A 223,776-nucleotide genomic window follows, 5' to 3' on the forward strand; every position below is an offset into this window, starting at 1 on the left:
AGCGCTACGGGGTGCCCGCACAGGCGATCCTGCGGCGGTGCGGGGAACTCGCACTGGTCGGCGGGCAGGAGGACATGATCATCGACGTCGCGGTGCAACTCGCCGCGGAAGGATAGGCAACCGGATCCGGGGTTCGCGCGTGGTGGAGGCATGGACACTGCGACGACTCAGGACCGGAAGGCCGCCGAGCTGGAGATCGTGACCTTCCGTGCTCTGCGGGAAGGGCCGCCGTACAAGGAGGCGTCGGGTTGGCGGCTGGCCCCCGCGGTGGTGGTCGACGTGCTGCTGCACCTGATGGTCGGGCTGATCGTCGCGACTTTGATGGGCGCTGAATCCTGGTTGTTCTTCACCACTCTGGTGACGACGTACGTCACGGCGTCGTTCGTGCACCGGGTCCTGCTGCGCCGGTGGTGGGGCGTCACCATCGGCGGGGGCATGGCCCAGGTCCGCTGGGTCGACACCGAGACCGGCCGGACGCCGACCCTGGTGCAGCTGGCCGTTCTGTGGTTGTTCGCGTCGCTGTTCTCGCTCCTGACGGCGCTCAGCGGCGGCTAGCGAACCGGTCCAGCGCGCCGAGCGTCCAGGCGCGTTTCACCGGGCTGCCGCGGTGCCCGGAGTGGTCGTCGATCAGCAGTTCCGCGCCCGGCCACGCCCGCGCCAGCTCCCACGCCGTCGTGACCGGGCAGCTCAGGTCGAGGCGGCCGTGGACCAGCACGCCGGGGATGCCCGCCAGCAGTCCGGCGTCGCGGATCACCGCGCCTTCCTCGAGCCAGCCCGCGTTCGCGTAGTAGTGGGCCGTCAGCTGCACGAACGCCATCATCGCGTCGTCCGGCGGTCCACTGTGGACGCGCGGGGTGGCGCCCGGTTCGAGCGACAGCACCGTGTCCTCCCACTCGCGCCAGGCGAGAGCTGCGCTGTCTCGCTGTGCCGGGTCTTCCAGCAGCCGGACGTAGTCGGCCACGACGTCGGGGGAGCCGCCGCTGAACCGTTGCCACGCCTCCGGGAAGAACCGGCCGACCCCGCGGTAGAGCCAGTCGATCTCGGACCGCCGCGTCGTGCTGATCGCGCTGACCACGATCTCCGACACCCGGTGCGGGTACCGCTGCGCGTAGACCAGCGCGAGCGTCGTGCCCCACGAACCGCCCGCCAGCAGCCAGCGTTCGATGCCGAGGTGCTCGCGCAGCCGTTCCAGGTCGGCGACCAGGTGGTCGGTGGTGTTGTGCGCCAGCGACGTCGCCGGGTCGGCGGCGTGGGGGAGGCTGCGGCCGCAGCCGCGCTGGTCGAGCAGCACCGCGCGGTAGCGGGCGGGGTCGAACACCCGCCGCATGCCCGGCGCGCAGCCCTGGCCGGGCCCGCCGTGCAGCATGACCGCCGGCTTGCCGTCCGGGTTGCCGCAGGTCTCCCAGTACACGCGGTGCCCGTCGCCGACGTCGAGCAGCCCGTGGTCGTACGGCTCGATCGGCGGGTACAGCTCGGTCATCGGCGCACCTTCCCGTGTTCCCTTCCGGGGTGATGATCATTCCGGGTCGTCGCCGCCCACACGAGGGGATTTTGATGAGACGCAGGATTCACCCCGCGCACGGTGACTTCGCCGCACACCCCGCAGAACGTCACCTCGCTCGGTTCGGTGCAGCTCGTCATGGCCGCGACCCAGACGGCGTACGTCTACTCCACCTTGCGGGTGAACACCGCGTCGAACACGACCCTGGCCGACAACGAGGTGCGCTGCGCCGGCCCCGGCGGCTGGACGAAGACCGAGGTCCTCAGCCAGAACGTGCTGATCACGACCGCCGACGCCCCGGCCTCGCTACGGCTTTGACGGGTAACGGCTGCGTGCCGAAGTTCGGCTTCTACGTCAAGACCGACTGGCTGTCCGGCTCGACCGGAGCGGTGCAGATCTCCTCGGGCCTGCTGTCGGACACGACCGGCTCGGCGGCCACGCACCCCTCCGCGATGAGCCACGCCTTCGCCGTCACGTACTGACCAACCGGGCACGCCCTGTTGGTCAGGTAGGGCGCCGCTTACTGGTCCGGAAGGGCGCGCCGGGTGCCCGGCACGCCCAACCGGTCAGCGGGTTCGCCTCGTTTACTGATCCGGCTGGGCGCGCAGGCGGTTCGGCGCGCCCTTTCCGGTCAGGCGGGTTCGCCGAACCATCGGCGCAGTGCGGTTTCCAGGCCCGCGGTGGTGCCGTCTTCGGTGGCCCAGGCGATGTGGCCGTCCGGCCGGATCAGCACCCCGGTCAGGGCGGGCTCGGTTTTCGCGGTGAGCACCCCGACCCGATCGGCCCAGCCGCTCGCCGTCCCGCGCAGGTCTGCGGACTCGGCGAGGTCCAGCAGCAGGCCCTTGCCGTCCTGGAGGTGCTCGCCGAGCCGGGTCCCGTCGGCGAACGCGAAGTCGGGGGCGGCGCGGCCGGTGAGGTCGTGCTCGCCCTCGATCGGGTAGCGGTGCAGCACGCCGGAGAGCTTCTTGGCCAGGTAGGTCGCGCCGTCGCCGGTGTTCAGCAGGTCGGTGACGACGTGGCGCAGGGCCTTCGCCCGCTCGTCGGTGCGCATCAGCGCGATCTGCGCCCGCGTCCACTCGAGCACCCACTCGCCGATCGGGTGCCGTTCGGTGGTGTAGCTGTCGAGCAGGCCGTCCGGCGCCCAGCCGCGGATCGTCGCGGCCAGCTTCCAGCCGAGGTTGACCGCGTCGCCAACACCGAGGTTGAGGCCCTGCCCGCCGAACGGCGAGTGCACGTGCGCCGCGTCGCCCGCCAGCAGGACCCGGCCGCGGCGGTAGGTGCTCGCCTGGCGCGCGTTGTCGGTGAAGCGCGTCGCGGTGTGCACCTTCGTGACACGAACGTCCATTCCGGACACTCGCCGCAGGCTGTCTTCCAGCTCCTGCGCGGTGATCGGCGCGTCGCGGTCCTCGGGCGGCCCGTCGAACTCGACGGTCAGGATCCGGCCCGGCACCGGCCCGTGGACGTAGATGCCGTGGTCGGTGTGGTTCCAGCCGGGCCGGAGCGCGTCGGCGCCGGTCAGCTCGACCAGCGCCTGCCGCCCGGTGACGGCGGGATCGGTGCCCGGGAAGTCGAACCCGGCGCGCTTGCGCACCAGGCTGCGGCCGCCGTCGCAGCCGGCCAGCCAGCCCGCGCGTACCTTGTCGTCGCCCAGGTGGACGGTCACGCCGTCGTCGTCCGCCTCGAACCCGGTCACCTCGACCCCGCGGCGCACCTCGACCCCCAGCTCGGCGGCGCGTTCGGCGAGCAGGGCCTCGATCGCCTGCTGCCGGACCATGACCGCCCCGGCCGCCGGGCCGACGTCGCGGAACGCCGGATCGTCGAAGTGGACGCCCGCCGAGCTCACCATGATCCCGGCGAAGTGCCCCACCGGCGGCACCGGCTTCGCGCCGCCGCCCCCACGGCTCTTCATGAACTCCCGCATCCGCGCGAGGTCTTCCTGCACCAGCGCCTGGAGCGCGGGCAGCATGCCGCGGCGGTAGAGCGCCTCGGCCGTCGGCAGGTTGATGGACCCCGCCTTGATCGTCTGGTCCGGTTCGGGCAGCCGTTCGGCGACGAGCACGTCGACGCCCGCCATGCGCAGTTCGCAGGCGAGCATCAGGCCCACCGGTCCGCCCCCGGAGATCACCACATCCCTGTTCATGCCTTCGATGATGCCGACAAACTTTTACCGAGTCAAACTTTGTGCTCGGTCTATACTCTCGGTTCATGGCGGATCACGGACTGCGCGAGCGCAAGAAGCGGGCGACCCGGCAGCTCATCGCGGACGTCGCGAGCGGCCTGTTCATCCAGCGCGGCTTCGAAGAGGTGACGGTCGCCGAGGTCGCCGAGGCGGCCGGCGTGTCCAAGATGACCGTCTTCAACTACTTCCCGCGCAAAGAGGACCTGTTCCTCGACCGCCACGCCGACCGCCTGGCCGACCTGGTCGCGGCGGTGCGGACCCGCCCGCCCGGTGTTTCGGCGGTGAGTGCCCTGAGACGCCACCAGCACGAACTGCTGGCCGCGGGCCACCCCCTGTCGGGAGCGATCGCGGGCGGCCCGGGCTTCTGGTGGGTGCTGACCTCGAGCCCCGCCCTGACGGCGCGCTGGTACGAGCAGGAACGCGAGATCGCGGAGGCGTTCGCCGAGGTCTTCACCGAGGAAACGGGCGACGCGTTCCGCTCCCGTATGGCCGCCGGCCTCCTGACCACGGCGATCACGACGATCTTCAGTCACGCGATGAACCGCATAGTCGCGGGCGACGACACGGAGACGGTTCGCCGGGAGCAGGTCGCGGTCATCGACCAGGCGTTTGACCTGGTGGAACACGGGGTGGGCGACTACCCGGGTTGAGCTTCGCGAACGCCTTGCTCAGCGGAGGGCCTTCTTCGCGCCTTTCGCGACTGCCTCGGCCACCGCGGCCAGGGCCGGCGAATCGAGCTTCCACTGCTGCCAGTGCAGCGGGACGTCGAGCGGGTGATCCGGGGCCAAGTCCACCAGGGTGCGCTCGGCCGCCTGGGCTTCCGGGACCATGCCCCAGCCGAGGCCGGCCGCCACCGCGTCCGCGAAGGACTCCGATGCCGGGATGTGGTGGCGCACCATCGTGAAGCTCCGGCGCCGGGTGAGGGCGCGGAGGAAGCGATCCTGGAGGTCGTCCTTGCGGTCGAACACGATCACCGGGGCCGTGGGGAGCAGCTGGGGGAGCGGGGCGCCCGTCAGGCGGCGCTCGACGAACTCCGGGGACGCCATCGCGCGGTAGCGCATCCGGCCCAGGCGGCGGGACGTGCAGCCCTGCACCGGCTGCGGGGCCGCCGTGACCGCGGCCATCACCAGGCCTTCGCGCAGCAGCGCCGCCGTGTGATCCTGGTCGTCGCGCTGGAGGTCGAAGCAGATTCCCAGGTCGTCGGGCACGGCGGCGAGCGCGGGCAGGAACCACGTCGCGAGGGAGTCGGCGTTCACCGCGATCGACAGCGTTCGCGTGCCCTCCTCGCCGAGGCCCAGCTCGCCGAGCGCGTCCTGCTCCAACTGGGCCAGCGACCGCGCGAACCGCACCACCACCTTGCCCGACTCGGTGAGCCGCACCGGTTTCGTCCGCAGTAGCAGCACGCGGCCGGTGCGCTGCTCCAGGGCCTTCACCCGCTGGCTCACCGCCGACGGCGTCACGTGCAGCACCGACGCCGCGGCGTCGAAACTTTGCTCGTCGACGACGGCGAGCAGGGTCCTGACCTGGTCGAGCGGCAGCTCCGACATCACGAGCGCTAATGTTACGTAAGAATCTTTAGCTGGAGTAATGCAGCCGCCGGCGCCTAACGTCGATGCCGTGCTCGCTCTTCTGCTGGCCGGGTTCGGTACCGGCCTGTCCCTCATCGTCGCGATCGGTTCGCAGAACGCCTTCCTCCTGCAACAGGGCCTGCGCGGCGGCGCCGTGGTGCCCCTAGTCGTCATCTGCGCCGTGTCCGACCTGGTCCTGATCGGCCTCGGGGTCAGCGGCCTCGGCGCCGTCCTCGGCCGGTGGCCGACCGCGATCGGCGTGATCGCCGTGGGCGGCGGCCTGTTCCTGCTCGGCTACGGCGCGCTGGCCGCGCGGCGGGCGTTCCGGCCGTCGGTGATGAACGTCGGCGACGAGCGCACGCCGCTGCGCAAGGCCGTCTTCACCTGCATCGGCTTCACCTGGCTCAACCCGCACGTCTACCTCGACACTGTGCTGCTGCTCGGCTCGATCGCGGTCGCCCACGGCGACGGGCGCTGGCTCTTCGGCCTCGGTGCGGGCATCGCCAGCGCCGTCTGGTTCAGCGCGCTGGGGTTCGGCGCCCGCCGCCTGGCCGGGGTGTTCGCCCGGCCGGCGGCGTGGCGGGTCCTCGACGCCGTTATTGCCGTGACGATGACCGGCCTCGGTGCGACGATGCTGCTCAGCCGCGTCTGATCACCCCGCCCCCGTCACCACAGCTGCCCCCTGTCCTCGGCCGGCGGGCGTTCCAGGTCCAGCAGGAACTCCTTGCGCTTCAGCCCGCCCGCGTACCCGGTGAGCTTGCCGTTCTTCCCGACGACGCGGTGGCACGCCACCAGGATGCTCAGCGGGTTGCGCCCGACCGCCGCGCCCACTTCGTGAGGCAGCCCGCCGACGGCCTTTGCGAGGTCGCCGTACGTGGCTGTCTCGCCGTACGGGATTTGGTCGATCGCGGCCCAGACGTCCCGCTGGAACTGGTCACCTTCGGCACGCGTCGGGACGTCGAATTCCGTGCGCTGCCCGGCGAAGTACTCCTTCAGCTGCCGGACGGCTTCCGGGAACGCCGTGTCGTCACGCTCGCCGAACGTCGTACGGTCCGGTCGCGTCCAGTGGTGCGGGAAGTACAGGCCGGTGACGACGCTGCCGTCGTCGTCGCCGACCAAAGTGAGTTCGCCGATCGGCGAGTCGATGATCGCGTGTTTCATCAGTTCTCCCAACTGCTGCCGTCCGCCCGCGCGCCACGCAGGCCGGGCAACGGACATTCTTCGAGGGTGGCCGTGGCCACCGTCCGATGTGGACTCCACGACGTGGAGGCCGCCAGCCGCCGGGCCATTCCGGCCCAGCCCGCCGGCGTCGCGCTGACGACCCAGACGTCCGGTTCGGGTGCCGCGAACCGCCGGGCTTGACGCAGCCACGACGCCGCCGTCTCCGGCCACGTCACCGTCGCCAGGACGAGCCCGCCCCACGCTTCGGCGATCCGCTCGCCGTTCGCTCGCGACACCGGGTCGGCGGACGTGCCGATCACGACGTGCCGGGCCCGGCCCACCAAGCGCACCATGGCTTCGAGCTCCTCCTCGGTCATGCCGCGTCGTGGAACACGAGCCCGAGCGTGTGGCGGCGCCCCGAGCGGACCGCCGAGACGCCATGGCGCACGGGAGACGCCGACCAGCCGCGGGCCGAGCGGACCGGACGGTCGCGGGTGGTGAACACCAGGCCGTGACCCTGCGGGATGAGCGTCGCCGTGCCGCGGGACTGGGCCCGCGGCCGTTGCTCGACCAGGAGGAACTCGCCGCCGGTGTGGTCGGTGCCCGGATCGTTCAGGTTGATCACCACCTGCAGCGGGAAGACCTTGTCGCCGTAGAGGTCCCGGTGCAGGGCGTTCCAGCCGCCCTCTTGGTAGCGCAGCAGGATCGGTGTCGGCCGGGCCTGGCCGGCGTCGTGGCAGATCGCCAGCCACTCGTCGAGGGTGTCGGGCCACTCGGCGTCGCGGCCGAGCCGGGCGGCCCAGTCACGCGCGATCGGCAGCAGCCGCGGGTAGAGCGCCTGCCGCAGCGCGTGGACCGGTTCCGGGAACGGCTCGGCGAAGTAGTGGTAGTCGCCGTGGTCCCCGAACCGGTGCCGCCGCAGGTTGACCGTCGCCCGGAAGTGCCCCGGCTCGTCCCAGAGCGCGACGAGCTTCGCGCATTCCGCGGGCGTGAGCAGCCGCGGCAGCAACGCGCAGCCGTAGTCGTCGACCTCGGTGGCCACCGCGGCCCAGTCGGCCGAGGCGACGCGCTTCTCGAAAGTGCTCATATCTGGTAGACGCGTGGGCGGGGCAAAACGTGAGATCGGAATTTTCGCCGGGTGTGTCGAGGCTCCGGGCCGATCGGAAGCTGGAACTCACGTGGTGGGACCGGGGTCGCGTGCCTGGGGTGGGTTGGCGTGGGTAGGCGGGGTTGCGTGATGGTGGGCCGGAATTCGCGGGATCAGAGGCAGGGGTCGCGTGATCAGGCTCGGGATCGGCATGGTCGGGGCCGTGGCTCGTGTGGTTGGGGCCGCGGCTCGTGATCAGGACTGGAACGGTCGTGGTCGGGGCAGAACCCGCGTTGTGGGGGCCAGGCTCGTGTGATGGGGGTCGTGGGTGGCGTGGCCAGGCTCGGAATAGGTGTGATCCCGGTCGTGGTCCGTGTGATCCGGGTCGGTCTCCTGTGATGGGAGGCAGAACTTGCGCGATCCGCGGCGGGGCTCGTGTGGTGGGTCGGGACTCGCGTGACTGAGGCCGGATTGGCGTGAGCGGGGCGGGTGTTGCGTGCCGAGGGCCGTGGTTGGGGCCGGAATTCGCGTGACCAGAGGTGGGACCCGGGTGATCGGGCCGCACCCGCGACCCGGGGCGGGACTCGGGTGACCGGGGCCGGACTCGCGATCCGGAGTGGGGCTCGCGACCTGGGGTGGGCTCGTGTGGTTGGGGCCGGGTCTCGCGATCTGGGGTGGGCTCGTGTGGTTGGGGCCGGGACCCGCGATCTGGGGTGGGCTCGGGTGTTGGGGTTGGAACCCGCGATCTGGGGTGGGCTCGTGTGGTTGGGGCCGAGACCCGCGATCTGGGGTGGGCTCGGGTGTTGGGGTTGGAACCCGCGATCTGGGGTGGGCTCGTGTGACCGGGGCCGGGTCTCGCGATCTGGGGTGGGCTCGGGTGGCCGGGACCGGAACCCGCGATCCGGGTCGGGCTTGGATGGTTGGGACCGGAACCTGCGATCCGGGGCTCGGGTGGTTGAGGCCGGGACCCGGGGTGGGACGCTGGTGGCCGGTGCCGGATCCCCGATCCGCGGCGGGACTTGCGTGATCGGGGCCGGGACTCGCGTGATGGGGGGGCGTCACTCGCGAGGACCGGCCCGGAACTCAGGCCGCTTCCATCGTCAGCAGGGTTCGCTTGGCCTCTTCACCGCCGGCGTATTGGCCGAACGAGCCGTCCGAGCGGACCACTCGGTGGCAGGGGACCACCACCGGGAGTGGGTTCAGGGCGCACGCCGTGCCTACTGCTCGAACCGCCTTCGGGCTTCCTGCGGCCGCGGCCACCTGGGCGTAGCTTTCCGTGTGGCCGTAGCCGATGTCCGGGAGGTGCTCCAGTACCGAGAGCCGGAAGCCGCGGGCCAGGCGGAAGTCCAGGGGGACGTCGAACGCGCGGCGGCCGCTCGTGAAGTACTCGTCCAGCTGGCGGGCCACCGGGTCGAGGCGGGCCGGGGCTCGGAGGATGCGGGGGCTGATCGTCGAGGCCAGGTCGGCCAGGACCGCGTCGTGGTCCTGGCGGTCGAAGGCCACCTTGACCAGGCCGCGGTCCGTTGCGGCCAGCAGCAGGGGGCCGACCGGGGAGTCGACGGTGCGGTAGGCGAGGTCCAGCAGCCCCTCGCGTTCCGCGTCGGCGACCAGGCGCTCGTGCAGGTGGTCCGGGTTGAGTTCGTAGGTCACCGGAAGCGACGCGAAGATGTCCGTCATGAGTGCGCTCCTTCCAAGCTCACGGGGTAGGTGGCCCGCAGGGCCTTGACGCCGTCGGCGGCCGCCCGGCGGGCGGCGTCCGTGGTGCCCCCGGTGATCTCCGCGATTTCGCGGTAGGGCAGTCCGGCGAGGTAGTGGTAGGCGACGGCGGCGCGCTGCTTGTCCGGCAGCTTCGCCAGCGCGTTCCACAGGTCGCCGTCCCATTCCTCGGCGCGGCCGGGCCGGTCCGGGACTTCGCCGACCGGGACCGGGCCGCGTGCTTGGGCACGGGTGACGTCGATGGCCTTGCGGTGCGCGATCGTGACGAGCCACGCCTGGACGTTGGCGCCCTCGGGCAGCTCGGGGTACGCCTTAAGCGCCGAGAGGAAGGTCTCCGACCAGGCGTCTTCGGCGTCGGCGGGGCCGAGCACGGCCCGGCAGACCCGGAGGACCATCGGCCCGTGCTCGGCCACGACTTGCTCGAACGGTTTCACGATCACACCTAGTAGACGCCCTGGACGCCGAAACGTGAGATCGAGTTTGTCACGCGTACGGGTAGACCCAGTAGCCGTCCCCGTCGAGCAGGTGGTTCGCGACGAGGAACTGCCGGACGTTCGCCAGCAGCGCCTGGTAGTCGCCGCTCAGCACCGGCTGGACCGCGTAGGACGCGCCGCGGTCGACGCCCGGTGTGGGCAGCGTCGCGCCGTCGTAGGTCGTGTCGAACGGGTAGACCGCGCAGGCGTTGACCAGCCCGTCCGGCCGGGTCGCGTAGCCCGGGCCCCAGCGCTGGGTGCAGGCCAGCTCGGCGGTCGTGCGGTGCGCCGCCTGGGCCGCCGTGTCGTAGTGCAGCCGCGTGACCGGGTACGTCCGGCTCGAGCCGGTGCCCTGGTAGCCGGGGTTGCCCGGGACGAAGTGGCCCTGCCGGAGGCCGGGATAGGTGCTCGAGAAGCTGTTCATCGCGTTCCGGACCAGCGTGGCCGACGCCGTGAAGCCGGACGTCGCCGAGTTGTCCAGGACGTAGAGCGGCTGGAACCCGAACGCGCAGTCGCTGCCCGCCGCGTACGCCGGGTCCAGCAGGCGGGCGACGTCGCAGCGGAGGTACGCACTGTGCGCGCCGGTCACGAGCGTCGTCCGGGCACCGGTCTCCTCGGCGACCAGGTGCCGCTCGCCGACGTACCAGGTGCGCTGTTCCGCCTGCACCGACGGCGCATCGGCGGGGGACGCCGGATCCGTGCCCTCCATGGTGAACACGTGCGTCTCGTCGGACTGCGCCCGCCAGTCCGCGACGCTCTTGAGCACCTGCGCGCTCGCGTCGTCGCAGTGGGCGGTGCCGGTCGTGTAGCGCGGGCCGCAGCTCATCGAGACACCGAACCTCATCGCGTCCGTGACCACGCCGGTCAGCGACCAGCCGACCATCCGGGTGGCGACTTCGAGGCGCCGTTGCGCCGGCAGGAGGTTGCTGGTCGAAATGACCCGCGCCCAGGCCGTGCCGATGACCGCGCAGCCCGCCTCGGGACAGGCGTAACGCTGGTAGGTCATGTCCGTGATGGTGCAGCTGGCGAACCGGTTCTTCGTCCAGTAGCCGTTCTTGATGTCCTTGTGGCACTCGTCGAACGTCACAGGTGCCGGGACGTTCTGGTCGAGGCCAGAGAGCTGCTGGGCCTGTGGCGCGGCGGCCGCGGGGACGGCGCGGAAAACGCCGACCGACCGGTCGGGCGCCGCGTGTGCGATACCCGGAATGATCGAAAACAGCACCGCCACGATTCCGAGCGCGCCACCGAGCCTTCTTCGAAAAGGCATTACTCCCCATTTCTGCCGATCCGGAAATCGATTCACGGACAAGGGCTGTCACGCTAGCGCAGCCCGATCGGCGGGGTCACTCCGACGAAGGAGTGAACGGAAAGTGTTGCCCCATGAGGCAATCACACGTTCGAGGCGGTTCCGCTCACGACGGTGGCACCCAGTTCCGCGGAATTGTGCACCCGCGGTGACAGTCCGGCCGCGGCGAAGATTTCCCCGGCGACCGGAGCCTGCCGTTCACTCGATTCGATCAGCAGCACGCCGCCCGGAGCGAGCCAGTCCGGAGCGCCCGCGGCGACCCGCCGGGCGAGGTCGAGCCCGTCCGCGCCGCCGTCGAGCGCGGACAGCGGTTCGTGCAGCCGCGCCTCCGGCGGCATGGTCGCGACGGCCTCCGACGGCACGTACGGCAGGTTGGCCAGCAGCACGTCGACACGGCCGCGCAGCGAATCCGGCAGGGCGTCGTAGAGGTCACCCAGGTACACCTCGCCGGGCACGTTCACGCGGGCGCACTCGACGGCCGCCGGCTCGACGTCGGCCGCGTGCAGTTCGGCCGGGCGAAGCGCGGCGGCGAACGCGGCCCCGAGCGCGCCGGACCCGCAGCACAGGTCGAGCACGACCGGGCCGGGCGGGGACAGCGAGACGGCGACGTCGACCAGGAACTCCGTGCGGCGCCGCGGCACGAACACCCCGGGCGCCACGGTGATCCGCAGGCCGTGGAACTCCGCCCAGCCGAGCAGGTGCTCCAGGGGGAGGCCCGCGACGCGGCGCTCGACCAGCTCGTCGAGCTCGGCTGCCGTGGTCGCGGCGGCGAGCAGCAGGTCCGCCTCGTCTTCGGCGAACACGCAGCCGGCGGCGCGCAGCTTCAGGACGACGTCGGCGTGGAGGGTGTCGGGCACGGGTCACCGTACCCCGGCACTCAGGCCTGGACCTGCACCGCGTCGCCGACGCCGAGGCCGTCGAAGAACGCCGCCGAGTCGGCGTCGGACAGGTGCACGCAGCCGTGGGACGGCGCGTCCAGGGGCCCGGCGTGGAACGCGATGCCGCCGGCGGCGAAGAACACCGAGTTGGGCATGTTCGTGCCGTAGATGCTGCTGTGGTGGTCGCGGTCCTTCCAGACGACGTGGAACGACCCGGCCGGCGTCGCCTGGTCCGGCGGGCCGAACCCGGCCGGGACCGGGCCGCGCACCACCTGGCCGTCGCGCAGCAGCCAGGCCAGGTGCTGCGACAGGCTCACGCACGCGCCGGTCTTGACGTCGCAAGGCGGTGCCGGCGGCGGCGTGGTGGTCGGCGTGGGCGTCGCCGACGTGGTCGGCGGCAGCGTCGAGGGCTCCGCGATCAGGCTGGGCGTCGTCTCCCTCGGCGCGGCGCAGGCCGCCGTGACCAGCAGGAACCCCAGCAGGGCCACCACCCGCGTGCTGCGCATCCGTCGTCTCCTCGTTGTCGTGCGTCCGCAGACCAGTACGGGTGAAGGGCCCCGAAGGTTGAGCCGGGTGTGCAACCGGCGTGTCCCTGCGTGCAGCGTGGCTACCGCGGCGGGTACCCGGGCGGTCAAGGTCGAACCATGACCAAGCTGAGCGCCGAGCAGATCGCCCGGCACGCCTACGACGCCGGGTTCCGCGGCCAGGGCCTGACCACCGCGGTCGCCGTCGCGCTGGCCGAGTCCGGCGGGCGCACGACCGCGCACAACGCGACCCCGCCGGACAACTCCTACGGCCTCTGGCAGATCAACATGCTGGGTGCGCTCGGCCCGGACCGGCGCAACGAGTACCACCTGAAGTCGAACGACGCCCTGTTCAACCCGGACACCAACGCCCGGGTCGCGAAGGACATCTCGAGCGACGGGCACGACTTCACGCCCTGGTCGACGTACACGAACGGTGCCTACAAGGACCACCTGACCGCGGCGCGCAAGGCCGCCCAGGACGTCACGAAGCACCACGGCAAGCCGTCCCACGCGCAGTCCGGAAGCACGCCGAGTGGCGCGCTTCGCGTCGACGACGCGGTGCTGCACGCCTACGTCAAGCGCACCCACGGTGTCGCCGACGCGCTCGGCGGCGCGGGCGGGCACCTCGGCGACGTCCGGGACATCGCCGGGGACAGCTTCGGCAAGATCGGCAAGGAGTCGGGGTTCGCCGACGCGCTCGCCGGCTTCGGGCTGGCCCTGCAGAAGCAGGTCAAGGGCGTCGGCACGCACGCCACCGGCCTGGCCACCGCCGCGCAGAAGGCCGCCGGGTCCTACCGCGACCACGAGACGGCCACCGCCGCCGCCCTCGACGACCACGCCCGACGGAGCTGACATGGACACCACCGCGCTCGCGCACTCCTTCGCGCAGGACCTCATCGCGCACCGCAACAAGCTCGCCGGCAAGGCCGAAGACGCCGTCCGCGCCGAATACGCCCTCAACCGGGTGGCGGCGTCCTTGGACGACCAGCACGCCGCCTACCACAAGGAAAGCACCACCGTCCTGGGCCACTGGGACGGCCACGGTTCCGACGGCTTCAAGCACACCAGCGCGCAGCTGACCAAGGAGCTGAAGGTCACCGGCACCGCGGGCGCGGCGGCCGAGAAGATCGTCGCGCACGTGGCGTCCACTGTGGACGCCGGGCACACGGCCGTGCAGCGGCTCGTCACGGAGTACACCGCCAAGGCCAAGCAGGTCCTCGACGCCGGCACGTCCGCCGGGACGCAGGCCGCGCTGATGCGGGCCGTCGGGCACGCCGCCGACCTCGCGCCGCACTACACGCGGCAGTCGGCGTCCACGCTGCGGCACGTCGACGCCGAGCTCAAGGCGGCGGCGAAGAAGCTGCAAGCGTTGCGGAAGGACCTGACGCACGACGGCGTGATGGACAAGACCGTCGCCAAAACCGAGGCCGCGCACGTGAAGAAGCCGCACGGCAGCGGCACGGGCAAGGCGTCGGCGAAGGGCAAGGACGTCGTGCACGCGGCGCGCATGCAGATCGGCGTCCGCGAGAACCCGCCGGGCAGCAACAAGAACCCGTACGGGCCGACCGCCGCGTGGTGCTCGTCGTTCGCGACGGCGATGTGGCGCAAGGCCGGCGTGAAGATCCCGGTCCTGCCCTTCAGCGGCGACGTCTACCACTGGGGCCAGGAGAACGGGCACGCGTACGGCAAGAACTCGCTGCACGACGCGCGCCCGGGTGACGTGCTGATCTTCGGCACCGGCCCGCAGAACACGTCGACGAGCACGCACATCGGCATCGTCGAGAAGGTCGACGGTGACAAGGTCACGATGATCGAGGGCAACTCCGGGGACGCCGTCCGCCGGAACACGCACACGCTCTCGTCGTCGACGTTCTACGGAGGGGTCCACCCGTGATCACCGGAAAAGCCGCCGACCGGACGGTCGCCGTGGAGGTCGCGCCCGGCGGCGCGCTGCAGGAGCTGACGCTCGAGGTGTCGGCGCTGCGGCTCGAGCCGGACGAGCTGGCGCGCCGGATCCTGCTGCTCACCGCGGCCGCGTCGGCCCGCGCCACGGCGTCGCTGTGGCACACCCTGGAGGCCGGTGACCTGGACGCGCTCGGGTTCGCCGCGCCGGACCCGGCGGCGGAAGAGACGACCCCCGGAAGCTGGCGGGCCCAGTGAACCCCGAGCGGACGGCCGCGGAGCTGGCCGACGACGCGTTCGCCGCGCCGGACCCGGGATACGGCGGCCGGCTGGCGCTGATCCGCGCGTCGGCGGCCGCGGACGGCGTCGCGCTGGTGGTCGACCTGCACGGCGCGCTGGTGGAGCTGCGGTTCGAGCGGTGGGCGTTGAACCGCTCGCCGGTGGAGCTGGCGAGTCTGGTGAAACGGCTGGCGGCGGAGGCCGCGGCCGACGCGCTGCGGCAGGGACGGGAAGTGCTGGGGGAGCTGCTGCCCGAGCGGGTGTGGGGACCGGAGACACGGCCGGTGCGGGCCGCCGAGCCGGAACCGCACGACCGTCAGGCCTGGGGACCGGAAACCCGGCCCGTCCGGGCCGCGCGGCCGGCGCCCGACGACGACTCGTTCACCCCGGCGACCTGGGCCACCTGAGCCGGGGACGCGCTACCGGGCGTCGTCGGTCAGGCGGGTGACGCGGTCGGCCAGCCAGGCGTCGTCGGCCGGGGTCACCATCACCCACGGTTCGCCGCCGACGTTCTCCGGTGTCACGGCGTAGCGGCCCGCCGCCGTGTCGAACCAGGCGAGCACCGGGGTGCGGCCCGCCGGGCCGGTCGCGGCCAGCTGGCCGGCGGCGTACCGCTCGGCCGTGACCAGGGTCGCCAGCGGGCGGACGGCGCGGCCGGTGATCCCGGCCGCGCCCAGCGCCCGCTCGAACGCGTCGTACCCGGCCTGCGCGTGGGCGTCCATCGCCGCCGCGTACGCCGCTCGCGGCAGCCGCAGCTGGTCACCCGGGCCCGGCGGCTGCGTGCCGAGCATGCGCGTCACCGCGGGCACGAGGTCGGTGGCGCGCAGCGGTTCCAGCACCAGGTCCCGCTCGTCCAGCACGGCCAGCACCCCGGCCGGGCCCTGGACGGCGGCGAGCAGCCGCCACGGCGCCTCGCCGAGCACCAGCGCGTCCACGCTCAGCGCGGGCGCCCCCAGCAGCACGAACAGGTCCGCCAGCGCCGGGTCGACGTCGTCGCCGTCGGTGAGCCCGGCCTCGGTGAGCCCGGCGAACACGCGCACGCCCAGGTCGTCGCGCTCGGCGTGGGTGGCGCCGTGCGCCGGCACGTCGAACGGGTACGGCGGCGGCCCGCCCGGCCCCAGGTCCTCCCAGAGGAGATCGAATTCCAGATGCGACAGGATCACTCCCGACGCCGTCGCGGTACGCCGCGCCATGGTCCCCCTTCCCGTGGGATGCGGCCGCCGTCGGGCACGATGGTGCCGATGGCCGAGCCGCACTCAGTCGACGTACCCGCGACCGGGTACCTCGTCGTCCGTGCTTCCGGTGCCGCGGCCGCCCGCGCGGCCATCCTCGGCGGTCCGGCCGCGCCCGAGAGCGTCCAGCTGCTGCTGCGCTGCCCGGTCCCGCGGGCGGTCGCCGAATCCGGTGCCAAGCTGACGTTCGCCGACGCGACCCTGCACCTGCAGCCGTCCGGTGTGGTGATGCTGACCGTCGCGGCGGCGAAGCTGTCGATCTCGTTCGCCGAGCTGCGGCCGCTGATGTTCCGGCCGGTCGAGGTGGACGCGCCGCTGCGGTCGCTGTTCGCCGGCGCGGTCGCGCACGTCCTGGCCGCGGGGCCGCGGCTGGACCCGCACGGCCTGGCCCACCACCTGCTCGGCCTCGCCGAGCTGGTGCTGCGCAGCGCGTTGCGCGTCGAGCTGGACCGCGTTGACGCGCTGGCGACGCGAAGGCGCGAAGCGCTCGAGTACATGCGGGCGCACCTGGGTGAGCAGTCGCTGAGCGCCGACAAGATCGCCGAAGCGCTGTACATCTCGCGACGGCGGCTGTACCAGCTGTTCGACGACGGCCAAGGCGTCTCGGAACGGCTGAAAGGACTGCGGATCGAGCGGGCCAAGACCCTGCTGACCGATCCGGCGAAAGCGGGCCGGGGCATCGCGGAGATCGCCCGCGACTGCGGGTTCGTCAGCGCGCCGCACTTCTCGCGGACGTTCCGCCGGGCGACCGGCCGGACGCCGCGCGAGTTCCGGGAGCAGGCGTTGCGGGGCTGACGCATCAGTGCCTCGCCGCCGCGCGGGGTTCCGCGGGAGTCAGGTCGACGCCCGCGACGAGCGTCCCGGCCAGCCCCGCGACCTCCAGCCAGCCGCGGCCGCCGGGGGAGTGCAGGGTGAACACCGCCGCACGCGGACGGTCCGGGTCGAGCACGACAGCCTGCAGCTGCGCGCCCGACAAGCCGATCCGCTCGACGATCACCACCGGGTAGCCGCGGCCGGTGCGGGCACTGCTGACCTCGCGGATGCCCGGGGTCTTGTCGGCGACGAAGTGGCCGAGGTCCGCGGCGGCCGTCTCGTCGAGCGGGCCGTCGACCGGGACCACCCCGGCGATGAGCAGGGCCGGGTCGGCGTCGCGGTGCTCGACCAGCGCGAGCAGGCCGGCCCGCTGCTCGTGGGCGATCTCGGCGGACTGCACGGCGGCCGCTTCCAGGCCGAGGTCGCGAGCGGCGTCGGGGCCGCGCAGGCGCACCATGAGCGCGTGCAGCTCGGCGGTCGTGCGCTCGACCGAAGCCAGGCTCACCGGGCTGATCCCCGGTACCGCGGGCAGTTTCACCGGCCACCCAGAGCCGCGGTGAACGCGCCGACGGCGCCGGAGGGCGGGGTGACCGGCGCGACCGGGGTCCGCGCGACGGTCACGCCGAGGTCGCGCCCGGCTTGGGAGAAGGTGCCGAGATGGGTTGCCAGGCTTCGGAAATCCGGTGCGGTGGGCAGCGGGCCGCCGTCGCCGAGGGCCCGTAGCCGCTCGGCGACGCGGGCCGCCTCGGTGCTGTGGAGGCGTTCGAGGTCACGGGCCTGGTCCAGGAGGCGGTCGAGTTCTCGTTGTGCCGTCGTAAGGCTCGCGCGAGCCTCGGTCAGTTCTCCTTGTGTGCCAGGGGAAAACTGGACGGTCGTCTCGGCGCGTTCGACGTCGTCCTGTGCGCCGACGACCGCGCGCCGGGCGGTGACGGCCCGGGTGTCGAGGTCCTCGGCCTGCCGACGGTGATCGGCGAGGACGCCGGCCCAGTCGTCGAGCACGGCGGCGGTTTTGCGGAGCGCTTCGGGCACGGCGGCGAGGCCGGCGCGGGTGCGTCCGGCGCGGTCGGCCAGGGCCTGCGCGGACCGTCCGGCCCACTCGGGGATCTCGCCGGGCGTTGGTGCTTCGCCGAGCTTGGCGGCGGCCGCGACGCAACCACGCGCCGCATCGGCGACGGCCTCCGCGCTGCCGGGGACGGGGTCGAAACCGAGACCCCGGAACTCAGCCATCGGCCGGGCCGGTGCTCGGTGTGTCCGCGATCGTGCCGAGCGCCTCCGCCGCGCTCGTGTCCGAACCGCCGTAGGCCTTCGCCGCCGCGCGGACGCTGTCCGCCGCTGCCGCGTAGTCCGTCCGCACGGCTCGTATCCTTCCGGACCACTCGCCGGTCAGCGACGTGAGTGCTGCCGTCACCGCCGGTGGGCCCAGGTCGCCGCTCGTGGCCGATTCCACGTCGGCCGAGGCCGCCGCGAAGTCGTCGGCCGTCTCCTCCAGACGGCGGGCCAGGGCCTCGAGGGCCGCCAGGTCGGCGTGGAAGCCGGTCATTCGCCGAACACCGGGGGATAGGCCGGGGGCAGGTCGTCCAGGAGGTCGTAGCCGTCGGCGTACTTGTCGCGGTGCTCGGTGTCCTCCTCGCCCCGCGCGCCGCCCTGGTTGCCCGGCGGGTACATGCCGTAGCCGCCCGCCGCGCCGCGGGTTCCGCTCGCGCCCGGGCCGAAGCCGGACGTTCCGGTGCCGAAACGGCCCGCGCCCGTCCCCGCGCCTTCGCCGAGGGCTCCGGTGCCGCCCGGCATGCCCGCGAAGCCGGGGACGGAACCTGCGCCGTACCCGCCCGCGCCGATCACCCCGTCGGCCCCGGGCAAACCGGACAGGCCAGGCAGGCCGGACAGTGCGGCCAGGCCGGGCCCAGAGCCCGTGAGCGTGCCCGGCAGCACGCCCGCGGTGGTCGTCGCATCGTCGGGCGAGTCGGGCGAGGAGCCGGGCCCGGGAGACGGAGACGGCGAGGGAGTGGGCGACGGCGAAGGCGTCGGAGAAGGAGAATGAGACGGCGGCACGCGCGGCACCACCGGGTCCCCGTCGACGGCGCTCACCTGCGGCGCCGCGTCGAACGCGGGCGGGAGGCGGTGGCGCACGTCGTGGCTCGCGCCCTCGTACTGCTCCATCACCCGGACGGCTTCGGCCTTGGCGTCGTCGGCCTGCTTCTTCGTCGGGAGCTTGTCGTCGAGCAGCTGGTCCAGCATGTACGTGCCCTCGGGCCCGTCGAGCCGCTTGACCGCGTAGCCCTCCTTGAACCACCGCTCGGCCCAGTAGTGCACCGGTTCCGGCATCTTCTTCTGGGCCTCGCCGATCGCCGAGGTGTAGGTGTCGAGGCCGTCGCCGATGTGCCGGGCGTTCTCGCCCGCCGTCGACGCCCAGCCCGTCAGCCGCTGCACCGAATCCGCGGCCTGCGCGGCGGACGGCCCGCGCCACGACAGCAGCAGCTTCTGCACCACGGCGTGGACGTCCTCGGTGGCGTTGCCGACGCCCTCGGCGAGCTCGGCCCAGCGGTGCGCCTGTTCCCCGAGCTTCGGCGGCTCGGCCGACTGCACCATGTCCCACAGCTCGCGGTGGTCGTAGCTGTCCCAGTTGATCCGCCCGAACGTGTCCTCGCGGTTGTTGACGGCCTTCTCACGGCGGACGCGCCGCGCTTTGGCCTTTTCGCGCTTGGTCGGCTCGTGGTGCGTGGAGTGGAACTCAGGCATCCTGGGCCCCCGCGAGCGTCTCGGCGGCCTGTTCGTCGTTGCGCTGGTGGGTCGCGGCGACGGTGTCGAGCGCCTGCCGAAGCGAGGCCAGCTCGGTCAGGTAGGACTGCAGCGCCGTCTGGACGCCGCCGGCCTCGGCGCCACCGCGCAGCCCGAACGACGCGCGCATCCAGTGCGAGACGGGACCCTTGCCGTCGGCCAGCGGGGTGCCCAGGTCGCGGGCGCTGTCGAGGTAGCGCGCGACCTCCTGGTACCGGTCGTCGAGGGCCTTCTGTGCGGCCGCGATCTCGGCGTAGTCCAGCGCGATCACGTCACCGCCGTCGGCCACGAGCGCGGCCGAACCGCCATCCGTCGGCCGGTCGACGCCCGAGGCCTTCTCCCGGGGTCCGTGCCCTTCCTGCTGCTCCCGCTGGTGCTCCGCGCGCAGCTGCCGCCGCGCGTCGGCCTCGTCGCGCACTGTCGCCATGGAGGTCCTTCCCTCGCCACCCAGGCGTCCATCTTGACCAATGCCCGGCGCGGAGACCAGCGACACCCCCACCGCTGCACAGGTGGACACGAACACTGCACGAACCGGATAGGGCAGGATGTCCGAATGATCCCGCACCGCGCCCTGACCGCCGCCGTCACTGTGGACACCGGCAGCCTGCCGGGCTGGATCTGGGTGGGGGTCGCCGTCATCGGCCTGCTGGCCGTGATCGTCGTCGGCATCCGGTTCCTGCGGGGCGGCCCGAAGCCGTGACCTACTCCTGCGGCACCGTCACGACCCACCGCCCGGGACGTCGGCGCAGGTAGCCCCACCAGTACAGCGCCGACACCAGCAGCACGCCGGCCGTGATGCCCAGGTCGAGGGCACTCTGCTCGACCAGGATGTAGAGCAGCGCGGCGACGGCGAGCACCGGCACGACCGGCCACGCCGGCATCCGCCAGACGTGCGGCTTCCGGTGCGCGGCCCGGCGGGCGCCGAGCGCGGCGGCCGCGACGCTGAGGTAGAGCGCGACGACGGCGACCCCGGTGACGCCGTTCAGCGTGTCCACCGGCACGAAGCACAGGACGGCCTCGGACAGCCCGGTCACCAGCGTCGCCACCCACGGCGACCCGTAGCGGCGCCCGACCGTGCTCATCGCGCGGTTGACCGGTTCCGGCCACGCCCGGTCGCGGGCCGAGGAGAACAGCACCCGCGAGTTCTGGATGACCATGACGATCACGGCGTTGACGATCGCCGCCGCGATGCAGAGGCTGACCGCGGCGCCGACGGCGGTGCTGCTCCAGCCGACGACCAGCGCGGTCAGGTCGAGCCCGGCGAGCGACGCGGCGTCCGGCACGGCGAGGGTGATCGCGACGACCGGCACCAGGATGACCAGCGCGCTGATGCCGAGCGTCCAGAACACCGTCCGCGCGACCGTCCTGCGCGGCTCGCGCATCTCCTCGGCGAGGTAGACGGCGGTGCTGAAGCCCTGCACGACGAACAGCGCGACGGCGAGCCCGGCGATCACCGCGATCAGCCCGATCGCGCCACCGCTGCCGAGCGTCGGCTTGACCAGCACGGCGGGGCTCTGTGAGGTGTGCGTGAAGGCCAGCAGCGACACGACGAAGATCGCGACCAGTTCGATGACCAGGAAGATCCCGGTGATCCAGGCGTTGGAGCGCAGGTTCAGCAGGCCCATCACGGTCGCGGCGAGCATCACGATCGCACCGGCCACCGACGGGTTGATGTCGACGACCGCGGCGAGGTAGTCCGAGACGCCGATGGCGATGATCGGCGGGACGACGAGGATGACGACGAACGACAGCATGAACGTCATCCAGCCGGCGAACCGGTTCGCGACCGTGGTGACCATCGCGTATTCGCCGCCCGCGCTGGGAACCAGCGTGCCCAGCTCGGAATAGCAGAAGGCGACGCCGACGCAGAGCAGCACGGCGAGGGTGATCGTGAGCGCGGTGCCGGTGCCGAGTTCGCCGAACAGCGGCGGCACGAGGACGAACAGCGAGGACGCCGGCGTCACGCAGCTGAGCGTGAGCAGGGTGCCGCCGCCGACGCCGATGGAGCGGGTCAGCGTGCGGGGTCCGGCGGGTGCGGTGGCCGTGGCGGCCTCGGGCGGGGCTGGGGTGCGGGGCATCGGCGTTCCCTCCGGCCGGGGCAAGGTGCGACGGATGGAACAGCAAGTGTTTCGGTGTTGTCAACGCCACAAAGACGACTAAATCCGTTGCCGCGAGCCGGTGTCACCTTCGCATTCGGTGACCATGCGTGATCGATTCGCCGCGTTTGCCTGCGGTCGCCCGCGTCAGGGATGATCCCGGGCGTGAGCAGCCAGGACATCCCCAGCCGGCCGGCGCCGCCGGTGCTCGACGACATCTCGCGGCAGATCATCGCGCAACTGCAGGAGGACGGCCGGCGCGCGTACGCGACGATCGGCAAGGCCGTCGGCCTGTCCGAGGCCGCGGTGCGCCAGCGGGTGCAGCGGCTGTCGGACTCCGGCGTCATCCAGATCGTCGCCGTCTCGGATCCCTTGCAGGTCGGGCTGTTCCGGCAGGCGATGATCGCGATCACCGTGGACGGTCCACTCGAGCCCGTCGGCGACGCACTGGCCGAAATGGACGAAATCGCCTACGTGATCCTCTGTGCCGGGCGCTACGACGTGCTCTGCGAGGCGGTGTGCGCCGACGACGAGGCGCTGCTCGAGCTGATCTCCACCCGGATCCGCGCGCTGCCGGGCGTCCGGCACGCGGAGGCGATGGTCTACCTCAAGCTGCGTAAGCAGACCTACCAGTGGGGCACTCGCTGACCGTGACGACTAAATCCGAAGCACTGATCGACAAGCGGCCATGAATTAGTTGTTAACGATTGTTTCGGCGACTGGATCGCTTGCGTAACGGCGACGGCGCGTGCGATAACCGAGCCATGACGACCACAGCCGCCGCGGACCTCGCCCGCTCCGCCCGCAGCAACCTCTGGATGCACTTCACCCGCCACTCCGCCTTCGACGAGGCCGACGTCCCGGTGATCGTGCGCGGCGAGGGCCCCTACATCTGGGACGCCCGCGGGAAGCGCTACCTCGACGGGCTGGCCGGCCTGTTCGCGGTCCAGGTCGGCCACGGCCGTGAGGAGCTCGCCGAAGCCGCCGCGCGCCAGACGAAGCAGCTCGCGTACTTCCCGCTGTGGGGCCACGCGCACCCGTCGGCGATCGAGCTGGCCGAGCGGCTGGCCGCCGCGTCACCCGGCGATCTCGACCGCGTGTTCTTCACGGTGAGCGGCGGCGAGTCGGTCGAGACGGCCTGGAAGCTCGCCAAGCAGTACTTCAAGCTCGTCGGGAAACCCACCAAGCACAAGGTGATCAGTCGCGCGCTGGCCTACCACGGGACGTCGCAGGGCGCGCTGTCGATCACCGGCATCCCCGGCGCGAAGGCCGACTTCGAGCCGCTGGTGCCGAGCACGATGCGCGTGCCCAACACGAACTTCTACCGCGCCACCGAGCACGCCGACGACTACGCCGCCTACGGCCGCTGGGCCGCCGACCAGATCGAGCAGGCCATCGAGTTCGAGGGCGCGGACACCGTCGCCGCGGTGTTCCTCGAGCCGGTGCAGAACACCGGCGGCTGCTTCGTCCCGCCGCCCGGCTACTTCGAGCGCGTGCGTGAGATCTGCGACAAGCACGACGTGCTCCTGGTGTCGGACGAGGTGATCTGCGCGTTCGGCCGGGTCGGGTACGATTTCGCCGCCAAGCGCTACGGCTACCAGCCGGACATCATCACCATCGCGAAGGGCCTGACGTCCGGGTACGCGCCGCTGGGCGCGGTGCTCGCGAGCGAGCGGCTGATGGACCCGTTCACCCGCGGCGCCACGACGTTCATGCACGGCTCGACCTACGGCGGGCACCCGGTGTCCTGCGCGGTGGCGCTGGCCAACCTCGACCTGATGGAGCGGGAGGACCTCTACGGCCACGTGCTGGCGAACGAGTCCGCGTTCCGGTCCACTTTGGACAAGCTGACCGATCTGCCGATCGTGGGCGACGTCCGCGGCGCGGGGTTCTTCTACGGCATCGAGCTGGTCAAGGACAAGGCGACCAAGGAGACCTTCAGCGCCACCGAATCCGAGCGCGTGCTGCGCGGTTTTCTGTCCGACGCGCTGTTCGAAGCGGGACTGTACTGCCGCGCGGACGACCGCGCCGAGCCGGTCGTGCAGCTGTCGCCGCCGCTGATCTGCGACCAGCGCCAGTTCGACGAGATGGAGCAGATCCTGCGCGACACCCTGACCCAGGCCTGGAAGCTGCTCTAGGCGCTGCCGGAAAAGTCGCGTTCGTGCGAGGCGGTTAGCCCGGACGGGCAACGAATCTGCGCGTCGCCCGCCCGGCTGGGTACCGTGGATCTTGGGACCGGGGGAGCGGCCGTCACCGGCCCGTCCGTCCGTGCCGTCGGCCGCGCACCCGGGAGGATCCTCGATGACCGCGACCACGGACACCCCGCGCCTGCCGTTCGCGCGGCCGAACGTCCTGGAGATCGCCCCGCTCTACGACGTGCTGCGGCGCCAGGGGCCGGTGGTGCGGGTGACGACGCCGGTGGGTGACCCGGCGTGGCTCGTCACCGGGTTCGACCAGGTGCGGGCCGTGCTCTCGGACCCGCGGTTCGGCCGGTCGCACCCGGCGCCGGAAGAGGCGTCCTCGCTATCGGACGCGGCGATCCTCAGCCGGCCGCAGGGTGACCACGACACCGAGCACGCCGAGCACGCCCGGATGCGGAAGATGCTGGTCCCGTCGTTCTCCGCCAACCGGATGCGGCGGCTGGCCGGCCACGTCCAGGAGCTGGCCGACGGCTGCTTCGACGCGATGGACCGCGCTCGCGCCGAGCACCCCGGAGAACCGGTCGACCTGCACGAAGTCCTCTCGTTCCCGCTGCCCGTGCTGGTGATCTGCGAGCTGCTCGGCGTCCCGTACGAGGACCGCGGCAAGTTCCGGGTGCTCTCGGACCGGATGGGCCGCACGGACATCGGGTCCGGCGCCGACGCCGCGCTCGACGAGTTCGCCGAGTACATGGGCCGGCTCGCCGCGGCGAAACGGCGGAATCCGGCCCAGGACGTCGTGTCGGACATGGTCCGCGCCCAGGCCGAGGACCCGACGTTCAGCGACGACGACCTCGCCCGGCTCGCCGCCGGCCTGCTGTTCGCCGGCCACGAGACGACGTCCAACCGGATCGACCTCGGCGTGTTGTTCCTGCTCACCGACCTCGCGCGGCGTGACGCCCTGGTCGCCGACCCGGACGGCCGCGTCCACGGTGTGGTCGAGGAGATCCTCCGGATGTCGGCGCCGGGTGGCCTCGGCCTCCTGCGGTACGCGCACGACGACGTCGACCTCGGCGGCGTCGCGATCGCCCGCGGCGACGCCATGGTGCTGTCGATCGGGGCCGCCAACCGCGACGAGTCGGTGTTCCCCGACGCCGCGACGTTCGACCCGGACCGCAAGCCGAACGGGCACGTCGCGTTCGCCTACGGCGGCTGGTTCTGCATCGGCGCCAGCCTCGCCCGCACCGAGCTGCGGGTGGTGTTCGGGTCGCTGTTCCGCCGGTTCCCCGGTCTGCGGCTGGCCGTCGGCGTCGACGAACTCGAGGTCCGGGTGAATCGTGTCACCGGGGGAGTGGACCGCGTGCCGGTCCTCTGGTAGACCGAAGCGGCTTCGACGCCGTTACATCACCGGAAAGACAGGGCAGCATGGCGCTGTGGGACACGCTCGCGATGGACGACAAGCTCGTCAAGGTGCTGAAGGAGATTCCGCCGGGACCGGACGCCGGGGACTTCGGGCCCGCCTACGTGACGATCCACCAGCTCGCGGTGGAGCTCGACCAGCGGTTCCCGGAGGTGCGCCGCCAGCTCGACGTGCCGCTGGGCGGCGGGGCGAGCCGGCACAACGGGCTCGTCGAGCTGCTCGGCAAGGAGCTGGTCGACAAGATCAAGCGCTACGGTGACGTGTACCCGATCGAAGCCGCGCAGCTGTCGTCCGTGCGGTTCCGCGAGCTGCGGCTCAAGGGCCCCGGCGGGCGCGACCTGGTCGGCGCGTCGCGCACCGACCTGCCGCTGATCCGCCTGCGGCCCAAAGACAAGCCCGAGGACTGAGGATGCTCCCACCGCCGCCGGTCCGGGTCCTGGTGGCCGAGCGCGACCCCGGCGTGCGGGACCGCCTGAGCGGGATCCTCGGCGAGGCGGACGGCATCGAGGTGGTCGGCTCGGTCGGCGACGCGACGGCGACCCAGGCCACCCTCCGGCGGCGGCTGCCCGACGTGGTGCTGCTGGACCCGCGCCTCGCGCCGCTGGATCCGGTGTCCCGGCGCCCGGCGGTGGTCGTGCTGGCCACGTTCGACTCCGAGGCGGGGATCCTGCGCGCGTTGCGGGACGGCGCGGCGGGGTTCCTGCTGCGGTCGGCCCGCCGCAACGAGCTGATCAAGGTGGTCCGGCTGGCGGCCGACGGTCACGTGGTGCTCTCCCCGGACGCCTCCCGCCGACTGGTTTCCGCGGCGACACGCTTGTCCGGCCCTCGCGACGAGCGCCTGGCCCGGGTGGACCTGCTGTCGGAGCGCGAGCGGGAGGTGCTGGTCGGCATCGGCTCCGCCCTGACGAACGTCGAGATCGGGACGCGCCTCGAGCTGCCGGGGCCGGTGGTGCGGGCCCTCGTCGCGCAGGTCGTGCGGAAGCTCGGCTGCGCGCACCGGACCGAGGCCGGCCTGCTGGCGATCGAACGCGGGCTCTGCCGCTGACCCTGCCGATTCTGCCGACTCTGCCGTGAGGGGCACCTTCATGGCGTTAAAAGCCATGAAGGTGCCCCTCATGGCTTTCGTCAGAACCCGCCGAGGCCGTTCGGGACGCCGACGCCCGTGGGGGCGTCGTAACCCGGGCCGGCCACGCACAGGTAGTCGCCGCCGCACTTCGCGCCGCCGCCCACCGGGTCGTTGTTCCCCGACGTGACGTCGGTGAACTGGGCCGCCCGCGCGTAGAGGTCAGCCGGCTGCGCGACCCCGGCGCGGCCGGACCGGCCGTACAGCCCGGCGACGAACGGCGCCGACGCGCTGGTGCCGTTCACCGGGAGCCAGCCGCCCGCGTCCGTGTTGTAGATCGCCAGGCCGTCGGCGACCGCCGAGACGTCCGCGACCGTCCGCTTGCCGCAGTGGGTGTCCTTCTGCCACTTCGGTTTCGCGATGTAGGCCGAGCAGCCGCTGCCGCCGTAGGCCCACGCCTGTTCTTCCCAGCCACGCGGCGAGTCCGGGTTCCTGGCCAGCGACGTCCCGCCGACCGCGACGGTCGTCGCCAGCGCCGCGGGGTAGCTCGCCGCCGTGAACCCGGAGTCGCCCGAGGACGCCACCACCGTCACGCCCGCGTGCCGGTAGTGGCTCGCGAACGCCAGCTGCGCACCGCCTTCCCGCGAGCCGTAGCTGTTCGACACCACCTTCGCACCCAGCCGGACGGCGGTGTCCTCGGTCTCGGCGAGGTCGGCGAACCCGGGTGTGTCGCCCTCCACGACGACGATCCGGCACGACGGGCACGCCGCCGACACCATGGAGACGTCCAAAGTGGACTCGATGGCCCAGCCGAAGTCGGCCGCCGGCAACGGCGTCGGGGCGCCCTGCTGGTTCACCTTCCGGAAGCAGCCGTTCGCCGTGGTGCACGGCGGCAGGCCGTACTGCGCCCGGTAGGTGGCGAGGTCGGCCTCCAGGTTGGGCGCGTCGTAGGCGATCGAGATGCCGACGACCGTGCCGGGCCCGGCGGTCGTGGGCAGCCGGTAGGCCGAGGCCAGGTCGTCGGCACCCCAGCCGGCCGGGCCGTCGGCCACAGCACGCGTGGCGCCCGGCGTGAACGTGGTGAGGCAGCGCAGGGCGCCCGGCCCCGCGTCGGGACAGGCCGCGCGTGGTGTGGGCGCGGCGGACGCGGCCGGAGCCAGTGCGATCGCCGCCGCGCACACGGCAATCAGCACACCGAGTTTTCTGATGTACATAGTGGACACTCCCCTCAGGACGCGTAGACGTGGTAGGCATCGGTGATCGTCTCCGCGATGGTCGCTCCGGCGGCGTCGGACGCGGTGACCCGCAGCGAGACGTCCGTGCCGCGGAAGGTGTCCGTGGTCGCGGCGAAGTCCGCGTGGTAGACCCCGTTCCCGCGGGCCGTGACGGCCGCGTCCTGCCAGGTCGTGCCGTCGGTCGAGTACTGCACGGTCGCCCCCGTGATCGCGCTCGCGGCGCTCAGCTGCAGGTGCCCGACGGTGAGGTCGAGCCCCTGCGGTCCGGACGCGGTGGAGCCGTCCGGCCGGAGCCCGCCGACCGCGTACCCCAGCGTGAGCAACGGCTCGACCGCGCAGGACCGGTCCGGCCCGTCCGCCCCGCGCGTGCAGTACAGCGCCTGCGGAAGCGTCGCGCCCTCGACGTGCTGCGACCGCCACGTCCACTCGGTGTGGGTGGCCGTGCTCTGGTGGTACATCGGGCCGGTGCGGCCCGCGTCGATCGTCAGCCCCAGCGTCGACGGCCCGGCGCCGACCTCCTGCTCGAGGTCGAGCGCGGTCGCGCCCACCGGGCTGCCCTCGGCGACGGTCGTGCCGTCCTGGGTCAGCGTGTAGTGCCCGGTGATCGTGTCGCGGGACTCGCCGTAGAAGCCGAACCCGGTGTGACCGGGTTCGTTGTCGCTGAACGGCGTGATCGAGAACCGCAGCAGGTCACCGGCCCGCGTCGCGCCCGGCTGGGTGTAGACCGTCGCGTGGTCGAGCGGCTCCAGGGCGACGGCGCCGGCCGGGTGCAGCGGGAAGCGGTTCCAGCCTTCGGTGACGGCCGTGCCGCCCTGGTAGCCGTGGAACGCCTCGTACTGGCCGCCCGCCCAGCCGGGGAACGGCCCGGGCAGGACGTACTTCGAGACCCCGCCGAACCAGACGAGGTCCGGCGCGGCCGAGACGTACTCGGTCTGCCGCCGCGGCAGGTCGAGCGGGTGCGACGGCCGCCCGCTGCTGTCCTCGAAGGCGAACATGCCGCTGCGCTGCCGCAGGCCGGCCGAGGCGTACTCGCTGTAGTAGGTGGCGTCGACCGCGGCGACGTCCTTCGCCGTGATCACGTACCGCTGCTGCGGAATCGTGCCGACGCTCGCCTTCTGCAGCACGTATTCGTACGGCGTGCCGGGGCCGGGCGGGGACACGAGCCTGCTGTACGGGTACGTCTGCAGCGCGCCGGTCGTGACGGGTTTCGCCGTCGGGGAAACGGAAATCGGCACGCCGGGACCGGCGTCGAAGTCGACGAGCAGCGCCGGCCCGGTCTTCGCCGCCCGGCGGAACAGGAACCCGGTGTCGTCGAGCAGCGCGGGCCGCGGGGTCACCCAGGTCAGCTTGCTGGTGGCGCGCTTCGCGTCGACGCGGACGGTGGTGTCGGCCTTGACCGCGAACTCGGGCTGCGCGCTGAAGCGCAGTTCGGTCGGGTTGCCGTCGGCGTCGGCGGTCCAGAAGACGCCGAGCGCGCTGTAGTTCCCGTCCGGCGCGCTGAACTTCGCCGTACCCCCGGTGAAGTAGTTGTAGTTCTCATTGGGATCGAGGACGTTGCCGTCGTCGGTGTTGTAGAGGAACGCGATCCCGGTGTCGGCGGGCTTTCCGCCGATGTCCTTGGCGTCCACGGAAACCGTGCGCATCACCGACCGCGGCTGCGCTTTCGGCCGCTTCGCGCCATTGAGCGCGTAGCTTGCTCCGCCGGCGAAGAGCCCTTGGCCGCCGAAGTGGCCGCGGGCGTTGTCCTCCTTGAACTGTTTGGCCAGCGCCGCACCGAAATCGGGCTTCGGGGTGTCGACCTGACCGCCGGCCAGCAACGCCTTGACGTCGAACAGGCTCAGGTCGAGCCCGCGGCCGAGATAGGGCAGGGCGGTGCCGGGGATCTCGTAGTCATGGCCGCCGAGGCGCAGGTGGACGAGTGCCCGGGCCATGCCCTTGGCCGCGGCGGGCAGGACTTCGAAGGTGTCACGGCCGTCCGGAGCGGTCCGGACGGTGACGCGGTCACCGGTGATGAGCGTGGCGGTGGACGCGCGGGTCGCCGCACCCGCGGGGGGCGGGGCGAGCCCGGTCAGGCCCGCCTGACCGGCGAGCACGACCGCGAGCACCGAAAGAGTTCTTCGCACAGGCTCCTCCATGTGGTGGTTGATCACCACTACGACGAGCCAGACGCGGGGACGGTTGAGCCCGGTTCTCGATCTTCCGGGAGTTACCTCGAACGGGTCAACCACCGAGAGTCAGGTCAAGCCGCGCACGCGGGGGTCGGGAATGGACCGCGGCACGGGCGGGCGAGGCCGAAACCGCTGTATGGGCCCGCTTCGCGCGTTTGCGGATGCGTTCTTGACCTGGTGCGGCCAGTGGCCGGTAGCGGTCGACCCCCGCGGCGCTCAGGAATGGGCCACCGGCACCGGCCGGGCGACGCCGAAACCGCCGTACGGTCCGGCTTTCGCGCGTTTGCGGACCTCGTCGAAGTGGCGGTGCACCGCCTCGGCCGCGGCGTCCGCGTCCCGCAGCAGGAGGGCGTCGACGATCACCTGGTGCCGCTTGGCCGTCGCCGTCGGGGAGCCGGCCGGGCCGCCCAGCTCGCTTTCCGCGATGCGGTAGACGTCCCAGAACAGCCCGGTCAGCTCGCGGGCCAGGTCGAAACCGGCCTCCGCGCAGATCAGGTCGTGGAACTCGCGGTCGGCCTCCGCCGCGTCCGGGCCCTTGCGGCGCATCCGGGCGACGCACGACTGCAGCTGCTCGACCAGCTCCGGCCGGTGGTCGACGGCGACGCGGCGGGTCAGCTCCGTCTCCAGCATTTCGCGGACCTCCAGCAGGTCGCGCAGCCGGCCGACGTCGGTCGCGCCGCGGGCCCGGGTGCGGAACAGCAGCCAGGTCTGCAGCGACTCCGAACCCGCCGAGCCGACGAACGTGCCGTACCCGTGGCGGATCTCGACGATGCCGAGGGCCTGCAGGGCCTTGATCGCCTCGCGGATCGAGTTGCGGCTGACCCCGATGTCGTCCATGAGGCTCAGCTCGGTCGGCATCGGCGCGCCCGGCGGGAGCTCCCGTTCCACGATCAGGTCGATGATGCGCTTGGTGATCTCTTCGCTGCGCTGCGGACGGGCCACTGCTGTCCTCCCCGGATGCGTCGTGAGAGGACATCCTACGTCATACGTCCAGAAGGGTTGACCGGCACGCGAAGCCATCCTAGGCTCACGCCGGTCATAGGACGTCCCATGTCCTACCGTTCGAGGCCCGCAGGAGACAGCGATGTCCCAGAGCCCGTCGCTCAGCCGCCGCCAGTTGCTGCGCTACACCACCTTCGCCGGCGCGGCCCTGGCGTTCCCCACCGTGCTCGCCGCGTGTGGCGGACCCGCGTCCACCAACAAGACCGGCAGCTCGGCGGGCAACTTGACCGCCGTGATCGGCTACGGCAACAACCAGACCTGGGACCCGCTGCAGACCGCGTCCGCCTTCTCGATGGCCGCGATCCTGCACTGCTACGAGTCCCTCGTGGAGGGTGATCCGATCACCCGCGCGCCGTTCCCCGGCCTGGCCAAGGCCCTGCCCGACGCGAGCGGCACGAGCCTGAAGTTCGAGCTCCGCGACGGCGCGAAGTGGCACGACGGCCAGCCGGTCACCGCCGACGACGTCGTCTTCACCTACGCGCGGGCGCTCGACGACAAGGAGAACGTGCTGATCCACAGCTTCTTCTCCACCTGGCTGCAGGAGGTGCGCAAGACCGGTGACCGCGCGGTCGAGTTCGTCCTCAAGTTCCCGTTCCCGTACGCGCTGCAGCGGATCCAGTGCTGCAAGATCGTCCCCAAGCACGTCTACGACGGCAAGTGGGCCGACGCCGCGGCGGGCAAGGTCGTCGGCTCCGGCCCCTACAAGGTCGTCGAGCAGGCGCCGCTGTCGCACACGAGCTTCGAGAAGTTCGCCGATTACAACGGCCCGCGCCCGGCCGCCTACGACAAGATGCTCTGGAAGTCCATCGTGGACTCCGCGCCGCGCGTCGCCGCGATCTCCGGGGCGAAGCCGGACGCGCAGATCGTCGAGAACATCCCGGCCGCCAACGCCGACCAGCTCCGCGCGGCGGGCCGGACGGTCGAGTTCGCCGACGGCGGCAACAACCTGTTCCTGCTCTTCAACACCCAGCACGCGCCGTTCGACAGCAACCTCGTCCGCCAAGCCCTGCACTACGCGATCGACAAGAAGAAGATGATCGAGATCGGGCTGAAGGGCGCCGGCTCGCCGGGGACGTCGTTCATCAACCCGAAGCTGCCGTCGTCGCAGCCCGCGTCGCAGGACTTCGCCTACAACCCGGACAAGGCGAAGCAGCTGCTGCAGCAGGCCGGCGTCAGCGGTCTCAAGGTCACGCTCTCGACGACGAACACCTCGCTGGTCGCCGACTGCGTCAAGGTGATCAAGGAGGGCTGGGACGCGATCGGCGTCCAGACCACCTTGGACTCCCAGGACACCAAGGCGCTGTTCTCCAAGCTGGACGCGGGCACCGACTTCCAGGTCGTCGCGACGACCAACAACCCGATGCAGTTCGGCAACGACCCGGACCTGCTCATCCGCTACTACTACGACGCCAAGTCGATCCTCACCTCCAAGTACGCCCGCTGGACCGGCCCGGACGCCCAGTCCCTGCTGGCCCTGCAGGACCAGGCCGCGGCGGAGGCGGACGAAGGCAAGCGGACGGCGCTCAACAAGCAGCTGCTCGACCGGATCTCCGAGCAGGCCGTCATCTACCCGGTGGTGTTCACCCAGCTCGGTACCGCGTGGGACCCGAAGGCGATCAGCGGCGTGCGCGCCCAGGGTTACCCGGGCATCTACCTGAACCAGGCCAAGCCGGCCTGAGCGAGGAGAACCCCCGTGGTCGTCGTCGTGCGGATGCTGCTGAGCCGCGTCCTCGCCCTGATCCCGCTGCTGCTCGGCGTGATCCTGTTCGTCTTCGTCGTGATGCGGTTCGCGCCGACCGACCCGGCGCTCGCCGCGTTCGACGGCGCGAACGCCACCGCCGAGCAGCTGCAGCAGTTCCGGCTGGAGAACGGGCTGCTCGACCCGCTGCCCCTGCAGTACGTGCACTTCGTCTGGCACCTGGTCCAGGGGGACTTCGGCACCAGCGTGATCACCAAGCAGCCGGTCGGCGAGACCATCGCCACCGCGCTGCCGCTGACCGTGCAGCTGACCCTGCTCGGGCTGGTCCTCGCGCTGGTGGCCTCGCTCGTGCTCGGCGTGACGTCGGCGCTGTTCCGCGACCGCTGGCCGGACAAGCTGATCCGGATCGTCACGCTCGCCGGTGTCGCCGCCCCGGCGTTCTGGGTGGCGCTGCTGCTGGTGCAGTGGCTGGCCGTCGACCGCGGGCTCTTCCCGACTAGCGGGTACGTCAGCCCGGCCGACTCGTTCGGCGGCTGGCTGAACTCGCTGACGCTGCCCGCGATCTCCCTCGCACTGCCGGTCGCGGCGCAGCTGACCCGGGTGATCCGGACGTCGATGGTCGAGGAGCTCGACAAGGACTACGTCCGCACCGCGCGTGGCGGCGGGCTGCCGCCGGTGGTCGTGGTGGGCCGCAACGTGCTGCGCAACGCGCTGGTCACCCCGCTGACCGTGCTCGGCCTGCGGGTCGGCTACCTGCTGGGCGGCGCGGTCGTCATCGAGACGATGTTCGCGCTGCCGGGAATGGGGCAGAACATGATCCAGGCCGTCAAGGACGGCGACACAGCCAAGGTGCAGGGCTTCGTGATCACCATCGCGATCGGGTTCGTGCTGGTCAACCTGATCGTCGACGTCCTGTACCTGATGGCCAACCCGCGCCTGCGGAGCCACTCGTGAAGCGCCTTCGCGGGGCCTGGCCCGCGCTCGCGATCCTCGGTGTCCTGCTGCTCGTCGCGATCGTCGGCACGCTCGTCGCCACGCACAACCCGGACGCGCTGAGCACCGACACCGGCGGCCCGAGCGCCGCGCATTGGTTCGGTACCGACCAATCCGGCCGGGACATCTTCTCCCGGCTGGTCGCCGGCACACGCTGGTCGCTCGCCATCGGCCTGGGGGCGGTGGCGCTCGCACTCGTGTCCGGCGCGGTGATCGGAGCCTTCGCGGCGACCTCGGGCCGCCGGGTGGACGCGGTGGTGATGCGCGTGCTCGACGTCATCATGGCGTTCCCGGGCATCGCGCTGGCCGCCGTGCTGGTCGCGGTCTTCGGGCACGGGATCCTGGTGCTGATCCTGGCCATCGGGTTCCTCAACATGCCGCCGGTGGCCCGGGTGATCCGGGCGAACGTGCTGGCCCAGTACGGCGAGGACTACGTCGCGGCGGAACGCGTCATCGGGGCCCGCCGGTTCTTCGTGCTGACGCGGCACGTCGCGATCAACTGCGCCGCCCCGGTGCTGGTGTACTGCACGGTCACGGTGGCCGACGCGATCGTGTTCGAGGCGTCGCTGTCGTTCATCGGCGCCGGCATCCAGCCGCCGGACCCGTCGTGGGGCTCGGTCCTGGCCGACGGCAAGGACCTGGTGCTGACCGGCGGCTGGTGGGCGACGCTGTTCCCCGGCCTGCTGATCCTGATCACCGTGCTGGCGCTGAACATCCTGTCCGAGCGGGTCTCGGACGCCTGGGCCGCGCCCTCGGCCCGATCGGCCAGGGCCGGCGCGGTGGCGAAGGCCGTCGCGGCTCGCGAAGACGCCGACACGGCACCCGTCCTGCCGATCGCGGGGCTGCGGGAGGCGGGGGAGCGGCTCGCCCGCGGCGCCCGCTCCCTGGACCACCGCGAGACGGTCCTCGAGGTCGACCGGCTGGCGATCGCCTTCCCCGGCCGCCACGAGGGCGTGAACGTCGTCGACGGCGTCTCGTTCAGCGTGCGCGCGGGCGAGGTGCTCGGCCTGATCGGCGAGTCCGGCTGCGGCAAGTCGCTGACGTCACTGTCGATCCTCGGCCTCCAGCCGCCGACGGCCACGGTGAGCGGCCAGATCCGGTTCGCCCAGCGTGACCTGCTCGCGTTGCGCCCCGGCGAGCGACGGCGGCACCTCGGCCACGACATCGCGATGATCTACCAGGACGCGCTCAGCTCGCTCAACCCGGCGATGACGATCCGCGCGCAGCTCAAGCAGTTCACCCGCCGCGGCGGCACCCGCACGCCGGCGGAGCTGCTCGAGCTGGTCAACCTCGATCCCGGCCGGACGCTGCGGGCCTACCCGCACGAGCTGTCGGGCGGGCAGCGCCAGCGGGTCCTGATCGCGATGGCGCTGTCCCGCGACCCGAAGCTGATCGTCGCGGACGAGCCGACCACCGCCCTCGACGTCACCGTGCAGGCGCAGATCATGGCGCTGCTGCTGCGGCTGCAGGAGGAGCTCGGGTTCGCGCTCATCCTCGTCTCCCACGACCTCGCGCTGGTCTCGGAGATCGCCGACCGCGTCGTCGTCATGTACGGCGGCCAGGTCGCCGAGCTGGGCACCACCGCCGAGGTCATCGGCTCGCCGCGGCACCACTACACGCGCGGCCTGCTCAGCGCGGTGCTCTCGCTGGAGGAGAACGAAGCGCGCCTCACCCAGATCAAGGGGGTCGTGCCGGCCCCGGCCGAGTTCCCGGCGGGCTGCCGGTTCGCCGGCCGCTGCCCGGCGGCCCGTGCCAAGTGCCACGACGAGCCGCCGGTCCGCTTCGGCGAGCCGGTCGAGCACCTCGTCGCGTGCCACTTCCCGGCCGTCGACCTGTCCCGCGAGAAGGAGGCGACCGCGTGAACCTGCTCGAACTCGACGGCGTCCACGTCGTCCACAAGATCCGCGGCGCCAACCTCTTCGGCCACGACAGCGTCTACGCCCTCACCGACGCCCACCTGGTCGTCAACCCGGGGGAGACCATCGGTGTCGTCGGCGAGTCCGGCTGCGGCAAGTCGACGCTCGCGAAGGTGATCGTCGGCCTGCAGCCCCCGACCGCGGGCACCGTGCGGTTCCGCGGCGAGCCACTGGGCCGCGGCTTCGGCCGTGAGGTCGGCATGGTCTTCCAGGACCCGGCCACCGCGCTCAACCGCAGGCTGGCCGTCGCCAAGATCATCCGTGACCCCCTCGACGTCCACCGCGTGGGCACGCCGGACGAGCGGGACGACCGGGTCCGCGAGCTGATGACGCTGGTCGGGCTGCCCGACAGTGTCGCCGACGCGGTGCCCGGTCAGCTGTCGGGCGGGCAGCGCCAGCGTGTCGCCATCGCGCGTGCCCTGGCCCTGCGCCCGGCGCTACTGGTGGCCGACGAGCCGACGTCCGCGCTCGACGTCTCGGTCCGGGCGCAGATCCTCAACCTGCTGCTCGACCTGCGTGAACAGCTCGAGCTGGCGATGGTGTTCGTCTCCCACGACATCCAGACGGTCAAGAAGATGAGCGACCGGATCGTCACGATGTACCTGGGCCGGATCGTCGAAGAGGCCCCGGCCCCGGAGCTGCCCGAGGCCGCCCGGCACCCGTACACCCGGGCGCTGTTCTCGGCGACGCCCAGCCTGCTGCACCAGGTCGAGCCGATCGTGCTCACCGGCCCGGTGCCGTCGGCAACCCGCCCGCCGAGCGGCTGCGCGTTCCGCACCCGCTGCCCGAAGGCGACCGGCGAGTGCGCGGCCGACCTGCCGCCGCTCGCCGTCGCCGACGGTGGTCACACCTACCGCTGCATCCATCCCGAGACCCCTGCCGGAGTGAGCGCCTGATGCCGAAGTTCGCCGGAATCGTCCCGCCGCTGTGCACGCCGTTCCACGACGACTTCAGCGTGGACACCGACTCGCTGCGGCGCCACGTCGAGGTCCAGCTCGACGCCGGGGTGCACGGCGTCTTCGTCCTCGGCTCCTCCAGCGAGGTCGCCTTCCTCCCCGACGCGCAGCGGCGCGTGGTCGTCGAGACGACGGTCGACCAGGTCGCCGGGCGTGTCCCGGTGCTGGCCGGCTGTATCGACATGACGACGTTGCGGGTCGCGGAGCACATCAAGACGGCCGAGGCCGCCGGGGCCGACGCCGTGGTCGTCACCGCGCCGTACTACACGCGGACCCACGTCGCCGAGATCGACCGGCACTTCCGGCTGCTGCGCGACCGGACGTCGCTGCCGATCGTCGCCTACGACATCCCGGTCGCGGTCCACACCAAGCTCGACGGCGCGATGGTGCTCGACCTCGCCGCCGACGGGGTCATCGCCGGGCTGAAAGACTCCAGCGGTGACGAGGCGGCGTTCCGCTCGGTGCTGCTCGGCAAGCGCGAACGCGGTCTCGACGGCTTCTCCGTGTTCACCGGATCCGAGCTCGTCGTGGACGCGGCGCTCGCGATGGGCGCGGACGGCGCCGTCCCGGGCCTCGGCAACGTCGACCCGGTCGGGTACGTCCTCATCCACGACCACTTCAAGTCCGGCAACCTCGCCGCGGCGCGCCGCGAGCAGGAGCGCCTGCTGAAGCTGTTCTCGATCACGTCGGTGGCGCCGCCGACCCGGATGGGCCGCGGCTCGGCCGGGCTGGGCGCGTTCAAGGCCGCGATGAAGATGCGCGGCTTCATCGACAACGCCGTCATGGCGCCCCCGCAGCTGCCGCTGGACGACGAGGAACTGCTGCGGATCAAGGAGAAGCTGGCCGAGGCGGGCCTGCTCTGATGATCCACTACGGGGCCGACTACAACCCGGAACACTGGCCCGAGGAGGTCCGCCGCGAAGACCTGAAGCTGATGGCCGAAGCGGGCGTCACCATGGTGACCGCCGGGATCTACTCGTGGGCCGGGGTCGAGCCGAGGCCGGGGGAGTACGACTTCGGCTGGTTCGACGACGTCATGGACGGCCTGGCGGTGGCCGGCGTCCAGGTCTGCCTGGCGACGATGACGGCGTCCCCGCCGCCGTGGCTGACCCGGGCGCACCCCGAGGTGCTGCCGGTGCGCGCCGACGGCGTCCGGCTCGCCCCCGGCGCGCGTCAGCAGTTCTGCCCGTCGAGCCCGGTGTACCGGGAGCACGCCGCCCGGCTGGTCGAGCAGCTGGCGACGCGGTACGAAGGCCATTCCGCGCTGGCGATGTGGCACGTCGGGGAACGAGTTCGGCTGCCACATCCGGGCCTGCTACTGCGACGAATCCGCCGAGGACTTCCGCCGCTGGCTCGAAGCCCGTTACGGCACGCTCGAGGCGCTCAACGCGGCTTGGACCACGACGTTCTGGTCCCAGCGCTACTCCGCGTGGGACGAAATCCTGCCGCCCCGCGTCGCGCCGACGTTCCCGAACCCCGCGCAGCAGCTGGACTTCTGCCGGTTCTCCTCCGACGCCGCGCTCGGCTGCTTCCTGACCGAGCAGCGCGTGCTGCGCCGCGTCACCCCGGACGTCCCGATCACGACGAACTTCGTCGGCCTGGTGCAGAAGGCGCTCGACTGGCACACCTGGACACCGCACGAGGACGTCGTCAGCCTCGACTCCTACCCGGACCCGTACGACCCGCGCGCCCACGTCGAAGCCGCGTTCGCCTACGACCTCGTCCGGTCGGCGAAGGACCAGCCGTGGATGCTGCTGGAACAGGCGCCGAGCGCGGTCAACTGGCGGCCCCGCAACAGCCCGAAACCGCCGGGCGCGATGCGGCTCGGCAGCTGGCAGGCGATCGCCCAGGGCGCCGACGCCGTCCTGTTCTTCCAGTGGCGCCAGACCAGCGGCGGCGCCGAGAAGTTCCACTCGGCGATGGTCCCGCACGGCGGCCGCGACACCCGGACGTTCCGCGAGACGGCCGCGCTCGGCCAGGAGCTGGCGCGCGTGCCGGAGCTGGCCGGGACGCGCATCCGCGCCGACGTCGCGATCCTGCACGACTGGCCGAGCTGGTGGGGCCTGGAGCTCGACTCGCACCCGGCGGCGCTGGAGCAGCTGGAGACGCACCTCGCGCACTACGCGCCGCTCTTCGACGCCAACATCACGTGCGACGTCGTCCACCCTGCGCGGGACCTGTCCGGCTACCAGCTCGTCGTCGTGCCGAACCTGTACCTGCTGGAACAGGCGTCCGCGGACAACCTGCGCGCGTACGTCGCCGGCGGCGGGCACCTGGTCGTCTCGTACTTCACCGGCATCGTCGACGCCAACGACCGCGCGTACCTCGGCGGCCACCCCGCGCCGCTGCGGGACGTCCTCGGCCTGCGCGTCGACGAGTTCTGGCCGCTGGATGCGCCCGTCGACCTGAGTTTTGCCGACGGTACAACGGATTCCGGGACGCTCTGGTGCGAGTGGATCGAGCCGGAAGGGGCCGAGGTCGTCGCTTCCTTCGCTTCCGGCGAGCTGGCCGGGCGCCCCGCGATCACGCGTCACGCGTTCGGGGACGGCGTCGCCTGGTATGTCGGCACTCGGCCCGATCTGGCACCGTTGCTCGACCGCGTCGCCGCCGAAGCCGGGGTGACGCCGGTGCTGGCCACACCGCCCGGGGTCCAGGCGGTCGTCCGGCACGGTGCGGAAAGCGCTTACCTCCTGCTGCTCAACCACGGCACCGCGCCGGTCACCGTCGACCTGCCGCAGCCCGCGCCGGACCTGCTGGGCGACCCGTCACGGCCGCTGCGCCAGGTCCGGCTCGCCTCGCGAGGTGTCGCTGTCCTGAAGGGATGAGAATGAGAACACTGGGGAGATGGGCCGCGCTGGTGGCCCTGGTGGCGAGTGCGCTGCTCGCCGTGGGCCCGGCCCAGGCCGCGCCGCAGTTCGACCAGCAGGTCCTGTTCAAGGCTTCCCAAGACCCCGGCTACAGCTGTTTCCGGATCCCGGCGATCGTCAAGAGCACCCACGGCACGCTGCTGGCCTTCGCCGAGGGCCGCATCGACAACTGCGGGGACACCGGCGACATCGACCTGGTGCTGAAACGCTCCACCGACGGCGGCAAGACGTGGTCGCCGCTGCAGGTCGTCAACCCCGGCGGTGGCGACACCCACGGCAACCCGGTGCCCATTGTGGACAGTCGCACCGGCCGGATCGTCCTGATCACCACGTACAACAAGGGCCGTGACGACGACAAGGCGTGCGACGTCCCGTGCCCGCGCACCCCGCACTCGCAGTACAGCGACGACGACGGCCGCACGTGGTCGGCACCGGTCGACATCAGCGCCCAGGCGAAGCTGCCGGGCTGGGACTCGTGGTACGCCTCGGGGCCGGTGCACGGGATCCAGCTGACTCGCGGGCGTCACGCGGGCCGGCTCGTGTTCGGCGTCAACGCCGAGACCAGCGACGGCACCAATTCGATCGAGAACCACGCCGGGCTCGTCTACAGCGACGACGGCGGCCGCAGCTGGCACGTCGGCGCGGTGAACAGCTACCCGCACCCGGTCGGCGGGACGTACACGCAGAAGCCGTCCGAAGTCACCGTCGTCGAGCTGGCCGACGGCTCGATCTACGCCGGCGGCCGCGAGCAGGGCGGCACCGACATCGGCAACCGCGACTACGCCCTCAGCCGCGACGGCGGTGAGACGTTCTCCAGGTCCTTCACGACCATCCCCGACCTGGTGACGCCGATGGTGCAGGGAGCGATCGTGCGTGTCGGCGACCGTCTCCTGTTCTCGTCGCCGTCGGACACCGACCGCCGCCGCTGGATGATGATCCGCTCGTCGTACGACAACGGCCGGACCTGGGAGAACGCCGAGCAGGGCACCCAGATCACGACGGACTGGTCCGGCTATTCGGACCTGGTGGCGATCAGCGGCTCGGAGATCGGCCTGCTTTACGAAGGGGGTGCGGTCGACGCCCGCGACGAGATCCGCTTCGCCCGCTTCACCGAGGATTACCTGGGTTCGCACAACTCGGCCGGTCCGTCCACACCGGACGTTTCGGGGCACGCCGACGCCCGGGTGCTGGGCGGCGCGTCGGTGGCGGCCGGGCGGTTCGGTGGTGGCCTCACGCTGGACGGCGTCGACGACTACGTCCGCGTGCCGTACGACCCGGCGCAGCCGCCGGGCGACGGCGATCTGACGTGGACCGGCTGGTTCCGCTACGGCGCCACGAAGGGCAACCAGGTCCTGTTCTGGCTCGGCGGGATGGGCACGACGGCGCCCCAGCTCTGGCTGCGCGGTGAACCGGCGAACCACCGGCTGATCGCGATGATGACCACGTCGGCCGGGAGCGCGTCGGTCTCGTCGTCCCAGGCCTACGACGACCAGGCCTGGCACCACGTCGCGCTGGAGCGGACCGGCGGCAAGCTGCTGCTGTGGGTGGACGGCACCCAGGTCGCCTCCGGGGCCGCGGCGGCCGGCTCGGTCAGCCAGACCGTGTCGTTCCAGCTGCAGCTGGGTCAGCGGCTGGACAACGCCTACCGCTGGAACGGCTCGTTCGACGAGGTCCGTTTCTACCGCCGTGCGCTCACGGCGACGGAACTCGACGCGATCCGCCTGCGGAACGCGCCGGTTCCGGCCGGTCAGGTGCTGCGGCTGCCGTTCGACCGGGTCCGCGGCTGAGGGAAAGAAGGACGACGCCGGCGATGCTGAGCGCACCGCCGGCGGCGTCCACCCAGGTCGGCGTCTCGCCGAGCCAGGCGAACGCCACCAGGAGCGCGACCGCGGGGACGAGGTAGAGCGCGCCGGTTGCGACGGCGATGGTGTGCCGCGCGACCGCGTAACCCCACGCGACGAATCCGGCGGCCGAGGGCAGCACGCCGAGGAACACGACGGCGAGGGTCGAGCCCGGCGGCGCCGCCTCGACACCGCGCAGGGCCGCGGGCGCGAGCGGGAGCAGGAACAGCGTCCCGGCCCACATCGCGTAGCAGGCGACTTCGAGCCCGGTGTAGCGCTTGAGCAGCGGCTTGCTGCCGAAGTGGTAGACGCCCTGGACCGCGGCGGCGGCCAGGACGGCCCACGCGGCGCCCGAGTAGCCGAGGCCACCACCGATGGCGATGAGCGCGCTGCCGCCGAGGGCCACCGCGCTGCCCGCCACCTTCGCGGTGGTCAGCCGCTCGCCCAGGAACGCCGTCGCGAGCAGCACACTGAACACCGGCGCCACCGACACGAGCAGGCTCGCCGTGCCCGCCGGCACGTGCACCTCACCCCAGTTGAGCAGCACCTGGTACGCGCTCATCCCGGCCAGCCCGCACACCGCGATCAGCGGCAGGTCGGCCGCGCGCGGCCGCCGCACGCCCAGCAGCGGCGCGGCCAGCAGGAGGAAGGCCGAGGCCACCGCGAGCCGGGCGAACGACAGCCCGGCGACGCCGTACCCGTCGAGCCCCACCTTGATCGCCGGGAACGCCGAGGCCCACAGGACGACGGTGACGGCCAGGGCGAGGGTTGCCTTGAAGGTGCGCTTCACGACGTCTATCGTCGGCCGGACGATGCTGAAGTACCAGTTACGGTTTCTTCGCTGAAGAGAATGCCTGACTTAATGTTGGATCTCCGCCGCCTGCGCATCCTGCACGGCCTCGCCCAGCACGGGACCGTGGCCGCGACCGCGGCCGCGCTGCACCTGACCGGCCCGGCCGTCTCCCAGCACCTGGCCGCGCTCGAACGCGAAGCGGGCACGCCGCTGCTGGAAAAGCAGGGCCGCACCCTGGCCTTCACCCCGGCCGGGCGACTGCTCGTCTCGCACGCCGAGGTGCTCCTCGACGACCTCGCCGCCGCGGAGTCGGCGATGGCGGCCGTGTCCGAGAACGGCGGCACCGGCACGGTCCGGCTGGCCTCGTTCGCCTCGGCGGCCCGGCAGCTGCTGCCGTCGGCGTGGGCCGGGCTCCGGGAAGCGGGCACGGTCTCGCTGCGCCTGGTCCAGGAGGAGCCGGACGACGCGCTGGAGTCGTTGCGCCGCCAGGACGTCGACATCGCGCTGGTGCACAGTTATTCGCTGCTGCCGCGCAGCATCCCGCCGCGCTGCGAGGACCGGCGCCTGCTGGAGGACCCGGTCCTGCTGGCCCTCGACCCGGCTCGCGCGGGCGGCCTGGCGCCCGGCGAACCCGTGCGGCTCGAGCGGTTCGCGGGTGACCCGTGGCTCGTGCCCGCCGCCGACCTCTCGTGCCGCGAGATGATCCACCGGGCGTGCGGCGCGGCGGGTTTCGTCCCGCTGGTGGCGGCCGAGGCGAGCGACTTCGCGGTCCTCGTCGCGCTGGCCGCGTCCGGCGCGGGCGTGGCTCTGGTGCCCGCCATGGCGTTACCTGACGGACCGCCCGGGGTGAGTCTCCATCCGCTCGAGGAACCGTTGACACGCAAGGTGTTCGCGCTGACCCGGACGGGCACCGCGCGGCGCCCGGACATCCGGGCCGTGCTCGACCGGCTGGAGCGTTCGGCCCGCGAATGGACGGAACGTCACTTCTGAGGACGGGCCTTTTCCACGGCTTCCAGGAACTTCGCGACCTTCGCCCGCATCCCGTACGGGTACAGGAACGTGTTCCCGGCCAGCTTGTCGGCGAACAGCGGCACGTTCGCCACGACGTCCGCCGCCGCGTCCGGGACCACGAACACGATCTTGCCCGGCTTCCAGGCCGTCGGCGGCGTGTGCTGGATCTTGCTGATCTTCTCGACCGGGAACCGGTTCTTGGTGTCGCCGGGGACGATGAACCAGCTCTTCGTCGCGATGCTGAGGGTGACGGTGTGGCCGTCGAAGCGGAGCGATCGCCGCCTGGCTCTCAGGTGCACCTTCCGACTATCGCAGAGCGCGAACCCCGCGGGACAGGTGCTTCCGGGTGCTCAGAGGGTCTTGCAGGTCAGCTCCGGGCGCGCGGAGCCGTTGCCCTGGCCCGTCAGCGCGGTCAGGCCGAACGACGTCGAGCCGTTCGCGTCGAGCTTCGCGTTCCAGTCCGCGTTGTCGACCGTGACGGTCGAGCCGTCGACGGTGAAGGTCCCGTTCCACAGGCCGGTGATGTGGTGGCCGCGGGGCAGGGTCCAGTTGACGCGCCAGCCGAGGAGGCCGACCGCCCGGTCGTTGCGCACGGTCACCTCGACCTGGTAGCCGCCGGGCCACGAGTTCGTCACCCGGTAGTCGGCCGCGCACCCGAGGTCCGCGGGGGCCGAGGAGCTGGTGACCGGGGTCGTCGACGGGGGAGCGGTGGTGGACGGCACGGGCGCCGGCGCGGCCACCGGGGTGCTGCCGGGCACCAGGACCGTGCCGATGACGATCCCCAGGGCCAGCAGCAGCGCGCCCGCCGCGCAGGCCAGGACCAGGCCCCGGCGGCGCGGAGGAACCTGCAGCAGGCGCGTCCCGACCTGAGGGGTGACGCGGGGCGGCGGCAGCGGACGGCCGCCGGTGACGGCTTCGAACAGCTCCTGCACCTCGGCCATCGCCGGCCGCTGCGCGGGGTCCCGCTGCAGGAGCCGGCCGAGCACCTCGGCCAGCGGGCCGGTGTGCTTCGGCGGGATGACGTCGTCCTGGGCGATCCGCCGCAGCAGGACGATGGTGTTGTCCTCGGTGCCGAACGGCGGGGTGCCCTCCAGCGCGCGGTAGAGCGTCGCGCCGAGGGAGAAGACGTCCGCGGGGAACCCGGCCTCGGCGCCTCCGGCGACCTCGGGCGCCAGGTAGGCGGGGGTGCCGGCGATGAACCCGCCGCCGGTCACGGCTCCCTCGCCGGTCGCGCGGGAGATGCCGAAGTCCGCGATCTTCGTGACGCCGTCGGGGGCCATCAGGACGTTGCCGGGCGTGACGTCCCGGTGCACGATGCCTTCGGCGTGCGCGGCGGCGAGCGCCGAAGCGACCTGTTCGCCGATGCGCGCGACCTGGTCGGCCGGCAGGGTTTCCCGCTCCAGCAGGACGTCCGCGAGGCTGCGCGACGGCAGGTACTCCATGACCAGGTACGGCGCGCCGTCGTGCTCGACGACGTCGTGCACGGTGATGGCGTGCGGGTGCCGCAGCCGCGCGGTGAGCCGCGCCTCCCGCAGCGCCCGCGGGCCGCCCTGACCGCTGCCGGACGGGTCGTAGCCCAGCTGCTTCACCGCGACGACCCGGTCGAGCCGCTCGTCGCGGGCACGCCAGACGACGCCCATCGCACCCTGGCCGATCCGGTCGACCAGCCGGTAGCGCTCGGCGATCAGCTGTCCTGCCTCGGTCACGACGACCCTCCGGTACCGGTGCTCGCCCAGGCCTTCCCCGGGGGACACGGATCCGGGGACCGATCGGTTCGAGCTTAACGGCCTGCCCGCCGCCTCGCCGACGAGCAGGCCGTCCCCGCGCTCACGCGCCGAAGGGGTGCAGCTGGTCCCAGGACGGGACGCGCGGGGTGATCCGCAGCTTCATCCCGGCCTCGGCGGGCAGCTTGTCCGCCTTGCGGGCGTTGCAGCTGCGCGCCGTCCCGCCGCACGCGGCGACCGTGTTGAGCCAGTCGGTCCGCGCGCCGCCGCGGCTCAGCGGCACCACGTGGTCGATCGTCGTCGCGCGCTGGCCGCAGTAGGCGCAGCGGTGCCCGTCACGCGCCAGCACGCCGCGCCGGGACCAGCGCGGCGGCTGCGTATATCGCCACTTCATGACGACGTACCGCAGCAACCGCACGATCTTCGGGCGCGGGAACAGGCCGTACGCGAGACCGTCTTCGGCCTCGTGGACGACGGCGACGTCCCGGACCAGCATGCGGATGGCGTGCGGGACGGAAACGGTGTGCAGCGGCTCGTAACCGGCGTTGAGGACGAGAACCCCCATGGCGCGACTTCTTTCTTCGGATGGGACGCGAAAAGCCGCCCGGATCGCGGTGATCCGGGCGGCTTTCCGCGAAGCGACACGTTCATGGTCGCCGAGCCGTGCGAAGGGCGTCAATCCTGTTTCAGTGCAGCGGGTGGCTCCGGAAGAACCGCCAGATCACCGGGGTCGCGTCGATGACCGTCGGCGTGGCCGAGTCGAGGTTCGGCTTGGTGCTCGGCCAGACGTGCCCCGCGCCCTCGACGCGGTAGTGCTCGACGGTGCCGCGCCGGTCGCAGCCGAGCCACTTCTGCGCGACGACACCCTTCACCGGCGTCCAGGACACCGGCTTCGAGCGGCAACCGTCCCTTGTGGACCACGCGGCGAGCCAGTCCGGGATCGCCGGCAGCCCCTTCTCCGGAACGCCGGTGTAGGGGATGGTCGTGTCGGCGGTGCCGTGGAAGTCGAGGATCGGCACCGAACGGCTCGGGTGGCAGGCGCCGCCCTGCGGGTAGAAGGCGCCCGACACCGGGGCGAACGCCGCGATCCGGCTCGCCAGGCGGCAGGCCAGCACGCCGACGAACCCGCCGCCGTTGGACTTCCCGGCGGCGAAGACGCGGTTCGCGTCGACGCACAGCGACTTCTGCAGCTTCGTGATGAGGTCGCTGGTGAGCAGGACGTCGTCCGCCGCGGCCGAGTACGGCGCCCCGGTCCAGGCGGTCTCGCCGTCGGTGCCGACGAGGCCCTGCGGGTAGACCGAGATCGCGTCCAGCGCCGAGAAGCCCGACAGCTCCTCCTGGTACTGCGACGTGCGCTTGTGCCCGTGGAACGACAGGAGCACCGGGTAGGACTTGCGCGGGTTGTAGTGCGCCGGCAGGTGCACGGTGTAGGTGCGGTCGAGGCCGCCCGAAGTGATGTGCTGGGTCGTCGTCACCCCGGCCGGGACGGGGGCGGTGCGGCCGCAGCCGGTGGTGCGGACGGGGTGGTCCACGACGCCCTGGGGCGTCGAAGCGACGGCAGGTGCGGCAAAGCCGGTGGTCAGCGCGCAGGCCGCGGCGAACGCGGCCGCCCACCGGGGCCGGGGGAAGCGTCCGGGCACTCGATCCTCCTTGATCGGCAGCAGGGCGTGGCCAGCATCACACCGGCCGTCGCCGCCCGCCTACATTGCGTTCATAAAGTGCGCGGCCGGGTGACGGCCGGGACTGTCGGACCGCCTCGGTACGATCGGGCCGTTCGCCGTGACACCCGGAAGGAAGCCCGTGACCACCCCGATCGAGACGCTCGAGTTCCAGTCCGAGGCGCGTCAGCTGCTCCAGCTGATGATTCATTCGATCTATTCGAACAAGGACACGTTCCTGCGGGAACTGGTGTCGAACGCTTCGGACGCCCTCGACAAGCTGCGGCTGGAGTCGTACCGCGACAAGGACCTCGTGGCGGACACGGCCGATCTGCACATCACGATCGAGTCGGACCCGGCCGAGCGCACGCTGACGGTGCGGGACAACGGCATCGGCATGACCCGCGAGGACGTCGTCGCCCTCATCGGCACGATCGCGAAGTCCGGCACCGCCGACTTCCTGGCCAAGCTCAAGGAGGCGAAGGACGCGGCCGCGTCGCAGGACCTGATCGGCCAGTTCGGCGTCGGCTTCTACGCGAGCTTCATGGTCGCCGACAAGGTCACCCTCGTGACGCGCCACGCGGGCAGCGCCGAGGGCGTCCGCTGGGAGTCGGCGGGCGAAGGCACCTACACGATCGAGCCGGTCGAGGACGCGCCGCAGGGCACCGCGGTCACGCTGCACCTCAAGCCGGAGGACACCGAAGACGCGCTGTACGACTACACGTCCCCGGCGAAGATCCGGGAGATCGTGAAGAAGTACTCCGACTTCATCACCTGGCCGATCCGGATGACGGCGGAAGCCGCGCCGGCCGCCGAGGGCGAAGAGCCCGCCGAGCCGGCGGTGGAGACCGTCAACTCGATGAAGGCGCTGTGGGCGCGGTCGTCGAGCGAGGTCACCGAAGAGGAGTACAGCGAGTTCTACAAGCACGTCAGCCACGACTGGCAGGACCCGCTGGAGACGATCCGGCTGCAGGCCGAGGGCACGTTTGAGTACCAGGCGCTGCTGTTCCTGCCGTCGCACGCGCCGATGGACCTGTTCCTGCGGGAGCGCAAGCGCGGCGTGCAGCTCTACGTGAAGCGCGTCTTCATCATGGACGACTGCGAGTCGCTCGTCCCCGAGTACCTGCGGTTCGTCAAGGGCGTCGTCGACGCGCAGGACCTCTCGCTCAACGTGTCGCGGGAGATCCTGCAGCAGGACCGGCAGATCCAGCTGATCCGCCGTCGCCTGGTCAAGAAGGTCCTCTCGACGGTCAAGTCGATGATGTCTTCCGACGCCGAGAAGTACGCGACGTTCTGGCGCGAGTTCGGCCGCGCGGTCAAGGAGGGCCTGCTCGACGACTTCGAGAACCGCGAGGCGATCCTCGAGATCTCGTCGTTCCCCTCGACGCACGACGCCGAGAAGCCGACCTCGCTGCGCGAGTACGTCGAGCGCATGAAGGAGGGCCAGGAGCACGTCTACTACATGACCGGCGAGTCCCGGTCGGCCGTCGAGAACTCGCCGCACATGGAGGCGTTCGCGGCCAAGGGCTACGAGGTCCTCGTGCTCACCGACCCGATCGACGAGATGTGGGTCGACGCCGTGCAGGGCTTCGACGGCAAGCAGTTCCAGTCCATCGCGAAGGGCCAGGTCGACCTGGACTCGGACGAGGACAAGAAGGCCACCGAGGTCGCCCGCGAGCAGCAGCAGAAGGACTTCGAGGGCCTGCTGTCGTGGATGGGCACGTCGCTGGGCGAGGACGTCAAGGAGGTCCGGCTCTCGTCGCGGCTGACGACGTCCCCGGCCTGCATCGTCGGCGACACCCACGACCTGACCCCGACGCTCGAGAAGATGTACCGCGCGATGGGCCAGGAGCTGCCGCCGATCAAGCGGATCCTGGAGCTCAACCCGGAGCACGCGCTGGTCACGGGCCTGCGCGAGGCGCACACCGCCCGCCCGGAAGACGAGGGCCTGGCCGAGACGGCCGAGCTGCTCTACGGCATGGCCCTGCTGGCCGAAGGCGGCGAGCTGGGCGACCCGGGCCGCTTCATCAAGCTGCTGGCCAACCGGCTGGAGAAGACCCTCTGAGAGCCGCGGGCCCGGGCGAGAACCTCCTCGCCCGGGCCCGCGGCCTCGCTCGCGGCGGCAGTGCCGGGGTGATCGGCCGGCGCCTGGTGTCGCCCTCGGCCAAACCCGGTGCGCCGCTCCGGACTCGTTCGCGGGGCATGGTCCGGGACGTCCGGCTGGTGCGTGGCGTTGCCCTGGTCGGCCTGCGTCGGACGTGCCCGTCGAGAACTCTTCTCGAAGCTCCGTCGAGGAGGACACTCACCCGTGAGCGCACCACGGGTGAGAGGAGTTCTCGTGCCCGCTTCGCAGGTGTTCGCCAACCGCGAGGACGGCGGGCGGCGGCTGGCGCGGGAGCTCGCGCGCCGCACCTGGGCCGATCCGCTGGTGCTCGGCCTCGCCCGCGGTGGGATGCCCGTGGCGGCCGTCGTCGCCCGGGTGCTCGGGGCCGAACTGGACGTCGCGGTCGCGCGGAAGATCGGCGCACCGGGGCACCGGGAGTACGGCGTCGGCGCGGTGACGCCCGACGGCCCGGCCATCTACGCCGAAGCGAGCCTGCACGCGCTGAAACTCACCACCGCCCGGCTGGCGCGGGCGGAAAACCGCGAACGGGCCGAAGCACGCCGCCGCCTCGAGCGATATCGGGCGGGCCGCGGGCCGGTGGTCTGCGCCGGCCGGGACGTCATCCTCGTCGACGACGGGCTCGCCACCGGTGTCACCGCGCGGGCCGCCCTGCACGACCTGCGGGCCGGTGGCCCGTCGACCATCGTCTTCGCGGCGCCGGTATGTGCCCCGGGCGCGGCCGCGCTGCTGTCCGAGGCCGACGACGTCGTCTGCGTCGCCGAGCCGCCGGAGTTTCGCTCGGTCGGCCAGTGGTACGCCGATTTCCGCCAGACCGGCGACGAGGAGGTGCTGGCCCTGCTCGCCCGGTGACCCTCGGCGGTTCCACTGAGGACGCGCCGTGACGTGCTGCTCCACCTGGGGAATTCCCGGTTGAGCCCGCCGGTGGCGGGGTATCTCCGGGCCGGGGATGCGACGGATGGGCAGGTGTCATGGCGGAACGGGACGGACTCGGCGCACCGGCGCTCGGACTGCGGCAGTACCTGCTCGCCGTCGCGAGCAAGCTCGACGCGCCCGCCTGGTTCTGCGAGGTCGAGGTGCCCGCCACCGCCTACCTCGCGCTCGAACAGCGGCTCGAGCGGTTCCCGGACCACGAGACGGCCCTGCTGTGGGACGAGCGCGACGGCTGGGCCGCGGCCGTCGAGTCGGCGTCCGGTGAAGACGTCGTGATCCTCGCCTACCTCGGCGAGGATCTGCTGCCGGACCCGTGCGCCGTCGCGGACTTCGTGCGCGACCTCTACGGCGACAGCTACCCGGGGCGGCCCGACCCGCCGCACTTCCGAAGACCGGGCAGCGCCGACGGCTTCGACGAGCGGCTCGCCGCTTACGCCGGGAAGAGCGTCTGCATGCCGGAGGGGCAAGCCTGAGGTCAAGCGCTTGCCGTTGACTGTCCACATCGGACACAGCGCGGCGGCCGGGCGGAAACCGTCCCCCGTACGGACGCCGGCCGCACTACGCTGGAGGGACCAGTCACGAGTCCCGACCAGCCGGGAGGCCGAGTGAGTACGGAAGCCGCCGACGCGGTGGTGATCGGCGCCGGCCACAACGGCCTGGTCGCGGCGAACCTCCTGGCTGACGCCGGCTGGTCGGTGCTGGTCCTGGAGGCGACGGAGCACCCGGGCGGCGCGGTCCAGACCGCCGAGCTCACCGAACCCGGCTTCCACAACGACCTGTTCAGCTCGTTCTACCCGCTCGGCGCGGTGTCCCCGGTGCTCCGGGGGCTCAAGCTCGAGGAGCACGGCCTGCGCTGGCGGCACGCCCCCGACGTGCTCGCGCACATTTTGCCCGACGACCGGTGCGCGGTGCTGTCGCGGCACCTCGATCGGACCATGGCGTCCGTGGACGAGTTCGCGCCGGGTGACGGCGCCGCGTGGCGGCGGCTGACCGAGCAGTGGCAGGAGCTGCGTGACCCGCTGCTGGCCGCGCTGTTCACGCCGTTCCCGCCCGTGCGCCCGGCGCTGAAGCTGCTGCGGCGCACCGGCACGGGCGACGCGGTGCGCCTGGCGCGGATGCTGACGCTGCCGGCGCGGCGGCTGGCCGACGAGCTGTTCACCGGCGAAGGCGCGAAGCTGTTGTTGGCCGGGAACGCCGCGCACAGCGACCTTTCCGTGGACAACGCGGGCAGCGCGGTGTTCGGCTGGCTGCTGGCGATGGTCGGCCAGGACACCGGGTTCCCGGTGCCCGCGGGCGGTGCGGGGGAGCTGACCGCGGCGCTGGTGCGGCGGCTGGAGTCGCGCGGCGGAAGCGTCCACTGTGGACGTCCGGTCGGCGAGATTCTTGTTGCCGGCGGGCGCGCTTTGGGGGTGCGTGACGCCGCGGGTGACCCGGTCCGGGCGCACCGCGCGGTGCTGGCGGACGTGCCGGCGCCGGTGCTGTACGGCGGGCTGGTCGCGCCGGAGTGGCTGCCGTCCCGGCTGCTGGACGACCTGCGGACGTTCGAGTGGGACAGCGCGACGGTCAAGGTGAACTGGGCCCTGTCCGGCCCGGTGCCGTGGACGGCCGAAAACGCGCGCGGCGCGGGCACGATCCACCTCGGCACGGACCTCGACGGCCTGTCGGCCTTCGGCGGCGAGCTCGCCCGCGGCCGGACGCCGCGCCGCCCGTTCCTGTTGTTCGGCCAGATGACCACCAGCGACCCGGACCGGTCGCCCGCGGGCACGGAGGCGGCCTGGGCGTACACGCACGTGCCGCGCGGCTCGATGGCGGGCCGGGGTGCGCTGGAGCGGCGGGTCAAGCGGATCGAGGAGACGGTCGAGGCGCACGCGCCGGGGTTCGCCGGCCTGGTCAAGAACCGTCACGTCCAGGGCCCGGCCGAGCTGGCGGAGCACAACCCGGCCCTGGTCGGCGGCGCGATCAACGGCGGCACGACGGCGATCCACCAGCAGCTGTTCTTCCGCCCGGTCCCGGGCACGGGACGGGCGGACACCCCGGTCGACCGCCTGTACCTGGCGGGCGCCTCGGCCCACCCGGGCGGCGCGGTCCACGGCGGTCCGGGAGCCAACGCGGCCCGGGCGGCCCTGGCCCGAGCGGGCAACCTGGGCGGCGGCTACGCGGCGGTGATCAGGGCGGCCCACCGAGCGCTCTACAGCTGAGCCACCTAGCTCGGGGTTGCGGTGCGCCGGAGGTCAAGGGCAGTGGCCAGTACGCCGATGGTCAGGTGTTCCGCTGCCGACACCAGGCTGAGTTACGCGGGCGGAGGTGCAGACGGGGCAAAGTCCCGCGCCGGTGAGCGCCGCAGGCCCAGACCGACCGCAAGGACCTCGACGGAACCACGAAGCCCCACTGCCGACTCGCTGCTCCAGAGGCCCGCACGCAGCGGGCGAGGAGCCGAACACGTCGCAGGTGTCGCCGTACTGCGCGACCAGCCGCAGGCTCCAGCCGGAGTCGCGACCCACACTATGAAACCCCGGTCCCAGCAAACGCATCTTTCCTGGCGAAAGATCGGCCTCCGGCCGGAACTCGCGGCGGACAAGGTGTCGGAGGACCAGCAGGGGAGGGGACCTACCTGCGGCGGAAGGGGGTTTGAGAGCCGGGCGGGTTAGTGGTCTTCGGCGGCGCAGCGGCGCCACTGGACCTCGTCGCCGGTGCGGTCCGCGTGCCAGACTTCGGTGGCCGTGTCCGATTCCCACGTGGGGACCAACCGGCCTGTGACGACCCGGCCCCGGGCGACGCGGCCGAACAACTCGACGCCGTCCGCTCGGCGGGCCGCCGGGATCCAGGCGGGGAAGCGGGTTCCGGGCAGCTTTTGTTCGATCCACTCGCGGGCCGAGCCCTCGCTGCCGTGCTCGGACTCGACGATGCTCGACACCGGGCCGTCGGCGCCCACGGTCAAGCCGATCGACGCACGCCAGCGCACGGTGGCGGTACTCCGCCGGTCGGGTCCCGAACCTTCAGACATCCCATCAAGGGTCCCGGACGACCTGGTCCGCGGGCCACTACACGTTCGGATGGATCGGCGTTCACTCACGGTGCCCCCCGGCACTTGCGGGACGTCGGTACCGTCAAGATCTTCCCCGTCCGAGTGATGTTTAACCACGAATCGGGGTGGGGATCCGGTCAAGTGGATGAAGCGTGCCCGCAGTCCACAGTGGACTGATCATGTCGTCCACAGTGGACACTGGCTGGCCTGGCCCGCCGCACCCGGGTCTCGATCCGCCCGCCCCGGTTACCCGCCGCGGCCGAGGCGACTACCGTGACGGGGTGAGGAGGTGGTCGACGTGCCCTTCCAGCGTGATGTGGTGGTGCTCGGCGCCTCCGCGGGCGGCGTCGAGGCGCTCCGCAGCCTGGTCGGGGCCCTGCCGGCGGACTTCCCGGCCGCGGTGCTCGTCGTCATGCACCTCTCGCCCGGCGCGTCGAGCGCGCTGCCGCAGATCCTGAGCCGCGCCGGCACCCTGCCGTCCGTGCCCGCGCAGCACCGCGGGCCGCTGACCAGGGGCGTGATCCACGTGGCCCCGCCCGACCGCCACCTGCTCATCGACGAGGGCACGCTGCTGCTCAGCCACGGCCCGACCGAGAACGGGCACCGTCCCGCCGTCAACGCCACCCTCCGCTCGGCGGCGGTCACCGCGGGCCCCGCCGCGATCGGCGTCGTGCTCTCCGGGGCGCTCGACGACGGCGCGGCCGGGCTCTGCTCGGTGGTGGAGCGGGGTGGCGTGGCGATGGTCCAGGACCCGGAGGAAGCGCTCTACCCGGGGATGCCCGCGAACGCGCTGGCCCTCACCCCGACCGAGCACGTCTACCCCGCCGAAGTGCTCGGCAAGGTCCTCGACAAGCTGGTGCGCGTCCCGATCGACGAGGTCCCGCTCGAACCGTCGTCACCGGGGCTGCTGCTGGAGGACCGGATCGCCCGGGACAGCGTCCGGCTGGACGCGGTCGTGCCCGGTGACGGGACCTCGGCGTCCGGGTACAGCTGCCCGGACTGCCAGGGCACGCTGCTCGAGATCGGCCACCCGCACGGGCAGTACCGCTGCCGCATCGGGCACGCGTGGTCGGCCGAAGCCCTGCTGAGCGCCCACGACGCCGAGTTCGAGCGGGCGCTGTGGACGGCGCTGCGCTCCCTCGACGAGAAGGCGGCGCTGGCCCGGCGCATGCAACGCGACTCCACCCATCGCGGACTGGCCGGGCTCACCGGCCGGTACGACACGACCGCGCGCGAATGCACGACGGCCGCCGAAACCCTGCGGAGGTTCCTCATCGCCCAGCACCCGGAGACCGGGCCGCCCTCATGACCGGCGACGCCGCGGCCGTGAGCCTGGTGCCGGAGCACCGTCCCGGCTCGACCGTGGTGACGGTGACCGGGACGCTCGATCTCACCAGCTACCCGGACCTGCGCGACGGCCTCCTCAAGATCGCCACGGACGCCCCGGACGGCGTGATCGCCGACATCGAGGACCTCCTCATCGACGACGGCACGCTGGCGAGCGTCTTCTCCGTCATCGCCATGCGGATCAGCGACTGGCCCGGCATCCCCTTCTCGCTCGTCTCGACGCGGCCGGAGCACCTGGCGTTGTTCGAAAGCCGGGTGATCGACCGGTTCGTGGCGGTCCACGCCGACATCGGCCAGGCCGAGCTGGCCCGGGACCGTCCGCAGCGGCGCCGCGCGGTGCAGCTGCTCGCGCCCACCGTCGGCGCCTCGTCGCTCGCCCGGGAGTTCGTCAGCCGGGTCTGCGCGGTGTGGGGCGTGCCGGAGTACGAGGAGGACGGCAGGCTCGTCGCCACCGAGCTGGTCGAGAACACGATCCGGCACACGGTCTCCGCGCCGCGGCTGCGGCTGGAGCTGCGGCGCGGGCTGTTCACCGTCGCGGTCGGCGACGACGACCCGCACCCGGCCGTGCTCCACGAGCGGCTCAACCCCGGGGAGGCCGGCATCGGGCTGCGGCTGGTCGCGCAGGTCGCCCGGGTGTGGGGGTGCAGCCGGTCCTGGGCGGGCGGCAAGGTGGTCTGGGCGGTGCTGACCAGGCACGGTCGGCCCGCGAGCCGGCACGGGTAGCGTGTCCCCGGTGACGGATCCCCGGCCGGAAGCCGACGACGAGTTCGAATCGGTGCTCGCCTACCTGAAGGAATCCCGGGGTTTCGACTTCACCGGTTACAAGCGCACCAGCCTGATGCGGCGGGTCCAGCGGCGGATGAACCAGGTGGGGGCCGGCACCTTCGCCGACTACATCGACCAGCTCCAGGTCAACGCGGACGAGTTCGTCGCGCTGTTCAACACGATCCTGATCAACGTGACGGGGTTCTTCCGGGACCCCGACGCCTGGGACTACCTGCGGGACCAGGTGATTCCCGCGCTGCTGGCCGAACGCAGCCCGGAGGAGCCGATCCGGGTGTGGAGCGCGGGCTGCGCGGCCGGCCAGGAGGCCTACAGCCTCGCGATCGCGTTCGCCGAGGCGATCGGCGTCGACGCCTTCCGCCAGCGGGTCAAGATCTACGCGACCGACGTCGACGAAGAGGCGCTCGCCCAGGCGCGGCAGGCGTCCTACACCGCGGCCGAGCTCGAAGGGCTGCCGGAGGGCAAGCTGGAGGAGTACTTCGAGCAGTACGGCAGCCGGTACAGTTTCCGCAAGGACCTGCGCCGCTCGGTGATCTTCGGCCGCAACGACCTCGTGCAGGACGCCCCGATCTCGCGGATCGACCTGCTCGTCTGCCGCAACACGCTGATGTACTTCAACGCCGACACCCAGACGAAGATCCTCGAGCGGTTCCACTTCGCGCTCGCCCCGCGGGGCATGATGTTCCTGGGCAAGGCCGAGATGCTGCTCAGCCACACGCGGATCTTCGAGCCGCTCGACCTCAAGCGGCGGGTGTTCCGCAAGGTGGCGAACTCGCCGGTGGGGTACAGCCACTTCGCCTCCCACGGCTACCCGGGCCGGCGCCCGGCCGACGTCTCGGGGCTGGACCAGCTGCGCGAGCACGCGTTCTCGGCCAGTCCCGTCGCCCAGATCGTGGTGACCGGCGAAGAGGTCACGGCGCTGATCAACCAGCAGGCGGAGATCGCGTTCGGACTGTCCGAACGCGACCTCGGCCGCAAGCTCTGGGACCTCGACGTCTCCTACCGCCCGGTCGCCCTGCGTCCCTACGTCGAGCAGGCCCGGCTGGAGCGCCGGTCGCTGCGCATCAAGGACGTCGAGTGGCGCCGCGCCGGGGACGTGGTGTGGTACGAGGTGCACGTCAACCCGTTGCTGGGCAAGGAGAAGAGCCTGCTCGGTGTGTCGGTGGTGTTCCACGACGTCAGCTGGGCGCGGCTGCTGCTCACCGAGCTCGAGCACTCGAACCGGCAGCTCGAGTCGGCCTACGAGGAGCTGCAGTCGACCAACGAGGAGCTGGAGACCACGAACGAGGAGCTCCAGTCCACGGTGGAGGAGCTGGAGACGACCAACGAGGAGCTCCAGTCCACCAACGAAGAGCTCGAAACCATGAACGAGGAGCTGCACTCGACCAACGACGAGCTGCAGACGATCAACGACGCCCTGCGTGACCGCGGCCTGGAGCTCGACGACCTGAACGACTTCCTGGAGTCGGTGCTGACCTCGATCCAAGCCGGGATCGTCGTGATCGACACGGAGATGCGGATCAAGGCCTGGAACAGCGGTGCCGAGGAACTTTGGGGCGTGCGCCGCGAAGAGGCCGAGGGCAGCCACCTGCTGAACCTGGACATCGGCCTGCCGCTCGCCGAGCTGCGGCCGGTGGTCCGCGACGCGCTGGCCGACGCCGAGTCGGTCGCCGAGCTGACCCTGGACGCGATCAACCGCCGCGGCCGGGCGGTCGTGGTCCGGCTGACGTGCAGCGCGCTGCGGGGCGCGAACGGCCAGAGCCAGGGCGCGCTGCTGATGATGGAGGAGGCCGGCCCGGTCAAAGCCGGCTAGTGCCGGTCAGCCGGTCACGGCCAGCAGGTCGATGACGTCCTCCCCGCGCTGCCGCTTCGCGAAGGAGCGCCGCTGCCGGTCGGCTCCGCCTTCTCCGGCGGCCAGGCGGGCGATCCCCTCAAGCGCGAACTCCCGGTCGCCCGCCGCTTCGAGTGCCGGGCTGGTCAGCTTGATCAGCTCGTCGAGCACCGCTGTCGCCGGCTCCAGGTCGCCGGTGCGCGGGTGCGGGCAGCGTCCGGTGACGCCGTCCCGGGACCCCCGCCAGAGCTGGGCGCGCAGCACCTCGTTGGGCAGGTCCGGCGGGGGAGCGTCGTCGTCCAGCGCGGTGGCCACCAGTCCGCGCGCCAGGACGGCGAGCAGGACCGCGTCCTCCGGGGTGGCGGCGACGTCGGCGATGCGGAACTCCAGGGTCGGCTGGTTCTCCGAGAGCCGGACGTCCCAGTAGACCATCCCGCGGTCGAGGATCGAGCCCGCGCGCAGCCACGCGTCGACGACGCTCTCGTACTCGTCCAGCGAGTCGAACCGCGGCGGCGGGCCGGCCGAGGGCCAGCGGCTCCACTGCTGGTAGCGCCAGCTGTGGTAGCCGGTGTCGTAGCCGTCGGCGATCGGCGAGTTGGCGGTGACGGTGAGCAGGACCGGCAGCCACGGGCGAACCCGGGCCAGCACCTTGATCCCGGTCTCCTTGTCCGGGATCGCGACGTGCACGTGGCAGCCGCAGGTGAGCGACGTCCGCGCGGTGGCGCCGAAGTGCTCGGCCATCTGCTGGTAGCGCGGGGTCGGCGAGATCACCGGCGGGTCCTCTTCGGACAGCGGCGCGCAGCCGCTCGGCAGCAGCCGGAGCCGCCGTTTGGCCGCCGCGGCGGCCAGGTCGGCGCGCATCCCGCGCAGCTGGCGCAGGGCGTCGGAATGGGTCCGGCAGACGTCGCTGGCGGCCTCGGCCTGGGTGCGCGTGAGCTCGTGCTGGAGTTCGCCTTGGTCGCCACCGGCCGCTTCCGCGGCGTCGACGACGTCGTCCCCGGCGTGCGACAGCAGTCCACGCCGGTCGACGACGAAGAACTCCTCCTCGACGCCGAAGGTCAGTACCTGGTCTGTCACCGGGGTTCTCCTGGGGATGGGGAACCGGCTGGATACCCGGACGCGGTATGGGGCAAACCGCGTGTCCGGACGACTACGCTTGTGTGACCGGGCCCACTGCGGGTATTCCCATGGCATGGAGTGGCACGAGGAGCTGCACGAGCGCGCCGACGAGTGTGTCGGGCGCCTGGACGAGCGGTTGTGGGCCGTGGCGACCAGGCTGCACGAGCGGCCGGAACCGTCCTTCGAGGAGCATGCCGCGGCCGAGCTGCTGACCGGCGAGCTGGCCGCGGACGGCTTCGAGGTCGAGACCGGCACCGCCGGGATGCCCACGGCGTTCGTCGCGCGCACCGGTAGCGGACGCCCGTGCGTGGCGCTGCTGCTGGAGTACGACGCGGTGCCCGGCCTCGGCCACGCCTCCGGCCACAACCTGGTCGCGGCGGCCGGGCTCGGCGCCGCACTGGCCGCGAAGGACGTCCTCGGCGACAGCCGGGGCTCACTGCTCGCGGTGGGCGCACCGGCCGAGGAACGCGGCGGCGGCAAGCAGGCACTCGCCGAAGCGGGGATCTTCGACGACGTCGACGCCGTCCTGATGGTCCACCCCGGAGTGCACTCGTGGTCGTGGGCGCCGCTGACCGCGCGGGTCGAGCTGAAGGTCACCTTCCACGGCCGCGCCGCGCACCCGACCGGCGACCCCGAACACGGCGTCGACGCGCTCGCCGCGCTGATCCAGGCGTTCGTCGCGCTGTCGGCCCTGCGCCAGCGGCTGCCCGCGGGCTCGCACGTGCAGGGCATCGTCACCGACGGCGGCGAGGCGACCACCGTGGTCCCCGACCGCGCCGAAGGCCGCTTCGGCCTTCGCGCGCTCACCGCGGACGCCTTGGACCGGCTGGTCGAGGACGTCACGACCTGCGCGCAGGGCGCGGCCCTGGCGACCGGCGCGAAGGTGGACGTCGAACGCCTCGGCCGCGGCTACGCCCACTTCCGCGACAACCCGGTGCTGTCCGAGCGGTTCACCGAGCACCTCGCCGCGTGCGGCATCCACGCCGGACCGCCCGAGCCGGGGGTGTTCCTGGGTTCGTCGGACATCGGCGACGTCAGCCTCCGCGTCCCGGCGATCCACCCGTTCGTGGCGATCGCGGCCGCGGAGTACCCGGACCACACCCGGGAGTTCGCGGAAGCGGCGGCGAGCCCCCGCGGCCGCGCGGCGATGCTGGCGTCGGCCGCGGCACTGGCCCGCACGGCGATCGACCTCCGGACGCACCCGTCGCTCGTCAGCCGGGCCTGGGACTACTTCCGCGCCCAGGAGCGGAACGGGTACTGAAAGCCGTGAAGGCCACCTTGAGGGACTCTGAGTCCCTCAAGGTGGCCTTCACGGAACTACGCCACCGGGGTGTAGTGCGAGGCGTCGCCTTCCAGGGACTCGCTCGGCGTGCCGTCGATGCCCGCCGGGACGTCGCCGGCCACCGTGACGCGGTTCAGGCGACGGGGGAGGCCGTCGTAGTTGTCGATCGCGTAGTGCTGGGTGATCCGGTTGTCGAACAGCACCAGCTGGTTCGGCTCCCACGCCACGCGCACGATGTTCTCCGGCCGCGTGACGTAGGACTGCAGCAGCCGCAGCAGGTCCCGCGACTCGCCGACCGACAGGCCGGCGATTCGCTGCGCGAAGCCGCCGATGAACAGGCCGCGCTCGCCGGTCGCCGGGTGCACCCGCACCACCGGGTGCAGGGTCCGGTACTTGCGTGACACGAACTGCGCGCGCCGGGCCTGCTCCTTCTCGTCGAGGGTCTCCGGCGGCCGGACGTAGTCGTAGTCGTTGGTGTGCTCCGCGCGCAGCGTGTCCGCGAACGCCCGCAGCGGTTCCGGCAGGTCGCGGTAGGCCGCGCCGGCGTTCGCGATCAGCGTCTCCCCGCCGTAGGGCGGCACCACGAGGCTGCGCAGGGTGCTGGCCTTCGGCGGGTTGAGCACGAAGGTGACGTCGGTGTGCCAGTGGTTGGCGCGGCCCTGCTCGCTGTCCACGGGCAGGATCGTCGGGGCGCCGTCGACCGCGGGCACGGTCGGGTGCGCCTTGGTCAGCTCGCCGAAGCGCGCGGCGAACCGCTGCTGGCCCTCGTCGTCGAGCTCGACGTTCCGGAAGACCAGCGCCTTGTGCTCGTGCAGGGCGTCGGTCAGGAAAGCGATTTGGGACGCGTCGAGCTCGCCGGAGATGTCGACGCCGACGATCTCGGCGCCGATCCTCCCGGTGAGCTTGCGGACGTCGGTGCCGATGGTGGTCATGCGGGCTCCTTCACTCGGTTGCGGTTGACGGGACGCGCGAGGCCGTAGTGCTCGCGCAGGGTGGATCCGGTGTATTCGGTGCGGAACAGCCCGCGCCGCTGCAGCTCCGGGACGACGAGGTCGACGAAGTCGTCGAGGCCGCCGGGCAGGGTGGGCGGCATGACGTTGAAGCCGTCCGCGGCGCCGCCGGTGAACCAGGCCTCCAGCTCGTCGGCCACCTGGACCGGCGTGCCGGCGAAGACGCGGTGCCCGCGCCCGCCCGCCAGCCGCTCCAGCAGCTGCCGGATGGTCAGGTCCTCGCGCCGGGCCAGGCCGACGACCAGGTCGAACCGGCTCTGGCCGCCTTCGGTGAAGCTGCCGACCTCCGGCAGCGGGCCGTCGAGCGGGTAGCCGGTGACGTCGTGGTCGAGCATCTTCGACAGCTGCCGCAGCCCGTACTCCGGCGTGATCAGCGCGTTCAGCTCGGCTTCGCGCCGGCGCGCCTCGGCTTCGGTGCGGCCGAGGATCGGCGAGATGCCCGGGAGGATCTTGATCTCGTCCGGCGTCCGGCTGTACTGGGCGAGCCGGCCCTTGACGTCGTCGTAGAACGCCTTGCCCTCGGCGAAGGTCTGCTGCGCGGTGAACACGGCTTCGGCGTGGCGGGCCGCGTACTCCTTGCCGGTCTCGGACGACCCGGCCTGCACGAGCAGCGGGTGGCCCTGCGGCGGGCGCTCGATGTTCAGCGGCCCGCGGACCTGGAAGTGGGCGCCGTCGTGCGCGATCGGCCGGATCCGGTCGGTGTCGGCGTAGACGCCGGTCTCCCGGTCGACCAGCGCGGCGTCGTCGTCCCAGCTGTCCCAGAGCTTCTTGACGACGTCGACGAACTCCTCGGCCCGGTCGTAGCGCGCGTCGTGCGACGGCCGCTTGGCCAGGTTGAAGTTGCGCGCCTCGTCGATGCCCGCCGACGTCACGATGTTCCAGCCCGCGCGGCCGCCGGAGAGGTGGTCGAGCGAGGCGAACTTCCGGGCCAGGTGGTAGGGCTCGTTGTAGGTCGTCGACGCCGTCGCGATGAGTCCGATGTGGACCGTGGACGCGGCGAGCGCCGACAGCAGCGTCAGCGGCTCGAAGTGGCTGTGCGAGTTGTGCTTCACGTTGCCCCACAACGCGACGCCGTCGGCGAGGAACAGCGAGTCGAGCTTGCCGCGCTCGGCCGTCCGGGCGATGTCGGCGTAGTGCTGCAGCGTCCGGGCCCGGCGCGGGTCGGTCGAGGGGTGCCGCCAGGCGGCCTCGTGGTGACCGTTCGGCATCACGAACGCGTTCAGGTGCATCATGGCTTCTCCTTGGGGCGCCAGGTCGAGAACCGCCGTTCGAGGACGACGAAACCGGAGTTCACGAGCACTCCGAGCACCGAGACCGCGATGATCCCGGCGTACATCTGGGGAATCTGGAAGTTGACCTGGCTTGTGTTGATCAGGTAACCGAGCCCGGCCTTCGCGCCGACCATCTCGGCGGCGACCAGCACCAGGATCGAGTAGGACGCGGCCATCCGGATGCCGGTGAACACCGTCGGCACCGCCGAGGGCAGGATCACCTTCCGGAACAGCCGCTGGCTGGACAGCCCGAGCGAGCGCGCGGCCTTGACCAGCAACGGGTCCACGGTGTTGACCCCGGCGATCGTGTTGAGCAGCACCGGCCACACGCAGGCGTAGACCACGAGCGTGACCTTCGACAGCTCGCCGATGCCCAGCAGCAGCGTGAACACCGGGAGCAGGGCGAGCGCGGCGGTGTTGCGGGCCAGCTCCAGCAGCGGCTGCAGGAACCGCGCCACCGGCCGGTACCAGCCGATCAGCAGCCCGAGCGGCACCGCGACGGCGACGGCGATCGCGAACCCGGCGGCCGACCGGCCGATGCTGGCCACCAGGTGGTCGGCGAGCTGACCGTCGAGGGTGAGCTCCCAAAGTGCTTGCAGGTCTTCGGAAAGCGGCGGCAGGAACGTCCGGGTGCTCTCGTCGAGGACGAACCGGGGCAGCAGCTCCCAGAGCGCCACGAACAGCACGACGGCGGCCGAGCCGTGCACCGCGCGGGTCAGCCTCTTCGTGAACCGCCGCGGCCGGGGCGGTGGGTCCGCCGGTCCGGTGTGGACGGCCGGGGCTTCGAGGGTGGTCGTCATCCGACGGCGCTCCGTTCGGTCTCGGCGGCCCGGCGGACCTCGTCGTGCAGCAGCTCCCACAGCCGGTGGCGCTGCCGCCCGAACTCGGCCGACGAGCGCACGTCGCCCGTGCGGTCGCCGAGGTCGACGTCGACGACGGCCTTGAGCCGTCCGGGCCGTGACGTCAGCACCGCCACCCGCTGCCCGAGGTAGACGGCCTCGTCGATGCCGTGGGTGATGAACACGATCGTCTTGCCGGTGCGGCGCCAGATCCGCAGCAGCTCGTCCTGCAGCTGCTCGCGGGTCTGCGCGTCGAGCGCGGCGAACGGCTCGTCCATCAGCAGCACGGCGGGGTCGTAGGCGAGGCTGCGCGCGATCGCGACGCGCTGCTTCATCCCGCCGGACAGCTCGTGCGGGTAGCGGTCCTCGAAGCCGGAAAGCCCGACCAGGCCGAGGTATTCGCGCGCCCGCTCGGCCCGCTGCCGCTTGCCGAGCGGGCCGCCTTCGAGGCCGAACTCGACGTTGGCGCGGGCGGTGCGCCACGGGAACAGCGCGTACTGCTGGAAGACGACCCCGCGGTCGAGACCGGGGCCGCGCACCGGCTCGCCGTCGATGAGGATCTCGCCGGACGTCGGCGTGGTGAGCCCGCCGAGCAGGTCGAGCAGGGTCGACTTGCCCGAGCCGCTCGGCCCGACCAGGGACAGGAACGTGCCGTCGGCGATGGCGAGGGAGACGTCGTCGAGCGCGGTGAGCGCGCCGAAGGTCTTGGTGACGGAACGGATCTCGATCACTTGGTCACCGCCGGGGCGCCGCCGCGGTAGGGGTTGAACTCGTTGGTGTAGAGCTTTCCGGTGTCCAGCGCGTCACCCTTGATGAGGCCCTGCTGCTTCAGCCACGGCGACCAGAGGGTGTAGTCCTGGTCGGAGACCAGGCCGCCGTGGGTGACGCCGACGCTCTTCCAGTACTGCAGGGTGTTCGTGTTCTCGTTGCGGCCGCGGCCCTGGATGATCCTGGTGAACCGGGCGATCACCTGGTCGCGCGGGGTGGTGCGTTCCCACTCGATCGCCCGTGCCACGGCCGAGACGAACAGCTTCGTGGTCTCCGGGTACTTCTTGATGAAGTCGGTGCGCAGCACGTACGGGCCGCCGTTGTAGGGCCCGAACGCCTGGACGTCGCTGAAGAGCGGGCGCACGCCGCCGGCCGCGACGGCGTGGTCCTGCAGGATGCCCTGCAGCGCCGCGACGTCGAGCTGGCCGTTGCGCAGCGCCTGCTCGGCGTTGACCGGCGGGATGACGACGAGCTGCACCTGCTTGATCTCGTCGCCGGACAGGCCCTGGCGCTGCAGCCAGAGGTCGAGGACGGCTTCGAGGTTGGCGCCCGCGGTGTTGACCCCGACCTTCTTGCCGATCAGGTCGCGGGCCGTCCGGATCGGACTGTCGTTCTTCGTGTAGAAGCCGAGGAAGGACTTTTCGTCGGAGCCGTAGTAGTTGACGACCGCCTTGACCGGCGCACCGGCCTCGACGAGCTTGACGACCGCGCCGGTGAACGCGCCACCGAAGTCGGTCTGGTCGGTGGCCGCGGACTGGATGTCCTGCGGGCCGCTGATCGTGTTGCCGACCCACTTCAGCTTGACCGGGCCGAAGTAGCCCAGGTCCTCGGCGAGCTCGGGCAGCGTCACGGAGTTCGCGCTGCCCTGGTAACGCAGTTCGAGCTTTTCGGGTTGCCCGGGAGTGCCGGTGGCCGTCGCCGAAGCGCACCCGGACAGCAGCACCACGGCGGCGACGAGGGCGGGCAGAGTTTTCTTCACTGTGGGGCTCTTTCGGCTCGGGAGTCGGCACGACGCGACCACCGGCCGAAACGGCCGGCAGGGCGCCGGTGGGGATGAACCAATTGTTCGCAGCCGCCGCGAGCACGGTCAACTTTGCGAGTTTCTGAATTAACTCCCGCGCTTCACGAGGCGCGGGACAACCGCGTCAGGAGCGGGCCGAGCGGGTCGTCGTAGAGGACGTCGAGGAGCACCGCGCCGCCGGCCGTCGCCAGCTCCGTGCCCGGGAAGCTCGTTGCCACAACGGTTTCCGTCGGATCGGCGCAGCTGCGGGAGCGCGCGCGGACCTCGTCCCGGATGGCGGGAAGGCACCCGGGCACCTGGGCTACACTCCGGTCGACCAGCACGAGCACGGCCGGGTTCAGCACGTCGAGCAGCAACGCCGCGGCCTGGCCGATCACCCGTGCGCGGTCCTGGAACAACCGCACTGCTGCGGTTTCCCCGTCCGTCGCGAGCGCGAGCAATTCCGGAAAGGACACGCCGGCTTTGCGCGCGAGCGTCGCTTCCGAAACGGTCGCCTCCAGGCAGCCGGTGCGCCCGCAGCGGCAGGGTTCGGTGCTGTCGTCGACCGGCAGGTGCGCGACCGCGCCCGCCGCCGAGCGCGGGCCGTGGTGCACCACCGCGCCGGTGGCGAACGCCGCGTCGACGACGTTGCCGGTGAACAACTGCACGACGCTTTCCCGTGCCCGCGGGTGCCCGAAGAGCTGTTCGGCGTGCACCAGCGAGCGCGCGTGCCCGTCGACCGCCACGGTGAGCCCGGTCGAGGCGGTCAGCAGGTCGCGCACCGGGACGTCACGCCAGCCGAGCAGCGGGTGGTCGACCACGGTGCCGGAATCGCGGTCGACCCAGCCGCCGGTGGCGACACCCAGGCCAAGCGGCTCGCGGTCCGGCGCGTGCCCCAGCAGCAGGTCGTCGAGGATCTCCGCGGCCCGCGCGAGCAGGTCCTCGGCGGCCAGCCCGTCGTGCGGTTCTTCGTGCTGCACCAGGACTTCGCCGCGGACGTCGAGCAGCGCGACGGTCGCGTGGTGCACGGCCAGGTGCAGCGCGCCGACGACGTGGCGCCCGGTGTCGAGGCCGACCGGGACGTGCGGCCGGCCGACGCTCCGGCGGGGCTCGGCTTCGGGGAGGTCCCGCAGCAGCCCCAGCCGCGTCAGGTCCGCGGTGTGCCCGGTGACGGCGGCCGCGGACAGCCCCGTCCGCCGCGCGATGGTGCTGCGCGCGATCGGCCCGTCGTCGAGGACCGCCCGCAGGACCGCGCTCGCGCTGGCACTGCGCCGGGCGCCGCGCGCGTCCGTCCTCTGTGGACCGTCGGCCCCCGCCGTCATGGCTCGATCGTGGCAGACGCCGCGGCGCGAGCCCAGGGTGCCCAGGATGCAGGACTTGACGCATACCCATATGGGCATATGATTGCCGCGTGGCACGAGCAGCGACGACGGCGGACACCTTCAACGCGGTCGCCGAACCCCGGCGGCGGCAGATCCTCGACGAGCTCATGGCCGGCGAACGGTCGGTCGGGGACCTCGTCGGCCTGCTCGGACTGGCCCAGCCGCAGGTGTCCAAGCACCTGCGGGTGCTGCGCGAGGTGGGGGCGGTGGACGTGCGCGAGGACGGCCGCCAGCGCGTCTACCGGCTCAACGGCGCCGCGCTGAAACCCATCCACGACTGGGTCAGGCGCTACGAGCGGACGTGGTCGGAACGCTTCGAGCTGCTGGACGACGTGCTGGACGAACTGAAGCAACAGGAGGACTGACATGGTGGAGACGGCGAGCAGTGCGAAGATCACCCTGCCCACGGACGAACAGATCCTGATCACCCGCGAGTTCAACGCGCCGAAGCACCTGGTCTACCGCGCGTGGACCACGCCCGAGCTGGTGAAGCGCTGGTGGGCCGGGCACCGCGGGACGACCACCGAGGTCGAGATGGACCTGCGCCCCGGCGGCCGCTGGCGGTACGTGATCAAGGCCAACGCGGGCTTCGAAGTCGCGTTCCACGGTGAGTACCGCGAGATCGTGCCGGACGAAAAGCTCGTCTTCACCGAGATGTTCGAAGGCGCGGACCCGGTGCCGGAGGCCGACGTACCGGTCGACACCGTCACCTTCACCGCCCTCGAAGGCGACCGGTCGGTCGTGCACCTGCTGACGCAGACGACTTCGAAGGCCCTGCGCGACATGATCCTCGAGTCCGGCATGGAAGTCGGCATGCAGGAGCAGATGAACCTCATCGAGGAGCTGGCGAACTCGCTGCGCTAGCCCGCAGGAACCGCTCGCCCGTCTTCGCCAGCTCCCGGGCGAGCTCCGGCGCGTCGAGCACCTCGAAGTCCACTTCGAGCAGGCCCAGGTACAGCGCGAGCATCGGCGCGTGGTCGGACCCGACCTCGGCGACGCACCGGTCCGGCCCCTCGGTCGTGACGTCGACGGCCAGCGGCAGCCGGGCCCGCACGTGCTCGGCCGAGGCGTGCAGGCGCACCTTCGCGTGGTAGCGCCAGGTCGCCGCGCCCGCGCTGCGCTGCACGAACCGCACGACGTCACCCTCCGGCGGCTCGCGCGGGGCGAACCGCGGCCCGTTCGGCGTCCGGGGTGTCATCCGGTCGACGCGGAAGGTGCGCCAGTCGTCGCGGCCGGTGTCCCACGCGACGAGGTACCAGCGCCGTCCCCAGCTGACCAGCCGGTGCGGCTCGACGTCGCGGCGGCTTTCGGTCCCCTCGTGGCTGGTGTAGCCGAACCGTAGCCGCTCGCCGGCCCGGATCGCCGAGGCGATCACGCTCAGCACGTCGGCGTCGACGGCCGGGCCGGTGCCGGGCACCGCGACCGTCGCGGCCTGCAGCGCGTGCACCTGGTGCCGCAGCCGCGACGGCAGCACCTGCTCCAGCTTCGCCAGCGCGCGCACCGACGTCTCTTCGATCCCGGCGACCCCGGCGGCGGTCCGCAGCCCGACCGCGACGGCCACCGCCTCGTCGTCGTCCAGCAGCAACGGCGGCAGCTGCGCGCCCGCCCCGAGCCGGTACCCGCCCTGGACGCCGGGGGAGGCCTCGACCGGGTAGCCGAGGTCACGCAGCTTGCCGACGTCGGCGCGGACGGTGCGCGTGGTGACGCCGAGACGGCCGGCCAGGTCGGCGCCGGTCCAGTCGCGCCGCGTCTCGAGCAGCGACAGCAACCGCAGGAGCCGCGCGGAGGTCTGCAACATCCTTCGAGAATGGCAGAGATTGCGGAAGGAACCCTTCCGCAATCGTCTCTAGCGTCCTGCCCATGACGAACGACATCCGCCCCTTCCGCGTCGAGATCCCGCAGGCCGAGCTGGACGAGCTGCACCGGCGCCTGGCCGCCGCCCGCTACCCCGAACCAGTGCCCGGCGACCGGCCGGACTGGTCCCGCGGCATCCCGCCTTCGCGGGTCCGCGAGCTGGCCGAGTACTGGCGGACGGGCTACGACTGGCGCGCGCAGGAGGCCGCGCTCAACGCCTTCCCGCAGTTCACGACCGAGATCGACGGCCAGCGGATCCACTTCCTGCACGTCCGCTCGCTGGAGTCGTCCTTCGGTTCGCCTTTCTAAATCTTAGGTCGTACTTGGGAGCTATTCGATTGGTATCTCCCGATCGCTTATGGAGGGACCGATCGCGTGGTCGTAGTTACTCTCAAGGTCCGCGCCAATTAGTCTCTGGACAAACTCGCCCAGTATCGGAAGTTTCGATTCAATATAGTCGATGACGCTGACTTCGTCTTCGACAGGCTCGCAGCAGTCTGCGAATATGGAAACAGATTCGAGTGATTTTGGGGTAATACCATACTGGATTAACTCATATTGTACGTCTTGCACGTAAGTGGATTTAGCCAGTGGTGTTATCAACTTAATATCGTAGCTCTCAACAAATCGGCGGATGGTGGAGATTGACGTCGGAATCTGTTCTGGAAGATTGGACTGATAGCCGGAAAATCCATTGACAACGTGGCTTGCTGAGAGCTGTTTCGCTATTACGATTGCGGCGGCATGCATTGCTAAACTTTCTCCTAATGGTATGAGATTTGCGCCATATTTCTGAACGTCCTCAACGAGATCCCTGCATGCTACCGATCGCACTAGGCCATATATCGGAACGTTACCGAATGTAATTCGGTCTTTGCCAAAGCAATCTTCAAGCTCGTCTATTCGGTTATTGACCAGCGATCGACCCGTGCCGAATCCGGTGTCAAAATTAATCAAGATTGGGTGCTGGCCGTTGATGATGCAGCGAACTGCTGCGAGAGTAGAATCTCTGCCTCCGGAGAAGAGGACTACGGCGCGGTCGGCGGGTGCATCAATTGTGTTCGACCAAAAGAGAGCATTACTGCCACGATTATCGATCATATGAGATATCAACCTTCTGCTAGGTTATCCTGCAGCGTTGCTACAATCAAGGCGGTGCACTCCGCGACGCTGGCTGACGCATCGACTGTTATGACCGGTGAATCAGAAGGTCGTATTGTTTGGGCTCCGATTTTGCATTCATCAAGTGTGCGGGCTTGGCATGGCAATCTACTCGGATCTGAGAGTCGTTTGGATCGCTCTGCGGAGTCGGTTAGGCAAAGTTCCACGAAGAAGTAAGGAACACCTGCTCGTTTTGCCAATGCTTGGCCATTCTCAAGGGTGCGTAAGCTGAAGACGGGTGAGTCAATAATCACGCCCCTATTATTGGTTAATGACTCGGCCGCAACTATGAACATCAAGTCGTATGCGTTTGGGCCAGCAACCTCCTTGCTGATGCCTTGGCACATCATCGACCATAAGTAGAAATCCTTGTTGATGTTAACGATCCCTTGAAAGTGGCACTCCAAAGTTCGCGCAAGCGTCGTCTTTCCCACGCCTTCAAGGCCTGCTAGTTGAAGTACAAATGGAGTTAGCGTAAAACTGTTCGGTTCATTTTCGTTCACTTTCGCTCCGACCTTATGCAGCAAAATTTCCGCTCCAGGCGCTTCACGGAAATTCCTGAAAATTCAACTTCAATAATCAAGACTATTTGGAGCGGCATGCGCGGTTTAAGATCGAGCGCTCGGTATATTTTTCTTCGACTCATGGTTGCAAGATCTTCGAAGATGTATTCAACGCCGGCACTGGTGCCATATGAAGTGAATCCTGAAGATAATAATGCTCGTCGACGATCGCCGCGTGCGCTTATGGAATCGCTGCAGACGATAAGGACCAGGTCCCGCTTTGCTACCCCATTTATTATCCCCGTATCGTATTTGGGTACATCGAAACTTCTGCCGTCATCGGTGACAATTCGTATAGATAGTGCGCCTTCGTCGTTGTAAAGAAATTCTCTAAAGTGGAAGTTCTCGCGTAATTGACCTAAGAGTCGGGCAGCTTCCTCGTTCTTCGCGGGACCACCAAGTATAATCTCGTCACCATCGATTCGATGGTTAATGTGTCCGCTCAAGTGAATGCGTACATTTTTGCGTAGATAAAACCTTGCCAAGAAGCGTGAGATGTGTGCCGTTCCTGTTACTTGACCTATCCCTGTGAGTGGGCGCACGATCGGTGCACCGTGATCGCTTGGGGTATTTGCCGACAAGGTTAATACAACATCAACTGAGCACGTGCGACCGAATCCGATGGACCGCCTTCCTCTTCGTTTTTTTGAGAAACCAACTGTTATGGCACTGACGACGGGGATTGCTCCAACAGCGCCGAACCATAGTCCTGCGATTGTTGCGGCATCCATTGGGTAAACCCCTCTTTTGACTAGCTGACGGCATTGCGAAAAGTTTGGAATCTTGGCAATGAGTTCACGTATTTCGTATTGTGGAGCGAATGTAGGAAACAAGTTCATTCAGGCCATCGTTTAGGGGTTTACTTGGGCTCCAATTTAGCGCTTTCTTGGCAAGTTTGATGCAAGGTATTCGTGTTGACACTCCAGTGTGTCTAGAATTGAACTGAAAAGTTCCTTTGTAATTGCAAATAAGTGCGATCATTTCGGCAAGTTCATTTACGGTTATGCAGTCTAGTGAAGCAAAATTTATTGCACTGATATTCGAGGAATCCTCTGCAAGACGCAGTAGTCCTTCTGTGCAGTCTGAAACGTGTAGGAATGATCGCACTTCCTTGCCGGTACCCAAGAGGGTTGTTGAGTTTAGGCCCAAATGCTGTGAGTGAAGAATCTTCCGCGCTATGGCTGCTGGAGCTTTTTCTCGCGGCTCTCCTGTGGAGCACATTGTGCCGTATACGTTAAAGAGTCGGGCTGAGCGAAATTTGATACCGGATTCGAATTTTGCATAGTTTCCCATCCTTTCGCAGTAGAGCTTCGCCCACCCGTAGCCACTGTCGGGCTCCGCGGGAAGTGCCGATAATTCTTGCAGTGGAGTCGGGGAGTCGCCTTGGCGAGATTCTGGATAAACGCATGCGGATGACGTGAAGACAATTTTGCCTATGGTTCCGGCCAAGGCCGAGTCGATTATAAGCTGAGTGCTCGCTATGTCCTTCATGCAGTTATAGTTGTTTGTAGAGATGAAAGGCATTCCGCCGGCGTCGGCGGCAAGGTGAAAGACGACATCAAAGTCTTCGACTATCTGGCGGTTGCTCTGACTTGTTAGGTCCTCAATGACGATTGAGCAGTACGGATGCAGTTGACTCCAAAGATTCGTCGGCTTTCGGTCTAGTGCGACAATGTGTGCGGTCCCCCAACGTTGATGTATTTGAGAGATCAGATGTCCGGCGATAAATCCACCGGCCCCCGTTACGAGAACTTTTTCGACGGTGCTCAAGTCTCTTCCAATCGAGGTTATCTTTAAAATCGGTATAGTATTCGACCCAGTTCTTCGTGAAGATTCATGATTTCTTCACGAGTATTATAGTAATGGGGAGAGATTCGAACTAAGTCGCGTTCATTTGAGCATTGATCGAGCGGAGTGGAGCGCCGTCGCGCTGACCCCACGAAGATGTGTCGATCGGCCAATCGGGAGATGATTTCTTGTGAATCTATCTCTTTTGAATGGAATGTTACAATTGCCCCTGACTCTGGTCCGTGTTCATGCAATATAAGTGGCAGACTGCGCAGGCAATCGCGCACGAGCAGGGATATGTCATTTATCTGTCGCCAGATAACGGTGCTGTCGAGTTCCATGGCGCTATCTGCTGCGGCTTTTAGTCCTGCAAGGGCAACTAAATTTTGCTCCCCGAGCTCGTATATGGCGGCATCTGAAACTCTGGTCATGGGGGCAAGTGATTGATCCAGTCGCGCAGTCGGATAATCAATTATTGTAGGCCAATTAGTTAGGCTAGTTTTTTTTGCGTATAGAAAGGCTGTTCCTCGTGGGGCCCGAAGAAACTTCCTGCCTGTGCCCACGAGGTAGTCGCAAAAGATCTCCTTCATGTCAAGGGGTACCTGTCCAACAGTTTGACATGCATCAACCAGCAAAGGAACGTTACGCGTTCGGCAGATCTTGGCGATCTCGTGAATTGGGTTGAGTGACCCGCTGTTGTTTGACATATGCGTCACGCATACAAGTCCAACGTGTGAACCAAGAATTTTTGTTAATTGTTCGCTGGATGATCTTCCGTAGTGATCATCGGGGATTCGTTGCAGTGCGAGAGGTCTGTTCTTTGCGTAACGAAGCAGTGCAATATAGTTTACAAAAAACTCTGAGCTCGAAACTAGAATAGTTTGACCTGCGCGGATAGGGATGGATGTGAGTGCCTGAAACCAGGCGAGGCTGCCGCTCGGCAAGATCGCAATCTCGCGTGGATCAGCGTTGATCAGCCTAGCTACTGACGCTCGTGCTTTGATCTTCGTCTCGGCGGTGACCGCGTGCACTCTTTCGGCAGTGAGGCTTGCAAGCTGTGCGTCAACGGTTTGGTCTGCCATCAGAGCGCAGCCAGCGGCGTCAAGGTGCACTGCGTCTGTGTCGCGAGTTGCGGGAGCCCTGCCTGTGTATTCGTCGATGGCCACAGCTGGATAGCCTACATCTTGGGCGGCCGATGTTGCATGTCGAACGGTGCCCGGTCCCCGAGGTGGAAGAGGTTGAACCTTGGGTCTGACCAGAGAAGGTTACGGGTGCATTTCAGTAGTGGTCATGCACGTCTCTTGATCGACATTGCTTGTCCTTGTCCTGTCGTCCGAGGGGATAGAAGGCAAACGGACCGCGGACTAAGCTGATGCTGGCCTTCCAGAAGGTTGTTGCTGAGGTAACGAGCTTCGAGCTGTTTCGATCTTGGGAAGATGATGTCGTTCAGGGCAGGTAACATTCGGCGAATGGCGTCGTCGTTGGATACAAGACTCTGTCCGCGAAACTGGTCTGCGGATGCCTGGTTGTTCTCGCCGGCGTGGGTGTCTAGGCTCAGGTGGCGGATAGCTCAGGAGCCTGCGATCGGTGTCGGCTCGGTTGGGCTTGAGAAGCTGGGCCGGGGCATTAGCTAGCACATGGCGCAGAAGTGGTGCAGATCGATCTGTTCTGGGGCGACGTTGGCCGCCTGGCAGGTGTCGGCAAGCGTCGGGTGAAGGTGGTCGAGTAGTACGAAGTGTAGGTTCCAGAGTTGGCTGGTTCTGCTCGCCCAGCCCGCGAGACCTTTACCCGGAGCGTGTCATCGGCGCCCACGTGAACAGCGACCGCGGGACCATCGCCCTCGCCGGGGAACAGCTCCCGATGCCGGAGAACCTGAGCGGCGCCGAACAGGCCGAATTGGACGCCGCCCGGGAGGCGTGGAAGGCCGGGCGCGGTTACCTGGACATCCAGTCGCACAAGCCGGAGACGATCGCCGCCGGGCTCACCGACTCGCCGGTCGGCCAGCTGGCCTGGATCGCCGAGAAGTTCGAGGCGTGGACGAACGGCGAAATCGGCCGCGACCGGCTGCTGACGACAGTCAGCCTGTACTGGTTCACCCGCAGCGGCGCGACCGCGGCCCGGTTCCTCTACGAGGCGGCCCACTCCGGCCACGGCTGGCTGGCGCCCTCGGACGTCCCGGCGGGCTGGGCCGTGTTCGACAGCTCGCCGGTGGTCCGGCGGATCATGGACCCCGGCGAGAAGATCGAGCACTGGTCGGAGTTCGCCGAGGGCGGCCACTTCGCGGCGATGGAGGCGGGGGAGCTGCTCGTGGCCGACGTTCGCGCGTTCTTCCGCAAGCTTCGCCCCTGAGCCGCCGTACTCGGCGGCGAGCCTCCATCGCGAGCGACCGGAGTGGTGGACGGGCGCGTTCACGGCCAAAGCACCCGCACGACCGGCGTTGCTGGGACAGAATCGGCGGCGTGCAGTTCGCCATTCTCGGGCCGGTCGAAGCCCACGGTCCGGACGGGACCCCCGTCGCCCTCGGCGGCCCGCAGTTGCGCGGGCTGCTCGCGCTGCTGGCCCTCGACGCCGGGCGCGTCGTCAGCGCCGAACGGCTCATCGACGGCCTGCACGGCGAAGACCCGCCCGAGGGTGCCGCCGAGGCGCTGCAGTCCCAGGTCTCGCGGCTGCGACGGCGGCTGCGGGACGGCGGGGCGCCCGACGGCCTGGTCGAGTTCACCCCCGCCGGCTACCGGCTGGCCGTGGACCCCCAGGACGTCGACGTCCACCGCTTCGAGGCGCTCACGGCGGAGGCGCGGGAAACCGCGGACCCGGCAGCCAAGCTGGAGCTGTTCGGCGAGGCACTCGCGCTGTGGCGGGGGCCGGCGCTCGACGGGCTCGCGGACCCGCCGCGCGCGGCCCGGCTGGCGGAGCTGCGCGTGGCCGCGGCCGAGGACAGGATCGAAGCCGGGCTGGCCCTCGGCCGGCACGAGCGGCTCGTCGCGGAGCTGCGGGAGCTGACCGGCGAGCACCCGCTGCGCGAACGGCTCGTGGCCCAGCTGATCCGCGCGCTGCACGGCAGCGGCCGGTCCGCCGAGGCCCTGGCCGTGTTCGCCGGGATCCGGGAACGCCTCGCCGACGAACTCGGCGCCGACCCGTCGCCGGAGCTCGCGGACGCGCACGTCGCCGTCCTGCGGGCGGCCGCGCCCGCTCCGGCGCGCCGGGTCCCGGTGCCGCTCACCGGGTTCGTCGCCCGCGCCGAGCTCGACCGGCTGACCACGGCGTTGCGCGACGCCCGGCTCGTCACGCTCACCGGCCCGGGCGGGGCGGGCAAGACCCGGCTCGCCGTCGAAACCGCGTCCCGCGAAGCCGGCGAAGTGTGTTTTGCCGAACTGGCGACGACGACCGAGGTGCCGCAGGCCGTCCTGGCCGCCCTGGGCCTGCGCGAACAGGGCGTGCTGTCACCGGGCGCGGCGGCGGACCCGGCGGACCGGCTGGCCGCGGGGCTCGCCGACCGGCCCCTGCTGCTGGTCCTCGACAACTGCGAACACGTTGTCGCCGAGGCCGCGCGGCTGGTCCGGCGGCTGCTCGGCGGGTGCCCCGGCCTGCGGGTGCTGGCCACCAGCCGGGAGGCGCTCGGCCTCACCGGCGAGACGCTGGTGCCGGTCGGGGCGCTGTCCGCCGACGCCGCCGAGCGGCTGTTCACCGACCGCGCCGCGGCCGTCGTCCCGGGCGTGGACCTCGATCCCGCGACCGTGTCCCGGATCTGCGTCGCCCTCGACGGCCTGCCCCTGGCGATCGAGCTGGCCGCCGCCCGGCTGCGGTCGATGGCCGCCGAGGACGTCGCGGCCCGGCTCGACGACCGCTTCCGGCTGCTGTCGCGCGGCGAGCGGACCGCCGAGCCGCGGCACCGGACGCTGCGCGGGGTCGTCGAGTGGAGCTGGGACCTGCTCGACCCGGACGAACAGCTGCTGGCCGGCCGGTTCGCGGTGTTCGCCGGCGGCGCGCGGCTCGACGCCGTCGAGCGGGTCTGCGCCGTCCCGGACACCGACGGCCTGCTCACCGGGCTCGTCGAGAAGTCCCTCGTCGAGTACACGGGCGGCCGGTACCGGATGCTGGAGACGATCCGGGCGTTCTGCGCCGAGCAGGGCACCGGCGACCCGGCGGCGCACGCGAAGTACTTCCTGGACCTCGCCCGCGCGGCCGAGCCGAAACTGCGCGGCGCCGACCAGCTCACTGTGCTGGCGCAGCTGACCGCCGAGCACGCCGACCTGCACGCGGCCCTGCGCTGGAGTGCCGCCGAGGCCCCGGAAACCGCGTTGCGGCTGTTCGCGGCCCTGACGTGGTACTGGTGGCTGCGCGGCCTGCGCAGCGAGGCCCGGCCGTTCGCGGACGCCGTGCTCGCCGCCGTCGGCCCGGAGCCGCCGCCCGGGCTCGAGGAGGAGTACGTCGTCTGCCTGATCCACGCGTCGGCCACCGACGTCGGGATCGAACCGATCCTGCAAGCGCTCGACGGGCCCCTGCGGCACCCGTACCTCTTCCTGCTGTGGGCGTTTTCCCCGCGCACCAAGGCGAAGGAGGGTGAGCGGCTGGCCGCGCTGATCGGCCAGGACACCTGGTCGCGGGCGTTCGCGCGGATCGGCGACGGCCTGGGCGCGCAGTACCGCGGCCGGATCGACGACGCCGAGGCGCACTTTTCGGCGTCGCTGCAAGGCTTTCGCGAGCTCGGCGACCGCTGGGGCGAGGCGACCACGCTGGAGAAGCTCGCGGAGTTCGCGGACTGGCGCGGTGACCACGCGCGGTTCCGCGAGCTGATGGACGAGTCCGTCCGGCTGGCCGGTGAGCTCGGTGCCGCCGAGGACGCGGCCGACCTGCTCTGCCGCCGCGCCGACGGTGTCCTGCGGGCCGGCGACACCGAGGGGGCGCAGGCGGACTACGAAGCCGCGGCGGAGCTGGCGCGGGCGGCGGGCACGACGCTGACCCTCGCCCGGGCGCGCGGCGGGCTCGGCGAGATCGCGCGGCACGCGGGGGACCTGGCCGCGGCCCGGCGCTGGTACACCTCGGCGATCGGCCTGGCCGCCGACCCGGTGACCGGCGGCGAGACGCGGATCGGGCTGTACACCGGCTTCGGCTGGACGGCCGCGGCCGAGGGCGGCCTCGACGAGGCGACCGAGCTGCACCAGGAGGCCCTGGCCACGGCGCTGGAGCACACGAACCTGCCGGGCGCGGCGCGGGCCGTCGAAGGGCTGGCCGGGGTGCTGGCGGCGCGGGCCGAGGACGAGCGGGCCGCGTTTCTGCTCGGCGTCGCCGTCGGGCTGCGCGGCACGGACGTCACCGGGGACACCGACGTGGCCGCGGTGACCGGCGCCGTCCGCGCCCGCATCGGTGGCGACGCCTACGTCAAGGCCTTCGAGCAGGGCCGGGAAATGCCGCCTGACCAGGCTCTTCAGGACTTCGGTCAGTGGCGGTCGGCGCTCGGTTCGTGAGCGGTCAGCGGCCGCGCCCACGCTGCGAAGCATGACGAACAACCGCGAAATCCTGATCTCCGGCGCCAGCGTCGCCGGCCCCGCCCTCGCCTGGTGGCTGCACCACCACGGCTTCCGCCCGACCGTCGTCGAACGCGCCCCGAGCCTGCGTGAAGGCGGGTACAAGGTGGACATCCGCGGCACCGCCGTCGACGTCGTCCGCCGGATGGGCCTGCTGGAGCAGGTGCACGCCGTGGCGACCGACATGCGGGGCGCCGGGTTCGTGAACAAGCGCGGCAAGCAGATCGCGAAGCTGGACGCCGACACGTTCGGCTTCCGCGACGGCGACGACACCGAGATCCTCCGCGGCGACCTGGCGAAGATCCTCTACGACCACACCCGCGACGACGTCGAGTACGTCTTCGGCGACTGGATCACCGGCCTCGACCAGCGCGCCGACGGCGTCCACGTCACCTTCGCCCACGGCGCGCCCCGCCGGTTCGACCTGGTCGTCGGCGCCGACGGCCTGCACTCCGGCGTCCGCGCACTGGCGTTCGGCCCGGAGGAGCGGTTCCTGAAGCGGTTCGACGCCTACATCTCGATCTCGACCGTGCCCAACAGCTTCGATCTCGATCGCTGGGAGCTGCTGCACTCGGCGGCGCCGGGCAAGATGGTCAACGTCTACAGCACCGCCCGCGCCGACGACGCGAAGGCCGCGTTCTGGTTCACCGGCAAGGATCTGCCGTACGACCGCCGCGACGTCGACGGCCAGAAGAACCTCGTCGCCGACCAGTTCGCCGGCCTCGGCTGGCAGATCCCCGAGCTGCTGGACTCGATGCGCGAAGCCGGCGACTTCTACTTCGACCCGGTGTGCCAGATCCTGATGGACCGGGTGACGGCTGGCCGCGTCACGCTGCTTGGCGACGCGGGTTACTGCCCGTCCCCGGCCTCGGGCCAGGGAACGAGCCTGGCCCTGGCGGGCGCGTACGTCCTGGCGGGCGAACTCGCCGCGGCCGCAGGGGATCACGAGGTGGCGTTCGAGCGGTACGAAGCGGAAATGCGGCCGTACATCGACAAGAACCAGGCCCTGGCGAAGTCGGCCCTGCGCGGCATCATCCCGCAGTCCCGCGCGTTCGCGTGGTTCAACACCCGGATGATCAAGCTGATGCCGTACATGCCGGGCCGCAACCGCATCCTGGAGCAGATCGCCGCCCCCATCCGCGACGCGGCGAACGCCTTGGTGCTGAAGGACTACGCGGTCGCCGTGTGACGGCTTTGTCGGATCGTCGCCGATCACCCCACTGTCGCTGGTAGCGGTCGGCCACCAGCGGCGGTGTCGGCGATCTTCCTGCTGGAGCGCCATTCTTGGGCTTCGGGTTCCTGTACGTAATCGACGAGGTTGTCCCTGACCCCCATCTCTTCGAGGATCTCGAGAATGTCGGCCGGCGTCGCGTAGAAGAACTCTCGTCTGAGGTTGACCCGGTTGACCCTCCGGTCGGCGAGCCGTTGGTGGAGTTGTGTCTCGAGGCTGACCGCGTCCGGATCGAAGATCTTGGCGTGGACGTCGAAGCGGAAAGGCACCGATGCATCCCCGAGTTCTCTTACCCGCTCGAGCGGGTCGAGCCGTCGGGTGAGGCCAACCTTCACGACCCCTTCGCCGAAGGATCCGATGTTGGAGATCACGTAGACCCACCCGGTACGGATGTTGGCCTCGCGTTCTTCGACGCCCCGGATGGCTTCGTCCAGTTCGTTCAGCTTGGCCTGGGCCGCAGCGGTCTTGGCCTGATCGCCGGATTCGGACCACTTCTGCATCGCGGTCTGCCAGTGCGCCTGTTCCTTGCTCAGACGGGCCTTCTCACGCTCGAACTCCCGTTGTGCCTGCTGTTCGTCGCGCTGCCGTTCCCGTTCGGCGCGGATGCGTTCTTTCTCTTCCTCCACCTTGGCGAGGTGGTCGGCGGTGAGTTCGAGCTCCTCGATCCGCAATCGGTGGTAGCCGGGGGAGATGTTGATGCTCATGGTCTTGCCGAGCCGCGAGATGACGTCTCGTGTCTTCGTGAGCCGGTCCTTGGCCGAGTCCACCCGATAGGGACGCATCGACCTCACACAGTTGTCTGCTTCGGCGTTGTAGGCGCGCAGCATCAGTTTGGAGAAATCACGGATCATCCGCTGACCTTCGACGGCCGAGCCGTTTACCGTCCAGTCGGTACTGGCGGTGATTGCGTGGTTGTTCTTCGCGGACACCTTGATGGAGTCCCTCAGCCGTTGCAGCGCGGCCTTGTACGCGACCGCGTCCGTGAGACGGTGCCGGAACTCGTAGATTCCTGCTTCCTGTAGCAGGGTGAGTTCTTTCGTCTCGACGATCTCGTTGCGCAGTGCGGTCAAGGTTCCTGTGGCTTCGCCGATCTGACGGCGGACGGCCGCGAGTTCCGTTTCGGCGAGGTCCTGCTTGCTCTGCTGGTCCGCTCGTCGTGCCTCCCCGTCCCGTGCCAGCCGGGCGAGGGTCTCTCGCATCTCCCTGCTCTCGTTCTCGAGGGCCAGCGCGTCCTTGCCACGCAATTCGGCGTAGCGCGCTTCGAGGTCGTGTACCCGCGTCGACAACGCGTCGCGACTTGTGGTGGCCTCACGCAAACGAGCTGCCAGCTGCTCGGACTTGGCTTTCTCCGAGCGGAGTGCCTCGGTGGTCTTTTCCACGTGGGCGAGGGCGGTGGTGAGGTCGGCTTCGGCGGTCCGGAGGCGCTTTCTGGCACCGAACGGTCCACTGCGTCCTGCCGGGGCGGATGCTGCCGGCGGCTGGGGGTCCGGCTCGATGGTCCACAGTTGCCAGAATTGCGGCGGTGCGGGCCAATCGGAAGGTGGCTGCCACCCGGGCGGCGGCGTCCATCCGGCAGGAACGGTCGGCCAATTCGGCGGCGGATTGAACCGGTACCCCATCCCGCTGTCCTCCTGCTCGCGATCAGCCGAACCGCTCCGCGTAGTCACCCTCGGGGTGCGGTTGCGGTTACCTGACGTACTTGTCAGTGGTCGAGTCGCGATTGCCTGGTGTTACGACAGCCTCCCCAATCGTTACTCATGTCGGCAGACGTGTTGTCTACAGCGCCGCGCGGACCTGCTTCCCGACCGCCTCCAGCTCCGCCCGGTCCCGTACCCGCCAGTCCGCCTCGAGGACGAAGCCGTCGTCCGGGTGGCGGGGGATCACGTGCAGGTGGACGTGGGGGATCTCCTGGCCCGCCGCCGCGCCGTCGGCGAGGAACAGGGTGATCCCCTCGGTCCGGATCTCCGTGCGGCGCAACACCGCCGCGAGCTCCTGGGCGATCGTGAACATCCGGGCGCCCGCCTCGGCGGGCAGGTCGGCCAGGCCCTCGGCGTGGGCCCGGGGGAGCACCAGCAGGTGACCGGTGGACACCGGGCGCAGGTCGACGATCGCGACGAACTCGTCGTCCTCGTGCACGAACGTCGCCGGGGCGTCCCCCGTGGCGATCGCGCAGAAGATGCACGTGCCGCCGGGCGTGGTCGTGGGGAGCTGCGGTGGTTTCCTCATGCCGCCGACCGTAGCGGGAAGATCAGCTCGCGGTCAGGTGCGAGGCGGCCCAGTCGGTGAACGACGTCAGCGGGATGCCGAGGTCCCGCGCGAACTTCGGGTCGGCGGGGTGGCCGATCTCGTTCTGCCACTCGTGCCGCAGCGTGAACACCGGCGCGCCGGCCGCCAACGCTTCTTCGGCGGTCAGGTCCGGCGCGGTGAGTTCGGCGCCGAAGGCGCGGGAGAGCACCTCGGCGACGCCCGCCATCGTGCGGCGCTCGCTCGCCAGCTCCAGCTCGACGCCGTCGAAGCGGGCCGGGTCGGCGAAGGCCGCCGCGGCCGCCGCGCCGATGTCGTCGACCGCGATCAGCGCGAGTTCCGTGTCCGGCTTGATGATCGTGACGATCCCGCCATCGACCCCGTGGGGGAGCAGGAACGACGGCGGGAGGAAGTTCTCCATGAAGAACCCCGGCTTCAGCACCGTCCAGTGCGCGAAACCGGCCTCGCGGACGCGGTCCTGGATCGCGGTCTTCGTCTCGAGGTAGTGCTCCATCGACTTCCAGCGGCCCTCGTCCCAGCCCGGCGAGGTGCGGTGCTGCCCGGCGCCCGAGACCGACGTGTGCACGAACTGCGGTACCCCCGCGTCCCGGGCGGCGTCGACCAGGTTGCGGCCCTGGACCCACTCGGAGTCGCCTTCGAGGTCGGTCATGTCAGGCATTTGCACGGAGAACACGCCGCGCACGCCCTTGAGCGCCGGGCCGAGCGAACCGGGGTCGTACAGGTCGCCGGTGACGAGCTCGGCGCCGAGCGCCCGGACGGCTTCGGCGCGTTCGGTACCGGGGTCGCGGACCAGCGCGCGGACTTCGACGCCCGCGGCGAGCAGGGCACGGGCGGTGGCGCCACCCTGCTTGCCGGTGGCTCCGGTGACGAGGACGGGGGACATGGGGACTCCTTCGACAGCTAAGTGGCGGGGCCCGCCACTTCGTGTCCGCTACGATAGCCACTAAGTGGCGGCCCCCGCCACTTCCAGTTTTCCGGGAGGTGCTCGTGCCGCGTTCCGACGCCCAGCGCAACTACGCGCGGATCCTCGCGGTGGCGGCGCAGGAGGTCGCCGACCACGGCGCGGACGCGTCGCTCGAGCAGATCGCCCGCACCGCCGGGGTGGGGTCCGCAACCGTGCGGCGCCACTTCCCGAGCCGGCGCGCGCTGCTGGACGCCGTCTTCCGCGAGCGCGTCGACGCACTCGACGGCCGTGCCCTCGAGCTGGCCGATGCCGACGACCCGCGGGCCGCGTTGCTCGACTGGCTCACGGCGTTGACCGAGTACGCCGCTTCCGCGCGGGGCATGGCCGCGGCGCTGATCCAGGACGAGGAACCGGACCGTGAACACGTCTGCGTCCGGCTCACGGACGCCGGTGCACCGTTGCTGCGCCGGGCGATCGCGGCGGGCGCGGTGGCGGCCGGGGTGACGTCGGCGGACCTGGTCGCGGTGGTGACGGGCATCGTGCTGGCGACCGAGCACGGGCGTGACCCGGCCGGGGAAGCCCTGCGGCTGCTGGGATTGGCGGTGCGGGGGATCAGCCCGTCATGAGAAGTTGTACGCGGCGGTCAGCCAGCCGCGGACCTCGTCGTCCACATCGGACACCTCGCGCAGGCTCACCCGGTGCCCGACCCGCGCTCCCGTGGTGCCCCACGCCGGGCGGATCCGGGCCGTCTCGACCGGGCCCGGCAGGAACAGGTACAACAGGACATCGCGGGAGCGCGGGCGCACCTCGGCGAGCTTGCTGTCGCGCTTGAGGAACACGCCGACCTTGACGGCGTCCTCGTGGAACTCGCCGAGGGTGCGCAGGTGCGCGGCGATCGCGTCGTATATCGCGCGCTGCGCCGGGGAACGCCCGGCGAAGGTGTCGTCGACCGTGCAGCCCGGCACGCAGGTGTGCCCCTGACCGGCGCGCGCGAACTCGCGATCACAGCGCGGGCACGTCCACCGGGTCGGCACGCCGCCTCACCTCGCGCCGGTGAGCTGGCGGGAAAGTGCGCGGCGCGCCCGGTCCGCGGCGCCGTCCTCGCCGATCCGCAGCGCCGTGTTGGTCGCGAGGAGGACGGCGTCGAGTTCGAACGCGGCGAGGTCGGCGTCGCCGTTCCCGGCCGCGCGCAGCTCCGCGGCGAGGAGGGCGCGCCACGTCCGCCGCTGGCTCGTCAGCGTGTCGCGGACCGGGCCGGGCCGGCCGTCGAAGTCGGCGAGGTTCGCCGCCCAGAAGCAGCCGCCGGGGAAGAGCGGCGCCGACGCGTAGTCGAGCCACCGCTCGACCAGCTCTCGCAGTCGAGGCGCGCCGGCGGGTGCGGTGAACGCCGGGCTGACGACGGCTTCGGCGAACGTGACGGCCGCGCACTCGGCCGTCGCGAGCTGCAGCTTCTCCTTGGTGCCGAACAGGGTCTGGATCCCGCTCTTGCTCAGGTCGAGGTCTGTGGCGAGGCGCCCGAGGCTGAGCCCGGTCAGCCCCTCCAGCGACGCCACGTCGACGGCGTGGCGCAGGATCGTCCGCCTCGTGCGGGCGCCACGCAGGAGCCGCAGGTCCGTCGTCTCACTCATCGACGGCCATCCTGCCACGCGTCTTGTCAAATACGTACGTACGGTCGTATGTTTTGTTGATGGACGGAGATCGGATGTTCGAGCTGGCCCAGGAGCTGGCCGTCGCGAAAGGCCGCCGGGACGTGGCCGCGGCTCTCGCGTTGTGTCACCCGGACATGGTGCTGGAGACGCCCGCCTTCGGGACGGCGGCGCAGGGGATCGCGGCGAACGAGAAGGCCCTGACGAGGTTCTTCGCGTCCTTCCCGGACTACGAAGTCACCTTGCGGGGCCACGCGGACGACGGTGAGACGCTCGTCTGCTGGGGGACCGCGCGGATGACCATGACCGGCGACCGCTTCGGCGTCGTGCCGGCCGGCGGCCGCGCCGAGCTGCCGGTGTTCCTCGAGTTCGGCTTCCGCGACGGGCTGATCGCCCGCGAGCGGTTCTTCTTCGACCTCTCGGAACTGTGCGCCCAGTCGGGCGTCTCGACCGACGCCGTCCGGGCGAAGCTGCCCGCCGGAGGTGGCGCGTGAGTGCCGACGCGCGGGTCGAGCCGGTCGCGGAGATCGCGACCGAGCCGCTGTTCGACATGGTCGTGGACCTGGACCCGCCGCTCGACCTCGGTGACGGGCGGATCCTGTTCGGCGCCGCCGGGGGCTCGTTCACCGGCCCGCGGCTGCGTGGCGAGGTGCTCGCCGGGGGCGGCGACTGGACGTGGTTCCGACCCGGCGGCGCGATGACCCTGGACGTCCGCCTCACGCTGCGCACCCACGACGGCGCCCTGCTGCTCATGACCTACGGCGGCCGCCGGGCCGGCGACTACTTCCGGACGACGCCGGTGTTCCAGACGGGCTCGGCGGACTACGCGTGGCTCAACGACGTCGTCTGCGTCGGTTCGGGTTACCTGGTCGACGGCGGCGTCGCCTACGGGGTTTCACTGGTGCGCTGAGCCGCCGGCCAGGTACCGCTGGATCGTCGGGGCGATCTCCTCGACGATCTCCGCCGGGGTCAGGGCGACCACCGGCGGCAACCGCAGGACGTACCGGGTCAGCGCCAGGCCGAACAGCTGGGTCACGACGAGCCCGGCGCGGCGGGGCGCGTCGGCCGGGGCGCCGAACCGCAGGACCGCCGGGGTCACCTGGCCGGCGAACACCTCGCGGATCTTCTCGACGACGGCGTCGTCGGCCACGGCCGAGCGCAGCAGCGTCAGCAGGATCTCGTCGGTCGGCGGCTGCTCCCAGAGCACGAGGAACTGCCGAGTCAGCAGCTCGCCGACCGTGGCCGGGTCGGCTTCGCCCAGGTCGGGCAGGTCGAGCGCGACGTCCACGGCCGCCGCGAACAAGCCGTCCTTGCTGCCGTAGTACCGCATCACCATCGACGGGTCGATGCCCGCGTCCGCCGCGATCGAGCGGATCGTCGCGCGGCGGAAGCCGTCGGCGGCGAACCGGCGGCGGGCCGCGTCGAGGATGGCCGCGCGGGTGGCGTCGGACCGGCGGGGGGAGGGCTCGGCACTCATGCCAACAAGTGTAGGCCAACACTGGTTGACAAGCCAGCACGCTGGTGCTTACGTGGATGCCAACAGTTGTTGGCAAACCCGAGGAGACCGTCATGGACCTGCCCGCCCGCACCGACGTCCTGATCGCCGGAGCCGGCCCCGCCGGGCTCGCCGCCGCGCTCGCGCTGGCCGAGGCCGGGATCGACTTCGTGCTGCTCGACCGCCAGGCCGAGGGCGCGAACACGTCCCGGGCCTGCGTGATCCACGCCCGGACGCTCGAGGTGCTCGCCGAGCTCGGCGTCACCGAACGGCTGAAGGAGCTGGGCGTCGTGGTCCCGACCTTCACCGTCCGCGACGGTGCGACGGTGCTGGCGCGGGTGCCGTTCGGCGGGCTGCCCACCGCGTACCCGTACACGCTGATGGTGCCGCAGGACCGGACCGAAGCGGTGCTGCTGCAGCGGCTGCGCGAGGCCGGCGGCGACGTCCACCGGCCGTACGAGGTCACCGCCGTCGCGGGTGATGACACGGGCGTCACGGTCACGACGACTGGCGGCACGGTGCGCGCGAAGTACGTGATCGGGGCCGACGGCATGCACAGCACCGTGCGCGAGCAGGCCGGGATCGGCTTCACCGGCGCGTCGTACGGCGAGTCGTTCGTGCTCGCCGACGTCCGGATGAGCTGGCCGCTGGACCGCGCGGAGGTCAGCCTGCACCTGTCACCGGAAGGGGTGACGGTGGTCGCGCCGCTGCCCGGCGCGGACGACCACTACCGGCTGGTGGCGACGGTCGCCTCCGCCGCCGAGAAGCCGGGCATCGAGGACATCCAGTCCATTGTGGACAAGCGCGGCCCGGAGGGGGCGCGGTCGCGGGTGACCGAGGTGCTGTGGAGCTCGCGGTTCCGGGTGCACCACCGGGTGGCCGACCACTACCGCGCGGGCCGGGTCCTGCTGGCCGGCGACGCCGCCCACGTGCACAGCCCGGCCGGCGGCCAGGGCATGAACACGGGCATCCAGGACGCGGTGGTGCTGGGCCGCCTGCTGGCCCGGGTGGTCACCGGCGAGCCGAACGCGCTCCTGGACACCTACGAGCAGACGCGCCGCCCGGTGGCGACGGGCGTGGTCGCGTTCACCGACCGCATGACCCGCCTGGCGACGCTCCGCCCCCGCCCCGCGCGCCTGCTGCGCAACACGGTGATGAAGCTGGCCTTCGGCCTGCCTCCGGTGCGCTCGAAGATGGCCTACCAGCTGGCCGAACTGGCGGCCCGCTGACCTTCCCGCGCGCGATGCCCCGCCAGACACACGCGATGCCCCGGGAATCACCGCGATGCCCCGCTAGGCACGCGAGTTCCGGCCTCGGACACGCGAGTTCCGCTGGGAGTTCACGCGAGACCCGCCGGGAATCATGTGAGTTCGGGCATCGGGCACGCGAGGCCCAGATCGGGTTCAGCAAGTCCGGTTCTAGCCACGCGAGTTCCGGGCTCGAGCACGCGAGGTCCGCCGGTAACCACGCGGGATCAGGTGTCGGACAGGCGAGGTCTGGTTCGAGCGCGCGAGCTGCGGCTGCTGGCCCGCGAGATCCGCTGCGATTCACGCGATTTCTGAATTCAGGCACGCGAGTTCCGCCGGATCACGCGGGATCCGGCTTCGGGCGGACGAGGTCCGGTTCGAGCACGTGAGTTGCGGCTGCTGGCCCGTGAGTTCTGCTGCGATTCACGTGAGTTCCGGGTTCGGGCACGCGAGTTCCGCCGGGAGTCACGCGGGCTCCGGCTTCGGGCGGGCGAGGTCCGGTTCGAGCGCGTGAGTTGCGGCTGCGACCCGTGAGATCCGCTGCGATTCACGTGAGTTCCGGGCTCGGGCACGCGAGTTCCGCCGGAAATCACGCGGGAACCGGCTTCGGGCAGGCGAGGGCCGATTCGAGCACGCGAGTGGCGGCTACCGGTCCGTGAGTTCTGCCGCGAATCACGTGAATTCCGGCCTCGGTACGCGAGTTCTGCCGGAAATCACGTGAGACTTCTCCGGGAATCACGCGGGTCCGGCGCTGATCCGCGAGACCCACCGTGAAACCCGCGAGTTCCGGCTTCCGGCACTCGGGTACCAGTGCCAGACCGGCCGGGAGTCACGTGAGTTCCGCCTTCAGGCACGCAATCCGCAGGGAATCACCCAAGAGTGGCCCCGAATCCGACCCGACCTCACCGAGTCGGGGGAACGATCCCGTACTCGTGGATTTTCCGGTAAATCGTCGCCCTCGAAATCCCCAGCAGCTTCGCCGCGCGGACCTTGTTGCCGTCCGCGTCCTCCAGGCACCGGACGATCGCGTCACGCTCTATGGACTCGAAGCGGTTCAGCGGCCTGCGCGTCACCGCGTGGAACTCGGCCGGGAGGTCGCCCGGGCGGATGGTGCCTGCTCGGCGGCGCTGGGCCACCTTGCGCAGCACCTGGTACAGCTGCCCGGTGTTGCCCGGCCACTCCGCCCGCATCAGCAGGTGCAGCGCCGCCGCCGAGCAGGTGAGCCTGCCGCCGTAGCCGAGTTTGCTCAGGACCAGGGGGACCAGCTCGGCCAGGTCGTCGACGTGGTGGCGCAGCGGGGGCACGCGCACCGTCCGGGGGAAGAACTTCAGCAGCTCCGCCAGCGCGGGCTTGGTCTCGGCGCCCGGGGCCAGCGTCGCCACGACCCACGGGGCGTCTTCGCGTTCACGGAGTTCGCGCAGCACCGCGGCCAGCGCCGTCGCGGCGGCGACCGTCAGGCGGTCGGCGTGGCAGATCACCAGGGTGCGGATCGGGGTCTCGGCGTGCTCACGCAGCAGTGCGGCCGTCCAGTCCGGGCCGGTCGTGACCGCCGCGTCGACCGTCAGCAGGCGGGCGGCGGGGTGGTGGCGCTGGTGCAGGCCCTTGGCCAGGGTCAGCTTGCCCGTGCCGGGCTCACCTTCGAGCGCGACCCATTCGCCGCGCTGGAGGCCCGCGTCCAGCTCGTGCCCGCAGCGCAGCCACAGCGGCGCCGAGCCGACGACGCCCGGCAGGTACATCGGCAGCATCGGGGTCGACGCGGCCAGCGTCTCCTCGGCCTCGATCAGCTTCACCGACAGCACGCCGCCCGCGGTGTCCGTCTCGCGCTGGCCCGGTACGCGGCGGCAGTACACCCGTACGCGCAGGCCACTCGAAAGGGCGAGCATCGCCGACGTCCGCTGGCCGTCGGCCAGTGCCTCGGTCGCGTAGCCCAGCAGCAGCGACTGGTCGGCCGGGTCGAGCAGCTGCCGCGCCCGGTCGTTCATCATCACGATGTCGTCGTTGAACGCCAGCACGATGCCGGTCCAGCGGCGGCAGGTCTGCAGGTAGGCCTGGAAGAGGATCATCTCGCGCAGGTCGCTGTGGCGCAGCAGCGCCTGCCGGATCTGCTCGGCGGTCGAGCGGGCCAGCGCGATGAGCAGGCCGCCCGCGTCCTTGTACCAGCAGGTCAGGTCGACCGCGCCGATCTTCTTGCCGGAGATCGGGTGGTGGATCGGGACGCCGGCGCAGGCGAGGTTCTCCAGGTGCTCGGCGTAGTGCTCGTGGCCGAACACCGTGGTCGCGCGGCCGTCCTCCAGCGCGGTGCCGATCCCGTTCGTGCCGACCGACTGCTCGCCGTAGCTGAACCCGGGGACCAGCTCGACGCGCTCGAGGTGCCGCCGCAGGTCGCCGTCGCCCGTCCGCTGCGTCAGCACGACGCCGTTGGCGTCGGTGAGGATGAGGCTGATCGGCTGGCCGTCGAACTGCTCGCTCAGCTTGCCCAGCACCGGCTCCGCGCCGCGCATCAGGGGGATGTCGAGGTTCTGGTCGCCGAGGTACAGCGGGTCGATCCGGTCGGCCTCGACCTGGAACTCCCGCGACCGCCGCCACGAGGCGAGGATGGTCTGCCGGACGGTGCCGGCCGGAACCTGCTCGGCGGTGAGGAACCGCACCCGGGTCCGGGCGAGCTCGTCGTCGGCGAGCAGCATGCCGGGCACCTTGTCGTCCACGCAGACCTCCTGAATCCCGCGGCCCACGTGGGTGCGGGCACACCCGTTGTGCCGCCCGTCCAGCCTAAGCGCGTTAGGCCTTTCACGGTGTCTCAAATTGAGACGCTCCGGGCTGCCGGGCGGCGGTGCGATGGACGGATCGGGACCTCGTGTCCGCCCATCCACCAGGAGGTGTGCCAGTGGCCGCCGATTCCGGGGAGACCTACAACCCGTGGACGATCGTGAACCTGGTTTTCACGCATCTGGCCGAGCAGGGCCTGCATCCGGTGTTCGGCGGTGAAGGACACCCGGGTGAACCGGCGGCGGCGCTGCTGCGCGCGCTCGGCATCACACCGACCGTCGAGGGAGACGCGCGGGTGCGGAACGGCGTTCAAAACGAGCTCGCCGATCTGCGCGCCCGGATGTTCAGCGAGCGTGAAGAGCCCTGAGCAGCGGTTCTGTCTCAGATTGAGACCCGCGTCACCACCGCCCGCCCCTTGAATGGTGAGCGCAGGACGTGCGCCCCGCATCCCCCGGCCGGGAGGGGAGCCGCTCGGCCGCCGTAGGCAGGAGCCACGGATAAGGAGTGATCCATGAGTCGCCAGAGTGTGGCGAAAGCCCACCAGAAGATCCAGGAACTGTCGTGGGAACCGGCGTACCACACCCCGGTTTCGCACTACGGGACCGACTACACCTTCCAGAAGGCCAAGAAGAAGGACCCGCTGAAGCAGGTCCTCCGTTCGTACTTCCCGATGCAGGAAGAAAAGGACCACCGGGTCTACGGCGCCGAGGACGGCGCGATCCGCGGCAACATGTTCCGCCAGGTGCAGGAACGGTGGCTGGAATGGCAGAAGCTGTTCCTGAGCATCATCCCGCTGCCGGAGATCTCCGCGGCGCGGGCGATGCCGCTGCTGTTCCGCACGGTGCCCAACCCGGAACTGCACAACGGCCAGGCGATCCAGATGATCGACGAGGTCCGGCACTCGACGATCCAGCAGAACCTCAAGCGCCTGTACATGCAGAACTACATCGACCCGGCGGGCTTCAACTCGAGCCTGCGCAACTTCCAGAACGACTACTGCGGCACCATCGGCCGTCAGTTCGCGGAAGGCTTCATCACCGGTGACGCGATCACCGCGGCCAGTATTTACCTCACCATCGTGGCGGAGACGGCATTCACCAACACGCTGTTCGTCGCGATGCCGGCCGAAGCCGCTGCGAACGGCGACTACCTGCTGCCGACGGTGTTCCACTCGGTGCAGTCGGACGAGTCCCGGCACATCAGCAACGGCTACGCGACGCTGCTGATGGCGTTGTCGGACGAGAGCAACCACCAGCTGCTCGAGCGCGACCTGCGGTACGCGTGGTGGAACAACCACGCCGTCGTCGACGCCGCGATCGGCACGTTCATCGAATACGGCACGAAGGACCGCCGCAAGGACCGGGAAAGCTACGCGGAGATGTGGCGCCGGTGGATCTACGACGACTACTACCGCAGCTACCTCGTCCCGCTCGAGAAGTACGGCTTGGTCATTCCGCACGACCTCATCGAGGAGGCGTGGAACCGGATCTGGAACAAGGGCTACGTCCACGAGGTCGCGCAGTTCTTCGCCACCGGGTGGCTCGCCAACTACTGGCGCATCGACCCGATGACCGATGAGGACTTCGAGTGGTTCGAGTACAAGTACCCCGGGTGGTACGACAAGTACGGCGCCTGGTGGGAGAACTACAGCCGGCTCGCGACGCCGAACGGGCACCACCCGATCGTCGCCGAGGACGTCGACTACGTGTACCCGCACCGCTGCTGGACGTGCATGGTGCCGTGCCTCATCCGCGAGGACATGGTGGTCGACGAGGTCGACGGCCAGCACCGCACGTACTGCTCGGAGACGTGCCGCTGGACCGACGCCGAGGCGTTCCGGCCCACCTACCAGGGCCGCAACACCCCGAACATGGGCAAGCTGGTCGGCGCCCGCGAGTGGGAGACGCTCTACCACGGCTGGAACTGGGCCGACGTCGTCACCGACATGGGCTTCGTGCGCGACGACGGCAAGACCATGGTCGCGCAGCCGCACCTCGACCTGGACCCGAAGAAGATGTGGACGCTCGACCACCTGCGCCGGATGCCCGAGGTGCAGTCGCCGAACGTGCTGCTGAACCAGATGTCCGCCGAGGAGCGCGCCGCGTTCGTGGCCGACTACAACCGCCAGGGCCCGGCCGGGCGCCCGGCACCGCAGAAGGCCTGACGCGCGACCACAAGGGGCGGCACTTTCACGTGAAAGTGCCGCCCCCAGGTGGGCACTTTCACGGGAAAGTGCCGGAACGGGACGGGGCTGGCATGTCAGAGAAACACCGCGTCCGGTTCGAGCCGGTCGGGATCGAGATCGACGTCGCCGAGGAGCAGACCATCCTGCGCGCCGCCGCCGAGCAGGGCGTGATGCTCATGCACGGCTGCAAGGAAGGGCAGTGCGCGGCCTGCAAGTCGTTCATCCTCGACGGCGACGACGTCGAACACGACAAGTACTCGACCTTCGCGTTGCCGGACTACGAAAAGGAGGAGGGTTTCACCCTGCTGTGCCGGGCCCACGCCTACGAAGACCTCACGATCGAGCTCCTCAACTACGACGAGGAGATGATCCAGTCCGGGCTGCCGATCCAGGAGGCCACGGTCGAGGTCGTGTCCAACGACAACGTCACGCACGACCTGCGTCACCTCGTCGTCAAGCTGACGGACCCGGAGCAGTCGCTGAAGTTCTTCCCGGGCCAGTACATGGACTTCGCGATCCCGGACAGCGAGGAGTCCCGGTCGTTCTCGATGGCCAACACCTCGGCACGCGACGGGCTCCTCGAGTTCGTCATCAAGATCTACCCCGACGGGCTGTTCTCCCGGTTCCTGGACGACGATGTCGCGGTCGGCGACCAGCTCCGGATCACCGGCCCGTTCGGGGTGTTCACCCTCCGGGACAACCCGAGCGCGGACCTGGTCTTCGTCGGCGGCGGGGCCGGGATGGCACCCATCCTCGCGCTGCTGCGGACCATGGCCGAGCGCGGGATCGACCGGAAGGCGGCCTTCTACTACGGCGCCCGCCGCCGGCAGGACCTCTGCTTCGAGGCCGAACTGCGGGAGCTGGAGGAAAAACTGCCGAACTTCCGGTACGTCCCGGCGCTTTCCGAGCCGGGTGACGACGACTGGGACGGCGAGACCGGCCTGATCACCGACGTCCTGCGCCAGGCCGGCCTCGACCTGAAAGGTGCCGACGCCTACGTCTGCGGACCGCCGCCGATGGTCGAAGCGGCGCTGGAGCTGCTGCCCGTGCTCGGCGTCCCCGACAAGCGCGTCTTCTACGACAAGTTCACCACCACGGGCGAATCCGACGCCTGACACCAGAGGACGGATCCCATGACAGCCACTTCCGAACGCAGTGTGCCGAAGCCGGCGTTCACCGACGCCGAAGCAGGCGCCAAGGTCTTCCCGGACTCCAGCGCTCGCCAGTACAACTACTTCACCCCGGCCAAGCGCAAGCAGAGTCACTACGAAGACGTCACCGTCGAAGTCCAGCCGGACCCGCGGCACTACCTGTCGCAGGGGTGGCTCTACGCCTTCGCCGACGGCAAGGGCGGTTACCCGCTCGAGTGGACCGCGATGAAGGCGTGGGGGTCCGACCGCCCGGTGCCCGAGCGCAGCCCCGGTTCCGGCGGCAAGGGCTACGACTGGCCCGCGCACGGCTGGCACGAGTTCCGTGACCCCAACGAAGAGTGGGAGCTCACGCTCTACCGGTACAACGCGAACGTCGTGCGCCAGCTCAACCAGAACATCGACGCGGCCCGCCAGGCCAAGGCGTTCGAGCAGTGGAACCCGAACTGGGTCGACTTCGTCGCCAAGCACGTCGGTGCGTGGATGCACGTGGACCACGGGCTCGGCCTGTACCTGTACGCCAACGCCAACCGGCGGGCGCCGACCAACATGCACAACAACGCGATTTCGGTGAACAGCATGCACCGGATCCGCGCGGCGCAGGACCTGGCGCTGTACACGCTGACGCTCACCGAAGAGGTCCCCGGCTTCGACGGTGGCGCGCACCTGGCGACGTGGAACGAGGACCCGGCCTGGCAGGGCGTGCGGGAGACCGCCGAGCAGCTGACCGGGATCTGGGACTGGTGCGAGGCGATCTTCGCCTCGAACATCGTCTTCGAGCCGCTCGTGGGCGAGCTGTTCCGCAGCAACCTGGTGCAGCAGGCCGCGCCGGCCAACGGCGACTTCGTCACCCCGACGCTGATCGGCGCCGAGGAGTTCGACTTCTCCGAGCGCGACCTCCGCTACACCAAGGCGATGTTCGACCTCCTGATCAACGACAAGGAGTTCGCCGACCAGAACAAGGCGCTGGCGCAGAAGTGGCTCGAGGACTGGGTTCCGCGGTGCATCTCCGCCGCCCGCGCCCTGCAGCCCCTGTGGTCGCAGCCCGACGCGAAGCCGATCCGGTTCGAGGACGGCCTCGACCGCGTGAAGAGCCGGTTCGCCGGAATCCTGTCCGATTTGGGTCTCAAAGCACCGGAGGAGCTGGGCCAGTGACCGTCTTCAAAACCTCGGAAAGCCCGTACAAGGTCAACAACACGGCCTCGAACATGTGCGGCTTCACGCTGATGAACAACCAGGTCGGCGCGATCATCGCGGAAGTCATGTCCACCAAGGACAACGTGACCGTGACGCCGCTGCCGTCGATGATCCGCGTCGACGCGAAGGGCCGGACCGACCTGGTCTACGCCGAGGTCGACGAGGCCGCCGGCGAGGAAGAGGGCTGGTTCAACGCGGCCGAGTTCGAGGAGAGCATGTCCACCCACTACGGGCGGATGATCCACGAAGACGACCGCACGATCATGTTCGCCAACCCCGAGGACGCGGCCGAGTACCTCGACTTCGACCTCAAAGTGATCAACAAGTAACAGCAGCAGTAAAGCAGCAGGCAGAGAAGCACTCGATCCGCTCAGGAGGGTCACCCGTGTACGAAAAAGATGGCGAAAAGTATTTCGTAGTTGACGCCCACACCCATTTCTGGGACGCCAGCCCGGACAACTGGGTCAAGGGGCAGGAGGAATACGCCAAGGGGTGGATCGAGTGCTTCCACGCCTACCAGGGCCTCGGCCCGAAGGAGACGCACTGGCCGATCGACCGGTTCCAGAAGTACTCCGAGGAACTGATGATGCACGACCTGTTCGAGGTCGGGCACGTCGACACGGCCATCTTCCAGCCGACGAACCTGCGGCAGTGGTACACGAACGGGTTCAACACGACCGAGGCCGACGGCGCGATGGCCGAACGGCACCCGGGCCAGTTCCTGGTGAACACGACCTTCGACCCGCGTGAAGGCGACGAGGGCATGAAGGCGTTCGAGGAGCGTGTCAAGCGGTACGGCTGCAAGGGCGTCAAGCTCTACACGGCCGAGTGGCGCGGTGACTCCCGCGGCTGGAGCCTCAAGGACCCGGAAGCGGCCAAGTACCTCGAGAAGTGCGAAGAGCTGGGCGTCAAGAACGTCCACATCCACAAGGGACCGACGATCTGGCCGCTCGACAAGGACGCCTTCGACGTGTCCGATGTGGACCACGTGGCGACCAACTTCCAGGGCCTGAACTTCATCGTCGAGCACGTCGGCCTGCCGCGCATCGAGGACTTCTGCTTCATGGCCACCCAGGAGCGGAACGTCTACGCGGGCCTCGCCGTCGTCATCGGCGGCCTGATGCACGCCCGGCCGAAGTTCTTCGCGAAGGTCATGGGCGAGCTGATGTTCTGGATCGGTGAGGACAAGCTGATCTTCGGCGCCGACTACGCCATCTGGGAACCGAAGTGGCAGGTCGAGGGCTTCGTCGACTGGAACATGCCGGGTGACGAGGAACTCTCGGACTTCGCACCGCTCACGGTCGACCAGAAGCGGAAGATCCTCGGCCTGAACGCCGCCCGCCTCTACGACATCGACGTGCCGGAAGAGCTGCGGATCAAGGACCCGGAGAACGTCGAGCCCGTCGGCGTGCCGAACTCATGACGGCTCTTGACGAACGGGGTGTCCGGGCCGGCCACGCCGAAGTGTGGTCTGCCCTGGGCACCGTCCGGGATCCCGAACTGGACGAGCCGCTCACCGATCTCGGCTTCGTGGCCCGCTGCGAGGTGAGCGCGGCGGGCCACGCCCTCATCCGGCTGCGGCTGCCGACCTACTTCTGCGCGCCCAACTTCGCGTTCCTGATGGTCGCGGACGCCTACGACGCCGTCGCCGGGGTGCCGGGCCTGACCGGGCTCGACATCCGGCTCGACGACCACTTCGCCTCCGACGTCATCAACCGCGGGGTCGCGGCGCGGCAGGGGTTCGTCGCGTCGTTCGAGGGCGAGGCCGTCGACGAGCTCGACACGCTGCGCTACGACTTCGTGCGCAAGGCCGTGCTGGCCGGCACCGACCGGGTCTGCCGGACCCTGTCGGGCACCGGGCTGAACCCGGCGGAGCTGACCCTCGGGCAGGTCCCGCCGAGCCCGGACCTCGACCGGCTGCGGGCCCGCCGCCGCGAGCTGGGCCTGCCGTCCGACGACGGCGACCCGTTGCTGCTCGACCCGGCGACCGGGCAGCCGGTCGCGCCGGCCGAGGCGAAACGGCACCTGGCCTTCGCCCGGCTGACCCGCACGAGCATGGAGGCCAACTCGGGCGTGTGCCGCGGCATGCTGCGCGCCCGCTATTCGCTGACGTCAGATGAGGAGGGCACGGGATGAAGGCCGTGCGGCTGCAGAAGTACCACCAGCAACCGGTGATCGAAGAGGTACCGGAGCCGCGCGCCACCGGGCCCTTCGACGTCGTCGTGAAGATCGGCGGCGCCGGCGTGTGCCGCACCGACCTGCACATCATCGAAGAGCAGTGGCGGGACAAGTCGGGTGTCACGCTGCCCTACACGATCGGGCACGAGAACGCCGGCTGGGTGCACGAGGTCGGCGCCGCGGTGACGAACGTCGCGGTCGGGGACACGGTCATCCTGCACCCGACCCCGACGTGCGGGCTGTGCCACGCCTGCCGCGCCGGTGACGACATGCACTGCCCGAACGGGAGCTTCCCGGGCATCGACAGCGACGGCGGCATGGCCGAGTACCTGCTGACGTCGGCGCGGGCGTGCATCAAGCTCGACCCGTCGACCCAGCCCGAGGACGTCGCCGCCCTGGCCGACGCGGGCATCACCGCCTACCACGCGGTGCGCAAGGCCGTCCCGCTGCTGTACCCGGGCACCACCTGCGTCGTCAACGGCGCCGGCGGCCTCGGGCACATCGGCATCCAGTCGCTGAAGGCGCTGACCGCGACCCGCGTGGTCGTGGTCGACCGCAACGCCGACGCGCTGGAGCTGGCGGCCACCCTGGGCGCCGACGAAACCGTGCTGGCCGACGGCAAGCAGGTCGAGGCCGTGCTCGACCTGACCGGCGGCAACGGCGCCGAGGTCGTGCTCGACTTCGTCGCCGAGCAGGGCGCCCAGCAGGACGCCTTCGCGATGACCCGGCGCGCCGGGTCGCAGTTCCTCATCGGCTACGGCAGCAACATCGACATCCCGACCATCGACATCATCTCCACCGAGCGCAACGTCATCGGCAACCTGGTCGGCACCTACAACGACCTCGTCGAGCTGATGGTGCTGGCGCAGGCCGGGAAGGTCACGCTCCACACGAAGAAGTACCCGCTGGACGCGGCTCTCGACGCACTCGCCGACCTCGATGCCGGACGCGTGCGCGGTCGGGCCATCCTCACACCCTAGGAGCAGGAAACATGGCGAAGGAACTGCGGTTCGGCTCGGACGCCCGCGACCTGCTGCTGGCGGGCGTCGACAAGCTGGCCGAAGCGGTCAAGTCCACCCTCGGCCCCAAGGGCCGCAACGTGATCATCGAGAAGATCACCGGTTCGCCGGTGGTCACCAACGACGGCGTCACCATCGCCCGCGAGATCCACCTGAAGAACCAGTTCGAGAACATGGGCGCGCAGCTGGTCAAGGAAGCGGCGATCAAGACCAACGACGTCGTCGGCGACGGCACCACCACCGCCACCGTGCTCGCCCAGGCGATCGTCCACGAAGGCATGCGGGCGATCTCGGCCGGCGGCAACCCGGTGCTCGTCAAGCGCGGCATCGACCACGCCGTCGGGCTTCTGGTGGCGTACCTGGAGAAGCAGGCGCACCCGGTGGTGTCCGAGGCGGACTACGCGCGGGTCGCGGCGATCTCGGCGAACGACGACGACACGGTCGGCGCGGTCATCGCGAAGGCCCTGCACACCGTCGGCGACGGCGGTGTCGTGACGGTCGAGGAGTCGCCGGCGATCGGGATGAGCGTCGACTTCGTGGAGGGCTTCGAGTTCGACAACGGCTACCTCTCGCCGTACCTGGTCACCGACCCGGGCCGGCTCGAGGCGGTGCTCGACGACCCGTACATCCTGATGTCGGCGGAGAAGATCACCAAGGTGCAGCAGCTGATGCCGTTGCTGGACAAGGTGATGCGGGCCCCGCGGCCGCTGGTGATCATCGCGGAGTCGATCGAGGGCACGGCGCTGTCCATGCTGGTGCACAACCACGTGAACGGCACCTTCCAGTCGGTGGCCGTCCGCGCGCCGGGGTTCGGCGACCGGCGGCTGCACAAGCTGGAGGACCTCGCGGCGATCGTCGGCGGCGCGGTGCTGTCGAAGACGTCCGGCTTCAGCATGGAGACGATGACGCTGGAGCACCTCGGCCGGGCCAAGCAGGTCCGGGTCACCGCGAACAACACCACGATCGTCGGCGGTGGCGGTACCTCCGACGCCGTCGAGTTCCGGGTCGGGCAGCTGCGGGCGGAGCTGGAGCGCGCGCAGTTCGGCGTCGACGAGGACGTGCTGACCGAACGGATCGGCGCGCTGACCGGCAAGGTCGCGGTCGTGCGCGTCGGGGCGGCCACCCCGGCCGAGCTCAAGGAGCTGCAGCACCGGGTCGAGGACGCGCTGTCCGCGACCCGGGCGGCGATGGCCGAGGGCATCGTGGCCGGCGGGGGAGCGGCGCTCCTGCACGCCGAGAAGGCCCTGGAAGGCCTGGGGCTGGAAGGCGACCAGGCGATCGGGGTCGAGATCGTCCGCCGGGCGCTGGCGGAACCGGCGTTCCTCATCGCCCACAACGCCGGGCACCCGGCGCACGAGATCGTCGCGCGCACCCGGGAGCTCGGCTCCGACGAGGGCTTCGACGCCCTGAACGACCAGTTCGGCGACATGATCGCCCTGGGCGTCGTCGACCCGCTGCGGGTGTGCCGCTCAGCGATCCAGAACGGCGCTTCGGTGGCCGGGCTGCTGCTGACGACGAACTCGCTGATCGCCGAGGAAGCGACGCCGTGGGGTGGCAGCGCGGCGCTGATGACCGAGTTCGGCCCGCTGGACGAGGGGCTGCACCAGCCTTCGCCCGACGCCAGCACGCCGCAGTCGCTCGGGATGGGCCCCTCCGTCGGCTGATCTCGGGCCCGCGGAGTGCGGGGTCTCCCCACCGGTGTCCTGAGCACCGGTGGGGGACCTTCGCGGCGTGCAGGGTGCGCCCGGTGCTGTCACCCTGGTGATCATGACGCACCACACGCTCGTCCAGACCCTCGCGACGGTCCAGGACTTCGAGGCCAAGGGTTTCCTCGGCACCGTCGGCAAGATCGCCGCGGCGACGGTCATCTTCTTCATCGTGATCGGCCTGATCGTGGGTCTGCTGCTCGGCTTCTTCGTCGGCCGCTCGGTGGGCCGCAAGCAGGGCCCACGCTGAGCCGGCACCCGTGTCGTCCCGGCAATCACACGTGATGCCTCCCCAATCACGGGTGATGCCCCTTCAATCACGCGTGATGCCGCCTGGATCACGCGTGATGCCCGGTTGAGCACGGGTGCAGCCCGGTGCGGCGGGCGATCGTGGCCAACACAGTGCCCGGAGCGGCCAACACACCAGCGCGAGGTCAGGAGACCAGGCCGTGGCGGGCCAGCTCGTGGCCGGCCAGGGTGGCGATGACCTCCTTGTCCCGCGCCCGCCAGCCCGTCGCGATCTCGCCGGACTTGGCGAGACGGCGCAGGGGCTGCGTGGTCAACGCCCGCAGCGCCAGCAGGTCCAGGCCCTCGTCGCCCAGCGCCCGCAGCTGGGCGGCCGCCGAGGCTCGGCGGGCGAAGTGCCAGCGCATCGGGAGCCACGTCGCGATCAGTGTCAGGATCGGCAGCGCGATGATGATCGCCGCCATCCACCAGGCCAGGTTCTCGACGGCTTCGATCTGCCAGCGGCCCGCGTTGGCGAACTTGTTCCCGACGTCCGAGCCGCCGTGCAGCGCCTTGGCCAGCGCATCGCCGATCAGCGGGATCCCGTCGGCCGAGTTCGCGGCCGAGTCGAACGTCCCGGTCAGCCCGGTCCCGGCGCTCACGAGCCCGTCGCCGGGCGCGCGCAGCTTCATGACCTCGTCGTACACCGTGGTTCCCAGCCACACCGCGAACACGACGAGCAGCAACGCCAGCAGGTCGCTGACGAGCTGGGCGGTGCGGCGGATGGGCCGTTCGGCGTAGAACTGCATCGGGACGCCTTTCGCGGTGGGGGAGCGCGGGCCACGGCAACGTACCCGCGCACCCCCGGGGCGAACCGCGCTAGGTCCGGACGACCTCCGCGAGGCCGGTCAGCGCCGCCGGCAGCGGCTCCCGGTGCAGGACGCCGAGGCGTTGTGTCGCCCGGGTGAGCGCGACGTACAGGTCGGCCGCGTTGTCGGCCAGGATCCTCGCCGGTTCCACGACCAGGACCGCGTCGAACTCCAGGCCCTTCGTCTCCGACGCCGGCACCGTGCCCGGCACTCCCGGCGGCCCGATCACGATGCTGGTGCCCTCACGGCCGGCTTCGTCCCGCACGAACTCCTCGACGGCCGCGGGCAGTTCGTCGTCGGTGACGTGCCTCGACCACGGCGGGACGCCGCACGCGCGGACCGACTCCGGCGGCCGCACGCCGGGCGCGAACTCGGCGAGCACCGCGGCGGCGACCGCCATGATCTCGGCCGGGGTGCGGTAGTTCACCGTGAGCGAACGGTAGACCCAGCGGCCGGGCACGTACGGCGCCAGCACGTCGTCCCACGCCCGCGCCCCGGCCGCCGACCGGCGCTGCGCGAGGTCGCCGACCACCGTGAACGACCGGCCCGGGCAGCGCCGCATCAGCACCCGCCAGTCCATTTCGGACAGTTCCTGGGCCTCGTCGACGACGACGTGGCGGTAGGTCCAGTCCCGGTCGGCGGTGGCGCGTTCGACGAGGCTGCGCGTGTCGGCCACGACGAAGCGGTCGGCCAGGTCCTCGGCGTAGAGCAGGTGTTCGGCGGACAGCATGACGTCCTCGTCCATCTCCTCCCGGTCGAGCTTCATCGTCTGGAAGACGCCTTCGGCGTACTCGGCTTCGGCCTTCCGCTCCCGCGCCACCGCCGCGTCGGCCGCCTTCTCGGCCGTCTTGTCGTGGCCGAGCAGGTCGACCAGCTCGTCGAGCAGCGGGACGTCCGAGACGGTCCACGCGGCGCCGTCGGCGCGCAGCAGCGACTCGTCGGCTCCGGCCGCCTTCAGGCGCTCCGGGGACTGATACAGCTGGGCCAGCAGGGTTTCCGGCGTCAGGACCGGCCAGAGCTGCTCGAGCGCCGCGGTGAACTGCTCGTCGGCCGCCAGCTCGCCGAGCAGGTCCTTCCGCAGCGACTCCCACTCCGCCTTGTCGTCCCGGGACAGCCAGCCGCGCCCGATCCGGCCCATCGCGCGTTCGGTGAGCACGTAGGTGACGATGTCGGTGAACACCGCGCGGGCCTCGTTGTGCGGCTGCCCGCTGTCGCGCGCCTCCTGCCGGGCCCACTCCGCCGTCTCGGCGTCGATCCGGACGGTGACGTCGCGCAGGGCGATCGGCAACGGCTCCTCCGGCAGCCGCTGCCGGTCGGCGACGGCCGCCGCGAGGACGTCGAGGATCTTCAGGGAACCCTTGAGCCGCGCGGCTTCCGGCTCGTCCTCGGCCGTGACGTCCAGGCCGGGCACAAAACCGCCGGTGGTCGTGAAGACGACGTCGGTCTCGCCCAGCGACGGCAGGACGCGGCCGATGTGGCTGAGGAACGCCGGGTTCGGCCCGACCACCAGGGCGCCGTGCCGTTCCATCCGCTCGCGCTGGGTGTAGAGCAGGTAGGCGACGCGGTGCAGCGCCACCACCGTCTTCCCGGTGCCCGGCCCGCCCTCGATCACCAGGACGCCGGGGTGGTCGAGCCGGATGATCTCGTCCTGCTCGGCCTGGATCGTCGCGACGATGTCGCGCATGCCCTCCCCGCGCGGCGCATTGATCGCCGCGAGCAGCGCCGCGTCACCCTGGTCGCCCTCGGCCGGGCGGCCGAGCACCTCGTCGGTGAACCCGAGCACCTGCCGCCCGCGCGTGTGGAATTGGCGCCGCCGTCGCATGTCCTCCGGGTTCGCGCCGGTGGCGGTGTAGAACGCGCGCGCCGCCGGTGCCCGCCAATCCAGCAAGACCGGCTGGTAGTCGTGCTCCTCGTCGAACAGGCCGATCCGGCCGATGTAGGAGCGCTCGCCCGCAATCGTGTCCATCCGGCCGAAGCACAGCCCGTTGTCGACGACGTCGAGCCGTTTCGACTCCCGGCCCAGCGCGCGCACCCCGACGTCGCGTTCCATCGCGCCGAGGCCCTTGCCACCCAGCGCCGCCTGGTATTCGCCCTGCACCCGCGCGCGCTCGGCGTCGAGCCGCGTGTAGAGCCCGGCGACGTACTCGCGCTCGGACCCCAGTTCTTCGTCATACCCCGGTGCTGACACGGTCCCCCTTCTCCTCCCCGAACCACTTCCGCAACACGGCGGGCAGCTGTGCCTCGTCTTCCCCGGCCCAGACCACGTGCCCGTCCGGGCGCAGCAGCACCGCGGGCACGTCCAGTTCCTCGCTGACGTCGACGACGTGGTCGACCCGGTCCGCCCAGCCCGCGACCGAAAGCCGGCCGGTCTGGTCGAGCAGCAGCCCGCGGCCGTCGTGCATCCGGTCGTAGAGCCGCCCGTCCTTGAGCGCCACGTCCCGCAGCCGGCGGCCGAGCAGGCCGGGCCCGTCGCCGAAGTCGTAGCGGATGCCGACCGCGATGATCTGCTCGGTCAGGTACCGGTTCACGTCCTCGAAGTCCATCAGCTTCGTCAGCAGCTGCCGCACGGCCTGCGGACCCGCGTCCAGTGACGTCAGGTGCATCTGCGCGCGGGTGTTGACCAGGACGTCGGTGGCGACCGGGTGCCGCTCGGCCTCGTAGGTGTCGAGCAGGTCCGCCGGCGCCGAGCCGCGGACCTCGGCGGCCAGCTTCCAGCCGAGGTTGAACGCGTCCTGGAGGCCGAGGTTGAGGCCCTGGCCGCCCATCGGCGGGTGGATGTGGGCGGCGTCGCCGGCCAGCAGGACCCGGCCGACCCGGTACCGCTCGGCCTGCCGGGTGGCGTCACCGAAGCGGGAGAGCCAGCGCGGCGAGTGCACCCCGAAGTCGGTGCCGGCCGTGGCCCGCAGCTGCCGCTTGAACTCCTCGAAGCCCGGTGGCGCCGAGCGGTCTTCGGCCACCCGGTCGGCGGGGACGACGAGGCGGTACAGCCCGTCGCCGATGGGCCCGACCCCGAACCGCTTCTGGGTCTTGCGGATCTCGGTCATCACCGCGGTGAGCGTCTCGGGGTCCTCGGTCAGCTCCATCTCGCCCAGCAGCGTGTCGACGCGGGTGGGCTCGCCGGGGAAGGCGACGCCGAGCAGCTTGCGCACCGTGCTGCGGCCGCCGTCGCAGCCGACGACGTAGCGCGCCCGCAGCCGCGTGCCGTCGGCCAGGTCGACGGTCACCCCGTCGTCGTCCTGGGCCAGCCCGGTGACCTCGCAGCCACGCCGGATCTCGACGTCCAGCTCGTCGGCGCGCTCGTTCAGCAGGCGCTCGGTGACGGGCTGCAGGATGCTCAGGACGTACGGGTGCGAGGTGTCCAGGTGCGCGGGCTGCGGCTTGCTGATCCCGGCGAAGAACCCGTTGAGCGGGTACTTCTTGCCGAGCGCGAGGAACCGGTCCAGCAGCCCGCGCTGGTCCAGCACCTCGATGGTGCGCGCGTGGATGCCGAGCGCGCGCACCACCGGCGACGGCTGCGGCTCCCGCTCCAGCACGAGCACGTCCACACCCTGCAGCCGCAGCTCACAGGCCAGCATGACGCCGGTCGGGCCGCCACCGGCCACGATCACGTCGACCACGGATCCCCCTTTGACATCGTCGAAAGAATCGTTCACGCGAGCGCCTTTTCGTGCTCGACGGCGTCGAGGAGCAGCCGCGCGGCGAACTGCGCGCCGTCGGTGCGGATCGTGCCCGCCACCGCGGCCGCGCGAGCGCGGGTCTCCGGCGCCAGGGCCGTCCGGAGCGCGGCCGAGAGCGACTCGACGGTGGGCGCCGGGCCGTCGTGCGCGACGCCGATGCCCAGGTCGGCCACCCGTCCCGCCCAGTACGGCTGGTCCGTCGCCTGCGGCACCACCACCTGGGGCACGCCGGCCCGGGTGGCCGTCGTCGTGGTGCCCGCGCCGCCGTGGTGCACCACCGCGGCGCACCGGCCGAACAGCGCCTGGTGGTTGACCTCGCCGACGACGAAGCAGTCGTCCCGCTCGTCGGCCGCGCCCAGGTCGGCCCAGCCCTGAAGGACGAGGACCCGGCGCCCCTGTGCGCGAACCGCCTCGACGGCCACGCCCGCGACGTCCGCCGCCGCGTGCATCGGCATGCTGCCGAAGCCGACGTAGACCGGCGGGGTGCCCGCGGCCAGGAACGCCTCGAGGTCGCCGGGCAGCGGCCGGTCGTCCGGCACGATCCACGCGCCGGTCTGCGTGACGTTCAGGCCGGTGGGCCGCCACGGGTCCAGGACCGGGTCCGTCGCCAGCCACGGCCGGTCGCCGATGACGAAGTCGCGGACGCCCTCCACCGGGGGCAGGCCGTTCGCCTCCCGGTTGGTGTTGAGGGCGGCCTCGAACAGCTCGTCGACGCTTTCGGCGTCCAGCCCCCACAGCAGCCCGTTGTCGGTCACCCCCGGCGGGTGCGGCCGCCCCGCGTAGGCCAGCGGCGGGTGGTGCGGCGACGGCAGCGTGGACTTCTGGAAGGCCACGAACACCGACGGGATCCCCAGCAGCTCGGCCACCGACAGCGCACCGGCCGCGGTCGGCAGCATGCCGGTCGCCACCACCACGTCACAGCCCTCGGCCGCGGCCGGGAGCACCTCGAACTGCGCCGCGATCAGCTGCGCGGCGCGCTCCGGCAGCGACGACGGCGGCGGGGCCGCCTGGGTCAGCTCCCGGGCCGACGGGCCGACCGGCACGAAATCCACCCCGACGCCGGCCAGCCGCCGCGCGAAGTCCTCGTCCGACGGCGCGCACACCCGGACCTCCGCGCCGAGGGCCCGCACCGCCACCGCGAGCCCTGCCAGTGGTTCGACGTCTCCCCGCGAACCGTAGGTCGACAACAGCACACGCACTCGCAAAACCCCCGTTTGTTCGGAACCCGTAGCCGCAGTTCACGGCTACGGCCGATGATTCTGCGGCACGACCGGGGTCTTGCCACAAGCCCTGGGGTGCGGTATACGTTTAATATGGAAGGGAGTGGTTCTTCCTCCTGCCCTCCTCGCGGAACTCTCCGCACCTCCAGCATGGTTCTTCGTACCGCCGGTCGTCGAGTGGCGCGTTCCTGATCACCTGAACGACGGATCCCCGGTCGGGTCGAGTCGATCTATGACGCCCGTCATAGTGTGCGCCCGGCCGGACTGTGCTCCCATGGAGTTATGACAGCCGTCATAGACATTCGGGAGCTGGGCGACCGCCCAGTGGACCGGGAGTGCGTGGCCGCGCTGGTCGCGGCCTGTTCGCCGGGCAGTCTCCGGCGGCGCTTCATGATGGGCGGCCCGGCCGAACCGGGCGAGATCTTCCGGCGCTACCAGCGGTTCCTGCTCGCCGGCCCACCCGGCGGCGTCGCGCTGCTGGCCACGTCCGGCGGGATTCCGGTGGGGCTGCTCAACTTCGTCGCGGAGGTACCGGGGACGGCCGAGCTCGGCGTCCTGGTCGCCGATTCCTGGCAACGGCGGGGGATCGCGAGCGCGCTCAGCCGGTGGCTGTGGGCGTCCGGGCGGTGGCCGGAGTGGACGGTGCGGGCCACCGTCCAGGCCGGGAACACCGGCGCCGAGGCGCTGCTGCTGCGGCAGGGTTTCCGCCCGGTGCCCGCCTACGAGCGCGGCGAGCGCGACTTCGCGCTGGTCGTGCCCGGCTGGGCTACCATGACGAGTGTCATGAAGGAGGCAGTCGATGACGAGGACGCCGCGCGAGCGGATCGTGCTGAGCGCCGCGCAGCTGGTGCGGATCCAGGGCGTCGGGGCGACCGGCATGCGGGACGTGGTCGCGCACGCCGAGGCGCCGCGGGGGTCCCTGCAGCACTACTTCCCGGGCGGTAAGGACCAGCTGATCGCCGAAGCCGTCGCCTGGGCCGGGGGTTACGCCGCCCGCCGCGTCGCGCGGGTCGCGGCCAAGCTCGAGGATCCGACGCCGGGCCAGCTGTTCGCCGCCATGGCCGCGCAGTGGCGCGACGAGTTCACCACGACCGGCTTCGACGCGGGCTGCCCGCTGGTGGCGACGGTCGCGGACGCGGCGGCCACGAGCGACAGCCTGCGCGACGCCGTCGGCAAGGCTTTCGAGGGCTGGCAACGGCCCCTGGCCGAGACGCTGGAGCAGTTCGGCGTGCCGTCGGCGCGCAGCGCGTCGCTGGCGGTGCTCATGCTGAGCACCCTGGAGGGCGCGATCGTCCTGGCGCGGGCGCACCAGGACGTCGCGCCGCTGGACACCGTGGTCGAGGAGCTGCGGCCCCTGCTCGACGGCGCCGTGGACCGGCGCCGCCGCCGGGCGTCCACTGTGGACTAGAGGTCGCGGAAGAACTCTCGGATGTCCTGCACCAGCAGCTCGGGCGCCTGGAGCGACGCGAAATGGCCGCCGGTGTCGTACTCCTTCCAGCGGGTGATCGTGTTCGACAGCGCCGCGAGGCCGCGGATCGCGTGGTCGCCGCGGAAGTTCGTCACCGACGTCGGGACCCCGGACGGCGGCGGGCGCTCGCCCCAGCCGTCCTGGCCCGCCTCCAGGTAGAGGCGCGCGGCCGAGCCGGCGGTGCCGGTGAGCCAGAAGATCGTCACGTTCGCCAGGATCGCGTCGTGCGAGACCGGCGCCTGCGGGGTGGCCGTGGGATCCCAGTCGACGAACCATTCGAGGTTCCACGCCAGCTGCCCGGCGGGGGAGTCGTTGAGCGCGTAGGCCAGGGTCTGCGGCCGGGTCGCCATCTGCGTGGCGTAGCCGGAATGCGCGTACCACCACACCTGGTTCTCCTGCGCCCGCTTGCGGTCCTCTTCGGACAGTCGCTCGAGGTCGCCGGGCGCGGTCGGGACTCCGGCGTTCGCGACGGCGTTGACGTGCACGCCGAGGACTTCCGAGGGGGCCGTCCGGCCCAGCTCGGGCGAGACGATGCTGCCGAAGTCGCCGCCCTGGGCGCCGTAACGTTCATAACCCAGGCGCCGCATCAGCTCGGCCCACGCCCGCGCGATCCGGCGGGTGTTCCAGCCCGGCTCGTTCGTCGGCCCGGAGAAGGCGAAGCCCGGCACCGACGGTGCGACGACGTGGAACGCGTCCGCCGGGTCGCCCCCGTGGGCCCGCGGGTCGGTGAGCGGGCCGAGGACGTCCAGGAAGTCGGCCACGGTGCTCGGCCAGCCGTGGGTGAGGATCAGCGGGGTTGCGCCGGGCTCGGGGGAGCGGACGTGCAGGAAGTGCACCCGCTGGCCGTCGATCGTGGTCGTGAACTGCGGAAACGCGTTGAGCCGGGCCTCCTGCGCGCGCCAGTCGAAGCCCGACTGCCAGTACTCCACCAGCTCGGCCAGGTACGGCTCGCTCACGCCGTACGCCCAGCCGGCGCCGGGCAGCTCGCCGGGCCAGCGGGTGCGGGCGAGCCGGTGGTGCAGCTCGTCGAGGTCGGCCTGCGGGACGTTGATGCGGAAGGGGTCCATGGCCGTAGCCTCGCGCACGTGTAGGACAGGATCGGTCCTACACGTCTGGCATCCTGGGACGCATGCGGGAAACCCCTGGCCGGCTGCTCCGGCTGCTGTCGCTGCTGCAGATGCACCGGGACTGGTCCGGCACCGAGCTGGCCGGGCGGCTGGGTGTGACGACGCGGACGGTCCGCCGGGACGTCGACCGCCTGCGCGAGCTGGGGTACCCGGTGCACGCGGCGATGGGCCCGGTCGGCGGTTACCGCCTCGGTGCGGGTGCCGAGCTGCCGCCGCTGCTGCTGGACGACGACGAGGCCGTCGCGGTCGCGGTCGGCCTGCACGGCGCCACGTCCGGCGGGGTCGCCGGGCTGGAGGAGGCGTCACTGCGGGCGTTGAACAAGCTCGAGCAGGTGCTGCCGTCGCGGCTGCGGCACCGCGTTTCGGCCTTCGACGCGGCTTCGCTGGCCCTCCCGGTCCGCGGCCCGGTGGTCGAGGCGGCCGTGCTGACGTCCGTTTCGTCGGCGATCCGCGCCGCGGAGACCCTGCGCTTCGACTACGTGAGCCACGACGGCACCGAGTCCCGCCGCGACGTCGAACCGCACCGGCTCGTCTCGTGGGGCCGCCGCTGGTACCTGGTCGGCTGGGACACCGGCCGCGCGGACTGGCGGACGTTCCGCGCCGACCGGCTGAGCCTGCGCAGCCCGAACGGCCCGCGCTTCACCCATCGCGACCCGCCGGACGGCGACCTGACGGCGTACCTGAACCGCACGATGGGCCGCGAGCTGTGGCCCTACCGCGCCCGGCTTCTCGTGTCGGCTCCCGCCGAGGAGATCCGCGGCCGGGTGGACGGCGACGTCACCGCGATCGACGAGCGGAGCTGCCTGCTGGAGCTGGCTTCGGACTCCTTCGACCTGATCGCGTTCGTGGTGTCCACCTTGGACGTCCCGTTCCGGGTGGAGTCACCACCCGAGCTGGTGGAGCGGCTGCGGACGCTGTCGGCGCGGTACGCCGACGCCGTCAAACCAGGCTAGGCACCCGCTCGGCCGCCAGCGGCGGCCCCGGCGGCGTGCCGTCCCCGAACGGGTGGCCGCCCAGTTGTTCGCGGCCGTGCGGGGTCAGGAAGCCCGACACGTCGGGGCCCAGCGGGACGATGCCCGACGGGTTGATGTTGCGGTGCACCACGTAGTAGTGCTCCTTCGTCTGCGCGAAGTCGATCGTGTCGCCGAAACCGGGTGTCTGGAACAGGTCGCGCGTGTACGCCCAGAGCACCGGCAGCTCGTTCAGCTTCTGGCGGTTGCACTTGAAGTGGCCGTGGTAGACCGCGTCGAAGCGGACCAGCGTGGTGAACAGGCGGACGTCGGCCTCGGTGATCGTGTCGCCGACCAGGTAGCGCTGGTCCGCGAGTCGCTCGGACAGCCAGTCCAGGCGGGAGAACAGCTTGCGGTAGGAGTGCTCGTACGCCTCCTGGGACCGCGCGAAACCGCACTGGTACACCGCGTTGTTGACATCGGTGAAGACCTTCTGCGCGACGTCGTCGATTTCGTCGCGCAGCTTCTCCGGGTACAGCTCGGGCGCGCCGTCGCGGTGGAACGCCGTCCACTCGGTGGACATGTCGAGCGTCATCTGCGCGAAGTCGTTGGTGACGACCTGGCCGGTCGGGACGTCGACGAACGCGGGCACCGTGATGCCGCGCGGGTACTCCGGGTCGCGCTTGAAGAACGCCTCCTGCAGGCGTTCGATGCCGAGCACCGGGTCGCGCCCGTCCGGGTCGAGGTCGAAGCTCCAGCTCCGCTCGTCGTGCACCGGCCCGGCCATGCCCATCGACAGGGCGGGTTCCAGGCCGAGCAGCCGCCGCACGATCACCGCGCGGTTCGCCCACGGGCACGCCCGGGCCACGACCAGGCGGTAGCGGCCGGCCTCGACCGGCCAGCCGTCGCGGCCGTCGGCGGTGATCCGGTCGGGGATGTAGTTCAGGTCGCGCTTGAACTCGCCGTCTGTCATCGGTTCCTCAGCAGTCGTCGGTCGGGGGAGTGACGTCCAGCGCCGCGGCCAGCCGGGCCAGTACCGGCCCGGCCGTGCGGATGTCTTCGGCGCTCAGGTGGTCGAACACCGACGCCCGCGCGCGGGCGAGGTGGGTCGGGTAGGCCGCTTCCAGTCTGGCCAGTCCCGCGTCGGTCAGCACGGCGTTGGACGCGCGCCCGTCCTCCGCGCACTTGCGCTTCTCGGCCAGGCCGCGGCGGGTGAGGTCGTCGACGACCCGGCTGATCCGGCTCAGCGAAAGACCGGTGGCCGCGGCCAGCGCGGAGATGCGGAGCAGGCGGTGCGGTGCCTCGGACAGTGCGACCAGCACACCGTAGTCGGTCATCGCGAGGCCGGTCTCGGGCAGGAACTGGTCTTCGAGCGCACGCGGCAGCGCGGTCGTGATGCGCATCAGGGACCGCCAGAACGGGGCCTCGTCGTGGTCGAGCGCGGACTGTTCACCCATACCGGCGAGTCTAGCGAAAGCTTGCTTGCGCAACCAGTAAAAATGAGTACAGTGTCGTTGAGCCCTCAATCACTGGGGGGCGCCACCACCGAGGAGAGAAGACGAGCATGACCAGCGCGACCACCTACCCCCAGCTGACCGGTGAGTACACCCTGGACGCCGCCCACTCGCGGATCGGGTTCAACGCCCGGCACGCCATGGTGACGAAGGTGCGCGGCAGCTTCAACGACTTCACCGGCACCGCGACGATCGACGGTGACGCCCCGGAGAAGTCGTCCGCCCAGGTGAGCATCAACGTGCACAGCATCGACACGCGCAACGCCGACCGCGACGGTCACCTGAAGAGCAACGACTTCCTGGCGATGGACGAGTACCCGACCATCACCTTCACCACCACCGAGATCAAGCAGACCGGTGGGAGCAGCTTCGACGTGACCGGCGACCTGACCGTCAAGGACGTCACCCGTTCGGTCACCATCCCGTTCGAGTTCGAGGGCTCCGCCAAGGACCCGTTCGGCAACGACCGGATCGGCTTCGAGGGCTCCACCACGATCAGCCGCAAGGACTACGGCATCACCTGGAACGCCGCCCTCGAGACCGGTGGCGTGCTGGTGAGCGACAAGGTCACCCTCGAGTTCGAGATCTCGGCGATCAAGAACGCCTGACCCTCGCGCTTCAGCTGTCCGTGAAGGCCACCTTGAGGGACTCAGAGTCCCTCAAGGTGGCCTTCACGGATTTCGGGCCGTGCTGGTGCGCAGGTTCTCGATGCCGACGTCGAGGGCCGCTTCGAGGTGGTCGATGCGGCCCGTCGACAGCATCACCACCACGCCGCCCTGGATGCCGGCCAGCAGGGCGGCCGCGGTGCGTTCCGGGTCGACGTCCGGTGCCACCTCGCCCGCGTCGCGCAGGTGGCCGATGCCGGCCGCGATCTCGTCCTGCCAGCGCCGCAGCATCTCGCTGACCACCGCCTGCGCGCCGGGGGTGGCGCGGCCGAGCTGGGAGATCAGCACGTTGAGCGGGCAGTGCTGGCCGCGGCCGCGGTAGTGCGAGACGACCGTGTCGCGCCAGCGCCGCCACCCGGCCCACGACGTCAGCTTGCCCAGCTGCGGCTGCTGCACGGCCAGCACCTGGTCGGCCTCGAACCGCGCCACCGCCAGCAGCAGCTCGTCCTTGCCGTCGGGGAAGTAGTGGAACAGCTGGCTCTTGCTGGTGCCCGTCCGCGCCCGGACGTCGTCCAGCGTCGTGACGGCGACCCCGCGTTCCCGGATCTCCGCCGCCGCGCCTTCGATGATCCGCTGCCGCGTCGCGGCGCCCTTGGCGGTCAGCTGCTTCGCCTGCGTTGGACTCACGGGTCCACTTTAATCCGCTGTCGCCGTCGCGGCCAGGCGGTCACACTGGCGAAATGTCCACGATCATCCCGTTGCCGGTGCTCATCACCGTCGCGCTGGCCGGCGGCGGGATCATCGCCTGGGTGCTGTCCCGGCGCGACAGCGGCTGGGCCGAGGTCACGACGGCGCCGGAGGGATCGGTGCTGGTCCTGGACCTGCCCGACGTGCACTTCCGCCCGTTGCGGGAGTACGAGATACGAGCCCAGGCGGATCCCGCGCTGCGCCAGGACTGGGTCGACCAGGCGCTCGCGCAGCTGGGCGGCACCCTGCACGCGGCCGAGCTGTGGCAGCTCCTGACGTCGCACCTGCGGCCGGGCGCGCCGGGGTTCTGGCCGGGCATGGACCTGCGCGCGGAGTCCCTGGTCCTGGCCGGGACGGATCTGCGGGGGTGCGAGGTGCGCGACGCGGTCTTCCGGCAGGTGCGCTTCTGGGGCGCCGCGCGGTTCGACGGCCTGGTCTGCACCGGGCTGGTGAGCTTCGAGCGGTGCGCCTTCACCTACCACGTGTCCTTCCGCGGTGCGGAGTTCCGGGCGGGCGCGGACTTCGAGGGCGCCACGTTCATGGCGAACACCTCGTTCGCGGGGGTGACCACCGGGGACGTGGTGTGGTTCGACGAGGTCCGGTTCTCGGGCCGCACCGACTACACCGGGGCGGGGTTCGCGGCCGACGTTTCGTTCCTGGCCACGGGTTTCGCCGGCCCTACGTCGTTCCGTGACGCGCGTTTCGGCGGGGAGGCGCAGTTCCTGCACGCTCGCTTCAGCGGTCACGCCGACTTCACCGGGGCGACGGCGGGTGGGTTCCGGTTCGCCGGAGCGAGCGCGCGCACGGATGTCCGCCTGGCCCGGACCTGGCCCGAAGGCGTGAGTCTGGGGGAGCGGGGGCCTCGGCGACCGGGCTTCTGGGCCGAGGTGCGCGAGGCTTAGGAGGGCTTGCGGCGGCCTGGGTCAGGGCGACGCGCGGGATTCGGGGGCCACGCGGGCCGGTGCCGGACCATCGGCGGGACCTTGGGCGGGGTAGGAGCTGCGCCAGTGGTTAATGCCGTGGTGAGTGTGGTTGTCGCGGGCTGGCCTGCTGTTGCGGTGTGGCCGCCCAGTGTTCGGGTTGCAGTCGCCGAAGGCGGGTCCACCGCAAGCCCGCTCGCCGCAGCCAGGGTGGTCGCCCAACAGGCGAGGGTCAGGACGGGTCCGAGCCGCGCAGCGCGGCCCACCAGAAGCCGAACGCCGCGGCCAGGATCGTCACCGCCAGCCAGCCCGCCACCCCCGTGCCGTCGACCAGGGCCCAGAACACGCCGACCACCGGGGCGACGGCCAGTACCGGCAGGTCCGTCCGCAGCTGGCGGCGCAGGGTGACCGGGCGCCGAGCTGCCTCCGCCCGTTCGGCGTCCGGCTCGGCGGGGTTGTCCAGGCGGCGGCCGCGCGGTTCCACGCGGTGGAGCCTGCCCGCCGGGTAAAAGATCGTGCCGCCGGCGCGCACCAGCACCCGGCGGTCGCCGGTCAGCTCGGCGACAGCAGGGGATGGCAGGCCGATCAGCGCGGGGGAGAAGTACACCGGGAGCCACGCCGTCTGCGGCGTCTCCAGCTCCAGCCAGGAGCGCGTCAGCAGGCCGCGCTGCACCTTCACCCGGCGGATCGGCACGGTCCGGCGGGTGCCGCCGGGACGCACGAAGCGGGTCAGCAGCACCAGGACGTCCACCACGAGCACGCCGACCGCGGCCACCACGGTGGCCGTCGCGTACGTGGTCGTGCGGTCGGTGGTCACCAAGGCGGTCGCGCCGCGGATCGCCGCGCGGCTGGGGTCAGCCGGGTCGTAGAACACCGGGAGGGTGCTCCCGGGCGCGGGCCGGACGTCCATCTCGACGGTGGCCGTCGCGTCCGCCGAGGCGATGTGGATCACCGCCGCGCCACCGTCGAGGCGGACGACGGTCGCGGTCGAGCGGGCCGTCATCCCGCGCAGCTCGCCGGCCGCGGCCGAGTACTCGGCCAGCTGCACCGCGAACACGACCGCGCAGGCCAGCAGGGCCAGCGCGCTCGTCAGGAGGATGTGCCGCACCGGCCGGAGCGTCAGGAGAGTCTTCACCACTTGCCTCGGGTACAGAAGGCGGGCGGTGCACGCACCGCCCGCCTTCGAAAGGAACCGCTACTTCACGAAACCGATCTTCGCGAAGTCGTACGGGGTGTTCGCGAAGCCGGGCGAACCGTAGTTCGCGACCGTCTTGCGGACCGCGAACGCGCCGACCGACTGGAAGATCGGCAGCTGGTGGCCGACCGCCCAGATTTCCTTGTCGACCTCGTTCAGGTCCGCCGCCCGCTTGCTGTCGTCCAGCTCCTGGGCCGCGGTGTCGTAGAGCTGGTTGATCTTGTCGTCCCCGACGTGGCCGTAGTTCTGGCCGATGTTCTTCGGGTCGTTGTAGTAGATGCCCTGGCCGCCGGCGATCGGGAACGCCGTGGAGATCCAGCGGAACAGCGTCACGTCGAAGTTGCCGACGTTGACGTAGTTCTTGAAGAACTCCGTGCTCGGCACGGCCTGAATGTCCAGGTTCACGCCGATGGCCTTGAGCTGCGACTGCATGATCTGCCCGGTCTGCTGGCTGATCGGGGTCCCGGTCGGGATGATCAGCCGGATCTTCAGCGGCTTGCCGTCCTTGGCCCGGAAGTCACCGGCCGCCTTCCAGCCGAGCTGGTCGAGCTGCTTCTTCGCGGCCTCGACGTCGAACTTGTACGGCCCGGAGTTGTCGACGTACTCCTTGGCGCCCTTGAGGAAGATGTGGTTGCCCAAGGGCTGGGTGTCCTTCTGCATCTGCCCGAGGATCGCCTTCGAGATGGCGACCGTGTCGATGCCCCGGAAGATCGCCAGCCGCAGGTCCTTGTCGGCCAGGATCGACGAGCTCGCGCCGTTGAAGGTCAGGTGCGTGTAGTCCGGGTAGGTGGACTGCCGGATCACCGTGTTCGGGTCGCCCTGCGCGCGCTTGAACGCGTTGACGTCGTTGTTGAGGTTGTAGAAGTCGATCTGGCCGTTGGCGAACGCGTCCGCCAGCGCCGGGCGCTCGACCTTCTTGAAGGTCACCGTGTCGAGCTTCGCCGGGGTGCCCCACCAGTTCGGGTCGCGCTCGAGGACCACGGTCTTCGCGGTCTGGTCGATCTTCTGCACCTTGAACAGGCCCGCGGTGATCTTCGGCTCGGTCGCGAACGACTTGTTGAAGGTCTCCGCGTCGGCGTCGAGCTCCTTCGGGTACAGCGGCAGGAACAGCGACTTCCACTCCGCGAACTTCTTCGCGAAGGTGACCTTCACGTCGAGGTCGCTCGTGCCCTTCTCGACCTTCGCGATGTCCTGGTAGCCGGTGGTCTGCGAGACCTCGTAGGCCGGGTCCTTGCCGTTGAGCACCTTGGCCTGCGCGGCGAAGTCCTCCCAGGAGAACGCGCGGCCGTTGCTCCACTTGGCCTTCGGGTTGAGCTGGTACTCGACGACCTGCGGGTCGGTGCTCACCAGCTTGACCGACGTGACGTAGTTGGGGTTCTCACTGACCGTCGCGTCGGCGTTCTGCGTGAAGAGGTACGGGAAGACCGCGCCGAACATGCTCTGGCCGTCGAGCACCGTGCCGTCGACCTGGTTGACGTTCCAGTTGTCCGGCAGCTGGTCGACCGGCCACTTGAAGTCGCCGCCGTCCTTGACCTGGTCGAGCGGCTTCTCGTTGATGTCGGCCGTCTTGACCCCCTGCGCGCCCTGGTCCTGGAGCGCGTTGTTCCCGCCCCCGGAGTTGCCACTGCAGGCGGTGAGGGCGAGCGTCAGCGCCACCACGGGGGCGATGACGGCAGCCATCCTCCGTCGGTTCATCGGATACCTCTCTTTTCCTGTGTGCCAACGGATGCGTGGCTACACGACTTCGCGGGTCTTGGCGTAGTGGCAGGCGACGTCGTGGTCGGCGGCGCGCGGCTCGCGCGGCGGCTCGACCTCGACGCACCGCTTCCTGTCCTCTTCGGGCAGTTGGGCGAACACGAAGCAGCGGGTCCGGAACCGGCAGCCGGACGGCGGGTCCGCCGGGCTGGGCAGGTCGCCGGCGAGGATGATCCGGGTCCGCTCGCGTTCCTTGACCGGGTCCGGGATCGGGATGGCGGACAGCAGGGCCTGGGTGTAGGGGTGCTGCGGCTGCTCGAAGACGGTGCGGACGTCGCCGATCTCGACGATCTTGCCCAGGTACATCACCGCCACCCGGTCGGCGATGTGGCGCACCACCGACAGGTCGTGCGCGACGAACAGGTACGACAGGCCGAGTTTCGCCTTCAGCTCGTCGAGCAGGTTGATCACGCCCGCCTGGATGGACACGTCCAGCGCCGAGACCGGCTCGTCCAGCACGATCAGCTTCGGCTCCAGGGCGAGCGCTCGCGCGATCCCGATGCGCTGGCGCTGCCCGCCGGAGAACTCCGCGGGGTACCGCTCGGCGTGCTCGGCCCGCAGCCCCACCAGGTGCAGCAGCTCCGGGATCCGCTTGTCTATCGCGGCCCGGTCGTAGCCGTGCACCCGCATCGGCTCGGCGATGATGTCGCCGATCGGCAACCGCGGGTCGAGCGCGGCCATCGGGTCCTGGAAGACCACCTGCAGGTCGCGCCGGATCGCCTTGCGCGCCTTGCCGTCGAGCTTCGCGACGTCCTTGCCGAGCACGGCGACCGACCCGCTGGCCGGGCTCACCAGCTCGAGGATCTCCATCAGCGTGGTGGACTTCCCGCAGCCGGACTCGCCGACCAGGCCGAGGGTCTCGCCCTCGACGATGTCGAAGCTGATCCCGTCGACGGCCTGCACGGAGCCGACGCGGCGCTTGAGGATCTGGCCCTTGGTCACCGGGTAGTGCTTGACGAGGTCCCGGACGTCGAGCACGGTGGTCCGCTCGGCCCGCGGCAACGCCGCCAGCGCCGGTTCCCCGACGAGCTCGGCGCCGTAGACCTCGGCCGCGTCGGCGTCCGGCCGGTCGAGGACCTCGGTGTGGATGCAGGCCGCGCGGTGCGAGGTGTCGACGCCGGCGTCCGGGCGCCCGGGCGTGATCGTGAGCAGCTCCGGCTCCGCAGTACGGCAGTCGTCGGTCACCAGCGGGCAGCGCGGCGAGAACGGGCAGCCCGGCGGCAGGCTGACCAGCGACGGCGGCTGGCCCTCGATCGGCACCAGCGGCTGCTTCTCGTGCGCGTCCACGCGGGGGATCGAACCCAGCAGCCCGAGCGTGTAGGGCATCCGCGGGTGGGCGTAGATCGTCTCGACCGGACCCTGTTCGACCGCGCGCCCGGCGTACATCACCATCAGCCGGTCGGCGAACCCGGCGACCACGCCGAGGTCGTGGGTGATGATCACGATGCCGGCGCCGGTGACCTCCTGCGCGGTCTTGAGCACCTCCAGCACCTGCGCCTGCACGGTGACGTCCAGCGCGGTCGTCGGCTCGTCGGCGATGATCAGGTCCGGGTCGTTGGCGATCGCGATGGCGATCACCGCGCGCTGGCGCATGCCGCCGGAGAACTCGTGGGGGAAGGCCTTCGCGCGCTGCGCGGCGTTCGGGATCCCGACCAGGTCCAGCAGCTCGACCGCGCGGGCGCTGGCCTGCGCCTTGGTGACCACGCCTTTTCCGTGCACCAGCAGGGCTTCGGCGATCTGCGCGCCGACGGGGTACACCGGGGTGAGCGCGGACAGCGGGTCCTGGAAGACCATCGAGATCTTCTTGCCGCGCAGCCGGGACAGCTCGGTGTCGGAGCGGCCGATGATCTCGCTGCCCTGCAACCGGATCGACCCGGAGATCCGCGCCTGCGGCGGCAGCAGGCCCATCACCGCCAGCGAGGACACGGACTTGCCCGAGCCGGACTCGCCGACGATGCCCAGGACCTCGCCCGCGGCGACCTGGTAGGACAGTCCGCGCACGGCGTGCACCCGACCCGACTCGGACGGGAACGACACGTCGAGGCCGGACACCTCCAGCACGGTCCCGGTCGGCTTGTCGGTCTCCGCGCCCAGGGCGAGTGCGGTCCTGCTCATGAAACGGCTCCAGCGGAAACGGTCTCGGCGGGGGACTTCGTGGCGGCCTCGATGCGCTTGCGCTCCTTGCGCCGCGACCGGCTCGACGCCGGGTCCAGCGCGTCGCGCAGGCCGTCACCGGCGAAGTTCACCGCGAGCACGGTGACGACGAGGAAGCCCGCCGGGATGTAGAACAGCCACGGGAACGTGCGGACGGCGTCGGACCCGGCCGCGATCAGCGTGCCGAGCGAGACGTCCGGGGCCTGGACCCCGAAGCCGAAGAACGACAGCGACGTTTCGGTGATGATCGCGGCGCCGACGTTGATCGTGGCGTCGATGATGAGCAGCGACGCCATGTTCGGCACGATGTGCTTGGCGATGATCCGCCGCGCCGGCTGGCCCATGAACCGGGCCGCCTTGACGAACTCCCGCTCGCGCAGGGTGAGTGTCATGCCGCGGACGATCCGGGCGGTGATCATCCACTGGAACAGCGCGATCAGCCCGACCAGGATCAGCCAGGTCTTGCTGCGGAAGGCCGGCGACAGGATCGAGATGATCAGGAACGGCGGCAGGATCAGCAGCAGGTCGACGACCCACATGGCGATCCGGTCGGTCCAGCCGCCGAAGTAGCCCGCCGCGGCCCCGACGACCGAGGCGACGCCGGTGGAGAACAGCGCGGCCAGCAGCCCGATGGTCAGCGACTTCTGCAGCCCGCGCATGGTCTGCGCGAACATGTCGCCGCCGATCTGGTTGGTGCCGAACCAGTGCGAGCCGTCCGGCGGCAGCAGGTAGGACGTCGGGTCCAGCTCGTCGTAGGCCCACGGCGAGTACCAGGTGTAGGTGAACGCCAGCAGGTAGAACAGCACGATCAACGCGAGCGCGGCGACGGCCGCGCGGTTGCGCAGGAAGCGGCGCAGCACGAGCTTGCCGCGTCCGGCGCCCGAAGCGGCCGGGTCGGCCACGGCCAGGTCGACGGGGGCACCCGCGGGGGTGGCGGCCGCCTCGGTTTCGTTCACGGAGGCCGACATCAGATCCTCACCCTCGGGTCGAGCACGGCGTACAGCACGTCCGAGAGCCAGCCGGCGAACAGCACGCAGACGGCGATGAACAGCGTCACCGTCGCCACGATGTTGGTGTCCTGCTGCTGGATCCCGGTGACCAGCCAGTCGCCCATGCCGTACCAGCCGAAGATCTTCTCGGTGAAGATGCCGCCGGTGACGAGCAGGCCGAAGCCGAACGCGAACAGCGTCGCCATCGGGATCAGCGCGGTGCGCAGGCCGTGCTTGAACAGCGCGCGGCGCCGGGTCAGGCCCTTGGCCTGCGCCGTCCGCAGGAAGTCCGAGCCGAGCACGTCGAGCATCGCCGAGCGCTGGTACCGGCTGTAGTAGGCGACCTGGGTGAGCACGATCGCCAGCGTCGGCACGATCAGGTGCTGCACGCGGTCGAGCAGTGCCTCCCCGAACCCGCCGCTCAGCCCGCTGGAGTTCTCGCCCTGCACGATGAAGAACTGGTAGCCGTCAAGCAGGTTGTCGTTCACCGACTGGGCGCCGGCCTTGAGGATCGTCGCGATGACGAAGACCGGGGTGGAGAGCACCACGAACGAGAACGTCGTCGCGAGGTAGTCGCTGATCTTGTACTGGCGGATGGCGCTGACCACGCCGACCAGCACGCCGATCACGATGCCGATGGTGATGCCGAGGACGAACAGCCGCAGGCTGACGCCCATCCGGCGCAGCAGCTCGTCGGTGATCGGCTGGTCGGTGATGGTCCGCCCGAAGTTGCCCTGGAAGACGCCGCCGAGCCAGGTGAAGAACCGCTCGGGGATCGGCTGGTTCAGGTAGAGCTCCGCGGCCTTGGCGTCGATCGTCGCCTGCGGGGGCGGCGGGTTGCGCAGCTTCAGGCCGTCGAGCGGGCTGAAAGCCAGCGAGGCCAGGGAGAACGCCGCGAACGTGGCGACCAGGCAGAGCGCGACGTAGTTGACGAGACGGCGGAGGAGGAAGCCGATCACCGCGGCCCCGCCCGGTCCGGGGCGGGGAGCCGCCGGTCTCGCGGGCCGCTCGCCCGCCGCTCGCTCGATGGAGTTCTCGTCGCAACCACTTGCCGCTGCTGCCCTTCAAGAGTCTTTACGCCCGTCGTCGGCGCAGCATAAGGGGAACAGGCGGTTCTTTTCGCGCTCGGCGAACAATCCGATAGTTACGATCCGGCTGTGGATGTGAGCGTCTCGTTACCTTTCGCCGGATACCCGACGTAGGTATGTTGCGCGCGCCGGACGTGGCGGTGTAGGCGCCCGATTCGGGCGAAGGGACGAACTGCCCGAAATGGACAGAGGGGCTACGGCTTCTCGATCGGGAGCCGCGCGGAGTCGCGCAGGAACAGCGGGATGCGCCCGGCCGGGGCCGCCGCGTCGACGCTCGTCCCGCCCGAACACCGGTTCCCGGTGACCGCGTCCGTCCACAGTGCACCTTCGGGCAGGTACACGGCCCGACGGGTCACGCCGGCCTCGAGCACCGGTGCCACGAGCAGGTCCGGGCCGAGCAGGAACTGGTCGTCGGTGTCCCAGGCCCGGGCATCGGCGGGGAAGTCGACGAACAGCGGCCGCATCGGCGGGACGCCCTGCTCGTGTGCCACCCGCATCTGGGCGGCGAGGTACGGCCTCAGTCGCTCCCGCAGCCGCAGCGCGTCCTCGATGGCGGCCAGCGCTTCGGGGCCGTAGGACCACACCTCGTTGGGCCCGCCGGTCATCTCCGGCCCGAACGGCGGCCGCGGGTCGCGGAAGCCGTGCAGCCGCAGCAGCGGGCAGCACACGCCGTACTGGAACCAGCGGACGAGCAGTTCGCGGTACTCGGGCGAGTCCGGGTCGCCGCCGTGGAAACCGCCGATGTCCGTGGTCCACCAGGGGATCCCGGCGATCGCGACGTTCAGCCCGGCGCGCACCTGCGCCCGCAGCGAGGCCCAGGTCGCCGGGACGTCACCGGACCACAGCGCGGCGCCGTAGCGCTGGCTGCCGGCCCACGCCGAGCGGCTGAGCAGCACGACCTCGTCGTCGCCCTCACCGCGGATGCCGTCGTGGAACGCCTGGGCGTGCACCTGCGGGTAGAGGTTGACGACCTCCGCGCCCGGGCCGGCGTGGAAGCCGAGGTTGTGCGGGTGGCCGGGCTGCAGCTCCGGCTCGTCACCGTCCAGCCACCACGCGCGCACGCCCAGGTCGTAGTAGTTCTCCTTGACCTTCCCCCAGAGGAACCGCCGGGCCGCCGGGTTCGTCGGGTCGTAGAAGGCCACCGGCAGCTCGACGTCGAACCCCTTGTCCTTCCACGGCGCGTGCGCCGGCACCCCGTTCTCGGCCGCGACGAGCAGGCCCTGCTCCTGCATCTCCCGGTAGTTCTCCGACAGCGGGCTGACCGACGGCCACACCGACACCATCAGCTTGACGCCCAGGCCGGCCAGCTCCCGCACGAGCCCGGCCGGGTCGGGCCAGCCGTCCGGGTCGAACTTCCAGTCGCCCAGGTGCGTCCAGTGGAAGAAGTCCGCGACGATCACCGACAGCGGCAGGCCGCGCTCGTGGTACTCCCGGGCCACGGCCAGCAGCTCGGCCTGCGAGCGGTAGCGCAGCTTCGACTGCCAGAAGCCGGTCGCCCACTCCGGCAGCATCGGCGCGTACCCGGTCGCGTCGGCGTAGTGGCCGAGCAGCCGGCGCGGGTCGTCGCCGGTGGTGATCCAGTAGTCGAGCTGGCGGGCGTCGTCGGCGACCCAGCGGGTGCCGTTGGCGGCCAGCTCCACCCGCCCGACCGCGGGGCTGTTCCAGAGGAAGCCGTACCCGCGGCTGGACAGCAGGAAGGGCACCGACACCTCGGCGTTGCGCTGCACCAGGTCCAGTACCAGGCCCTTCTGGTCCAGCCGGCCGTGGGTGTGCTGGCCGAGGCCGTAGATCCGCTCGCCGTCGTAGGCGGTGAACCGCTGCTCGAGGCGGCCGTAACCGTTGCGCGACGGCATGAACAGCCGCGACCCGGGCCACCAGAAGTGCGCGCGCTGCTCGGCCAGCAGCTCCTCGCCGGTGTCCGTGCGGACGAACCGCAGCTGCGCGTCGGGCCCGGTGTCGGTGTCCACCAGCTCGACCAGCGCGGTGAGCGCGCCGTTGACCACCCGGCCGGCGCGCTCGCTCGCCTCCGCCGTGGCGGCGGACGGCTTCGCGGGCAGCAGCGCGCCGGGGACGTCGTCGAGGATCCGGTGCCGCCCGGCCCGCACCCGCAGGCTGTCGGTACCCCACGGCTCGACGAGCAGGACTTCGTGCCGTACCCGCACTTCGATCGAGCGCCCGTCTTCGGTCGTCGTGATCACGCGGACTCCTCAGTCTTTGACGGCACCGCTGGTCAGCCCGGCGACGACGTACCGCTGGGCGACGACCAGCAGGACGGCCGCGGGGATCGCGGCGAGGACGGCGGTGGCCATGATCCCGTTCCAGTCGGCGGACTGGTTGCCGACGAACCGGTAGATGCCCACCGTGATGGGCTCGAACGACTGCCCGGTGGTGAGGGTGACGGCGAACAGGAAGTCCGCCCAGGCGAACAGGAACGCGAACAGCCCGGCCGTGACCAGCGCGTTGCGGCTGACCGGGAGGATGATCGAGAAGAACGTCCGCCAGTACCCGGCACCGTCCACACGGGACGCTTCGGTGAGCTCCCGCGGCACCGAGATCATGAACGCCCGCAGCAGGAGCACGGCGAACGGGATGGTCGCGGTCGAGTCGGCCAGCACCAGCCCGAGGTAGCTGTCGATCAGGCCGAGGTTGGAAAACACCGTGTAGAGCGCGTTCGCCATCACGATGCCCGGGATCATCTGCACGACGATCAGCACGAACACCAGCACCGGGCCGCCGCGGACCTTCAGCTGCGCCAGCGCGTACGACGCGGGTGCCGCCACCACCAGCGACACCAGCACCGTGCCCAGCGCCACGACCACACTGGACACCAGGTTCGGCCCCTGTGTCGCGAAGGCCTTGCGGTACCCGTCGAGCGTGCCGCCGAGCGGGAAGAACGCCGGGTCCGGCCGCAGCAGCGCGCCGCTGGGCTGCAGCGAGGCGTTGACCATCCAGTACAGCGGGAACAGCAGCACCGCGACGATCACCACCCCGGCCGCGGTCTTCACGTCGCCGCCTCGGCCAGGGTCGCCTTCGCCGAACGCAGGTACAGCAGGCCGAACGCGGTCGCCACCAGGATCAGCAGGTTCCCGACCGCGGCACCCCGGCCGAACGTGAAGTCCTGGAAGGACAGCCGGTAGGACCACGTGGTGAGCGTCTGCGTCGCGTTGGCCGGGCCGCCGCCGGTGACGACCATGATCACGTCGAACACCTTGATCGTGTAGACCAGCCCGAGCATGAGGACGATCCCGGTGACCGGGCGCAGCAGCGGCCAGGTGACGTGCCGGAACCGCTGCCACGCGCCGGCGCCGTCGAGCGCGGCGGCTTCGTGCAGCGAGGCGGGGATCGCGCGCAGCCCGCCGTGCAGGATCACCAGGTTGAACGGGATGCCGATCCAGATGTTGGTGAGGATCACCGCTGGCAGGGCCCAGCCGGTGCTGCTCAGCCACGGCACCGCGCCGATCCCGATCAGGCGCAGCGCGGCGTTGAGCACGCCGTGGTCCTGGTCGAACATCCACCGCCACACCGCGCCGCTGACCACCAGCGGCAGCAGCCAGGGGAGCAGCAGCAGCGACCGCAGCAGCGCGCTGCCGAGGAAGCGCCCGGTGAAGAACACGGCCAGCGCGAGGCCGACGCCGAACTGGAAGACGAGCGACCCGGCCGTGAACAGCACGGTGTTCAGCACGGCCGTCGTGAACAGCGGGGCCGTCAGCACCGCGGCGTAGTTGGCCAAGCCGACGAAGGGGGCTTCGCCGGTGTAGAACGACTTGACGGTGTAGTCCTGCGTGCTCATCACCAGGTTCGCGACCAGCGGGTACCCGAAGAACACCACGACGTACGCGACAGCGGGCAGGAGGAACGCCCACGCGGTGAACCGGTTGTCCCGCCGTGGTCTTCGCCGCGGCACCGGGGCCGCGAGTGTCACGACCCGGCCGCCTGCTGCGCGGTCTTGAGGGCCTGGTCCGCGGGCTCCTTGCCGGTGAGCGACGCCTGGATCGCGTCGGCCAGCGCCTGGGAGACCTTCGGGTACTTCTCGCCGAGCTCCGCGGTGCGGGAGCGGGCGGAGCCGACCTCGTCGACGAACGCCTGCATCGCCGGCTGCTCGGCGCCGAACTTCGCCGCGACGGCCGTCTTCGACGGGATGTAGGCGTGGGCCTTGCTCCACTGCAGCATGGTCGGCTCGGCGAGGATGCAGGACAGCACCTTCCCGGCGGCCTGCTGGACGGGCCCGCTGGTGACGGGCACGGCCCCGACCTCGCCGCCGAGGGCGACCACGGGCTTGGCACCCGCCTGGGGCACCGGGATCGGCACGACGCCGTAGTGCAGCGCCTTCTGCTCGTCGAGCCGGGCGAGGTTCCACGAGCCGTTGATCATCATCGCCGCGTTGCCCGCGACGAACTGGTCGGCGACGTCGTTCTGGTTCCACGTCACCACGGACTTCGACGCCGACCCGCTCGTCACGAGGCCCGTGACGTAGGTCAGGGCCTGCACGCTCTGCGGGGAGTCCAGCTGGGACAGTTCCGCGCCGTTGCTCCAGAAGAACGGCAGGAACTGCCAGGTGCCCTCCTCCGAGGGGATCGCGGAGAAAGCGAGCCCGTACTTGCCGTCCTTGGTCAGCTTCGCCGCGGCGGCCGTCAGCTCGTCCCAGGTCGACGGCGGTTGCACCCCGGCCGCTGTCAGCAGATCCTTGTTGTAGAGCAGGGCCAGCCCGTTCACCCCGGGCGCGACACCGTAGACCTTGTCCTGGTAGGTACCGGCCTTCACGATGCTCGGGTAGTAGCCGTCGGCGGAGATGCCGTAGTCCGACAGCGGGGTCAGCGCGCCGGTGGCGGCGACCTGCTGCAGCGTCGGGTTGTCGGTGAAGAGCAGGCCCGGCAGCGTCTTCGAGCTCGCGCCCTGCAGGATCTTCGGCAGCATCTGGGCCGTCGGCACCGTCTGCCGCTCGATCCTGATCCCGGTCTGCGCGGCGCACGCGTCGAGGATCTTCTGCCAGGCCGCGGAACCCTGTTCGTCGGCGTAGTAGTCGAGTTCGGTGACGGAGCCGGCGGCGGGGGCGTTCGCCGTCTGCGGGGCGGGGGCGGGGCTGCACGCGGCCAGGAGCGCGGCACTCGCGGCCAGGAAAAGGGCGCGACGGGCTACGGACATGGTGATTCCCCTTCGGCGGCGGAGCAGAACCGGGTCAGGTGCGCGGCGCGGCGGTGCTGTCGCGCCGGGTCAGGCGAGGCCCGAGCAGCCGGACCTCCGGCGTCGTGTGGCCGCCGAGCCGGCGCATGGTCATCTCCACGGCCTGGGCGCCGACCTCCTCGGCCGGGATGGCGACGGTGGTCAGCGCGACCGGGTGCTGCTCGGCCATGGTGTCCGGGCAGACGGCGATGACCGAAACGTCGTCGGGCACGCGCAGCCCGCGGTGGCGCAGGTCCGAGAGCAGCGCGGGGAGCACGGCTTCGTTGTGCACGACCAGGCCGGTCAGGCCCGGGTCGGCGGCGAACAGCTCGTCCAGGCAGGCGCTCACGGCTTCGTAGGAGTGCGCGCACGGCCGGTTCGCCGCCCGGACACCGCGGCCTTGGGCGGCTTCGTCGAAGCCGCGCAGGAACCTTGTCGCGTAACTGGTTCCGCGGCGGTAGACGGCGGGGGAGGGGCCGATCAGCGCGATCGAGCGGTGGCCGAGGTCGGCCAGGTGCGCGACGCACGCCGCGCCGGCGGCGGTGAAGTCCAGGTCGACGCAGCTCAGCCCGGCCGGGTGGTCGGGCACGCCGATGAGCACCACGGGCAGGTCGAGCGCGATGAGCATCGGGACGCGCGGGTCGGCGGCCTCGACGTCCATCACCATCAGGGCGTCGGCGATGGCCGAGGACGCCACCCGCTGCAGCGCGGCGGGACCTTCGTCCTTGGTCAGCAGCAACAGGTCCTGGTCGTGCGCGCGGGCCGCGGTGACCGCCGCGGCGACGAACTCCATCACCACGGCGACGTTGAGGTCGGTGCGCAGCGGGACGACGAGGGCGAGCACGTTCGTCCGGCTGCTCGCCAGTGCACGGGCCCCCGCGTGCGGGTGGTACCCGAGCTTGCGGATACTCTCCTCGACCAGTCGCCGCGTCTTGGGCGAGATCGAGCGCTTGCCGCTGATCACGTACGACACCGTGCTGGGGGCCACCCCCGCGGCATTGGCGACGTCGTTGATCGTGACCACGGGCGGCCTCCTGAGGGCAAGGCGGTAGGGATGTGCGAGTCGAAGCGCATCGACGATGGCAAGAAGATAAGGGACACCAGCCCGGAACACAAGCACTGTTATCAGTCTGCCAATAATTCGATTCGTATTCGACGGGGCCCTTGCGTCGAATTTGTCGAACGTCGCTGATAGCGGATCTTTCTCCAGCTCAAGGCCCAGTTTTGCCCGATGTCAGGAGTTTGTGGGAGCGCGCCCAAGCCGAGTTGACCATGTAGTGACACTGCTGCAATAGTCGTCACTAACCGCACCGGCGGCACGAATGTTCCCCGGCGCCTCGTCGAAACGATTCGACGATTCCGGAAGACCGTCCGATATCAGGAAATCGAGATTTTCGGCGCCCGCCGGCTCAGCGGGGTTTCCGGCCGACGCCCGCGTACGGGAGGGTGTTGATCGCCGGGTCGTCGGACATGTCGCCGGCGCCCTGCGGGTTCCACATCGCGCACCCGACCAGGCCCGGCTCGACCAGGTCGAGGCCGTCGAAGAAGCGCAGCACCTGCTCGTGCGTGCGGGGGAACGGCTGGTTCTGCTGGTTCTGGCGGTTCGTGTAGACCTCGATCGCCTCGTCGAGGCCGGCCGACTCGGTGTCCGCCGCGACGTGCGTCAGCGCCAGGAAACTGCCCGGGGCGAGCCGTTCGCGGTAGCGGGCGAGGATGCCGGCCGGGTCCCACGCATCGGGCACGAAGTGCAGCAGCAGCAACATGAACACGCCCGTCGGCTGGTCGGGGTCGAGCAGCTTGCCCGCGCCCGCGAAGATCTCGTCGACGTCGCGCAGGTCGGCCTGCAGCACCGCGCAGCGGTCGTTGTCCTGCAGGAGCAGTTCGCTGTGCGCCACCGCGACCGATTCGCGGTCGACGTAGACCACGCGGCACGACGGGTCGGCCTGCTGGACGATCTCGTGCAGGTTCCCCACGGTCGGGATGCCCGCGCCGACGTCGAGGAACTGCCGGATCCCGGCGTCGACCATGTACCGCGCGGCGCGGCGCAGGAACGCGCGGTTGAGCCGGGCCGCGTCGCGGATGCCCGGCATGATCCGGAGGATCTGCTCCCCGAGTTCCCGGTCCGCGGCGAAGTTGTGGTCACCGTCGAGCCAGAAGTCGTAGACTCGCGCCGGGTTCGGCACCGTGGTGTCGACCTCCGGCGGTACCCAGCCCAGTTCCCCGGTCATGTGACCTCCCACCCTCGTGAACCCCTGCGGCGTGGCGGAGTCTAGCGCCGCTCATCCGTTCGTGTGGCGGGACTGCCGCCGTTCTCCCGGCCGGTCCTAGGGTGTGGCCGGTGACGAACGAGCCGCGCGCCGTCCCCGGTCGCTGGCCGGTGCTCGGGCACACGGTCTCCCTGCTCCGCGACCCCCTGAAGCTCTTCGGTTCCTTGCCCGCGTACGGAGATGTCGTCACCCTTCGCCTCGGCCCGCTGCCGGTGCACGTCGTCACGACCCCGGAGCTGTCCTGGCAGGTGCTGGCCACCGACGCCGACAAGTTCGACAAAGGCCTGGTCTTCGACAAGATGCGCCCGCTGTTCGGCGACGGCCTGGCCACGTCGAACGGCGAGCTCAACCGCCGTCAGCGGCGCATGGTCATGCCCGCCTTCGGCCGGGCGCGGATCGAGGGCTACGCCGAGAACACGATGACTGCGCTGGCCGACGAGCTGGCGGGTTCGTGGCAGCCCGGCGAAGTCGTCGAATTCGACCAGCGGATGCAGGACCTGGTGCTCACGATCGCCGGGCAGACGCTGTTCTCCACCGCCCTCGGCGACGACGTGCTCGCCGAGATCCGCCGCTCGATCCCGGTCATGCTCAAGTACGTGCTGGTCCGGGCGTTCTCGCCGAAGTTCGTGGAACGGCTGCCGATCCCGGCGAACCGCCGGTTCGACGCCGCCGCGGCCCGGCTGCGCGAGGTGATCGGCGCAACCGTCGTCGCCGCGCGGAAGGACGGCGCGGACCACGGTGACCTGCTGTCGATGCTGCTGGCGGTCCGGGACGAGGACACCGGCGAGGGCATGTCCGACCGCCAGGTGCACGACGAGGTCATCACCATCCTGACCACCGGCGCCGAGACGACGGCCGTGGCGCTGGCCTGGTTCTTCCACGAGCTCGGGCAGCACCCGGACGTCGAGCGCCGGTTCCACGCGGAGGTCGACGACGTCCTCGGCGGCCGTCCCGCGCGGTTCGAGGACCTGCCGGAACTCGGTTACACGCACCAGATCGTCCACGAGATCGTCCGCCGCACCCCGCCGCTGATCCTCATGCGCCGCGCCCGCGAAGACGTCGAACTCGGCGGCGTCCGGATCGCTGCCGGCAGCGAGGTCGCCGTCAGCCAGCACACGCTGCACCGGGATCCGCGCTGGTTCCCCGATCCCGGCCGGTTCGACCCGGACCGGTGGGCGCCCGGGGAGACCGCGGAACTGCCGAAGGGCGCCTACATCCCGTTCGGCGCCGGTCCCCGGCTGTGCCCGGGGCACGTGTTCGCGCCGACCGAGATCGGCATCGTCGCCGCGACCATCGGCGCCCGCTGGCGGCTGGTCCCGGTGCCGGGCAAGAAGGTCCACGCGCAGCTCAAAGCCACGATGCAGCCGAACCGGCTGCCGATGACGGTCGTGCCGCGGCGGACCTGACGGTACCCGATCGGCTACCTGCTGTAGTGTTTCGTGGTCCTCAGCTCGTCACCCGTCCGGAGGGAAGAACGGCGTGAGACTGCCGGTCAAGCTGACGTCGGCGTTGTTCGCCTGCGCCGTCCTGCTCGGGTCCCTGACCGCCGCGGTGCCCGCCGAAGCGGCCGCGATCTCCTGTACCGACAAGGATCTGCCGGTCACCGGCCCCGGGCTGCCGCCGCTCGTGCCGGGCGCGCCCGCGACGGTGCACGGCCGGCTGTGCCTGCCCGCCGGTGCCGTGCCGGACAGCGTCCAGCTGCTGGTGCACGGCGGCACGTACAACAGCGCGTACTGGGACCTGCCCTACCAGCCGGAGCGCTACTCCTACCAGCGGGACATGGCCTCGCACGGGTACGCGACCTTCGCCGCGGACCAGCTCGGCGCCGGCGGCAGCAGCCGCCCGCTCAGCCTGCCGCTGACGGTGCAGGCCGAAGCCGAGGCCCTGCACGAGGTGATCGGCCACCTGCGGGCCGGGCGCGCCGGGGGGACGTCGTTCACGAAGGTCGTCATCGTCGGCCATTCGGTCGGGTCCGGGGTGGTCGCCGTGGAGGCGGGCACCTACCACGACGTCGACGGCGTGATCCTGACCGGCATCACCCACCTGCCCGCGCTGCCGGTGCTGGCGCTGGGCGCGGCGCTCGGCCTGCAGCCGGCGTTGCTGGACGGCCAGCTCTCCCGCCTGGGCAGCGACCCGCTGTACTTCACGACGCGGCCGGGCGCGCGGGCCGGGCTGTTCTACGCCGCCGGTGACGCCGATCCGGCCGTGATCGCGGCCGACGAGGCGACGAAGGACCAGGTCTCGGTGCCCGGGATGGGCACGGTGGCGCTGTTCGGCATCGTGCTGCCGGCGACGTGGGGAATAACCGTCCCGGTTTTCCAGGTCGTCGGGGAAAAGGACGTGCTTTTCTGCGGGCTGCTCGCGCTGCGCGACTGTTCGAGCGCGGCGACGCTGCGGGCGCAGGAGGCGCCGTATTACCGGGATCCGTCGAAACTGTCGATGTTCGTGCTGCCGGGCGCGGGGCATTCCGTTGCGCTGCACGAAAACGCGGGGCTGTACCGGGACGCCACCCGGTCGTGGCTGCACGACCGAATGGGGATAACTGCTCAGGGTTACCACTCGATCGGATGAACCCTGATCAGTGCGTGTGACATCATTTCAGGCCAAGATATGTCGGTTACCCGAGCCGGAGTGCGCACTAGACCCTTGGACAGGCTGAAGTGACTGCTCCCCATCCCCGCGGCGGCGCCCCGCGCGCGAAGCCGTCCGCCGAACGAGCGGCGGGACGGCTCCGTACCCTCGCGCGCAAGTGGGGCTACCTGGTCAGCACCACCGCCTACCTGCCGCACACCCCCGACGAGATCGAAGGCGAGCTGACGATCCTCACCGGCTGGCTCTTCGAGGCGGTCGCGAGCGACCCGCCGGGTACCGAGGAGGCCGCGGCCGCGGGCGGGCGCCTGGTCGAGCTGCGCTGCGTCGGCCCGGAGAGCCTGCGCCGCACCATGGAGGTGCTGGGCAAGGGCCTGCTGCGCGAGCCGGAGCTGCGCGGCCTCGACAAGCTCGCCGAACGCGTCGTGCTGGTGCTCGGTGCCCTGAGCTCCGGCTACAGCGAATCGCTGCGCGAGGACATCCAGAAACGGCAGGAAGGCCTGAGCCGCGCGTTGCTCAAGGTGGAGCAGGAAACCCGGCGCAAGCAGGTCATCACGCGCGCGCAGTTCGAGGAGGTCTTCGCCGGCTCGGCCAGCGGGGTCGCGGTCACCGAGCTGGACGGCCGGGTGCTGCGCGCCAACGCGGCGCTCGCCAAGACGCTCAACCGCACCCCGGCCGAGATCGCGGCGCACACCCTGTTCGACTTCGTCCACCCCGAGGACGTCGACGTGCTGCGGGAGGGCTACGCGGACCTGCTGTCCGGCCGGCTGCACAAGCTGCGCGCGGGCCGCCGGCTGATCGGCCGGGACGGCGAGCCGATGTGGGCCACCTTCGTGGCTTCGGTCGTCCGCGACTCCACCGGCGAGGCCCAGCAGCTGATCACGCTCGTCGACGACGACACCGAGGTGTCGCTGCTGCAGCGGCGGCTGAGCCACCAGGCCCTGCACGACGTCCTGACCGGGCTGCCCAACCGGCAGTTCTTCAGCACCCGCCTGGAAAACGCCCTGCGCGAAGCCGACCAGGACCGCGGCATCACGCTGTTCCACCTCGACCTCGACGGCTTCTCGCTGATCACCGGCGGGCTCGGCCAGGACCCCGGCGACAAGCTCCTGCGCGGCGTCGCGCGGAAGCTGGAGCTGGTGTTCGAGGACGAGAAGGCGCTCATCGCGCGGATCGGCGCCGACGAGTTCGGCGTGGTCGTGCAGAACGGCGAGGACACCCCGGACGTCGGGACGCTGGTCCGCCGGATCAACCACGAGCTCGCCGAACCGGAGTACGTCGACGGCCGGCACGGTGTCGCCGTCTCGGCCAGCATCGGCGTCGTGCACCGGCCGCCGCGCGAGATCGCGCCGTCCGAGCTGCTCCGCGCGTCGGACCTGACCCTGCGCCGCGCCCGGCGGGCGGGCAACCAGTGGGGCCTGTACGACCGCGAGCACGACCGCCGCGACCGCCACGAGTTCGGCCTCGCCGCGTCGATGGCGGGCGCGTGGGAGAACGGCGACATCGAGATCGGCTACCGGGTGCTGGCCGACCTGGCCGACGGCGAACCGGCCGCGATCGAGGCGCGATTGCGCTGGACCCACCCGGTCGAAGGGGTGCTGCCGCACGAGACGTGCGTCCGGCTGGCCGGCGAAACCGGGCTGGCGCTGCCGCTGGGCACGTGGCTGCTGCGCACGGCGGCCGAGCGCCTGAACGCGGCGGGCATCGAGGTGCCGCTGGTGGTCGAGCTCGGCCCGCACCAGGCCGCGGACCCCGACCTGGTCGGCGAGATCCGCCGCGTGCTGGACGACACGGGCATGCCGCCGGAGCGTCTCCGCCCCGCCTTCCCGGCCGAGAGCCTGCTCGCCGAACCCGGCGACGCGGTCGACAGCCTCAAGGTGCTGGCGGAGATCGGCATCCCGGCGGAGATCCACGACTTCGGCGCGGCGGGCGACGTCACGTTCCTGGCGGACCTGCCGATCCGCACGGTCCGGATCGCCGGAACGCTGGTGTCGCGCCGCAGCCACCCGCTCGTCGCGCGCTCCTTGGCCGCGCTGACCGAGGTGGCCCACCTGGCGGGCGCGAAGGTGTCGGTGGCGGGAGTGGAGACCCGCGACGAGGCACAGTGGTGGCGGGAGCACGGCGCGGACTACGGGTCGGGTCCGGTGTTCGCGGAGCTGCCGGGCGACCTGCCCGCTTGCTGAGTCCGCCGCTGCGGGTCGTGACAGCGGGGTCGTGAGTGTTCAGAAGGGTGGGAACACTCTTTGCCACTCACGACCGGTAGGTCAGATCCGGACCAGCACCTCGTCCAGGGACTTGCGCCGCAGATCAGGCACCACGCAGTCGTCGGCCGGATAGCCGACCGGGATCACCGCGAAGGCCCGTTCGTTGCGGGGGCGGCCCAGCAGCTCGCCCAGGAAGCGCATCGGGGACGGTGTGTGCGTGAGCGCCGCGAGGCCGGCCACCTGCAACGCCGTCAGCAGCATGCCGACCGCGATGCCCACCGACTCGTCGACGTAGTAGTGCTTGTGGACGCCGCCGCCGGAGTCGATGGTGAAGCGCTGCTGGAACACGACGATCAGGTACGGCGCGTCCGTCAGGTGCGGCTTCACGGCGTCGGTGCCCAGCGGGCGCAGGGCGTCGAGCCACTCGTCGCCGAGCCGGCCGTCGTAGGAGATCTGTTCCTCTGCTTCGGCGGCTTCCCGGATCCGGCGGCGCACCGCGGGATCGGCGACGAGGACGAACGTCCAGGGCTGCTGGTGCGCGCCGCTGGGGGCGGTGGACGCCACGGCGATCGCGTCGAGCACCGCGTCTTCGGGGACGGGGTCGGGGGAGAACATCCGGACCGACCGGCGCTGCTCCATCCGCTGCCGGAGTTCGGCGACGTTCGACGTGGCTTCGGCGGCGGGCAGGCGGGCGGGCCGGTAGGGGACCGGGTGATAGGTCATGCCCCGGATTGTGGCGGGGGACACTTCGGCGCAGCAGGGCCGAACGTACGATTTGCGGCGCAGTCACGTTCGGCAGGCGGACAGTTAGGCGTGCCTTGCCTCGGAAATTACGCCAGGCGGCGCAAACTAACTAGGCCATTCGGTCCTGTCGCGTGAAGTGACCCCGTCATTACTCTCCAGTAGAACGAAGTGGTGCCGATCACAGCCGCTCACAGTCGCCGGAGGAGGCCCCATGGCGTCGCGCGTCAGAGGAACAGCCTCCGAAGACCGGCGCGACCCGCGGCTCAGGCACATCACCGGCTGCCTCACCTGCACCCTCAAATGCGTGTACTGCGGGCTGCCGGTACGGCTGACCGGACCGGGCGACCACCCCGGCTACGGCGTGGTCGAGCAGATCGCCGGGGACGGGCCCGCCCCGGACCTGGTGCTGCTGCACCGGTTCTGCCGCACCGCACTCGGCCGCTGCCGGACGCGGGGGTGCGTGCTGCGGCGCGCCCACCTCGGCCGCGCGACCGAGCAGTACGAAACCGGCCGCAGCCGTCCCGGGCGCTACCAGCGCCTCGGCGTCCGCCGGTCGCCCGACCTCGATCTGTACCGGAAACACTGGCGGGTCGCGAAGATGCGGTACGCGTGCAAGGCGTGCCGCTACTACACCGGCTCCCACTGAGCCGTCCCCCCAAGCACGTCACGGAGGACTCGTGCTCGTTCGCCTCATCCTCGGCCTGCTCATGACCGTCGTCGGCCTCGCCGTCGCCGGGCGCCGGGTCCTGTTCCTGTACCACCTGATCAAGGCGGGCCAGCCCGACACCAAACGCTCCGGCGAACTGGGCAAGCGCGCCGCCGCCCAGCTGCGCGAGGTCTTCGGCCAGCGCAAGCTCCTCAAGTGGTCGGTGCCCGGCCTCGCGCACCTGTTCACGTTCTGGGGCTTCGTGATCCTCGCTTCGGTCTACCTCGAGGCGTACGGCGCCCTCTTCGACGAGGACTTCGCGATCCCGTGGATCGGGCACTGGGCGGTGCTCGGGTTCCTGCAGGACTTCATCGCCGTCATGGTCGCCGTCTCGCTGGGCGTGTTCGCCGTGCTCCGGATCCAGCAGGCCCCCGAGCGCAAGGACCGCGCGTCCCGGTTCTTCGGCTCGCACACCGGCGGCGCGTGGCTGATCCTGTTCATGATCTTCAACGTCGTCTGGACGATGTTCTTCTTCCGCGGCTCGTCTTCGGCGTCCGGCAACTTCCCCTACGACTCCGGCGCGTACGTCTCGCTCGGCGTCGGGAACCTCCTGGAGCCGCTCGGGCACGGGACGACCGAGGTGCTGGAGACCGTCGGGCTGCTGCTGCACATCGGCGTGATGCTCGTGTTCCTGGCGATCGTGCTCTACTCCAAGCACCTGCACATCTTCCTGGCCCCGCTCAACGTCACCGCGAAGCGGCTGCCGGACGCGCTCGGCCCGCTGCTGCCGATGGAGTCCGCCGGCAAGCCGATCGACTTCGAGGACCCGGGCGAGGACGACACGTTCGGCCGCGGCAAGATCGGCGACTTCACGTGGAAGGGCATGCTCGACTTCTCGACGTGCACCGAGTGCGGCCGCTGCCAGTCGCAGTGCCCGGCCTGGAACACCGGGAAGCCGTTGTCCCCCAAGCTGCTCATCATGAGCCTGCGCGACAACATGTTCGAGGAGGCGCCCTACATCCTCAGCGGTGAGGAGCACGAGGGCGCGCGCCCGCTCGTCGGGACCGAGGCCGACAACGGCGTCATCGACCCGGACGTCCTCTGGTCGTGCACCACGTGCGGCGCGTGCGTCGAGCAGTGCCCGGTGGACATCGAGCACGTCGACCACATCGTCGACATGCGCCGCTACCAGGTGATGATCGAGTCGGCGTTCCCGACCGAGCTGGGCGGGCTGTTCAAGAACCTGGAGACCAAGGGCAACCCCTGGGGCCAGAACAACTCGGAACGCCTCGCCTGGACGAAGGACATCGGCTTCGACGTCCCGGTGTTCGACGGCGAGCTGGCCGAGGACGTCGAGTACGTCTACTGGGTCGGCTGCGCGGGCGCGTTCGACGACAACGCCCGCAAGACCGTCCGCGCCACCGCGGAGCTGCTGCACCTCGCCGGCGTGAAGTACGTCGTGCTCGGCAAGGAGGAGTCCTGCACCGGCGACCCGGCGCGGCGCGCGGGCAACGAGTTCCTCTTCCAGATGATGGCGCAGCAGACCGCCGAGACGCTCAACGCCGTGTTCGAGGGCCGTGAGGAGCGGCTGCGCAAGATCGTCACGACGTGCCCGCACTGCCTCAACACGCTCAACCGCGAGTACCCGGACCTCGACGGGCACTACGAGGTCGTCCACCACACGCAGCTGCTCAACCGGCTGGTGCGCGGCGGGCAGCTGACGCCGGTCAAGGCGGTCGACGACGGCCCGAAGGTGACCTACCACGACCCGTGTTACCTCGGGCGGCACAACAAGGTCTACACGCCGCCGCGTGAGCTGGTCGGCGCCACGGGCGCGACTCTGGAGGAGATGCCGCGCCACGCGGACCGGGCCCTCTGCTGCGGCGCCGGCGGCGCGCGGATGTGGATGGAGGAGCAGATCGGCAAGCGCATCAACCTGGAGCGCGTCGACGAGGCCATCGCGACCGAAGCCGAGACGATCGTGACGGGCTGCCCCTTCTGCCGCTCCATGCTCACCGACGGCCTGGTGCAGCGCCAGAGCGAGCAGAAGGCGGAGAACGTCGACGTCCGCGACGTCGCCCAGCTGCTGCTGGAGCGGGTCAAGGCGCCGGAGGCCGCGCCCAAACCCTGACCCGCCGCGTATCTTCCGGCCGCTTCCCGGCTCTGACCGGAGTCGGGAAGCGGTGGGAGGGGCGATGGGGCAGCGGGAGACGGCAACGATCGAGACGCTCGACGGCGCCGTGGCGAGGTTGGCGGTGCGCCGCGGCTCGTGGCTGGTCGGCCGCGGGCCGGAGGCGCACCTGAGGCTGTATTCGGACCGGGTGAGCCCGCGGCACGCCTGGATCCGGCGCGACGCGCGCGGCACCTGGGTGTCGGACGCGGGTTCGCGCACCGGCACCCTGGTCAACGGCGAGGCGCTGGCGCCGCGGCAGGCCCGGCTGCTGCGCGACGGCGACCGGGTGACGTTCGGCCCGATCACCGCCGTTTACGCGGACACCGTGGCGGCGCGCGAGGACGAGCCGCCGGTGTTCGCGAACACCCCCAAGGCCAGGGGATCCGGGCGGCTGGCGATGGTGACGGGCCCGGTCCTGGTCGTCACCGGGTTCGGGCTGGGCGCGTCGAGGGTGCTGCGGTACTTCGCAACGGGGACGCCGAGGCCGGAGTTCGGCCTCGGCGTGACCCTGCTGACCCTGGGCGTGGTGGTGACGCTGATCGGGCTGGCACTGGCGAAAGCGGCGCGGGCGCGCCGTTAGCCGTCCACGGTGGACGTCGCTGGTGCGGCTGCGGTCGGGACTTGGTAGGTCTCCCGGGTGCGGATCGCGGAGTACGACCGCTCGCGCTGCTGTGAACTCACTAGTTCGTACACTAGTCCGGAGGAAAGGCGACCTCGCCGCCGGACGGCACGGAGCTGTTCCTCGGCGCGAACGACGGCTGGCGCGGCGACGTCGAGCCGACCGGTGAAACGGCCGTGGGTGCCGAGGTTTTCGGAATCGATCACGTAGCCCTCACGCAGCCGTTCGACCACGTCGACAAGGCGGCGTTGTTCTACCGCTCGGTGCTCGGGCTGACGCCGTCGCCACGGCCGGGAAGGCGCTCGAACTCGGCGCGCCGCTGCCGGAGATCCCGGGCAACCACGACGACGACCTCGCCGCCCGGATCGCGCGGTTGCGGGCGAACTCCGTGCTCCACGACCGTGACGAACACCGCGAGTTCCTGCATTTCCACGACGCCCTCGCGGGCGCGCGCGTGTTCTGCGAGGTGGTCCAGCGATCGGCGGCTATCGCGGTTTCGGCGTCGTCAACGCGCCGGTGCGGATGGCCGCGCACCGCGCCCGCCGGCACCCGGCCCCACCAGGCGCAACGCTCGTCTGGCGGCCGCTTTCTTTCGCCCGCGCCGCGCTATTCCGGCATGCCGGAATACCCACTCGGGCCGGTGAAAAACGTCCGGGACACCTTCCTATTCGGACGACTTCCGCCACCTTTCGCGCCGGCGCCGGTAACGGTGTGACTACTCCGTGTCAGAGTGCCTGGAGCAATTACAACGTCTTGGCAACCGCCTTGACAGGGCCTGTGGTACGTACCACTCTAACCCCAACATTGGTCTACACCATTTGGGGCGCCTGGCCACCGTGGCCAGGTATCGAAAGGACGGCAACGAGTGAAACGCTGGCTCAAGCTGGCGGCGGGCGCCGCCGCAGTCACCCTCGCGACCGCGGGCTGCGCGGGTTCCAGCGGCACGGACACCGCCGCTTCGTCGAGCGGTGCTCCCGCGCAGATCACCGGCGACGTCACGGTCTGGCTGATGACGGGTTCCGCGCCGGCCACGCTGACCGACGCGCTCAACAAGGAGTTCGAGGCCGCCCACCCGGGCGTCAAGGTCAAGTACGAAGTCCAGCAGTGGGACGGCATCCAGCAGAAGCTGACCACCGCGCTGGCGAGTGGCGCTCCGCCGGACGTCATCGAGATCGGCAACACGCAGACCGCGGCGTTCGCCTCGAACGACGGTGTCCTGACCGACCTCACGGCCGACAAGGACAGCTTCAACGGCGCGCAGTGGCTGAAGGGTCTCGCCGACTCGGGCACCTACGACGGCAAGATCTACGGCGTCCCGTTCTACGCGGCCAACCGTGAGGTCATCTACCGCAAGGACATGTTCGAGCAGGCCGGCATCACCAAGGCGCCGACCTCGAACGACGAGTGGGTCGACGCGATCGGCAAGCTGAAGACCAAGTTCGGCTCCGACCCCGACTTCCAGGCGCTCTACATGCCGGGTCAGAACTGGTACGCGCTGCTCTCGTTCATCTGGGACAACGGTGGCGACATCGCCCAGCCCGACGGCAAGAACTTCAAGGCGACGCTGGACAGCGCCGGTGCGAAGGCGGGCTTGGACTTCTACAAGAAGCTCGTCGACACCTCCGGCACCAAGGCGCCGAAGGACGCCGACGAGGCCAAGCCGCAGCAGGCGACCGTCTACGGCGCCGGCAAGGTGGCCATGATGATCGGCCTTCCGTGGGAGGTCGCGACCGCCGCGAAGACCGACCCGAGCCTGACCGCCAAGACCGGCGCGTTCGCGATCCCGAGCAAGACCGCCGGCCAGAGCGCCCCGGTCTTCCTGGGTGGCTCGAACCTGGCCATCCCGGCCAACAGCAAGAACGTGGCCGCGGCCAAGGAGTACATCAAGCTGCTCTCCAGCCCGAAGTACCAGAGCCAGCTCGCCGCCGCCGGCGTCGTGCCCGGTACGTCGACCGACCTCACCGGCCTGGACAAGGACCCGATGGGCAGCGTGATGGCGAAGGCCTCCACGAACGGCAAGGCCGTGCCGGCCAGCCCGAAGTGGGGTGACGTGGAGTCCGGCCAGAACCCGGTCAAGGACATGCTGACCGCGTACCTGACCGGCAAGAAGACGCTCGACCAGGCGACCGCCGACGCCAACGCAGCGCTGAACAAGCTCATCGGCGGATGACAGCGACCGCCAATGTGACGATGCCGGCGGGGGCGACCCCGCCGGCATCGCCGCGCGCCACGCGGGTCAAGAAGCGCAGGCGGGGCCGGTTCGGCGACCGGATCCTCCCGTACCTGCTGCTGCTTCCCGCGCTCGCCGCGATCCTGGTCCTGCTCGCCTGGCCGCTGGTCCAGGTGCTCGCGATCAGCTTCCGCAAGCTCGACATCGGCCAGCTCGTCTCCGGCAAGACCGTCTGGATCGGGTTCGACAACTACACGAACACGCTCGCGGACCCGGAGTTCTGGACCATCACGGTCCGGACGCTGGTCTTCACCGCCTCGATCGTGGCCGCGACCATCCTCGGCGGCCTCCTGCTGGCGGTGCTGATGCGCCACCTCGGCCCGGTCGTGCGGATCATCGTGCAGGTGACGCTCGTGCTGGCCTGGGCGACCCCGGTGATCGCCACGACCACGGTGTTCCAGTGGATCTTCGACCAGCAGTACGGCATCCTCAACAAGACCCTCGACCGGCTCGGGTTCCACAGCTTCATCGGGTTCTCGTGGTTCTCCAGCGGACCCAGCACGCTGTCGGTGATCGGGCTGCTCATCGTGTGGCAGGCCGTGCCGTTCGTGACGTTCTCGCTGTACGCGGGCATCATCGGCGTCCCGCGCGAGCAGTACGAAGCGGCCGGCATCGACGGCGCCGGCCCGTGGCAGACCTTCCGCGCGGTCACCTGGCCCGCGATCCGGCCGATCACCACGATGGTGACGTTCCTGTCGGTGCTGTGGGACTTCAACGCCTTCGCCCAGATCTGGGCGATCCGCGAGGGCGGCCCGGACGGCGGGAGCACCACGCTGGCCGTCGTGCTGTACCTCAAGGGCATCGCGGGCAACCACTTCGGCGCGGCGGGCGCGATCGCGACCCTGATGCTGATCGTGCTGGCGCTCATCACCGGCCGGTACATCCAGCTGCTGGTCCGGACCCCGGAAGGTGATCTCGCGTGAAGAAGTCGCTGTCACAGCGGATCGTGCTCTCGGTCGTCGGCGTGCTGGTCGCGCTGGCGATCGTCTTCCCGACGTACTGGATGTTCGTCACGTCGCTGCGCACGCCCGGCGAGATCCTCTCGCCGAAGTACGACCTGATCCCGACGTCGTTCTCGTTCGGCAACTTCGCCACCGCGCTGACCAAGGACAACTTCCCGACCTACCTGATGAACAGCCTGATCGTCACGGTCGGGTCGGTGCTCTGCGCGCTGGTCGCGGGGACGCTGGCGGCCATCCCGCTCTCGCGGCTGCGGTTCACCGGCCGCAAGGGGTTCCTGGTCCTGGTCATGGTGGCGCAGCTGGCGCCGGTGTCGGCGTTGTTCATCCCGCTGTTCCTGCTGATGCGGGACGCCGGGCTGCTCAACACGCTGCCGTCGTTGCTGCTGATCTACTTCGCGACCACGCTGCCGTTCACGGTCTGGATGCTCTACGGCTTCGTCAACGGGATCCCGTACGAGCTGGAGGAGGCCGCGATGATCGACGGCTGCAGCCAGACGGGCGCGTTCCGCCGGGTGACGCTGCCGCTGCTCGGGCCGGGGCTGGTCACCACGTCGGTGTTCAGCTTCATCACGGCGTGGAACGAGTACCTGTTCGCCCTGGTGTTCATCCGCGACAAGCCGAAGGAGACGCTGCCGGTGTGGCTGGCGTCGTTCCGCACGGCGTTCGCGACCGACTGGGGCGGCGTGATGGCCGCGTCGGTGATCTACGCGATCCCGGCGCTGGTGTTCTTCCTGATCGTGCAGCGCAAGCTCGTGTCCGGCGTGACCGCCGGCGCCGTGAAGGGGTAGCCGTTGTCTTCACCTGAGAAACTCGCCGAGGCCGTCGTCCTGCCCGGCTTCGCCGGCACCACGGCGCCGGACTGGCTCCGCCGCCGGGTCGCCGACGGGCTGGGCGGGGCGATCCTGTTCGGCCGCAACGTCGTCGACGACGAGCAGGTCGCCGCGCTCACCGCGCAGCTGCGGGGTGAACGCGACGGAGTCGTCGTCGGGATCGACGAGGAGGGTGGCGACGTCACCCGCCTCGACGTGAACACCGGGTCGTTCGTGCCGGGGCCGCTGGCCCTCGGCGCGGCCGACGACCCGGAGCTGACCACGGCGGTCGCCGCCGCGCTCGGCGAACGGCTCGCGGCCTGCGGCGTCACGATCAACCTGGCGCCGTGCGCGGACCTGACCCTGGCGGCCGAGGACCCGATCATCGGCGTCCGGGCGTTCGGGTCCGACCCGGCGAAGGCGTCGCCGCACGTCGCGGCGTACGTCACCGGCCTGCAGAAGTACGGCGTCGCGGCGTGCGCGAAGCACTTCCCGGGCCACGGCGCGGCGACCGAGGACTCGCACGTCGCGCTGCCGGTGCTGCCACGGACGCCGGAGGAGCTGCGGGACATCGAGCTGGTCCCGTTCGCCGCCGCGATCCGGGCGGGGGTGCGCGCGGTGATGACCGGCCACCTGGTCGTCCGGGCCTGGGGCGACGAGCCGGCGACGTTCAACCGCGCGGCCCTGACCGACGTCCTGCGCGGCGAGCTGGGCTTCACCGGCGCGGTCATCACCGACGCGCTGGAGATGGGTGCGGTGTCGGGCGGGTACGGCCGCCACGACGGCCTCGGCCTCTCGGCGGTGCGGGCCCTGAAGGCGGGCGCGGACGCGCTCTGCATCGGCGGCGCGGCGTTCGAGGCCGACGCCCTGGACGCGATCAACGCGGCGATCGTGGCCGCGGTCGCGTCGGGGGAGCTGCCGCTGGAGCGGCTGGCGGAGGCGGCGGAGCGGACGGCGGCGCTGGGCACCGACCCGGCGCCGGCGACGGTCGGCCCGGTCGACCGGCGGCTCGGCCTGGAGGCGGCCCGCAAGGCCCTGCGCGTCACCGGCGAGCCCCGGCTCGACGGCCCGCCGCTGGTGGTGGACGTCGAGACGGAGCCGACCATCGCGGCCGGCCCGATGCCCTGGGGCCTCGGCGCGCACCTGGCCGAGCTGGTGCCGGGCACGCGGGCGCTGACCGCGGGCCCGGACGACCTCGAGAAGATCCTCGAAGCGGCGCAGGGGTTCCGCAGCGTCGTCGTCGTGACGCGCGAGGCGCACCGGCACCCGCGGGTGCGTGCCCTGCTGTCGGCGTTGTCCACTGTGGACTTCATCCGGGTGGAGACGGGCGTCCCGGGACCGGTGGACGGCGACGGCCCGCGGCTGGACACGTTCAGCGGCTCGTACGTCAGCCTGCGCGCGGCGGCCGAGTACCTGGCCTGAGAGCACCCCGACTGGGCCCCGCCGGTTATGGCCGGCGGGGCCCTCTCGCTTGCTACAGTCGGCGTCCGGACGGCGAGCGGGGGAGCGAAGCGTGGACGCGGGCGGGCTGACGCTGCAGGATCTCATCAAGCGGCGCCAGGCCGGCGGGTTCATCGGGCGGCGGCACGAGATCGGCCAGTTCGAGGAGAACCTCCGGCTGCCCCTCGAAGACCGGCGACGCCGGTTCCTGTTCAGCGTGCACGGCGACGCCGGCGTCGGGAAGTCGTTCCTGGTCAACCAGTTCCAGCGGATCGCCGGTGAGCAGGGGTGCGCCACGGCGTACGTCGACGAGTCCGTCTTCGACATCCCCGCGGTGATGGCGGGCATCGTCAGGTCGTTCGCGCGGCAGGGCGACCCGTGCAAGGACTTCACCAGGAAGTCCGAGCTGTACCACGAGAAGCGGCACGAGCTCGACGCCGACCCGGCGACCCCCGACGGGCTCTCCTCGGTGCTGACCCGCTCGGCCGTCCGGATCGGGCTGCGCGCGGCGGAGGACATCCCCGTCGTCGGCTCGTTCGCGAAGGAGCTGGACCGGGAGGCGCTCTCGAACCAGGTCGAGAAGTTCCGCGCGTTCCTGAGCGTGAAGCTGCGCAACCAGCATGACGTCCGGCTGCTCATGTCGCCGGTCGAGGAGCTGACGCCGGTCTTCGTGAGCGAGCTCCACGCGGTCGCGGCGAAACGCCCGGTCGTGCTGTTCTTCGACACGTTCGAGCGCACCGGGTCGTTCCTGGAGCGGTGGCTGCTGGACCTGCTCGGCGGCCGGTACGGCGGCCTGCCGGCGAACCTGCTGCTGGTGGTCGCCGGCCAGCACCCGCTCGACGTCAACGCCTGGGGCGACTACCTGGGCATTCGCGCGGACCTCGCGCTTACCGTGTTCACCGAGGTCGAAGCCCGCGAGTTCCTGGCGGCCCGTGGTCTCACGGCGACCGACGTCGTGGAGGTCGTCCTCGCGTTGTCCGGGCGCCTGCCGGTGCTGCTGGCACTGCTGGCCGAGTCGCGCCCGGACAGCGCCGCGAGCGTCGCGGACCCGGGCGACAACGCCGTGGAGCGGTTCCTGAAGTGGGAGAAGGACGAGAAGCGGAAGCTGGCCGCCCTGCGCGGGGCCCTGCCGAGGCAGCTCGACCGCGACGTGTTCGCGCTGGTAGCGGACTCGACGACGCCGGACGAGGACTTCGGCTGGCTGCGCCGCCTCCCGTTCGTAACCGAGCGGGCGACGGGCTACCGCTACCACGACGTGGTCCGCGACACGATGATCCGCGTCGTGCGCCGCCGGTCGTCCGTCGAATGGCGGGAACGGCACGGGGCCTTGGCGGAGTACTACCGGGCCGCGCGCGAGGCGCTGGGCCTGGACGAGGAGACCGGCTGGCCGGACGAACGCTGGCAGGCACTGGCGGTGGAGGAGCACTACCACCGCTTGTGCGCCACGGCGGCGACCGCGGACACGCTGACGGCCCTGGTCGAGACAGTGACCGCGCGGGCCGACCAGTCCGGCCGGTGGGTCGCGATGGTAGTCCAGGCGGGCGCGGACTCGGGCGCGGAGCAGATGGTGGCCCTCGGTGCCCGGTTGAGCGCTTCGGAAGACCCAGTCGCCCTGATAACCTGCCTGACGATCGAGAGTGCCATGTCTGACGAAGTCCGGCTCCTCGCCTATCGGGAGCTGGCCCGGCAGCACCTCCGGAAACCCGATTTCGTGGCCGCGGCAGCGGCTTTCACGGCGATTCTCGAGCGTGAACCGGACGACGGATGGGCTCTCGCCAGCCGGGGCGTCTCGTTCAGAATCACGGGGAAGCTCGAAGAGTCGCTGGCGGACCTCACCCGCGCCGTCGAACTGGACCCGGAGTCCGCTTGGGAAATCGGTGAGCGCGGTCGGACCTTGCAGGCGCTGAAGCGGAGCAAGGAGGCTTTGGTCGACTTCGACCGCGCGCTCGAACTCGAGCCTGCCGGGACGGACGTCCACACCGCGCGTGGCGAAACCCACTACGCGATGCACCGCTATCAGGAGGCACTAGCCGACTTCACCCGCGCGCTCGAGCTCGAGCCGGAGGACACCGGGGTGCTCTGCTGGCGCGGCCGCGCCCACTTGGAAGGGGAGTCCTACGCGGACGCGCTGGCCGATTTCACCCGGGTGATCGAGCTCGAGCCGGAAGCGGATTGGGCCCTGGGTGACCGTGGTGAGACGTACCGCCGGATGGGGCGGTATGAGGATGCGCTGGCTGACTTCGACCGCGCGATCGAGATGGATCCGGACTACACCTGGGCGTTCGGGCACCGTGCGCGCACCTACGAGGACCTGGGCCGCCGGGAAGAGGCGCTGGCCGACTACGCCCGCGCCTTGGAGACGGACCCCGAGGCCGTGTGGATCCTCGGCCGCCGGGGTGTGGCCCACCGCGAATCAGGACGGTACGGGGAAGCGCTGGCGGATTTTGCCCGGGCACTGGAGATCAAGCCGGACGCGGACTGGATCTTCGGCTTTCGCGGCGAGACCCACCTCGCGATGCGGCAGTTCGAACAGGCGCGGGCCGACTTCACCCGGGCGATCGAAATCGATCCGGAATACTTGTGGGCCCTGGACAAGCGGGCGCTGACGCACCGGGCAATGGGGGACCACTCGGGAGCGCTGGCCGATTTCGCCCGGGCACTGGAGATCGACCCGGAAGCCGCCTGGGTCCTCGGTGACCGCGCGCAGACCCACCAGCTGGCCGGGCGGACCGCCGAAGCGCTGGCCGACTACGACCGGGCGATCGCACTGGACCCGGAGTACGCCTGGGCGGTGCGGGAGCGGGCTCTGGCGTTGTGTGGGCTCGAACGGCACGCGGACGCGTTCGCGGATCTCACGCGGACGATCGAAGCCGACCCGGCCGCCGCGTGGCGATGGTCGACCCGTGGTGAGATCCAGTACGCGGTGGGGCTGTACGAAGACGCGGTTGCAGATTTCACCCGGGCGGTCGAACTCGACGCGGAGTTCGCCCGCGCCCGCTGCTTCCGGGGCCGGACCTGGTTGTCGCTGAAGCAGTACGACGATGCGTTCGCCGACGTCGACGGGGCCCTCGCGGTCAACCCGGTCTCCGCCTGGGCTCTCAGCCTGCGTGGGCAGCTCCACCGCATGCACGGCCGGTTCGCGGAGGCGTTGCCCGATCTGGAGCACTCGGCGGAGCTCGACGCTGAGGGCTGGGACCACTACCAGCTGGGTCTTCTCGCGCACGCCCAGGGACGGCCGGACACAGCGGACGAACGCGTTCGGACCGCGATCCGGGTCGAGAAATCCGAGATCGCCGGTGGCGACAGCAGCAGCGGCAGCGCTCTGCTGAATCTCGTGATCTACCACCTCGCGCTCGGCGAACCGGACGAAGCGCGGGGCCGGCTGCGGACGGCACTGGCGGCCGATCCCCTCGCGAGATACCTCCGCGAGGCGCTCGAGGACCTCGAAGATCTCGGCTCGGTCATGACGGTGCCCGAGCTGCCGGAGTTCACGGCCGCCCTGCGCGCGAAACTGAACGAATAGCCGGTACACGGGCTTCCCGGCGTTTGTACGGGGCTTGTACCGGTGCTCGTCACCCTGTCCTCACACCAGAACGACGGAGGACGGACAAATGAGAATTCGCATCGGCAAGCGTGCGGCCGGGGTGGTCGGCATCGCCGCGGCGATCGTGCTGGTCGGCGCCACGCCGGCGCTGGCGGCCACCGGTACGGTGCACACCGACTCGGGCGCGCCGCTGACCGTGCGCTCGGCGCCGAGCACCGGCGCGAGCTCGACCGGCACGGTCGCCGACGGCACCGCCGTGAACATCGACTGCCAGACCACCGGCGAGTCGGTCACCGGCAAGTACGGCACGAGCACCGTCTGGGATCACGTTCCCGGCGGCTACATCACCGACACCTACGTCTACACCGGGTCCGACGGCCGGATCGCACCGGACTGCACCGACGTCCCGCCCCCGCCGGCGGCGACCTGCTCGACCGCCGGGCTGGGTGACGCGAACACGTGCGCCCAGGCGGTCACCAAGGCGAAGTCGCGCATCCACACCAACAACGACTCGTCCTACAACGGCTGGTGCGACCGCATCAACGCGCAGAACTACGGCTTCAGCGCGAGCGGCTCGGAAACGGCGTACGTGCACTGGACGCAGATCCCCAGCCAGTACAAGCACGCGGGCAGCACCGACGTCCCGGCCGGCGGCCTGGCGTTCTTCTCCAACGGCGGCTCGGGCCACACGATGATCTCCATCGGCGGCGGCAAGTTCCTGTCGAACGACATCAACGGCGCGGGCACCTACACCGAGACGACCATCGCGCAGATCAAGAGCAAGTGGGGCCAGACCTACCTCGGCTGGTCGCAGCCGTGGTTCAAGGTGAACCACTGACCTCCTGACACGCACGCTGCCGGCAAAGCCGTGAATGGCCCATTGAGGGACTCTGAGTCCCTCAATGGGCCATTCACGGCTTTCGGGTCGGCGCTACGACGGTTTCATCCGGTGCAGTACGAAGATTCCGCCCAGCGCTGGGCGGTCCAGGCGCTCGTGGTCGGTCGCCACGTACTCGTCCAGCACCGCCAGGATGCGCCGGTCCAGTTCCCGGACCTCGTCGGGGGACAGGTGCAGCAGGAACTTCTCGTGCACCGCCACCGACTCCGGGCCGGACGCGGCCAGCTCCTCCTGGAAGATCTCGATCGGCGCGAACCGGGTCTCGGCGTCGGCGCCGGCCAGCGGGCCGTCCAGCCACCACGTCTCGTTGTTCGACCGGTACGGCTTCTCCAGCGCGCCGCTCGCGCCGGTGCGGACCGGGGCCTGCTCCAGCAGCCCGGCGGCGACCAGCTGGCGGACGTGGTGCAGGACCGTGCCGGGATCCCGGTCCAGGCGGTCGGCCAGCTGCTTGTTCGTCAGCTCCTCGACCAGGCACATCCGCATGATGCGCAGGCGCAGCGGGTGGCCGAGCGCCTTGGCCTCCCGCGGGGTCGCCGGACGGCGCCGACGAGGTTCGGTCATGAACGCAGGGTAGTCCATCGATTCACTTCCGACACATCGATGGAGAAATCCCCATCGATGTGCAACTCTCCATGGCATGGACGCGAAGGGCCTGGGCAGCACCTACTGGCGGTTGTGGACCGCGGCCGGTCTCTCGAGCCTCGCCGACGGCGTCCTCAAGGTGGCCCTGCCCCTGCTGGCGGTCGGTTACACGCGGTCGCCGGCCCTGATCGCCGGGCTGGCCTTCGCCTTCACCCTGCCGTGGCTGCTCTTCGCGCTGCCCGCCGGCGCGCTGGTCGACCGGCTGGACCGCCGCCGCGCGATGCTCGGCGCGAACCTGGTCCGCGGCGGGTTGCTCGCCGCCGTCACGCTCCTGACCCTCTTCGGCGGCGGGTCGATCTGGGCGCTCTACGTCGTCGCGGCGGGGGTCGGGTCCGCCGAGACGATCTACGACACCGCCGCGCAGTCGATCGTCCCGCAGGTCGTCGGGCGCGAGCGGCTGCCGGCCGCCAACGGCCGGATGTACGCCGCCGAGCAGACGGCCAACGAGTTCGCCGGCCCGCCGCTGGCCGGGCTGCTGGCCGCCGCGGGGGTGCTGGCCGCGCTCGTCACGCCGGTGGCGCTGTGGGCGGTGGCCGTGGCGGCGCTGCTGCTGGTGCGCGGCTCGTACCGGGTCGAGCGGACCGGCCGCACCACCCTCCGCGCCGACATCGCCGAGGGGCTGCGGTTCCTGGTGCGGCACAAGGTGCTGCGCACGTTCTCGGTCATGGTCGGCACGTTCAACTTCGCGACCGGCGCGACGTTCGCCGTGTTCGTGCTCTACGCGGTCGGCCCCGGTTCGCCGATGGGGCTGTCCGAGCCGGCCTTCGGGCTGCTGATGGCCGTCAACGCGGCGGGCGGGGTGGCCGGGTCGGTCCTCGCCGAACCGGGGGAACGCCGGTTCGGCCGGATCCCGGCGCTCTGGGTGGCCTGGCTCGCCGGCGGGCTCTCGGTCGGCGTGCTCGCGGTGACGGCGAACCCCTACGCCGTCGGTGCCGGGTTCTTCGCCGGCGGGACGGGGATCGTGGTGTCGAACGTCGTCATGGTCTCGCTGCGCCAGCGGCTCACGCCCGACCGGCTGCTCGGGCGCCTCAACAGCAGCTACCGCCTGGTCGCCTGGGGCACCAAGTCGCTCGGCGCCCTGACGGCCGGGGTGCTCGCCCAGGCGCTGGGCCTGCACGCGGTGTTCGTGGTCATGGCGGTGCTGGCCTTCACCGTGGTGGCCGGCCTCTTCGTGGTCACCGAGGACGCGCTCGTGGCCGCGGAACGCGAGGCCGGACGGGCAGCGGCAGCGCCAGCAGGTCCGAGCCCGACGTGAGGGCGCCGACCCGCTCCCAGCCCCACCGCAGGTACATCGCGTACGCCGGCGCCGCGGCCGCCGCCGCCAGCACGGCGAACGGTTCCGGTCGCCCGGCGAGCAGGTCGCGCAGCAGCCCGCCGCCGTGGCCCCGGCCGCGCAGGCCCGGGCGGACGGCGAGCTCGTAGACGTAGAACAGCGGTTCCCGGGCCAGCGGAAGGGGCGCCGGCGTCGCGGCGGCCGGGTGCCACCAGCCGGCTTCGCGGCCGACGCCGTAGGCGAACCCGCCGAGGTCCGCGCCGTCGCGGACGGTCGTCAGCGCGAACCCCGGCAGCCGCGCGTGCCCGGCCACGGTCTGGCGGAAGCGGGCCGCGTCCGCCGCGTCCTCCCGGTACGGCGGCTCGCGGTAGACCGAGAGATAGACCTCCGCCAGCTCCGCCCAGTCACGCATCCGCCGGCTCTTTCGCTTCGGACGCCGCATGTGCCGCGGCCGGCTTCAGTCCTTTGAGGACGGCGAAGGCCACCGCGCAGCACCCGGCGAGCACGAGCCACGGCAGCTGTGCCCCGCCGGCCAGCAGCGCGGTGAACGTCACCGGCGCGACGACCCGGGCGGCCCCCCAGAGCAACTCCTCGAGCCCGAAGTAGCGGCCGCGCAGGTGCGGCGGGGCCAGTGCGACGGTGAGCGCGCTGCTGGTCGGCGCCTGCAGCAGCTCCGCGGCGGTGAACACCGCGGTCGCCACCGCAAGTACCACGATCGCCGGTACGGGCACGGCCAGCGGCACGACGGCGAACAGCAGGAACGACAGGGCCCACACGACCGCGGCGACCTGCAGCACCCGCGACTTGCGGTGTCCTTCCAGCCGGCTGGCCACCACCGTCTGCCCGGCCACCACCAGCACGGTGTTGAGGGCGAACAGGATCCCCGGCTGCCACGAAGGCAGCCTGAGGGTGTCGATCACGTACGCGCTGAGCAGCACCGTCAACGCCAGGTCGCACAGGGCGAACACGAACACGGTCACCAGCACGCGCCGGAACGCCCGGTCCGCGAGCACCGCGCGATAACCTCCGCGCGCCGCCGTCTCCCGCGGTGGCGGCGCGGGGGTGGAAGCAGGTCCCCGCCACGAGGCGACCAGCGCGGCCGCGACCAGGAAGGTCGCCGCGTTGAGCAGGACGATCCCGGTGTACCCGCCGGTCCCGCCCCAGGCGACGAGCACCCCGCCGACCAGCCCGCCGACACCGATGCCGACGTTGCGCAGCGCGCGGTCCATCGCGTACCAGCGGGCCCGCTGGCCCTCGTCGGCCACCTGCGCCACGAGCGCGCCCGAGGCGGGCCAGAACAGGCCCTCACCCCAGAACGTCAGCGCCGCCAGGACGACCAGCTGCCAGAGGGAGCCGGCGAAGACGTAGCCGGCGAAGGTCAGCACCCGCAGCAGGTTCGCCACGACCACGACCCGCCGGGCGCCGAGCCGGTCGACGAGCGGGCCCGCGAGCGGCCCGGCCGGGAGCGCCAGCAGCGCGGCGGCCGACAGCGCGCCGCCGACCGCCGTCAGCGGAAGGTTCTTCGCCACGTGGAAGTACACGACGGCGAACGGGAGGAACAGTCCCGTGCCGAGCGCGTCCACGCCCTGCGCGGCGACCAGGGGCAGCCGCCCGCGGGTGCGCGGCAGCCCGAGCAGTTCGGTGACAGCCATCGGTACCCCTCACGCGTGGGGGAGCGGGAACACGTTCAGCCGCTCTTCGGGCAGGGGCGTCGTCCGCCAGCCCAGGTCGACCGCGGCCCGGCGGATCCGGCCGTCGCCCCAGTACGGGAACCCGGCCGGGAAGTTGGACACCAGCCCCGGCACGATCGTGTGCGCGGCGTGGAAACCGGCGGCCGCGACGTCCCGGGTGGTCAGGTCGACGCTGAGCACCTCGAACCCGCGCTCCTCGACGCGTTCGCGGTAGGCCTTGAGCCGCCGCTCGCCGAGGGCGGGCAGGCCCTCCCACGGCCGGACCGCCAGGTCTCGCACCCAGGGCGCCACCCGGGCCGCGGCCCGGGGGTCGAGGTAGATCTGCTGCTGGCACAACAGGTCCACGACGTCGCCGAAGTCCTCGCGGTAGGAGTCGAGGTAGCGGCGGTCGCCGCGGTAGGGCTTGAGGTTGGACAGGTGCGGCAGGTCCGCCTGCATCCCGGCGAGCTCGCGCTCGTCGTCGAGGGCGAGGCAGGTGTGCTGCAGCGTGAACGCTTCGGCGAGCGCCTTCTTGGCCGCCTCGAGCGCGTCGGGGCGGGTGGCGAACCCGATCGAGAGCCAGCGCCGGGCCCGGTCGAACACCGCGGCGGCGACGATCGGGACGGCGAACTCGTTGTCCAGCGGGATCAACGTGACGTCGTAGGTCTCGGCGGTGTCGGCCACCAGCGCCCGGATCTCGGCCGGCACCGGCAGCCGGCGCAGCCGCGGGGTGTTGGCCCACCAGAGCATGGTGGTGTCGCGTTCGAGCACCTCCTCCAGCCCCGAGGTCACGGCGTGCTCTTCGCTGGTGCCACTGGCCAGGCCGGCGATCAGGGGATCGGTGAACCGGGCACCGCCGGGTTCGGCCTCCTGGGACACGAGGCAGGCGGGGACCCACACGGCTTCCCTTGTCGTGTGCGAAAAAGCTTCGATCCAGGCGCATTCGGTCTCGGGAGTCAGGGGCGCGAAGGGGAAGCCGGGTGTGGCGTGCTGGCGCGAGGAGTACAGGTTCAGGCGGCGCGGGTCGAGCGCGGGCACGCCGTCGCGGCGCAGCTGCCGGAAGCTCGCGTGCCGGATTTCGCGCTCCGGGGGCAGCCAGCTGCCGCAGTAGCGTTCGACGGCCTCGCCGATCGCGGAGTCGCGGGCCTGGTCGAAGTCGTGCCAGGAGGTGCCGAACGCCTGGCGGTCGTTGGGCCAGTCGACGACCCGGCGCATGTCCGCGACGTCCACGGCGCACACCCGCAGCCGCGCGGGCATCCCCGGCGCGGGCGGGAGTTCGTGCACCGCGGTGACGATCCCGGTGCGGTCGTCGACGAGCAGGTCCGGGCGCGGGCCGCTCGCCTGCACCGGCCGTGGCCGGTCGGGGACCGGCAGCACCGGCCGCGGGAGCACGCTCAGCCGGACGGGGTCGATCTCGAGCTCGCCGGTGGTCGTCTCGGCGGGTTCGCCGGCGAGCCAGCGTTCGAGCTGGACGGCGAGCACGCTCATCATCCAGCGGGCGTCGCCGGGCCGGAACCGCCGGCCGCGCGGCGGGTCGGCACTGGCGAAGGCGTCGATCACCCGCGGGTCCAGGGCCGCCGAGCGCCGCCGGGCGAGCACGTCGGCGAAGTCGGGGCCGGTGCCGCCGGGGGTGATCGCGGGGCCGGCGACGCCCTGGCCGCGTTCACAGCGGAAGGGCAGCAGGCGCACGCCGCGGTCCGCGCAGAACGCATCGAGCGCGGTGAGTTCCGAATATGCCGGATGGGTGAACGCGGCGACGACCACGGTGTCGGCCGGTGCGACGGGGAAGGGCCCGTCGAGGTCGGAGAGGGTCTCGACCCGGGCGTACCCGACCGGGGCGAGGAGCTGCGCGAGGGGCGCGGTGAGCTCGGGCGTCCCGGCGATCAGGACGGTGGTCTCGGCGGCGCGCAGGACTCCGGCGCCGTCCGAGACCGGGTGCAGGCTGCCGTCCGCTTCGAGGACGTCGAGCACCTCCTCGTAGTCCGGGTTCATCCCGGCGAGCAGCTCGGTCCGGGTGCGGGTGCCGTCGCAGCGGGCGATCCACGCGCGGAACTCCCTGGTCGGCGCGGTGATCGAGTACTGGCCGCCGTTCGGGGTGATGAGCAGGCACAGGGCCGGCTCCAGGTCGTGGACCTCGACCCCGGTGAGCTCCAGGCGTACGTCGTCGGAAGGCATGGCGGACCCCCTGGGTCGAGACGGCCGTGCCGCGGCCCCGGGGTGGGGCCGCGGCACGTGGTGCGGCAGGGAACGGGTGCTGCTACTTGGCGGAAGCGCGGTTGTGCACGACGGCGCGGTTGTGGACCACCGCGCGGTTGTGGACGACGGCGCGGTTGTGCACCACGGCGCGGTTGTGGACGACGACGGCCGAGGGGCGCTCGAAGGTCGAGATCATGGTTCCTCCTGTGCGATGTGGAGTGTCTCCGGTGTGGATTCCGGGACGGGGTGACGTGAACAAGTCTGTGGTGCGGGCGTGCACCGCGACGTCTTCAGGAGTGCGATCCGCACGGCGGGACCCGTGAGGAACGCACGCCCCCGGAATGACGATTCCCCGCGGGTGCGCCCGCGCGCACGCGAGCGCCCCGCCACCCGGGAAGGGTGACGGGGCGCTCGGACCGTCCTTTATGGAGTATCGAGGTGGTCAGGCTCGGCAGGTCTTGCCGCGGTTCACGCAGTTGACCAGGTTGTTCATGATCCGCTGCGACATCACGTTGGCGAAGTCGTCGTGGTCGGAGAACGGGTTGTGGTGCTCCTGCGGGAAACCGTCCACTTTGTACTGCTTCTTGACCTGGATGTCGTGCGGGATGTCGTAGGTCAGCGAGATCTGCAGCTGCGGCACGGCCTTGAAGCCGTTGGCGCACCGGCCGTTCTGGTCCGGGAACACGATGTGCGTGCGGTGGTTGGTGCTGTCGGTGTTCTGCCCGTCCCAGCAGCTCGGGAACGTGTGGATCCGCTTGACCTTGCTGTTCGGCGGGCAGATCGGGTAGAGCTGGGTGACGCGGTTCTCGAACCCGGTGCACGTCCAGCTCGCGCGGGCGTTGGCCGGTCCGTTGGTCGACACCTTCGCGTCGCCGTAGAGCACGCGCAGGAACTTCGGCATCGCCACGACCTTGCCGACCGGGCTGCCCCGGAAGGTGATCTGCGCCTTCTGCGGACGCTGGATCACGCCGTCGTTGCCCGGCAGCTCGTTGTTCTCGTCCTGCCCCGGCAGCGCGCCGCCCGGGGCGGTGCTGCTCGGCGGCGGGGTCGTCCCGGTGCCGGTGTCCTTGCCCGGCTTCGGCGCGCACGGCGCGAGTCCGCCCAGGTCCGGCTTCTGGTGCCGGAACCGGGCGATCGCGTTGGCGATCCGCTCCAGGATCGCGGCGCGCCGGTCCTTGAGCGGCGTCAGGATCGAGTTGCGCATGAAGTCCGCGCCGCCCTGGCCCTGCTTCGCGGCGACCTGCTGGTTGGCGTCGTCGGTCTGGGTGTCGAGCTGGTCCAGGTTGCCGTCGACCTCGTCCATCGCCTGGTCGGGGACGTCGGCGAGCTTGCTGGCGACGTCCGGGCAGGCGACCTGGTCGGTCTTCGCCTCCTGGACGGCCTGGGCCCGCTCGGCGTCCGGCGCCTTCGCGGGCGGGTTCTCCTCCGCCGCCTTCTCCTCTTCGCCGGTGTCGATGCGGACGACCGGCCAGAAGTAAGCGGACTTGTCGCCGTTGCGGCAGGTGGTGCCGGCCTTGGCGAGGCTCTTGTTGTTGGAGTCGGCGTTGGTGGAGAGGTTGCCGACGTAGTCGTGCAGGTGCTGGGCGCCGTTCTTGACGCCGGGCTGCGCGATGAAGTTGTCGGGGTTGAAGTGGCCGTTCTCGTTGCGGCCGCAGTCGACGGTGAACGTGCCCGTCGACGCGCCGTAGACCGGGCGCGGGTCGAACTGGTTCGGCTGCACCGTCAGGATGTCGACGAAGAGGGCGGGGTCGACCTCGTCGGCGCTGGCCTGGCCGGTGTTGCCGGTCGTGGTGGCGACGACGATGCCGCCGACGGCGATCGCTAGCGCGAGACCGCCGGTGGCGATCTTCGTTCTGCGGGATATGCGATGCCGTCCTTGGGTGCGGGACATGGATCCTCCGGGTCGGGCTGGCGGGAAAACGCGACACTGACCGGTACGAGCCCAGGGGCGTACCCATCAGGAAAGACGTCGGCAGGGAAGGAACGAAGCCCGGCCGGCCCACTGACCCGACATCAGTGGACGCGGGTGGTCACCTGCCCGTGACCACGCCGTCGACCGGGTGGTTATCGTTCCGTTATGGACGCTACACCGGGGTTTGACACCGGGCAAGAAGTGTTTCCGGCAATCACGAACCGTCAGGACCGGTTTCCGTTTCCGTAATCGGATGCGGCCGTGAATGGTCACCAAGAATGGTCGAAGAATGGCACGCGCGAAAATAGGCGTGCGTGAATCGCGCCCGCGGCGACCCGCGGGTACGTTACGCGCGGTAGTCGTGCGTGTACGCTGGTTGCGCTCTCAAGTACTGGGTGACGGCGGTCATCCTGGGCCCCTGACCGGGTGGTTGTCCAGCATCCGGGGGTGTGTCGAAACCCGCGGAAAATTCTTTGAACCGATCCGAACCGCCAGCCGTATCCCTCAGTGAAGCGGCTGGAATGCCTGTCGCCCGCGGCCCCGATGATATCCCGGTCCGCGCGGCCGGCGGGCGTCGCCGCAATTGCCGACCCCTTGTGCGCCGCCCGCTCGCGGATTCAGCGCAACGCGGCCGGAACGGCGGGAATCGCCGCCAGCGCCGAGCCGAGCTTGTGGCCGACCGCGATCGCCACCTGGTCCCGCAGCCGCGCCAGCTTGTCCACGTCGATGCCGGTCGCGATGCCTTCGCGGTGGAAGAAGTCGACCAGGTCGTCGGTGGCGACGTTGCCGGACGCGCCCGGCGCGAACGGGCAGCCGCCGAGCCCGCCCAGTGCCGCGTCGAACCGGCGGATGCCGAGGCCGAGCCCCTCCCACGCGTTGGCCGCCGCCAGCCCGTAGGTGTTGTGCAGGTGCAGGCCGAGCGGGACGTCCGGCAGCTCGTCGCGGACCGCGGACACCGTCGCGCGCAGCTGGCTCGGCCGGGCGGCGCCGATCGTGTCGGCGAGGTGGACCACCCGCGCGCCCAGCCGTCCCAGCCTGGCCGCGACGTCGGCGGTGCGGTCCGGGGCCGTGTCACCGTCGAACGGGCACACGAACGCCGTCGCCACCGACGCCTCGAACGCGACTCCCTCCGACGTGAGCAGCCACGCGCACGCGGCCAGCCGGTCGAGTGCCGCCTCGGTGGGCACGCCCGCGTTCGCGACGCTGTGCCCGTCGCTGGCGGAAACCACCAGCCGCACCGTCTTCGCGCCGGCTTCGATCGCCTGCCGGGCCCCGCGTTCGGTGAACACCAGGGTGTGCAGGGACGCGGGCACGTCCGGCAGCAGCGTCCGCAGCACCTCACCGGTGTCGGCCATCTGCGGCACCCGCCGCGCGGAGACGAACGAGCCGACCTCCAGCGACCGCACCCCGGCGTCGATCAGGCCGCGCGCGAGCCGCACCTTCTCGTGTGCCGGCACGGTGACGGGCTCGTCCTGCAGGCCGTCGCGCAGCACGACCTCGGTGATGAGGACTTCGGGCATTCAGATCACTCCGCTCTCGCGCAGGCGCTCGACCGCCGCGCCGGTGACACCGAGCTCGGCGAGCACGGTTTCGGTGTGCTCGCCCAGGTCCGGGCCGAGCGTGCGGGTCCGGCCCGGCCGTTCGGCCAGTGCCGGGACGATGCCGGGGAAGGTGACCTCGGCCTCGCGGCCGCCGATGCGGACCCGGTGGCGCTCGTGCATGCCGCGGGCCGCGAAGTGCGGGTCCTTGGTGATGTCGGCCGCGGTGAGGATCGGTCCACAAGGGACGGACGCGCCGCGCAGCACCGCTTCGGCGGCTTCCTGGGAGAGGGACGTCGTCCACGCTTCGATCGCGTCGTCGAGCAGTTCGGCGTGGGCCACCCGCCCGGCGTTGTCGGCGAAGCGCGGGTCGTCCGCGAGGTCGGCCCGGCCGATGGCCCGCATCAGCCGCGTGAAGATCGCGTCGCCGTTGCCGCTGACCACGATGTACTTGCCGTCGGCGCAGCGGTAGGTGTTGGACGGCGCGACACCGGGCAGCGCGGACCCGGCCGGGCCGCGGGTGACACCGAACGCGTCGAAGTCCGGGATCAGCGACTCCATCAGCGAATAGACGGCTTCGTAGAGCGCGACGTCGACCACCTCGCCCGGGGTCGCGCCCGGTTCGCGGTCCCGCCGGATCAGGCCCATCAGCGCGCCGATCACCGCGTAGAGCCCGGCGACGGAGTCCGCGAGGCTGACGCCGACGCGCGTCGGCGGCCGGTCCGGGTAGCCGGTCAGGGCGCGCAGGCCGCCGATCGCCTCGGCGACACCGCCGAAACCCGGCCGGTCGCGGTAGGGCCCGGTCTGGCCGTAACCCGAGACGCGGACGACGACCAGCCGCGGGTTGAGCGCGCGCAGCTCGTCCGGCCCGAGGCCCCAGCGTTCGAGGGTGCCGGGCCGGAAGTTCTCGAGCAGGACGTCGCTGCGGGCGGCCAGCGCGCGGACGATCTCCTGGCCCTCTGCACGGCGCAGGTCGACGGTCACCGACCGCTTGTTGCGGCCCAGGGTGCGGAACAGCAGCGAGGTGTCGCCGCCGTGCAGCCGCCAGCGGCGGAGCTCGTCGCCGGTGCCGGGGCGCTCGACCTTGACGACGTCGGCGCCGAAGTCGGCCAGCAGGCGGCCGGCGGTGGGCGCGGCGATGAAGTTCCCGAGTTCGACCACCCGGACGCCGTCGAGCGGCCCGGTTTGCTCAGTCATGCCCGACTCCAAACCACGATGTGAGTTGTCAACCCAGAATACGGGTGAGTGTCGAGGAGTCAACCGCGATCAGCGTGGATAGACTTGTGCGGCACACCACGGGACCAGGCGGGGAACAGGGACGGGGCGGATGGCCGAGGAAGAACGCAGTGGCACGACACCGGTCCTCGTGCTGCGCAAGTTCAAGCAGATCCTCGAGTCGTTCACCATCGAGAACCCCGAGCTGACGCTGCAGCAGATCACCCGGTCCACCGGGCTGCCGGCGAGCACGTGCCAGCGGCTGGTGCACAACCTGGTGCGCGAAGGCTTCCTCGACCGCTACGACGACACCTACCGGGTCGGGCTCGGCCTGGTCCGCTGGGCGGCGCCGGGCACGTTCGGCCTCGACCTGGTCCGGCTGACCCGGCCGGTGCTGCAGCAGTTGCGCGACGAAACCGGTGAAACGGCCTGCCTGTACGTCCGCGACGGCGCCTACCGCACGGTCATCTCGCTGGCCGAGTCGCGGCACCCCGTGGTCCGGCTGTTCGTGGTCGGCATGGTGATGCCGCTGCACGCCGGCTCGGCCGGGAAGGTGTTCCTGGCCTGGGACAAGCTCGCGGTCAAGGACGCGATCGGGCACGGCCTGGCCCGGTTCACCCCGCGCACCGTCGTCGACATCGACCTGCTCAGCGAGCAGCTCGGGCAGATCCGCGAAGCCGGTTACGCCGTGAGCTTCGAGGAACGCGACCTCGGCGCGGCGTCGCTCAGCGCGCCGGTGTTCGGGCTGAACGGCGAGGTCAGCGCGGCGATCGGGATCGGCGCCCCGACCCAGCGGATGACCGCGGCCGACGTGCCGCGGCTGGCGCCGATCGTCACCGAAGCGGGCCGCCGGGCCTCGGAGCGGCTGGGGTACCGGCCCGGTGTCGAGCGGGTCGCCGCGCTCTGAGCCTCGCCCCGGGGCTGGTTGTCCGTTACCTCCTGACTTGTCCCGGCCTCGTCCGGGTCATCCTTGACTCCGCACGGCTCCCGTCACATCATGAGTCGACGAATCACATCGTGGAGCCACGGCTGAAGTCAAAGGAGACGACGGATGGCGAACCCGCACGACGCCACCGCGCCGGACACCGGCACGATCGCGGGCCGGCTCGACCGGCTGCCCATCACCCGCACGCACCGCCGGGCCACCGTCGCCGTCGGGCTCGGGCTGTTCTTCGACTTCTACGAGGTCTTCCTGGCCGGCGTGCTCAGCTCGGTGCTCGTCGAGGAGTTCGACCTGAGCAAGGGCGAACTGCCGCCGCTGCTCGCCTCGACGTTCATCGGCATGTTCTTCGGCGCCCTGCTTCTGGGGCGGCTCGCCGACCGCTTCGGCCGCCGCGGCGCGTTCCTGCTCAACCTCGGCCTGTACTCGCTGTTCTCGCTGCTCGGCGCGTTCAGCGGCAGTGCGCTGATGCTGCTGCTCACCCGGTTCTTCGCCGGCATCGGCCTGGGCGCGGAGCCGCCGCTGGCCGACACCTACCTCACCGACCTGCTCCCGGCCCGCAAGCGCGGCCGGTTCATCGCCTGGGCGTACACGCTGGCCTTCTGCGGGTTCCCGGTCGTCGGGTTCCTCGCCCGCGGGCTCACCGACCACCCGGTGCTCGGCATCGCGGGCTGGCGCTGGCTGTTCGTGATCGGCGCGCTCGGCGCGGGCGCGGTGTTCCTCCTGCGGCGCGGCCTGCCCGAGTCGCCGCGGTGGCTGGAATCCGTCGGCCGCACCGAAGAAGCCGAGCACCTCGTGGCCGGCCTGGAGGCCGAAGCCCGTGGTGTCACGCAGGAGACGGCCGCGCCGCCGCGCGGGACCACCCGCAAGCGGGCCGGGGCGCCGGTGCGTGAGCTGTTCGGGCCCGCGCTGCGCCGCCGCACCTGGATGATGGTCGTCTTCCACGTCCTGCAGACGCTCGGCTACTACGGCTTCGGCACGCTCGTGCCGCTGGTGCTGGCGGCCAAGGGGTACCCGGTTTCGCAGTCGCTGCTGTTCGCCGCGCTGACCTACATCGGCTACCCGGTGGGCTCGGCGCTGTCGCTGCCGATCGTGGAGCGCGTCGAGCGGAAGTTCCTGGTGATCGGGTCGGTGCTGGCGATGGCCGTGTTCGGGATCGCGTTCGGCTACGCGGGTTCGATGGCGCTGATCCTCGTCTTCGGGTTCCTCTACACCGCGACGAGCAACCTGTTCTCGAACGCCTACCACATCTACCAGGCGGAGATCTTCCCGACGACGCTGCGGTCGACGGCGTCGAGCGGCACGTATTCGCTGTCGCGCTTGGCGAGCGGCGCGATGCCGTTCGTGCTGGTGCCGCTGCTGGACTCGTCCGGCGCGACGACGTTGTTCCTGGTCGTCGCCGGGGCGCTGGTGGTGGTCGCGCTGGACGTCGCGCTCCTCGGCCCGCGCACCACCGGCCGCCGGCTGGAGAGCCTCAACGACGACGTCAAGGCCGGGCAGCCGACGCGATGACCGCGGCCGCCTCGCCGCTCGACCGCACCGCGGTGTCGACGACGAGGCGGTCCCGGGTCCACGGTTCGTACTCGCGGCCGACGATCTGCTGCCACGTCGGCGGGACGTGGCCGGGGATGCCGGTGTCGCGGGTTTCCGCGCGGCGCCGGTGTTCCGCCGGGTCGGAGCAGACGATCTCGGTCTCCAGCACCCGCGCTCCGCAGGCGGTTCCGGTGTCCCGCCAGGCGTCCCGGGTGATCGCCAGCGGGTTCACGCACTCGGCGATCACGCTGACGCCGGTCCGCAGCAGGTCCGCGGCGACGTCGTAGGCGACGACGTAGCCGACCGGCCCCACCGGGTCGCTCAGCGGCGTGCTGCGGACGATGGCCTGCTCGATCGTGTCGACGCGCAGGTAGGAGAACCCGGTGAGGCGGGCCAGTTCGGTCGCCACGGTGGTCTTCCCGGACGCCGGCAGCCCGCCGACGACGATCAGCAGCGGAGGCACCCGGGCATGATCGCACGCGCTCAGCCCGGGTCGTGCCCGCCGAGCCGCCGCCAGTGCTCGGCCAGCTCGGGCCGCACGGGGGCCGCCAGCACCTCGGCGAGATCGGCTTCGGCCTTCCGGGCCACGTTTTCGATGGTCTCCCGCGCTCGCTCGTCGAGCTGCGCACCCCATGCGTACGACCCGGGATAAATCTGCTCGACCACCCGCATGCTCTCGCTCTCCCCGAGTTCGGCGCGGGCCTGGTCGAGGACGGCCTGGTTGCGCCGCAGTGCCTCGGCCCGGCCCAGGTCCAGGGTGTGCCGGACGTCGAGGACGAGGCCGGTGCCCGACGGCACGCCGTGCCGGAGGGCGATCCGCAGCAGGTCGCCGGTGAAGGCGGGCTCCTCGGCGGGCGCCCACGCCAGCGCGTCCAGCTCGGCCGGGCCGAGCCGGAGGGCGTCACCGGGCGCGACGCACCAGGTCACCGTCGCCGGCGGGTGGAGTCGGTAGAGCATCGGAGTCCTGTCGGCCTGTCGGGGAAAGGGTTACGAGGTGGATTTCGCCCGCAGGTTGCGCCGGAGGGTCGTGAGGGCCCGGTGCTGGGCGACCCGGACGGCGCCGGCGCTGCTCAGCCCCACCGCCACCGCCGTCTCCTCGGCCGTCATGCCCAGGATGATGCGCAGCACCAGGATCTCGCGCTGGCGCGGCGGGAGCGTGTCGAGCAGGCCGGACGACCAGTCGAGCGCGGCCGAGCGCTCGACCTCTTCGCCCGTCGGGTCGGTGGCTTCCGCGCCTTCGCTGCGTCCGGCGGGCGGCTCCGCGACCGGGCTGGTGCGGTCGCGGGCGCGGCGGCGGTGGAAGTCGGAGACCTTGTGCGCGGCGATGCCGAAGACGAACGGGAGGAACCCGTCGATCTCGTACCGGTAGCCGGGCAGCGCGCGCACGACGGCGAGCAGCACGTCCTGGGCGCAGTCCTCGGCGTCGGACGAGCCGTCCTGCCAGCTGCCGAGCCGGCCGAGGCAGTAGCGGTGCACCAGCGGCCGCAGCTCGCGCAGCAGCCCCGCCACCGCGGCCCGGTTGCCGCCGACGGCCTGCCGGACGAGCGCGGTGTCGAGGGAGAACGTCGCCGCGGGCGGGGTGTCACCCCCGGCGGGTTGCGGCGGCATCGGCCTCACTCTCCCTTCGGGCACAGGCCGGCAACGGACGGTGAGAACCGTAGGTCGCGGTGCGTGTCCGCCACACGTGCCGGGCGCCCGTGCGGACCCGGGTCTTTCGGCACTGGCGGACGGCGCCGGCACGTGGGTTTCGTTCCCGGGCCGGCCGCGGGTGGGTCCAACGGCCCTATCGGCGGCCCGCCGTTACCGATCACGCTGGTGGCCGGGGTATTTCACAGGAGAAGCACAGGGACGAGATGGCTGATGATGTGGGCTTCGGGCTGCTGCTCGACCGGGCGCAGTGCCTCGCGCTGCTGCGCACGGCGAGCCTCGGCCGGGTGATCTTCACCCACCGCGCGATGCCCGCTGTCCGCCCGGTGCGCTTCACCGTCGTCCGGGAAGCCGCCGGGGAGTCCATTGTGTTCGCCGTGCCCGACGGCAGCCCGCTCTACGCCGGCGCGCGGGGCGCCGTCGTCGCGTTCGAAGCCGACGAGTTCGCCGAGGACTTCGGCGCCGGCTGGTTCGTCAGCCTGCTCGGCCGGGCGGAGGAGTTCCGGGACGCTTCGGCCGCCGAAATCGCCTGCCTGTGCCCCTGTCCTTCCCAGGCGGGACGCCGGTTCCTGCAGATCCCGGTCGAGACCATCACCGGTCACCGCATGGTTTGTGCCGCGGAGTAACAAGGTCACGTCATCGAGCGACCCACCGGATGGACGAACCGGCATGGGCCGACACGGGCAGTCACCTGTGGGACCCTTGACGGCCCGGGGATACCCCCGGGAGTGGGCGACGCCAGCGGAGTCAACGGGAAGTGGCGGACGAAATCGGCATGCCGGCGATCCTGGCCGCGGTGGCCGGGATCGCGCGGGAGCTGGAAGTGCCCGCGTTGCTGCAGCGCGCGGTGACGACGGTGTGCGACCTGGTCGGCGCGCGCCACGGCCGGCTCGAGGTCACCGGACCCGACGGCGGGGTGGCCGAGTACGGCCGGGCCGCCGGCGATGACGGGGTCGTCGAGATCCCGGTGCGCGCCGGGCCCAAGACCTTCGGCACGTTCCGGATCGAACCCGGCGACGAGGGCCTCGGCGGCCGGCGTCGCGAGGTGCTGGGCGCGCTGACCGCGGCGACCGGGATGGCCGTCGAGAAGGCGCTGCTCGTCGACGGGATGCGCCGCCGCGAACGCTGGCTCGAAGCCTCCTACGACGTCACCAAGGCATTGGTCGGCTCCCAGGGCCTGCGCGAGACGCTGCGGCTGATCGCCGAACGCGCCCGCGTCGTGGCCGGCGGCACCGGCGGGGCGATCGCGCTGCCCGCGGGGCCGGGCCTGCTGGTGTTCGACGTCGTCGAGCCGCCGGGGGAGGACTCCGAGCGGCTCACCGGGCTTACCATCCCGACCGAGGGCACCGCGACCGGGATCGCGTTCACCACCCGCCGTCCGATCGTGGTGCGGGACTACGGCGAGCACGTCCAGAACGAGCAGCGCGACCGGGCCGGGCCGATGCCCGCGATGATCAAGGACCTGGACTCGGCGATCTCGGTGCCGCTGATCGTCGGCGAGGAGACGCTCGGGGTGCTGCTCGTGGCGAAGTTCCGCGACCGCTCGCCGTTCACCGACTCCGACGTCCAGCTGGCCGAGACGTTCGCCGGGCACGCCGCGCTGGCCGTCGAGTTCTCCCGGGCGCAGGAGGCCCGCCAGCAGCTCGCGGTCTTCGAGGACCGCGACCGGATCGCGCGGGACCTGCACGACCTGGTGATCCAGCGGCTGTTCGCGACCGGGCTCGGGCTCGAGGGCGTCAGCAGGCTGATCGCCGACCCGGGGGTCGCGGCGCGGGTCGCCGGGTTCGCCCAGGACCTCGACGGGACGATCCGCGAGATCCGCAACAGCATCTTTTCGCTGCAGGCGCCCGCGCAGGCCCAGGGGAGCCTGCGCGCCGAGCTGCTGCGGGTGGCGGTCGACGCCCGGGACACGCTGGGTTTCGAGCCGCGGGTCGGCTTCGACGGGCCGCTGGACGCCGCGGTGCCGGACGCGGTCCGCTCCGACCTGATCGCGTCACTGCGGGAGGCGCTGACGAACGTCGCCCGCCACGCCGGGGCGACGTCGTGCTCGGTTGACGTGACCGTGGACGGGCTCGGCACGCGGCTGAGCCTGGTGGTGCGCGACGACGGCACCGGGCCGCCCGAGGGACCCGGGCGGGTCAGCGGGCTCGCCAACCTGGCGGCCCGCGCGGAACGCTGGGGCGGCGGCTGTGTGCTACTGCCTGCCGACGGGGGCGGGTCCCGGCTGGAATGGACCGCCGAACTGCCGGCACGGGCTGCCGGCGGACAGGGGAGTGGGAGATGACGATTTCGGTGTTCCTGCTCGACGACCACGAACTGGTCCGCACCGGGCTGAAGACCGTCTTCGAATCCGAAGAGGACATCGAAGTGATCGGGGAGGCGGGCACGGCGGCCGAGGCGCTGGTCCGGATCCCGCAGGTCCGGCCGGACGTGGCCATCCTCGACGTCCGGCTGCCCGACGGCCAGGGCGTGGAGGTGTGCCGCGAGATCCGCTCGACGGTCGAGCCGCCGCCCGCCTGCCTGATGCTGACGTCCTATTCGGACGACGACGCGCTCTTCGGCGCCATCATGGCCGGCGCGGCCGGGTACATGCTCAAGCAGGTCTCCGGGCGTTCGCTGATCGACGCCGTCCGCACGGTCGCCGTGGGCGGCTCGCTGCTGGACGCCACGCTCACCGCGTCCGTCATGAACCGGTTGCGGGGGGAGACGGCCTCGGTCCCGGATCCGCGGTACGAGCAGCTCAGCCCGCAGGAGCGGCGGGTGCTCGACCTGGTCGCGGAGGGCCTGACCAACCGGCAGATCGCCGAGCGGCTGTTCCTGGCGGAGAAAACCGTCAAGAACTACGTATCCTCGGTGCTGCACAAGCTCGGCGTCGAGCGGCGGACGTCGGCGGCGGTCTACGTGTCGCAGCGGCGGAACGAACCAGGGCGTTCGGGCTGATTCACCGGCCAGTCGGGGGAAACCCGGTGGGGCATCCGACGTATCTGGCCACGGATGGAGTACACCTGTCGTGTGACCGCACGGGCCGGCAGGGGACCTGGTGCGCGGTAGAGGGGACGACATGTCGGGGTTGCCGAGTGGGGACTACGTCACACAGCAGATCCACGCGCTCGCGAAAGCGGTGCGCGAGGAAGGGGCCGGCGGTGTCGGCACCCACAGCTTCCAGCTGGCCGAGCACCTGGCCGCGGAAGGAGGCGTCCACCGCGGCGACATCCTGACCGCGACCGCGACGCTGCTGGCGATGACGGCGTGGTGTGACGGCGCGGCCGACGCGGCGCTGCGGTTCGCGGAGCTGGCGGGGGAGTGCGGCGACGATTCTCGCGAGCTGGTCACGCACCTGCTCCGCCTGGAGATCGGTGCCGACCAGGGCTGGCTGCCGGAGGCCCAGGTGGAAGCGCTGCTGGAGTACGCGCGCCGCGCCCGGCGGCGCGACCTCGTCACCCGGGTGCAGGCGCTCGCCACCGGTCCGGGCGGCCGGCACCGCCGGAACTGACTCAGGCGTGGACACCCGTCAGGGCGAAGAACTCCTGGCGGGTCTTGGGTTCCTCGCGCAGCAGGCCGTGCAGCGACGAGGTGACGGTGAGCGCGCCGCTCGCCCGGACACCGCGCAGCGACATGCAGAGGTGCTCGGCCTCGATCACGACGCCGACGCCCTTGGGTGCCAGGTGCTCCTGGAGCCAGTCGGCGACCTGCTTGGTGAGCCGCTCCTGCACCTGCAGGTCGCGCGCGAACAGCTCGACGACGCGGGCGAGCTTCGACAGGCCGAGGATCCGTTCGCCCGGGAGGTAGCCCACGTGCGCGACCCCGCGGAAGGGCAGCATGTGGTGCTCGCACAGGGACTGCACCGGGATGCTCTTGGCCAGCACGAGCTCGTCGTAACCCTCGTCGTTGGGGAACGTCGTGAGCTTGAAGTCCCGCGGCCGCAGCATCTCCGCGTAGGCGTTCGCCACCCGCCGCGGGGTGTCGCCGAGGTGTTCCGACGTCGGGTCCTTGCCCAGGGCCCGCAGCAGGTCGGCGACCGCGCGCTCGGCCGCGTGGAGGTCGAACTCGTCGCGGTCGGGGACGACGCCGAGGTGCCTGAGGGGGACCGGCTCGCTCATGGGTTCAGCGGTCACGGGGTGCCCTTCCTTCTAAAACCAAGTCGTGCCGACGTTAGAAGGCCGCCCGGGTTTTCGTCAACGGTTATTTGTTTTAGAGTGCGGTGATGCACGAAGCCCAGGCCGGTGCGCTGGCCGCGGTCGCCGCCCTCGACGAGCCCACCCGGCGCCGGCTGTACGACTACGTCGTCCGCCAGGTCGCGCCGGTGAGCCGCGACGACGTCGCCGCCGCCCTGAGTGTGCCCCGGGCGACCGTCGCGTTCCACCTCGACCGCCTGGTGGACGAACGGCTCCTCGCCGTCGGGCACGAACGCCGCACGGGCCGCACCGGCCCGGGTGCCGGGCGCCCGGCGAAGCTCTACCGCCGCTCGGACCGGCAGGTGTCGGTGTCGCTGCCGGACCGCGACTACGAGCTGGCCGCACACCTCCTGGCGACGGCGGTGGAGGAGGCCGGCGAGTCCGGCGGCTCGCCGCGGGAGATCCTCACGCTGCGGGCGCGCGAACTGGGGCGGGAGCGGGCCGCCGGGGCGTCCGGCGTCGTCGCCGTCCTCGAGGCCCACGGGTTCGAGCCGCGGGCCGGGGACGGTGCGGTGGAGCTGGCGAACTGCCCGTTCCACCGGCTGGCCCGGGCGCACGCCGGGCTGGTCTGCGCGATGAGCCTGGCGCTGGTGGAGGGCATGCTGGCCGGCGCCGGTCCGGAGGGGCTGACCGCGCGTCTCGACCCGCGGCCGGGCCTCTGCTGCGTCCGGTTGACGTCCTAGCTTCGGGCCGCCAGCACGAAGAGGAACGCACCGAAGACGACCAGCGCCGCCGACACGACCCGGTGGAGGTGCTGCTGGCGCAGGCGTTGTGCCAGGTACGTGCCGAGCAGCGCGCCGAGCCCGGCCAGCACGCCCAGCAGTGTGCCGAGTCCGAAGTGGACGGACCCGTGCGCGGCGTAACCGAGCGTCGCGAAGCCGACGAGCGGCAGCTGGATCAGCTGCCCGGCCGCGACGGTGGTCAGCGCGGGCACCCCGAGCGCCAGCAGCGCCGGGACGAGCAGCACCGGCCCGCCGGTCCCGGTCAGCGCCGAACCGAACCCGACGACCACGCCGATCCCGACGGTGGCGGCGACGGGCAGGTCCTCCCGCACCCGGGACGTCTTCGCGCGGAACCACAGGTTGTAGGCGCCGGACCCGGCGGTCACCACGGCCAGCACCAGCCACAGCACGGCGGCCGGGAGCAGCCCGTTCACCAGCGCCCCGCCGATCGCGGCGGGCGCGGCCCCGAGGGTGAGCAGACCGCCGAACCGCCAGGGCATCGCCTGCCGGCGCGCGTAGCCGAGGGTGCCGACGATCCCGGTGAACAGGAACGCCCAGCTGCTCGTCCCGGCCGCGGCGTGGACGTCGAGCCCGCCCAGCCAGGTGAGCGCGGGCGGCAGCACCACCCCGCCGACCCCGACGGTCCCGATGAGCACGCCCACCGGCACCGCGACCAGCAGTACGGCTAACACGGTCCGCCCGGGGAGGATGTCACGCCCCGACGGTAGTACGACAGGGTTTCGACGCCGGGTGAAACCCGCGGCATCCCGCACGGGATTCACACAGGGGTTCACGATGAGAGTTCGCCGAAGAGTCACCGTGCTTCCGGCCGCCGGGGTGCTGGTGTTCGGCGCCGTACCGGCCCAGGCGAGTGCTGCCACCGCGAGGGGAAACCAGTGTCGGGGTCCCGGCCGAGGTCCGCTTCTCACCCGGCATGGCCGATGTCGTCTCGTACACCTACCTGATCGACAACGGGCCCGAGACCACCGTCGCAGCCTCGGGTGGCGGAACCACGACCAGCACGGGGTTGCGGTCCGGCACCGCGAGCACGAGCTGCACGGCCAGTGACGCTCCTCTGGTGGCGAGCACCGACTACCCGGAATTCGTGGGCAGCGGAGGCGCCGGCATCACCGGCACCTTCACCCCCGACGCGTCGGGTTTCCGCCCCATCCAGGTACATCGTGGTCAAGTAAGGAGCGTTGTTCACGCCGCGGCCAGCAGGTGGGCCGCGGCGTGGGCGGGCCACCTGGTGGCCCCCGGCGTCCCGAGCCGCCGGATCGCCGCCTTCAGAACCGGGTCGCCGCTGGGGAAGGCGTCCCGGACGCCCAGCCGGAACGCCAGTTCGTGACGCAGGCCGCCGCCGAGGCCGGGTACCGCTTCGAGGGCGCCCAGGCTGGTTCCGTCGCCCAGCGCCGGGTCGTCCGCGACCTTCGCCAGGGCCGCGATCGTGTCCGCGCCCGGCACCCCGAGGTCGTGCAGGGCCGTGGCCGTCAACGCGCTCGGCGGCGGAAAGGTGTGCGTGAGCCCGCCGGGCAGGCCGGGCACCGGCGTCCCCAGTGACTCCACGACGGTCCGGAGCCCGGAAGCACCCGCCAGTGCGCCGACGCCGACCTCCAGCGCGCTCCACGTCCCGGGGACGACGAGACCGGGCCGCGCGCGGACCAGCGGGCCCAGCACGGGATCGGTGGCCAGCTCGGCGACGGCCGGGCCCGGGTCGACGTCGGTCCCGGCGAGGCGCGCCGCGCGGTCGACGACGTGGATCAGGCCCTCCCAGTACGGCAGGTGGGCCCGCAGCAGCAGGTGCCCGCCGTCACCCGGGGACAGCTCCAGCACCCCCGGCGCGCCTTCGACGGTGATCGTGCGCCGGTAGACCTGGCCGTCGACCACCTCGACGCCGGGCACCGCGCGGGCGGCGAGCAGCCCGCGGACGGCGTCCCAGTCGTAACCGGGCACCACGGGCAGCCGCAGCGGCAGCCCGCCGTCGGCGACCAGGCGGTCCGCGCGGCGGCGGCGGTCGCGCAGGTCCGAGGGCGCCGCGCGGAACACCTCCCGCATGGTCCGGTTGAACTGCCGCAGGCTGCCGAACCCGGACGCGAACGCGACGTCGAGCACCGTGAGGTCGGTGTCGTCGAGCAGCCGGCGGGCGAAGTGCGCGCGCCGCGACCGGGCCAGCTGGTCGGGGCTCGCGCCGAGGTGCTGCAGGAACAACCGGCGCAGGTGCCGCGGCGACAGCCCGACCCGGTCCGCGAGCGCGGCCTCCGTGCCGTCGTCGAGCGCGCCGCCGATGACCAGCTGCACCGCCCGGCACACCAGCTCGGGCGCGTCCGAGGTGACCGGCCCGGCCACCCGGTAGGGCCGGCAGCGCAGGCACGCCCGGAACCCCGCGGCCTCCGCGGCGGCGGCGTGCTCGAACGTCAGGACGTTCTTCGCGAGCGGCTTCGCACCGCAGCCGGGCCGGCAGTAGATCCCGGTCGTGACGACGGCGGAATACGTGGTCATGACCCAGGTATAGCCGTAACCCGACGGCGGCGCCGGACACATCCGGACATCGGGGCCGTGTCCGGATGTGGCCGGACCCGGCACGCGCGCCGTTCCAAGATGGTCGTCGTCAGCCATCGAGAACGAGGAGTTTCCGTTGCTCACCAAGGTTTTCCCCATCCAGCTGAAGGACGGCAAGCAGGCCGAGGCCGAGGCGCTCGTCGAGGAGTTCGCGCCGAAGGGCCCCGGCGCCGAGGACGGCACGCTGTCGTTCCGCGTCTACCGGGACCCGGCCCGCGCGGACTACCTGCTGTTCGTCGAGCACTTCGCGGACCAGGCCGCCTACGACGCGCACACCGGGTCGGCGGCCTACCAGGAGCTGATCGCCGGGCGGTTCGCCGGCCTGATCGTCGAGTTCGTGGAGCTCGACCACGAACTGCTCGTCGCGCTGTGAGCGAGGGGCAGCTCGCGCGGGCGAAGACGTTCGCCGCGAGCCACCGCCGCGGGGATCCGCTGCTGCTGCCCAACGCCTGGGACGTCGCCTCGGCGGTCGCGATCGCGGGCGCCGGGGCGACGGCGATCGCGACGACCAGTGCGGGGGTCGCGTGGTCGCTGGGGGTGCCGGACGGCGCCGGCCTCGGCGCGGAACGGGCCGCGGCCGTCGTGGCCCGGCTCTGCGCGGCGGTCGACGTCCCGGTCTCGGCCGACATCGAGGGCGGGTACGACGACGTCGCCGAGACGACCACCGCGGTCGTCCGGGCCGGCGCCGTCGGGGTCAACCTGGAGGACCGGTCCGGCACCGGAGTGTTCGCCGAGGCGGCGCAGGCCGAGCGGTTGGCCGCGGCCCGCGCGGCGGCCGAGGCGCTCGGGATTCCCGTGTGGCTCAACGCCCGGACCGATCTCTACCTGACCGGGGCCGGCGGTCTCGAGGAGGCCCAGCGCCGGTCGGAGGTCTTCGCGGCCGCCGGCGCGGACAGCCTGTTCGTGCCGGGGCTGACCGATCCGGCCGCCATTGCCGAACTGGCGGCGGGCCCGCTGCCGGTCGCGGTGATGGTCTGGGCGGGCGCGCCGTCGGTGGCCGAACTGGCCGCCGCGGGCGCCGTCCGGATCAGCCTCGGTTCGGCGATCGCCCAGGCCGCGTACGCGGTCGCGGCCCGCGCGACGGCCGAGCTCCTGGGCGCGGGCACGTACGACGCCACGGCGGACGGCATTCCCTACGGCGACCTGAACGCCGCCCTCACCCGGTGACAAAAGCCGTGAAGGCCACCTTGAGGGACTCAGAGTCCCTCAAGGTGGCCTTCACGGCACGCTACTTCGCCGGGGCGACACCGATGCGGTCGGCGACGGCCGTGGTGATGGCGCTCGCGCCGAGTTCGGTGCCCGGCTTGATCCACGGTTCGTCCGGCTGGTCGCCGGCGATCGTCCGCTCGCCGATGAACTGGCCGGTGGCCGGGTCGACGATCAGCTGGGTCAGCGCGTGCCGGTCGTCGAGCCCGAGCGCGACGCCGGTGCGGCCGTCGAGGTTGGCCTCCGCGGCGAGCACCTTCATGCCCGGGATCCTCGCCAGCGCCCGGTACCACTCGGCCCGCAGCCCGGCGGGCATCATGCCGCTGCGGAGGATCTCGATGCCGTAGTGGAACATCACGGACGGCGTCGAGCCGCGGACCTCGGTCAGGTCCTGCAGCTTCGCGTACAGCTGCACGGGGTCGTGCGGGAGCGTGGCGTAGAAGGCCGGGCTGTCCGGGTCGGTGGGGTCGTCGCACTTCTTGACCGGCTTGGACGCGGGGAAGAAGTCGCCGCACCGGCCCTGCCACCGGCCCTGGTCGGTGTCGGTGGGCTCCGGCTCGGGGGCCTGCGACTGCGGCACCGTGCCGCCGAGGTACTTCCCGGTGCTCAGGAGCTTGCGGTCCTCCTGCCAGACGTCGTGCTCGTCCGCCGGGATCCAGCGCTGGATCTGCTGCTCCCAGAGGTAGGTGTAGCCGACCGTGGTCCCCATCCGGATGCCGCTCTGCACCCACGTGTGCTCGACGACGTAGCGGAACTGCCCGGGCGCGAGCGGCTGGTCGACCGCGCCCACGCTGAGGTCCGCGGCCTTGGTGAGCACCTCGGTGGCCGACATCAGCCGGACGTCCGGGGCGGACGCGCTCGGCGCCGCGACCCCCGGCCCGCCGGGGCCGGACGAGCCCGTCTGCACGACGACGACGGTCGCGGCGGCCACCCCGGCGACGGCCGCGGCGACCGGCAGCGCGAACCGGCGAGCCCGGCGGCGCTCCGGCCGCAGCGGGATCACGGTGGCGTCCGGCCAGGAGACGGCGTCGACCTCCGCCATCAGCTTCGCGCGGGCCGCGGTCAGGTCGGCGGGCGCCCGGCGGGCGTCCCGGTGCAGCTGCTCGAGGGCTTCGTCGAGCTCATTCATGCGTGTTCTCCTCGGTGGGGACGAGCAGGGCCTGGAGGCGGTGGCGGACGCGGTGCAGCCGGGACCGCACGGTGCTGGCGGGGACGCCGAGCGCTTCGGCGACCTCGGCCGGTTCGAGCCCGGCCCAGGACGTCAGCAGCAGGACGTCACGGTCCTGTTCGGACAGTCCGGCGAGCTCACCGGCGAGGGTGCGCAGGCGGGCCGCCGCGTCGACCCGGCCGGCCACCACGGCGTCGTGGTTCTCGGCCGGGCGGTCTTCGGCGCCGGCCTTCGCGGTCAGCTCGAAGCCGCGCACCTCCTGGCGGACGTGGTTGCGCAGCAGGTTGGTGGCGATGCCGTAGAGCCAGCCCCGGATCGGGGCCTGCCGCGGGTCGTAGCTGGCCCGTCTTCGGAGGGCGACGACGAACGTCTCCGCCACGAGGTCGTCGGCGGCGTGCACGCCCACCCGGCCCGCGAGGTAACCGCGCAGGGGAGGGGCGTACTCGTCGAAGAGCCACGCGAAGATCTCCTTCGGATCCCGCGCGGCCAGATCGGGCCGGTCCAGCCGTTCGACGATTCTGGTCACGCTACTTGTTGTCCGCGGCGTTCGTCCGCGTCCCCGATTTCACGTCCGGGTGAGACGCATCCCACATTCCGGCCCGCTCGGGCGAACACGATCGGGTCGCCCGGACAACAGCCGGTATGCACAGACGAAACGTGGTGCTGCTGTCCGGGCTGTGCGCGGGGGCGGTCGCGGCGATGCTGATCGCGGCGGCGACCCTGCGTTCCCCCGACCCGGTGGCCGCGTCCGCGCCGCTGCTCGGCACGGCCCCGCCGGTGACGACGAGCGTCGCGACCACGGCGTCCTCGGCCCCGCCGGACACCAAGCCCGCGAAGCCGTCGCCGACGCCGGAGCAGGACCAGGAGCAGGGCAAGCTGCCCTCGGGGGCCGAGCTGGCGAAGCTGGTGCCGGGCAAGGTCAGCGTGCTCGTCCACGACCGGAAGAACGGCGAGGACGTCGTCTCCTACCGGCCGGACGCGACCTACACCTCGGCTTCGCTGGTCAAGCTGCTGATCGCGTTCGAGGCGCTCCGGCGGGGGACGGACTCCGGTGTCGTGGCGGAGATGCTCTCGCGCAGCGACGACACCGTCGCGAGCCAGCTGTGGGCGAGGCTCGGCGGCCCCGCGATCGTCTCGGGGTGGGCCGCGCGGATCGGCATGAGGTCGACGCGCCCGCCGGACGACCCCGGGCACTGGGGCAGCACGACCGTCACCGCCACCGACCTGGTGAAGCTCTACGAGTACCTGATGGACCAGGCGCCGGAAGGCACCCGGCAGGTCGTGCTCCGGGCGCTGGACGGCGCCACCGAGCACGGCGCCGACGGCTTCAACCAGTTCTTCGGCATCCCGGGCGCGGTCACGGGCACGGACTGGGCGGTCAAGCAGGGCTGGTCGTGCTGCGACCCGGGCCGCAACCTGCACACCAGCGGGCTCGTCGGGGGACGGCGCTACGTCGTGGTCGTCCTCAGCGCCCAGTCCGCCGACACCGGCTGGCAGACCGCCTCGGACCGCGTGACGGCCGTCGTGAAAGCGCTCTCCGGCCCGCTCGGCTGGGCGAAGTGACTCAGCCGGAGTCGGCGTCGAACCGCAGCTTCGAGGTGATCCGGTAGCGGTCGCCGCGGTAGACCGACCGGGTCAGCTCGACGATCCGGCCGCCGGAGTCCCGGGTGACCCGCTCGACCTGCAGGATCGGCGCGTACACCGGGACGTCCAGCAGCTCGGCCTGCTCGGGGTTGGTGACCGCCGGCTCCATCGTCTGCTCGGCCTCGGCCACGGTGATGCCGAACCGCTCCCGCAGCAGCCGGTAGAAGTTCCCGGCCTCCATGTCGGCCGGGGCCAGGCCGGGCACGAGCTCGGCGGGCAGGTCCAGGCGCTCGATGGCGATCGGCTCGTCGTCGACGTAGCGGACCCGCGTGACCCGCAGGACCGGCGCGCCGGGCGCGATCTCCAGCCGCGCCGCGCGGGGCGGGCTCGCGGGCGCGGTCGTGAACGCGACGACCTCGCTGGTCCAGGTGCCCTCCGCCGGGGGCACACCGAGGCCCGCGGCGCTGCCGGCGAGCTCCTGGGTGACCTTGTGCGGGCTGGTGAACGTGCCGCGGCCGCGCTGGCGGACCAGCAGCCCGGTGCGGGTCAGCTCGTCGATGGCCGCGCGGACGGTCGGGCGGGACACGCCGAGCTCCTGGGCCAGGTCGCGCTCCGAGGCCAGCCCGGTGCCGGGCCCGGCCTTCTCGATCACGTTCAGCAGGTGGCGGCGGACCCGGTCCCGTTTCGCGGTGGGAGGCCGGTCGGGTCCGAGCGCGTCTGCGGTCAAGTTCTCGGCTTTCGGGGTACGGGGACCGCGCCCGGGAACCGGACGCGCTCCTTCGGCAGGGCGTTCAGCGCGCGCAGCAGATCCAGGTGACCGGCCAAGCGGGCTTGGAAGTCAGCATAGTCGCGCGGGCCGGGGGACCAGGCCGACTCCGCGAGCGCGCACAGCCGCGGGAAGGCCAGCTGCCGCACGTGGTCGGGGGTCGGCGCGTGCTCGGTCCACAGCTGCGCCTGCGTGCCGATGACCCCCGGCCGCCCGCCGTTGTCGGGGTCGGCGGCGGGCAGGTTCCCGGTCAGCGGGTCGTAGGCGTGGACGTCGGCCAAGGTCGTCACCAGCTCGCGCGGCGGCTCGCCCGGACCATCGGTCTGCGGGTAGTCGAAGTAGGTGGACGTGTGGGGCGCCATGATCACCTGGTGGCCGCGGGCGACGGCTTGCGCGCCGTGGCCGGCGTCCCGCCAGCTGGCCACGGTCATCCCCGGCGGCAGCGTGCCCGGCGAATGGCCCGTCTCGTCCCAGCAGACGGCCTGCCGCCCGAGCTCGCCGAGGAACCCGTGCAGCTCGCCCAGGAACCAGCTGTGCAGCCCGGCGGTGCCGTCCAGCCCGAGCGCCTTCGCGCGGGCCTGGGCGGCGGGCGCGGTCTCCCACTGCGTTGTCGGGCATTCGTCCCCGCCGACGTGGAGGTGCCGCGAGGGGAAGATCCCGGCGGTCTGGGTCAGGACGTCGCGGCAGAAGTCCAGGGCCTCGTCGTGCATGCCGAGGATGTCGGGGCTGATGCCCCACTCGGTCCACACCGGCAGCGGCCGGTCCGGGCGGTTGCCCAGCTCCGGGTAGGCGGCCAGGGCCGCCCGGACGTGGCCGGGCAGGTCGATCTCCGGCACGACCCGCACGCCGCGGGCGGCGGCGTGGGCGACCAGGCCGCGCAGCTCGGCGCGGGTGTAGAAGCCGCCGTGCGGGACGCCGTCGAAGAGCGTGCTGCCGGCCGCCCCGACCATCGACTCGCTGCGCCACGCGCCGATCTCCGTCAGCTTCGGCCGGCCCTCGATCTCCAGCCGCCAGCCCTGGTCGTCGGTGAGGTGCAGGTGCAGCACGTTGTACTTGTGCAGCGCGATGAGATCGGTGAACTCGTACAGGAACTCCAGCGGCATGAAGTGCCGGGCGACGTCGAGCAGCACCCCGCGCCAGGCCAGCTTCGGCCGGTCCCGGATCCGCAGGCAGGGCCAGCGGTCCGGGCCGAGCTGCCGCAGGGTCTGGACCCCGTGGAACAGCCCGGCTTCCCGCGTCGCGACGAGCGTGACGCGGTCCTCGGTGACGTCGAGTTCGTACTCTTCGGGCCCGAACCCGGGGCGCAGGTCCAGCCGGATCTCCGGGCCGTGGCCGGAACCGACCACGCTGGTCAGGAGGTCCGCCGCCCGCCCGGCACCCGGGCCGGCCACGACGCGCGCCCCGGCGTCGAGCGCGAAGAACCCGCTGCGGCGCACCAGTTCGGCGGGCCGGGGGATGAGAGGGAGCACTAGCCCTTCACCGCGCCCGCGGTCATGCCCTCGACGAGGTGCCGCTGGACGAGCGCGAAGAACACGACCACGGGCAGCGCGAACAGCGTGGACGCCGCGATCAGGCCGCCGTAGTCGGTCCCGGTGCTGGTGCTGAACGAGACCAGCCACACCGGCAGCGTGTAGCCGGACTGGTCCTTCATGATCACGTAGGCGAACAGGAAGTCGTTCCACGCGGTGATGAACGCGAACACGCTGGTCGCGATGAGCCCGGGCAGCACGAGCGGCAGCAGCACCGAGCGCATGATCCGCGCCCGCGAAGCGCCGTCCACCATGGCCGCTTCCTCCAGTTCCACCGGGATCCCGTGCAGGAACCCGCGCAGCGTCCAGATCGTGAACGGCAGCACGAGCGCGACGTAGGTGAGCGTGAGCCCGAGCAGGTTGTTGAGCAGGTGCGCGCTCTTCAGGCCGAGGAACAACGGGATGACCAGCGCGGGCACCGGCACCATCTGCAGGATCAGCACGCCGATGAGGAAGCTGCGGCGGCCGAAGAACCGGAAGCGGGTCAACGCCGTCGCCGCCAGGAAGGCCACCACGATCGACAGCAGGACCACCGTCACGGTCACCATGACGCTGTTCAGCAGGTCCCGCGTGAAGCCCGGTTTGGCGAGCGCGTCGGCGAAGTTGTCCAGGGTGAAGTGCAGCGGGAGGAACTGCGGGGTCGGGCTCAGGATGTCCCCGCGCGGCTTGAACGCCGTGTTCACCATCCAGTAGACCGGGAACACCCACACCAGGCAGAACAGCGCTGCCGTCACGTTGGTGCCGATCCGCCGTGCCCGCATCAGAAGTCCTCTCCCGCCCGCACCAGGCGGCGCACGTACACGATGGTCATGGCCAGCAGCAACAGGACCGACACGACGGCGATCGCCGCGCCCTGCCCGAAGGAGTTGGTGCTGAAGGCCCGGGTGAACGTCCAGATCCCGAGCGTCGTCGTGCCCTGGCTCGGCCCGCCCTGGGTGAGGATCCAGATCTGGTTGAACACGGTGAAGTCCCAGATCACCGAGAGGATCGTGACCAGGCCGAGGATCGGCTGCAGGAACGGCCAGGTGATGGTCAGGTGCACCCGCCACGGCCCGGCACCGTCCAAAGTGGCCGCTTCATAGTAGGACCGGGGGATCTGCGACAGCCCGGCGTGCAGCGTGAGCGCCACGAACGGCACCGACTGCCACACCACCAGCAGCCAGACGAGCGTGAACGCCGACGCCGGGGTCGTCGTCCAGTCCCGCTGGGTGAAGTCGCCGAGACCCAGGTGCGACAGCAGCCAGTTCACCACGCCGTAGCCCGGCTGGAAGAGCCACTGCCAGACCAAGGTGGACGCCACGTTCGGCAGCGCCCACGCGGCGATCAGGCTCATCGTGACGGCGACCCGCATCCCGCGCCCGAGCCGCCGCAGCATCAGCGCGACGGCCATGCCGATCACGAGCGTGCCGAGCACCAGCGCCGCGCAGAACCCGACACTGCGCAGCAGCACGGGCACCAGCTGGTCGTCGCCGAGCACGGCGGCGTAGTTGTCCCCGCCCGCCCAGGTCGCCGTGCCGGTGAACAGCGCCCGCAGCCCGTAGTCCTGGAACGAGATCAGCACCAGCCGGACCAGGGGATAGCCCAGCACCAGCCCGAGGACGACGACCGCGGGCACCAGCAGGCCGTAGGGCAGCAGGGTGCGGCGGCGTTTCCGGGCGGGCACGGGTGGTGGCGGCGCGACCGGCGCGGGCCGCTTCAGGACCTTCACGGCGTTCCTCCATGGGGGTGGGCGGGACGCCCGCGGTCAGGGGACGGCAGTCCACCGCGGGCGTCCCGCCCGGTCACTGGCCGGCGTTGAGCGCCTGCGTCAGGTGCGCGTCGAAGTCCTTGGCCGCGTCCGCCACGGACTTGCGGCCGGTGGCGATGTCGGCGAAGAACGTGTTGACGGACTTGTCACTCTCGATGGTCGCCCAGCCCGCCGTGGCCGGGGTGGCGCCGCTCGACTTCGCGGCGGCGTAGAACGCGGCCCGCACCGGCGGCAGCGTCGGGCTCACCTGGTCGATGATCTGCGGCGACACCGGCGTCCAGCCGTCGATGCCGACGATCGCGTCGCGCTGCACGGCCGGGCTCGCCGCGGCCTTCAGGTAGGCGAGCGCGAGGTCCTGGTTCTTGCTCTTCGCCGCGATCCCGAGGTCGGACCCGCCGAGGAACACCGGCTGGGTCTTGCCCGGCGTCGCGCTGGGGAAGGGGAACGTGCCGAGCCGGTCCTTCAGCTCGGGCTTGTTCTTCAGCACGGTGTTCACGCTGGTGTCCAGGATGGCCCCGGCGCCGCCGGAGGCGAACATCGCGGCCTGGTCGGGCGCCTTGGTGTCGACGTTGCGCGACGCGGGTGTCGAGTACGCGGCCTGGAAGTCCTTCCAGGCCTGCAGTCCCCGCTGCGCGGCCGGCGACTCGAGCGCCCCGGCCCACTTGCCGCCGGACTCGGTGGCCAGCTCGCCACCGGCGTCCCAGACGAACTGCAGCGCGCCGTACCAGTACTGGCCGGGGAAGTGGAAGGCGGAGAAGCCGGGGTCCGGGTGCTTGGCCTTGATCTTGTCCAGGTCTGCGGTCAGCTCCGCGAACGTGGTGGGCGGCGCGGCCACCCCGGCGTCGGCCCAGAGCTGCTTGTCGTAGATCACCGCGCGGTTCCCGGCGAACAGCGGCGCGGCGTAGATCTTGCCGTCCACCGTGGCCGGTCCGGCGAGGCCGGGCAGCCAGGTCTGGCCCGCGGCCAGGTCGTCACGGTGCCCGGACAGGTCGGCCAGCGCGCCGTTCGCGGCGAACAGCGGGACGTCGGTGTTGCCGATCTCGATCACGTCCGGCGTGTCGTCCTGCGCGAGCGCCGTGCTGATCTTGGTGTTGATGTTGTCCCACTCTTGGATCTGCACGGTCACCTTCGCGCCGGTGGCCTTCTCGAACGCGGCGTTGACGGCGGCGGTGGCCTGGTCGCTCAGGTCGCCGTTCATCAGCCACACGGTCAGCTGCCCACCGCCCGGCGCCGCGGCCGGGCCGGCGGAGGTGCCGCAGGCGGTGAGGGTGAGGGCGAGCGTGCCGACCACGGCGGCAAGGGAGCGTCTGTTCACGGGGCAACCTCCTCGGGTGGTGAGGAGCTTGCAGGTGACCATTGGTAAAGTCAACGAAGTTAGGTCGTTTGGTCTAGACCTTGTTGTCAGCGCACGCGCAGGCCATGGGGATGCACCGGGTGGTGACCTTTGGTCACTTCTGCTGGCGGCGGGGTGCCGAAGAGCGGACGCGGGTGGTGCACCCGCGCCCGCTCTTCGGCGGTTCCGTCGGCGTCAGACCGCCGGGACACCCTTGGCCGCCGCTCGCGCGGCCGCGGCGTCACGGCGCTCTTCGAAGCGCGACGCCTGGGCGTTCAGCGTCTTGAGGAAGTCCGCCAGCTCCTGCCGCGCGGTCTCGCCGACCTCGCCGAGGCCGGTCAGCTCGAAGACCTTCCAGTAGCGCAGCAGCGGCATCACGACGTCGTCGTGGTGGATGCGCAGGTCGTAGATGCCCGCCTTGGCGATCAGCGCCGCCTTGCGGACGAAGCTGGGGATGACCGCGCCGGGCATCGCGAAGTCGAGGACCTCGTCGGTGATCGCGCGCACCATGGCGTCGGGGGAGATCTCCAGCGCGGCCTTGACCAGGTTGCGGTAGAAGACCATGTGCAGGTTCTCGTCCGTGGACACCCGGGCGAGGAGCTTCTCGGCCAGGGGATCCTGGGTGTACCGGCCGGTGTTGCGGTGCGAGAGGCGCGTGGCCAGCTCCTGGAACGAGACGTACGCGCAGACGTGCAGCAGCGGCTTGTCGCCGGTCTCGTAGCCGGCCTGCATGGTCTCCATGCGCATCCGCTCGAGCTCGACCGGGTCCACCGCCCGCGTCACGAGCAGGTAGTCGCGGATGGCGATGCCGTGGCGGCCCTCCTCGGCGGTCCAGCGGTGCACCCAGGTGCCCCAGGCGCCGTCACGGCCGAAGGCGCGCTCGATCTCGCGGTGGTAGCTGGGCAGGTTGTCCTCGGTGAGGAGGTTGACCTCCAGCGCCGTGCGCGCGATGGGCGTCACGCGGGACTGCTCCGGGTCCCAGGCCTCGCCGCCCAGGTCGGCGAAGTCGCGGCCCTGGCTCCACGGGACGTACTCGTGCGGCATCCACTCCTGGGCGGCCGTGAGGTGCCGGTTGAGGTTCTCTTCGACCGTGCCCTCCAGCTCGTACATCAGGCGCGTGCTTTCGGGGACCGGCATGGCGGGGTTCCTTCCGTCCGTCACCTACGCGACCGTAACTTACGGTGCCGTAGGTACTGGCAACGAACGCGGGCCCCGGACGGTTCCCGGGACTGGTTATCGTGAACCCGGGCGGGGGTACGAGCGGAGGGGGCCAGGTGGCGGAGCGGACACGGCCGGGGGAGCGCCAGCCGAGCCTGGCCGATGTCGCAGGCCTGGCCGGTGTGTCGCACATGACCGTCTCGCGGGTGGTCAACGAGAGCGGGCCGGTGCACCCGGAGACCCGCGCCCGCGTGCAGGCGGCGGTGCAGAAGCTGGGGTACCGGCCGAACTCGGCGGCGCGGACGCTGGTCACCGGCCGGTCGGGCACGCTCGGTGTCGTCGCGCTGGAGTCCAACCTCTACGGGCCGGCGAGCACCCTGTACGGCATCGAGAACGCCGCCCGCGAAGCCGGTTACGGCGTCGCGATCTGCAGCGTCAGCCGCCCCGGGCGGTCGTCGATCGGCGACGCGGTGGAGAGCCTGCGACGCCAGGCCGTGGAGGGCATCATCGTGATCGCCCCGCACGTCACGGCGGGGCGCGCCCTGGCGGCGGTGCCCGCGGACATCGCGGTCATCGCGGTCGGCGGCGGCGAGGGGGCCCCGGTCCCGGTCATCTCCGTCGACCAGTACGACGGCGCCCGCCGCGCGACCGAGCACCTGCTGGCGCTGGGACACCGGACCGTCTGGCACGTCGCCGGGCCGGAGGACTGGCTGGAGGCCCGCGACCGCGAGCGCGGCTGGCGCGAGACCCTCGAACGCCACGGCCTGCAGGTCCCGGACGTCATCCGCGGCGACTGGAGCCCCCGGTCGGGTTACGAAGCCGGCCGGACGCTCGCCGGCGTGGGTGGACTCGGTGCCGTCTTCTCGGCCAACGACCAGATGGCCCTCGGCCTGCTGCGCGCGTTCACCGAGGCCGGCCTGCGCGTCCCGGGCGACGTCCACGTGGCGGGCTTCGACGACGTCCCCGAGGCGGCGTACTTCTCCCCGCCGCTGACGACGGTCCGCCAGGACTTCATCGAGGTCGGCCGCCGCACGTTCGGGCTCCTGGAGGCCAGCATGGCAGGCGGCGACGTCGGCGCGCGGCACCTGGTGCCCGCGGAGCTGATCGTCCGGGAGAGCACCGGCCCTCGCTGAGGCGGGGCGGCTTGCCGCTGCTCTTGGCCGCGAGGTGTCGATGGAGGATTTGGGCCGCCGAGTGGCCAGGATCCTCCATCGACGAACGCGTCGCCGGCAGACCTGCCGCGCAGCAAGACGTCGGCCGGCGACGGCGATCGTCCAGGAGAGCACCGGCCCGCGCTGACCGGCGTCCGTCTGCACTATCCACCGACGTAGGTCTTGATCCATCCTGGTGTCGTATCTTGACCAGTTCTGTTGAGGTTCCCTAGCGTTCGTGTTCGATTCTGCGTGAATCCGGACATTCTGGTTCACCGTCGATCCAGGAGGACCTCGCCATGCGCACCGCCGCCCGGACGCTGTTCGCCGCCCTGCTTTCGGTCGTCTTCGCGCTTGCCGGGGTGGTCGTCCCGCAGCAGGCGTCCGCGGCGCCACCGCCGCCCAAGGCACACACCGTCACCTACGACGGCTACTCGTTCCTCGTCGACGGGAACCGCACCTACCTGTGGTCCGGCGAGTTCCACTCGTACCGGCTGCCCAGCCCCGACCTGTGGCTCGACATCTTCCAGAAGATGAAGGCCGCCGGCTTCAACGCGACGTCGCTCTACTTCGACTGGGGTTACCACTCGCCGCGCCAGGGCGTCTACGACTTCACCGGCGTCCGCGACCTGGACAAGCTCCTCGACATGGCCCAGCAGGCCGGGCTCTACGTCATCGCGCGGCCCGGCCCGTACATCAACGCCGAGGTCGACGGCGGCGGCTTCCCGACCTGGCTGTCCACCACGCCCGGGCACACCCGCAGCGCCGACCCCGTCTACCTGAAGTACTCCGACGAGTGGCAGACGCAGATCGACCGGATCATCGCGCGCCACCAGCTGACCAACGGCACCGGCAGCGTGCTGGCCTACCAGGTCGAGAACGAGTACTACAACGGCGACGCCGACGGCCGCGCCTACATGAAGCACCTCGAGGACAAGGCCCACGCCGACGGCATCACGGTTCCCCTGGTGGGCAACAACAACGGCACCTTCAACGCCGGTGAGGCCGCCCTCGACGTCGACGCCGCCGACTCCTACCCGCAGGGCTTCGACTGCTCCAACCCCGAGAAGTGGAACGGCGTCCCGGACATCAGCTACGACCACGTGCCCGGGAAACCGCTGATCACCGCCGAGTTCCAGGGCGGCGCGTTCGACCCGTGGGGCGGTCCCGGGTACGCGAAGTGCGCCCAGCTGATCAACGACAAGTTCGCGAACGTCTTCTACAAGCAGAACATCGCCGTCGGCGCGACCGGGCAGAGCTTCTACATGCTGCACGGCGGCACGTCCTGGGGCTGGAGCGCGATCCCGCAGAACTACACGTCCTACGACTACGGCGCGGCGATCACCGAAGCCCGGCAGTTCGACCCGAAGTACAGCGAAGACAAGCTGATCGGCTACTTCACCCAGTCCGTCGCGCCGCTGACGAAGACCGAGGGCCTCGCCGCCGCGCCGCTGACCGACCCGGCTCTCACCGACACCGCGCGGATCAACCCGGACACCCGCACCCAGTTCCACACCCTGCGCCACACCGACTCGACGTCGAACGCGAAGAACACCACGAGCCTGTCCCTCGACCTCGCGGCGCACGCCGGCTACACCTACGACGACCGCGCGACCGAGGTCGGCTACACCGGGACCTGGACCCACGCCGGGCCGGAGGTCGACTACACCGGCGGCGACTACCAGCACACCGAGTCGTTCTCCGAGGTCACCGGCGACAGCGTGAGCATCCCGTTCACCGGCACCGGCATCCGCTGGGTCACTTCGAAGGACCCGAGTCACGGCGGCGCCGACGTCTACCTCGACGACGCCAAGGTCAGCACCGTCGACCTCTACGCCACGAGCAAGCAGAACCAGGTCACCGGCTACGAGACGCGCGGCCTGCCCGCCGGCCCGCACACGCTCAAGATCGTCGTCACCGGCCAGAAGAACGCGCAGGCGACCGGGCCGTTCGTCGTCGTGGACGCCGTCGACCTGCTCTCGGCGAGCACCGACTACTACCCGGTCGTGCCGCAGCAGCCCGGCACCGGAATCACCCTCGACGGGCGCCAGTCCAAGATCGTCGTCGCCGGCTACGACCTCGGGCAGACGCGGCTGCAGTACTCGACGTCGGAGATCATGACGTCCGCGACGATCGGCGGCCGCGACCTCGCGGTGCTCTACGGCGACCACGGCGGCCCGGGTGAGACCGTCCTGCGGTTCGCGCAGCAGCCGAAGGTCCAGGTCCTCGACGGCGCCGCCACCAGCACCTGGGACGCCGCCCGCGGCGACCTGCGGCTGAACTACACCCACGACGGCCTGGCCCGCGTGCTCGTCACCGCCCCCGGCAAGCGGCCGCTGCTCCTGCTGCTCGCGGACAAGGCGACGGCCGGGACGTTCTGGCGCCAGGACACCGCGGCCGGGCCGGTGCTCGTCCGCGGCACCGACCTGCTGCGCACCGCGACCGCCCGGCCGGGCTCGCTCGACCTGACCGGGGACACCGGCGCCGACGGCGCGTTCGAGGTCTTCGGTGCGGGGAACATCACCTGGAACGGGCAGCCGGTGACGACGCGGACGACGTCCAGCGGCAGCCGCACGGGCACCCTGCCGACGGCGAAACCGGTGACCCTGCCCGCCCTGACCGGCTGGAAGCACCAGCAGGAGTCGCCGGAGAGCGCACCCGGGTTCGACGACTCGGCGTGGCCGGTGGCCGACAAGACGACCAGCAACAGCAGCACCGCCGTCGGCACCAAACCGGTCCTGTTCGCCGACGACTACGGCTTCCACACCGGCAACACCTGGTACCGCGGCCGGTTCACCGGCGACGGCAAGCAGACCGGCATCACGCTGAACAGCCAGAGCGGGGGACCGGCGGGCGCGTTCTCGGCGTGGCTGAACGGCGTCTTCCTCGGCAGTTCGACCACCCAGCAGCAGACGTTCCCGTTCCCGGCCGGTGCCCTGAAACCGGGGGGCAACGAAATCTCGGTCCTCACCGTGAACATGGGGCACGAGGAGGACTACGGCGCGGCCAACGGCAGCAAGGCCGCGCGCGGCCTGACGTCGGCGCGGCTGACCGGGTCCCCGCTGACGTCGGTGACCTGGCGGCTGCAGGGCGTCCGCGGCGGCGAGCAGGGCCTCGACACCGTGCGCGGCCCGCTCAACACCGGCGGCCTCTACGGCGAGCGCGCGGGCTGGTCGCTGCCCGGCTTCCCCGACGCGGCCTGGAAACCGGCGACGCTGCCCGCGAAGGACAGCACCCCGGGCGTCTCCTGGTACCGGACCACCGCGAACCTCGACCTGCCGCGCGGCCAGGACACCTCGCTCGGCCTGACGATCACCGACGACCCGGGCCGGCAGTACCGGGCGCTGCTGTTCGTCAACGGGTGGCAGCTCGGCCAGTACGTCAACTACCTCGGGCCGCAGCACAGCTTCCCGATCCCGAACGGCGTCCTGAACCCCGACGGTCACAACACGATCGCCATCGCGGTGTGGAACCTGGACGGCAGCACCGGTGGTCTCGGCTCGGTGACCTGGACGAACTACGGTTCGCACCGCTCGCCGTTGGCCGTGCGGCAAAACGCGTCGCCGGGTTATGACAGCCGGTACACGGTGCCGCCAGCGCCCACGGCCGCGGTCTCGTTGTCGGCGCCGGACACCGCGACGGCGGGGCAGTCGTTCACGGCGACGGCCACCGTCCGGGTCCCGGCGGGCGCGCCCGCGGCGACGGACGTCCGGCCGGTGCTGACCGCTCCGGCCGGGTGGACCGTCGGCGCGGCGTCACCGCCGTCGGTCGCGCGGATCAACGGCGGCGCTTCCGCGACGTTCTCCTGGCCGGTGACCGCGCCGTCCACAGTGGACACCGCGGCGCTTTCGGTGCGGGTCGGCTACCGGCAGGCCGGACGGCCCGGGACGGTGACGGACGAGCGGATCGTCGGCGCCGTCCCGGCCGCGCCGCCCGCCGGGCAGGACGCCGTCAGCGACCTGCCGTTCCTGACCGCGGCCAACGGCTGGGGCCCGGTCGAGCGGGACACGAGCAACGGCGAGGCGAACGCGGGTGACGGCCGGCCGATGACGATCGCCGGGACGTCGTACGCGAAGGGCCTGGGTGTCCACGCGCCGGGCGACGTCCAGCTCTACCTGGCCGGCGCCTGCACCCGGCTCACGGCGTCGGTCGGCGTCGACGGCGAGGTCGGCACCGCGGGCAGCGTCACCTTCAGCGTCTCGGTCGACGGCACGACCCGGGTGACGACACCGGTGGTGCGCGGCGGGCAGGCGGCGGTCCCGATCGACGTCGACGTCACCGGCGCCCAGGTGCTGGACCTGCTGGTCAACGACGGCGGCGACGGCAACGGCAACGACCACGCGGACTGGGCGCAGCCGACGCTGACCTGCGTCACGCCGCCTGCTCGGTGAGGACGGGCGCCGGGCGCAGCGAGTACGTCGCGCGGACCGTCCGGCGCTCCTTCCACAGGTGGTAGACGGCGAGGCCGAAGATGATCGTGCCGATGACGTTCGCGATGAAGTGCCACCAGACGCGGTAGGTGGTGAGGCCCGGGCCCGGGTCGATGAGGCCGAAGAACGTGGACAGGCCGATGGCGCGCGAGCCGAACGCGACCGACAGCGTCAGCGCGAGGTGCTCGAGACCGTGGATGCCCTGCATCCACACGCCCATCTTCCCCCAGCGGCGAGCCCGGGTCTTGGTGGCGCGGCGGGTGATCACCATGACGCCGACCAGGCCGGCGAGGAAGATGAAGTTCCCGGTCAGGTGCAGCAGTTCCATGCCGAACGTCGGCCGGTTCGGGAGCACCATCTGCAGGCCGTTGGCGAGGCTGGTGCCCCAGGGTGTCATCCAGGCGGGCGAGTTCGGGTGGCCGAGCCAGTAACCGACCTGGGCGATGTGCTCCTGGACGTGCCCCAGCTGCCCGATCACGCCGACGCCGATGAGCAGTACCGAACCGCGGTACACCCAGGGGCGCACCGGCCCGCGGTTGGCGTAGGCGAGCACACCGACGGCCGCCCACATGGCGAGCGCCCAGAGCACGAGCAGCGTCGCGCCCGCGGTGTCCCAGCCCGACATCGCTGACATGGGCATGGTCATGACGGCCTCCAAATCCCCCGGTCTGGTCGAAGACTAGCCGGGAAAGCGCGCCGGACCTTCTTCCGCCGTGCGTCTGATGAGGACCGTACGAACCGGGCAAAGCGTTACAGGGCAACGGTTTGCACCACAAGACGGACGGCGAGTGCGGTGATCACCGCACTCGAGACCAGCGCCGTCACGAGCCGGCCGCGCGGCCCGGTCAGCACCCGCCCGAGCAACGCCCCGCCCCCGGCGAGCAGCGCCTGCCAGCTCGCCGACGCGGCGAACGCGGCCAGCACGAACACGGCTTGGTCGAGCGCTGACACGGCGGTGCCCGCCCGGTCGCCGACGACGAGTGCGGTGAAGTAGACGACCGTGGTCGGGTTGACCAGGGTGATCCCGAGCAGGCTGAGGTACGCGCGCCCGGCGCCGATCTCGGTCACCGGCCTGGTCGTCGTCTTGTCCCGTCGCAGGGCTTGTACCGCCCCGCGGACGGCCAGCACGATCAGGATCGCGGCCGAAACCAGCCGCAGCGGCCCGGCGATCGGCGTGATCACCCCCGCGATCGCGGCGCCGCCGAGCACCGCCACCAGCGCGTACACGCCGTCGGCGGTCGCGACGCCGAGTGCGGCGGCGAGCCCGGTCTTGAGCGACGTCCGCGCGGTGAGCGCGACGAGGTAGGTCGCCACAGCTCCGACGGGGATGGCGATGCCGTACCCGGCCAGCAGGCCGGCGACCAGCGCGCCGGTCACGGCGCGAGCGGGCCGGACCTCCGCGGACGGCACGGCTGCTGCCGGACCGGCGCGGAGATCGCGGCGACGGTCGGCAGGAGCGGCGTGCGGTGCGTGGTCATGGCGCAGATGGTGCCGCCCACCGGAACACGGGGCAAGCACTTTTCGCACCGGGTCAGGGCCGCCGTCGTCCAGCCGGTGGCCGGTCCTGAGCTGTGCTTCAATCGGCCGGACGGACCTCGGCGCGAGAAAGGGCTTTCACGAATGCGGGTCGACCTCAGTGGGAAGACGGCGCTGGTCACCGGGTCCACCCAGGGCATCGGGTCGGCGATCGCGAAGGGGCTCGCCGCCGCGGGCGCGCGCGTGGCGATCAACGGCCGGAGCGCCGACAGCGTGCAGGGCGCCATCGTGCGGCTCAAGCAGGACCTGCCGGACGCCGACCTGGTCGCCGCCGCGGGGGACGTCTCGGACGAGGCCGGCGCGGCGAAGGTCGTCGAGGCCGTGCCGGACGCCGACATCCTCGTCAACAACCTCGGCATCTTCGGCGCCCAGGAGCCCCTCGACATCACCGACGCGGACTGGCGGCGCTACTTCGAGGTCAACGTCCTCGCCGCGGTGCGGCTCACCCGCGCTTACCTGCCGGGCATGACCGAGCGCGGCTGGGGCCGGATCCAGTACATCGCCAGCGACTCCGCGATCGTGATCCCGGCCGAGATGATCCACTATGGAGTGTCGAAGACGGCGCTGCTCGGCGTCTCCCGCGGGTTCGCCAAGCACGCGGCCGGCACCGGCGTCACCGTCAACTCCGTGATCGCCGGCCCGACGCACACCGGTGGCGTCGAGGACTTCGTCTACGAGCTGGTCGACAAGGACCTGCCGTGGGACGAGGCGCAGCGCGAATTCATGAAGAAGCACCGGCCGCAGTCGTTGCTGCAACGGCTGATCGAGCCGGAGGAGATCGCGAACCTGGTGGTGTACCTGAGTTCGACGTTCGCCTCGGCGACCACCGGCGCGGCCGTCCGGGTCGACGGCGGATACGTGGACTCGATAGTGCCGTGAGTCCCGTCCCCACCCGGAAGCACGGGGGAACCCCGGGTGAGGACGAGAGTTTTTGGGGCCGGTACGGGGTCCGCCTCGCGGCGAGTGGCACAACACGGCTCCAGCGTGACCGGTATTCCGTGAAGGCAAGGGGTGAGGCCCGGGGGCACCGCCGTACCGACACACCGTACAACGCACCGGGCCGCGTGGTGTTCCGCCCCGCGGAGTGACGTACGTCGCCGGGGTGCCCCGCTCCCACTGCTGAGGCGCCGGCTCGCAAACGCGAAGCAGGAATGTTGCGTTCGGCGCACGGGCCGGACGGGGCCTGCTCAGCGCGGTCGGGATCATTTGGGTGCTGGGTGCGTCTCGTGGAGAGTTCAAGGTCTCGGTCGAAGTGGATCATCATCTGTCGACGGCGGCGGGTTGGCGGGTGCCTGTGCGTGCAGGTCTGCTGTATCCAGCTGTAACAACCGATTTGGGCGACGCGACTCCACGGTACAGTACTGCCATGTGGGACGGGTTGTTGCTTTCCTGGAAGAGGAAGATGAATATCGGACTCTGGTTCGCGGTCGCCAGTCTCGGAATTGCCCTGATTGGCGTTCCGGCGGCCTGGGCGAATTGGCGCCGTATCCGACGGGAACGCGGACGTGGTCGGTTCAAGCAAGTGCTCGACCATGTTCGGGTGGGGCAGGGTGATCTGCATCAAGCTGCGTTAATTGAAGCGGACATGGTGGGGTTGAATGCTCGAATTCCAATGTTGGCCAAGGCCGATTGGATACCGGACTGCCCATTGAGCTTGGAATGCGTGAAAATTCATTGGATTGATCCCACTCAGGCGGGCGATCGCCTGACGGTAGCACGCCGCAATGCTAAAAAGCTAATGCCCTTTCGCGACGACAAACTCAGATACGAGAATTATAGCCAGGCGCTCGGCGAAATGGGTCAGATGTCCAAGCTCTACAATGGCTTCGTTTACCGACCGATGGCTGTGCGCAGGACAAAAGACAAATTCCATCTTTCCTTCACGGAAGGCAAGTACTTCGATCACCTTGACACCTCGGAGGTTCTTGCGTATGAAGCGGCCTCCAGGGTTCTTGCTGGAAAAAATATCATGTCCGGCCCCTATCGTGTGAGTATAGGTGATCCGTTCGACTTGGCGGGACGTGGTACAAGCCTCGGTGTGGTCACCTTGACTGTGCGTGTTTCGGAGTCTTCCTGCGGCTTCTACATGCATCACAGGAGCAATGACGGGGTGATCGCCGGTCCTGACATCCTTCATGTTATTCCGGCTGGAGAGTTTACGCCGGCCGACGTCAGCTTGGAGTCGCGGAAATCCGATCGATCAATATGGAAGACGATGGTTCGGGAATATGCCGAAGAATTCCTTGATGTCGAAGAGGCTTATGGTCGTAGTGGCAGGCCGATCGACTATGAGGGTGACTATCCGTTTAGCGCAATAACGCGCGCCAGGGAAAGTGGTAAGCTAAAGGTTTACTTCCTGGGGATGGGACTCGATGCGCTCACTTTGAAGCCGGAGATCCTGTTGGTGAGCCTTGTTGAGGCGACGGCGTTTGACGCTATATTCGCTGAGATGGTCCCCGATGGAAAGGAGGGGACAATCCTGGTCGGACCAAGAAAAGAGGGGATCCTCTTCAATAAGAAGAACGTTGACCACTACGCCAAGGGGCTCAATACCCGCAGTGCTGGTCGGTCGTGCCTGATGCTGACTTGGCAGCACAGGAAGTACCTGAATCTGCCGGTCGCCGGCGACTGAGCCTGCTCTGAGGGGTGCGCACGTGGGCCTTGAGCCTGCGGGTGTTCCGCCCCGCGGAGTGACGTACGTCGCCGGGGTACCCCGCGCGGGGGTCGCCCGGTCGAGCGCGCCGCCTGTCGCGATCCGGCCGCGTGGTTCATGATCATCTGCATGGAGCAGACCAGGACACCGGTGGCCTTGAGGCGGGTGCTCTTCGGAGCGGTGATGGGCGCGGCCTTCGCGGCCGCCGCCTGGATAGCGCTCTGGCTGGCCATGCACCTCTGACGGGGCCGCTCTCGTCGCACCCGCCCCTCACGTCGAGTGCGGCCGGAACGTGCTGACCTGCATGAACGTCTGAGCGTGCGACATCTCCGTCGCAACTGAGTAACCTGACTTGGCTCAAGATCGCTGATCTTGGGTAGAGTGCTGGCTGTTGAGCTGCGGTTTCGTCGTGTGAACGGCGAAAATCTGCGCACCAAGCGGCCGGTTCTGGGGGGCTGCCCATCGCTTCCCGGTTACGGCTTCAGCGACAAGCCGGCCGCGCCGGGGTGGGGGATCGAGCGGATATCCGACGCGTGGTGCGAGCTGATGGCCCGGCTCCGCTACCGGCGGTTCGGCGCCCAGGGCACCAGCATCGCCACGAGCATCGGTCAACGGCAACCCGATCGGGTCGCCGGCATCCATCTCATGCCGCCGCTCGCACCGCCCGATCCGGCCACGTTGGACGACCTCACCGGTGCCGAGCGGGCGGCGGACGAATGGGGCTGCGGATACTCGGCGCAGCAGTCGACCCGGCCGCAGACGGTCGGATACGGGCTGGTCGACTCGCCGGCCGCCCTCTGCGCCTGGATCGTCGAGAAGTTCTGGTCGTGGACCGACTCCGGTGGCGACCTGCATCGGTTTATTACCCAGGATGAGCTGCTCGACAACCTGATGCTCTGCTGGCTGCCCGGCACCGGTGCCTCATCCGCCCGGTTGTACTGGGAAAGCCTCCGGCAGGTCAACGAATGGATCTCCGGGTCGGCCGGCGCGCCGGTGACCGTACCCACCGGCTGTTCGGTCTTCCCCAAGGAGCTGCAGCGCCCGTCTCGGCGGTGGGCGCAGCGCCGGTTCCCGAACATGCGGTACTGGAACGAGCCCGGCAACGGCGGCCACTTCGCGGCGTTCGAGCAGCCGGCGTTGTTCGTCGACGAGGTCCGGTCATTCTTCCGGCTGGTCCGCTGATGGTCACCCGTACTCGGTAAGCGGCTGGCTGAAGATCAACAAGTGCCCATCGGGTGTCCGTACGGTGAAGTCGCGCATCCCGTAGGGCCGGTCAGCCGGTGGCTCGACGATGTCGGCGCCGCGGGCGCGCAGCTCGTCGTGGCAGGAATCGACGTCGTCGACGACAACCGTCACCCTGGCCGGGCCGACGCTGCTTTCGGCGTACAGGTGGAACTCGGCGGTGTCGCGGATCACGGCCGCGTAGCTAGGTGGGGTCTCCCAGGTGAATATGGTGTCGAATCCGAGCGCGTCCGTGAAGTACGACCGCGCTGCCTGCACATCTCGGCACGGCAGCACGGGAATCGCCACCCGCATGACCATTCCGTCACCTTAGCTGACTTTGGCTCAAGATCGCTGATCTTGGGTAGGGTGCTGGCTGTTGAGCTGCGGTTTCGTCGTGTGAACGGCGAAAATCTGCGCACCAAGCGGCCGGTTCCAGGCTGTCTCTCGTGGCGTATGCGCGCACGGTGAAGACGGCGTCGGGGGCCAGGGCGGTGCAGATCGTGCACTCCTCGCGTCGCGGGTCGCGGGACATCGAGCACATCGGCTCGGCGCATGACGATGCGGCGTTGGAGGCACTCGAGGCGGTGGCGAGGCAGCGTCTGGCTGTGGGGCAGCCCGAGCTCGACTTCGGCCCGGACTTCGCGGCGTTGCAGGCCGGCAGAGGTTCGAGGAGGCCGCTGGTGGTGACGAGGTGTTCCGATTACTGGTGCTGGCACGGATCGTCGAGCCGACCAGCAAGCTGGACAGTCTGCGGGTGGTCGAGGAGGCAGGTTTCGACCCGCCGGCGTACGCGACCCTCAAGCGGCGTCTGCCCACGTTCGCGAAAGAGTCCTGGCGGCAGAAGTTGGCCGCGGCGTGCGCCCGCACCGCTGATCTGGGGCCGGCGTCACTGGTTCTCTACGATGTGTCCACCTTGTACTTCGAGACCGATGCCGGGGACGGGTTCCGTGAGCCCGGGTTCTCCGAAGAACGCCGCCTGGAGCCGCAGATCACGATCGGGCTGCTCACCGACGCAAGCGGGATTCCGTTGATGGTTAACGCGTTCGAGGGCAGCCGGGGCGAGACCACTACGATGCTGCCGACCATCCGTGCGTTCATGGATGCCCACCAGCTGGCTGATGTCACGGTCGTGGCCGACGCCGGCATGATCTCTGCGGCCAACCAGCAGGCCATCGAGGCCGCGGGGTTGTCGTTCATCCTCGGCGCGCGGATACCCGACGTGCCGTACGTGGTCCAGGCGTGGCGCCACGAGCACCGGTTCGGTCGGGAGCCGGACGGTACACCTGCCGAACCGTGGACTTGGGACGACCTCGAATGACATGTCCGGGATCAGGGGGTGACGGTGATGTTCGTCAGCCCGGACGTCGCGTTCGTGACCGTGTTCGACGCGTACACCACGTTCGGGTTGGCCGCGCACTTGGACACCGAGCTGATCTTGATCGCGTAGGCGCCCACGCCGCCGAGGTCGGACTTGTTGTTGCGCCAGACGTTGCCGCAGCCGTTGTCGAACGACGGTGACGTGCTCGTGTTGTGGTTCTCGTACCCGTTGGCGAACACGCCCGGCGGGGCGAACGTGCCCGTGTTGTTCTCGATCGTGTAGCCGATGCCCTTGACGTCGATCCAGGAGTCGGCTGAGTTCTCCCCGGAGATGCCGCGGCCGTCGAAGGTGTTGCCGCGGATGACACCGTTGAACGTGCCCTCCTTGACGTCGATCGGCTCGGCCGCGATGAACGGGCCGATGTGGTTGTCCAGCACCTGGATCCGGTCGCCGCGGTCGACGCCGCCGGAGTTGCCGTGGCAGGCCCAGTTCGAGTTCGCCGAGCCGAGGTAGACGCCCTCGCCGTAACCCGGCTGCACCAGGCCCGTGTAGGTGATCGTCGAGTTCTTCAGGACGCTGTCGGCCGACGAACGCCGGAAGTGCACCGCCTCCTCGTCGACGTGGTTGACGTTCACCCCGTCGATGACCGTGTGCGGCGAGTTGTCGACGACTATGCCCTTCTTGGACTCCTGCACGGTGAAGCCGGTCAGGTTCCAGTACGGCGCCCCCGACAGCCAAAGGCCGTACCCGGAGTCCCAGCCCGCGGTCGGCACGGGGCAGTCCGGCGCGTCACCCGCCGGGCCGTCGTTGATCAGGATCGCGTTCGACGGCCCGGACAGCGTGATCGGCTTCGCCGCCGTCCCGGCCTTGGTGGTGACGAACGAGCCGCGGTAGGTGCCCGCCGCCAGCTTGATCGCCTGGCCCGGCACCGCGTTCGCGAGCGCCGCCTGCAGCTGCGCGGCCGTCGAGACGGTCACCGTGTCGCCGCTGGGCGGAGGCGTCGTGGTGGTGGTCGGCGGGGGAGTGGTCGTGGTGGTGGTCGTCGGGGTGGTCGTGACGGGACCGCCGCCCGCGCACGCCGCGCCGTTGACGGTGCAGCCCGCGGGCAGCCCGGCGCCGCTGACGTTGAACCCGAAGTCGGCGGTGGCGCCCGGCTTGATCGCGCCGTTGAACCCGGCGTTGGTGAACTTGTAGTGCTGCCCGGTCTGGGTCTTCACCGAGCTCCACGAGCTGCTCACCGACGTCCCGGCGGGCAGGTCGAACTCGACGGTCCAGCCGGTCGAGGCGGCGTCGCCGCGGTTCGCGATGGTGTACCCGGCGCCGTAACCCCCGTTCCAGACCGAGGTCTGCGCGAACGTGGCGGACAGGTTCGCCGCCGCGGCCTGCGCGGGGCCGCCGCCGGTCAGTGCGACGGCGGCGGCAGTGGCGGCAACGGTTGCGGCGCCGAGGAAAGCGGCACGGCGGAGCGGACTTCGTCGGGACACCCGTGACCTCCGGGGGAGGAGTTACGACGGAGGTGTTGCGGCGTACACCCGGACCCGCTCTTTATAGGTCACCCCTGTGACATGCGTCAACTCACTGAACATCAATCAGGTATGTGAACGATTCAGCCCGTGACGCTCGGCGAACCCGTCTCGATGTGCCCGCTGAACCGGCGCAGGAACTTGGGGTCGGCGTCGAGTGTCGCGGACAGGTCGTACCAGCCCGAGCCGTAGGTGACCGCGTTCCAGTCGTCGGTCACGGTCTGGCCCGCGGCCAGCGGATACGTCCAGGGCCCGTCGGTGCGGTAGTGGTTCGCGGTCACCGTGACCTTGACCGCCGTCGTACCGCTGTTGCGCAGGGTCAGCCGCAGCTTGTGGTCGGCGGTGTAACCCGCGGTGACGTCGACGCCCGCGCCCGCGCTGTTCGCGTCCCCGGCGAACACCCAGCGGAAGCGGTTCGGCCCGTGCACCGCGACGCCGTACTTCCCGCCGCCGTAGGCCTGGATCCGCCACGTGTCGCTGACCTGCGCACCCGCGGCGACGTCGTAGCCCCACGGGCCGTCCGCCTGCCCGTCGTTGCGGTAGGCGGTCAGCTGGATGGCCGCGGTGCCCTGGTTGGCGAATGTCGTGGTCAGGATCTGGTGGTCGGCGCTCAGCGACGTCGTCACCAGCGGCTGGTAGGGCAGCGCGCGAGCCGGGCGGGTGCCGGTTTCCTGCACCGGGACCTGCTGCTTCCCGGTCGCCGGCGGCGCGGGCTTCGGCAGCTTGCGCTGGGTGTCGTCGGCCTGCTTGCGCAGCGCCGCCGTGTCCGGCAGGAGCGGGATCCGGACGTCGGAGGTGCCGAAGTCGAAGCAGCTCGTCAGGTCGCCGCAGAGCGCTCGGCGCCACGCGCTGATGTTCGGCTCGGCGACGCCGGTCCAGCGCTCGAGGAACCGGATCACCGACGTGTGGTCGGTGACCTCGGAGCTGACCCAGCCGCCGCGGCTCCACGGCGAGATCACGGTCAGCGGCACCCGGGCGCCGAGCCCGATCGGCTTGCCGCCGATGTACTCGCCGGCGGTGCCGGACGGCGCGATCGGCGGCGCGACGTGGTCGAAGAAGCCGTCGTTCTCGTCGTAGTTGATGAGGACCACAGTGGACTCCCAGAGCTTCGGGTTGGCCCACAAGGCGTTCAGCACGGTCTGGGTGTACGCGGCGCCGTCGACCGGACGCGCTTCGGGGTGCTCGCAGTAACCGTAGGGCGCCACGATCCACGACACGCGGGGGAGCGACCCGCTCGCGCAGTCGGCGGTGAACTCGCTCAGGACGTGGTTGACGTCCTTGCCCTTGCCGGAGTCCGGGCCCCAGGTCTTGAAGACGCTGGCGCGCTTCGAAAGATCGCTCGTGTAGTCCTGGTGGTAGGCCTTGAACAGCCAGAGCGGGTTGTCGCCGTAGTCGCCGACGAACGAGCCGCCCGCGTCGCCGACCTCCTTGTTCGCGTAGACCTTCCACGAAACCCCGTGCTGCTGCAGGCGTTCCGGGTAGGTCGTCCAGCTGAACACCGGCTTGTAGTCGGCCGGGTTGTAGTTCGCCGGGCCGCCGGCCTTGCCGTCGGCGTCGATCGTCCCGCTGAACAGGTAGAGCCGGTTGGGGGTGGTCGGGCCCTGCACCGAGCAGTGGTAGTGGTCGCACAGGGTGAACGCGTCGGCGAGCGCCCGGTGGAACGGGATGTCGCCCTGGCCGAAGTAGCCCATGGTCATCTCGCCCTTGGCGGGCACCCACGCGTTGTTCGCGCCGCCGGCGATGGCCTGGTGCTGGTCGGCCCAGCCGTGGCCGAGGTCGCCGAGGTCCTGACCGTCCACCTTGGACGTGTCGACACGGAACGGCAGCAGGTACTTGCCGTCGCCGCGGCCGGAGTCGGGCTGGTGGAAGACGTCCTGGCCGTTCGGCTGCACGATCGCCGACCGGTCGCCGAAGCCGCGGACGCCCTTCATGGTGCCGTAGTAGTGGTCGAACGAGCGGTTCTCCTGCATCAGGACCACGACGTGCTCGACGTCGGCGAGGCTGCCGCTCGCCCGCGGTTCGGCGAGGGCCTCGGCCATCCCGGGCGGCAGGGCGCCGAGGGCGCCGGCGGCGGCGACCCCGCCGAGGAAACTGCGGCGGGTGAGTCCGGAGCGTTCGGGCGTCACAAGAGCCTCCAGGGGGACCACGGCAGGGCGATCGTCAGCCTAGATGATCGAAGCTGCTCGTAAATACCTACGTTCGGACGTAAACGAGCATCAAGTGTTCATGTTCTGTTCGGTTCGCGGTCCGGTCCGGTGACACTTTCCGGTGACTTGGAGCTGAACCGGTGTCGCGCGGGGCATCCTCACCGCACAAACCCCTGGCACACAGGGGATTTCCGGGAGGAGAGCACCATGAGGACCCGTATCGCCGCCATCGCGGCCGCGGCCGCGCTCACCGTTTCCGCGGCCCTCGCCACGGCCGCCCCGGCTTCGGCGGACCCCGTTCCGGGCAGCCCGAACCAGTTCTACGCCTACTGCTCGGTCGACGTGCTCGGCGTTCCGCTGGGCTGCACCGAGACCGACGTCGCCCACGCGTCGCACATCTGCGAGTACGTGGCCACCGGCGTCGGGCTCGGATTGGACTGCATCCTGCGCTGACCATCCCGCTCACGCGCGCCGGTTGCCCGAAAGTACCCGATGGTCCGGACCATCGGGTCATCGTCGGAAAATGTCCGACCGGTTATCCTTGTTCTTCGCCAGGTACCCGTGGATACTTTGTTGCCATCCACAACAAATAGGGTGCCGGTGAGCCGCCAGCCGTCGCCCGCGGAATGAGAAGGGGCGACGACGATGTCGACCGAGAACTCCGCCCGATGGCGGCGGACCGCCCGCCTGCTGGTGGCGCCCGCGGCGCTGCTCGTGGCCGGCGCACTGGTGGCCGCACCGCAGAGCCAGGCCGCTTCGGCCGTCCCCGCCAACCTGCTCGCGAGCTTCAGCGACGACTTCGACGGCCCGGCCGGTGCCGGCGTCGACGGGTCGAAGTGGGGCCACGAGACCGGGGACAACGTCAACAACCACGAACGGCAGTGGTACACCGACGGCACCGCCAACGCGGCGCTCGACGGCCAAGGCCACCTCGTGATCACCGCGAAGAAGGAAAGCAGCGGGAACAACTGCTGGTACGGGCCCTGCGAGTACACCTCGGCGCGGCTCAACACCTCCGGCAAGTTCTCCGCGTCGTCCGGCCACATCGAGGCCCGGATGAAGCTGCCGCGCGGGCAGGGCATGTGGCCCGCGTTCTGGATGCTCGGCACCGACATCGGCAGCGCCGGCTGGCCCAACTGCGGCGAGATCGACATCATGGAGAACGTCGGGTTCGAGCCGAACACGGTGCACGGCACCATCCACGGCCCCGGCTACTCCGGGTCGGCGGGCATCGGCGCCCCCTACAGCGGGCCGAACTTCTCCGACGACTTCCACACCTACGCGGTCGACTGGTCGACGGACCGGATCGTCTGGTCCGTCGACGGGAACGCCTACCAGACCCGCACGCCCGCCGACGTCGGCGGCAACCAGTGGGCGTTCAACCACGAGTTCTTCCTGATCCTCAACCTGGCGGTCGGCGGCTACTGGCCCGGCGACCCCGACGGCAGCACCCAGTTCCCGCAGCAGCTCGTCGTGGACTACGTCCACGTGAGCTGAGCGCGCGCGGTGCGGGACGGGCCCCCTGCCGGGTTGGCGGCAGGGGGCCCTCTCGCGTTTCAGTACAGAACCGTGACACTTCTGGTTCAGACCTGTCGAACAACCCCGACGGGACGGCGATCTTCCCCGGACAGAGTGACCGGTGTGCGTTCGAGCGGCGCACCCCGGAACCCGGAGGAGATCCATGGCCCGCTTTCGTTTCCCGCCCGCCGCGAGCGGGTTCGCCGCCGCGGGGGCGGTGGCGCTGGCCGCGGCCGCCTGGGTCGTCTTCCCGCCGTCGGTGGCGGGCCAGGCGGTGCCCGCGCGGCCCGCCCTCGACCTGCCGCTGCCGTGGCCGGCGAGCGGCCAGGCCACCGCCGAGGTGCAGGGCCTGGGCTCGCTCGGGACCCGCGGGGAGCGGGCGCCGGTCCCGATCGCCAGCGTCACGAAGGTGATGACCGCCTACGTCGTGCTCAAGGACCACCCGCTCGCCCCGGGTGACGCGGGCCCGCGGATCACCGTGGACCAGCAGGCGCAGGACGAGTCGACGTCGGCCGAGGAGTCGACCGCGCCGGTCCGGGCGGGCCGCACGATCAGCCAGCGCGACCTGCTCGCGCTGATGCTCATCCCGTCCGGCAACAACGTCGCCCGCCTGCTCGCCCGGTGGGACGCCGGGAGCCAGGACGCGTTCGTCGCGAAGATGAACCGCGCGGCGGCCGACCTCGGCATGACCAGCACGACCTACACCGGCGCCAGCGGCGTCGAGGACTCGACGACGAGCACCGCCGAGGACCAGCTCCGGCTCGCCCGCGAGGTGATGAAGGACGACGTCGTCCGCTCGCTCGTCGCCACGCCGAGTCTCAAGGTGGACGGCGTGCCCGGCGCCGTCGTCAACACGAACACCCTGCTCGGGCGCTCCGGCGTGATCGGGCTGAAGACGGGCTCGTCGACCGCGGCCGGCGGCGCCCTGATGTGGGCGGCCCGGACACCGGGTGGCGCGCTGATCCTCGGGGTGGTGCTGCACCAGAACCCCGGCGGGACCCCGTCGGCCGGGCTGCAGGCCGCGCTGGCCGCCAGCGAGACGCTCATCGCCGCGATCCAGCGGGAACTCCCGGCGGCGACCCGATGACCGCGGTGACCGAACCGATCACCGTGCCGCCCGTGCGGGCCGGGTTCTGGCGGCGTGGCCGCGTCATCGCGGTGTTCGCCGTGCTGACGGCGCTGGTGCTGCTCGCGCACCCGCTGGTGCCGAACTGGGCGGGCAACGCCGGCAGCCTGCTGGAGACGTTCCTGCCGTGGGCCGGCCTGCTCGTGGTGCCGCTGCTGGTGGCCGCGCTGATCCGGCGTTCGGCGCTGGCGCTGGTGGCGCTGCTGCTGCCCGCGCTCGTCTGGGGCGTGTCCTTCGGCGGCCGGGTCTTCGACAAGCGGGGCACCGGCGGCGACTTCACGATCGTCTCCCACAACGTGAACGACGAGAACCCGGACCCGGCGGGCACCGCGCGGGCGCTGGCCTCCTCCGGCGCGCAGGTGATCGCGTTGGAGGAGCTGAAGAGGTCCGAGGTGCCGAAGTACGAGGACGCGCTCGCCGCGGCGTACCCGCACCACTCGGTGCAGGGCACCGTCGGGATCTGGAGCACGTACCCGATCCACGACACCGAACCGGTGGCGATCATGCCGTGGACGCGGGCGCTGCGGACCACTGTGGACAGTCCAAAGGGGCCGGTCGCGGTGTTCGTGGCGCACCTGCCTTCGGTGCGGGTGCGCGTCGACTCGGGCTTCACGGCGAACGGCCGCGACGCGGCGCTGGGTCTCCTCACCGATGCCGTCGCTGCCGACCCGGCCCCGCGCAAGATCCTGGTCGGCGACTTCAACGGCACGACGGACGACCGCGCGCTCGCCCCGATCACCGCCCGCATGCAGTCGGCCCAGGACGAGGCCGGCGACGGCTTCGGCTTCAGCTGGCCGGCCTCGCTGCCGCTGGCCCGGATCGACCAGATCTTCGTGACGGGCGCCCGCCCGACGGCGGCGTGGACCCTCCCCGCAACCGGCTCCGACCACCTCCCGGTGGCCGCCACCCTGACCCTGTAGCCCGCTGCTGCCGTCGATCTTCTCAGCCGGCCGTTGACCGTCCGTGGGGTTGGCCCGGTTTGTCTACTGGTGCCTGTGCCGATGCTCCAGGAGGAAGCCCGGGATCGTCGGCGTAGGCAAGTCCTTCACGGGGGAGTGCCCAGCCGCACATCTTGGATGGCCTGGCCCAGCCCGTCTCACCGAATGCCCAGTAGTAGAGGTTCATGTGCTCAGGGAACTGAACAATTCCAGCCCCGTTGATGTAATTGAGGCGATGTCGGTGCATAAGGGGTCTCAGTAGCGGAACAAGGTCCAAGGCTCTCGGACGACCAGCGTAGGCGGCAGTCGTCGCGGCGACGACAAGATCGGCCAACTGTATGTGGGGAACGTGGTGGCTGTGTGCGGTCACGATCGGCAGGATGATCTTGTCCGGTTGAACATACTCTGTGCCGCGGTTGGTGAGGGCTAGGGAAGCGGCCAGCCACTTGTTCTCTTCCGCGGTGCCGCCGCCTGGTTTGTCTGCAATGACTAGGCCGAAGTCATCGACGTCGCCGAGGTGCATGGACACTCGCTCATAGAGCCATTTGAGGATCTCGGCTCCGGCTTCGGCCTGCGTGTAGTCACTGTAACGGGCGGAGTGGTCCAAGATCACCACCATGCTCTTGACGTCCCGGCGGGCGGCCGCCTCGAGCATTTCCGCCCGGAGGCTCCGGAGAGTGTCCCATTTTCCATGCAGGAAGGTGCCCTTGCTCGGTGCCCACTTCAGTTCTTCCTCGGCCGGGATGCCCAGTTCTTCGCGGATCGTTTGCAGGTCGGACGCATAACCCGCGAGTTGTTCGGCAGGGAAGCTGACCGCGCCGACCGCCAGCAAGTGCCCCAGCCCTTTGCGTGGCGGGTCTTGCTGCTGGCTGTCGTCGATGAACACGATCCGCAAGATGGCCCTTTCTGGTGTCTCTGTACAGATCAAGTCGTCACCGACGCCAAAAATGTGACACCGCGTTCCACGCCCCACTTTCGATTGTCGATTCTGTCTGCACACGCGCAGGCGGGGAGGCCGAGAGTTGGTGTCACGCGGATTACCGGCCTGAACACATCGGTTGCCGGTCTGAACACCGGGATCGCGGCACGGTGGCGGTGGGTTGTTCACCAAAACCGCTGGTCGAACGCGTCGAAATCGCGCTGGGCGCCCGGCTCGCGTGACGAGACCGTTACGCGGGCCAGGCTTGACCGCGCCGGTGTTATCGCTAACACTGACTCCTCGCCGTCACCTGAACGAGTGACGGGGACCACGTCGACGGGGACGGAAGGGGTTGTCGGTGGCCGAACGAGCGCGCCCTGGTGGACCCCTCAACGGGGCCCGGCAGCCGAGCCTGACCGACGTCGCCGGGCGGGCCGGGGTCTCGCACATGACCGTGTCCCGCGTCATCAACGGGACCGGCCCGGTACGGCCCACGACCCGCGCCCGGGTGCTCGCCGCGATCGAGGAACTGGGCTACCGCCCCAACTCCGCCGCCCGCGCACTGGTCACCGGGCGCACCGGCACGCTCGGCGTGCTCGCCCTCGAGTCCAATCTGTACGGTCCGGCCAGCACCCTCTACGGCATCGAGAACGCCGCCCGCGAAGCCGGGTTCGCCATCACGATCTCCAGCGTCAGCCGCCCCGGCCGGTCGTCCATCGCGGACGCCGTCGAGAACCTCCGCGGCCAGGCGGTCGAGGGCATCATCGTCATCGCGCCGCACGTCACCGCCGGACGGGCCCTGGACGCCGCGCCTGACGACATCCCGCTGGTCGCCGTCGGCGGCGGGGACGACGCGCCGGTCCCGGTGATCGCCGTCGACCAGCGTGACGGCGCCCGCCGCGCCACCGAACACCTGCTGGCCCTGGGCCACCGCACGGTCTGGCACGTCGCCGGGCCGGAGGACTGGCTCGAAGCGCTCGACCGCGAGGCCGGCTGGCGTGAAACCCTCGAACGCCACGGCGCTCCGGTGCCGAAGGTCGTCCGCGGCGACTGGAGTTCGCGCTCAGGCTACGACGCCGGACGCGCGCTCGTCGGAGAAAAGGACCTGGACGCCGTCTTCGCGGGCAACGACCAGATGGCCCTCGGCCTCCTTCGCGCGTTCGCCGAAGCCGGGATCTCGGTGCCGGGCGACGTCCGCGTCGCGGGCTTCGACGACGTGCCCGAGGCGGCCTACTTCACGCCGCCGCTCACCACGGTCCGGCAGGACTTCATCGAGCTCGGCCGGCGCACGTTCGGCCTGCTGGCCACGCGGATGAGCGGGGGCGACCGGCACGACCGCGCGCTGGTCGCGCCCGAGCTGATCGTGCGGGAGAGCACCGGACCGCGATAGCCGTGCGTCGGCTCAAGCGCCAAGTGTTAGCGCTAACAGAAGGAAGTGAACCGGCAGTGTCAGCAGATCCCCTCGTCGTCGGCGTCGACTACGGCACGCTCTCCGGGCGCGCGGTCGTCGTCCGCGTGCGGGACGGCGCCGAGCTGGGCAGCGCCGTGACGGAGTACCGCCACGGCGTCGTCGACCGCGCGCTCCCGGCGACCGGGCGGGCACTGCCGCCGGAGTGGGCGCTGCAGGTGCCCGCGGACTACGTCGACGTCCTGCGCACCGCCGTCCCCGCCGCACTGGCCGACGCCGGCGTGGACCCCGCCGATGTGATCGGCATCGGCACCGACTTCACCGCCTGCACGATGGTCCCGGCCACAGTGGACGGAACGCCGCTGTGCGAGCTGCCCGAGTTCGCCGAGAACCCGCACGCCTACGTGAAACTGTGGCGGCACCACGCCGCCCAGCCGCAGGCCGACCGGATCAACGAGCTGGCCCGCGCGCGCGGCGAGAAGTGGCTGCCGCGCTACGGCGGGCTGATCTCTTCGGAGTGGGAGTTCGCCAAGGGCCTCGAGCTGTTCGAAGAGGCGCCGGACGTGTACGCGGCGACGCGGCACTGGGTCGAGGCGGCCGACTGGATCGTCTGGCAGCTGACCGGCACGTACGTCCGCAACGCCTGCACGGCCGGGTACAAGGGCATCCTGCAGGACGGCCAGTACCCGAGCCGTGACTTCCTCCGCGAACTCGCGTCGGGCTTCGAGTCCTTCGTGACCGACAAGCTCGAGCACCCGCTCGGGCAGCTGGGCGACCGGGCGGGCACGCTGACCGCCGAAGCAGCCGCGTGGACCGGCCTGCCGGAGGGGATCGCGGTCGCCGTCGGCAACGTCGACGCGCACGTCACCGCCCCCGCCGCGCGGGCCGTCGAACCCGGGCAGCTGGTCGCGATCATGGGCACCTCGACGTGCCACGTCGTGAACGGCGCCGAACTCCGCGAGGTCCCCGGCATGTGCGGGGTCGTCGACGGCGGCATCGTACCCGGGCTGTGGGGCTACGAGGCCGGGCAGAGCGGCGTCGGCGACATCTTCGGCTGGTTCGCCGAGCACTTCGCCCGTGAAAGCCACGACCAGCTCACCCGGCTCGCCGCCCAGCAGGAGATCGGCGAACACGGGCTCGTCGCGCTGGATTGGCACAGCGGCAACCGTTCGGTGCTCGTCGACCACGACCTCTCCGGCGTGCTCGTCGGGCAGACCCTGGCCACCCGCGCCGAGGACGTCTACCGCGCGCTGCTGGAGGCCACCGCGTTCGGCACCCGCAAGATCGTCGAGACGTTCACCGAGGCCGGCATCCCCGTCACCGAGCTGATCGTCGCGGGCGGCCTGACGAAGAACGCCCTGCTGATGCAGATCTACGCCGACGTCACCAACCTGCCGCTGTCGGTCGTCGGCTCGGCACAGGCGCCCGCGCTCGGCTCCGCGATCCACGCCGCCGTCGCGGCCGGGGAGTACCCGGACATCCGCGCGGCGGCCGGGGAGATGGGCTCGGCCCGGTCCGCGGTGTACCAGCCGGTGCCCGCGCACGTCACGGCCTACGACGAGCTCTACACCGAGTACACGACCCTGCACGACTACTTCGGCCGCGGCGCCAACGACGTCATGCACCGCCTGGCCGCCCGCCGCCGAGCTGTCGCGAAAGGACGGTCCTGATGTCCCTGACCGGCGAAGTCCTCGACACCGTCGCGGAACTGCGGGAGACCGTGGCGAACCTGCACGGCGAGCTGACCCGCAACGCCCTGGTCATCTGGACCGCGGGCAACGTCTCGGCGCGGGTCCCCGGCCGCGACCTGATGGTCATCAAGCCGTCCGGGGTGTCCTACGACGACCTGTCCGCCGACACCATGGTGGTCACCGACCTGCACGGCGAGCTGGTGCACGGGGAGCTGGCGCCGTCGTCCGACACCGCCGCGCACGCCTACGTCTACCGCGAGATGCCGGAGATCGGCGGGGTCGTCCACACCCACTCGACCTACGCCACGGCGTGGGCCGCGCGCGGTGAGCCGATCCCGTGCGTGCTCACGATGATCGCCGACGAGTTCGGCGGCGACGTCCCGGTCGGCCCGTTCGCCCTGATCGGCGACGACTCGATCGGCCGCGGTCTCGTGGAGACCCTGCGCACCAGCCGCTCCAAGGCGGTCCTGATGCGCAGCCACGGCCCGTTCACCGTCGGCCGCACCGCCCGCGACGCCGTCAAGGCCGCCGTGATGGTCGAGGACGTCGCCCGCACCGTGCACAAGGCCTTCGAGCTGGGCACGCCCGAACCCCTGCCGCCCGAGGACGTCGACCGGCTCTACGCCCGGTACCAGAACGTCTACGGCCAGCAATGATCGCGATGAGGAGAACGATGACTTCCGCGGCCAAACCGCAGCTCTGGTTCCTGACCGGGAGCCAGGCCCTCTACGGCGAGGAGACCCTCGAGCAGGTCGCCGGCCAGTCCCTGCGCATCCAGCAGCTCCTCGCCGGCACCGGCGGGCTGCCGGCCGAGATCGTCGGCAAGCCGGTGCTGACCGAGGCCTCCTCGATCCGCCGGGTGCTGCAGGAGGCCAACGCCGACGCCGCGTGCGTCGGCGTGATCGCCTGGATGCACACCTTCTCGCCGGCGAAGATGTGGATCACCGGGCTGGACGCGCTGCGCAAGCCGTTGCTGCACCTGCACACCCAGCTCAACGAGGCCCTCCCGTGGTCCACGATCGACATGGACTTCATGAACCTCAACCAGGCCGCGCACGGCGACCGCGAGTTCGGGTTCGTCCAGACGCGGCTCGGCCTCCCGCGCAAAACCGTGGCCGGGCACGTCACCGACCCGGTCGTGGTGGCCCGGATCGACGCGTGGGCGCGCGCGGCCATCGGCGCCGACCACCTGCGGAACCTGCGCCTGGCCCGGTTCGGCGACAACATGCGCGACGTCGCGGTCACCGAGGGGGACAAGGTCGAGGCCGAGCGACGGTTCGGCGTGTCGGTCAACACCTACGGCGTCAACGAGCTGGTCGAGCTGGTCGACGGGGTATCCGATGTGGACGATCTCCTGGCGCGGTACGCCGAGGACTACGCCATCGTGCCGGAGCTGGCCGCCGGGGGAGCGCGGCACGAGTCGCTGCGCTACGCGGCGAAGATCGAGGCCGGGCTGCGCGCGTTCCTCGACGACGGCGGCTTCGGCGCGTTCACGACGAACTTCGAGGACCTCGGCGGCCTCCGCCAGCTGCCGGGCCTGGCGGTCCAGCGGCTGATGGCCGACGGTTACGGCTTCGGTGGCGAAGGCGACTGGAAGACGTCCGCGCTGCTCGCCGCGGTGAAAGCGATGGGCACCGGCACCGGGCTCGGGACGTCGTTCATGGAGGACTACACCTACCACTTCGGGCCGGGCACGCCGAAGATCCTCGGCGCGCACATGCTCGAGGTCTGCCCGAGCATCGCCGCGGCGACGCCGTCGTGCGAGATCCACCCGCTCGGCATCGGCGGGCGGGAAGACCCGGTGCGGCTGGTGTTCGACGCCGCGCCCGGCCCCGGTGTCACCCTCGGCCTGGTCGACCTCGGCGACCGGTTCCGCCTGGTGGCCAACGAGATCGACGTCGTCCCGCCCGACGAGCCGCTGCCGAACCTGCCGGTCGCGCGGGCGGTGTGGCAGCCCGCGCCGACGCTGGCGACGTCCGCCGAGTCGTGGATCACCGCGGGCGGCCCGCACCACACCGTGCTCACCCAGGCCGTGGGCACGGAGACCCTTCGCGACTTCGCGAACCTGCTCGGCGTCGAACTGCTGGTGATCGACAAGGACACCACGCCACACGGCTTCGCCGACCGCATCCGCTGGAACCAGGCGTACTACCGGCTCGCACAAGGCTTCTGAAGATGCTTCTGAGAAAGGAAACGGAACAATGAGGTTCACCAGAACAATGGCGGGGATCGCCGCCGCGGGGCTCGTGCTCACGCTCTCGGCGTGCGGTTCGAGTGAGAAGACCGCCGACCAGGCGCCGGCGTCCGGTGCCGCGAGCGCGGCGGGCGGTTTGGTCGGCGTCACGATGCCGACCAAGTCGTCGGAGCGCTGGATCCACGACGGCGACAACATCAAGGCCGCGCTGGAGAAGCTCGGTTACAAGGTCGACCTGCAGTACGCCGAGAACGACATCCCGACCCAGGTCAACCAGATCGAGAACCAGATCACCAAGGGCGCGAAGCTGCTGGTCATCGCCTCGATCGACGGCACCGCGATCACCACGCAGCTGCAGGAGGCCGCCGACCGCAAGATCCCGGTCATCGCCTACGACCGGCTGATCCGCAACTCGCCGAACGTCGACTACTACGCCACGTTCGACAACTTCAAGGTCGGCGTCGAGCAGGCGAACTCGCTGGTCAAGGGCCTCGGCGACGGTGCCGGTCCGTTCAACGTCGAGCTGTTCGCCGGTTCGCCCGACGACAACAACGCGACGTTCTTCTTCAACGGCGCGATGTCCGTGCTCAAGCCCCTGATGGACAGCGGCAAGCTGGTCGTCAAGAGCACCCAGACCGACTTCGCCCGCGCGGCGATCCTGCGCTGGGACCCGGCCACCGCGCAGCGGCGGATGGAAGACCTGCTCACCAAGACCTACACCGGTGGCGCGAAGGTCTCGGGCGTGCTTTCGCCGTACGACGGCCTGTCGATCGGCATCCTCTCGGCCCTGAAGAGCAACGGCTACGGCACCGCCGGCCAGCCGTACCCGGTGGTCACCGGGCAGGACGCCGAGGTCGCGTCGGTCAAGTCCATCATCGCCGGCGAGCAGTACTCGACGATCTTCAAGGACACCCGCATCCTCGCCGACACCACGGTGAAGATGGCCGACGCGGTGCTCAAGGGCGGCAAGCCCGAGGTCAACAACACCACCGACTACGACAACGGCAAGAAGGTCGTCCCGTCGTTCCTGCTGCAGCCGGTGACCGTGGACAAGGCCAACTACCAGAAGGAGCTCGTCGACTCCGGTTACTACACGGCGGGTCAGCTGAAATGACCGAACTGCTCGGCATGCGCGGGATCACCAAGACCTTCCCCGGGGTCAAGGCGCTGTCGGACGTCACCCTTTCCGTGAACAGCGGCGAGATCCACGCGATCTGCGGAGAGAACGGCGCCGGGAAGTCCACCTTGATGAAGGTGCTTTCCGGCGTCTACCCGCACGGGACGTACGACGGCGAGATCCACTTCGACGGGCAGCGGTGCGAGTTCGGTTCGGTGCGCGACAGTGAGCGGCGCGGAATCGTGATCATCCACCAGGAGCTCGCGCTGTGCGGGCAGCTCTCGATAGCGGAGAACATCTTCCTCGGCAACGAACGCGACAAGCGGGGCTGGATCGACTGGAACCGCACCAACCACGAGGCCGGCGCGCTCCTGCGGCGCGTCGGCCTCGGGGAGAACCCGGTGACCCCGGTGCGCGACCTCGGTGTCGGCAAGCAGCAGCTCGTCGAGATCGCCAAGGCACTGTCCAAGGAGGTCCGGTTGCTGATCCTCGACGAGCCGACCGCGGCGCTCAACGACGAGGACTCGGCGCACCTGCTCGACCTGCTGCGCGAGCTGCGGGCCGACGGTGTCACGTGCGTGATCATCTCGCACAAGCTCGGTGAGGTGACGGCGATCGCCGACACCGTCACGATCCTGCGGGACGGCCGCACGATCGACACCCTCGACGCGGCCGGGCTGACCGAGGAACGGATCATCACCGGGATGGTCGGCCGCGACCTCGAGCACCGGTTCCCGCCCCGGGAACCGGACATCGGGGAGGAGGTGCTGCGGATCGAGGACTGGACGGTGCACAGCCCCACGCAGGCGGGCCGGGTGGTCGTCGACCACGCGTCGCTTTCGCTGCGGCGCGGGGAGATCGTCGGGCTGGCCGGCCTGATGGGCGCGGGCCGCACCGAGCTCGCGATGAGCGTGTTCGGCCGGTCCTACGGCAAGGACATCTCCGGGCGGATCCTCAAGCACGGCAAGGAGATCGACGTCCGGTCGGTGCGCGACGCCGTCCGCCACGGCATCGCCTACGCCACCGAGGACCGGAAGCGGTACGGGCTCAACCTGATCGAGGACATCCAGCGCAACGTGTCCGCGGCCGGGCTGGGCAAGCTCGCGAAGCGGGGCTGGGTCAACGAGCACGCCGAGCACGACACGGCCGTCGGGTTCCGCCGGGACCTCTCGATCAAGGCGCCGACCGTGCGCAGCGTGACCGGGAAGCTCTCCGGCGGCAACCAGCAGAAGGTCGTGCTGGCCAAGTGGATCTTCACCGACCCGGACGTGCTGATCCTCGACGAGCCGACCCGCGGCATCGACGTCGGCGCGAAGTTCGAGATCTACTCGATCATCAACGCCCTCGCCGCGCAGGGGAAGGCGGTGCTGGTCATCTCGTCCGAGCTGCCGGAGCTGCTCGGGCTCTGCGACCGGATCTACGCGCTGTCGGCCGGGCGGATCACCGGCCAGGCCACGCGCGAGGAAGCCACCCAGGAACTGCTCATGCAGTACATGACGAAGGAACGGGAATGACCACGACCGAAGCGCGGCCCGACGCGCCCCCGGTCGAGCACTCCGCCCGGCGGATCTCGATCAACCCGCGCCAGAGCGGCATCTACGTCGCGTTCGCGCTGATCGTGGTGCTGTTCGAGGTGCTCACCGGTGGTGCGCTGCTGGAGCCGCAGAACATCTCCAACATCATCGTGCAGAACTCCTACGTGCTGATCCTCGCGATCGGGATGATCCTGGTGATCATCTCCGGGCACATCGACCTGTCCGCCGGGTCGGTCGTCGCGATGACCGGCGCGGTGTCGGCGGTGCTGATGGTGAACTGGCACCTGCCGTGGTTCTGGGCGGTGCTGGTCACGCTCGTCGTCGGCGCGGTGATCGGCGCCTGGCAGGGCTACTGGGTCGCCTACTTCGGGATCCCGGCGTTCATCGTGACGCTGGCGGGGATGCTCGTGTTCCGCGCGCTGACCCTGACCGTGCTGGGCAACCAGGGCATCGGCCCGTTCCCGGACACGATCCGCACGCTGTCCAACGGCTTCACCGACGGCTACCTGGGCAACATCGGCCTCGGCCCGCTGGGCGGCGCCGACCTGGTCTCGCTGCTCGCCGGCGTCGCCGCCGTGGCCGGGATCGTCTTCACGCAGTGGCGCAAGCGCTCGGCGCGGCTGGGTTACGGCCAGGACGTCGACCCGTTCGCGATCTTCGTGCTGAAGATCGCCGGGGTCGCGGTGATCGTGCTCGCGCTGGTCGTGCAGCTGGCCCGGTTCAAGAACCTGCCGTGGGTGCTGATCCTGCTGGCGGCACTGGTGCTCGGCTACTCGCTGGTGGCCGGGAAGTCGGTGTTCGGCAGGCACATCTACGCCGTCGGCGGCAACCTGCAGGCGGCGACGCTGTCCGGCGTCAAGGTCAAGTCGGTGACGTTCTGGATCTTCGTCAACATGGGCGTGCTGGCCGCGCTGGCCGGGATCATCTTCGCCGGCCGGCTGAACCAGGCGGGCCCGACGGCGGGCATCAACTTCGAGCTGGACGCGATCGCGGCGGCGTTCATCGGCGGCGCGGCGGTCCAGGGCGGCGTCGGCAAGGTGGTCGGCGCGATCACCGGCGGCCTGATCATGGCCGTCATCAACAACGGCATGTCCCTGATCGGCGCCCCGAGCGAGCGGGTGATGCTGGTGAAGGGCGTCGTCCTGCTGGCGGCGGTCGCGTACGACATCTGGACAAAACGCCGCGCGGCTTCCTGACCCGGAAGTCCGTGAAGGCCACATCGAGGGACTCAGAGTCCCTCGATGTGGCCTTCACGGACAATCGGCTACTGCGAGCAGCGGCGGCCGCTGTTGATGCACTTGACGACCTGGTTCATCAGGCACTGGCCCATGACGTTGGCGAAGTCGTCGTGGTCCGAGCGGGGGTTGTGGCTCTCCTGCGGGAAAGCGTCCACTTTGTACTGGCCCTTGACCTGGATGTCGTGCGGGATGTTGTAAACGAGCTTGATCACCAGCTGCGGCACGTTCTTGAAGCCCTGCGGGCACTTGCCCTGCTGGTCGGCGAACACGATGTGCGTGCGGTGGTTCGTGCTGTCGATGTTCTTGCCGTCCCAGCAGTTCGGGAAGGCGTGGATCCGCTCGACCTTGCTGTTGCCCGGGCAGATCGGGTAGTGGTCGGTCAGCCGGTCCTCGAAGCCGGTGCACGTCCAGCTCGGCCGGGCGTTGGCCGGGCCGTTGGTGCTCTGCTTGGCGTCGCCGTAGAGGATGCGCAGGAACTGCGGCATCGCGACGACCTTCCGCGCGCCACCGCTGGTGAACGAGATGGTCGCGGACTGGACGCGCTGGATCTCGCCGTCGTTGCCGGCGACCTCGTTCTGGTCGTTCACGCCGGGCAGCTCCGCGGCCGTGCCGTCGGCCTGCTTCTGCTCCTTCTTGCCGGCCGAGGCGCCCTTGTCGCCGTCGCTGTTCTGGCCGCCGTTGTCGAGACCGCCCTGGCCGCCCTGCTTGAGCTTGCACGCGGCGAGCCCGCCGAGGTTCGTCGGCTTGGCCGCGTTGCGCCCGATCGCCGTGGCGATCCGGTCGAGCACCGCGGTCCGCTTGTCCTTGAGCGGGCCCACGACGGCGTTCTGGACGTCCTGCGCGGACTTCAGGTCACCCTTGGCGATCCGCTTGTTCGCCTCGTCGATCTGCTGGTCGATCAGCGTGAGGTTGCGGTTCACCTCGTCCATCGCCTGGTCGGGGACGTCTTCGGGCAGCTGGCTCGCGACGTCCGGGCAGTCGACCTGCGTGGAGGCGTTGTCCTTGGCCGCGCCGGCGCGGTCGGCGGCCGGCACGCTGGCGGGCGGGTTCGCCTCGGCTTCCTCTTCCTCGCCGGTGTCGATGCGCACGACCGGCCAGTAGTAGGCGGACTTGTCACCGTTCTTGCAGGTGGTGCCGGCCTTCGACAGGCTCTTGTTGTTGGAGTCGGCGTTCGTCGAAAGGTTGCCGACGTAGTCGTGCAGGTGCTGGGCGCCGTTGCGGACACCGGGCTGCGCGATGAAGTTGTCGGGGTTGAAGTGGCCGTTTTCGTTGCGGCCGCAGTTCACCGTGAACGTGCCGCGCGCGCCTTTCTGCTGCAGCGCCTTGTTCACGTTGTTGCCGGCGGGGACCTTCGCGATGTCCAGGAAGAACGACGGGTCGGCGGGGTCGGCGCTGGCTTCACCGGTCTTGCCGGCGGTGGTCGCGACGACGATGCCGCCGACGGCGATCGCGAGGGCGAGGCCGCCGGTCGCGATCTTCGTTCTGCGGGAAATGCGGTGCCGGCCCGTGGCGGGGGATCGGGACATGGAGTTGTTCACCTCGTTAGGTTTTCCGGGCACGGCGATGACAGCTGCGTGCCCGGCTGGGAGAACGCGCGGAACCCGGGGGAGTGCCATCGCACGCGGGCTGTCGGGGACCGCGTCCGGTGTCACTGGTTCCGGCATTGGCTGAAACGGCCAGAAGTCGGGGGCGGTTCAAACCGCGATTCGGCCGTTACCGGTTCGTTACCTTCGCTTCGGCGGCTAGTGTGCGGGTGACGTGATCCGGAGGGGTGGATGACTGTGGTGTGGTCGTTGACGGAGCTGGAAGCCGTGTTGCGGGAGTGCTGGGACGAGCGGACCTGCGACCCGTCCGACACCTGGGACGCCGGGAACCCCGCCGGCGGGCACTGCAGTGTCACCGCGATGGCCGTGGCGGAGCTCCTCGGCGGCGTCCTGCTGTGCTCGGAGGTGTTCCGGCCCGACGGTGAGCGCGCCGGACTGCACTACTGGAACCGGCTGCCCAGCGGCCTGGAGCTCGACCTCACCCGGGAACAGTTCCGCGACGGCGAGCAGTTCGGCCCGGTGTCCGCGCACGCGCCGATCCGCCGTCCCGGCGCCCGCATGGCCACGCGTTACGACATCTTCGCGTCCCGCGTGCGCGCGCGACTGGGTGGCTCGGTGCCGCAGGGAATCCCGGCGTGACGGTTTCGGACCGGTGGAGTACTCCCGCCTTCGAGGCGGCGCTGACCGAGGTGGCCCGGCGCGCCGGGGAGTTCGCGCGGCTGCGGCACGTCCCGCGTGACGTCGTCGGGAAGTTCAAGCTCGCCGGGTTCTACCGGGCGACCACGCCGCGGCGGTTCGGCGGGGACGCCCGGCCGCCCGCGGAGTTCCTGCGCGCGGTCGAGCGGATGTCCGAAGTGGACGGTTCGGCCGGCTGGGTCGCCAGTTTCGGCGCGTCGGGCGTCTACCCGGCCGCGTTGCCGCCGGAGACCCAGGCCCGGCTCTACGCCGACGGGCCGGACGTCGTCTTCGCCGGAGCGCTCTTCCCGGTGCAGCCCGCCGAGGAGGTCCCGGGCGGGTTCCGGGTCTGCGGGCAGTGGCGCCTGGCCAGCGGCAGCCTCGCGGCCGACTACGTCGGTGTCGGCATCGGGGACGGATCGTCGGGACGGCCGCGCACCGCGGTGCTGCCCGCGTCGCAGGCCGAGGTCGTCGACACCTGGGACGCGGTCGGGCTGCGCGGCACCGGCAGCCACGACCTGCGGGTGGACGGCGTCGACGTCGCGGCCGAGTGGACGTTCGTCCGGGGTGGCGGCGCGACCGTCGACGAGCCGCTCTACCGCTACCCGGCCCTCGCCTACGCCGCGCAGGTGCTCGCCGTGGTGAACCTCGGCATCGCCCGCGCCGCGCTGAACCACGTGACCGGCTTCGGGGCGGGCCGCACCGGGCTCACCGGCGGCCCGAAACTGGCCGACCGAGCCTACGCGCGGATCGCCCTGGGGAAGGCCGAGGCGGAGCTGCGTTCGGTGCGCGCGTTCTTCTACGAAGCCACCGAAGAGGTCTACGAGACGGCGTTGTCGGGCACCCCCGGGCCGGAGCAGGTGAGCCTGCTGCGGCTGGCGGCGGCGCACGCGGCGCGGGTCGGGTTCGCCGTCGTGCAGGCCGCGTTCAGCCTGGGCGGCACCGCCGCGATCGACAGCGACCACCCGCTGCAGCGGTACCTGCGCGACGCCGCCGTCGTGCCGCAGCACGCGTTCCTCACCGAAGGCGTGTACGACGGCGCGGGCGCGGTGTTCTTCGGCGCCGATCCGTTCCCCGGCTACCTCTGACCGGCTCGTGCCAGGATGGGCCGTATGGCTCAGGAGACGAGTGGATACGACGGTTTCGCCGAGACTTACGCGGTCGAGAACGAGACCAGCCTGATGAACGCCTACTACGAACGGCCCGCGGCACTGGCGCTGGCCGGAGACGTGGCCGGACGGCGGATCCTCGACGCCGGCTGCGGCTCGGGTCCGCTGTTCGCGGCGCTGCGCGACCGAGGTGCGCTGGTGACCGGCTTCGACCAGAGCGCCGGGATGGTGGACCAGGCGCGCCAGCGGCTCGGTGCCGACGCGGACCTGCGCGTCGCCGACCTGGCCGACGCGCTGCCCTACCCCGACGACGCGTTCGACGACGTCATGGCGTCCCTGGTGCTGCACTACCTGGAGGACTGGAAGCCGACACTGGCCGAGCTGCGCCGCGTGCTGCGCACCGGCGGGCGGCTCATCGCCTCGGTCAACCACCCGATGATGGTCAACCTCACGCACCGCGCGGAAGGTCCCCGGCCCGACTACTTCGAGCGCTACACCTGGACCGACGAGTTCGTGCTGCAGGGCCGGCCCTGCCGGATGACGTTCTGGAACAAGCCGCTGCACGCGATGACCGACGCCTTCACCGAGGCCGGTTTCCGGATCGCCGTCATCAGTGAACCCCGTCCGGTGCCGGAGGCGCGCGAGGCGTACCCGGACGACTTCGCGATCCTGGACACCTTTCCGAGCTTCCTGTTCTTCGTGCTCGAGGCGGTCTAGAGCCGCAGGCGGTCGCCGAGGTCGCGGATGTAGGCGGGGTCGCCGCTGCCGAGGTCCAGCTGGCGTCGGCGCTCTGCGGCGAACGCGCGGCCCAGCGCCGTCCGGTCCGAAGTGGACATTGTGGCGCGGAGATCGTTGAGCAGAACGCGTTCCTCGCCTCGGACGTGCATGTCGACGAGGTTCTCCAGGCGCTGCAACGCCTTCTCGAAGTCGTCGGGGTCGAGGGCGGCCAGGAGGTCGTCGGCGAACAGCTCTCCGGGTGCTTCCGGGCGGACGATGCGCTCGGTCGCCGTCGCGTGCGCGACCAGCAGGGCCGCCAGCTCGGCGACCAGGCCCGGGCGGTCGGCCTCGGTGTTGCGCAGGTCGCGGAACAGCTGCTCGAACCGGCGGTGGTCGGCCAGCAGCACCTCGACCAGGTCCGAGCCGGGGGCGACGGCGGCCGGGCCGGGGCGCATCCAGCCGAACGTCAGCTCGACGGCCTGGCGCCAGTGCCCGTACTCGGTCGCGCGGCGGGCCGGGTCCATCGCCGGCAGCCACTGCCCGGCGCGGTGCCAGTTGCGCCGCAGGCCCTCCAGGTCCGGCCAGTACCCGACGGAGAGCCCAGCCGCGTAGGCCGCGCCGAGCGACACCGTCTCGGCCACCATCGGGCGGACGACCGGCACGTCGAGGACGTCGGCGACGAACTGCATGAGCAGGTTGTCCGCGGTCATCCCGCCGTCGACCTTGAGCGTCTTGAGGGCCAGGCCCGAGTCGGCGTTCATCGCGTCGACGACCTCGCGGGTCTGCCAGCCGGTCGCCTCCAGCACCGCCCGCGCCAGGTGGCCCTTGGTGATGTACGACGTCAGCCCGGCGATCACGCCGCGGGCTTCGCTGTGCCAGTGCGGCGCGAACAGGCCGGAGAACGCGGGGACGATGTAGCAGCCGCCGTTGTCGTCGACCGTCCTGGCCAGGGTCTCGATCTCCGGCGCGCTGCCGATCAGCTCGAGGCCGTCGCGGAACCACTGCACCAGCGACCCGGTGACGGCGATCGAGCCTTCCAGCGCGTACACCGCGGGCTCGTCGCCGATCTTGAAGCCGACGGTGGTGAGCATGCCGTGGGTGGACAGCACCGGCGTCGGGCCGGTGTTGAGCAGCAGGAAGCTGCCGGTGCCGTAGGTGCACTTCGCCTCGCCGGGCGCGAAGCAGGTCTGGCCGAACAGCGCGGCCTGCTGGTCACCGAGCGCGGCGGCGATCCGGATGCCGGGCACGACCCGGCTGGTGGTGCCGTACACCTCGGTCGACGAGCGGATCTCCGGCAGCATCGCGCGCGGGACGTCGAAGAAGTCGAGCAGCTCGTGGTCCCAGCTCAGCGTGCGCAGGTTCATCAGCATCGTGCGGGAGGCGTTGGTGACGTCGGTGACGTGCACCCCGCCCTCGGCGCCGCCGGTGAGGTTCCAGATCAGCCAGCTCTCGATGGTGCCGAAGAGGACGTCACCGCGCTCGGCGCGTTCGCGCAGGCCGGGGGTGCGGTCGAGCATCCAGCGGATGCGCGGCGCCGAGAAGTAGGTGGCCAGCGGCAGGCCGCACAGCTGCCGGACGCGGTCCGCGCCGGGCTCACGGGCCAGCTGTTCGAGCATGGCGTCGGTGCGGGTGTCCTGCCAGACGATCGCCCGCCCGACGGGGTTGCCGGTGCGCCGGTCCCACAGGACGGTGGTCTCGCGCTGGTTGGCGATGCCCAGGCCGACGACCTGGTCCGCGGTCGCCCCGGCGTCGGCGAGGGCCTGCGGGACGATCCGGGACACGTTGCGCCAGATCTCGGTGGCGTCGTGCTCGACCCAGCCGGGCCGCGGGAAGTGCTGCTGGTGCTCCCGCTGCACGACGGACACGAGCCGGCCGCGGGCGTCGAACAGGATGCACCGGGTGGAGGTGGTGCCCTGGTCGATGGACATCACGTACCGCTGGACCACGGACGCACCTCCTTCACACTCGAGCGGCCACACCGGGCGGCCGGAGGCCGCCGGTCGCTGCCCGCGTTCAAGGGGCCGGCCCCGGACGCGCGAACCCGGCACCCCGGACCAGCCAACACACTGCCCGGAGTGGCCAACACACTGCCCGCAATGGCCAACACGCCGAAGCTAGTGCCGTGTTGGCCATTGCGGGCGGGGCCTCGGGCGCCGCGCGGTGGCCGGGTCACCATCGGGACGCGCCCAGGTCGCGGGACACCGCGCGGGCCGCGTCGCGGACGTGGCCCAGCAGCCGCGGGTTCGGGCTGCCGTCGTGCTCGCAGATGCGCTCCACCGCTCCCGACACGCCGATCGCGCCGACCACGATGCCGCCGTGGCCGCGGATCGGGGCGGCGATGCCCGCCTCGTCCGAGATCATCTCGCCGTTCTCCGCCGCCCAGCCCGCTTCGCGTACCTTCGCACACTCGCGCTTGATCGCCGTCTGGGTGACCAGCGTGCGGCGGGTGTACGCCTCCGTCGTGGCCTTCAACGTCGTGTCGTAGGCCAGCAGGACCTTGCCGAGCGCGGTGGCGTGCAGTGGCAGCAGCGTGCCGACGTCGAGAGTCTGCAGGCTGTCGTCCGGGCGGAACACGTGGTGCACGACCAGCACCCGGCCCTCCAGCGGCGCGCCGATCCGGACGGCCTCGCCGCTGCGGGACGCCAGCGCGTCGGCCCAGTTGATCGCGCGGGACCGCAGCTCGTTGACGTCGAGATAGCTCGTGCCCAGGTGCAGCAGGGTGGCGCCGAGCTGGTACTTGCCCGTGTCGCGGTCCTGCTCGACGAACCCGACACCCTGCAGCGTCCGCAGGATGCCGTGCGCTGTGCCCTTCGCCAGTTCGAGGGATTCGGCGATCTCGCCGACGCCCAGCCGACCCGAGCCGCGCGCCAGCAGCCGCAGGATCGCGGCCGCGCGCTCGATGGACTGGATCGGACCCGGCACGTTCGCGACCCTAGCCCGACCGGCCTTGATTCGACAATGTCGAACATCGTCTTCACACGTTCGACAATGCCGACCGGGCCGCGTTGACCCGCTGTGACGGGCGGGCTTGGCTGGGAGGACCAGGGGGAACTGGTCCTTTGTGGAGGAAGCAATGGTGCGAAACCTCAAGGCCCACGGACTCGCCGGCGAGATGGCCGCGGAGTTCGTGGGGACGATGATCCTCATCCTGTTCGGGTGCGGGGTGGTGGCGCAGGTCGCCGCCGCGGGCATCGGGGACCACGACAGCATCGCCTGGGCGTGGGGCATCGGCGTCACGCTCGGTGTCTACGTCGCTTCACGGGTGAGTGGCGCGCACCTCAACCCGGCGATCACCGTCGCCCTCGCCGTGTTCAAGGGGTTCTCCTGGCGCAAGGTCGCCCCGTACGCCCTGGCCCAGACCGCCGGCGCCTTCGTCGCCGCGCTGCTGGTGCGGTGGAACTACACCGAGATCCTCAACGCCAAGGACCCCGGCCTGACGATCAAGACCCAGGGCGTCTTCTCCACCCTGCCGGGCAACGGCACGCTCCCGGTCGGCGACTGGGGCGCCTTCCGCGACCAGATCATCGGCACCGCGATCCTCGCCCTGGTCATCTTCGCCATCACCGACCTGCGCAACACCGCCCCCGGCGCCAACCTGGCCCCGGTCGTCATCGGCTTCCTGGTCGTCGCGATCGGGATGGCCTGGGGCACCGACGCCGGGTACGCGATCAACCCCGCCCGCGACTTCGGCCCGCGGCTCGCGTCCTGGCTCACCGGTTACGACACGGCGTTCACCGACCAGTACGGCTACCCCTACTGGTGGATCCCGATCGTGGCACCGGTCATCGGCGCGGTCATCGGCGGCGCGATCTACAAGTACCTGATCGAGCGGTTCCTCCCGGCGGAGCAGTTCGACACCGTGTCCGCGAAGGACCTCGAGCCCGCCGCCTGAGAAGGGGAGAACAACCATGCCTGACTACATCGGCGCCGTCGACCAGGGCACCACCAGCACCCGCTTCATGATCTTCGACCACGGCGGCAACGAGATCGCCCGCCACCAGCTGGAGCACGAGCAGATCCTGCCCAAGCCCGGCTGGGTCGAGCACGACGCCACCGAGATCTGGGAACGCACCCGCTCGGTCATCGCCACCGCGCTCAACAAGGCCAACCTCACCGCCGGCGACCTGGCCTCGCTCGGCATCACCAACCAGCGCGAGACCACCGTCGTGTGGAACCGCCGGACCGGCCGCCCGTACGGCCACGCGATCGTCTGGCAGGACACCCGCACCGACCGGATCGCCTCGGCGCTGGAGCGCTCCGGAAAGGGCGAGGTCATCCGCCGCAAGGCCGGCCTGCCGCCCGCGACGTACTTCTCCGGCGGCAAGCTGCAGTGGATCCTCGAGAACGTCGACGGCGTCCGTGAAGACGCCGAAAAGGGTGACGCCCTGTTCGGCACCACCGACTCGTGGCTGATCTGGAACCTCACCGGCGGCCCCGACGGCGGCGTCCACGTGACCGACCCGACCAACGCGTCGCGCACCATGCTGATGGACCTCGAAACCCTCGACTGGGACGACGAACTGCTGTCGTTCTTCGACGTCCCGCGCCAGATGCTGCCGAAGATCCGGCCGTCGTCGAACCCCGGCTTCTTCGGCACCACCCGCGCGGACGGCCCCCTCGGCGGCGAGGTCCCGATCGCCGGGGTCCTCGGCGACCAGCAGGCGGCCACCGTCGGGCAGGTCTGCTTCCGGCCCGGCGAGGCCAAGAACACCTACGGCACCGGCAACTTCCTGCTGCTCAACACCGGCCACGAACTGGTCCGCTCGAAACACGGCCTGCTCACGACGCTGTGCTACCAGTTCGGCGACGAGAAGCCGGTGTACGCGCTGGAAGGCTCGATCGCCGTCACCGGCTCGGCCGTGCAGTGGCTGCGCGACCAGCTGGGCATCATCAGCGGCGCGTCGCAGAGCGAAAGCCTGGCCCGCCAGGTCGAGGACAACGGCGGGGTCTACTTCGTCCCGGCGTTCTCCGGCCTGTTCGCGCCGTACTGGCGTTCGGACGCGCGCGGCGCGATCGTCGGGCTCACCCGCGCCACGACCAACGCCCATCTCGCGCGGGCCACCCTGGAAGCGATCTGCTACCAGACCCGCGACGTCGTCGAGGCGATGCAGAACGACTCCGGCGTCACCCTCGACGTGCTGCGGGTCGACGGCGGGGTCACCGCGAACGAGCTGTGCATGCAGCTGCAGGCGGACATCCTCGGCGTGCCGGTGTCGAAGCCGGTCGTCGCCGAGACCACCGCGCTCGGGGCCGCCTACGCGGCCGGGCTGGCCGTCGGCTTCTGGCGGTCGGCCGACGAGCTGGAACAGAACTGGAACGAGGACAAGCGCTGGGAGCCGTCGTGGACGGAAGAACAGCGCGCGGAGGGCTACGCGGGCTGGCAGAAGGCCGTGGGCCGCACGCTCGACTGGGTAGACGTGGAGTGAGGATCTGATGAAGAGGAACACCGTGACACCGCTTTCGCCGGTTTACCGCGCGGAAACGCTGCGCAAGCTGGCCCGCGAAGAGGTCGACGTGCTGGTCGTCGGCGGGGGAGTGACCGGCGCGGGTGCCGCGCTCGACGCGGCGTCGCGCGGGTTGTCCGTCGCGCTCGTCGAGGCGCGGGACTTCGCCGCCGGGACGTCCAGCCGCTCGTCCAAGCTGATCCACGGCGGCCTGCGTTACCTGGAGCAGCTGGACTTCAAGCTGGTGCGGGAGGCGCTCAAGGAACGCGGGCTGCTGCTGCAGACCCTCGCCCCGCACCTGGTGCGGCCGGTGAAGTTCCTGGTGCCGCTGACGCACCGGGTGTGGGAGCGCGGGTACATCGGCGCCGGTGTCACGCTGTACGACACGCTCGGCGGCGCCCGCGCCCTGCCGCGGCACCGGCACCTGTCCAAGCGCGGCGCGTTCAAGGTGGCGCCGGCCTTGGCCGACGACGCGCTGGTCGGCGCGATCCAGTACTACGACGCCCAGGTCGACGACGCCCGGCACACGATGACCATCGCGCGGACGGCGGCCGAGCAGGGTGCTTCGGTGCTGACCCGGGCCCGGGTGACGTCGTTGCTGCGGGACGGTGAGCGCGTGATCGGCGCGAAGGTCGTGGACCGCGAGAGCGGGGTCGAGTTCGAAATCCGGGCTCGCACGGTGCTCGCGGCGACCGGCGTGTGGAGCGACGACATGTCCGAGGCGGCCGGGATCCCCGCGCCGTTCACCGTGCGCGCGTCGAAGGGCATCCACCTCGTGGTGCCGCGGGAGAAGATCGACCTCGACACCGGGCTGATCCTGCGCACCGAGAAGAGCGTGCTGTTCGTCATCCCGTGGGGCAAGCACTGGCTGGTCGGCACCACCGACACCGAGTGGGACCTCGACCGCGAGCACCCGGCGGCGAGCCGCGCGGACGTCGACTACGTGCTGCAGCACCTCAACGCGGTGCTGCGCACGCCGGTCACCCACGAGGACATCGAAGGCGTCTACGCCGGTCTTCGCCCGCTGCTGGCGGCGAAGGCGGCCGCGACGACGAAGCTGTCGCGGGAGCACGCGGTGGCGCACCCGGTGCCGGGCCTGGTGATCGTGGCCGGCGGCAAGTACACGACGTACCGGGTGATGGCCGCGGACGCCGTCGACGTCGCGGTCGAGGAGATCGACCGCCCGACCCCGCCGTCGTGGACCGACCGGCTGCCGATCGTCGGCGCGGCCGGCTACCACGAGCTGTGGGACGGCCGGTTCGCGCTGGCGTCCCGGGCAGGCCTGCCGGTGGCGCGGATCGAGCACCTGCTGGGCCGCTACGGCTCGGCGATCGAAGACGTCCTGGCGTCGGTCGCGGAGCGTCCCGAGCTGGGTGCGCCGCTGCCGGGTGCGGCGGAGTACCTGAAGGCGGAGGTGGTGTACGCGGTCTCGCACGAGGGCGCCCTGCACCTGGAGGACGTCCTGACCCGGCGGACGCGCATCTCGATCGAGGAACGCGACCGCGGCGTCACGGCGGCGCCTTGGGTCGCCGAGCTGATGGCCCCGCTCCTGGGCTGGGACACGCCCAGGCAGGAGCGCGAGGTGGCCAACTACCTCGCCCGCGTCGAGGCGGAGCGCACGGCGCAGGAAGCCCCGGACGACGAGGCGGCCAACGCCAGCCGCCTCACCGCGCCGGCCCTCCTGCCGAGCTGACCCGTGGATCGTGAGGGGCACCTTCATGGCTCTTATGGCCATGAGGGTGCCCCTCACGGCTCGGGGCGGCAGCCGAGTTCGGTGAGGACGTAGCGGGCGTTGGCGGAGATGACGGCGTTCGTCGTGCGGTAGTACGGCAGCTGGATCACCGCCATCGACAGCGCCCGGCCGCGGCCGCGTGCCCAGGCCGCGTCGTCGGCGCCGACGGCGTCGCGGAAGGCCGGGCGCGTGGCGTCGGTGAGCAGGTTCCACGCGGGGATCAGGTCGCAGGCCGGGTCGCCGACACCCGCCGTGGCCCAGTCGAGCACGGCCGTCAGGTGTCCATTGTGGACCAGCAGGTTGCTCGGCATGAGGTCTCCGTGGACCCGGCAGTCCGAGCCGGTGGGGGCGTCCAGGGCTTCGGTCCAGACGTCCAGGGCCGCGTCCGCGTCGAAGGGTTCGCCGGTGTGGCGTAAGGCCTCGACGGCGTCGCGGGTCGCGCGGTCGAGATGCGCGAGAGGGCCGCCGCGGTAGGCCGGGGGACCGTCCGCTGTGGAGACCCGCAGGGCGTTGACGAACTCCGCCAGGCCTTCCGCTTCGGACCGGCCTTCGACCGCGGGATCGCCGTCGAGCCACTCGTGCACGGACCACGGCCAAGGGTGGCCCTCGGCGGGTTCACCGAGTCCGGCGACGACCGGGACCGCCACCGGCAGGTCGCCGAGCGAGGCCAGCACCCGGGCTTCCTTCGCGACGTCGCCCGCGCCGCCCGTGGTCAGGGGGAGGCGGGCGGTGAAGTCGTCGCCGAGGCGGTAGACGGCGTTGACCGTGCCGCCCGAAGCGAGCGGCACGACCGGGAGCGAAGCCCACTGCGGGAACTGCGCGCGGACCAGCCGCCGGACGAGCGCGGGGTCGGGAGTGTGCATGCCGCCACCGAATCAGCAGGTCAGGACGGGGTCAACGGATTTCCGCGACCCCGAATTGCACGATGATGCATCGACGTGCATAATTATTCGCATGTCCAAGGTGCTCACTTCCCTGCCCGTCGGCGAACGTGTCGGTATCGCCTTCTCCGGTGGCCTCGACACTTCCGTGGCCGTCGCGTGGATGCGCGACAAAGGCGCTGTCCCCTGCACCTACACCGCCGACATCGGCCAGTACGACGAGCCCGACATCGCGTCGGTGCCCGGGCGTGCCCACGCCTACGGCGCGGAGGTCGCGCGGCTGGTCGACTGCCGGGAAGCCCTCGTCGAAGAGGGGCTCGCGGCGCTGACGTGCGGCGCGTTCCACATCCGCTCCGGCGGCCGCAGCTACTTCAACACCACCCCGCTCGGGCGCGCGGTCACCGGCACCCTGCTGGTGCGGGCCATGCTCGAGGACGACGTCCAGATCTGGGGCGACGGCTCCACCTTCAAGGGCAACGACATCGAGCGGTTCTACCGCTACGGCCTGCTCGCCAACCCCTCCCTGCGGATCTACAAGCCGTGGCTCGACGCCGCGTTCGTCACCGAGCTCGGTGGCCGCAAGGAGATGTCGGAGTGGCTGCAGGCGCACGACCTGCCCTACCGCGACAGCACCGAGAAGGCGTACTCGACCGACGCCAACATCTGGGGCGCCACGCACGAGGCGAAGTCGCTGGAGCACCTCGACACCGGGCTCGAGATCGTCCAGCCGATCATGGGCGTGAAGTTCTGGGACCCCGAGGTCGAGATCGCCGCCGAGGACGTCACGATCGGCTTCGAGCAGGGCCGTCCGGTGTCGATCAACGGCAAGGAGTTCGCCACCGCCGTCGACCTGGTGCTGGAGGCCAACGCCGTCGGCGGCCGGCACGGCCTGGGCATGTCCGACCAGATCGAGAACCGGATCATCGAGGCCAAGAGCCGCGGCATCTACGAGGCGCCGGGCATGGCGCTGCTGCACGCGGCCTACGAGCGGCTGGTCAACGCCGTCCACAACGAGGACACCGTCGCCAGCTACCACAACGAGGGCCGCCGCCTCGGCCGCCTGATGTACGAAGGCCGCTGGCTGGACCCGCAGGCGATGATGCTGCGCGAGTCGCTGCAGCGCTGGGTCGGCACCGCGATCACCGGCGAGGTGACCCTGCGGCTGCGCCGCGGCGAGGACTACTCGATCGTCGACACGTCGGGCCCGGCGTTCAGCTACCACCCGGACAAGCTGTCGATGGAGCGGACCGCGGACTCGGCGTTCGGCCCGGTGGACCGCATCGGCCAGCTGACCATGCGCAACCTCGACATCGCCGACTCGCGCGCGAAGCTGGAGCAGTACGCCAGCCTCGGCATGGTCGGCGGCACGCACCCCAAGCTGATCGGCGCCGCCCAGGCCGCGTCGACCGGCCTGATCGGCGCGATGGCCGAGGGTGGCGCCCAGGTGATCGCCTCCCGCGGCAAGGCTTCCGGTGGCGACGAGCTGCTGGACCAGGCCGCGATGGAGTCCGGCACCGACTGACCTGCTTGCGAGAGAAGAGACCCGGCCGCATGGTCGGGTCTCTTTTCACATCCCGTGATGCGTGACTGGTCACTCACTCGACGGCACGAGAACGACCTTGCCGGTGATCGTCCCGGACTCGGCCAGCGTCAACGCCTTCGCGACGTCCGTCAGCGGGAACCGGGCCGCGACCTGGGCTTTCAGGGCGCCGGTGGCGGCGAGGCCGAAGACGGCGGTGAGGTCCTCCGCCAGCTGGGCGCGGAAGCGGGGGAGGTTCCGCTTGCCGCCCCAGACGTTGTAGAAGTGCGTGCGGCGGCCGTTCGGCAGTGCCTGCCACCACAGCAGCCGGGCGACCAGCTTCAGCACCGCCGGCCGCGGGTTGCCGCCGGTGTCCTTTGTGGACGCGCTGCCGTAGGCGACCAGCGTGCCGCCCGGGGCCAGCAGCCGGAACGAGTCGACGATGCCGGGTCCGCCGACGTGGTCGAAGACCGCGTCCACACCACCGGGGGCCAGCGCGCGGACCTGGGCCGGGACGTCGCCGCGGTAGTCGATCGCGGTGGCGCCGAGTGCGGTGACGACGTCGGCGTTGCGCGCGGACGCCGTGCCGATCACCCGGATCCCGGCCGCGCGGGCCAGCTGGACCAGCGTGGTGCCGACCCCGCCGCTGGCGCCGTGCACCAGGATCGTGCCGCCGGCGCGCACCCGGGCCTTGCGGTGCAGCATCTGCCAGGCGGTGATCCCGTTGACCACGAACGTCTCGGCGTCGGCGGGATCCAGGCCGTCCGGCACCGGCACGAGGTCGGCCGCGTCGACGACCAGGTGGCTGCTCCAGCCGCCGATCTTGGTCATCGCGGCCATCCGGCGGCCGACGAGGGCCGGGTCGGCCGCTTCGAGCACCGTGCCGACGACGTCGTAGCCAGGTACGAACGGGAACGGCGGCTGGTCGTAGTACTTGCCGCGCCGCATCTGCTGCTCGGCGAACGAGATCCCGCTGGCTTCGACGCGCAGGAGTGCCTGGCCCGGCCCGGGTGCGGGCAGCTCGCGGGTGGTGACCTGGAGGCCGTCCGGCTCGACGAGGCCGGGGAGGACGATTTCGGTGGTGGTGGTCATCGGACTGCTCCTTCGATAGGTGTGTGACTGGTCAATCACTCTTGGGTCGCGCAAAAAGCGCCCCGGCGGACCGGGTTCAGTTCTTGCCGGGGTGGCGGATGCCGGCGGACAGCACGGCCGCCCAGTCGCCGGGGTGGGTGTCGAGGTCGAGGGTGGTGATGAGGTGGCAGAGCTGGCCGTAGGCGAGGAACCGCTGGACCTGGTCGTCCGGCGCGCCCGAGCGGGAGCGCGCGAACTCGGTCACCCGCTGGAGCCCGCGGCGCACGGCGTCGGCGATCTCGGGGGTGTCGGCGGCCGACTGGGCGTGCACCTGCAGCATGAGCAGGTTCCGGTCGGCGATCAGGTCGGCGTAGGCGCCGCCCATCTCGTAGAGGATCTTCTCCGGCTCGGCGTCCCCGGCGCGGGCGGCACCGTTCGAGAGCGCGTGCACGACCTGCTCGTAACACCGGTCGAGTGCGGCCACGAAGAGGGAAACCTTGCCGGGGAACAACTTGAAGACGTAGGCGGGGGAGATGGCCGCCCGGGTCGCCACCGCACTGATCGGCGTGCTGTGGAACCCGGTCCGCGCGAACTCGGCGACGGCCGCGTCGACCACGGCGTCCCGCCGGGCGTCCGAGGTGGAGAGGGTGGCACCGCGCTTCGTCATGTGAGTGACTGTACACTCACTCCTCGGACAGTGTCCAGCACCGGACAGAACCGCCTATGGGACGGGCAATCTCGGTATACCTCCAGCGTGGGCACGGGGCCCACGTCGGCTCGGGAGGTACCGATGAAGCTTTCCCAGAGACTTGTGTCCGGGTTCTTCGCTCTGGTCGCGGTCGCGGGGCTCACGTTCGCAGGCGCGCCGGCCGCGGTCGCGAAGCCGTTCTGCGACGTGAACCTGACCGGCGGTGCGAAAACGTGCTTCACCACCGCGGACGGGCTCACGGCCTACGAAACCGCGGCGGCGCTCGCGCCGGTGGCGACCCTGTTCAACAACGTCAGCTACCTGGGCGACCAGGGGTTCACCAACTACACCAACGTCTACAACCGCACCACGTGCACCGCCGCCGACAGCCCGCACGAAGCCTCGGACGGTGATCTGCGGGACGCCTACTACCAGAACAACGGCGTGCTGATGGACCAGTCGGTCAGCTCGATCTACATCCGCCCGGGCTCGGGCTGCCGCGTGCGGGTGTTCGACGGCATCGGCTTCACCGGCTCGTCGAAGCTCGTCACCGACGACGCCGACCACGGCTGCGCCGACCTGCGGTACTGCTTCGCCGAGATCTGGGACGAGCGCATCCGCTCCTTCTGGGTCAGCTGACCCCGGCGGTTCGCCCCCGCTCGGTGTGAGCGGGGGCGAACCGGGCCCGGGTGCTCAGACGCCCGCGGTGGCGGAGATCCAGTCGCGGTACTCCGTGATGTTGATGTACGCGGTGTAGGACTGGCGGTCACTCGTGGAAGCGACGCCGACCTGCTTTCCGTTGGCGTACATCGGGCCGCCCGAGTCGCCACCCGCGGTGATGCCGTCGCCGCGGTTCGCGCAGACCGAGACGCCGGCCGCGCCGTCCGGGCAGTCGATCGAGGTGACGCTGACCTTGGCCACCTTCAGCAGCTGCGACTGGCACTCGATCTCCGGCTTGTCGGTGCAGGTCGCGCCCCAGCCGTAGACCTCGGCCTGGTCGCCGACGTTGACGTCACCTTCGGAGCCCAATGGCGCGTAGTCGGTCTGCACCTGCTGGTCGATCTGCACCAGCGAGATGTCCGAGTCCGGTGCTTCGTGCACCGACGTCGCGGTGACCGTGGTGCCCTTGGTCTGGTCCAGGTCGCCGACGTGGAAGCTGATCTGCTGGCCGTTCGCGCCCTGGGTGCAGTGGCGCGCGGTCAGGATCCAGTCCGGCGCGATGATCGTCGCCGAGCAGATCTCCTGGCCACCGGCGAACATCCGGACGGCCGCGTGGAGCGAGTCGGCGTTGCCGCCGTCGATGATGGCCGGCTGGGCGGCCAGAGACGGCGCCGCAGTCGCCAGGGCCGACAGCAGGATGCCGGAGACGAGAACGCCGGTTCGCGCGATACGCACTGGGGGATCAACCTCCATCCGCGGGCGCAGGCCGCGCGGTGACGAGTGGTCAAGGACGCACCTACCGTCACCGTTGTGAGTGAATCCCGGAACCCGACGATGGTCGGTAAGGGAAACACGCGACTTTCGTCGTGGGCCGGACGGCGTAGCCCAAGATCGGCAACCGAGTGACATCCGCGCGGCAGGCGTCTCGAATGTGGGCGATTTGCCCACCGGATCGGTCCCGTCTCGTTAGAGTCCGCCGTCGTGGGGGCGGTGGTCGTGATGGGGAGCGACATGGGCGCTGAAGTGCGGTTCCACCTGCTCGGGCCGCTTGCCGTGACGGTCGGCGGCCGCGCGCTGCCGCTCGGCGGGGCGAAGCAGCGGGCGCTGCTGGCCCACCTGCTGCTCAACGCGAACCGGCTCGTCCCGCCCGGCCAGCTCATCGACACGGTCTGGCCGGCCGACCCGCCGACGTCGGCCACGGCCAACCTCCAGACCTACGTGTGGCGGCTGCGCCGGCTCCTGCCGGGGGACGCGCTGCGCACCCACGGCCCGGGGTACTCGCTGACCGTCGAACCCGGTGACCTCGACGCGCACGACTTCACCCGGCTCGTCGCCGAAGCCGCCCGCGCGGCCGAGGACGGCACCCCCGAGACCGCGCTGACGCTGCTCGCCGAGGCGGAGGCGCTGTGGCGCGGCGATCCGCTGGAGGACCTGCCGACCGCGCCCGCCTGGGACGCCGAGCTCGGCCGGCTCGTCGAGAACCGCCTCGCCGCCGTCGAGGAACGCCTTTCGCTGCAGGTGCTGCTGGGCCGTCACGACCCGGCGATCGCCGAGCTCACCGTGCTCCTGGCCGAGCACCCGTACCGGGAACGCCTGTGGCAGCAGTACTTGCTCGCCTTGACCGGCGCCGGCCGCCGGGCCGAGGCACTGCAGGCTTACACGACCGCGCGGGAGCGGCTCGTCACCGAACTCGGCGTCGAACCGGGGCCCGAACTGCGGGCCCTGCAGGCCGCGATCCTGGCCGGCGACTCACCGGCGAGCGCCGGGCTGAGCGCGCCCACCGTCCCGCTGCGGCAGCTCCCGGCGGACCTGCCCGACTTCACCGGCCGCGACGACTACGTCCGGGACCTGGAAGCGGCGCTCGGCGCGGGCCCGGCGCCGGTGGTGCTGACCGGCGCGCCGGGCACCGGCAAGACGGCGCTGGCCATGCACGTCGCCCACCGCCTGGCCGGCCGCTTCCCGGACGGCCAGCTGTACGTCGACCTCGCCGGCACCGGCGCGCCGCGCGACCCGGCCGAGGTGCTCGCCGACTTCCTGCACGCGCTCGGCGTCACCGGCAACGGTGTCCCCGCCGGGCTCGGCCAGCGGGCCGCGTTGTTCCGCTCCCGCCTGGCCGGGCGCCGGGTGCTGCTCGTGCTCGACGACACCGCGACCGCCGGCCAGGTCCGCCCGCTGCTGCCCGCCGACGCCGGGTGCGCCGTG

209 protein-coding genes and 4 pseudogenes (2 of these 213 cut by a window edge) are annotated in these 223,776 nt (G+C 70.9%); 108 read left to right on the forward strand and 105 right to left on the reverse strand.

Annotated elements, in window-relative coordinates:
- Positions 1 to 116: the final stretch of a 4-hydroxy-2-oxovalerate aldolase gene (gene dmpG, locus ACIOD2_RS01420; RefSeq protein WP_400532998.1), read on the forward strand. It extends 910 nt beyond the left edge of the window; only the last 116 of its 1,026 coding nucleotides appear in the window; the start codon falls outside the window, past its left edge; its stop codon occupies positions 114 to 116.
- 34 nt (positions 117 to 150) lie between these two features.
- Positions 151 to 555: a hypothetical protein gene (locus tag ACIOD2_RS01425; protein WP_400532999.1), complete on the forward strand. Its 405-nt coding sequence runs from the start codon at positions 151 to 153 to the stop codon at positions 553 to 555.
- Here ACIOD2_RS01425 and pip read toward each other — a convergent pair.
- Positions 542 to 1,480, reverse strand: coding sequence for a prolyl aminopeptidase (gene pip / locus ACIOD2_RS01430; protein ID WP_400533001.1), 939 nt, complete (start codon positions 1,478 to 1,480; stop codon positions 542 to 544). The genes ACIOD2_RS01425 and pip overlap by 14 nt on opposite strands.
- A 102-nt stretch (positions 1,481 to 1,582) precedes the next feature.
- Between pip and ACIOD2_RS01435 the strand changes: the two genes are divergently transcribed.
- Both ACIOD2_RS01435 and ACIOD2_RS01440 read left to right on the forward strand, forming a co-directional pair.
- Positions 1,583 to 1,819: a hypothetical protein gene (locus tag ACIOD2_RS01435; RefSeq protein WP_400533003.1), complete on the forward strand. Its 237-nt coding sequence runs from the start codon at positions 1,583 to 1,585 to the stop codon at positions 1,817 to 1,819.
- Positions 1,820 to 1,833: 14 nt separating this feature from the next.
- Positions 1,834 to 1,983, forward strand: a complete 150-nt coding sequence (locus ACIOD2_RS01440) for a hypothetical protein (RefSeq protein WP_400533004.1) — start codon at positions 1,834 to 1,836, stop codon at positions 1,981 to 1,983.
- Between the two features lie 149 nt (positions 1,984 to 2,132).
- Here the strand turns inward: ACIOD2_RS01440 and ACIOD2_RS01445 are convergent, their stop codons facing one another.
- The gene (locus ACIOD2_RS01445; RefSeq protein WP_400533005.1) at positions 2,133 to 3,641 is read right to left on the reverse strand and encodes an FAD-dependent monooxygenase; all 1,509 of its coding nucleotides are present in this window, start codon (positions 3,639 to 3,641) and stop codon (positions 2,133 to 2,135) included.
- 65 nt (positions 3,642 to 3,706) lie between these two features.
- On the opposite strand from ACIOD2_RS01445, the gene ACIOD2_RS01450 reads away from it, so the two are divergent.
- The gene (locus tag ACIOD2_RS01450; RefSeq protein ID WP_400533007.1) at positions 3,707 to 4,330 is read left to right on the forward strand and encodes a TetR/AcrR family transcriptional regulator; all 624 of its coding nucleotides are present in this window, start codon (positions 3,707 to 3,709) and stop codon (positions 4,328 to 4,330) included.
- A gap of 18 nt (positions 4,331 to 4,348) precedes the next feature.
- Here the strand turns inward: ACIOD2_RS01450 and ACIOD2_RS01455 are convergent, their stop codons facing one another.
- Positions 4,349 to 5,230 carry a LysR family transcriptional regulator ArgP gene (locus ACIOD2_RS01455; RefSeq protein WP_400533009.1) on the reverse strand — a complete coding sequence of 294 codons (882 nt, stop codon included), beginning with the start codon at positions 5,228 to 5,230 and terminating at the stop codon, positions 4,349 to 4,351.
- Between the two features lie 67 nt (positions 5,231 to 5,297).
- Between ACIOD2_RS01455 and ACIOD2_RS01460 the strand changes: the two genes are divergently transcribed.
- Entirely contained in the window at positions 5,298 to 5,900 is a 603-nt protein-coding gene (locus ACIOD2_RS01460; protein ID WP_400533011.1) for a LysE/ArgO family amino acid transporter, read from the forward strand.
- 14 nt (positions 5,901 to 5,914) lie between these two features.
- On the opposite strand, the gene ACIOD2_RS01465 is transcribed toward ACIOD2_RS01460, so the two are convergent.
- The 8 genes from ACIOD2_RS01465 to ACIOD2_RS01500 all read right to left on the reverse strand — a co-directional run bounded on the left by ACIOD2_RS01465 (position 5,915) and on the right by ACIOD2_RS01500 (position 12,375).
- Positions 5,915 to 6,409 (reverse strand): methylated-DNA--[protein]-cysteine S-methyltransferase, encoded by a 495-nt coding sequence (locus ACIOD2_RS01465; RefSeq protein ID WP_400533012.1) that lies wholly within the window; start codon positions 6,407 to 6,409, stop codon positions 5,915 to 5,917.
- Positions 6,409 to 6,786 carry a hypothetical protein gene (locus tag ACIOD2_RS01470; protein WP_400533014.1) on the reverse strand — a complete coding sequence of 126 codons (378 nt, stop codon included), beginning with the start codon at positions 6,784 to 6,786 and terminating at the stop codon, positions 6,409 to 6,411. Before ACIOD2_RS01470 ends, ACIOD2_RS01465 begins: the two co-directional genes overlap by 1 nt.
- Positions 6,783 to 7,496, reverse strand: coding sequence for a 2OG-Fe(II) oxygenase (locus ACIOD2_RS01475; RefSeq protein WP_400533016.1), 714 nt, complete (start codon positions 7,494 to 7,496; stop codon positions 6,783 to 6,785). Before ACIOD2_RS01475 ends, ACIOD2_RS01470 begins: the two co-directional genes overlap by 4 nt.
- A 1,083-nt stretch (positions 7,497 to 8,579) precedes the next feature.
- On the reverse strand, positions 8,580 to 9,173 hold the full coding sequence (locus ACIOD2_RS01480) for a methylated-DNA--[protein]-cysteine S-methyltransferase (protein ID WP_400533018.1): 594 nt from the start codon (positions 9,171 to 9,173) through the stop codon (positions 8,580 to 8,582).
- Positions 9,170 to 9,652: an RNA polymerase sigma factor gene (locus ACIOD2_RS01485; protein ID WP_400533020.1), complete on the reverse strand. Its 483-nt coding sequence runs from the start codon at positions 9,650 to 9,652 to the stop codon at positions 9,170 to 9,172. The genes ACIOD2_RS01480 and ACIOD2_RS01485 overlap by 4 nt, the downstream gene beginning before the upstream one ends.
- 43 nt (positions 9,653 to 9,695) lie before the next feature.
- Positions 9,696 to 10,907 (reverse strand): transporter, encoded by a 1,212-nt coding sequence (locus ACIOD2_RS01490; RefSeq protein WP_400533022.1) that lies wholly within the window; start codon positions 10,905 to 10,907, stop codon positions 9,696 to 9,698.
- 167 nt (positions 10,908 to 11,074) lie between these two features.
- Positions 11,075 to 11,848 carry a putative protein N(5)-glutamine methyltransferase gene (locus ACIOD2_RS01495; RefSeq protein WP_400533024.1) on the reverse strand — a complete coding sequence of 258 codons (774 nt, stop codon included), beginning with the start codon at positions 11,846 to 11,848 and terminating at the stop codon, positions 11,075 to 11,077.
- Between the two features lie 20 nt (positions 11,849 to 11,868).
- Positions 11,869 to 12,375 carry a L,D-transpeptidase gene (locus ACIOD2_RS01500; RefSeq protein ID WP_400533025.1) on the reverse strand — a complete coding sequence of 169 codons (507 nt, stop codon included), beginning with the start codon at positions 12,373 to 12,375 and terminating at the stop codon, positions 11,869 to 11,871.
- A gap of 138 nt (positions 12,376 to 12,513) precedes the next feature.
- Here ACIOD2_RS01500 and ACIOD2_RS01505 point away from each other — a divergent pair, with 138 nt between their 5' ends.
- From ACIOD2_RS01505 to ACIOD2_RS01520, 4 genes are read left to right on the forward strand one after another with little or no spacing between them, the layout of a single operon-like run.
- Positions 12,514 to 13,248, forward strand: a complete 735-nt coding sequence (locus ACIOD2_RS01505) for a transglycosylase SLT domain-containing protein (RefSeq protein ID WP_400533027.1) — start codon at positions 12,514 to 12,516, stop codon at positions 13,246 to 13,248.
- Between the two features lies 1 nt (position 13,249).
- Entirely contained in the window at positions 13,250 to 14,290 is a 1,041-nt protein-coding gene (locus ACIOD2_RS01510) for a CHAP domain-containing protein (RefSeq protein WP_400533029.1), read from the forward strand.
- Entirely contained in the window at positions 14,287 to 14,556 is a 270-nt protein-coding gene (locus ACIOD2_RS01515) for a YbaB/EbfC family DNA-binding protein (RefSeq protein WP_400533031.1), read from the forward strand. Before ACIOD2_RS01510 ends, ACIOD2_RS01515 begins: the two co-directional genes overlap by 4 nt.
- Positions 14,553 to 14,984, forward strand: coding sequence for a hypothetical protein (locus ACIOD2_RS01520; RefSeq protein ID WP_400533033.1), 432 nt, complete (start codon positions 14,553 to 14,555; stop codon positions 14,982 to 14,984). The genes ACIOD2_RS01515 and ACIOD2_RS01520 overlap by 4 nt, the downstream gene beginning before the upstream one ends.
- Positions 14,985 to 14,996: 12 nt before the next feature.
- Here ACIOD2_RS01520 and ACIOD2_RS01525 read toward each other — a convergent pair whose 3' ends face one another.
- Positions 14,997 to 15,770, reverse strand: coding sequence for an ESX secretion-associated protein EspG (locus ACIOD2_RS01525; RefSeq protein ID WP_400533035.1), 774 nt, complete (start codon positions 15,768 to 15,770; stop codon positions 14,997 to 14,999).
- A gap of 48 nt (positions 15,771 to 15,818) precedes the next feature.
- Here ACIOD2_RS01525 and ACIOD2_RS01530 point away from each other — a divergent pair, with 48 nt between their 5' ends.
- A complete protein-coding gene (locus ACIOD2_RS01530; protein WP_400533037.1) occupies positions 15,819 to 16,604 on the forward strand; it encodes a helix-turn-helix transcriptional regulator in 786 nt (261 codons plus the stop codon).
- 4 nt (positions 16,605 to 16,608) lie between these two features.
- On the opposite strand, the gene ACIOD2_RS01535 is transcribed toward ACIOD2_RS01530, so the two are convergent.
- Genes ACIOD2_RS01535 through ACIOD2_RS01555 form a run of 5 tightly spaced genes read right to left on the reverse strand, consistent with a single transcriptional unit; the run spans position 16,609 to position 19,824 of the window.
- Positions 16,609 to 17,160 (reverse strand): hypothetical protein, encoded by a 552-nt coding sequence (locus ACIOD2_RS01535; RefSeq protein ID WP_400533039.1) that lies wholly within the window; start codon positions 17,158 to 17,160, stop codon positions 16,609 to 16,611.
- On the reverse strand, positions 17,157 to 17,849 hold the full coding sequence (locus ACIOD2_RS01540; protein WP_400533041.1) for a hypothetical protein: 693 nt from the start codon (positions 17,847 to 17,849) through the stop codon (positions 17,157 to 17,159). The genes ACIOD2_RS01535 and ACIOD2_RS01540 overlap by 4 nt, the downstream gene beginning before the upstream one ends.
- Positions 17,842 to 18,162: a hypothetical protein gene (locus ACIOD2_RS01545; RefSeq protein WP_400533043.1), complete on the reverse strand. Its 321-nt coding sequence runs from the start codon at positions 18,160 to 18,162 to the stop codon at positions 17,842 to 17,844. Before ACIOD2_RS01545 ends, ACIOD2_RS01540 begins: the two co-directional genes overlap by 8 nt.
- A complete protein-coding gene (locus ACIOD2_RS01550) occupies positions 18,159 to 19,358 on the reverse strand; it encodes a PPE domain-containing protein (RefSeq protein ID WP_400533045.1) in 1,200 nt (399 codons plus the stop codon). The genes ACIOD2_RS01545 and ACIOD2_RS01550 overlap by 4 nt, the downstream gene beginning before the upstream one ends.
- Complete coding sequence (locus tag ACIOD2_RS01555; RefSeq protein ID WP_400533047.1) at positions 19,351 to 19,824, reverse strand: hypothetical protein; 474 nt, start codon at positions 19,822 to 19,824, stop codon at positions 19,351 to 19,353. Before ACIOD2_RS01555 ends, ACIOD2_RS01550 begins: the two co-directional genes overlap by 8 nt.
- Positions 19,825 to 19,950: 126 nt before the next feature.
- Here ACIOD2_RS01555 and ACIOD2_RS01560 point away from each other — a divergent pair, with 126 nt between their 5' ends.
- The gene (locus ACIOD2_RS01560; protein WP_400533049.1) at positions 19,951 to 20,097 is read left to right on the forward strand and encodes a hypothetical protein; all 147 of its coding nucleotides are present in this window, start codon (positions 19,951 to 19,953) and stop codon (positions 20,095 to 20,097) included.
- A gap of 1 nt (position 20,098) precedes the next feature.
- On the opposite strand, the gene ACIOD2_RS01565 is transcribed toward ACIOD2_RS01560, so the two are convergent.
- Entirely contained in the window at positions 20,099 to 21,475 is a 1,377-nt protein-coding gene (locus ACIOD2_RS01565; protein ID WP_400533051.1) for an APC family permease, read from the reverse strand.
- A gap of 171 nt (positions 21,476 to 21,646) precedes the next feature.
- Here ACIOD2_RS01565 and ACIOD2_RS01570 point away from each other — a divergent pair, with 171 nt between their 5' ends.
- From ACIOD2_RS01570 to ACIOD2_RS01590, 5 genes are all read left to right on the forward strand, one after another.
- Positions 21,647 to 22,141 (forward strand): Lrp/AsnC family transcriptional regulator, encoded by a 495-nt coding sequence (locus tag ACIOD2_RS01570; protein ID WP_247052614.1) that lies wholly within the window; start codon positions 21,647 to 21,649, stop codon positions 22,139 to 22,141.
- Between the two features lie 116 nt (positions 22,142 to 22,257).
- Positions 22,258 to 23,631, forward strand: a complete 1,374-nt coding sequence (locus ACIOD2_RS01575) for an aspartate aminotransferase family protein (RefSeq protein WP_400533053.1) — start codon at positions 22,258 to 22,260, stop codon at positions 23,629 to 23,631.
- 163 nt (positions 23,632 to 23,794) lie between these two features.
- Positions 23,795 to 25,009 carry a cytochrome P450 gene (locus tag ACIOD2_RS01580; protein ID WP_400533055.1) on the forward strand — a complete coding sequence of 405 codons (1,215 nt, stop codon included), beginning with the start codon at positions 23,795 to 23,797 and terminating at the stop codon, positions 25,007 to 25,009.
- 47 nt (positions 25,010 to 25,056) lie between these two features.
- Positions 25,057 to 25,458: a hypothetical protein gene (locus ACIOD2_RS01585; RefSeq protein WP_400533057.1), complete on the forward strand. Its 402-nt coding sequence runs from the start codon at positions 25,057 to 25,059 to the stop codon at positions 25,456 to 25,458.
- A 2-nt stretch (positions 25,459 to 25,460) separates the two neighbouring features.
- Entirely contained in the window at positions 25,461 to 26,096 is a 636-nt protein-coding gene (locus ACIOD2_RS01590; RefSeq protein WP_400533059.1) for a LuxR C-terminal-related transcriptional regulator, read from the forward strand.
- Positions 26,097 to 26,176: 80 nt separating this feature from the next.
- On the opposite strand, the gene ACIOD2_RS01595 is transcribed toward ACIOD2_RS01590, so the two are convergent.
- The 3 genes from ACIOD2_RS01595 to ACIOD2_RS01605 form a co-directional block, all read right to left on the reverse strand.
- The gene (locus ACIOD2_RS01595) at positions 26,177 to 27,328 is read right to left on the reverse strand and encodes a S8 family serine peptidase (protein WP_400533061.1); all 1,152 of its coding nucleotides are present in this window, start codon (positions 27,326 to 27,328) and stop codon (positions 26,177 to 26,179) included.
- A 14-nt stretch (positions 27,329 to 27,342) separates the two neighbouring features.
- Positions 27,343 to 29,472 (reverse strand): hypothetical protein, encoded by a 2,130-nt coding sequence (locus ACIOD2_RS01600; protein ID WP_400533062.1) that lies wholly within the window; start codon positions 29,470 to 29,472, stop codon positions 27,343 to 27,345.
- A 261-nt stretch (positions 29,473 to 29,733) separates the two neighbouring features.
- Positions 29,734 to 30,459, reverse strand: a complete 726-nt coding sequence (locus tag ACIOD2_RS01605) for a FadR/GntR family transcriptional regulator (RefSeq protein ID WP_400533064.1) — start codon at positions 30,457 to 30,459, stop codon at positions 29,734 to 29,736.
- A 142-nt stretch (positions 30,460 to 30,601) separates the two neighbouring features.
- On the opposite strand from ACIOD2_RS01605, the gene ACIOD2_RS01610 reads away from it, so the two are divergent.
- The 8 genes and pseudogenes from ACIOD2_RS01610 to ACIOD2_RS01645 all read left to right on the forward strand — a co-directional run bounded on the left by ACIOD2_RS01610 (position 30,602) and on the right by ACIOD2_RS01645 (position 40,737).
- Positions 30,602 to 32,197 carry an ABC transporter substrate-binding protein gene (locus ACIOD2_RS01610; RefSeq protein WP_400533066.1) on the forward strand — a complete coding sequence of 532 codons (1,596 nt, stop codon included), beginning with the start codon at positions 30,602 to 30,604 and terminating at the stop codon, positions 32,195 to 32,197.
- Between the two features lie 15 nt (positions 32,198 to 32,212).
- Positions 32,213 to 33,172, forward strand: a complete 960-nt coding sequence (locus ACIOD2_RS01615; protein WP_400533068.1) for an ABC transporter permease — start codon at positions 32,213 to 32,215, stop codon at positions 33,170 to 33,172.
- Positions 33,169 to 35,073 (forward strand): dipeptide/oligopeptide/nickel ABC transporter permease/ATP-binding protein, encoded by a 1,905-nt coding sequence (locus ACIOD2_RS01620; RefSeq protein ID WP_400533070.1) that lies wholly within the window; start codon positions 33,169 to 33,171, stop codon positions 35,071 to 35,073. Before ACIOD2_RS01615 ends, ACIOD2_RS01620 begins: the two co-directional genes overlap by 4 nt.
- Positions 35,070 to 36,023, forward strand: a complete 954-nt coding sequence (locus tag ACIOD2_RS01625) for an oligopeptide/dipeptide ABC transporter ATP-binding protein (RefSeq protein WP_400533072.1) — start codon at positions 35,070 to 35,072, stop codon at positions 36,021 to 36,023. The genes ACIOD2_RS01620 and ACIOD2_RS01625 overlap by 4 nt, the downstream gene beginning before the upstream one ends.
- Entirely contained in the window at positions 36,023 to 36,946 is a 924-nt protein-coding gene (locus tag ACIOD2_RS01630) for a dihydrodipicolinate synthase family protein (protein WP_400533074.1), read from the forward strand. Before ACIOD2_RS01625 ends, ACIOD2_RS01630 begins: the two co-directional genes overlap by 1 nt.
- A 71-nt stretch (positions 36,947 to 37,017) precedes the next feature.
- Positions 37,018 to 37,305, forward strand: a pseudogene (locus ACIOD2_RS01635) (beta-galactosidase); the annotation flags it as partial.
- Positions 37,306 to 37,387: 82 nt separating this feature from the next.
- A complete protein-coding gene (locus ACIOD2_RS01640) occupies positions 37,388 to 38,908 on the forward strand; it encodes a beta-galactosidase (RefSeq protein WP_400535369.1) in 1,521 nt (506 codons plus the stop codon).
- Between the two features lie 2 nt (positions 38,909 to 38,910).
- Positions 38,911 to 40,737 (forward strand): exo-alpha-sialidase, encoded by a 1,827-nt coding sequence (locus tag ACIOD2_RS01645; protein WP_400535371.1) that lies wholly within the window; start codon positions 38,911 to 38,913, stop codon positions 40,735 to 40,737.
- Here ACIOD2_RS01645 and ACIOD2_RS01650 read toward each other — a convergent pair.
- Positions 40,643 to 41,581 carry a DMT family transporter gene (locus ACIOD2_RS01650; RefSeq protein ID WP_400533076.1) on the reverse strand — a complete coding sequence of 313 codons (939 nt, stop codon included), beginning with the start codon at positions 41,579 to 41,581 and terminating at the stop codon, positions 40,643 to 40,645. The genes ACIOD2_RS01645 and ACIOD2_RS01650 overlap by 95 nt on opposite strands.
- Positions 41,582 to 41,653: 72 nt before the next feature.
- Here ACIOD2_RS01650 and ACIOD2_RS01655 point away from each other — a divergent pair, with 72 nt between their 5' ends.
- Entirely contained in the window at positions 41,654 to 42,574 is a 921-nt protein-coding gene (locus ACIOD2_RS01655) for a LysR family transcriptional regulator (RefSeq protein WP_400533078.1), read from the forward strand.
- Here ACIOD2_RS01655 and ACIOD2_RS01660 read toward each other — a convergent pair.
- The 4 genes from ACIOD2_RS01660 to ACIOD2_RS01675 form a co-directional block, all read right to left on the reverse strand.
- The gene (locus ACIOD2_RS01660; protein WP_400533080.1) at positions 42,565 to 42,894 is read right to left on the reverse strand and encodes a hypothetical protein; all 330 of its coding nucleotides are present in this window, start codon (positions 42,892 to 42,894) and stop codon (positions 42,565 to 42,567) included. The genes ACIOD2_RS01655 and ACIOD2_RS01660 overlap by 10 nt on opposite strands.
- Before the next feature lie 51 nt (positions 42,895 to 42,945).
- Entirely contained in the window at positions 42,946 to 44,301 is a 1,356-nt protein-coding gene (locus tag ACIOD2_RS01665) for a serine/threonine-protein kinase (RefSeq protein WP_400533082.1), read from the reverse strand.
- A gap of 121 nt (positions 44,302 to 44,422) precedes the next feature.
- A complete protein-coding gene (locus ACIOD2_RS01670; RefSeq protein WP_400533084.1) occupies positions 44,423 to 44,884 on the reverse strand; it encodes an HNH endonuclease in 462 nt (153 codons plus the stop codon).
- 121 nt (positions 44,885 to 45,005) lie between these two features.
- Complete coding sequence (locus ACIOD2_RS01675; protein ID WP_400533086.1) at positions 45,006 to 45,959, reverse strand: alpha/beta hydrolase family esterase; 954 nt, start codon at positions 45,957 to 45,959, stop codon at positions 45,006 to 45,008.
- Positions 45,960 to 46,119: 160 nt separating this feature from the next.
- On the opposite strand from ACIOD2_RS01675, the gene htpG reads away from it, so the two are divergent.
- The 4 genes from htpG to ACIOD2_RS01695 all read left to right on the forward strand — a co-directional run bounded on the left by htpG (position 46,120) and on the right by ACIOD2_RS01695 (position 51,230).
- Positions 46,120 to 48,042 (forward strand): molecular chaperone HtpG, encoded by a 1,923-nt coding sequence (gene htpG, locus ACIOD2_RS01680; protein WP_400533088.1) that lies wholly within the window; start codon positions 46,120 to 46,122, stop codon positions 48,040 to 48,042.
- Positions 48,043 to 48,315: 273 nt separating this feature from the next.
- On the forward strand, positions 48,316 to 48,951 hold the full coding sequence (locus ACIOD2_RS01685) for a phosphoribosyltransferase (RefSeq protein WP_400533090.1): 636 nt from the start codon (positions 48,316 to 48,318) through the stop codon (positions 48,949 to 48,951).
- A 119-nt stretch (positions 48,952 to 49,070) separates the two neighbouring features.
- Positions 49,071 to 49,505: a DUF6292 family protein gene (locus ACIOD2_RS01690; protein WP_400533092.1), complete on the forward strand. Its 435-nt coding sequence runs from the start codon at positions 49,071 to 49,073 to the stop codon at positions 49,503 to 49,505.
- Positions 49,506 to 49,637: 132 nt separating this feature from the next.
- Positions 49,638 to 51,230 (forward strand): phytoene desaturase family protein, encoded by a 1,593-nt coding sequence (locus ACIOD2_RS01695; RefSeq protein ID WP_400533094.1) that lies wholly within the window; start codon positions 49,638 to 49,640, stop codon positions 51,228 to 51,230.
- A gap of 446 nt (positions 51,231 to 51,676) precedes the next feature.
- On the opposite strand, the gene ACIOD2_RS01700 is transcribed toward ACIOD2_RS01695, so the two are convergent.
- A complete protein-coding gene (locus ACIOD2_RS01700) occupies positions 51,677 to 52,036 on the reverse strand; it encodes a hypothetical protein (protein WP_400533095.1) in 360 nt (119 codons plus the stop codon).
- A gap of 319 nt (positions 52,037 to 52,355) precedes the next feature.
- Between ACIOD2_RS01700 and ACIOD2_RS01705 the strand changes: the two genes are divergently transcribed.
- Genes ACIOD2_RS01705 through ACIOD2_RS01715 form a run of 3 tightly spaced genes read left to right on the forward strand, consistent with a single transcriptional unit; the run spans position 52,356 to position 56,000 of the window.
- A complete protein-coding gene (locus ACIOD2_RS01705) occupies positions 52,356 to 53,366 on the forward strand; it encodes a chemotaxis protein CheB (protein WP_400533097.1) in 1,011 nt (336 codons plus the stop codon).
- Positions 53,363 to 54,127: an ATP-binding protein gene (locus ACIOD2_RS01710; RefSeq protein ID WP_400533098.1), complete on the forward strand. Its 765-nt coding sequence runs from the start codon at positions 53,363 to 53,365 to the stop codon at positions 54,125 to 54,127. The genes ACIOD2_RS01705 and ACIOD2_RS01710 overlap by 4 nt, the downstream gene beginning before the upstream one ends.
- 10 nt (positions 54,128 to 54,137) lie before the next feature.
- Positions 54,138 to 56,000: a CheR family methyltransferase gene (locus tag ACIOD2_RS01715; protein WP_400533100.1), complete on the forward strand. Its 1,863-nt coding sequence runs from the start codon at positions 54,138 to 54,140 to the stop codon at positions 55,998 to 56,000.
- 6 nt (positions 56,001 to 56,006) lie between these two features.
- On the opposite strand, the gene ACIOD2_RS01720 is transcribed toward ACIOD2_RS01715, so the two are convergent.
- A complete protein-coding gene (locus ACIOD2_RS01720) occupies positions 56,007 to 57,095 on the reverse strand; it encodes a glutamate--cysteine ligase (protein WP_400533102.1) in 1,089 nt (362 codons plus the stop codon).
- A 115-nt stretch (positions 57,096 to 57,210) separates the two neighbouring features.
- On the opposite strand from ACIOD2_RS01720, the gene ACIOD2_RS01725 reads away from it, so the two are divergent.
- Positions 57,211 to 58,398: a M20 family metallopeptidase gene (locus tag ACIOD2_RS01725; protein ID WP_400533104.1), complete on the forward strand. Its 1,188-nt coding sequence runs from the start codon at positions 57,211 to 57,213 to the stop codon at positions 58,396 to 58,398.
- A 56-nt stretch (positions 58,399 to 58,454) separates the two neighbouring features.
- Here ACIOD2_RS01725 and ACIOD2_RS01730 read toward each other — a convergent pair whose 3' ends face one another.
- From ACIOD2_RS01730 to ACIOD2_RS01755, 6 genes are all read right to left on the reverse strand, one after another.
- A complete protein-coding gene (locus tag ACIOD2_RS01730) occupies positions 58,455 to 59,351 on the reverse strand; it encodes a TauD/TfdA dioxygenase family protein (protein WP_400533106.1) in 897 nt (298 codons plus the stop codon).
- On the reverse strand, positions 59,348 to 60,661 hold the full coding sequence (locus ACIOD2_RS01735; protein ID WP_400533108.1) for an LLM class flavin-dependent oxidoreductase: 1,314 nt from the start codon (positions 60,659 to 60,661) through the stop codon (positions 59,348 to 59,350). Before ACIOD2_RS01735 ends, ACIOD2_RS01730 begins: the two co-directional genes overlap by 4 nt.
- Positions 60,658 to 61,500: an ABC transporter permease gene (locus ACIOD2_RS01740; protein WP_400533110.1), complete on the reverse strand. Its 843-nt coding sequence runs from the start codon at positions 61,498 to 61,500 to the stop codon at positions 60,658 to 60,660. Before ACIOD2_RS01740 ends, ACIOD2_RS01735 begins: the two co-directional genes overlap by 4 nt.
- Complete coding sequence (locus tag ACIOD2_RS01745; RefSeq protein WP_400533112.1) at positions 61,497 to 62,270, reverse strand: ABC transporter ATP-binding protein; 774 nt, start codon at positions 62,268 to 62,270, stop codon at positions 61,497 to 61,499. The genes ACIOD2_RS01740 and ACIOD2_RS01745 overlap by 4 nt, the downstream gene beginning before the upstream one ends.
- Entirely contained in the window at positions 62,267 to 63,286 is a 1,020-nt protein-coding gene (locus tag ACIOD2_RS01750) for an ABC transporter substrate-binding protein (RefSeq protein ID WP_400533113.1), read from the reverse strand. The genes ACIOD2_RS01745 and ACIOD2_RS01750 overlap by 4 nt, the downstream gene beginning before the upstream one ends.
- Positions 63,287 to 63,429: 143 nt before the next feature.
- Complete coding sequence (locus tag ACIOD2_RS01755) at positions 63,430 to 64,629, reverse strand: ROK family protein (RefSeq protein WP_400533115.1); 1,200 nt, start codon at positions 64,627 to 64,629, stop codon at positions 63,430 to 63,432.
- 89 nt (positions 64,630 to 64,718) lie between these two features.
- On the opposite strand from ACIOD2_RS01755, the gene ACIOD2_RS01760 reads away from it, so the two are divergent.
- Positions 64,719 to 65,054 (forward strand): ArsR/SmtB family transcription factor, encoded by a 336-nt coding sequence (locus ACIOD2_RS01760; RefSeq protein ID WP_400533117.1) that lies wholly within the window; start codon positions 64,719 to 64,721, stop codon positions 65,052 to 65,054.
- A gap of 1 nt (position 65,055) precedes the next feature.
- Positions 65,056 to 65,553 (forward strand): SRPBCC family protein, encoded by a 498-nt coding sequence (locus ACIOD2_RS01765; RefSeq protein WP_400533119.1) that lies wholly within the window; start codon positions 65,056 to 65,058, stop codon positions 65,551 to 65,553.
- On the opposite strand, the gene ACIOD2_RS01770 is transcribed toward ACIOD2_RS01765, so the two are convergent.
- On the reverse strand, positions 65,522 to 66,487 hold the full coding sequence (locus ACIOD2_RS01770; protein ID WP_400533121.1) for a helix-turn-helix transcriptional regulator: 966 nt from the start codon (positions 66,485 to 66,487) through the stop codon (positions 65,522 to 65,524). The two genes, ACIOD2_RS01765 and ACIOD2_RS01770, sit on opposite strands and share 32 nt — an antisense overlap.
- A 62-nt stretch (positions 66,488 to 66,549) precedes the next feature.
- Between ACIOD2_RS01770 and ACIOD2_RS01775 the strand changes: the two are divergent.
- Positions 66,550 to 66,828 (forward strand): annotated as a pseudogene (locus ACIOD2_RS01775) (epoxide hydrolase N-terminal domain-containing protein); the annotation flags it as partial.
- A gap of 45 nt (positions 66,829 to 66,873) precedes the next feature.
- Here the strand turns inward: ACIOD2_RS01775 and ACIOD2_RS01780 are convergent.
- From ACIOD2_RS01780 to ACIOD2_RS01800, 5 genes are read right to left on the reverse strand one after another with little or no spacing between them, the layout of a single operon-like run.
- The gene (locus ACIOD2_RS01780; protein WP_400533123.1) at positions 66,874 to 67,644 is read right to left on the reverse strand and encodes a hypothetical protein; all 771 of its coding nucleotides are present in this window, start codon (positions 67,642 to 67,644) and stop codon (positions 66,874 to 66,876) included.
- A gap of 8 nt (positions 67,645 to 67,652) precedes the next feature.
- Entirely contained in the window at positions 67,653 to 68,207 is a 555-nt protein-coding gene (locus ACIOD2_RS01785) for an AAA family ATPase (RefSeq protein ID WP_400533125.1), read from the reverse strand.
- The gene (locus ACIOD2_RS01790; protein WP_400533127.1) at positions 68,204 to 69,106 is read right to left on the reverse strand and encodes a hypothetical protein; all 903 of its coding nucleotides are present in this window, start codon (positions 69,104 to 69,106) and stop codon (positions 68,204 to 68,206) included. Before ACIOD2_RS01790 ends, ACIOD2_RS01785 begins: the two co-directional genes overlap by 4 nt.
- Complete coding sequence (locus tag ACIOD2_RS01795; RefSeq protein WP_400533128.1) at positions 69,063 to 70,037, reverse strand: NAD-dependent epimerase/dehydratase family protein; 975 nt, start codon at positions 70,035 to 70,037, stop codon at positions 69,063 to 69,065. The genes ACIOD2_RS01790 and ACIOD2_RS01795 overlap by 44 nt, the downstream gene beginning before the upstream one ends.
- A 23-nt stretch (positions 70,038 to 70,060) precedes the next feature.
- Positions 70,061 to 71,221, reverse strand: coding sequence for an aminotransferase class V-fold PLP-dependent enzyme (locus ACIOD2_RS01800; RefSeq protein WP_400533130.1), 1,161 nt, complete (start codon positions 71,219 to 71,221; stop codon positions 70,061 to 70,063).
- Positions 71,222 to 71,867: 646 nt separating this feature from the next.
- Here ACIOD2_RS01800 and ACIOD2_RS01805 point away from each other — a divergent pair.
- The 3 genes from ACIOD2_RS01805 to ACIOD2_RS01815 all read left to right on the forward strand — a co-directional run bounded on the left by ACIOD2_RS01805 (position 71,868) and on the right by ACIOD2_RS01815 (position 76,769).
- A complete protein-coding gene (locus ACIOD2_RS01805; RefSeq protein ID WP_400533132.1) occupies positions 71,868 to 72,404 on the forward strand; it encodes a hypothetical protein in 537 nt (178 codons plus the stop codon).
- Positions 72,405 to 72,514: 110 nt separating this feature from the next.
- Positions 72,515 to 75,520: an ATP-binding protein gene (locus ACIOD2_RS01810; protein ID WP_400533134.1), complete on the forward strand. Its 3,006-nt coding sequence runs from the start codon at positions 72,515 to 72,517 to the stop codon at positions 75,518 to 75,520.
- Between the two features lie 31 nt (positions 75,521 to 75,551).
- Positions 75,552 to 76,769: an FAD-dependent monooxygenase gene (locus tag ACIOD2_RS01815; RefSeq protein WP_400533136.1), complete on the forward strand. Its 1,218-nt coding sequence runs from the start codon at positions 75,552 to 75,554 to the stop codon at positions 76,767 to 76,769.
- Between the two features lie 23 nt (positions 76,770 to 76,792).
- Here ACIOD2_RS01815 and ACIOD2_RS01820 read toward each other — a convergent pair whose 3' ends face one another.
- The 3 genes from ACIOD2_RS01820 to ACIOD2_RS01830 all read right to left on the reverse strand — a co-directional run bounded on the left by ACIOD2_RS01820 (position 76,793) and on the right by ACIOD2_RS01830 (position 79,959).
- Positions 76,793 to 78,430 (reverse strand): DUF4041 domain-containing protein, encoded by a 1,638-nt coding sequence (locus tag ACIOD2_RS01820; RefSeq protein WP_400533138.1) that lies wholly within the window; start codon positions 78,428 to 78,430, stop codon positions 76,793 to 76,795.
- 157 nt (positions 78,431 to 78,587) lie between these two features.
- The gene (locus tag ACIOD2_RS01825; RefSeq protein WP_400533140.1) at positions 78,588 to 79,037 is read right to left on the reverse strand and encodes an HIT family protein; all 450 of its coding nucleotides are present in this window, start codon (positions 79,035 to 79,037) and stop codon (positions 78,588 to 78,590) included.
- A 22-nt stretch (positions 79,038 to 79,059) separates the two neighbouring features.
- Positions 79,060 to 79,959: an NmrA family NAD(P)-binding protein gene (locus tag ACIOD2_RS01830; RefSeq protein WP_400533142.1), complete on the reverse strand. Its 900-nt coding sequence runs from the start codon at positions 79,957 to 79,959 to the stop codon at positions 79,060 to 79,062.
- A gap of 104 nt (positions 79,960 to 80,063) precedes the next feature.
- Between ACIOD2_RS01830 and ACIOD2_RS01835 the strand changes: the two genes are divergently transcribed.
- Positions 80,064 to 80,606: a TetR/AcrR family transcriptional regulator gene (locus ACIOD2_RS01835; protein ID WP_400533144.1), complete on the forward strand. Its 543-nt coding sequence runs from the start codon at positions 80,064 to 80,066 to the stop codon at positions 80,604 to 80,606.
- Here the strand turns inward: ACIOD2_RS01835 and ACIOD2_RS01840 are convergent.
- Both ACIOD2_RS01840 and ACIOD2_RS01845 read right to left on the reverse strand, forming a co-directional pair.
- Positions 80,601 to 81,014, reverse strand: coding sequence for a DUF5655 domain-containing protein (locus ACIOD2_RS01840; RefSeq protein ID WP_400533146.1), 414 nt, complete (start codon positions 81,012 to 81,014; stop codon positions 80,601 to 80,603). The genes ACIOD2_RS01835 and ACIOD2_RS01840 overlap by 6 nt on opposite strands.
- 6 nt (positions 81,015 to 81,020) lie before the next feature.
- Positions 81,021 to 81,608: a TetR/AcrR family transcriptional regulator gene (locus tag ACIOD2_RS01845; RefSeq protein ID WP_400533148.1), complete on the reverse strand. Its 588-nt coding sequence runs from the start codon at positions 81,606 to 81,608 to the stop codon at positions 81,021 to 81,023.
- 59 nt (positions 81,609 to 81,667) lie between these two features.
- Between ACIOD2_RS01845 and ACIOD2_RS01850 the strand changes: the two genes are divergently transcribed.
- A complete protein-coding gene (locus ACIOD2_RS01850; protein WP_400533150.1) occupies positions 81,668 to 82,120 on the forward strand; it encodes an ester cyclase in 453 nt (150 codons plus the stop codon).
- Positions 82,117 to 82,536, forward strand: a complete 420-nt coding sequence (locus ACIOD2_RS01855) for a DUF3237 domain-containing protein (RefSeq protein ID WP_400533152.1) — start codon at positions 82,117 to 82,119, stop codon at positions 82,534 to 82,536. The genes ACIOD2_RS01850 and ACIOD2_RS01855 overlap by 4 nt, the downstream gene beginning before the upstream one ends.
- Here the strand turns inward: ACIOD2_RS01855 and ACIOD2_RS01860 are convergent.
- A complete protein-coding gene (locus tag ACIOD2_RS01860) occupies positions 82,522 to 83,103 on the reverse strand; it encodes a TetR family transcriptional regulator (protein WP_400533154.1) in 582 nt (193 codons plus the stop codon). The two genes, ACIOD2_RS01855 and ACIOD2_RS01860, sit on opposite strands and share 15 nt — an antisense overlap.
- A gap of 92 nt (positions 83,104 to 83,195) precedes the next feature.
- On the opposite strand from ACIOD2_RS01860, the gene ACIOD2_RS01865 reads away from it, so the two are divergent.
- Positions 83,196 to 84,350 carry an FAD-dependent monooxygenase gene (locus tag ACIOD2_RS01865; protein ID WP_400533156.1) on the forward strand — a complete coding sequence of 385 codons (1,155 nt, stop codon included), beginning with the start codon at positions 83,196 to 83,198 and terminating at the stop codon, positions 84,348 to 84,350.
- Between the two features lie 920 nt (positions 84,351 to 85,270).
- On the opposite strand, the gene ACIOD2_RS01870 is transcribed toward ACIOD2_RS01865, so the two are convergent.
- A complete protein-coding gene (locus tag ACIOD2_RS01870) occupies positions 85,271 to 87,052 on the reverse strand; it encodes a sigma-54-dependent Fis family transcriptional regulator (RefSeq protein ID WP_400535373.1) in 1,782 nt (593 codons plus the stop codon).
- A 200-nt stretch (positions 87,053 to 87,252) separates the two neighbouring features.
- Between ACIOD2_RS01870 and ACIOD2_RS01875 the strand changes: the two genes are divergently transcribed.
- The 10 genes from ACIOD2_RS01875 to ACIOD2_RS01920 all read left to right on the forward strand — a co-directional run bounded on the left by ACIOD2_RS01875 (position 87,253) and on the right by ACIOD2_RS01920 (position 96,817).
- The gene (locus ACIOD2_RS01875; RefSeq protein ID WP_400533158.1) at positions 87,253 to 87,501 is read left to right on the forward strand and encodes a hypothetical protein; all 249 of its coding nucleotides are present in this window, start codon (positions 87,253 to 87,255) and stop codon (positions 87,499 to 87,501) included.
- A gap of 144 nt (positions 87,502 to 87,645) precedes the next feature.
- Positions 87,646 to 89,298 (forward strand): methane monooxygenase, encoded by a 1,653-nt coding sequence (locus ACIOD2_RS01880; RefSeq protein ID WP_400533160.1) that lies wholly within the window; start codon positions 87,646 to 87,648, stop codon positions 89,296 to 89,298.
- A 92-nt stretch (positions 89,299 to 89,390) separates the two neighbouring features.
- Positions 89,391 to 90,434, forward strand: a complete 1,044-nt coding sequence (locus ACIOD2_RS01885; protein ID WP_400533162.1) for an NADH:ubiquinone reductase (Na(+)-transporting) subunit F — start codon at positions 89,391 to 89,393, stop codon at positions 90,432 to 90,434.
- Positions 90,435 to 90,452: 18 nt separating this feature from the next.
- The gene (locus tag ACIOD2_RS01890) at positions 90,453 to 91,622 is read left to right on the forward strand and encodes a toluene hydroxylase (RefSeq protein ID WP_323331076.1); all 1,170 of its coding nucleotides are present in this window, start codon (positions 90,453 to 90,455) and stop codon (positions 91,620 to 91,622) included.
- Positions 91,619 to 91,993, forward strand: a complete 375-nt coding sequence (gene mimD / locus ACIOD2_RS01895) for a propane 2-monooxygenase effector subunit MimD (protein ID WP_247052564.1) — start codon at positions 91,619 to 91,621, stop codon at positions 91,991 to 91,993. Before ACIOD2_RS01890 ends, mimD begins: the two co-directional genes overlap by 4 nt.
- 56 nt (positions 91,994 to 92,049) lie before the next feature.
- Entirely contained in the window at positions 92,050 to 93,087 is a 1,038-nt protein-coding gene (locus ACIOD2_RS01900) for an amidohydrolase family protein (RefSeq protein ID WP_400533164.1), read from the forward strand.
- A complete protein-coding gene (locus ACIOD2_RS01905) occupies positions 93,084 to 93,800 on the forward strand; it encodes an iron-sulfur cluster assembly protein (RefSeq protein ID WP_400533166.1) in 717 nt (238 codons plus the stop codon). The genes ACIOD2_RS01900 and ACIOD2_RS01905 overlap by 4 nt, the downstream gene beginning before the upstream one ends.
- A complete protein-coding gene (locus tag ACIOD2_RS01910; protein WP_400533168.1) occupies positions 93,797 to 94,822 on the forward strand; it encodes an NAD(P)-dependent alcohol dehydrogenase in 1,026 nt (341 codons plus the stop codon). The genes ACIOD2_RS01905 and ACIOD2_RS01910 overlap by 4 nt, the downstream gene beginning before the upstream one ends.
- Before the next feature lie 11 nt (positions 94,823 to 94,833).
- The gene (gene groL / locus ACIOD2_RS01915) at positions 94,834 to 96,525 is read left to right on the forward strand and encodes a chaperonin GroEL (protein WP_400533170.1); all 1,692 of its coding nucleotides are present in this window, start codon (positions 94,834 to 94,836) and stop codon (positions 96,523 to 96,525) included.
- Positions 96,526 to 96,628: 103 nt separating this feature from the next.
- On the forward strand, positions 96,629 to 96,817 hold the full coding sequence (locus tag ACIOD2_RS01920) for a hypothetical protein (protein ID WP_400533172.1): 189 nt from the start codon (positions 96,629 to 96,631) through the stop codon (positions 96,815 to 96,817).
- A 184-nt stretch (positions 96,818 to 97,001) separates the two neighbouring features.
- On the opposite strand, the gene ACIOD2_RS01925 is transcribed toward ACIOD2_RS01920, so the two are convergent.
- From ACIOD2_RS01925 to ACIOD2_RS01940, 4 genes are all read right to left on the reverse strand, one after another.
- Positions 97,002 to 97,601 (reverse strand): hypothetical protein, encoded by a 600-nt coding sequence (locus ACIOD2_RS01925; RefSeq protein ID WP_400533174.1) that lies wholly within the window; start codon positions 97,599 to 97,601, stop codon positions 97,002 to 97,004.
- Positions 97,602 to 97,671: 70 nt separating this feature from the next.
- The gene (gene helR, locus ACIOD2_RS01930) at positions 97,672 to 99,849 is read right to left on the reverse strand and encodes an RNA polymerase recycling motor ATPase HelR (protein ID WP_400533176.1); all 2,178 of its coding nucleotides are present in this window, start codon (positions 99,847 to 99,849) and stop codon (positions 97,672 to 97,674) included.
- Positions 99,830 to 101,278, reverse strand: coding sequence for a rifampin monooxygenase (gene rox, locus ACIOD2_RS01935; protein WP_400533178.1), 1,449 nt, complete (start codon positions 101,276 to 101,278; stop codon positions 99,830 to 99,832). Before rox ends, helR begins: the two co-directional genes overlap by 20 nt.
- A gap of 32 nt (positions 101,279 to 101,310) precedes the next feature.
- Positions 101,311 to 102,537: a glycosyltransferase gene (locus ACIOD2_RS01940; RefSeq protein WP_400533180.1), complete on the reverse strand. Its 1,227-nt coding sequence runs from the start codon at positions 102,535 to 102,537 to the stop codon at positions 101,311 to 101,313.
- Positions 102,538 to 102,840: 303 nt separating this feature from the next.
- On the opposite strand from ACIOD2_RS01940, the gene ACIOD2_RS01945 reads away from it, so the two are divergent.
- Together ACIOD2_RS01945 and ACIOD2_RS01950 are read left to right on the forward strand one after the other, a co-directional pair.
- A complete protein-coding gene (locus ACIOD2_RS01945) occupies positions 102,841 to 103,503 on the forward strand; it encodes a GNAT family N-acetyltransferase (protein WP_400533182.1) in 663 nt (220 codons plus the stop codon).
- Positions 103,445 to 103,966, forward strand: a complete 522-nt coding sequence (locus ACIOD2_RS01950; protein ID WP_400535375.1) for a TetR family transcriptional regulator C-terminal domain-containing protein — start codon at positions 103,445 to 103,447, stop codon at positions 103,964 to 103,966. The genes ACIOD2_RS01945 and ACIOD2_RS01950 overlap by 59 nt, the downstream gene beginning before the upstream one ends.
- Here ACIOD2_RS01950 and ACIOD2_RS01955 read toward each other — a convergent pair.
- Entirely contained in the window at positions 103,963 to 105,093 is a 1,131-nt protein-coding gene (locus ACIOD2_RS01955) for an epoxide hydrolase family protein (protein ID WP_400533184.1), read from the reverse strand. The two genes, ACIOD2_RS01950 and ACIOD2_RS01955, sit on opposite strands and share 4 nt — an antisense overlap.
- A gap of 62 nt (positions 105,094 to 105,155) precedes the next feature.
- Here ACIOD2_RS01955 and ACIOD2_RS01960 point away from each other — a divergent pair, with 62 nt between their 5' ends.
- Positions 105,156 to 106,106 carry a helix-turn-helix transcriptional regulator gene (locus ACIOD2_RS01960; RefSeq protein WP_400533186.1) on the forward strand — a complete coding sequence of 317 codons (951 nt, stop codon included), beginning with the start codon at positions 105,156 to 105,158 and terminating at the stop codon, positions 106,104 to 106,106.
- Here the strand turns inward: ACIOD2_RS01960 and ACIOD2_RS01965 are convergent.
- Together ACIOD2_RS01965 and ACIOD2_RS01970 are read right to left on the reverse strand one after the other, a co-directional pair.
- Positions 106,093 to 107,076, reverse strand: a complete 984-nt coding sequence (locus ACIOD2_RS01965) for a glutathione S-transferase family protein (RefSeq protein ID WP_400533188.1) — start codon at positions 107,074 to 107,076, stop codon at positions 106,093 to 106,095. The two genes, ACIOD2_RS01960 and ACIOD2_RS01965, sit on opposite strands and share 14 nt — an antisense overlap.
- Positions 107,077 to 107,083: 7 nt before the next feature.
- Complete coding sequence (locus ACIOD2_RS01970) at positions 107,084 to 107,560, reverse strand: MarR family winged helix-turn-helix transcriptional regulator (RefSeq protein ID WP_400533190.1); 477 nt, start codon at positions 107,558 to 107,560, stop codon at positions 107,084 to 107,086.
- A 107-nt stretch (positions 107,561 to 107,667) separates the two neighbouring features.
- Here ACIOD2_RS01970 and ACIOD2_RS01975 point away from each other — a divergent pair, with 107 nt between their 5' ends.
- Positions 107,668 to 108,225, forward strand: coding sequence for a YceI family protein (locus ACIOD2_RS01975; protein WP_400533191.1), 558 nt, complete (start codon positions 107,668 to 107,670; stop codon positions 108,223 to 108,225).
- A gap of 63 nt (positions 108,226 to 108,288) precedes the next feature.
- Here ACIOD2_RS01975 and ACIOD2_RS01980 read toward each other — a convergent pair whose 3' ends face one another.
- Positions 108,289 to 108,909: a TetR/AcrR family transcriptional regulator gene (locus ACIOD2_RS01980; RefSeq protein ID WP_400533193.1), complete on the reverse strand. Its 621-nt coding sequence runs from the start codon at positions 108,907 to 108,909 to the stop codon at positions 108,289 to 108,291.
- A 53-nt stretch (positions 108,910 to 108,962) separates the two neighbouring features.
- On the opposite strand from ACIOD2_RS01980, the gene ACIOD2_RS01985 reads away from it, so the two are divergent.
- Positions 108,963 to 109,871: a pentapeptide repeat-containing protein gene (locus ACIOD2_RS01985; RefSeq protein WP_400533195.1), complete on the forward strand. Its 909-nt coding sequence runs from the start codon at positions 108,963 to 108,965 to the stop codon at positions 109,869 to 109,871.
- A 250-nt stretch (positions 109,872 to 110,121) separates the two neighbouring features.
- On the opposite strand, the gene ACIOD2_RS01990 is transcribed toward ACIOD2_RS01985, so the two are convergent.
- From ACIOD2_RS01990 to ACIOD2_RS02040, 11 genes are all read right to left on the reverse strand, one after another.
- Positions 110,122 to 111,027, reverse strand: coding sequence for a hypothetical protein (locus ACIOD2_RS01990; RefSeq protein ID WP_400533197.1), 906 nt, complete (start codon positions 111,025 to 111,027; stop codon positions 110,122 to 110,124).
- Between the two features lie 57 nt (positions 111,028 to 111,084).
- The gene (locus ACIOD2_RS01995) at positions 111,085 to 112,764 is read right to left on the reverse strand and encodes an ABC transporter family substrate-binding protein (RefSeq protein ID WP_400533199.1); all 1,680 of its coding nucleotides are present in this window, start codon (positions 112,762 to 112,764) and stop codon (positions 111,085 to 111,087) included.
- 54 nt (positions 112,765 to 112,818) lie between these two features.
- Positions 112,819 to 114,954: a dipeptide ABC transporter ATP-binding protein gene (locus ACIOD2_RS02000; protein ID WP_400533201.1), complete on the reverse strand. Its 2,136-nt coding sequence runs from the start codon at positions 114,952 to 114,954 to the stop codon at positions 112,819 to 112,821.
- Complete coding sequence (locus ACIOD2_RS02005; RefSeq protein WP_400533203.1) at positions 114,951 to 115,961, reverse strand: ABC transporter permease; 1,011 nt, start codon at positions 115,959 to 115,961, stop codon at positions 114,951 to 114,953. The genes ACIOD2_RS02000 and ACIOD2_RS02005 overlap by 4 nt, the downstream gene beginning before the upstream one ends.
- Positions 115,961 to 116,941, reverse strand: coding sequence for an ABC transporter permease (locus tag ACIOD2_RS02010; RefSeq protein WP_400533205.1), 981 nt, complete (start codon positions 116,939 to 116,941; stop codon positions 115,961 to 115,963). Before ACIOD2_RS02010 ends, ACIOD2_RS02005 begins: the two co-directional genes overlap by 1 nt.
- 323 nt (positions 116,942 to 117,264) lie before the next feature.
- On the reverse strand, positions 117,265 to 119,268 hold the full coding sequence (locus ACIOD2_RS02015; protein WP_400533207.1) for a TIM-barrel domain-containing protein: 2,004 nt from the start codon (positions 119,266 to 119,268) through the stop codon (positions 117,265 to 117,267).
- 9 nt (positions 119,269 to 119,277) lie between these two features.
- Complete coding sequence (locus ACIOD2_RS02020; RefSeq protein ID WP_400535377.1) at positions 119,278 to 120,018, reverse strand: carbohydrate ABC transporter permease; 741 nt, start codon at positions 120,016 to 120,018, stop codon at positions 119,278 to 119,280.
- A gap of 53 nt (positions 120,019 to 120,071) precedes the next feature.
- The gene (locus ACIOD2_RS02025) at positions 120,072 to 120,992 is read right to left on the reverse strand and encodes a carbohydrate ABC transporter permease (RefSeq protein ID WP_400533209.1); all 921 of its coding nucleotides are present in this window, start codon (positions 120,990 to 120,992) and stop codon (positions 120,072 to 120,074) included.
- Positions 120,989 to 122,212, reverse strand: a complete 1,224-nt coding sequence (locus tag ACIOD2_RS02030) for an extracellular solute-binding protein (protein ID WP_400533211.1) — start codon at positions 122,210 to 122,212, stop codon at positions 120,989 to 120,991. Before ACIOD2_RS02030 ends, ACIOD2_RS02025 begins: the two co-directional genes overlap by 4 nt.
- Positions 122,213 to 122,246: 34 nt before the next feature.
- Positions 122,247 to 123,254: a LacI family DNA-binding transcriptional regulator gene (locus ACIOD2_RS02035; RefSeq protein WP_400533213.1), complete on the reverse strand. Its 1,008-nt coding sequence runs from the start codon at positions 123,252 to 123,254 to the stop codon at positions 122,247 to 122,249.
- Between the two features lie 385 nt (positions 123,255 to 123,639).
- Entirely contained in the window at positions 123,640 to 124,458 is an 819-nt protein-coding gene (locus tag ACIOD2_RS02040; protein ID WP_400533215.1) for an SAM-dependent methyltransferase, read from the reverse strand.
- 110 nt (positions 124,459 to 124,568) lie between these two features.
- On the opposite strand from ACIOD2_RS02040, the gene ACIOD2_RS02045 reads away from it, so the two are divergent.
- The 3 genes from ACIOD2_RS02045 (at position 124,569) to ACIOD2_RS02055 (ending at position 129,269) form a co-directional block, all read left to right on the forward strand.
- The gene (locus tag ACIOD2_RS02045; RefSeq protein WP_400533217.1) at positions 124,569 to 125,903 is read left to right on the forward strand and encodes a cytochrome P450; all 1,335 of its coding nucleotides are present in this window, start codon (positions 124,569 to 124,571) and stop codon (positions 125,901 to 125,903) included.
- A gap of 73 nt (positions 125,904 to 125,976) precedes the next feature.
- Entirely contained in the window at positions 125,977 to 127,068 is a 1,092-nt protein-coding gene (locus tag ACIOD2_RS02050) for an alpha/beta hydrolase (RefSeq protein ID WP_400533219.1), read from the forward strand.
- Positions 127,069 to 127,157: 89 nt separating this feature from the next.
- A complete protein-coding gene (locus tag ACIOD2_RS02055; protein ID WP_400533221.1) occupies positions 127,158 to 129,269 on the forward strand; it encodes a putative bifunctional diguanylate cyclase/phosphodiesterase in 2,112 nt (703 codons plus the stop codon).
- Between the two features lie 81 nt (positions 129,270 to 129,350).
- Here ACIOD2_RS02055 and ACIOD2_RS02060 read toward each other — a convergent pair whose 3' ends face one another.
- Entirely contained in the window at positions 129,351 to 130,013 is a 663-nt protein-coding gene (locus ACIOD2_RS02060; RefSeq protein ID WP_400533223.1) for a nitroreductase family protein, read from the reverse strand.
- Between the two features lie 232 nt (positions 130,014 to 130,245).
- Here ACIOD2_RS02060 and ACIOD2_RS02065 point away from each other — a divergent pair, with 232 nt between their 5' ends.
- The 3 genes from ACIOD2_RS02065 (at position 130,246) to ACIOD2_RS02075 (ending at position 133,433) form a co-directional block, all read left to right on the forward strand.
- Positions 130,246 to 130,680, forward strand: a complete 435-nt coding sequence (locus ACIOD2_RS02065; RefSeq protein ID WP_400533224.1) for a hypothetical protein — start codon at positions 130,246 to 130,248, stop codon at positions 130,678 to 130,680.
- A 31-nt stretch (positions 130,681 to 130,711) separates the two neighbouring features.
- Positions 130,712 to 132,811 (forward strand): (Fe-S)-binding protein, encoded by a 2,100-nt coding sequence (locus ACIOD2_RS02070; RefSeq protein ID WP_400533226.1) that lies wholly within the window; start codon positions 130,712 to 130,714, stop codon positions 132,809 to 132,811.
- A gap of 64 nt (positions 132,812 to 132,875) precedes the next feature.
- Positions 132,876 to 133,433 (forward strand): FHA domain-containing protein, encoded by a 558-nt coding sequence (locus ACIOD2_RS02075; protein WP_400533227.1) that lies wholly within the window; start codon positions 132,876 to 132,878, stop codon positions 133,431 to 133,433.
- Here ACIOD2_RS02075 and ACIOD2_RS02080 read toward each other — a convergent pair.
- Positions 133,430 to 133,705, reverse strand: coding sequence for a hypothetical protein (locus ACIOD2_RS02080; protein ID WP_400533229.1), 276 nt, complete (start codon positions 133,703 to 133,705; stop codon positions 133,430 to 133,432). The two genes, ACIOD2_RS02075 and ACIOD2_RS02080, sit on opposite strands and share 4 nt — an antisense overlap.
- Positions 133,706 to 133,725: 20 nt before the next feature.
- Positions 133,726 to 133,905 (reverse strand): hypothetical protein, encoded by a 180-nt coding sequence (locus ACIOD2_RS02085; protein WP_400533231.1) that lies wholly within the window; start codon positions 133,903 to 133,905, stop codon positions 133,726 to 133,728.
- Between the two features lie 432 nt (positions 133,906 to 134,337).
- Here ACIOD2_RS02085 and ACIOD2_RS02090 point away from each other — a divergent pair, with 432 nt between their 5' ends.
- The 6 genes from ACIOD2_RS02090 (at position 134,338) to ACIOD2_RS02115 (ending at position 143,295) form a co-directional block, all read left to right on the forward strand.
- Positions 134,338 to 135,642, forward strand: coding sequence for a sugar ABC transporter substrate-binding protein (locus ACIOD2_RS02090; protein ID WP_400533233.1), 1,305 nt, complete (start codon positions 134,338 to 134,340; stop codon positions 135,640 to 135,642).
- A complete protein-coding gene (locus ACIOD2_RS02095) occupies positions 135,639 to 136,625 on the forward strand; it encodes a carbohydrate ABC transporter permease (RefSeq protein ID WP_400533235.1) in 987 nt (328 codons plus the stop codon). The genes ACIOD2_RS02090 and ACIOD2_RS02095 overlap by 4 nt, the downstream gene beginning before the upstream one ends.
- Complete coding sequence (locus ACIOD2_RS02100) at positions 136,622 to 137,452, forward strand: carbohydrate ABC transporter permease (protein WP_400533237.1); 831 nt, start codon at positions 136,622 to 136,624, stop codon at positions 137,450 to 137,452. The genes ACIOD2_RS02095 and ACIOD2_RS02100 overlap by 4 nt, the downstream gene beginning before the upstream one ends.
- 3 nt (positions 137,453 to 137,455) lie before the next feature.
- Positions 137,456 to 138,895: a glycoside hydrolase family 3 protein gene (locus ACIOD2_RS02105; RefSeq protein ID WP_400533239.1), complete on the forward strand. Its 1,440-nt coding sequence runs from the start codon at positions 137,456 to 137,458 to the stop codon at positions 138,893 to 138,895.
- A 91-nt stretch (positions 138,896 to 138,986) separates the two neighbouring features.
- The gene (locus ACIOD2_RS02110) at positions 138,987 to 142,436 is read left to right on the forward strand and encodes a tetratricopeptide repeat protein (RefSeq protein WP_400533241.1); all 3,450 of its coding nucleotides are present in this window, start codon (positions 138,987 to 138,989) and stop codon (positions 142,434 to 142,436) included.
- Positions 142,437 to 142,524: 88 nt separating this feature from the next.
- On the forward strand, positions 142,525 to 143,295 hold the full coding sequence (locus ACIOD2_RS02115; RefSeq protein ID WP_400533243.1) for a hypothetical protein: 771 nt from the start codon (positions 142,525 to 142,527) through the stop codon (positions 143,293 to 143,295).
- Between the two features lie 93 nt (positions 143,296 to 143,388).
- On the opposite strand, the gene ACIOD2_RS02120 is transcribed toward ACIOD2_RS02115, so the two are convergent.
- Positions 143,389 to 143,916 carry an ArsR/SmtB family transcription factor gene (locus ACIOD2_RS02120; protein WP_400533245.1) on the reverse strand — a complete coding sequence of 176 codons (528 nt, stop codon included), beginning with the start codon at positions 143,914 to 143,916 and terminating at the stop codon, positions 143,389 to 143,391.
- 76 nt (positions 143,917 to 143,992) lie between these two features.
- On the opposite strand from ACIOD2_RS02120, the gene ACIOD2_RS02125 reads away from it, so the two are divergent.
- Positions 143,993 to 145,252 carry an MFS transporter gene (locus ACIOD2_RS02125; RefSeq protein ID WP_400533247.1) on the forward strand — a complete coding sequence of 420 codons (1,260 nt, stop codon included), beginning with the start codon at positions 143,993 to 143,995 and terminating at the stop codon, positions 145,250 to 145,252.
- On the opposite strand, the gene ACIOD2_RS02130 is transcribed toward ACIOD2_RS02125, so the two are convergent.
- From ACIOD2_RS02130 to ACIOD2_RS02160, 7 genes are all read right to left on the reverse strand, one after another.
- Positions 145,173 to 145,682 carry a GNAT family N-acetyltransferase gene (locus ACIOD2_RS02130; protein WP_400533249.1) on the reverse strand — a complete coding sequence of 170 codons (510 nt, stop codon included), beginning with the start codon at positions 145,680 to 145,682 and terminating at the stop codon, positions 145,173 to 145,175. The genes ACIOD2_RS02125 and ACIOD2_RS02130 overlap by 80 nt on opposite strands.
- Positions 145,675 to 146,922, reverse strand: a complete 1,248-nt coding sequence (locus ACIOD2_RS02135; protein ID WP_400533251.1) for an MFS transporter — start codon at positions 146,920 to 146,922, stop codon at positions 145,675 to 145,677. Before ACIOD2_RS02135 ends, ACIOD2_RS02130 begins: the two co-directional genes overlap by 8 nt.
- A gap of 9 nt (positions 146,923 to 146,931) precedes the next feature.
- Positions 146,932 to 149,115, reverse strand: coding sequence for a YcaO-like family protein (locus ACIOD2_RS02140; protein WP_400533253.1), 2,184 nt, complete (start codon positions 149,113 to 149,115; stop codon positions 146,932 to 146,934).
- Positions 149,116 to 149,197: 82 nt separating this feature from the next.
- Positions 149,198 to 149,332 (reverse strand): hypothetical protein, encoded by a 135-nt coding sequence (locus tag ACIOD2_RS02145; RefSeq protein ID WP_268747407.1) that lies wholly within the window; start codon positions 149,330 to 149,332, stop codon positions 149,198 to 149,200.
- Between the two features lie 246 nt (positions 149,333 to 149,578).
- On the reverse strand, positions 149,579 to 151,027 hold the full coding sequence (locus ACIOD2_RS02150) for a DUF1996 domain-containing protein (protein ID WP_400533255.1): 1,449 nt from the start codon (positions 151,025 to 151,027) through the stop codon (positions 149,579 to 149,581).
- 638 nt (positions 151,028 to 151,665) lie between these two features.
- Positions 151,666 to 152,568, reverse strand: a complete 903-nt coding sequence (locus tag ACIOD2_RS02155; RefSeq protein ID WP_400533257.1) for a hydroxymethylglutaryl-CoA lyase — start codon at positions 152,566 to 152,568, stop codon at positions 151,666 to 151,668.
- A complete protein-coding gene (locus ACIOD2_RS02160) occupies positions 152,569 to 153,783 on the reverse strand; it encodes a CaiB/BaiF CoA transferase family protein (RefSeq protein ID WP_400533259.1) in 1,215 nt (404 codons plus the stop codon).
- 130 nt (positions 153,784 to 153,913) lie between these two features.
- Here ACIOD2_RS02160 and ACIOD2_RS02165 point away from each other — a divergent pair, with 130 nt between their 5' ends.
- Together ACIOD2_RS02165 and ACIOD2_RS02170 are read left to right on the forward strand one after the other, a co-directional pair.
- Positions 153,914 to 154,708: an IclR family transcriptional regulator gene (locus ACIOD2_RS02165; RefSeq protein ID WP_400533261.1), complete on the forward strand. Its 795-nt coding sequence runs from the start codon at positions 153,914 to 153,916 to the stop codon at positions 154,706 to 154,708.
- Positions 154,709 to 154,852: 144 nt separating this feature from the next.
- Entirely contained in the window at positions 154,853 to 156,253 is a 1,401-nt protein-coding gene (locus ACIOD2_RS02170) for an MFS transporter (protein WP_400533263.1), read from the forward strand.
- Here the strand turns inward: ACIOD2_RS02170 and ACIOD2_RS02175 are convergent.
- Genes ACIOD2_RS02175 through ACIOD2_RS02185 form a run of 3 tightly spaced genes read right to left on the reverse strand, consistent with a single transcriptional unit; the run spans position 156,228 to position 157,882 of the window.
- On the reverse strand, positions 156,228 to 156,737 hold the full coding sequence (locus tag ACIOD2_RS02175; protein WP_400533265.1) for an AAA family ATPase: 510 nt from the start codon (positions 156,735 to 156,737) through the stop codon (positions 156,228 to 156,230). The two genes, ACIOD2_RS02170 and ACIOD2_RS02175, sit on opposite strands and share 26 nt — an antisense overlap.
- Positions 156,738 to 156,757: 20 nt before the next feature.
- Positions 156,758 to 157,231 (reverse strand): hypothetical protein, encoded by a 474-nt coding sequence (locus ACIOD2_RS02180; RefSeq protein WP_400533267.1) that lies wholly within the window; start codon positions 157,229 to 157,231, stop codon positions 156,758 to 156,760.
- A gap of 30 nt (positions 157,232 to 157,261) precedes the next feature.
- Positions 157,262 to 157,882 (reverse strand): sigma-70 family RNA polymerase sigma factor, encoded by a 621-nt coding sequence (locus ACIOD2_RS02185; RefSeq protein WP_400533269.1) that lies wholly within the window; start codon positions 157,880 to 157,882, stop codon positions 157,262 to 157,264.
- A 245-nt stretch (positions 157,883 to 158,127) separates the two neighbouring features.
- Between ACIOD2_RS02185 and ACIOD2_RS02190 the strand changes: the two genes are divergently transcribed.
- The 4 genes from ACIOD2_RS02190 (at position 158,128) to ACIOD2_RS02205 (ending at position 161,414) form a co-directional block, all read left to right on the forward strand.
- Positions 158,128 to 158,547, forward strand: a complete 420-nt coding sequence (locus ACIOD2_RS02190) for a pyridoxamine 5'-phosphate oxidase family protein (protein WP_400533271.1) — start codon at positions 158,128 to 158,130, stop codon at positions 158,545 to 158,547.
- A gap of 149 nt (positions 158,548 to 158,696) precedes the next feature.
- Positions 158,697 to 160,205, forward strand: coding sequence for a GAF domain-containing sensor histidine kinase (locus tag ACIOD2_RS02195; RefSeq protein WP_400535379.1), 1,509 nt, complete (start codon positions 158,697 to 158,699; stop codon positions 160,203 to 160,205).
- Positions 160,202 to 160,861: a response regulator gene (locus ACIOD2_RS02200; RefSeq protein WP_400533273.1), complete on the forward strand. Its 660-nt coding sequence runs from the start codon at positions 160,202 to 160,204 to the stop codon at positions 160,859 to 160,861. The genes ACIOD2_RS02195 and ACIOD2_RS02200 overlap by 4 nt, the downstream gene beginning before the upstream one ends.
- A 121-nt stretch (positions 160,862 to 160,982) precedes the next feature.
- On the forward strand, positions 160,983 to 161,414 hold the full coding sequence (locus tag ACIOD2_RS02205) for a hypothetical protein (RefSeq protein ID WP_400533275.1): 432 nt from the start codon (positions 160,983 to 160,985) through the stop codon (positions 161,412 to 161,414).
- Between the two features lies 1 nt (position 161,415).
- Here ACIOD2_RS02205 and folE read toward each other — a convergent pair whose 3' ends face one another.
- Positions 161,416 to 162,021, reverse strand: a complete 606-nt coding sequence (gene folE / locus ACIOD2_RS02210; protein WP_400535381.1) for a GTP cyclohydrolase I FolE — start codon at positions 162,019 to 162,021, stop codon at positions 161,416 to 161,418.
- Between the two features lie 104 nt (positions 162,022 to 162,125).
- Here folE and ACIOD2_RS02215 point away from each other — a divergent pair, with 104 nt between their 5' ends.
- Positions 162,126 to 162,779, forward strand: coding sequence for a helix-turn-helix transcriptional regulator (locus ACIOD2_RS02215; RefSeq protein WP_400533277.1), 654 nt, complete (start codon positions 162,126 to 162,128; stop codon positions 162,777 to 162,779).
- Here the strand turns inward: ACIOD2_RS02215 and ACIOD2_RS02220 are convergent.
- The 3 genes from ACIOD2_RS02220 to ACIOD2_RS02230 form a co-directional block, all read right to left on the reverse strand.
- A complete protein-coding gene (locus ACIOD2_RS02220) occupies positions 162,776 to 163,510 on the reverse strand; it encodes a sulfite exporter TauE/SafE family protein (RefSeq protein WP_400533279.1) in 735 nt (244 codons plus the stop codon). The two genes, ACIOD2_RS02215 and ACIOD2_RS02220, sit on opposite strands and share 4 nt — an antisense overlap.
- Positions 163,511 to 163,775: 265 nt before the next feature.
- Entirely contained in the window at positions 163,776 to 163,907 is a 132-nt protein-coding gene (locus ACIOD2_RS02225) for a hypothetical protein (RefSeq protein WP_400533281.1), read from the reverse strand.
- Positions 163,908 to 164,021: 114 nt separating this feature from the next.
- Complete coding sequence (locus ACIOD2_RS02230) at positions 164,022 to 165,317, reverse strand: helix-turn-helix domain-containing protein (protein ID WP_400533283.1); 1,296 nt, start codon at positions 165,315 to 165,317, stop codon at positions 164,022 to 164,024.
- 136 nt (positions 165,318 to 165,453) lie between these two features.
- Here ACIOD2_RS02230 and ACIOD2_RS02235 point away from each other — a divergent pair, with 136 nt between their 5' ends.
- Positions 165,454 to 165,750: a putative quinol monooxygenase gene (locus ACIOD2_RS02235; RefSeq protein WP_400533285.1), complete on the forward strand. Its 297-nt coding sequence runs from the start codon at positions 165,454 to 165,456 to the stop codon at positions 165,748 to 165,750.
- Positions 165,747 to 166,544 (forward strand): isocitrate lyase/phosphoenolpyruvate mutase family protein, encoded by a 798-nt coding sequence (locus ACIOD2_RS02240; RefSeq protein ID WP_400533286.1) that lies wholly within the window; start codon positions 165,747 to 165,749, stop codon positions 166,542 to 166,544. The genes ACIOD2_RS02235 and ACIOD2_RS02240 overlap by 4 nt, the downstream gene beginning before the upstream one ends.
- Before the next feature lie 61 nt (positions 166,545 to 166,605).
- On the opposite strand, the gene ACIOD2_RS02245 is transcribed toward ACIOD2_RS02240, so the two are convergent.
- Positions 166,606 to 167,712: a CU044_5270 family protein gene (locus tag ACIOD2_RS02245; RefSeq protein WP_400533288.1), complete on the reverse strand. Its 1,107-nt coding sequence runs from the start codon at positions 167,710 to 167,712 to the stop codon at positions 166,606 to 166,608.
- Positions 167,705 to 168,277, reverse strand: coding sequence for an RNA polymerase sigma factor (locus ACIOD2_RS02250; protein WP_400533290.1), 573 nt, complete (start codon positions 168,275 to 168,277; stop codon positions 167,705 to 167,707). Before ACIOD2_RS02250 ends, ACIOD2_RS02245 begins: the two co-directional genes overlap by 8 nt.
- A 116-nt stretch (positions 168,278 to 168,393) precedes the next feature.
- Here ACIOD2_RS02250 and ACIOD2_RS02255 point away from each other — a divergent pair, with 116 nt between their 5' ends.
- The gene (locus ACIOD2_RS02255; protein WP_400533292.1) at positions 168,394 to 169,314 is read left to right on the forward strand and encodes a serine hydrolase; all 921 of its coding nucleotides are present in this window, start codon (positions 168,394 to 168,396) and stop codon (positions 169,312 to 169,314) included.
- A gap of 1 nt (position 169,315) precedes the next feature.
- On the opposite strand, the gene ACIOD2_RS02260 is transcribed toward ACIOD2_RS02255, so the two are convergent.
- From ACIOD2_RS02260 to ACIOD2_RS02285, 6 genes are all read right to left on the reverse strand, one after another.
- Entirely contained in the window at positions 169,316 to 170,062 is a 747-nt protein-coding gene (locus ACIOD2_RS02260; RefSeq protein ID WP_400533294.1) for a GntR family transcriptional regulator, read from the reverse strand.
- Positions 170,059 to 171,570 (reverse strand): beta-N-acetylhexosaminidase, encoded by a 1,512-nt coding sequence (locus tag ACIOD2_RS02265; protein WP_400533296.1) that lies wholly within the window; start codon positions 171,568 to 171,570, stop codon positions 170,059 to 170,061. Before ACIOD2_RS02265 ends, ACIOD2_RS02260 begins: the two co-directional genes overlap by 4 nt.
- The gene (locus ACIOD2_RS02270; protein ID WP_400533298.1) at positions 171,570 to 172,391 is read right to left on the reverse strand and encodes a carbohydrate ABC transporter permease; all 822 of its coding nucleotides are present in this window, start codon (positions 172,389 to 172,391) and stop codon (positions 171,570 to 171,572) included. The genes ACIOD2_RS02265 and ACIOD2_RS02270 overlap by 1 nt, the downstream gene beginning before the upstream one ends.
- Positions 172,391 to 173,338, reverse strand: coding sequence for a carbohydrate ABC transporter permease (locus ACIOD2_RS02275; RefSeq protein WP_400533300.1), 948 nt, complete (start codon positions 173,336 to 173,338; stop codon positions 172,391 to 172,393). Before ACIOD2_RS02275 ends, ACIOD2_RS02270 begins: the two co-directional genes overlap by 1 nt.
- 73 nt (positions 173,339 to 173,411) lie before the next feature.
- Positions 173,412 to 174,692, reverse strand: coding sequence for an extracellular solute-binding protein (locus tag ACIOD2_RS02280; RefSeq protein ID WP_400533301.1), 1,281 nt, complete (start codon positions 174,690 to 174,692; stop codon positions 173,412 to 173,414).
- Positions 174,693 to 174,905: 213 nt separating this feature from the next.
- Entirely contained in the window at positions 174,906 to 175,847 is a 942-nt protein-coding gene (locus ACIOD2_RS02285; RefSeq protein ID WP_392774693.1) for an acyl-ACP desaturase, read from the reverse strand.
- 137 nt (positions 175,848 to 175,984) lie between these two features.
- Here ACIOD2_RS02285 and ACIOD2_RS02290 point away from each other — a divergent pair, with 137 nt between their 5' ends.
- Both ACIOD2_RS02290 and ACIOD2_RS02295 read left to right on the forward strand, forming a co-directional pair.
- Positions 175,985 to 177,001 (forward strand): LacI family DNA-binding transcriptional regulator, encoded by a 1,017-nt coding sequence (locus tag ACIOD2_RS02290; RefSeq protein WP_400533303.1) that lies wholly within the window; start codon positions 175,985 to 175,987, stop codon positions 176,999 to 177,001.
- A gap of 317 nt (positions 177,002 to 177,318) precedes the next feature.
- On the forward strand, positions 177,319 to 181,410 hold the full coding sequence (locus tag ACIOD2_RS02295; RefSeq protein WP_400533305.1) for a beta-galactosidase: 4,092 nt from the start codon (positions 177,319 to 177,321) through the stop codon (positions 181,408 to 181,410).
- On the opposite strand, the gene ACIOD2_RS02300 is transcribed toward ACIOD2_RS02295, so the two are convergent.
- The gene (locus ACIOD2_RS02300) at positions 181,391 to 182,095 is read right to left on the reverse strand and encodes a DUF6008 family protein (protein ID WP_400533307.1); all 705 of its coding nucleotides are present in this window, start codon (positions 182,093 to 182,095) and stop codon (positions 181,391 to 181,393) included. The two genes, ACIOD2_RS02295 and ACIOD2_RS02300, sit on opposite strands and share 20 nt — an antisense overlap.
- A 104-nt stretch (positions 182,096 to 182,199) precedes the next feature.
- Complete coding sequence (locus ACIOD2_RS02305; protein ID WP_400533309.1) at positions 182,200 to 182,826, reverse strand: LysE family transporter; 627 nt, start codon at positions 182,824 to 182,826, stop codon at positions 182,200 to 182,202.
- A 243-nt stretch (positions 182,827 to 183,069) separates the two neighbouring features.
- Here ACIOD2_RS02305 and ACIOD2_RS02310 point away from each other — a divergent pair, with 243 nt between their 5' ends.
- The 3 genes from ACIOD2_RS02310 to ACIOD2_RS02320 all read left to right on the forward strand — a co-directional run bounded on the left by ACIOD2_RS02310 (position 183,070) and on the right by ACIOD2_RS02320 (position 186,820).
- Entirely contained in the window at positions 183,070 to 183,864 is a 795-nt protein-coding gene (locus tag ACIOD2_RS02310; protein ID WP_400533311.1) for an SDR family NAD(P)-dependent oxidoreductase, read from the forward strand.
- Positions 183,865 to 184,351: 487 nt separating this feature from the next.
- Positions 184,352 to 185,617, forward strand: coding sequence for a hypothetical protein (locus ACIOD2_RS02315; protein ID WP_400533313.1), 1,266 nt, complete (start codon positions 184,352 to 184,354; stop codon positions 185,615 to 185,617).
- Positions 185,618 to 186,019: 402 nt separating this feature from the next.
- Positions 186,020 to 186,820: an alpha/beta fold hydrolase gene (locus ACIOD2_RS02320; protein ID WP_400533315.1), complete on the forward strand. Its 801-nt coding sequence runs from the start codon at positions 186,020 to 186,022 to the stop codon at positions 186,818 to 186,820.
- 3 nt (positions 186,821 to 186,823) lie between these two features.
- Here the strand turns inward: ACIOD2_RS02320 and ACIOD2_RS02325 are convergent, their stop codons facing one another.
- Positions 186,824 to 187,180 carry a VOC family protein gene (locus tag ACIOD2_RS02325; protein ID WP_400533316.1) on the reverse strand — a complete coding sequence of 119 codons (357 nt, stop codon included), beginning with the start codon at positions 187,178 to 187,180 and terminating at the stop codon, positions 186,824 to 186,826.
- 173 nt (positions 187,181 to 187,353) lie between these two features.
- Here ACIOD2_RS02325 and ACIOD2_RS02330 point away from each other — a divergent pair.
- Positions 187,354 to 188,159: pseudogene (locus ACIOD2_RS02330) on the forward strand (IS1634 family transposase); the annotation flags it as partial.
- Positions 188,160 to 188,191: 32 nt separating this feature from the next.
- Here ACIOD2_RS02330 and ACIOD2_RS02335 read toward each other — a convergent pair.
- A complete protein-coding gene (locus ACIOD2_RS02335; protein WP_400533318.1) occupies positions 188,192 to 189,664 on the reverse strand; it encodes a cellulose binding domain-containing protein in 1,473 nt (490 codons plus the stop codon).
- A 122-nt stretch (positions 189,665 to 189,786) separates the two neighbouring features.
- Entirely contained in the window at positions 189,787 to 191,829 is a 2,043-nt protein-coding gene (locus ACIOD2_RS02340; RefSeq protein WP_400533319.1) for a phosphocholine-specific phospholipase C, read from the reverse strand.
- A gap of 228 nt (positions 191,830 to 192,057) precedes the next feature.
- Between ACIOD2_RS02340 and ACIOD2_RS02345 the strand changes: the two genes are divergently transcribed.
- From ACIOD2_RS02345 to ACIOD2_RS02360, 4 genes and pseudogenes are all read left to right on the forward strand, one after another.
- Complete coding sequence (locus tag ACIOD2_RS02345) at positions 192,058 to 192,303, forward strand: hypothetical protein (protein ID WP_400533321.1); 246 nt, start codon at positions 192,058 to 192,060, stop codon at positions 192,301 to 192,303.
- A 192-nt stretch (positions 192,304 to 192,495) separates the two neighbouring features.
- A pseudogene (locus ACIOD2_RS02350) lies at positions 192,496 to 193,344 on the forward strand (family 16 glycosylhydrolase); the annotation flags it as partial.
- A 187-nt stretch (positions 193,345 to 193,531) separates the two neighbouring features.
- The gene (locus ACIOD2_RS02355) at positions 193,532 to 194,455 is read left to right on the forward strand and encodes a D-alanyl-D-alanine carboxypeptidase family protein (RefSeq protein ID WP_400533322.1); all 924 of its coding nucleotides are present in this window, start codon (positions 193,532 to 193,534) and stop codon (positions 194,453 to 194,455) included.
- On the forward strand, positions 194,452 to 195,414 hold the full coding sequence (locus ACIOD2_RS02360; protein WP_400533324.1) for an endonuclease/exonuclease/phosphatase family protein: 963 nt from the start codon (positions 194,452 to 194,454) through the stop codon (positions 195,412 to 195,414). The genes ACIOD2_RS02355 and ACIOD2_RS02360 overlap by 4 nt, the downstream gene beginning before the upstream one ends.
- 22 nt (positions 195,415 to 195,436) lie before the next feature.
- On the opposite strand, the gene ACIOD2_RS02365 is transcribed toward ACIOD2_RS02360, so the two are convergent.
- A complete protein-coding gene (locus ACIOD2_RS02365; RefSeq protein ID WP_400533325.1) occupies positions 195,437 to 196,318 on the reverse strand; it encodes a DUF3800 domain-containing protein in 882 nt (293 codons plus the stop codon).
- Positions 196,319 to 196,709: 391 nt separating this feature from the next.
- Here ACIOD2_RS02365 and ACIOD2_RS02370 point away from each other — a divergent pair, with 391 nt between their 5' ends.
- Genes ACIOD2_RS02370 through mmsB form a run of 7 tightly spaced genes read left to right on the forward strand, consistent with a single transcriptional unit; the run spans position 196,710 to position 205,492 of the window.
- Positions 196,710 to 197,741, forward strand: a complete 1,032-nt coding sequence (locus ACIOD2_RS02370; protein ID WP_400533327.1) for a LacI family DNA-binding transcriptional regulator — start codon at positions 196,710 to 196,712, stop codon at positions 197,739 to 197,741.
- Between the two features lie 56 nt (positions 197,742 to 197,797).
- Entirely contained in the window at positions 197,798 to 199,429 is a 1,632-nt protein-coding gene (araB, locus tag ACIOD2_RS02375; protein ID WP_400533329.1) for a ribulokinase, read from the forward strand.
- On the forward strand, positions 199,429 to 200,106 hold the full coding sequence (locus ACIOD2_RS02380) for an L-ribulose-5-phosphate 4-epimerase (protein WP_400533330.1): 678 nt from the start codon (positions 199,429 to 199,431) through the stop codon (positions 200,104 to 200,106). The genes araB and ACIOD2_RS02380 overlap by 1 nt, the downstream gene beginning before the upstream one ends.
- Positions 200,107 to 200,123: 17 nt before the next feature.
- A complete protein-coding gene (gene araA / locus ACIOD2_RS02385; RefSeq protein ID WP_400533332.1) occupies positions 200,124 to 201,623 on the forward strand; it encodes an L-arabinose isomerase in 1,500 nt (499 codons plus the stop codon).
- A gap of 28 nt (positions 201,624 to 201,651) precedes the next feature.
- On the forward strand, positions 201,652 to 202,758 hold the full coding sequence (gene chvE / locus ACIOD2_RS02390; protein ID WP_400533333.1) for a multiple monosaccharide ABC transporter substrate-binding protein: 1,107 nt from the start codon (positions 201,652 to 201,654) through the stop codon (positions 202,756 to 202,758).
- Positions 202,755 to 204,275: a multiple monosaccharide ABC transporter ATP-binding protein gene (gene mmsA, locus ACIOD2_RS02395; RefSeq protein WP_400533335.1), complete on the forward strand. Its 1,521-nt coding sequence runs from the start codon at positions 202,755 to 202,757 to the stop codon at positions 204,273 to 204,275. Before chvE ends, mmsA begins: the two co-directional genes overlap by 4 nt.
- The gene (gene mmsB, locus ACIOD2_RS02400) at positions 204,272 to 205,492 is read left to right on the forward strand and encodes a multiple monosaccharide ABC transporter permease (RefSeq protein ID WP_400533336.1); all 1,221 of its coding nucleotides are present in this window, start codon (positions 204,272 to 204,274) and stop codon (positions 205,490 to 205,492) included. Before mmsA ends, mmsB begins: the two co-directional genes overlap by 4 nt.
- A 68-nt stretch (positions 205,493 to 205,560) precedes the next feature.
- Here mmsB and ACIOD2_RS02405 read toward each other — a convergent pair whose 3' ends face one another.
- Positions 205,561 to 207,060 carry a DUF1996 domain-containing protein gene (locus tag ACIOD2_RS02405; protein WP_400533337.1) on the reverse strand — a complete coding sequence of 500 codons (1,500 nt, stop codon included), beginning with the start codon at positions 207,058 to 207,060 and terminating at the stop codon, positions 205,561 to 205,563.
- Positions 207,061 to 207,309: 249 nt separating this feature from the next.
- Here ACIOD2_RS02405 and ACIOD2_RS02410 point away from each other — a divergent pair, with 249 nt between their 5' ends.
- Genes ACIOD2_RS02410 through ACIOD2_RS02420 form a run of 3 tightly spaced genes read left to right on the forward strand, consistent with a single transcriptional unit; the run spans position 207,310 to position 209,579 of the window.
- Positions 207,310 to 207,717, forward strand: a complete 408-nt coding sequence (locus ACIOD2_RS02410) for a hypothetical protein (protein WP_400533339.1) — start codon at positions 207,310 to 207,312, stop codon at positions 207,715 to 207,717.
- The gene (locus ACIOD2_RS02415) at positions 207,714 to 208,841 is read left to right on the forward strand and encodes an acyl-CoA dehydrogenase family protein (protein WP_400533340.1); all 1,128 of its coding nucleotides are present in this window, start codon (positions 207,714 to 207,716) and stop codon (positions 208,839 to 208,841) included. The genes ACIOD2_RS02410 and ACIOD2_RS02415 overlap by 4 nt, the downstream gene beginning before the upstream one ends.
- A 24-nt stretch (positions 208,842 to 208,865) precedes the next feature.
- Positions 208,866 to 209,579 carry a class I SAM-dependent methyltransferase gene (locus ACIOD2_RS02420; RefSeq protein WP_400533341.1) on the forward strand — a complete coding sequence of 238 codons (714 nt, stop codon included), beginning with the start codon at positions 208,866 to 208,868 and terminating at the stop codon, positions 209,577 to 209,579.
- On the opposite strand, the gene glpK (ACIOD2_RS02425) is transcribed toward ACIOD2_RS02420, so the two are convergent.
- Together glpK (ACIOD2_RS02425) and ACIOD2_RS02430 are read right to left on the reverse strand one after the other, a co-directional pair.
- Entirely contained in the window at positions 209,576 to 211,525 is a 1,950-nt protein-coding gene (gene glpK, locus ACIOD2_RS02425) for a glycerol kinase GlpK (protein ID WP_400533343.1), read from the reverse strand. The genes ACIOD2_RS02420 and glpK (ACIOD2_RS02425) overlap by 4 nt on opposite strands.
- Before the next feature lie 223 nt (positions 211,526 to 211,748).
- A complete protein-coding gene (locus ACIOD2_RS02430; RefSeq protein WP_400533344.1) occupies positions 211,749 to 212,501 on the reverse strand; it encodes an IclR family transcriptional regulator in 753 nt (250 codons plus the stop codon).
- Between the two features lie 151 nt (positions 212,502 to 212,652).
- On the opposite strand from ACIOD2_RS02430, the gene ACIOD2_RS02435 reads away from it, so the two are divergent.
- From ACIOD2_RS02435 to glpD, 3 genes are read left to right on the forward strand one after another with little or no spacing between them, the layout of a single operon-like run.
- Positions 212,653 to 213,471 carry an MIP/aquaporin family protein gene (locus ACIOD2_RS02435; protein ID WP_400533346.1) on the forward strand — a complete coding sequence of 273 codons (819 nt, stop codon included), beginning with the start codon at positions 212,653 to 212,655 and terminating at the stop codon, positions 213,469 to 213,471.
- Positions 213,472 to 213,487: 16 nt separating this feature from the next.
- A complete protein-coding gene (gene glpK / locus ACIOD2_RS02440; RefSeq protein ID WP_400533348.1) occupies positions 213,488 to 215,005 on the forward strand; it encodes a glycerol kinase GlpK in 1,518 nt (505 codons plus the stop codon).
- A gap of 7 nt (positions 215,006 to 215,012) precedes the next feature.
- Positions 215,013 to 216,716 carry a glycerol-3-phosphate dehydrogenase gene (glpD, locus tag ACIOD2_RS02445; RefSeq protein WP_400533349.1) on the forward strand — a complete coding sequence of 568 codons (1,704 nt, stop codon included), beginning with the start codon at positions 215,013 to 215,015 and terminating at the stop codon, positions 216,714 to 216,716.
- Positions 216,717 to 216,769: 53 nt separating this feature from the next.
- Here glpD and ACIOD2_RS02450 read toward each other — a convergent pair whose 3' ends face one another.
- Complete coding sequence (locus ACIOD2_RS02450) at positions 216,770 to 217,618, reverse strand: aminoglycoside phosphotransferase family protein (protein ID WP_400533350.1); 849 nt, start codon at positions 217,616 to 217,618, stop codon at positions 216,770 to 216,772.
- Between the two features lie 91 nt (positions 217,619 to 217,709).
- Between ACIOD2_RS02450 and argG the strand changes: the two genes are divergently transcribed.
- Positions 217,710 to 219,158 carry an argininosuccinate synthase gene (gene argG, locus ACIOD2_RS02455; protein ID WP_400533352.1) on the forward strand — a complete coding sequence of 483 codons (1,449 nt, stop codon included), beginning with the start codon at positions 217,710 to 217,712 and terminating at the stop codon, positions 219,156 to 219,158.
- A 69-nt stretch (positions 219,159 to 219,227) separates the two neighbouring features.
- On the opposite strand, the gene ACIOD2_RS02460 is transcribed toward argG, so the two are convergent.
- Positions 219,228 to 220,247, reverse strand: a complete 1,020-nt coding sequence (locus ACIOD2_RS02460; RefSeq protein WP_400533354.1) for a medium chain dehydrogenase/reductase family protein — start codon at positions 220,245 to 220,247, stop codon at positions 219,228 to 219,230.
- 76 nt (positions 220,248 to 220,323) lie between these two features.
- The gene (locus ACIOD2_RS02465; protein ID WP_323333153.1) at positions 220,324 to 220,893 is read right to left on the reverse strand and encodes a TetR/AcrR family transcriptional regulator; all 570 of its coding nucleotides are present in this window, start codon (positions 220,891 to 220,893) and stop codon (positions 220,324 to 220,326) included.
- Positions 220,894 to 221,016: 123 nt separating this feature from the next.
- Between ACIOD2_RS02465 and ACIOD2_RS02470 the strand changes: the two genes are divergently transcribed.
- Entirely contained in the window at positions 221,017 to 221,553 is a 537-nt protein-coding gene (locus ACIOD2_RS02470; RefSeq protein ID WP_400533356.1) for a hypothetical protein, read from the forward strand.
- Positions 221,554 to 221,607: 54 nt separating this feature from the next.
- Here the strand turns inward: ACIOD2_RS02470 and ACIOD2_RS02475 are convergent, their stop codons facing one another.
- Complete coding sequence (locus tag ACIOD2_RS02475; protein WP_400533358.1) at positions 221,608 to 222,309, reverse strand: S1 family peptidase; 702 nt, start codon at positions 222,307 to 222,309, stop codon at positions 221,608 to 221,610.
- Between the two features lie 276 nt (positions 222,310 to 222,585).
- Here ACIOD2_RS02475 and ACIOD2_RS02480 point away from each other — a divergent pair, with 276 nt between their 5' ends.
- Positions 222,586 to 223,776 carry the start of a BTAD domain-containing putative transcriptional regulator gene (locus ACIOD2_RS02480; RefSeq protein WP_400533360.1) on the forward strand. The gene runs 1,644 nt beyond the window's last position, so 1,191 of the gene's 2,835 nt are visible here — the first part of the coding sequence; it begins with the start codon at positions 222,586 to 222,588; the stop codon falls past the right edge of the window.

The organism is Amycolatopsis sp. NPDC088138, from assembly GCF_044741685.1.
Classification (GTDB): Bacteria; Actinomycetota; Actinomycetes; order Mycobacteriales; family Pseudonocardiaceae; genus Amycolatopsis.

Excerpts from the sequence above, each read along its gene's own strand:
- ACIOD2_RS01425 (WP_400532999.1), top strand. The coding sequence starts at position 151 with ATGGACACTGCGACGACTCAGGACCGGAAGGCCGCCGAGCTGGAGATC.
- pip (WP_400533001.1), bottom strand. The coding sequence starts at position 1,480 with ATGACCGAGCTGTACCCGCCGATCGAGCCGTACGACCACGGGCTGCTC.
- ACIOD2_RS01445 (WP_400533005.1), bottom strand. The coding sequence starts at position 3,641 with ATGAACAGGGATGTGGTGATCTCCGGGGGCGGACCGGTGGGCCTGATG.
- ACIOD2_RS01450 (WP_400533007.1), top strand. The coding sequence starts at position 3,707 with ATGGCGGATCACGGACTGCGCGAGCGCAAGAAGCGGGCGACCCGGCAG.
- ACIOD2_RS01465 (WP_400533012.1), bottom strand. The coding sequence starts at position 6,409 with ATGAAACACGCGATCATCGACTCGCCGATCGGCGAACTCACTTTGGTC.
- ACIOD2_RS01470 (WP_400533014.1), bottom strand. The coding sequence starts at position 6,786 with ATGACCGAGGAGGAGCTCGAAGCCATGGTGCGCTTGGTGGGCCGGGCC.
- ACIOD2_RS01475 (WP_400533016.1), bottom strand. The coding sequence starts at position 7,496 with ATGAGCACTTTCGAGAAGCGCGTCGCCTCGGCCGACTGGGCCGCGGTG.
- ACIOD2_RS01480 (WP_400533018.1), bottom strand. The coding sequence starts at position 9,173 with ATGACGGACATCTTCGCGTCGCTTCCGGTGACCTACGAACTCAACCCG.
- ACIOD2_RS01500 (WP_400533025.1), bottom strand. The coding sequence starts at position 12,375 with ATGCGCAGCACGCGGGTGGTGGCCCTGCTGGGGTTCCTGCTGGTCACG.
- ACIOD2_RS01505 (WP_400533027.1), top strand. The coding sequence starts at position 12,514 with ATGACCAAGCTGAGCGCCGAGCAGATCGCCCGGCACGCCTACGACGCC.
- ACIOD2_RS01510 (WP_400533029.1), top strand. The coding sequence starts at position 13,250 with ATGGACACCACCGCGCTCGCGCACTCCTTCGCGCAGGACCTCATCGCG.
- ACIOD2_RS01525 (WP_400533035.1), bottom strand. The coding sequence starts at position 15,770 with ATGGCGCGGCGTACCGCGACGGCGTCGGGAGTGATCCTGTCGCATCTG.
- ACIOD2_RS01530 (WP_400533037.1), top strand. The coding sequence starts at position 15,819 with ATGGCCGAGCCGCACTCAGTCGACGTACCCGCGACCGGGTACCTCGTC.
- ACIOD2_RS01540 (WP_400533041.1), bottom strand. The coding sequence starts at position 17,849 with ATGGCTGAGTTCCGGGGTCTCGGTTTCGACCCCGTCCCCGGCAGCGCG.
- ACIOD2_RS01545 (WP_400533043.1), bottom strand. The coding sequence starts at position 18,162 with ATGACCGGCTTCCACGCCGACCTGGCGGCCCTCGAGGCCCTGGCCCGC.
- ACIOD2_RS01550 (WP_400533045.1), bottom strand. The coding sequence starts at position 19,358 with ATGCCTGAGTTCCACTCCACGCACCACGAGCCGACCAAGCGCGAAAAG.
- ACIOD2_RS01555 (WP_400533047.1), bottom strand. The coding sequence starts at position 19,824 with ATGGCGACAGTGCGCGACGAGGCCGACGCGCGGCGGCAGCTGCGCGCG.
- ACIOD2_RS01560 (WP_400533049.1), top strand. The coding sequence starts at position 19,951 with ATGATCCCGCACCGCGCCCTGACCGCCGCCGTCACTGTGGACACCGGC.
- ACIOD2_RS01565 (WP_400533051.1), bottom strand. The coding sequence starts at position 21,475 with ATGCCCCGCACCCCAGCCCCGCCCGAGGCCGCCACGGCCACCGCACCC.
- ACIOD2_RS01570 (WP_247052614.1), top strand. The coding sequence starts at position 21,647 with ATGATCCCGGGCGTGAGCAGCCAGGACATCCCCAGCCGGCCGGCGCCG.
- ACIOD2_RS01575 (WP_400533053.1), top strand. The coding sequence starts at position 22,258 with ATGACGACCACAGCCGCCGCGGACCTCGCCCGCTCCGCCCGCAGCAAC.
- ACIOD2_RS01580 (WP_400533055.1), top strand. The coding sequence starts at position 23,795 with ATGACCGCGACCACGGACACCCCGCGCCTGCCGTTCGCGCGGCCGAAC.
- ACIOD2_RS01585 (WP_400533057.1), top strand. The coding sequence starts at position 25,057 with ATGGCGCTGTGGGACACGCTCGCGATGGACGACAAGCTCGTCAAGGTG.
- ACIOD2_RS01590 (WP_400533059.1), top strand. The coding sequence starts at position 25,461 with ATGCTCCCACCGCCGCCGGTCCGGGTCCTGGTGGCCGAGCGCGACCCC.
- ACIOD2_RS01595 (WP_400533061.1), bottom strand. The coding sequence starts at position 27,328 with ATGTACATCAGAAAACTCGGTGTGCTGATTGCCGTGTGCGCGGCGGCG.
- ACIOD2_RS01610 (WP_400533066.1), top strand. The coding sequence starts at position 30,602 with ATGTCCCAGAGCCCGTCGCTCAGCCGCCGCCAGTTGCTGCGCTACACC.
- ACIOD2_RS01630 (WP_400533074.1), top strand. The coding sequence starts at position 36,023 with ATGCCGAAGTTCGCCGGAATCGTCCCGCCGCTGTGCACGCCGTTCCAC.
- ACIOD2_RS01645 (WP_400535371.1), top strand. The coding sequence starts at position 38,911 with ATGAGAACACTGGGGAGATGGGCCGCGCTGGTGGCCCTGGTGGCGAGT.
- ACIOD2_RS01655 (WP_400533078.1), top strand. The coding sequence starts at position 41,654 with ATGTTGGATCTCCGCCGCCTGCGCATCCTGCACGGCCTCGCCCAGCAC.
- ACIOD2_RS01670 (WP_400533084.1), bottom strand. The coding sequence starts at position 44,884 with ATGGGGGTTCTCGTCCTCAACGCCGGTTACGAGCCGCTGCACACCGTT.
- ACIOD2_RS01690 (WP_400533092.1), top strand. The coding sequence starts at position 49,071 with ATGGCGGAACGGGACGGACTCGGCGCACCGGCGCTCGGACTGCGGCAG.
- ACIOD2_RS01700 (WP_400533095.1), bottom strand. The coding sequence starts at position 52,036 with ATGTCTGAAGGTTCGGGACCCGACCGGCGGAGTACCGCCACCGTGCGC.
- ACIOD2_RS01710 (WP_400533098.1), top strand. The coding sequence starts at position 53,363 with ATGACCGGCGACGCCGCGGCCGTGAGCCTGGTGCCGGAGCACCGTCCC.
- ACIOD2_RS01725 (WP_400533104.1), top strand. The coding sequence starts at position 57,211 with ATGGAGTGGCACGAGGAGCTGCACGAGCGCGCCGACGAGTGTGTCGGG.
- ACIOD2_RS01730 (WP_400533106.1), bottom strand. The coding sequence starts at position 59,351 with ATGACCACCATCGGCACCGACGTCCGCAAGCTCACCGGGAGGATCGGC.
- ACIOD2_RS01735 (WP_400533108.1), bottom strand. The coding sequence starts at position 60,661 with ATGATGCACCTGAACGCGTTCGTGATGCCGAACGGTCACCACGAGGCC.
- ACIOD2_RS01740 (WP_400533110.1), bottom strand. The coding sequence starts at position 61,500 with ATGACGACCACCCTCGAAGCCCCGGCCGTCCACACCGGACCGGCGGAC.
- ACIOD2_RS01755 (WP_400533115.1), bottom strand. The coding sequence starts at position 64,629 with ATGACGGCGGGGGCCGACGGTCCACAGAGGACGGACGCGCGCGGCGCC.
- ACIOD2_RS01765 (WP_400533119.1), top strand. The coding sequence starts at position 65,056 with ATGGTGGAGACGGCGAGCAGTGCGAAGATCACCCTGCCCACGGACGAA.
- ACIOD2_RS01770 (WP_400533121.1), bottom strand. The coding sequence starts at position 66,487 with ATGTTGCAGACCTCCGCGCGGCTCCTGCGGTTGCTGTCGCTGCTCGAG.
- ACIOD2_RS01780 (WP_400533123.1), bottom strand. The coding sequence starts at position 67,644 with ATGATCGATAATCGTGGCAGTAATGCTCTCTTTTGGTCGAACACAATT.
- ACIOD2_RS01790 (WP_400533127.1), bottom strand. The coding sequence starts at position 69,106 with ATGAACTTGTTTCCTACATTCGCTCCACAATACGAAATACGTGAACTC.
- ACIOD2_RS01815 (WP_400533136.1), top strand. The coding sequence starts at position 75,552 with ATGACGAACAACCGCGAAATCCTGATCTCCGGCGCCAGCGTCGCCGGC.
- ACIOD2_RS01820 (WP_400533138.1), bottom strand. The coding sequence starts at position 78,430 with ATGGGGTACCGGTTCAATCCGCCGCCGAATTGGCCGACCGTTCCTGCC.
- ACIOD2_RS01825 (WP_400533140.1), bottom strand. The coding sequence starts at position 79,037 with ATGAGGAAACCACCGCAGCTCCCCACGACCACGCCCGGCGGCACGTGC.
- ACIOD2_RS01830 (WP_400533142.1), bottom strand. The coding sequence starts at position 79,959 with ATGTCCCCCGTCCTCGTCACCGGAGCCACCGGCAAGCAGGGTGGCGCC.
- ACIOD2_RS01845 (WP_400533148.1), bottom strand. The coding sequence starts at position 81,608 with ATGAGTGAGACGACGGACCTGCGGCTCCTGCGTGGCGCCCGCACGAGG.
- ACIOD2_RS01850 (WP_400533150.1), top strand. The coding sequence starts at position 81,668 with ATGGACGGAGATCGGATGTTCGAGCTGGCCCAGGAGCTGGCCGTCGCG.
- ACIOD2_RS01860 (WP_400533154.1), bottom strand. The coding sequence starts at position 83,103 with ATGAGTGCCGAGCCCTCCCCCCGCCGGTCCGACGCCACCCGCGCGGCC.
- ACIOD2_RS01865 (WP_400533156.1), top strand. The coding sequence starts at position 83,196 with ATGGACCTGCCCGCCCGCACCGACGTCCTGATCGCCGGAGCCGGCCCC.
- ACIOD2_RS01870 (WP_400535373.1), bottom strand. The coding sequence starts at position 87,052 with ATGCTGCTCGCCGACGACGAGCTCGCCCGGACCCGGGTGCGGTTCCTC.
- ACIOD2_RS01880 (WP_400533160.1), top strand. The coding sequence starts at position 87,646 with ATGAGTCGCCAGAGTGTGGCGAAAGCCCACCAGAAGATCCAGGAACTG.
- ACIOD2_RS01885 (WP_400533162.1), top strand. The coding sequence starts at position 89,391 with ATGTCAGAGAAACACCGCGTCCGGTTCGAGCCGGTCGGGATCGAGATC.
- ACIOD2_RS01890 (WP_323331076.1), top strand. The coding sequence starts at position 90,453 with ATGACAGCCACTTCCGAACGCAGTGTGCCGAAGCCGGCGTTCACCGAC.
- ACIOD2_RS01905 (WP_400533166.1), top strand. The coding sequence starts at position 93,084 with ATGACGGCTCTTGACGAACGGGGTGTCCGGGCCGGCCACGCCGAAGTG.
- ACIOD2_RS01910 (WP_400533168.1), top strand. The coding sequence starts at position 93,797 with ATGAAGGCCGTGCGGCTGCAGAAGTACCACCAGCAACCGGTGATCGAA.
- groL (WP_400533170.1), top strand. The coding sequence starts at position 94,834 with ATGGCGAAGGAACTGCGGTTCGGCTCGGACGCCCGCGACCTGCTGCTG.
- ACIOD2_RS01920 (WP_400533172.1), top strand. The coding sequence starts at position 96,629 with ATGACGCACCACACGCTCGTCCAGACCCTCGCGACGGTCCAGGACTTC.
- ACIOD2_RS01925 (WP_400533174.1), bottom strand. The coding sequence starts at position 97,601 with ATGCAGTTCTACGCCGAACGGCCCATCCGCCGCACCGCCCAGCTCGTC.
- ACIOD2_RS01945 (WP_400533182.1), top strand. The coding sequence starts at position 102,841 with ATGACAGCCGTCATAGACATTCGGGAGCTGGGCGACCGCCCAGTGGAC.
- ACIOD2_RS01955 (WP_400533184.1), bottom strand. The coding sequence starts at position 105,093 with ATGGACCCCTTCCGCATCAACGTCCCGCAGGCCGACCTCGACGAGCTG.
- ACIOD2_RS01960 (WP_400533186.1), top strand. The coding sequence starts at position 105,156 with ATGCGGGAAACCCCTGGCCGGCTGCTCCGGCTGCTGTCGCTGCTGCAG.
- ACIOD2_RS01965 (WP_400533188.1), bottom strand. The coding sequence starts at position 107,076 with ATGACAGACGGCGAGTTCAAGCGCGACCTGAACTACATCCCCGACCGG.
- ACIOD2_RS01970 (WP_400533190.1), bottom strand. The coding sequence starts at position 107,560 with ATGGGTGAACAGTCCGCGCTCGACCACGACGAGGCCCCGTTCTGGCGG.
- ACIOD2_RS01975 (WP_400533191.1), top strand. The coding sequence starts at position 107,668 with ATGACCAGCGCGACCACCTACCCCCAGCTGACCGGTGAGTACACCCTG.
- ACIOD2_RS01985 (WP_400533195.1), top strand. The coding sequence starts at position 108,963 with ATGTCCACGATCATCCCGTTGCCGGTGCTCATCACCGTCGCGCTGGCC.
- ACIOD2_RS01995 (WP_400533199.1), bottom strand. The coding sequence starts at position 112,764 with ATGGCTGCCGTCATCGCCCCCGTGGTGGCGCTGACGCTCGCCCTCACC.
- ACIOD2_RS02000 (WP_400533201.1), bottom strand. The coding sequence starts at position 114,954 with ATGAGCAGGACCGCACTCGCCCTGGGCGCGGAGACCGACAAGCCGACC.
- ACIOD2_RS02005 (WP_400533203.1), bottom strand. The coding sequence starts at position 115,961 with ATGTCGGCCTCCGTGAACGAAACCGAGGCGGCCGCCACCCCCGCGGGT.
- ACIOD2_RS02020 (WP_400535377.1), bottom strand. The coding sequence starts at position 120,018 with ATGGTCAACGCCTCGCTGCAGCCCAGCGGCGCGCTGCTGCGGCCGGAC.
- ACIOD2_RS02030 (WP_400533211.1), bottom strand. The coding sequence starts at position 122,212 with ATGTCCGTAGCCCGTCGCGCCCTTTTCCTGGCCGCGAGTGCCGCGCTC.
- ACIOD2_RS02040 (WP_400533215.1), bottom strand. The coding sequence starts at position 124,458 with ATGACCGGGGAACTGGGCTGGGTACCGCCGGAGGTCGACACCACGGTG.
- ACIOD2_RS02060 (WP_400533223.1), bottom strand. The coding sequence starts at position 130,013 with ATGACCTATCACCCGGTCCCCTACCGGCCCGCCCGCCTGCCCGCCGCC.
- ACIOD2_RS02065 (WP_400533224.1), top strand. The coding sequence starts at position 130,246 with ATGGCGTCGCGCGTCAGAGGAACAGCCTCCGAAGACCGGCGCGACCCG.
- ACIOD2_RS02075 (WP_400533227.1), top strand. The coding sequence starts at position 132,876 with ATGGGGCAGCGGGAGACGGCAACGATCGAGACGCTCGACGGCGCCGTG.
- ACIOD2_RS02095 (WP_400533235.1), top strand. The coding sequence starts at position 135,639 with ATGACAGCGACCGCCAATGTGACGATGCCGGCGGGGGCGACCCCGCCG.
- ACIOD2_RS02115 (WP_400533243.1), top strand. The coding sequence starts at position 142,525 with ATGAGAATTCGCATCGGCAAGCGTGCGGCCGGGGTGGTCGGCATCGCC.
- ACIOD2_RS02120 (WP_400533245.1), bottom strand. The coding sequence starts at position 143,916 with ATGACCGAACCTCGTCGGCGCCGTCCGGCGACCCCGCGGGAGGCCAAG.
- ACIOD2_RS02125 (WP_400533247.1), top strand. The coding sequence starts at position 143,993 with ATGGACGCGAAGGGCCTGGGCAGCACCTACTGGCGGTTGTGGACCGCG.
- ACIOD2_RS02130 (WP_400533249.1), bottom strand. The coding sequence starts at position 145,682 with ATGCGTGACTGGGCGGAGCTGGCGGAGGTCTATCTCTCGGTCTACCGC.
- ACIOD2_RS02135 (WP_400533251.1), bottom strand. The coding sequence starts at position 146,922 with ATGGCTGTCACCGAACTGCTCGGGCTGCCGCGCACCCGCGGGCGGCTG.
- ACIOD2_RS02140 (WP_400533253.1), bottom strand. The coding sequence starts at position 149,115 with ATGCCTTCCGACGACGTACGCCTGGAGCTCACCGGGGTCGAGGTCCAC.
- ACIOD2_RS02145 (WP_268747407.1), bottom strand. The coding sequence starts at position 149,332 with ATGATCTCGACCTTCGAGCGCCCCTCGGCCGTCGTCGTCCACAACCGC.
- ACIOD2_RS02150 (WP_400533255.1), bottom strand. The coding sequence starts at position 151,027 with ATGTCCCGCACCCAAGGACGGCATCGCATATCCCGCAGAACGAAGATC.
- ACIOD2_RS02155 (WP_400533257.1), bottom strand. The coding sequence starts at position 152,568 with ATGCCCGAAGTCCTCATCACCGAGGTCGTGCTGCGCGACGGCCTGCAG.
- ACIOD2_RS02160 (WP_400533259.1), bottom strand. The coding sequence starts at position 153,783 with ATGACTGAGCAAACCGGGCCGCTCGACGGCGTCCGGGTGGTCGAACTC.
- ACIOD2_RS02165 (WP_400533261.1), top strand. The coding sequence starts at position 153,914 with ATGGCCGAGGAAGAACGCAGTGGCACGACACCGGTCCTCGTGCTGCGC.
- ACIOD2_RS02170 (WP_400533263.1), top strand. The coding sequence starts at position 154,853 with ATGGCGAACCCGCACGACGCCACCGCGCCGGACACCGGCACGATCGCG.
- ACIOD2_RS02180 (WP_400533267.1), bottom strand. The coding sequence starts at position 157,231 with ATGCTCTACCGACTCCACCCGCCGGCGACGGTGACCTGGTGCGTCGCG.
- ACIOD2_RS02185 (WP_400533269.1), bottom strand. The coding sequence starts at position 157,882 with ATGCCGCCGCAACCCGCCGGGGGTGACACCCCGCCCGCGGCGACGTTC.
- ACIOD2_RS02190 (WP_400533271.1), top strand. The coding sequence starts at position 158,128 with ATGGCTGATGATGTGGGCTTCGGGCTGCTGCTCGACCGGGCGCAGTGC.
- ACIOD2_RS02195 (WP_400535379.1), top strand. The coding sequence starts at position 158,697 with ATGCCGGCGATCCTGGCCGCGGTGGCCGGGATCGCGCGGGAGCTGGAA.
- ACIOD2_RS02200 (WP_400533273.1), top strand. The coding sequence starts at position 160,202 with ATGACGATTTCGGTGTTCCTGCTCGACGACCACGAACTGGTCCGCACC.
- ACIOD2_RS02205 (WP_400533275.1), top strand. The coding sequence starts at position 160,983 with ATGTCGGGGTTGCCGAGTGGGGACTACGTCACACAGCAGATCCACGCG.
- folE (WP_400535381.1), bottom strand. The coding sequence starts at position 162,021 with ATGAGCGAGCCGGTCCCCCTCAGGCACCTCGGCGTCGTCCCCGACCGC.
- ACIOD2_RS02215 (WP_400533277.1), top strand. The coding sequence starts at position 162,126 with ATGCACGAAGCCCAGGCCGGTGCGCTGGCCGCGGTCGCCGCCCTCGAC.
- ACIOD2_RS02230 (WP_400533283.1), bottom strand. The coding sequence starts at position 165,317 with ATGACCACGTATTCCGCCGTCGTCACGACCGGGATCTACTGCCGGCCC.
- ACIOD2_RS02245 (WP_400533288.1), bottom strand. The coding sequence starts at position 167,712 with ATGAATGAGCTCGACGAAGCCCTCGAGCAGCTGCACCGGGACGCCCGC.
- ACIOD2_RS02255 (WP_400533292.1), top strand. The coding sequence starts at position 168,394 with ATGCACAGACGAAACGTGGTGCTGCTGTCCGGGCTGTGCGCGGGGGCG.
- ACIOD2_RS02270 (WP_400533298.1), bottom strand. The coding sequence starts at position 172,391 with ATGCGGGCACGGCGGATCGGCACCAACGTGACGGCAGCGCTGTTCTGC.
- ACIOD2_RS02285 (WP_392774693.1), bottom strand. The coding sequence starts at position 175,847 with ATGCCGGTCCCCGAAAGCACGCGCCTGATGTACGAGCTGGAGGGCACG.
- ACIOD2_RS02295 (WP_400533305.1), top strand. The coding sequence starts at position 177,319 with ATGCGCACCGCCGCCCGGACGCTGTTCGCCGCCCTGCTTTCGGTCGTC.
- ACIOD2_RS02300 (WP_400533307.1), bottom strand. The coding sequence starts at position 182,095 with ATGACCATGCCCATGTCAGCGATGTCGGGCTGGGACACCGCGGGCGCG.
- ACIOD2_RS02310 (WP_400533311.1), top strand. The coding sequence starts at position 183,070 with ATGCGGGTCGACCTCAGTGGGAAGACGGCGCTGGTCACCGGGTCCACC.
- ACIOD2_RS02315 (WP_400533313.1), top strand. The coding sequence starts at position 184,352 with ATGTGGGACGGGTTGTTGCTTTCCTGGAAGAGGAAGATGAATATCGGA.
- ACIOD2_RS02325 (WP_400533316.1), bottom strand. The coding sequence starts at position 187,180 with ATGGTCATGCGGGTGGCGATTCCCGTGCTGCCGTGCCGAGATGTGCAG.
- ACIOD2_RS02345 (WP_400533321.1), top strand. The coding sequence starts at position 192,058 with ATGAGGACCCGTATCGCCGCCATCGCGGCCGCGGCCGCGCTCACCGTT.
- ACIOD2_RS02355 (WP_400533322.1), top strand. The coding sequence starts at position 193,532 with ATGGCCCGCTTTCGTTTCCCGCCCGCCGCGAGCGGGTTCGCCGCCGCG.
- ACIOD2_RS02360 (WP_400533324.1), top strand. The coding sequence starts at position 194,452 with ATGACCGCGGTGACCGAACCGATCACCGTGCCGCCCGTGCGGGCCGGG.
- ACIOD2_RS02380 (WP_400533330.1), top strand. The coding sequence starts at position 199,429 with ATGTCCCTGACCGGCGAAGTCCTCGACACCGTCGCGGAACTGCGGGAG.
- araA (WP_400533332.1), top strand. The coding sequence starts at position 200,124 with ATGACTTCCGCGGCCAAACCGCAGCTCTGGTTCCTGACCGGGAGCCAG.
- chvE (WP_400533333.1), top strand. The coding sequence starts at position 201,652 with ATGAGGTTCACCAGAACAATGGCGGGGATCGCCGCCGCGGGGCTCGTG.
- mmsA (WP_400533335.1), top strand. The coding sequence starts at position 202,755 with ATGACCGAACTGCTCGGCATGCGCGGGATCACCAAGACCTTCCCCGGG.
- mmsB (WP_400533336.1), top strand. The coding sequence starts at position 204,272 with ATGACCACGACCGAAGCGCGGCCCGACGCGCCCCCGGTCGAGCACTCC.
- ACIOD2_RS02405 (WP_400533337.1), bottom strand. The coding sequence starts at position 207,060 with ATGTCCCGATCCCCCGCCACGGGCCGGCACCGCATTTCCCGCAGAACG.
- ACIOD2_RS02410 (WP_400533339.1), top strand. The coding sequence starts at position 207,310 with ATGACTGTGGTGTGGTCGTTGACGGAGCTGGAAGCCGTGTTGCGGGAG.
- ACIOD2_RS02420 (WP_400533341.1), top strand. The coding sequence starts at position 208,866 with ATGGCTCAGGAGACGAGTGGATACGACGGTTTCGCCGAGACTTACGCG.
- ACIOD2_RS02435 (WP_400533346.1), top strand. The coding sequence starts at position 212,653 with ATGGTGCGAAACCTCAAGGCCCACGGACTCGCCGGCGAGATGGCCGCG.
- glpK (WP_400533348.1), top strand. The coding sequence starts at position 213,488 with ATGCCTGACTACATCGGCGCCGTCGACCAGGGCACCACCAGCACCCGC.
- glpD (WP_400533349.1), top strand. The coding sequence starts at position 215,013 with ATGAAGAGGAACACCGTGACACCGCTTTCGCCGGTTTACCGCGCGGAA.
- ACIOD2_RS02450 (WP_400533350.1), bottom strand. The coding sequence starts at position 217,618 with ATGCACACTCCCGACCCCGCGCTCGTCCGGCGGCTGGTCCGCGCGCAG.
- argG (WP_400533352.1), top strand. The coding sequence starts at position 217,710 with ATGTCCAAGGTGCTCACTTCCCTGCCCGTCGGCGAACGTGTCGGTATC.
- ACIOD2_RS02460 (WP_400533354.1), bottom strand. The coding sequence starts at position 220,247 with ATGACCACCACCACCGAAATCGTCCTCCCCGGCCTCGTCGAGCCGGAC.
- ACIOD2_RS02465 (WP_323333153.1), bottom strand. The coding sequence starts at position 220,893 with ATGACGAAGCGCGGTGCCACCCTCTCCACCTCGGACGCCCGGCGGGAC.
- ACIOD2_RS02470 (WP_400533356.1), top strand. The coding sequence starts at position 221,017 with ATGAAGCTTTCCCAGAGACTTGTGTCCGGGTTCTTCGCTCTGGTCGCG.